The sequence below is a fragment of the Rossellomorea sp. ABR4_012 genome, from assembly GCF_056159545.1.
Genome location: NZ_JBSWVK010000002.1, coordinates 1 through 230,686 on the forward strand (window position 1 = coordinate 1; position 230,686 = coordinate 230,686).

At 45.0% G+C, this 230,686-nt stretch carries 211 protein-coding genes, 2 riboswitches and 2 other annotated features; of the genes, 144 read left to right on the forward strand and 67 right to left on the reverse strand.

Going from position 1 to position 230,686, the window contains the following annotated elements; translation table 11 throughout:
* Positions 1-182: 182 nt before the first annotated feature.
* The 3 genes from rlmD (at position 183) to ACXAFV_RS09660 (ending at position 2,368) form a co-directional block, all read left to right on the forward strand.
* On the forward strand, positions 183-1,556 hold the full coding sequence (gene rlmD / locus ACXAFV_RS09650) for a 23S rRNA (uracil(1939)-C(5))-methyltransferase RlmD (protein WP_475126127.1): 1,374 nt from the start codon (positions 183-185) through the stop codon (positions 1,554-1,556).
* A 24-nt stretch (positions 1,557-1,580) separates the two neighbouring features.
* Positions 1,581-1,811 carry a helix-turn-helix domain-containing protein gene (locus tag ACXAFV_RS09655; RefSeq protein WP_475126128.1) on the forward strand — a complete coding sequence of 77 codons (231 nt, stop codon included), beginning with the start codon at positions 1,581-1,583 and terminating at the stop codon, positions 1,809-1,811.
* A 362-nt stretch (positions 1,812-2,173) separates the two neighbouring features.
* Positions 2,174-2,368: a YwbE family protein gene (locus ACXAFV_RS09660; RefSeq protein WP_475126129.1), complete on the forward strand. Its 195-nt coding sequence runs from the start codon at positions 2,174-2,176 to the stop codon at positions 2,366-2,368.
* A 158-nt stretch (positions 2,369-2,526) separates the two neighbouring features.
* Here the strand turns inward: ACXAFV_RS09660 and ACXAFV_RS09665 are convergent, their stop codons facing one another.
* The 3 genes from ACXAFV_RS09665 to pxpB are packed head-to-tail and all read right to left on the reverse strand — an operon-like array spanning position 2,527 to position 5,452.
* Positions 2,527-3,711 (reverse strand): NRAMP family divalent metal transporter, encoded by a 1,185-nt coding sequence (locus tag ACXAFV_RS09665; RefSeq protein ID WP_475126130.1) that lies wholly within the window; start codon positions 3,709-3,711, stop codon positions 2,527-2,529.
* A gap of 35 nt (positions 3,712-3,746) precedes the next feature.
* Positions 3,747-4,748 carry a 5-oxoprolinase subunit C family protein gene (locus ACXAFV_RS09670; protein WP_475126131.1) on the reverse strand — a complete coding sequence of 334 codons (1,002 nt, stop codon included), beginning with the start codon at positions 4,746-4,748 and terminating at the stop codon, positions 3,747-3,749.
* A complete protein-coding gene (gene pxpB, locus ACXAFV_RS09675; protein WP_475126132.1) occupies positions 4,745-5,452 on the reverse strand; it encodes a 5-oxoprolinase subunit PxpB in 708 nt (235 codons plus the stop codon). The genes ACXAFV_RS09670 and pxpB overlap by 4 nt, the downstream gene beginning before the upstream one ends.
* 447 nt (positions 5,453-5,899) lie before the next feature.
* On the opposite strand from pxpB, the gene ACXAFV_RS09680 reads away from it, so the two are divergent.
* Together ACXAFV_RS09680 and ACXAFV_RS09685 are read left to right on the forward strand one after the other, a co-directional pair.
* On the forward strand, positions 5,900-7,060 hold the full coding sequence (locus ACXAFV_RS09680) for an MFS transporter (RefSeq protein ID WP_475126914.1): 1,161 nt from the start codon (positions 5,900-5,902) through the stop codon (positions 7,058-7,060).
* A gap of 520 nt (positions 7,061-7,580) precedes the next feature.
* On the forward strand, positions 7,581-10,325 hold the full coding sequence (locus ACXAFV_RS09685; RefSeq protein WP_475126133.1) for a GTP-binding protein: 2,745 nt from the start codon (positions 7,581-7,583) through the stop codon (positions 10,323-10,325).
* 300 nt (positions 10,326-10,625) lie between these two features.
* Here ACXAFV_RS09685 and ACXAFV_RS09690 read toward each other — a convergent pair whose 3' ends face one another.
* Genes ACXAFV_RS09690 through ACXAFV_RS09705 form a run of 4 tightly spaced genes read right to left on the reverse strand, consistent with a single transcriptional unit; the run spans position 10,626 to position 14,435 of the window.
* Positions 10,626-11,162, reverse strand: coding sequence for an RNA polymerase sigma factor (locus ACXAFV_RS09690; protein ID WP_475126134.1), 537 nt, complete (start codon positions 11,160-11,162; stop codon positions 10,626-10,628).
* A gap of 28 nt (positions 11,163-11,190) precedes the next feature.
* Positions 11,191-13,179 (reverse strand): hypothetical protein, encoded by a 1,989-nt coding sequence (locus ACXAFV_RS09695; RefSeq protein WP_475126135.1) that lies wholly within the window; start codon positions 13,177-13,179, stop codon positions 11,191-11,193.
* Entirely contained in the window at positions 13,151-14,053 is a 903-nt protein-coding gene (locus ACXAFV_RS09700) for an ABC transporter ATP-binding protein (protein ID WP_475126136.1), read from the reverse strand. The genes ACXAFV_RS09695 and ACXAFV_RS09700 overlap by 29 nt, the downstream gene beginning before the upstream one ends.
* Positions 14,040-14,435, reverse strand: a complete 396-nt coding sequence (locus tag ACXAFV_RS09705) for a GntR family transcriptional regulator (RefSeq protein ID WP_475126137.1) — start codon at positions 14,433-14,435, stop codon at positions 14,040-14,042. The genes ACXAFV_RS09700 and ACXAFV_RS09705 overlap by 14 nt, the downstream gene beginning before the upstream one ends.
* 407 nt (positions 14,436-14,842) lie before the next feature.
* On the opposite strand from ACXAFV_RS09705, the gene ACXAFV_RS09710 reads away from it, so the two are divergent.
* Together ACXAFV_RS09710 and ACXAFV_RS09715 are read left to right on the forward strand one after the other, a co-directional pair.
* On the forward strand, positions 14,843-15,631 hold the full coding sequence (locus ACXAFV_RS09710) for an ABC transporter ATP-binding protein (RefSeq protein ID WP_475126138.1): 789 nt from the start codon (positions 14,843-14,845) through the stop codon (positions 15,629-15,631).
* 3 nt (positions 15,632-15,634) lie between these two features.
* On the forward strand, positions 15,635-17,260 hold the full coding sequence (locus ACXAFV_RS09715; RefSeq protein ID WP_475126139.1) for a hypothetical protein: 1,626 nt from the start codon (positions 15,635-15,637) through the stop codon (positions 17,258-17,260).
* Positions 17,261-17,371: 111 nt separating this feature from the next.
* Here the strand turns inward: ACXAFV_RS09715 and ACXAFV_RS09720 are convergent, their stop codons facing one another.
* Positions 17,372-18,331, reverse strand: coding sequence for a nuclease-related domain-containing protein (locus tag ACXAFV_RS09720; RefSeq protein ID WP_475126140.1), 960 nt, complete (start codon positions 18,329-18,331; stop codon positions 17,372-17,374).
* A 416-nt stretch (positions 18,332-18,747) separates the two neighbouring features.
* On the opposite strand from ACXAFV_RS09720, the gene ACXAFV_RS09725 reads away from it, so the two are divergent.
* Positions 18,748-19,290, forward strand: a complete 543-nt coding sequence (locus ACXAFV_RS09725) for a histidine phosphatase family protein (protein ID WP_475126141.1) — start codon at positions 18,748-18,750, stop codon at positions 19,288-19,290.
* Positions 19,291-19,350: 60 nt separating this feature from the next.
* On the opposite strand, the gene ACXAFV_RS09730 is transcribed toward ACXAFV_RS09725, so the two are convergent.
* Complete coding sequence (locus ACXAFV_RS09730) at positions 19,351-19,674, reverse strand: YflT domain-containing protein (protein ID WP_475126142.1); 324 nt, start codon at positions 19,672-19,674, stop codon at positions 19,351-19,353.
* 146 nt (positions 19,675-19,820) lie between these two features.
* On the opposite strand from ACXAFV_RS09730, the gene ACXAFV_RS09735 reads away from it, so the two are divergent.
* From ACXAFV_RS09735 to ACXAFV_RS09775, 9 genes are all read left to right on the forward strand, one after another.
* On the forward strand, positions 19,821-20,147 hold the full coding sequence (locus ACXAFV_RS09735) for a thioredoxin family protein (protein WP_475126143.1): 327 nt from the start codon (positions 19,821-19,823) through the stop codon (positions 20,145-20,147).
* 345 nt (positions 20,148-20,492) lie between these two features.
* Positions 20,493-20,792, forward strand: coding sequence for a hypothetical protein (locus ACXAFV_RS09740; RefSeq protein WP_475126145.1), 300 nt, complete (start codon positions 20,493-20,495; stop codon positions 20,790-20,792).
* Positions 20,793-20,878: 86 nt separating this feature from the next.
* A riboswitch (TPP riboswitch) is annotated at positions 20,879-20,985 on the forward strand.
* Positions 20,986-21,056: 71 nt separating this feature from the next.
* On the forward strand, positions 21,057-21,653 hold the full coding sequence (gene thiT, locus ACXAFV_RS09745) for an energy-coupled thiamine transporter ThiT (RefSeq protein ID WP_475126146.1): 597 nt from the start codon (positions 21,057-21,059) through the stop codon (positions 21,651-21,653).
* Between the two features lie 439 nt (positions 21,654-22,092).
* Complete coding sequence (locus tag ACXAFV_RS09750; protein ID WP_475126147.1) at positions 22,093-22,854, forward strand: threonine/serine exporter family protein; 762 nt, start codon at positions 22,093-22,095, stop codon at positions 22,852-22,854.
* 54 nt (positions 22,855-22,908) lie between these two features.
* Positions 22,909-23,364, forward strand: coding sequence for a threonine/serine exporter family protein (locus tag ACXAFV_RS09755; protein ID WP_475126148.1), 456 nt, complete (start codon positions 22,909-22,911; stop codon positions 23,362-23,364).
* Between the two features lie 137 nt (positions 23,365-23,501).
* The gene (locus ACXAFV_RS09760; protein WP_475126150.1) at positions 23,502-25,676 is read left to right on the forward strand and encodes a beta-propeller domain-containing protein; all 2,175 of its coding nucleotides are present in this window, start codon (positions 23,502-23,504) and stop codon (positions 25,674-25,676) included.
* Between the two features lie 128 nt (positions 25,677-25,804).
* Positions 25,805-27,409 (forward strand): mechanosensitive ion channel, encoded by a 1,605-nt coding sequence (locus ACXAFV_RS09765; RefSeq protein WP_475126151.1) that lies wholly within the window; start codon positions 25,805-25,807, stop codon positions 27,407-27,409.
* Between the two features lie 362 nt (positions 27,410-27,771).
* Entirely contained in the window at positions 27,772-29,454 is a 1,683-nt protein-coding gene (locus ACXAFV_RS09770; RefSeq protein ID WP_475126916.1) for an ABC transporter ATP-binding protein, read from the forward strand.
* A complete protein-coding gene (locus ACXAFV_RS09775; RefSeq protein WP_475126152.1) occupies positions 29,447-31,228 on the forward strand; it encodes an ABC transporter ATP-binding protein in 1,782 nt (593 codons plus the stop codon). Before ACXAFV_RS09770 ends, ACXAFV_RS09775 begins: the two co-directional genes overlap by 8 nt.
* A 439-nt stretch (positions 31,229-31,667) precedes the next feature.
* Here ACXAFV_RS09775 and ACXAFV_RS09780 read toward each other — a convergent pair whose 3' ends face one another.
* Positions 31,668-32,090: a pyridoxamine 5'-phosphate oxidase family protein gene (locus ACXAFV_RS09780; RefSeq protein ID WP_475126153.1), complete on the reverse strand. Its 423-nt coding sequence runs from the start codon at positions 32,088-32,090 to the stop codon at positions 31,668-31,670.
* A 223-nt stretch (positions 32,091-32,313) separates the two neighbouring features.
* Here ACXAFV_RS09780 and ACXAFV_RS09785 point away from each other — a divergent pair, with 223 nt between their 5' ends.
* The gene (locus tag ACXAFV_RS09785) at positions 32,314-32,919 is read left to right on the forward strand and encodes a uracil-DNA glycosylase (RefSeq protein ID WP_475126917.1); all 606 of its coding nucleotides are present in this window, start codon (positions 32,314-32,316) and stop codon (positions 32,917-32,919) included.
* Between the two features lie 24 nt (positions 32,920-32,943).
* Positions 32,944-33,468 carry a DUF421 domain-containing protein gene (locus tag ACXAFV_RS09790; RefSeq protein ID WP_475126154.1) on the forward strand — a complete coding sequence of 175 codons (525 nt, stop codon included), beginning with the start codon at positions 32,944-32,946 and terminating at the stop codon, positions 33,466-33,468.
* 45 nt (positions 33,469-33,513) lie between these two features.
* Here the strand turns inward: ACXAFV_RS09790 and ACXAFV_RS09795 are convergent, their stop codons facing one another.
* Positions 33,514-33,762 carry an alpha/beta-type small acid-soluble spore protein gene (locus tag ACXAFV_RS09795; protein ID WP_446245148.1) on the reverse strand — a complete coding sequence of 83 codons (249 nt, stop codon included), beginning with the start codon at positions 33,760-33,762 and terminating at the stop codon, positions 33,514-33,516.
* Between the two features lie 182 nt (positions 33,763-33,944).
* Here ACXAFV_RS09795 and ACXAFV_RS09800 point away from each other — a divergent pair, with 182 nt between their 5' ends.
* Positions 33,945-35,402 carry an alanine/glycine:cation symporter family protein gene (locus ACXAFV_RS09800; RefSeq protein ID WP_475126155.1) on the forward strand — a complete coding sequence of 486 codons (1,458 nt, stop codon included), beginning with the start codon at positions 33,945-33,947 and terminating at the stop codon, positions 35,400-35,402.
* 148 nt (positions 35,403-35,550) lie between these two features.
* Positions 35,551-36,720, forward strand: coding sequence for an acyl-CoA dehydrogenase family protein (locus ACXAFV_RS09805; protein WP_475126156.1), 1,170 nt, complete (start codon positions 35,551-35,553; stop codon positions 36,718-36,720).
* 50 nt (positions 36,721-36,770) lie between these two features.
* On the opposite strand, the gene ACXAFV_RS09810 is transcribed toward ACXAFV_RS09805, so the two are convergent.
* The 3 genes from ACXAFV_RS09810 to ACXAFV_RS09820 form a co-directional block, all read right to left on the reverse strand.
* Positions 36,771-37,844, reverse strand: coding sequence for an aromatic acid exporter family protein (locus tag ACXAFV_RS09810; protein WP_475126157.1), 1,074 nt, complete (start codon positions 37,842-37,844; stop codon positions 36,771-36,773).
* A 121-nt stretch (positions 37,845-37,965) separates the two neighbouring features.
* Positions 37,966-38,292 carry a cyclic-phosphate processing receiver domain-containing protein gene (locus tag ACXAFV_RS09815; RefSeq protein WP_175986703.1) on the reverse strand — a complete coding sequence of 109 codons (327 nt, stop codon included), beginning with the start codon at positions 38,290-38,292 and terminating at the stop codon, positions 37,966-37,968.
* Positions 38,293-38,498: 206 nt separating this feature from the next.
* Entirely contained in the window at positions 38,499-39,437 is a 939-nt protein-coding gene (locus ACXAFV_RS09820) for a glycerophosphodiester phosphodiesterase family protein (protein WP_475126158.1), read from the reverse strand.
* Between the two features lie 323 nt (positions 39,438-39,760).
* Here ACXAFV_RS09820 and ACXAFV_RS09825 point away from each other — a divergent pair, with 323 nt between their 5' ends.
* On the forward strand, positions 39,761-40,810 hold the full coding sequence (locus tag ACXAFV_RS09825) for a P-loop NTPase family protein (protein WP_475126159.1): 1,050 nt from the start codon (positions 39,761-39,763) through the stop codon (positions 40,808-40,810).
* 215 nt (positions 40,811-41,025) lie between these two features.
* Positions 41,026-42,312 (forward strand): ATP-binding protein, encoded by a 1,287-nt coding sequence (locus ACXAFV_RS09830; RefSeq protein ID WP_475126160.1) that lies wholly within the window; start codon positions 41,026-41,028, stop codon positions 42,310-42,312.
* Between the two features lie 372 nt (positions 42,313-42,684).
* Here the strand turns inward: ACXAFV_RS09830 and ACXAFV_RS09835 are convergent, their stop codons facing one another.
* Positions 42,685-43,287 carry a YczE/YyaS/YitT family protein gene (locus ACXAFV_RS09835; RefSeq protein ID WP_475126161.1) on the reverse strand — a complete coding sequence of 201 codons (603 nt, stop codon included), beginning with the start codon at positions 43,285-43,287 and terminating at the stop codon, positions 42,685-42,687.
* Positions 43,288-43,390: 103 nt separating this feature from the next.
* Here ACXAFV_RS09835 and ACXAFV_RS09840 point away from each other — a divergent pair, with 103 nt between their 5' ends.
* On the forward strand, positions 43,391-45,667 hold the full coding sequence (locus tag ACXAFV_RS09840; RefSeq protein ID WP_475126163.1) for a helicase C-terminal domain-containing protein: 2,277 nt from the start codon (positions 43,391-43,393) through the stop codon (positions 45,665-45,667).
* Positions 45,668-45,709: 42 nt separating this feature from the next.
* On the opposite strand, the gene ACXAFV_RS09845 is transcribed toward ACXAFV_RS09840, so the two are convergent.
* A complete protein-coding gene (locus ACXAFV_RS09845) occupies positions 45,710-46,144 on the reverse strand; it encodes a ferritin-like domain-containing protein (protein ID WP_475126164.1) in 435 nt (144 codons plus the stop codon).
* Positions 46,145-46,707: 563 nt separating this feature from the next.
* Here ACXAFV_RS09845 and ACXAFV_RS09850 point away from each other — a divergent pair.
* Positions 46,708-46,953, forward strand: coding sequence for a YkuS family protein (locus ACXAFV_RS09850; protein WP_175986715.1), 246 nt, complete (start codon positions 46,708-46,710; stop codon positions 46,951-46,953).
* A gap of 81 nt (positions 46,954-47,034) precedes the next feature.
* On the opposite strand, the gene ACXAFV_RS09855 is transcribed toward ACXAFV_RS09850, so the two are convergent.
* Positions 47,035-47,997, reverse strand: coding sequence for a S8 family peptidase (locus tag ACXAFV_RS09855; RefSeq protein WP_475126166.1), 963 nt, complete (start codon positions 47,995-47,997; stop codon positions 47,035-47,037).
* Positions 47,998-48,293: 296 nt separating this feature from the next.
* Between ACXAFV_RS09855 and ACXAFV_RS09860 the strand changes: the two genes are divergently transcribed.
* Positions 48,294-48,818 carry a superoxide dismutase family protein gene (locus ACXAFV_RS09860; RefSeq protein WP_475126168.1) on the forward strand — a complete coding sequence of 175 codons (525 nt, stop codon included), beginning with the start codon at positions 48,294-48,296 and terminating at the stop codon, positions 48,816-48,818.
* A 49-nt stretch (positions 48,819-48,867) separates the two neighbouring features.
* Here ACXAFV_RS09860 and ACXAFV_RS09865 read toward each other — a convergent pair whose 3' ends face one another.
* Positions 48,868-50,211 (reverse strand): sodium-dependent transporter, encoded by a 1,344-nt coding sequence (locus ACXAFV_RS09865; protein ID WP_475126169.1) that lies wholly within the window; start codon positions 50,209-50,211, stop codon positions 48,868-48,870.
* A 57-nt stretch (positions 50,212-50,268) separates the two neighbouring features.
* Positions 50,269-50,478: a binding site (T-box leader), on the reverse strand.
* A gap of 186 nt (positions 50,479-50,664) precedes the next feature.
* On the opposite strand from ACXAFV_RS09865, the gene ACXAFV_RS09870 reads away from it, so the two are divergent.
* From ACXAFV_RS09870 to thrB, 42 genes are all read left to right on the forward strand, one after another.
* Positions 50,665-51,780 (forward strand): NAD(P)/FAD-dependent oxidoreductase, encoded by a 1,116-nt coding sequence (locus ACXAFV_RS09870; RefSeq protein WP_475126170.1) that lies wholly within the window; start codon positions 50,665-50,667, stop codon positions 51,778-51,780.
* A gap of 113 nt (positions 51,781-51,893) precedes the next feature.
* Positions 51,894-53,450 (forward strand): ABC-F family ATP-binding cassette domain-containing protein, encoded by a 1,557-nt coding sequence (locus tag ACXAFV_RS09875; protein WP_475126171.1) that lies wholly within the window; start codon positions 51,894-51,896, stop codon positions 53,448-53,450.
* 432 nt (positions 53,451-53,882) lie between these two features.
* A complete protein-coding gene (locus ACXAFV_RS09880; protein ID WP_475126172.1) occupies positions 53,883-55,208 on the forward strand; it encodes a phenylacetate--CoA ligase family protein in 1,326 nt (441 codons plus the stop codon).
* A 73-nt stretch (positions 55,209-55,281) separates the two neighbouring features.
* A complete protein-coding gene (gene paaA / locus ACXAFV_RS09885; protein ID WP_475126174.1) occupies positions 55,282-56,235 on the forward strand; it encodes a 1,2-phenylacetyl-CoA epoxidase subunit PaaA in 954 nt (317 codons plus the stop codon).
* A gap of 15 nt (positions 56,236-56,250) precedes the next feature.
* Positions 56,251-56,607 (forward strand): 1,2-phenylacetyl-CoA epoxidase subunit PaaB, encoded by a 357-nt coding sequence (gene paaB / locus ACXAFV_RS09890; RefSeq protein ID WP_475126175.1) that lies wholly within the window; start codon positions 56,251-56,253, stop codon positions 56,605-56,607.
* A complete protein-coding gene (gene paaC / locus ACXAFV_RS09895) occupies positions 56,604-57,422 on the forward strand; it encodes a 1,2-phenylacetyl-CoA epoxidase subunit PaaC (protein ID WP_475126176.1) in 819 nt (272 codons plus the stop codon). Before paaB ends, paaC begins: the two co-directional genes overlap by 4 nt.
* Positions 57,423-57,435: 13 nt before the next feature.
* Entirely contained in the window at positions 57,436-57,915 is a 480-nt protein-coding gene (gene paaD / locus ACXAFV_RS09900; protein WP_475126177.1) for a 1,2-phenylacetyl-CoA epoxidase subunit PaaD, read from the forward strand.
* A gap of 622 nt (positions 57,916-58,537) precedes the next feature.
* Positions 58,538-58,846, forward strand: coding sequence for an EthD family reductase (locus ACXAFV_RS09905; protein ID WP_172248888.1), 309 nt, complete (start codon positions 58,538-58,540; stop codon positions 58,844-58,846).
* Positions 58,839-59,615, forward strand: coding sequence for an enoyl-CoA hydratase/isomerase family protein (locus ACXAFV_RS09910; RefSeq protein WP_475126178.1), 777 nt, complete (start codon positions 58,839-58,841; stop codon positions 59,613-59,615). Before ACXAFV_RS09905 ends, ACXAFV_RS09910 begins: the two co-directional genes overlap by 8 nt.
* Positions 59,616-59,627: 12 nt before the next feature.
* The gene (locus ACXAFV_RS09915; RefSeq protein WP_475126180.1) at positions 59,628-60,401 is read left to right on the forward strand and encodes an enoyl-CoA hydratase-related protein; all 774 of its coding nucleotides are present in this window, start codon (positions 59,628-59,630) and stop codon (positions 60,399-60,401) included.
* Positions 60,402-60,592: 191 nt separating this feature from the next.
* A complete protein-coding gene (locus tag ACXAFV_RS09920; protein WP_475126181.1) occupies positions 60,593-62,110 on the forward strand; it encodes an aldehyde dehydrogenase family protein in 1,518 nt (505 codons plus the stop codon).
* A gap of 70 nt (positions 62,111-62,180) precedes the next feature.
* On the forward strand, positions 62,181-63,056 hold the full coding sequence (locus tag ACXAFV_RS09925; RefSeq protein WP_475126182.1) for a 3-hydroxyacyl-CoA dehydrogenase: 876 nt from the start codon (positions 62,181-62,183) through the stop codon (positions 63,054-63,056).
* Positions 63,053-64,255, forward strand: a complete 1,203-nt coding sequence (locus ACXAFV_RS09930; RefSeq protein ID WP_475126183.1) for a thiolase family protein — start codon at positions 63,053-63,055, stop codon at positions 64,253-64,255. Before ACXAFV_RS09925 ends, ACXAFV_RS09930 begins: the two co-directional genes overlap by 4 nt.
* Positions 64,256-64,485: 230 nt before the next feature.
* On the forward strand, positions 64,486-65,361 hold the full coding sequence (gene paaX / locus ACXAFV_RS09935) for a phenylacetic acid degradation operon negative regulatory protein PaaX (RefSeq protein WP_475126184.1): 876 nt from the start codon (positions 64,486-64,488) through the stop codon (positions 65,359-65,361).
* Positions 65,362-65,527: 166 nt separating this feature from the next.
* Positions 65,528-66,481 carry an NAD(P)H-dependent flavin oxidoreductase gene (locus ACXAFV_RS09940; RefSeq protein WP_475126186.1) on the forward strand — a complete coding sequence of 318 codons (954 nt, stop codon included), beginning with the start codon at positions 65,528-65,530 and terminating at the stop codon, positions 66,479-66,481.
* Between the two features lie 640 nt (positions 66,482-67,121).
* Complete coding sequence (locus tag ACXAFV_RS09945; protein ID WP_475126187.1) at positions 67,122-68,117, forward strand: ABC transporter substrate-binding protein; 996 nt, start codon at positions 67,122-67,124, stop codon at positions 68,115-68,117.
* Positions 68,118-68,133: 16 nt separating this feature from the next.
* A complete protein-coding gene (locus tag ACXAFV_RS09950; protein WP_475126188.1) occupies positions 68,134-69,162 on the forward strand; it encodes an ABC transporter permease in 1,029 nt (342 codons plus the stop codon).
* Positions 69,137-69,931: an ABC transporter ATP-binding protein gene (locus ACXAFV_RS09955; RefSeq protein WP_475126190.1), complete on the forward strand. Its 795-nt coding sequence runs from the start codon at positions 69,137-69,139 to the stop codon at positions 69,929-69,931. Before ACXAFV_RS09950 ends, ACXAFV_RS09955 begins: the two co-directional genes overlap by 26 nt.
* A 342-nt stretch (positions 69,932-70,273) precedes the next feature.
* On the forward strand, positions 70,274-70,669 hold the full coding sequence (locus tag ACXAFV_RS09960; RefSeq protein WP_475126191.1) for a thioesterase family protein: 396 nt from the start codon (positions 70,274-70,276) through the stop codon (positions 70,667-70,669).
* 52 nt (positions 70,670-70,721) lie between these two features.
* On the forward strand, positions 70,722-71,828 hold the full coding sequence (locus tag ACXAFV_RS09965) for a Leu/Phe/Val dehydrogenase (protein ID WP_475126192.1): 1,107 nt from the start codon (positions 70,722-70,724) through the stop codon (positions 71,826-71,828).
* Between the two features lie 200 nt (positions 71,829-72,028).
* Positions 72,029-73,099 carry a pyruvate dehydrogenase (acetyl-transferring) E1 component subunit alpha gene (pdhA, locus tag ACXAFV_RS09970; RefSeq protein WP_475126193.1) on the forward strand — a complete coding sequence of 357 codons (1,071 nt, stop codon included), beginning with the start codon at positions 72,029-72,031 and terminating at the stop codon, positions 73,097-73,099.
* Complete coding sequence (locus ACXAFV_RS09975) at positions 73,096-74,091, forward strand: alpha-ketoacid dehydrogenase subunit beta (RefSeq protein ID WP_475126195.1); 996 nt, start codon at positions 73,096-73,098, stop codon at positions 74,089-74,091. Before pdhA ends, ACXAFV_RS09975 begins: the two co-directional genes overlap by 4 nt.
* Before the next feature lie 20 nt (positions 74,092-74,111).
* Positions 74,112-75,308 (forward strand): dihydrolipoamide acetyltransferase family protein, encoded by a 1,197-nt coding sequence (locus tag ACXAFV_RS09980; protein ID WP_475126196.1) that lies wholly within the window; start codon positions 74,112-74,114, stop codon positions 75,306-75,308.
* A complete protein-coding gene (locus ACXAFV_RS09985) occupies positions 75,309-76,739 on the forward strand; it encodes a dihydrolipoyl dehydrogenase family protein (RefSeq protein ID WP_475126197.1) in 1,431 nt (476 codons plus the stop codon).
* 111 nt (positions 76,740-76,850) lie between these two features.
* Positions 76,851-77,966, forward strand: coding sequence for a 4-hydroxyphenylpyruvate dioxygenase (gene hppD, locus ACXAFV_RS09990; protein WP_475126198.1), 1,116 nt, complete (start codon positions 76,851-76,853; stop codon positions 77,964-77,966).
* A 211-nt stretch (positions 77,967-78,177) separates the two neighbouring features.
* Entirely contained in the window at positions 78,178-79,287 is a 1,110-nt protein-coding gene (gene hisC, locus ACXAFV_RS09995; protein WP_475126199.1) for a histidinol-phosphate transaminase, read from the forward strand.
* On the forward strand, positions 79,288-79,899 hold the full coding sequence (locus ACXAFV_RS10000) for a flavin reductase family protein (RefSeq protein ID WP_475126200.1): 612 nt from the start codon (positions 79,288-79,290) through the stop codon (positions 79,897-79,899). It begins immediately after the preceding gene.
* 6 nt (positions 79,900-79,905) lie between these two features.
* Complete coding sequence (locus ACXAFV_RS10005; RefSeq protein ID WP_475126201.1) at positions 79,906-80,889, forward strand: fumarylacetoacetate hydrolase family protein; 984 nt, start codon at positions 79,906-79,908, stop codon at positions 80,887-80,889.
* On the forward strand, positions 80,837-81,982 hold the full coding sequence (locus ACXAFV_RS10010) for a homogentisate 1,2-dioxygenase (protein ID WP_475126202.1): 1,146 nt from the start codon (positions 80,837-80,839) through the stop codon (positions 81,980-81,982). The genes ACXAFV_RS10005 and ACXAFV_RS10010 overlap by 53 nt, the downstream gene beginning before the upstream one ends.
* A 948-nt stretch (positions 81,983-82,930) precedes the next feature.
* Complete coding sequence (gene ilvE / locus ACXAFV_RS10015; RefSeq protein WP_475126203.1) at positions 82,931-83,830, forward strand: branched-chain-amino-acid transaminase; 900 nt, start codon at positions 82,931-82,933, stop codon at positions 83,828-83,830.
* Between the two features lie 15 nt (positions 83,831-83,845).
* On the forward strand, positions 83,846-85,513 hold the full coding sequence (gene ilvD / locus ACXAFV_RS10020; protein WP_475126204.1) for a dihydroxy-acid dehydratase: 1,668 nt from the start codon (positions 83,846-83,848) through the stop codon (positions 85,511-85,513).
* 2 nt (positions 85,514-85,515) lie between these two features.
* Positions 85,516-85,776: a binding site (T-box leader), on the forward strand.
* A gap of 146 nt (positions 85,777-85,922) precedes the next feature.
* Entirely contained in the window at positions 85,923-87,644 is a 1,722-nt protein-coding gene (gene ilvB / locus ACXAFV_RS10025; RefSeq protein WP_475126206.1) for an acetolactate synthase large subunit, read from the forward strand.
* Positions 87,641-88,162 carry an acetolactate synthase small subunit gene (ilvN, locus tag ACXAFV_RS10030; protein WP_032085549.1) on the forward strand — a complete coding sequence of 174 codons (522 nt, stop codon included), beginning with the start codon at positions 87,641-87,643 and terminating at the stop codon, positions 88,160-88,162. The genes ilvB and ilvN overlap by 4 nt, the downstream gene beginning before the upstream one ends.
* A 56-nt stretch (positions 88,163-88,218) precedes the next feature.
* Positions 88,219-89,253, forward strand: a complete 1,035-nt coding sequence (gene ilvC, locus ACXAFV_RS10035) for a ketol-acid reductoisomerase (RefSeq protein WP_475126207.1) — start codon at positions 88,219-88,221, stop codon at positions 89,251-89,253.
* On the forward strand, positions 89,240-90,793 hold the full coding sequence (locus tag ACXAFV_RS10040; RefSeq protein WP_475126209.1) for a 2-isopropylmalate synthase: 1,554 nt from the start codon (positions 89,240-89,242) through the stop codon (positions 90,791-90,793). The genes ilvC and ACXAFV_RS10040 overlap by 14 nt, the downstream gene beginning before the upstream one ends.
* Before the next feature lie 69 nt (positions 90,794-90,862).
* Entirely contained in the window at positions 90,863-91,975 is a 1,113-nt protein-coding gene (gene leuB / locus ACXAFV_RS10045; RefSeq protein ID WP_475126210.1) for a 3-isopropylmalate dehydrogenase, read from the forward strand.
* Between the two features lie 255 nt (positions 91,976-92,230).
* The gene (gene leuC / locus ACXAFV_RS10050) at positions 92,231-93,646 is read left to right on the forward strand and encodes a 3-isopropylmalate dehydratase large subunit (protein ID WP_475126212.1); all 1,416 of its coding nucleotides are present in this window, start codon (positions 92,231-92,233) and stop codon (positions 93,644-93,646) included.
* Positions 93,647-93,658: 12 nt separating this feature from the next.
* Positions 93,659-94,264 carry a 3-isopropylmalate dehydratase small subunit gene (gene leuD, locus ACXAFV_RS10055; RefSeq protein WP_475126213.1) on the forward strand — a complete coding sequence of 202 codons (606 nt, stop codon included), beginning with the start codon at positions 93,659-93,661 and terminating at the stop codon, positions 94,262-94,264.
* Positions 94,264-95,247, forward strand: coding sequence for a threonine ammonia-lyase (gene ilvA, locus ACXAFV_RS10060; protein WP_475126214.1), 984 nt, complete (start codon positions 94,264-94,266; stop codon positions 95,245-95,247). The genes leuD and ilvA overlap by 1 nt, the downstream gene beginning before the upstream one ends.
* Before the next feature lie 814 nt (positions 95,248-96,061).
* Positions 96,062-97,360: a homoserine dehydrogenase gene (locus tag ACXAFV_RS10065; RefSeq protein ID WP_475126216.1), complete on the forward strand. Its 1,299-nt coding sequence runs from the start codon at positions 96,062-96,064 to the stop codon at positions 97,358-97,360.
* Positions 97,357-98,418: a threonine synthase gene (gene thrC / locus ACXAFV_RS10070; protein WP_475126218.1), complete on the forward strand. Its 1,062-nt coding sequence runs from the start codon at positions 97,357-97,359 to the stop codon at positions 98,416-98,418. The genes ACXAFV_RS10065 and thrC overlap by 4 nt, the downstream gene beginning before the upstream one ends.
* Positions 98,415-99,359 (forward strand): homoserine kinase, encoded by a 945-nt coding sequence (gene thrB / locus ACXAFV_RS10075; protein WP_475126219.1) that lies wholly within the window; start codon positions 98,415-98,417, stop codon positions 99,357-99,359. The genes thrC and thrB overlap by 4 nt, the downstream gene beginning before the upstream one ends.
* Positions 99,360-99,382: 23 nt before the next feature.
* On the opposite strand, the gene ACXAFV_RS10080 is transcribed toward thrB, so the two are convergent.
* Positions 99,383-99,688, reverse strand: a complete 306-nt coding sequence (locus ACXAFV_RS10080) for an AbrB/MazE/SpoVT family DNA-binding domain-containing protein (protein ID WP_475126221.1) — start codon at positions 99,686-99,688, stop codon at positions 99,383-99,385.
* Positions 99,689-100,004: 316 nt separating this feature from the next.
* Here ACXAFV_RS10080 and ACXAFV_RS10085 point away from each other — a divergent pair, with 316 nt between their 5' ends.
* The 3 genes from ACXAFV_RS10085 to ACXAFV_RS10095 all read left to right on the forward strand — a co-directional run bounded on the left by ACXAFV_RS10085 (position 100,005) and on the right by ACXAFV_RS10095 (position 103,749).
* Positions 100,005-101,201 carry a cation:proton antiporter gene (locus tag ACXAFV_RS10085; protein WP_475126223.1) on the forward strand — a complete coding sequence of 399 codons (1,197 nt, stop codon included), beginning with the start codon at positions 100,005-100,007 and terminating at the stop codon, positions 101,199-101,201.
* A 78-nt stretch (positions 101,202-101,279) separates the two neighbouring features.
* Complete coding sequence (locus tag ACXAFV_RS10090) at positions 101,280-102,581, forward strand: ATP-binding protein (RefSeq protein WP_475126224.1); 1,302 nt, start codon at positions 101,280-101,282, stop codon at positions 102,579-102,581.
* Between the two features lie 37 nt (positions 102,582-102,618).
* A complete protein-coding gene (locus ACXAFV_RS10095) occupies positions 102,619-103,749 on the forward strand; it encodes a DEAD/DEAH box helicase (RefSeq protein WP_475126226.1) in 1,131 nt (376 codons plus the stop codon).
* A 104-nt stretch (positions 103,750-103,853) separates the two neighbouring features.
* On the opposite strand, the gene ACXAFV_RS10100 is transcribed toward ACXAFV_RS10095, so the two are convergent.
* Positions 103,854-105,461 carry an amidohydrolase gene (locus tag ACXAFV_RS10100; RefSeq protein WP_475126227.1) on the reverse strand — a complete coding sequence of 536 codons (1,608 nt, stop codon included), beginning with the start codon at positions 105,459-105,461 and terminating at the stop codon, positions 103,854-103,856.
* Positions 105,462-105,607: 146 nt separating this feature from the next.
* On the opposite strand from ACXAFV_RS10100, the gene ACXAFV_RS10105 reads away from it, so the two are divergent.
* The gene (locus ACXAFV_RS10105; RefSeq protein WP_475126228.1) at positions 105,608-106,159 is read left to right on the forward strand and encodes a GNAT family N-acetyltransferase; all 552 of its coding nucleotides are present in this window, start codon (positions 105,608-105,610) and stop codon (positions 106,157-106,159) included.
* 570 nt (positions 106,160-106,729) lie between these two features.
* Here the strand turns inward: ACXAFV_RS10105 and ACXAFV_RS10110 are convergent.
* The gene (locus tag ACXAFV_RS10110; RefSeq protein ID WP_475126229.1) at positions 106,730-106,963 is read right to left on the reverse strand and encodes a hypothetical protein; all 234 of its coding nucleotides are present in this window, start codon (positions 106,961-106,963) and stop codon (positions 106,730-106,732) included.
* 511 nt (positions 106,964-107,474) lie between these two features.
* Here ACXAFV_RS10110 and ACXAFV_RS10115 point away from each other — a divergent pair.
* Positions 107,475-109,727, forward strand: a complete 2,253-nt coding sequence (locus ACXAFV_RS10115; protein ID WP_475126231.1) for a UvrD-helicase domain-containing protein — start codon at positions 107,475-107,477, stop codon at positions 109,725-109,727.
* A 252-nt stretch (positions 109,728-109,979) separates the two neighbouring features.
* Here the strand turns inward: ACXAFV_RS10115 and ACXAFV_RS10120 are convergent, their stop codons facing one another.
* From ACXAFV_RS10120 to ACXAFV_RS10135, 4 genes are all read right to left on the reverse strand, one after another.
* A complete protein-coding gene (locus tag ACXAFV_RS10120) occupies positions 109,980-110,123 on the reverse strand; it encodes a hypothetical protein (RefSeq protein ID WP_475126232.1) in 144 nt (47 codons plus the stop codon).
* 222 nt (positions 110,124-110,345) lie between these two features.
* Positions 110,346-110,972 carry an arylformamidase gene (gene kynB, locus ACXAFV_RS10125; RefSeq protein ID WP_475126233.1) on the reverse strand — a complete coding sequence of 209 codons (627 nt, stop codon included), beginning with the start codon at positions 110,970-110,972 and terminating at the stop codon, positions 110,346-110,348.
* A gap of 11 nt (positions 110,973-110,983) precedes the next feature.
* Entirely contained in the window at positions 110,984-112,261 is a 1,278-nt protein-coding gene (gene kynU / locus ACXAFV_RS10130; RefSeq protein WP_475126236.1) for a kynureninase, read from the reverse strand.
* Between the two features lie 392 nt (positions 112,262-112,653).
* Entirely contained in the window at positions 112,654-113,508 is an 855-nt protein-coding gene (locus ACXAFV_RS10135) for a MurR/RpiR family transcriptional regulator (RefSeq protein ID WP_475126238.1), read from the reverse strand.
* Positions 113,509-113,785: 277 nt separating this feature from the next.
* Between ACXAFV_RS10135 and ACXAFV_RS10140 the strand changes: the two genes are divergently transcribed.
* The 6 genes from ACXAFV_RS10140 to ACXAFV_RS10165 all read left to right on the forward strand — a co-directional run bounded on the left by ACXAFV_RS10140 (position 113,786) and on the right by ACXAFV_RS10165 (position 118,787).
* Positions 113,786-115,129 (forward strand): GntP family permease, encoded by a 1,344-nt coding sequence (locus ACXAFV_RS10140; protein WP_475126239.1) that lies wholly within the window; start codon positions 113,786-113,788, stop codon positions 115,127-115,129.
* A 151-nt stretch (positions 115,130-115,280) separates the two neighbouring features.
* The gene (gntK, locus tag ACXAFV_RS10145) at positions 115,281-116,798 is read left to right on the forward strand and encodes a gluconokinase (RefSeq protein WP_475126919.1); all 1,518 of its coding nucleotides are present in this window, start codon (positions 115,281-115,283) and stop codon (positions 116,796-116,798) included.
* 519 nt (positions 116,799-117,317) lie between these two features.
* The gene (locus ACXAFV_RS10150; protein WP_475126240.1) at positions 117,318-118,037 is read left to right on the forward strand and encodes a YebC/PmpR family DNA-binding transcriptional regulator; all 720 of its coding nucleotides are present in this window, start codon (positions 117,318-117,320) and stop codon (positions 118,035-118,037) included.
* 171 nt (positions 118,038-118,208) lie between these two features.
* Positions 118,209-118,421 (forward strand): hypothetical protein, encoded by a 213-nt coding sequence (locus tag ACXAFV_RS10155; protein WP_475126242.1) that lies wholly within the window; start codon positions 118,209-118,211, stop codon positions 118,419-118,421.
* Between the two features lie 11 nt (positions 118,422-118,432).
* Positions 118,433-118,573, forward strand: a complete 141-nt coding sequence (locus tag ACXAFV_RS10160) for a hypothetical protein (protein ID WP_475126243.1) — start codon at positions 118,433-118,435, stop codon at positions 118,571-118,573.
* Positions 118,574-118,592: 19 nt separating this feature from the next.
* Entirely contained in the window at positions 118,593-118,787 is a 195-nt protein-coding gene (locus tag ACXAFV_RS10165) for a hypothetical protein (protein WP_475126244.1), read from the forward strand.
* A gap of 43 nt (positions 118,788-118,830) precedes the next feature.
* On the opposite strand, the gene ACXAFV_RS10170 is transcribed toward ACXAFV_RS10165, so the two are convergent.
* The 3 genes from ACXAFV_RS10170 to ACXAFV_RS10180 form a co-directional block, all read right to left on the reverse strand.
* On the reverse strand, positions 118,831-119,667 hold the full coding sequence (locus ACXAFV_RS10170; RefSeq protein WP_475126246.1) for an undecaprenyl-diphosphate phosphatase: 837 nt from the start codon (positions 119,665-119,667) through the stop codon (positions 118,831-118,833).
* An 89-nt stretch (positions 119,668-119,756) separates the two neighbouring features.
* Positions 119,757-119,957 carry a hypothetical protein gene (locus tag ACXAFV_RS10175; protein ID WP_475126247.1) on the reverse strand — a complete coding sequence of 67 codons (201 nt, stop codon included), beginning with the start codon at positions 119,955-119,957 and terminating at the stop codon, positions 119,757-119,759.
* A gap of 110 nt (positions 119,958-120,067) precedes the next feature.
* A complete protein-coding gene (locus ACXAFV_RS10180) occupies positions 120,068-120,394 on the reverse strand; it encodes a hypothetical protein (protein WP_475126248.1) in 327 nt (108 codons plus the stop codon).
* A 121-nt stretch (positions 120,395-120,515) separates the two neighbouring features.
* On the opposite strand from ACXAFV_RS10180, the gene ACXAFV_RS10185 reads away from it, so the two are divergent.
* From ACXAFV_RS10185 to ACXAFV_RS10195, 3 genes are all read left to right on the forward strand, one after another.
* Positions 120,516-121,175 carry an NAD(P)H-binding protein gene (locus ACXAFV_RS10185; protein ID WP_475126249.1) on the forward strand — a complete coding sequence of 220 codons (660 nt, stop codon included), beginning with the start codon at positions 120,516-120,518 and terminating at the stop codon, positions 121,173-121,175.
* 15 nt (positions 121,176-121,190) lie between these two features.
* Entirely contained in the window at positions 121,191-121,616 is a 426-nt protein-coding gene (locus tag ACXAFV_RS10190) for a DUF1284 domain-containing protein (RefSeq protein ID WP_475126250.1), read from the forward strand.
* Between the two features lie 100 nt (positions 121,617-121,716).
* On the forward strand, positions 121,717-122,325 hold the full coding sequence (locus tag ACXAFV_RS10195; RefSeq protein ID WP_475126252.1) for a VC0807 family protein: 609 nt from the start codon (positions 121,717-121,719) through the stop codon (positions 122,323-122,325).
* Between the two features lie 57 nt (positions 122,326-122,382).
* Here ACXAFV_RS10195 and ACXAFV_RS10200 read toward each other — a convergent pair whose 3' ends face one another.
* Positions 122,383-123,237 carry a TetR/AcrR family transcriptional regulator gene (locus ACXAFV_RS10200; RefSeq protein ID WP_475126253.1) on the reverse strand — a complete coding sequence of 285 codons (855 nt, stop codon included), beginning with the start codon at positions 123,235-123,237 and terminating at the stop codon, positions 122,383-122,385.
* A 159-nt stretch (positions 123,238-123,396) separates the two neighbouring features.
* Between ACXAFV_RS10200 and ACXAFV_RS10205 the strand changes: the two genes are divergently transcribed.
* The 3 genes from ACXAFV_RS10205 (at position 123,397) to ACXAFV_RS10215 (ending at position 130,277) form a co-directional block, all read left to right on the forward strand.
* A complete protein-coding gene (locus ACXAFV_RS10205) occupies positions 123,397-126,534 on the forward strand; it encodes an efflux RND transporter permease subunit (protein ID WP_475126254.1) in 3,138 nt (1,045 codons plus the stop codon).
* Between the two features lie 428 nt (positions 126,535-126,962).
* Complete coding sequence (locus ACXAFV_RS10210; protein WP_475126255.1) at positions 126,963-128,291, forward strand: oligosaccharide flippase family protein; 1,329 nt, start codon at positions 126,963-126,965, stop codon at positions 128,289-128,291.
* 123 nt (positions 128,292-128,414) lie between these two features.
* Positions 128,415-130,277 (forward strand): cation:proton antiporter, encoded by a 1,863-nt coding sequence (locus tag ACXAFV_RS10215; protein ID WP_475126257.1) that lies wholly within the window; start codon positions 128,415-128,417, stop codon positions 130,275-130,277.
* A gap of 96 nt (positions 130,278-130,373) precedes the next feature.
* Here ACXAFV_RS10215 and ACXAFV_RS10220 read toward each other — a convergent pair whose 3' ends face one another.
* Positions 130,374-130,517, reverse strand: coding sequence for a hypothetical protein (locus ACXAFV_RS10220; protein ID WP_475126258.1), 144 nt, complete (start codon positions 130,515-130,517; stop codon positions 130,374-130,376).
* A gap of 83 nt (positions 130,518-130,600) precedes the next feature.
* The gene (locus ACXAFV_RS10225; RefSeq protein ID WP_475126260.1) at positions 130,601-131,332 is read right to left on the reverse strand and encodes a TspO/MBR family protein; all 732 of its coding nucleotides are present in this window, start codon (positions 131,330-131,332) and stop codon (positions 130,601-130,603) included.
* A gap of 354 nt (positions 131,333-131,686) precedes the next feature.
* On the opposite strand from ACXAFV_RS10225, the gene ACXAFV_RS10230 reads away from it, so the two are divergent.
* The 9 genes from ACXAFV_RS10230 to ACXAFV_RS10270 all read left to right on the forward strand — a co-directional run bounded on the left by ACXAFV_RS10230 (position 131,687) and on the right by ACXAFV_RS10270 (position 141,299).
* The gene (locus ACXAFV_RS10230; protein WP_475126261.1) at positions 131,687-133,468 is read left to right on the forward strand and encodes a M3 family oligoendopeptidase; all 1,782 of its coding nucleotides are present in this window, start codon (positions 131,687-131,689) and stop codon (positions 133,466-133,468) included.
* 170 nt (positions 133,469-133,638) lie between these two features.
* Positions 133,639-133,983: a lmo0954 family membrane protein gene (locus ACXAFV_RS10235; protein WP_475126263.1), complete on the forward strand. Its 345-nt coding sequence runs from the start codon at positions 133,639-133,641 to the stop codon at positions 133,981-133,983.
* A 254-nt stretch (positions 133,984-134,237) separates the two neighbouring features.
* Positions 134,238-134,891, forward strand: coding sequence for a PspA/IM30 family protein (locus ACXAFV_RS10240; RefSeq protein WP_475126264.1), 654 nt, complete (start codon positions 134,238-134,240; stop codon positions 134,889-134,891).
* Positions 134,892-135,003: 112 nt separating this feature from the next.
* Positions 135,004-135,735: a cell wall-active antibiotics response protein LiaF gene (gene liaF, locus ACXAFV_RS10245; protein WP_475126265.1), complete on the forward strand. Its 732-nt coding sequence runs from the start codon at positions 135,004-135,006 to the stop codon at positions 135,733-135,735.
* Entirely contained in the window at positions 135,732-136,781 is a 1,050-nt protein-coding gene (locus ACXAFV_RS10250) for a sensor histidine kinase (RefSeq protein ID WP_475126267.1), read from the forward strand. The genes liaF and ACXAFV_RS10250 overlap by 4 nt, the downstream gene beginning before the upstream one ends.
* Positions 136,774-137,406, forward strand: a complete 633-nt coding sequence (locus ACXAFV_RS10255; protein ID WP_475126268.1) for a response regulator transcription factor — start codon at positions 136,774-136,776, stop codon at positions 137,404-137,406. The genes ACXAFV_RS10250 and ACXAFV_RS10255 overlap by 8 nt, the downstream gene beginning before the upstream one ends.
* Before the next feature lie 619 nt (positions 137,407-138,025).
* Complete coding sequence (locus ACXAFV_RS10260; RefSeq protein WP_475126270.1) at positions 138,026-140,002, forward strand: phospholipase D-like domain-containing protein; 1,977 nt, start codon at positions 138,026-138,028, stop codon at positions 140,000-140,002.
* A gap of 141 nt (positions 140,003-140,143) precedes the next feature.
* Positions 140,144-140,374: a hypothetical protein gene (locus ACXAFV_RS10265; RefSeq protein WP_475126271.1), complete on the forward strand. Its 231-nt coding sequence runs from the start codon at positions 140,144-140,146 to the stop codon at positions 140,372-140,374.
* A gap of 28 nt (positions 140,375-140,402) precedes the next feature.
* Positions 140,403-141,299 (forward strand): GNAT family N-acetyltransferase, encoded by an 897-nt coding sequence (locus tag ACXAFV_RS10270; RefSeq protein ID WP_475126272.1) that lies wholly within the window; start codon positions 140,403-140,405, stop codon positions 141,297-141,299.
* 52 nt (positions 141,300-141,351) lie between these two features.
* On the opposite strand, the gene ACXAFV_RS10275 is transcribed toward ACXAFV_RS10270, so the two are convergent.
* The 4 genes from ACXAFV_RS10275 to ACXAFV_RS10290 form a co-directional block, all read right to left on the reverse strand.
* The gene (locus tag ACXAFV_RS10275; RefSeq protein WP_446245241.1) at positions 141,352-141,639 is read right to left on the reverse strand and encodes a hypothetical protein; all 288 of its coding nucleotides are present in this window, start codon (positions 141,637-141,639) and stop codon (positions 141,352-141,354) included.
* 194 nt (positions 141,640-141,833) lie between these two features.
* A complete protein-coding gene (locus ACXAFV_RS10280) occupies positions 141,834-142,703 on the reverse strand; it encodes a DMT family transporter (protein ID WP_475126274.1) in 870 nt (289 codons plus the stop codon).
* Between the two features lie 433 nt (positions 142,704-143,136).
* On the reverse strand, positions 143,137-143,358 hold the full coding sequence (locus ACXAFV_RS10285; RefSeq protein ID WP_475126275.1) for a VLRF1 family aeRF1-type release factor: 222 nt from the start codon (positions 143,356-143,358) through the stop codon (positions 143,137-143,139).
* Positions 143,282-143,938 carry a VLRF1 family aeRF1-type release factor gene (locus ACXAFV_RS10290; protein ID WP_475126276.1) on the reverse strand — a complete coding sequence of 219 codons (657 nt, stop codon included), beginning with the start codon at positions 143,936-143,938 and terminating at the stop codon, positions 143,282-143,284. Before ACXAFV_RS10290 ends, ACXAFV_RS10285 begins: the two co-directional genes overlap by 77 nt.
* A 91-nt stretch (positions 143,939-144,029) precedes the next feature.
* Between ACXAFV_RS10290 and ACXAFV_RS10295 the strand changes: the two genes are divergently transcribed.
* On the forward strand, positions 144,030-144,449 hold the full coding sequence (locus ACXAFV_RS10295) for a GNAT family N-acetyltransferase (RefSeq protein ID WP_475126278.1): 420 nt from the start codon (positions 144,030-144,032) through the stop codon (positions 144,447-144,449).
* A 51-nt stretch (positions 144,450-144,500) separates the two neighbouring features.
* On the opposite strand, the gene ACXAFV_RS10300 is transcribed toward ACXAFV_RS10295, so the two are convergent.
* The gene (locus ACXAFV_RS10300) at positions 144,501-144,932 is read right to left on the reverse strand and encodes an RDD family protein (protein WP_475126279.1); all 432 of its coding nucleotides are present in this window, start codon (positions 144,930-144,932) and stop codon (positions 144,501-144,503) included.
* A 206-nt stretch (positions 144,933-145,138) separates the two neighbouring features.
* On the opposite strand from ACXAFV_RS10300, the gene ACXAFV_RS10305 reads away from it, so the two are divergent.
* Positions 145,139-145,372: a hypothetical protein gene (locus ACXAFV_RS10305; protein ID WP_475126281.1), complete on the forward strand. Its 234-nt coding sequence runs from the start codon at positions 145,139-145,141 to the stop codon at positions 145,370-145,372.
* Positions 145,366-145,488, forward strand: coding sequence for a hypothetical protein (locus ACXAFV_RS10310; RefSeq protein WP_475126282.1), 123 nt, complete (start codon positions 145,366-145,368; stop codon positions 145,486-145,488). The genes ACXAFV_RS10305 and ACXAFV_RS10310 overlap by 7 nt, the downstream gene beginning before the upstream one ends.
* A gap of 126 nt (positions 145,489-145,614) precedes the next feature.
* Here ACXAFV_RS10310 and aldA read toward each other — a convergent pair whose 3' ends face one another.
* The 3 genes from aldA to ACXAFV_RS10325 form a co-directional block, all read right to left on the reverse strand.
* Positions 145,615-147,063 (reverse strand): aldehyde dehydrogenase, encoded by a 1,449-nt coding sequence (aldA, locus tag ACXAFV_RS10315; RefSeq protein ID WP_475126283.1) that lies wholly within the window; start codon positions 147,061-147,063, stop codon positions 145,615-145,617.
* Between the two features lie 124 nt (positions 147,064-147,187).
* Complete coding sequence (locus ACXAFV_RS10320) at positions 147,188-148,210, reverse strand: NADP-dependent oxidoreductase (protein WP_475126284.1); 1,023 nt, start codon at positions 148,208-148,210, stop codon at positions 147,188-147,190.
* A 133-nt stretch (positions 148,211-148,343) separates the two neighbouring features.
* Complete coding sequence (locus ACXAFV_RS10325; protein ID WP_475126285.1) at positions 148,344-148,847, reverse strand: peroxiredoxin family protein; 504 nt, start codon at positions 148,845-148,847, stop codon at positions 148,344-148,346.
* 164 nt (positions 148,848-149,011) lie between these two features.
* Here ACXAFV_RS10325 and ACXAFV_RS10330 point away from each other — a divergent pair, with 164 nt between their 5' ends.
* From ACXAFV_RS10330 to ACXAFV_RS10345, 4 genes are all read left to right on the forward strand, one after another.
* Positions 149,012-149,332 carry a phospholipase gene (locus ACXAFV_RS10330; RefSeq protein WP_475126287.1) on the forward strand — a complete coding sequence of 107 codons (321 nt, stop codon included), beginning with the start codon at positions 149,012-149,014 and terminating at the stop codon, positions 149,330-149,332.
* Positions 149,333-149,432: 100 nt separating this feature from the next.
* A complete protein-coding gene (locus ACXAFV_RS10335) occupies positions 149,433-150,023 on the forward strand; it encodes a histidine phosphatase family protein (RefSeq protein ID WP_475126289.1) in 591 nt (196 codons plus the stop codon).
* A gap of 310 nt (positions 150,024-150,333) precedes the next feature.
* Positions 150,334-150,633, forward strand: coding sequence for a DUF3817 domain-containing protein (locus ACXAFV_RS10340; RefSeq protein ID WP_475126291.1), 300 nt, complete (start codon positions 150,334-150,336; stop codon positions 150,631-150,633).
* Between the two features lie 31 nt (positions 150,634-150,664).
* Positions 150,665-150,937 (forward strand): DUF1450 domain-containing protein, encoded by a 273-nt coding sequence (locus ACXAFV_RS10345; RefSeq protein ID WP_475126293.1) that lies wholly within the window; start codon positions 150,665-150,667, stop codon positions 150,935-150,937.
* A gap of 301 nt (positions 150,938-151,238) precedes the next feature.
* Here ACXAFV_RS10345 and ACXAFV_RS10350 read toward each other — a convergent pair whose 3' ends face one another.
* A complete protein-coding gene (locus ACXAFV_RS10350; protein ID WP_475126294.1) occupies positions 151,239-151,691 on the reverse strand; it encodes a DUF2269 family protein in 453 nt (150 codons plus the stop codon).
* 118 nt (positions 151,692-151,809) lie between these two features.
* On the opposite strand from ACXAFV_RS10350, the gene ACXAFV_RS10355 reads away from it, so the two are divergent.
* Entirely contained in the window at positions 151,810-152,523 is a 714-nt protein-coding gene (locus ACXAFV_RS10355; protein ID WP_475126295.1) for a 5-formyltetrahydrofolate cyclo-ligase, read from the forward strand.
* 408 nt (positions 152,524-152,931) lie between these two features.
* Here the strand turns inward: ACXAFV_RS10355 and ACXAFV_RS10360 are convergent, their stop codons facing one another.
* The 3 genes from ACXAFV_RS10360 to ACXAFV_RS10370 form a co-directional block, all read right to left on the reverse strand.
* Positions 152,932-153,489, reverse strand: a complete 558-nt coding sequence (locus ACXAFV_RS10360) for a beta-class carbonic anhydrase (protein WP_475126296.1) — start codon at positions 153,487-153,489, stop codon at positions 152,932-152,934.
* Between the two features lie 35 nt (positions 153,490-153,524).
* The gene (locus ACXAFV_RS10365; RefSeq protein WP_475126297.1) at positions 153,525-154,022 is read right to left on the reverse strand and encodes a hypothetical protein; all 498 of its coding nucleotides are present in this window, start codon (positions 154,020-154,022) and stop codon (positions 153,525-153,527) included.
* An 89-nt stretch (positions 154,023-154,111) separates the two neighbouring features.
* Positions 154,112-154,777: a cobalamin B12-binding domain-containing protein gene (locus tag ACXAFV_RS10370; RefSeq protein WP_475126299.1), complete on the reverse strand. Its 666-nt coding sequence runs from the start codon at positions 154,775-154,777 to the stop codon at positions 154,112-154,114.
* Positions 154,778-155,213: 436 nt separating this feature from the next.
* Here ACXAFV_RS10370 and queF point away from each other — a divergent pair, with 436 nt between their 5' ends.
* The 10 genes from queF to ACXAFV_RS10420 all read left to right on the forward strand — a co-directional run bounded on the left by queF (position 155,214) and on the right by ACXAFV_RS10420 (position 166,246).
* Complete coding sequence (gene queF / locus ACXAFV_RS10375) at positions 155,214-155,711, forward strand: preQ(1) synthase (RefSeq protein WP_475126300.1); 498 nt, start codon at positions 155,214-155,216, stop codon at positions 155,709-155,711.
* A gap of 171 nt (positions 155,712-155,882) precedes the next feature.
* A complete protein-coding gene (locus tag ACXAFV_RS10380; protein ID WP_475126302.1) occupies positions 155,883-156,740 on the forward strand; it encodes a TVP38/TMEM64 family protein in 858 nt (285 codons plus the stop codon).
* Positions 156,741-156,816: 76 nt separating this feature from the next.
* Positions 156,817-157,716, forward strand: a complete 900-nt coding sequence (locus tag ACXAFV_RS10385) for an EamA family transporter (RefSeq protein WP_475126304.1) — start codon at positions 156,817-156,819, stop codon at positions 157,714-157,716.
* Between the two features lie 343 nt (positions 157,717-158,059).
* Complete coding sequence (locus ACXAFV_RS10390; protein ID WP_475126306.1) at positions 158,060-158,908, forward strand: YitT family protein; 849 nt, start codon at positions 158,060-158,062, stop codon at positions 158,906-158,908.
* Positions 158,909-159,305: 397 nt separating this feature from the next.
* Positions 159,306-161,018 carry a DUF2339 domain-containing protein gene (locus tag ACXAFV_RS10395; RefSeq protein ID WP_475126307.1) on the forward strand — a complete coding sequence of 571 codons (1,713 nt, stop codon included), beginning with the start codon at positions 159,306-159,308 and terminating at the stop codon, positions 161,016-161,018.
* A gap of 81 nt (positions 161,019-161,099) precedes the next feature.
* Positions 161,100-161,213 (forward strand): RAxF-45 family protein, encoded by a 114-nt coding sequence (locus ACXAFV_RS10400; protein WP_098151160.1) that lies wholly within the window; start codon positions 161,100-161,102, stop codon positions 161,211-161,213.
* A 341-nt stretch (positions 161,214-161,554) separates the two neighbouring features.
* Positions 161,555-163,441, forward strand: a complete 1,887-nt coding sequence (gene abc-f, locus ACXAFV_RS10405) for a ribosomal protection-like ABC-F family protein (RefSeq protein WP_475126308.1) — start codon at positions 161,555-161,557, stop codon at positions 163,439-163,441.
* A gap of 119 nt (positions 163,442-163,560) precedes the next feature.
* Complete coding sequence (locus ACXAFV_RS10410) at positions 163,561-164,394, forward strand: VanW family protein (RefSeq protein ID WP_475126310.1); 834 nt, start codon at positions 163,561-163,563, stop codon at positions 164,392-164,394.
* Positions 164,395-164,488: 94 nt separating this feature from the next.
* Complete coding sequence (locus ACXAFV_RS10415; protein WP_475126311.1) at positions 164,489-165,016, forward strand: N-acetyltransferase family protein; 528 nt, start codon at positions 164,489-164,491, stop codon at positions 165,014-165,016.
* 156 nt (positions 165,017-165,172) lie between these two features.
* Entirely contained in the window at positions 165,173-166,246 is a 1,074-nt protein-coding gene (locus tag ACXAFV_RS10420; RefSeq protein ID WP_475126313.1) for a nitric oxide synthase oxygenase, read from the forward strand.
* Between the two features lie 207 nt (positions 166,247-166,453).
* On the opposite strand, the gene ACXAFV_RS10425 is transcribed toward ACXAFV_RS10420, so the two are convergent.
* On the reverse strand, positions 166,454-166,693 hold the full coding sequence (locus ACXAFV_RS10425) for a hypothetical protein (RefSeq protein ID WP_475126314.1): 240 nt from the start codon (positions 166,691-166,693) through the stop codon (positions 166,454-166,456).
* A gap of 415 nt (positions 166,694-167,108) precedes the next feature.
* On the opposite strand from ACXAFV_RS10425, the gene ACXAFV_RS10430 reads away from it, so the two are divergent.
* The 3 genes from ACXAFV_RS10430 (at position 167,109) to nhaC (ending at position 170,780) form a co-directional block, all read left to right on the forward strand.
* Complete coding sequence (locus ACXAFV_RS10430; protein ID WP_475126315.1) at positions 167,109-167,894, forward strand: divergent polysaccharide deacetylase family protein; 786 nt, start codon at positions 167,109-167,111, stop codon at positions 167,892-167,894.
* A 243-nt stretch (positions 167,895-168,137) separates the two neighbouring features.
* Entirely contained in the window at positions 168,138-169,232 is a 1,095-nt protein-coding gene (locus ACXAFV_RS10435) for an amidohydrolase (RefSeq protein ID WP_475126316.1), read from the forward strand.
* A gap of 129 nt (positions 169,233-169,361) precedes the next feature.
* On the forward strand, positions 169,362-170,780 hold the full coding sequence (nhaC, locus tag ACXAFV_RS10440) for a Na+/H+ antiporter NhaC (RefSeq protein ID WP_475126318.1): 1,419 nt from the start codon (positions 169,362-169,364) through the stop codon (positions 170,778-170,780).
* Positions 170,781-170,785: 5 nt separating this feature from the next.
* Here the strand turns inward: nhaC and ACXAFV_RS10445 are convergent, their stop codons facing one another.
* Entirely contained in the window at positions 170,786-172,051 is a 1,266-nt protein-coding gene (locus ACXAFV_RS10445; RefSeq protein WP_475126320.1) for a transcriptional regulator, read from the reverse strand.
* An 87-nt stretch (positions 172,052-172,138) separates the two neighbouring features.
* Between ACXAFV_RS10445 and ACXAFV_RS10450 the strand changes: the two genes are divergently transcribed.
* Together ACXAFV_RS10450 and ACXAFV_RS10455 are read left to right on the forward strand one after the other, a co-directional pair.
* Positions 172,139-173,248, forward strand: coding sequence for a mandelate racemase/muconate lactonizing enzyme family protein (locus ACXAFV_RS10450; RefSeq protein WP_475126322.1), 1,110 nt, complete (start codon positions 172,139-172,141; stop codon positions 173,246-173,248).
* 12 nt (positions 173,249-173,260) lie between these two features.
* Positions 173,261-173,962, forward strand: a complete 702-nt coding sequence (locus ACXAFV_RS10455) for a GNAT family N-acetyltransferase (RefSeq protein ID WP_475126323.1) — start codon at positions 173,261-173,263, stop codon at positions 173,960-173,962.
* Positions 173,963-174,100: 138 nt separating this feature from the next.
* Here the strand turns inward: ACXAFV_RS10455 and ACXAFV_RS10460 are convergent, their stop codons facing one another.
* From ACXAFV_RS10460 to ACXAFV_RS10495, 8 genes are all read right to left on the reverse strand, one after another.
* Entirely contained in the window at positions 174,101-175,120 is a 1,020-nt protein-coding gene (locus ACXAFV_RS10460) for an STAS domain-containing protein (protein ID WP_475126324.1), read from the reverse strand.
* 393 nt (positions 175,121-175,513) lie between these two features.
* On the reverse strand, positions 175,514-176,161 hold the full coding sequence (locus ACXAFV_RS10465) for a class F sortase (protein ID WP_475126326.1): 648 nt from the start codon (positions 176,159-176,161) through the stop codon (positions 175,514-175,516).
* A gap of 73 nt (positions 176,162-176,234) precedes the next feature.
* Complete coding sequence (locus ACXAFV_RS10470; protein WP_475126328.1) at positions 176,235-177,581, reverse strand: copper amine oxidase; 1,347 nt, start codon at positions 177,579-177,581, stop codon at positions 176,235-176,237.
* Between the two features lie 206 nt (positions 177,582-177,787).
* Positions 177,788-178,498: an anti-sigma factor gene (locus tag ACXAFV_RS10475; protein WP_475126329.1), complete on the reverse strand. Its 711-nt coding sequence runs from the start codon at positions 178,496-178,498 to the stop codon at positions 177,788-177,790.
* Positions 178,495-179,061: an RNA polymerase sigma factor gene (locus ACXAFV_RS10480; protein WP_475126330.1), complete on the reverse strand. Its 567-nt coding sequence runs from the start codon at positions 179,059-179,061 to the stop codon at positions 178,495-178,497. The genes ACXAFV_RS10475 and ACXAFV_RS10480 overlap by 4 nt, the downstream gene beginning before the upstream one ends.
* Before the next feature lie 485 nt (positions 179,062-179,546).
* Complete coding sequence (gene mreBH / locus ACXAFV_RS10485; RefSeq protein ID WP_475126331.1) at positions 179,547-180,551, reverse strand: rod-share determining protein MreBH; 1,005 nt, start codon at positions 180,549-180,551, stop codon at positions 179,547-179,549.
* Between the two features lie 407 nt (positions 180,552-180,958).
* Positions 180,959-182,617: a methyl-accepting chemotaxis protein gene (locus tag ACXAFV_RS10490; RefSeq protein ID WP_475126332.1), complete on the reverse strand. Its 1,659-nt coding sequence runs from the start codon at positions 182,615-182,617 to the stop codon at positions 180,959-180,961.
* 24 nt (positions 182,618-182,641) lie between these two features.
* Positions 182,642-183,619: a BMP family lipoprotein gene (locus tag ACXAFV_RS10495; protein ID WP_475126333.1), complete on the reverse strand. Its 978-nt coding sequence runs from the start codon at positions 183,617-183,619 to the stop codon at positions 182,642-182,644.
* A gap of 437 nt (positions 183,620-184,056) precedes the next feature.
* Here ACXAFV_RS10495 and ACXAFV_RS10500 point away from each other — a divergent pair, with 437 nt between their 5' ends.
* The 5 genes from ACXAFV_RS10500 to ACXAFV_RS10520 all read left to right on the forward strand — a co-directional run bounded on the left by ACXAFV_RS10500 (position 184,057) and on the right by ACXAFV_RS10520 (position 190,789).
* Positions 184,057-185,259, forward strand: a complete 1,203-nt coding sequence (locus tag ACXAFV_RS10500; RefSeq protein ID WP_475126335.1) for a M20 metallopeptidase family protein — start codon at positions 184,057-184,059, stop codon at positions 185,257-185,259.
* Positions 185,256-186,566 carry an amidohydrolase gene (locus ACXAFV_RS10505; RefSeq protein ID WP_475126337.1) on the forward strand — a complete coding sequence of 437 codons (1,311 nt, stop codon included), beginning with the start codon at positions 185,256-185,258 and terminating at the stop codon, positions 186,564-186,566. The genes ACXAFV_RS10500 and ACXAFV_RS10505 overlap by 4 nt, the downstream gene beginning before the upstream one ends.
* The gene (locus ACXAFV_RS10510) at positions 186,563-187,789 is read left to right on the forward strand and encodes a M20 family metallo-hydrolase (protein ID WP_475126338.1); all 1,227 of its coding nucleotides are present in this window, start codon (positions 186,563-186,565) and stop codon (positions 187,787-187,789) included. The genes ACXAFV_RS10505 and ACXAFV_RS10510 overlap by 4 nt, the downstream gene beginning before the upstream one ends.
* A 3-nt stretch (positions 187,790-187,792) precedes the next feature.
* Positions 187,793-189,100, forward strand: coding sequence for a hypothetical protein (locus tag ACXAFV_RS10515; RefSeq protein ID WP_475126340.1), 1,308 nt, complete (start codon positions 187,793-187,795; stop codon positions 189,098-189,100).
* Between the two features lie 159 nt (positions 189,101-189,259).
* Positions 189,260-190,789 (forward strand): AbgT family transporter, encoded by a 1,530-nt coding sequence (locus tag ACXAFV_RS10520; RefSeq protein ID WP_475126342.1) that lies wholly within the window; start codon positions 189,260-189,262, stop codon positions 190,787-190,789.
* Positions 190,790-190,944: 155 nt separating this feature from the next.
* On the opposite strand, the gene ACXAFV_RS10525 is transcribed toward ACXAFV_RS10520, so the two are convergent.
* The 3 genes from ACXAFV_RS10525 to ACXAFV_RS10535 all read right to left on the reverse strand — a co-directional run bounded on the left by ACXAFV_RS10525 (position 190,945) and on the right by ACXAFV_RS10535 (position 193,290).
* The gene (locus tag ACXAFV_RS10525) at positions 190,945-191,448 is read right to left on the reverse strand and encodes an acyl-CoA thioesterase (RefSeq protein WP_475126343.1); all 504 of its coding nucleotides are present in this window, start codon (positions 191,446-191,448) and stop codon (positions 190,945-190,947) included.
* Between the two features lie 87 nt (positions 191,449-191,535).
* Complete coding sequence (locus ACXAFV_RS10530) at positions 191,536-192,732, reverse strand: NupC/NupG family nucleoside CNT transporter (protein WP_475126344.1); 1,197 nt, start codon at positions 192,730-192,732, stop codon at positions 191,536-191,538.
* 132 nt (positions 192,733-192,864) lie between these two features.
* Positions 192,865-192,966: riboswitch (purine riboswitch) on the reverse strand.
* A gap of 195 nt (positions 192,967-193,161) precedes the next feature.
* Positions 193,162-193,290, reverse strand: coding sequence for a YflJ family protein (locus ACXAFV_RS10535; protein WP_071619527.1), 129 nt, complete (start codon positions 193,288-193,290; stop codon positions 193,162-193,164).
* Positions 193,291-193,676: 386 nt separating this feature from the next.
* Here ACXAFV_RS10535 and ACXAFV_RS10540 point away from each other — a divergent pair, with 386 nt between their 5' ends.
* The 3 genes from ACXAFV_RS10540 to ACXAFV_RS10550 all read left to right on the forward strand — a co-directional run bounded on the left by ACXAFV_RS10540 (position 193,677) and on the right by ACXAFV_RS10550 (position 197,179).
* Complete coding sequence (locus tag ACXAFV_RS10540) at positions 193,677-194,813, forward strand: hypothetical protein (protein WP_475126346.1); 1,137 nt, start codon at positions 193,677-193,679, stop codon at positions 194,811-194,813.
* 33 nt (positions 194,814-194,846) lie between these two features.
* Entirely contained in the window at positions 194,847-196,457 is a 1,611-nt protein-coding gene (locus ACXAFV_RS10545; protein WP_475126348.1) for a hypothetical protein, read from the forward strand.
* Positions 196,458-196,771: 314 nt separating this feature from the next.
* Entirely contained in the window at positions 196,772-197,179 is a 408-nt protein-coding gene (locus ACXAFV_RS10550; protein WP_475126350.1) for a hypothetical protein, read from the forward strand.
* A gap of 74 nt (positions 197,180-197,253) precedes the next feature.
* Here ACXAFV_RS10550 and ACXAFV_RS10555 read toward each other — a convergent pair whose 3' ends face one another.
* Complete coding sequence (locus ACXAFV_RS10555; RefSeq protein ID WP_475126352.1) at positions 197,254-198,552, reverse strand: MDR family MFS transporter; 1,299 nt, start codon at positions 198,550-198,552, stop codon at positions 197,254-197,256.
* Between the two features lie 175 nt (positions 198,553-198,727).
* On the opposite strand from ACXAFV_RS10555, the gene ACXAFV_RS10560 reads away from it, so the two are divergent.
* Entirely contained in the window at positions 198,728-199,303 is a 576-nt protein-coding gene (locus ACXAFV_RS10560) for a DUF6944 family repetitive protein (RefSeq protein WP_475126354.1), read from the forward strand.
* 374 nt (positions 199,304-199,677) lie between these two features.
* Here ACXAFV_RS10560 and ACXAFV_RS10565 read toward each other — a convergent pair whose 3' ends face one another.
* Positions 199,678-200,910 carry an aminopeptidase gene (locus ACXAFV_RS10565; protein WP_475126356.1) on the reverse strand — a complete coding sequence of 411 codons (1,233 nt, stop codon included), beginning with the start codon at positions 200,908-200,910 and terminating at the stop codon, positions 199,678-199,680.
* Positions 200,911-201,216: 306 nt separating this feature from the next.
* Positions 201,217-201,672: an RrF2 family transcriptional regulator gene (locus ACXAFV_RS10570; RefSeq protein WP_475126358.1), complete on the reverse strand. Its 456-nt coding sequence runs from the start codon at positions 201,670-201,672 to the stop codon at positions 201,217-201,219.
* A 177-nt stretch (positions 201,673-201,849) separates the two neighbouring features.
* Here ACXAFV_RS10570 and hmpA point away from each other — a divergent pair, with 177 nt between their 5' ends.
* Entirely contained in the window at positions 201,850-203,079 is a 1,230-nt protein-coding gene (gene hmpA, locus ACXAFV_RS10575; protein ID WP_475126359.1) for an NO-inducible flavohemoprotein, read from the forward strand.
* 57 nt (positions 203,080-203,136) lie between these two features.
* Here the strand turns inward: hmpA and ACXAFV_RS10580 are convergent, their stop codons facing one another.
* The gene (locus ACXAFV_RS10580) at positions 203,137-203,304 is read right to left on the reverse strand and encodes a hypothetical protein (RefSeq protein ID WP_175986925.1); all 168 of its coding nucleotides are present in this window, start codon (positions 203,302-203,304) and stop codon (positions 203,137-203,139) included.
* Positions 203,305-203,700: 396 nt separating this feature from the next.
* Between ACXAFV_RS10580 and ACXAFV_RS10585 the strand changes: the two genes are divergently transcribed.
* Positions 203,701-204,075, forward strand: coding sequence for a DnaJ family domain-containing protein (locus ACXAFV_RS10585; RefSeq protein ID WP_475126362.1), 375 nt, complete (start codon positions 203,701-203,703; stop codon positions 204,073-204,075).
* Positions 204,076-204,126: 51 nt separating this feature from the next.
* Here the strand turns inward: ACXAFV_RS10585 and ACXAFV_RS10590 are convergent, their stop codons facing one another.
* The 5 genes from ACXAFV_RS10590 to ACXAFV_RS10610 form a co-directional block, all read right to left on the reverse strand.
* Positions 204,127-204,735 carry a hypothetical protein gene (locus tag ACXAFV_RS10590; protein WP_475126363.1) on the reverse strand — a complete coding sequence of 203 codons (609 nt, stop codon included), beginning with the start codon at positions 204,733-204,735 and terminating at the stop codon, positions 204,127-204,129.
* The gene (locus ACXAFV_RS10595; RefSeq protein WP_475126364.1) at positions 204,722-205,756 is read right to left on the reverse strand and encodes an ABC transporter permease subunit; all 1,035 of its coding nucleotides are present in this window, start codon (positions 205,754-205,756) and stop codon (positions 204,722-204,724) included. The genes ACXAFV_RS10590 and ACXAFV_RS10595 overlap by 14 nt, the downstream gene beginning before the upstream one ends.
* The gene (locus tag ACXAFV_RS10600) at positions 205,756-206,652 is read right to left on the reverse strand and encodes an ABC transporter permease subunit (RefSeq protein ID WP_475126366.1); all 897 of its coding nucleotides are present in this window, start codon (positions 206,650-206,652) and stop codon (positions 205,756-205,758) included. Before ACXAFV_RS10600 ends, ACXAFV_RS10595 begins: the two co-directional genes overlap by 1 nt.
* 141 nt (positions 206,653-206,793) lie before the next feature.
* Positions 206,794-206,985 carry a histidine kinase gene (locus ACXAFV_RS10605; protein ID WP_475126367.1) on the reverse strand — a complete coding sequence of 64 codons (192 nt, stop codon included), beginning with the start codon at positions 206,983-206,985 and terminating at the stop codon, positions 206,794-206,796.
* Between the two features lie 130 nt (positions 206,986-207,115).
* Positions 207,116-208,597, reverse strand: coding sequence for a methyl-accepting chemotaxis protein (locus tag ACXAFV_RS10610; RefSeq protein WP_475126369.1), 1,482 nt, complete (start codon positions 208,595-208,597; stop codon positions 207,116-207,118).
* A 259-nt stretch (positions 208,598-208,856) separates the two neighbouring features.
* Here ACXAFV_RS10610 and motA point away from each other — a divergent pair, with 259 nt between their 5' ends.
* The 10 genes from motA (at position 208,857) to ACXAFV_RS10660 (ending at position 221,453) form a co-directional block, all read left to right on the forward strand.
* Positions 208,857-209,648 (forward strand): flagellar motor stator protein MotA, encoded by a 792-nt coding sequence (gene motA / locus ACXAFV_RS10615; protein WP_475126370.1) that lies wholly within the window; start codon positions 208,857-208,859, stop codon positions 209,646-209,648.
* A complete protein-coding gene (gene motB / locus ACXAFV_RS10620; RefSeq protein WP_475126371.1) occupies positions 209,635-210,423 on the forward strand; it encodes a flagellar motor protein MotB in 789 nt (262 codons plus the stop codon). Before motA ends, motB begins: the two co-directional genes overlap by 14 nt.
* Before the next feature lie 505 nt (positions 210,424-210,928).
* Entirely contained in the window at positions 210,929-212,329 is a 1,401-nt protein-coding gene (locus tag ACXAFV_RS10625) for an alanine/glycine:cation symporter family protein (RefSeq protein WP_475126372.1), read from the forward strand.
* 112 nt (positions 212,330-212,441) lie between these two features.
* Positions 212,442-213,536, forward strand: a complete 1,095-nt coding sequence (locus tag ACXAFV_RS10630; RefSeq protein ID WP_475126374.1) for a carbohydrate kinase — start codon at positions 212,442-212,444, stop codon at positions 213,534-213,536.
* Positions 213,537-213,617: 81 nt separating this feature from the next.
* The gene (locus ACXAFV_RS10635; protein ID WP_475126376.1) at positions 213,618-214,550 is read left to right on the forward strand and encodes a pseudouridine-5'-phosphate glycosidase; all 933 of its coding nucleotides are present in this window, start codon (positions 213,618-213,620) and stop codon (positions 214,548-214,550) included.
* A gap of 184 nt (positions 214,551-214,734) precedes the next feature.
* The gene (locus ACXAFV_RS10640; protein ID WP_475126378.1) at positions 214,735-216,852 is read left to right on the forward strand and encodes a PAS domain S-box protein; all 2,118 of its coding nucleotides are present in this window, start codon (positions 214,735-214,737) and stop codon (positions 216,850-216,852) included.
* 282 nt (positions 216,853-217,134) lie between these two features.
* The gene (locus tag ACXAFV_RS10645) at positions 217,135-218,451 is read left to right on the forward strand and encodes an FAD-dependent oxidoreductase (protein WP_475126380.1); all 1,317 of its coding nucleotides are present in this window, start codon (positions 217,135-217,137) and stop codon (positions 218,449-218,451) included.
* Positions 218,448-219,437, forward strand: a complete 990-nt coding sequence (locus tag ACXAFV_RS10650) for a class I SAM-dependent methyltransferase (RefSeq protein ID WP_475126381.1) — start codon at positions 218,448-218,450, stop codon at positions 219,435-219,437. Before ACXAFV_RS10645 ends, ACXAFV_RS10650 begins: the two co-directional genes overlap by 4 nt.
* 105 nt (positions 219,438-219,542) lie before the next feature.
* Positions 219,543-220,856 (forward strand): lysine N(6)-hydroxylase/L-ornithine N(5)-oxygenase family protein, encoded by a 1,314-nt coding sequence (locus ACXAFV_RS10655; RefSeq protein WP_475126383.1) that lies wholly within the window; start codon positions 219,543-219,545, stop codon positions 220,854-220,856.
* Positions 220,857-220,937: 81 nt separating this feature from the next.
* Positions 220,938-221,453 (forward strand): type 1 glutamine amidotransferase domain-containing protein, encoded by a 516-nt coding sequence (locus ACXAFV_RS10660; RefSeq protein ID WP_475126384.1) that lies wholly within the window; start codon positions 220,938-220,940, stop codon positions 221,451-221,453.
* Between the two features lie 455 nt (positions 221,454-221,908).
* Here ACXAFV_RS10660 and ACXAFV_RS10665 read toward each other — a convergent pair whose 3' ends face one another.
* The gene (locus ACXAFV_RS10665; protein ID WP_475126385.1) at positions 221,909-222,130 is read right to left on the reverse strand and encodes a DUF1128 domain-containing protein; all 222 of its coding nucleotides are present in this window, start codon (positions 222,128-222,130) and stop codon (positions 221,909-221,911) included.
* A gap of 305 nt (positions 222,131-222,435) precedes the next feature.
* On the opposite strand from ACXAFV_RS10665, the gene ACXAFV_RS10670 reads away from it, so the two are divergent.
* The 4 genes from ACXAFV_RS10670 (at position 222,436) to ACXAFV_RS10685 (ending at position 226,309) form a co-directional block, all read left to right on the forward strand.
* Positions 222,436-222,852, forward strand: a complete 417-nt coding sequence (locus ACXAFV_RS10670; RefSeq protein WP_475126387.1) for a YtxH domain-containing protein — start codon at positions 222,436-222,438, stop codon at positions 222,850-222,852.
* Positions 222,853-222,900: 48 nt separating this feature from the next.
* Positions 222,901-223,743, forward strand: coding sequence for a YihY/virulence factor BrkB family protein (locus tag ACXAFV_RS10675; protein ID WP_475126388.1), 843 nt, complete (start codon positions 222,901-222,903; stop codon positions 223,741-223,743).
* A gap of 102 nt (positions 223,744-223,845) precedes the next feature.
* A complete protein-coding gene (locus ACXAFV_RS10680) occupies positions 223,846-225,606 on the forward strand; it encodes a LytS/YhcK type 5TM receptor domain-containing protein (protein WP_475126389.1) in 1,761 nt (586 codons plus the stop codon).
* Positions 225,587-226,309 carry a LytR/AlgR family response regulator transcription factor gene (locus ACXAFV_RS10685; protein WP_475126390.1) on the forward strand — a complete coding sequence of 241 codons (723 nt, stop codon included), beginning with the start codon at positions 225,587-225,589 and terminating at the stop codon, positions 226,307-226,309. Before ACXAFV_RS10680 ends, ACXAFV_RS10685 begins: the two co-directional genes overlap by 20 nt.
* 356 nt (positions 226,310-226,665) lie before the next feature.
* On the opposite strand, the gene ACXAFV_RS10690 is transcribed toward ACXAFV_RS10685, so the two are convergent.
* Positions 226,666-227,562, reverse strand: coding sequence for a glycerophosphodiester phosphodiesterase (locus ACXAFV_RS10690; protein WP_475126391.1), 897 nt, complete (start codon positions 227,560-227,562; stop codon positions 226,666-226,668).
* A gap of 378 nt (positions 227,563-227,940) precedes the next feature.
* Between ACXAFV_RS10690 and ACXAFV_RS10695 the strand changes: the two genes are divergently transcribed.
* Both ACXAFV_RS10695 and ACXAFV_RS10700 read left to right on the forward strand, forming a co-directional pair.
* Positions 227,941-229,389, forward strand: coding sequence for a carbon starvation CstA family protein (locus ACXAFV_RS10695; RefSeq protein WP_475126393.1), 1,449 nt, complete (start codon positions 227,941-227,943; stop codon positions 229,387-229,389).
* Between the two features lie 801 nt (positions 229,390-230,190).
* Positions 230,191-230,367, forward strand: a complete 177-nt coding sequence (locus ACXAFV_RS10700; protein WP_475126944.1) for a hypothetical protein — start codon at positions 230,191-230,193, stop codon at positions 230,365-230,367.
* The last annotated feature ends 319 nt before the right edge of the window (positions 230,368-230,686 follow it).

Below are 230,686 nucleotides of genomic sequence, written 5' to 3' on the forward strand. Positions count from 1 at the left end.
TTGTCCAGCTCCGGCGGCCACCCCCTCGAGGTCATAAGCTAAATGGTCCAAGAAGGCAAAAAACGCCTTCCCGGCCCATCCATCTTATGCTTGTCGGGGCTGAACGGGCCGCCTCCGCTTTTCTATCCCGATGTGGTACAATCAGTAGAGTCTCAATTAGGAATCAGAAAAGGAAGATCATTATGAGTAAAAAAGCACCTGTTCAAAAAAATGATTATATAGATGACGCTTATTTCGAGGATTTGACGCATGACGGCAACGGAGTGACAAAGGTAGACGGCTACCCGTTATTTGTTCCCAATGCGCTGCCTGGGGAAGAAGGCCGGGTGAAGGTCGTAAAACCTAGTAAAGGCTACGGCTTTGGCCGCTTGATGGAACGGACGAAGGAAAGTCCGTATCGCCAGGAGCCGCCTTGCCCGATATACAAGGAATGCGGAGGCTGCCAGATTCAGCATATGACCTACGAAGGCCAGCTGGAGGCAAAAGAAAAGAATGTCCGCGATGTGATGCAGCGCATCGGAAAACTTCATGACGTCAAGATCCATGAAGTGATGGGGATGGAAGAACCGTGGCGTTACCGAAATAAAGCACAGGTACCAGTCGGTGAAAAAGACGGGCGTTTTGTGGCGGGGTTCTATCAGAAGCGAAGCCATGAAATCATCGATATGGATAAATGCATCATTCAATATGATAAAAATGATGAAGTGATCCAGCACGTAAAGAATATTTCCCAAAACCTCGGTATCCGTCCATATGATGAAAAAAAACATAAAGGCACGCTCCGCCATATCATGACCCGCACAGCATACACAACAGGTGAGGTCATGGTCGTCCTGGTGACGAGAACAAACGAGCTTCCTCATAAGAATAAAATTGTGGAAGAACTCGTTCAGAACATTGAAGGGTTGAAGTCCATCGTCCATAATGTCAACGGTAAAAAAACCAATGTGATCATGGGTGACACGACACATATCTTATGGGGAGAAGAAGTCATTCACGATATGATCGGTGACGTGAAGTTTGCGATTTCTGCACGCTCCTTCTATCAGGTCAACCCTGAGCAGACGAAGGTATTGTATGAAAAAGCGCTTGAATACGCTGACCTGGGAGGAGAAGAAACGGTGATCGACGCCTACTGCGGAATCGGTACAATCTCGCTTTTCCTTGCCCAAAAAGCCAAAAAAGTGTACGGTGTGGAAATCGTCCCGCAGGCGATTTCGGATGCCAGGCAGAATGCAGCATTAAATAATATGACCAACGTTGAATTCAAAGCCGGCCCTGCTGAAGTTGTCATCCCAGATTGGTACGAAGAAGGAATCAGCGCGGATGTACTCGTCGTCGATCCGCCAAGGAAAGGCTGCGATGAAGCGCTTCTCAACACGATCCTGGCAATGAAACCCAAGAAGGTTGTTTATGTATCCTGCAACCCTGCAACCCTGGCGCGCGATCTTCGAATCCTCGAAGACGGCGGCTACAAAACAACGGAAATCCAGCCGGTCGACATGTTCCCGCAGACGATGCACTGTGAGGCAGTTGCGAAAATTGAACTGGTATAAATAAACATAGGTGAGGCGAAACATATGTATCTCACAATCGCTGAAACGGCAGAGTACCTATCTCTGCCCGTATCATATGTAGAAGCAATGATTCATGAAAATAAAATAAGGGCGGTTCATGACGGCCGGCAATATTTGATCTATCGAGAACAATTCAACCAGCATCTCGAACAAATGGAAAAAGCCAAAAAACAGCTGGCCGAATATCTTAGTGAACCCATTCCAGAAGATCCGGATGTGAAGGATGAGGATTGACAATCAGTGGTAATCCGATAATAGGAAAAAAGCAAATTGAAAACTAGTTTTACGGTTTGAATAAGGTGATTTCGAGTTGGATATAAGTGGAATAGGTACTTTAGAGATTGGTTCCTCTTAAAAATCTGAAGTAGGAGTTAGGAATAACAGGGTCAATTTAAGGAATTGCGCCGGAATTTAGATTATTGCGCCACAATTTAAATAATTGCGCAGTAATCTAAAAAATTGCGCAGGAATTCATAGAATTGCGCCTCTTTTTCATTTATTGCGTTAGTTTTTAAATTATTGCGCCACTTGTCGAATTTTCTTTAACGACTACAAATAGAACCCACACATAAATCAAACCAGAACAGGAGAATCCCATGAACGGACAACAACGAGCACATATTAAAGCAGGACTTCAAGTTGAAATCGTACTGAAAAAAGACCAGCGTACGGGTCGGCTGACTCAGGGAGTTGTGAAAGACATCCTGACGAACTCGGCTAACCATCCTCATGGCATCAAGGTGAGGCTCGAAGATGGTCAGGTGGGAAGAGTAAAAAATATACTATCCTAACATTCATGTTGAAGGCAGTTCTTTAGTTAAATAAAGGACTGTCCTTCTTTTTTCACTCACCGGAACGATCAATACCCAGCCCACACTCCCATCCGTCTCCACCCCATAAAAAAGCCCCAAGCTCGCTAAAGAGCCTGGGACCTCAACATAACTACTATTTAAAACAGCTTCGGTATTTCATTTATCATCGTATAAACACCCATATAAGACATCGCGGCCACGATGACGAGACCGAATATCGTCAGCCAGATCGGGTGCTTGTAGTCACCGACGATCTTTTTCTTGTGTGCTGCCAGAAGCATGACGCCAAGTGCGATCGGCAGAATCAATCCGTTCAGTGCACCGACAAGGATCATGACGGCAACAGGTTTACCGATCGATACAAATACGACTGTCGAGATGACGATAAATCCGATGATCAGCCACTTATGGTATTTTTCCAATAAAGGGCTGAATGTGCGAATGAAGGAAACGGAGGTGTAGGCTGCTCCGACTACGGATGTAACAGCAGCAGACCACATGACGATTCCGAACATTTTGTAACCGATGTTTCCGGCGGCAAGATTGAAGACAGATGCCGGTGGGTTGGAAGGATCGATTTGCAGGCCTTGCGCGACGATTCCGAGCGATGCCAGGAATAAAAAGATGCGCATGAGCGACGCGATCCCGATGGCAGAAACAGAGCTCTTCGTAATCTCGGGAAGTGCATCTTTTCCGGTGATGCCGGCTTCCAGTAACCGGTGACCGCCGGCAAATGTGATGTAGCCTCCGACCGTACCGCCTACAAGCGTGATGATGGCCATGAAGTCAATCGTATCCGGCATGAATGTCTTTGTGACGGCTTCTCCTACCGGCGGGTTTGATGTGAACATCACATAAAGCGTAAGCAGGATCATTAAAAATCCGAGAATCTGTGCAAACTTATCCATCAATCGGCCTGCTTCCTTAACGAGGAAGATCCCGACAGCGACAAGTCCGCTGAATAAAGCCCCCATCTCAGGAGATACACCGAATAAAACGTTTGTTCCGAGGCCGGCTCCAGCGATGTTCCCGATATTGAAAGCGAGGCCGCCAGCGACGATCAAGAATGCCAGTAAATATCCCAATCCGGGCAGGATATCATTGGCGATATCCTGAGCCCTTTTTTCCGATATGGCGATGATCCTCCAAATGTTAAGTTGTGCACCGATATCAATGATGATGGAAACGAGAATGACGAATCCAAAGCTTGCTGCCAATTGTTCCGTGAAGACAGTCGTCTGGGTCAGGAACCCCGGGCCGATTGCCGAAGTGGCCATTAAAAAGGCTGCGCCCAGCAGCACGCTGATATTTGATTTTTTCATACGTTTCTCTCCTTTGCTGTACGTTCTAAAGTTGTCTATTTAATTTTCAAGGCAATTCCTTGTTTCAGGTGGCGCAGCTGCTTTTCCCTGTCTATCAGTAGCTTCTGTGCTTCCTCGTGGGTGATTACTTTAAAGGAAAGCTCTTCTCCCGGTTTGGTTTGTGCAATAAGAGGGAGATCGATGGAAGCGATCTGTCCAATACGGGGATATCCTCCCGTCGTTTGCCGATCGGCTAAAAGAATGATAGGGTTGCCGTCCGAAGGCACCTGAATGCTTCCAAAGGATACTGCTTCGGAAATCAAATTGCTGTCTTGCTTCAGGGCAAGCGGAGTCCCGTCCAATCGGTAGCCCATGCGGTCGGATTGAGGGGTAACCTTGAATGGTTTCTCGAAGAACGCCTGCCTGCTTTCTTCTGTGAATAGATCGTACTCGGGCCCTTCCATCACCCTGATGGCTTTTTGGGGTTGATGAATGGAGATGAATTCGGATGAAATCGACCAGTCGATTTCTGTATAAGGCCTGTCTTCCAAATAAGGTATCAGATAGTCCACCATATCTTTGGAATCCTCAAGAAGTTCTCCGGCTTGAAGGAGATCTCCTTCTTTTAAGCTGCGGCCGTCATAGCCGCCGATTTCTGCCCGCAAATAGGTAGAACGGCTGTTCATGACAGCAGGTACATCAATCCCGCCGGCTATGGCGAGGTAAGCGCGTGCTCCAGTTTTGCATCCCCCGAATTTTAAGGTAGAGCCCTTTTTAACAAGAACGGATCGCCATAATGGAACAGGCTGTCCATCTATGGATGGAGACAGGTCTCCGCCGCAAATGGAAATGAGAGAAGTCTCCTGAAACTGGAGTGCCGGTCCAGTCAGGGTCATTTCAATAACTGCATTGTTCTCATCATTCCCCACAAGCCAGTTGGAAATTCGGTGGGCAATTGGGTCCATGCTGCCGCTGACGATGACGCCGTATCTTTGAAATCCATATCTTCCAAGATCCTGTATGGTAGAAAGGAGGCCGGGTTTTACAACTTTAATCATGCTTTTCCCTCCATTTCTTTAAACTCATCTTCTGAAATTGAAACGAATTTAATGTGGTCTCCTGCCTGAAGAAGACTTGGAATATCTTCATCCGGCTGGAATAATGAAAGAGGGGTACGGCCGATCAACTGCCACCCTCCAGGCGTTTCAATCGGGTAAACACCTGTTTGATCACCGGCGATTCCCACTGAACCGGCCGGGATTTTCAATCGTGGTGATTTTCTTCTGGGAGTGGCTAAATCGGGATCCAAACCTCCCACATAAGGGAAGCCCGGGGCAAAGCCGATCATGTACACAAGATAGTCACCGTTCATATGTTTTGATATGACCTCTTCAGGTGATAACCCATTGATGTCTGCCACTTCTTCTAAGTCGGGACCGTATTCTCCCCCGTAGCATACAGGGATTTCTATGACTCTGTGAGAAGCAGAGTCATTTTCCGATTCATCAGTGAGCAATTCTTTCAGGATGGAACAGACCCCATCGTAAGGAAGCTCCTCTTTTACTTCTTGTAAAACGGTGATCGGATCATAATAAAGGGTGACCGTCGTGAAAGCAGGGATGAGATCGACGAGCCACGTTTGAGGATTTTTATCTAATAATGATGTCACTTTCTTTACTTTTTCGTGAGTGTCAATTTCAATCGCATCTCCCAATTGAATGACTACTGCACTGTCACCTAAAGGACGCAAAGAATAGTTCAAGTTGTTTCCTCCTTATCGACAAATTAAATGTATATTTATGTTAATTTTTAAATAAAAATTCAATTGTGAATAGTAAATGCAATTTTTCTGAACTTTTGGTCATGTTGTCTATTATAGTATAAATTGAGAACTTTTCAACGCGAGTATTCTTGTAGATGAGAAATATCAGAGGGTGGAAATGAATAGTTGTAGTCAGGTGAGATGAATATAAACTAGTCGTTTTGGCAGGTTACGCGTGTAACGTAGAATAAAGCGAGATTGAATATATTGTAAGAAAATAGCAGGAATCTTTAAGTTGAAATCGTATATCTTTTACCTGGAATGTGCTATTATTTAGTAATTCGAAATAAATTCTTAAAATGGGGAAATCCCAAGAATAGATGAATAAAGAAAGGGGGATTTCCTGTGACGAAAATAAAAGAACCTCTATGGACAAGGTCTTTTATCATGTTAATGGTAGGAAATCTTTTTGTGTTTATGTCGTTTCAAATGCTGATTCCGACATTGCCTCCATATATCAAATCCCTTGGCGCGTCAGGTTTGGAAATAGGTCTGGTAACGACCTTATTTTCAATCGGAGCGGTATTGAGCAGGCCGTTCATCGGTTTTATGCTGGAGTATAAGGACCGAAAACCGTTGGTCATCATCGGGGTCGTTTCATTGCTGCTCATCACAGTGATCTATCCATTGTCCTCCATAGTCGTGATCTTTTTGCTGTTCCGATTCGTACACGGGCTTGCCTGGGGCTGGTCGACAACCGTCAATGGTACCGCTGCAGTGGATGTCGTACCGAAATCCCGCCTTGGTGAAGGGATGGGTTATTACGGTTTGTCCATCACCATCGGAATGATCATCGCTCCGAGTCTTGGAATCTATTTATTTCAAGTGACCACATTTACGAATCTGATCATCACGTCCAGTGTTCTTGGGGGCATTGCCATCATCCTATTGGCGCTGGTTCGTTATCAGACACCGGAAATCGTGAAAGAAGCAAAGAAAGAAGACCTGAAGTTCTCTTACGTGGGTTCACTGGTTGAAAAATCAAGCTGGTTTCCTGCTTTTATCACCATCATGGTCACATTTGGATACGGCTCGATCGTCACGTTCATCGTGATATTTGGGGAAGAACGGGGCATACAGCATATCTTCTTATTTTATTTGTTCAATGCAATTATGGCTTCCCTGTCAAGACCAGTCGCTGGGAAGTGGTTTGACGATCACGGACCAAAAGGGCTTGTCCTATTCTGTATCTCGATTACATTTGTCGGTATGTGGGTCTTATCCTTTGCACATTCCGATGCCCTGATCATCGTCTCGGGCATTCTGTTCGGAGTAGGATTCGGATCATTGATCCCGACGCTTCAGTCATGGACATTGTCCATGACCCCGGATAACCGCAGGGGAGTGGCGAACGGCATGTTCTTCTCTTCCATCGACCTGGGTATCGGACTGAGCGGACTCGTATTCGGAGTACTGGCCCAATTCGTAGAAATCGGAATCCTCTTCCAAATCTCAAGCTTCTTCCTGCTCCTTGCATTCATAGTGGCCGTAATGGAAGGCCGGAAGCAGCAAAAGCGGAGACGGCTTGGTCAGGCCCGACAAGCATAAGGCGAGTGGGCAAAAAAGGCGCACTTTGCCTTTTATGCCTGCTTGACTTATGACCTCGAGGGGCTAGCCGTCAGAGCTGGATGAAGCAAAAGCGGAGACGGCTTGGTCAGGCCCGACAAGCATAAGGCGAGTGGGCAAAAAAGGCGCACTTTGCCTTTTATGCCTGCTTGACTTATGACCTCGAGGGGCTAGCCGTCGGAGCTGGATGAGACAAAAGCGGAGACGGCTTGGTCAGGCCCGACAAGCATAAAAAATAAAAACAATTACTCTATAGTTTACACCTCCAAAAAAGGTGGTAAATATTTAGGACTATCTATTTTCTCTAAGGGTGTAGCCTTTTGGTAATGGATAGTCCTTTGTTGTGTAATGAATCTAAGTCGAATGAATCACGGTATAAAGAATCAATTAGAAATTGAAAACGAATTGAAATTTTATCCTTGTGAAATTCTGATAGAATGATAGCCATAGACTAGTCTGTGAGTCCTTATTCTAACAGGATTCACATATAACGGAGGACATTATGATAGAAGAAAAGTTATTGATGGAGAAGTCATTTTATGAAACTTTTTTAATAGAAAATGAGTCAACCCTTCATCCTATTGAAGTACTGGGGGAAGCGTTTGTTGAAGAGCAGCAGAATGAGCCGTATGATTTGACCTATATCCGCTATGCGCAGGGGGAGGTTTATTTTCACAGCAAAGATTATGAAGCGGCCATCTTTAAATGGGAGAGCATTCTGAATGAGCTCGAACCCTGGGCGAAGAAAAATATCGCCGATTCCTACTATGCACTCGGCATGCTTTCTTCAGCGGAGGATGTGTACACAGCAATTTCTACGGAAAATACAGTGCTGACGATGGAGATCTCCCTTCAGCTGTTCCATCTTTACATAGAGAGAAACAAGCTGAAGTCAGCGTATCGAATCATTGAGAAAGCACGGAATACCGATCCTGACTATCCACTTGTCGCTCAGCTGGCGAAATCCTTTTATGAAGAACAGCAGGACTATAAGAACGCTGTGGAGCTTGCTGTGAGTGAGTCGATCAGAACGGGTGAGCAGGCATGGTTCCGCTCCCTGCTGGAGTACGCAGAAATGGGCTATACGTCAGTATTTACGCCGAACTATTTTTACGATGTGCTGATCACCGTTTATGAGAAGGAGCGCCAGTTATTCAGAGAGCTGGTCCAGAGTCTGTGGCAATCGTACAGAGAGACTCCTGAAACTCATATTGAATGGATGTCCACGGTGAACACACTCTTTGAATATGTAGAGGTTGAACGCGGTGAACGCTGGGAGGATATTTCATCCCAATTCCAGAATGCCTATCTTCATTTCCTTGAAAAAGGCTATCTCGTGAAAGAAATTGAAGGCATCATGCCGGATCTCTTGACGAATTGGCTTAAAATCAGTAAACAGGAGCAGCCGCTCTTTGCGTCTGCAGCTGTGATGGCATGGAATGATGTATTTTCCTATTCAATTGATCCAATGGTCGCCGAGGAAGCTGAGACCCTGCTTCTTCAAGGTGAATATCCAGCTTTTAAAATGGAAGAGACTCTTCTTCTCCTGAATAAAATAATCGACTGGTCCGAAAAGAATGAGGCCCCCGTTTCCTATAAGTCCAAATGGATCGCTGAACAGCTCCTGGATACCAGCCAGCAGTATCTTGTGGTTGCAGGCAGCGAATCAAGCGGCAAATCATCCTTTGTGCAATCAGTCCTTGGTGAGAGCGTGGGAGAGGCAGAACATTCGACCGTTGTGTACAGGTATCACCGTGATCAGGTAGAAGTAACGGAGGTCCATGACCGCGGTGCAGAGAAAGTGGAAAGTATTGCTGACTTTGAAGAGTTGATGGAAAGGGAAGCGTTTGTGGAGTACAAACTGCCTTCTGAATTCCTTCAGAAAAATGGAAGTGCGTTGATCGACGTTCAAGCGAACAGCCAGGGACTTCACGACCTCACGTCATTCTATCCTGCTGCCGACGGACTTCTTTATGTCCTGAATGCAGATTCCCCTTTCAATGCTGAAGACCGCAAGACACTTAGAACACTGACCGAAATCGGCCAGCCCGTAAATGTCCATTTTCTGCTGAACAAAATGGATAAGATCGACCATGCAGGCCGTTCAGAAGAAATCATCAACTCAGTCCAGGCGAAAGCCAGAGAATGGTTCCCTGATGCTGAAGTCCTCCCGTATTCATCGCTTGAAGCGGTACACCTTCAGCAAAGAGACGTGGAAGCCTTCATGAAAAAGCATTACTTCCTTAACCCGGGTGCATTGAGATCCGAGCGAAGAGTGAAGCTTTTCTACCTGGTGAGAAAAACGTTGAAAGACTTATTCGCTAATCGAAAGAATCAGGAACACGAGTTAAAAGATACAATCGAGAAAAATAAAGATATTCTTGTCCGCTTAAACGGCTTCCATACTTACCTGGAAGATATGCAAAATGACAAGACAAAAGTAATAAAAGAATCGTTCCATAAAAAGAAAGAAGAGATGAAAAAAGAAGTCTCGAAGAAAATCCCCGAGATCCTGAGCGGGTGCTCAGAACTGATTACGGAAGAAAGTGATTTCAGACAGATTCATACTGAATTGAATGAAGCCATGAACGCAAGAATTCAGACGTACATTCAGGAAGATCTCATGCCGCGCTACATGGTTTTATTGGAAAATTGGCTTCAGTCATCCAGGCAGGAGCTGCAGGATGGGCAGGACTACTTAAATGAAATGAGTACAACCTTCAATGAATTGTTTGGAAAAGACCGTGTCGTCCTCGAGTGTGACTTCCAGGTGATCGATGACTGGAGAAGAGATGTAAGCCGGATGGGAACCAGGGCACAAATCGATAAAGAAAACATTCTTCTCAGATTTAAGCCGGGTCAATTCCTGTTGAAGAGTGCCGGTAAATTGTTCGGGGGGATCCCTCAGAACAAAAACCTGCTTTATAATCAGTACAAACGCTATTTAGAAAACGAGGATTACTCCGAAACTGCCGCATCCGTTGTAAACAAGTTCTTCGTTCAATTCGACTTGTTTGAAAAATCTTTGGGGCAGGATGTGCGATCCTTCTTTGCAGGACCGTTCAATCAGCTCGATCTTACGATTACAGAGACGGAAGCAGAGGTTGCTGCAGAAGAAGAAACATTGAAAAAAATGAAGGAACATCCGGAACGTTACTTCGATCCTATCACGCTATTTGAAGTGAAACTGCTTCACGATGAATATAGGATGAAGGCTGGTTCTAAGAGTACGAGGGCATCGTACTGATGAAAATGGGAGAAGAGCCGATTCACTTTGGGCATTGCCTTGGTGAATCGGCTCTTTTATTGTTTCATGCTCCATTAGAGAAAGAAGTTGAGTATAGCTTGATTTGGGCATTATTGGTAATTGACGGATTTAATCGTAAAACTCGAAGATTATCCCGCGGAACTCGAAGATTACTGCCCGAAACTGAAAGAAAAAGTCCAGTTTCTGAAAGATTACAACACAAAACTAAAAGATTAACCCCAAAAATGTATAAAAAACCCCCGGAGCAGCCATCGCTCCGGGGGTCCACGAAAGAAGTCATCAAGCGGACTTATTCAATAATACATTCAACTGTTTTCTCGCCCGGTGGTACCGGGTTTTGACCGTGGAAGGATTAAGATTAAGCCTTCGGGCAATTTCCTTATCGCTGAGTCCTTGAATCGCCTTTAATCGGAGGACTTCCTGCTGCGTCGCGGGAAGCATCCCGATCCCTTCTTCAATCTCTTCTTCCAAAAGGTGAAAGTCCACTTCTGATTCTACCATTCTGGCTGCACACGAGATGAACGGAGAATCATAAGTTTCCTGATCATCGACCAGTTCCTCCCTGCGCTTTGATTCCTTGCGGATAAAATCAATGGCTGTCCTGTTGGCGATGGATGAAAGCCAGGACTGGATCTTTCTGAAGTCGATCAGGGTATCCCACTTCTTATAAGCCTTCATAAAGGTTTCCTGTACGATGTCTTCTGAAAGATGAGCGTCCTTTGTCAGTTTATATGCGATATGGTAGATCAATCGGTGAAATTGAATATACACATCCTCGAATGATGGAGATTCAAGGTGTATGAGTTTGGCAGTCAATGGATATCACCTCTTCTTTCTGTTCAAATTATTCAAAGGCTTTCTTTACAAAGGAAGGAGCGTTCTTTTCGGTAAGCCCATTTACATCAATATGCGGTTGTCCTTTGTATTTAATTCCGATCAAATAAGGGTTTTCTTGTCTGTCGTAGCTGAGATTTTCTAAGACCTCATTCAGTTTATCTTTGTTCGTTATTTCCAATCCGGTTCCTTGTTCTTTAAGTTCAGGGAAGATGTCACCGGCGTACTGTGCCTTCGTCAACTCCCGGATATGATCTTTTTTATCGATGATGTAGATCCATTCAATATCTTCGGCTGTCACCTTTATCTTCTCCAGATATCCTTGGTCGCGCAGCCATTTTTCGAATTCATCATACGTGTTTCGGACACTTATGCCTGTGCGCTTATTATCTGATAAGAGAACTTCAATAGAGAAGGTGCTCAATCTGTTTTGATCTTCGAAGCTCTCATTGTAAATTTCCTTCTTTAAGATATCGATCGCTTCTTTGATTTCTCCGGGATCTACAATGGTAACGGTTTTTCCGGCAGTGTATTCCTGGTGAAGCGTCAGCTTATCGATCTTCTCTTCATCGATTTGGAAAATGTCGTTGGTCGCTTCTTTATACTCCTTGGCCTCGTATAAAGCCGAGTAATACTGATCAAGTGCACCTTGGTCCACTTCGTAGCTTCGGACGAGGGTGCTTCCGTCTTTTAGTTTGTAGTAAAAGAATGCAGGCATCCTTTCATAGCTCGTCGAAGTTTCTCCGTTTGCGATGATGCTTTTGTGTAGATTACGGATTGCTTGGATCGTTTCTTCCTCTTTCATCATAGGGTCACGCTTGAAATCGGCGATCCCATTTTCACTGGCAGTCATTAGATCACTACCGAAAAGATCATAATAGCTGTATCCAACATACGCTTCCTTGATGCTGCCTGCTTCCGGCACTTTCTTTTCATACTGAAAGAGGTCGAATTGAAACAGGAGGGAAGAGGCACCGATCACAAGCAGATAAACAACATATCCTTTCCAGTGGTGAAAGACTCTCCAGTGCTTTTGCAAAATCATCTCGGCAACATAATAACCGATCAGTGCTCCAACGACATATCCGAACCACATCCAGTATCCCTGCCCTTGCACTTCAGTAAAATACATCCCACCGACAAGCATAGCGCAGAAAGTCACGCTGTATTTAAAAATCGGCTGAAGTAGCTTGAAAGTAATCGGCTGTGATGCGGTCTCTATTTTCCTGTTTTTATAGAGTACAAGAGCAAGAAAATAGAAGATGATCGTCAGTGTCGCATAAATCAAAGCATCCCACCCTGAGATCAACTTGTTTTCAAGCATGGCAGCTTTAACAATCGGAGAATACTCTTCAATCTTTATGGTGTAATAGTAATCGGTCGGAAACCCGAACAAGATCTGCTTCAAGCTGAAGGTAACCAATAAGAACATTCCTGCAGGCAGTAACAAGATGATGTAGGTCAGCACACCTTGTACAGCTGAAAGGCCGGTAACCATTGCAATGAATGTTCCCGTCAAGAAGAAAAGGACGGACATCAGCATCGTGATTCCTGTCCAGACAAAGATGTCTGCGGCATCGATGTAAAGGTTCAGTTCAGTAACCCAATAGAGTACTAGAAGGAATAGAGTGTTAAGTAAAACCGGGATCAGCAGGATACCGATTCCTGTAAGCAAAGCATGCTGGAAAATCTTATTTCGCATGATTGGCAGACTGTGAATGAAATCCGCAGATTGTTTTACATGTAAGAAGCGGAATAGAAAGACGGCCAATAATACAGGAATGAAAAACAGCAGTCCCATTTGAATAGGGTATTGAATTTTAAAGAGATTCTCATAAATATTGTTGTAATAGTTAAGGTTCGGATTGGTCAGTTTCCCCAGGATATCAATCGGCAATGCAAACAGAAGCCCGATGAAATAAACGATCCCAAGCCACCCGACACTCCGTAAGTATTGAATGATTAGTTCTTTATTGATCCAAGATGTTCTGGATGGCATACCCAACATCCCCCATTTCATAAATAAAAATTTCTTCGAGTGTAAGTGGAAGTAAATCAAAGATGACTGGATGATAAGAGCGGATCAGGCGGTTGATTTCCGCATCATCTCCCCGGACAATGCATAATAAAACACTGCCGCGTACTTCCTTATGCAAGACATCGAGCTTTTTGAACAGCTCGTCTGGCACCTTATCTTTAAAAGCGAGCTGAATCTTATGGATGCCTGATTTGAGGTCATCAAGCTCTTTTTCCAGGAGGAACTTTCCTTGATGCAAGATGGCTATATGATCGCAGATATCCTCGACTTCCCGCAGGTTGTGGGATGAGATCAGAATCGTCATGTCCCTTTCTGCGACTTCTGTGATCAGCACATTCTTTAATTTCTTCCTGACAACGGGATCAAGTCCGTCAATCGGTTCGTCCAGTACAAGTACATCGGGCTTTGCGGACAAAGCCAGGATAAATGAGGCTTGACGCTGTACACCTTTTGAATACTTATGAAGCTTTTTATCCGGATCGATTTCAAACAATGCCGTCAACTGGTGATAATATTCCTCATCCCATCGGCTGTACGTATTCTGATAAAATTGTGCCATCTGCTTCAAAGTATAATGAGTGAAAAAGAATGGCTGGTCTGGAAGGAAGACGACTTTCTCCTTGATTCCGGTCATTTCAAAAATCGGCTGACCATTAAGTGTGATATCTCCCTGATCGGCTTTTAAAATACCGGCAATCGTCCGCAGGAGGGTTGTCTTGCCCGCCCCATTCGAACCAAGAAGGCCGTAGATGGACCCTTTCTCGATGGAAAACGATATATTATGAATGATTTCTGTTCTGTCAAATGCTTTACTAACGCCTTTAATCTCTATCATCAGCTTGATTCCCCCCAACTGATGCCTCGATTTCAGCAATCATTTCTTTTAAATCTTCAGCGGTTATTCCCAAATAAAGAGCTTCTGCTAAAAGTTTTGATAATTCTTCTTTCACTTTCATGATTTTCTCCGCATTTTGAATATGACTTGAAGGATTGACAAAGCTACCTCTCCCTTTCACTGAATAGATATATCCTTGAGATTCAAGTTCCCTATATGCTTTCTGGATCGTGTTTGGATTTATCGTCAGCTGCTGAGCCAATGTCCGTACGGAAGGCAACTGCTCATCAGGCTTCAGCACCTCATTGATCATCAGTTCTTTCAGCTTTTCCACCAACTGTTCGTAAATGGGCTTCCGACTTCTTAAATCAAGTTCAAACATATCCACCCTCCCAACTGTATACAGTGTACTATGTGTCTTAATACAGTTAAAGTATATAACATGTTCTTCCATTTTAGAAGAGTTTTTTTAAAAAAAGTTTTAGTTTCTTAATATGGCTGTTGATTTCCGAGGAAGACTTCGCTTTCCGCGGGTGAACAGTGAGCCTCCTCGTCGCTCTGCTCCCGCAGGGTCTCACTAGCTTACTATTCTCGAAGGAGTCAATCACCTTCCGCTCCAATCAACACATAGATTTGTTTGTTTTAAACTTTTAATTAACTATAAGAATGGGCGAAATCCACACCCTTTACTGAACGGCAATCGTCAAATAATACAAGTAAGGAAGATTCCAAATAAGGGAATTTATGTTAGCATTGAGTAAGATTACAGATAGGAAAGAGGGGGACAGCATGGAGGAAAATAATCAGCCGATTTTATCGATTAAAGACCTTAACAAGAGCTACGGAGCAAAAGAAGTGTTGAAGGGAATCAATTTAGATATTTATAAGGGACAAATCATCGGATATATAGGGCCGAATGGAGCAGGTAAGAGCACGACCGTTAAGATCATCCTTGGTCTTGAGGAAGGGTACTCCGGTCAGGTGCAGCTCTTTGGAAAGGATATTTCGACCCAATCAGCTGCGTATAAAAAGAGAATCGGATATGTACCTGAAATGGCCGACCTTTATGACAATCTGACAGCTGAGGAATATTTGACGTTCATAGGTGAATTGTATGGACTTGAAGCAGAAGCTGCGGGGGAGAAGGCAGAGAAATTAGTTGAACTGTTTGGTTTGACAGAAGTCTATCATTCTCGTATTGCGTCTTATTCCAAGGGGATGAAGCAGAAGATACTGATCATATCGAGTCTTCTTCATAATCCGGACATCCTCTTTTTTGACGAGCCGATCAACGGTCTCGATGCAAACTCAGTCATGATTTTTAAAGAGCTTCTTGCTCAACTGGCAGCTCAGGGGAAAACCATATTCTATTCATCCCACATCATGGATGTCGTAGAGAAGATCAGTAACCGGATCATTCTTTTGCATAATGGTTTGATTGTGGCGGATGGCAGTTTCGAAGAATTAAAGAATACAAACAGCGAAGGGACGCTTGAAGAAATCTTCAACCAATTGACCGGATTTAATGAGCATAAGGAAACGGCACAGAAGATTGTTTCGGTTGTTGAAGGGGTGTAGGGGATGAAGGAATTTCGTACACTGCTTTTCTTAGACTGGTTCCGGGTCATTTTTGAAAAAATGGGCTTTGACTATCCGGCCCTCCGCAGGATCCTGCAGGTGAAATTCACCATGGATCAGCGCAGGGTCCCTACTGTATTTCAGCAGCAGGGAAAAAAGGGGATAGAATCGAAGGATGAGAACCGCTTCATCAAATCGCTGTGGATCTATGCTCTGTTTGGATTGTTCATCATCCCATTCGTCTTGATGGGCGAGAATTATATTTTTCAAATGAGCATCGCATTTTCTGTCATCATGTTCATCGTCATGACCTCGATGATTTCGGATTTCTCGGTCGTCATATTGGACATCCGGGACAATACCATCTTATTTACAAAGCCGGTGGAGAAGAAGACCATCAGTCTGGCGAAGAGCATCCACGTGTGTGTCTACCTGTTTTTCTTAACAGGGGCTATGACGATCATTCCGCTGATTGTAGCGCTGATCAATCAGGGATTATGGTTCTTCCTGCTTTTTTTAGCGGGGATCGTATTAACTGATATCCTGATAATTGTCTTTACCGCATTACTTTATTACCTTATCTTAAAATATTTTGACGGGGAAAAATTAAAGGATATCATCAACTATGTTCAAATTGGCCTGTCGATTGGGCTGGCAGTGGGATATCAGGTGGTGGCGAGGTCATTTGAGTTTGTCGATCTGCAAGTGGCCTTCACGGCACAGTGGTGGCAGATATTCTTTCCTCCGATGTGGTTTGGTTCCATGTTTGAATGGGTTCTGAACGGTGATAACAGCACCCTGATCATCCTGTTTTCTGTGATGGCGCTTCTTTTTCCTTTTGCAGCTTTGACAGTTTACATTAAGATCCTCCCTTCTTTCGAGAGGAATCTGCAGAAACTTAATTCGCATGCGGGAAAGGCACGCAGGAAATCCAACCTGTTGGGAAAAAGCTTCATGAAACTCATGTGCTACACCAGGGAAGAACGTGCATTTTACCAATTCGCCCATTATATGATGAAAAATGAGCGTGAATTTAAATTGAAAGTCTACCCCGGACTTGGGTTCGCCATCATCCTGCCGTTTATCTTCGTCTTCAATCACCTGATGATGTCTTCGTTTGAAGACCTGTCTTCAAGCATGGTGTACTTGTCCATCTATGCGAGCTTGATCGTCATTCCGACAGTTGTGATGCAGCTGGGATATTCAGGGAAATATAAAGGGTCTTGGATTTATAAGGTGACACCTGTCGAGAGTCATGCTCCCATTCATAAAGGAACATTGAAAGCATTCCTGGCAAAACTTTTCATACCTCTATATCTGGTGATTGCCGTATGCTTCCTTTTTCTTTTTGGTTTAAAGCTGCTCCCGGGGCTAATCGTAGTGCTCGTCAGTGCATTTATTTACACAGTTGTATGCTACAAACTGCTGAATGACGGACTTCCATTTACCGAAAGCTTTGACGGGGTGAAGCAAAGCGACGGCTGGAAGGTGCTGCCGTTTTATATCATCATCGGAGCATTTATTGGTTTGCATGTTCTATCATTGAAGTTGGAATATGGAGTTTATATGTACTTAGTCATTCTCCTGGTTGTGAATTTTGCTGTTTGGAGGTTTTCGTTTAAAGATTAGGCTAGGTTAAAGATGTTTGTTAAAGGAGTCCAAGACGGGGTTTCTTATGGGAGAGAGGTATTCACGACATAGACAGAAGAGGCATGCAGCTTGTGACTGCATGCTTCTTTGTTAAGGCTTGGTGTAAAAGGTGCCCCTCCCACTACCGTTTGTCACTAGACCCGACCTTTGTAAAAGTAGAGTCGCGACTTTACGTGAAGGAAGGCAAAGAAAGTTCCTTAAATCCTGATTGGTCATCTTTTTATCAATCAGAAGGAAATAGTCGTCGATCGCTTTCATATGACTATTCGGTGACAACGTTGCACACTTTTCACAGGACCAGGAATTATTGATCCTCTTTAATGGTAAGTGACCGCAATGTTCACACAGGACCCCTGGCAGGATATTCTCTTTTGTAAGATTATAAGCTTGCAGACAATTGGAGGGGGCCTCTTCATGATTTGTAAGGAGGAGTTTTTTTATCTTTTTGAGAGCTTTGTCCGGTAGAATGCTAGTTTGATATAAATGATTTAATTCAATGATGCGATCGATTACGTTCTGGGAATGAATGATATTCAGATAGGGAGATCCGGATTCCGGGCGGGAAGTATACTCAATCGTGGTGGAGGGATTGCTGATGACGACCAGATATTCAATAGGAATAAGAGGGATCTTATAGAGTGACAGCCACTTTTGCAGGAAATGCTTTTGTCGTTTAGCTTGGGAAATGGGATCGATGAATCCTTCTGTGATATCTTTATAAATTCGAGTGCATTGTTTAATTTGGGGATCAATCCTGATGGTGCCGGAGACATTTTTCACTTCGATGACCAGGATGTAGTAAGGGGTCAGAAGGAGGGTGTCGATTTGAAAGTAGTGAGGATCGAGAGGAAGTCTGATGTCGAAAAACAGCCAGTAATGCTTACCGGTCAGAAAGCTCAGATGATAATCTACAGTTTTTTCTCCATTGAAGCCGGCCTTTCTCTTTTTTAAATCAAGCTCGATCTGGGGCCTTATTTCATGAAAAGGGACAAGCCTCGTTAATAAAGCTGCATTCTCCAGGATTTTTAATGGAATTGTTCGTTCTTTCAATATCAAAACATCACTCCTTAAACCTTGATAATGCATAATTCGCTTTTGAAGGTGAAAACTCCTTTATTTTTGTTACATTATTTGGATTAGGGTGTGAGATATGATCCTATTTTAGGATTTATGATCTTATTTCTGAAAATACGATCCCATTTCAGGATTTATGATCCTATCCCCGAATTTATGATCCTATTTCCTAAAATACGATCCTATTCAACGTTTTATGATCTTATAAGAATAATTCTAATCTGGCCCTCCGGCAAAAAACCTAATCAAGAATGCCAGCACACATCCAGCGCCGATAGCAAGAAAAGCATCTGCCAGATACCCATTAACGATCCACCACACAAAAATAATAAATCGGCCCAAACCATATTAATGAAAGATATAATAAAATAAAAAATCCAAAGGAGAAAACAATGAAAATTGGACTAATTCGCCATTTTAAAGTGAAGAGAGGTTATCCAAATAAAATTGTGTCCTCACAGGAATTAATGAACTGGGTAAAGGAATATGATGCTTCCGATGTGGAAGAGAATGACGTTGAGTTGAGCGGGATCGAGTGGAAATCCTGTTATTCCAGCAGTATGAGGAGAGCTGAAGTGACGGCGCGAAATGTGTTTAAAGGAGATATCATTTTCCTTGATGACTTAAGGGAAATTCCGTTGGCGCCAATTTTCCCGTCCGGAATGAAGCTTCCTCTGTTCATTCATCTATTTGCCATTCGCCTGGCGTGGTGGTTCGATCATCCATCTCAGTCCGGAAGCAAGAAAGAGGTGCTGGAGAAAATTAAGAGTATCGTAGACAGGATCATCTCAGAAGATCAGGATGTGCTGATTGTCGGACACGGAGGGGTGATGATGTTTGTGAGAAAGGAACTGGTCAAACGTGGTTTTTCCGGTCCGGTATTCAGGAGGCCTCAAAATGGAAAGATTTATATTTTTAAAAAAGAAAAAGGATGATTCCCGGATCATCCTTTACTTCTGAATTAGATTACATTATTTAAAGGGGAAAGGCACCTGTCAGTTCTGAACCAATAATAATATTTTTCCTTCATCCAGCTTTTCTTCGTACTGATCGGCTTCTTGTTTCGTAAAGCCCATCTCCTGTAATTGATTGCGCAGTTCGTCGCCTTTGCTGAGGATCATGTTTCCTACTGCCGTACCGATGCCCGTTTCCTTTACACCGATTTCATTCGCATTGGCATTGTCGGCCACGCGCTCTGTACGGTCATCGTCATGGGATAGTACATACAGATTCTTTTTGTCTATGCCTTGAGAAGATAACTTTTCCACTTCTGAAATTAATTCATCGTCATTATAGAATTCTTTAACAGTCGGTTTCATGTGAATCTCCTCCAATATCATTTTCGAATACAGTCGTTATTTTCCCGGTTTATGAAAAAATAAACATCTCCCGTACATGGATTCTTGGAAGGGAAAACGGGAATATATAACCTTAACAGCACTTACAGAAAGGAAGGGGATTGAACGTGAAAGAACAACATACGCTGGAAGTCATTAAAAGTACGATTGAAAACGAAAAAATGGTTCTTTTATATATCTCAAGACCAAATTGCTCTGTGTGCCATGCGTTACTGCCTCAAGTAGAGGAAGTGTTGAAGAAGTATTCTGGCATTACAGCCGTTCATGCGGATGCCGATGAAATTCCTGAAATGGCAGGGGAGTACTCGATTTTTACGGTACCTGTAGTCATTGTGTTTGTGGAAGGGAAAGAAATGATGAGGAAAGCACGATTCGTCCCGATCGATGAATTGGACAGCGGTTTGTCAAGATTGATCACGATGCTTGAGGATTAAACAAACGTTTGATTAAGAACGCCGAAGCCATATCGTAGAAGGGTTGATAGAGTTAAATGATCGTTAAATATGCTTCAGGACAACATCGATTTGGGTCCTAAACGCTGTCATTTTGGGAGCTCTTTTTTCAATGAGAAAATGATAGGTCAGAGAGAGGGAAAGGGGATTCGAAGCACCGATAATAAGGGCCGCTGCTGGAGTGCAGGAATTATACCAGGTTAATGGGAAATTTTGATAAGAACTCTTTGAAAAAAGTAGCTCTTTTGTCATGTCCTAGTGAATAAGTATATAATAGAGATAATATACGGAATATTCTGATTGAATTCCGGGAAAGGAGAGGTATTGATGCTGAGGTTGTCCAGAGCAAGTAAAGTAATCATTTCGATCGCCGCCATTATCCTATTTATTGCCGCCAATCAGATTACGATTGTTCAGCACCTTACTGCCCGCGCTTCCACCAAGCTGTATGTAGGCTGGAAGTACAACCATCTGGATCTGAAATACGAGGACGTGGAGTTCTCTCCGCAATTCGGGGATTACTCTGTTGCTTACAAAGATAAAGAAGGCAGAGTCTATGGTTTCATGGTTGCCCCCAAGTCTATGCCGGTCATCATCCTGCACGACCCGCTCAATGAAAGTCCCTGATCGTACCCTTCAATTTCATGCCCGCATTTTCTTTTATTATCTTATGTTTTCGTGTATAATACGTACTGGAATGATAATTTAATAAACGTGACCACAAGGGGAGCGATATGCTGAGAGTGAACGGCAAAATGCCTGTTCTGACCCTTTGAACCTGTTAGTTAGTACTAGCGTAGGAATGTGGAAGATAGATAGGATCACTATGCCTATTTGAATTTGCTGACTCTCCCTTATGGTTTCGTTTAGAAAAAAAGGGGAGATTTTTTTATGAAATCTTTAAGTTTAGTAGTATTGATTGAAGCTGCATTAATGGCTGCCTTTGCCATTATCCTTGATTTGCTTCCGTCGATTGATCTGTCACCGAGTATCTCGATTTCATTCTCGATGGTGCCAATTTTCATTTTGGCGTTCCGCAGAGGATTTAAAGCAAGCCTGTTGGCAGGGTTTGTATGGGGAGTGCTGCAGGTGGCGCTTGGCAATGCATGGATCGTCACTCCTGTTCAAATGATCATTGAGTACTTCATTGCATTCACTTTCATTGGGTTTGCAGGCCTTTTTGTTCGCCGCATCCAGCATTCATTACGGTCGGAGAATAAATCAAAACTGTATATGTGGATTGTCGCGGCAACGGTTGCCGGAAGTTTAGCCCGTTATTTCTGGCATTTCATTGCAGGCTTCATCTTTTTCAAAGAGTATGCTCCGGAAGGCATGTCCCCGGTTCTATTCTCGCTTTTTGCAAACGGGGTAACAATGCTCGGTTCCGCATTATTATGTTCGGTTGTTCTGATTCCTTTAATTGCGACTTCTCCGCGGTTAGTCAGGCAGGGTGTTTCAGTAGGGAATGACCAGCGGAAAGCTTCATGATTATATGAAATAAGCCGATTCCTCCGGGAGTCGGTTTTTTTTGTGGGACAAAAATGGATGCGAATTCAGTTGATGCAGATTGTCAATGAAAAAGAGGGACGATGGGAAAGCGATAATTGTCGGAATTTGAAGAATGGCAGATATACTGAGAATTTGGCGGATAAAATAAATAAACGGCAGATAAAAATAAAAAATGGACGATAAATCGAAATAACGGCAGATAAATCAAAAAAATGGAAGATAAAATAAGATCGGGGCGATTAACCATCCAGGCCCACCTTCACCAACGTACTTATCCACCCCCGCACAGGCCGGAAAATCCGCTCATATCCCCTCAACCATCCACAGATCAAAATTAATTCCCACTCCTCATTGCTTACAGGCCCGTTTTTCCTATAAACTAGACCTATTCAAAAAACGATAGCACGGAGAGATTTTTATGGAAGCTAAAATGATACGAAGGTATGACATAATGGAAGTTTGCCTGCTGGCAGGAAAGATCATGCTTCAGAGCGGGGCGGAAACGTATCGGGTGGAGGATACGATGATGAGGATAGCCGCTTCCTATGGAATTAAAGAATCGCACAGCTATGTGACGCCGACAGGAATCATCTTTTCCATTGAAACCGATGAACCGACGAAGACAAAGTTGATCCGCATCAATGAACGGTCGACAGATCTTGAAAAGGTCACCTTGGTGAACAGCATTTCCAGGAAAATCAGCCAGGGCCATTATAGCCTGGAAGAGGCTTACAGTGAGCTTGAAAAACTTGAGGAAGCGGACCATTCTTATTCCTTTTTTATTCAAGTGCTTGCTGCGTCCATTGCCAGCGGATGTTTTCTCATTATGTTTTTAGGTATCTGGGAAGATTTTATCCCTGCCTTCATAACAGGAGGGGTAGGGTATATGAGTGTGGTTTATTTACATCGCCTCGTTCCGATCAAATTTTTTGCGGAGTTCCTTGCGTCTTTCATCATTGGGATGTTAGCGTTCGGCTTTGTGCATGTTGGAGCCGGACAGGAACTGGATAAAATCATCATAGGATCTGTCATGCCGCTTGTACCCGGGCTGCTCATTACCAATGCTGTCCGCGACCTGATGGCGGGGCATTTGGTTTCAGGATTGTCTAAAGGAGCGGAAGCCTTTTTGACCGCTTTTGCGATCGGTACCGGCATCGCAGTTGTTTTTACGTTGATATAATGCTGTTTGATACATGTGTAACACTACTAAGTAATGTAAAGGAGTGAATAGGGAATGTGGATCATCGAGCATTTAATCACCAGCTTCATTGCTGCGGCTGCATTCGGCATTATTTTTAATGCACCGAAAGAGTCCCTATTCAAATGCGGGATTGTCGGAATGCTGGGCTGGATCATCTACATGATCATGTTTTTAAATGAAACGGATGCCGTACTCGCAACTCTGCTGGCATCATTTGTCGTAGCGGTCATCAGCCAGGTTTTTGCCAAAATGTACAAAACGCCAGTCATCATCTTCAGTGTAGCTGGAATCATTCCGCTTGTGCCGGGCGGACTCGCGTATGATGCCATGAGGAACTTTGTTCAAAATGATTACAATGCAGCAATCAACCTGGCAGCGAAGGCCTTCATGATTTCGGGCTCGATCGCCGTCGGACTCATCTTTTCTGAAGTCATCAATCAAATCATACGCAATGCCAGATTCAATGCCAGCGCACGAAGAATGAGATAACGAGAGAAGGACAGATCTTGGAGACAGGATCTGTTTTTTTGCGTGCAGAAGAACCTGTTGCTTTTCACGAGAAGCTGTAACTTTCTTCCACTCCGTCCGTCTAATGTAAAAATAGAACAAAAAGGTGGGTCAAACCTATGAAAAAGACGTATCTTATCATTCTTGCAGGTATCCTATTGTGTGCTGCTTTCGGACTGATTCTTTATTTGCAGAAACCTGCCGTCATGGCAGAGGGAAGTCTGGACGGCAAGCTTATCGTGATGAATGAAAATTCATGGAACCTTCAATTTTCTGAGCCGGTCAGGGAAAGCACGATCAATAACAGGAATATCGTTGTGAAAGATTCAGATGGTAAACCGGTGGAAGTCTCCTTCGAGCTTAGCGACGATCGTAAAACACTTTTTATTCATCCTCCTGCCGGCGGTTATCCGGAAGAACCCAGGCATTTTACGATTTCCATCAATTCCGGTGTCAAAACAAATTTAGGATTCTCCTATGAGGGGGATACGAACTTGACCTTTGCCGTCACAGAAGAGATCCCTTCCATTGCCTCTAAGAAAGAGCTTACCCGCTATTTTCAAACCATCTTGAAAAAACAAAAATTGGAACAGAAACATGCAGAATTCAGTCTTTTTGGGAATAGCGGCTCTGAATCATCTGAAGATAAGGCCACGTCAGGTAATGCTGAAAGTTCAGGGTCCGGCCACTCGGAAACGAATAATCAGGTCCAGGGTGTAGACGAAGGAGATATCGTCAAAACGGATGGAACCTTTATGTACCAAGTGGCAAATCAAAAGCTTATCATTTCTCAAGCAGTTCCGGCCGACAAAATGAAAATTGTCTCCCAAGTGACATTTAAAGAAAACATCCAGCCGCAGCATTTATTTTTAGAAAAAGACAAGGTAGTGGTCATCGGGAACAGCTGGTCTCATGGAGCGGTGGAAGCTGCTGAGAAAATCATGCCGCGCCCGATCAATGGCTCTACAGTCGCAATGATTTATGACATCTCTGACAAAGAAAAGCCGTCCTTAATAAGGAAGGTTGAGGTAGAAGGACATTATATGACCTCCAGAAAAATAGACGGAACCCTTTACTTTGTATCCAACTTATATCCTGATTATTGGCTTGCTGACAAAAATCCTGAGATAGACTTGCGACCAAGGGTGATGGATAGTTTGGAAGATGAAGAAGCCAAGGCGATTCCTGCCACGCGTATCAAGTATTTTCCGCAGTCTCCGCAGCCTAATTTCACTATGATCGCAGCGCTGGACATTGAAAATCCTAAAGCTGAATTTAACGTTGAGACGTATTTAGGAAGCGGTAACGGGATTTATATGTCAAAAGAGAATCTTTATATCGCCGTGGAAAAGGTGGAAGATCCAGCAAGCTGGGTCGTATCAAGTACTGAAGTGTATAAGTTTGGAGTGAAGGATTCAGCGATCACATATAAGGCATCGGGTAAAGTGCCTGGGAGGATACTCAACCAGTTTTCCATGGATGAGCATGAAGGATACTTCCGAATTGCAACGACTGATGGAGAGGTGTGGAATGACGATAAACCTTCTTCAAACGCACTCTATATTTACGATGAAAATATGAAGAAAACGGGTGAAGTCACGAACCTTGCAAAAGGGGAAAGGATCTATTCTGTAAGATTCATGGGTGATAAGGCATATATCGTCACCTTTAAACAAGTAGATCCGCTGTTTGTCATCGACACGGCGGATCCGGAGCAGCCTAAGGTACTTGGGGAATTGAAGATCCCGGGCTTCAGCACGTATCTTCATCCAATCGATGAAAACCATTTAATCGGTTTCGGGTTCGATACCAAGATCATGGATGACGGAAAATCATTTAACGAGGAACCCCGAATCATCCGGAACGGTATGAAAATATCATTATTTGATATTACGGATTTTCAGAACCCTAAGGAAGCAGACACTGAAATCATCGGGGGCAGGGGAACCCATTCTTATCTGCTGGAAGATCATAAAGCGCTTTTCCATGAACCGTCACGTAATTTATATGGATTCCCTATTTCGGTCTATCATGACAAAGAGGGAAGTGAGTATGAACAGGTATTCGACTATCAGGGGGCACTTCTTTATGAAATCTCCCCTGAAAGAGGCATTGAAAGAAAGGCGAAGCTGACACAGGTCGATAAGGGCCAAAAAGATATCTATGAAAACTGGGAGAATAATATACAGCGTCTTCTCTATATAGATGATACCGTATACACTTTATCCAATAGTAAAATCGAAGCATATTCATTGGATGATTTTAAAAAGGAAAGCTCTTTGCTCCTTCAATGACTCTTGAACAGCCTCCAATAGGTATTTTGGAGGCTGTTTCTATATTTTCTCATGATGTTTTGAAAAAAAATCTCCGGGTACATTAAGTATTAGCTTTAGAGATTTCAAAATTGGAAGGAGCTAACTGAATGAATAATAATAGAATCACGCAAGAATGGTACTCATACTTAGGGAAATTACCAGATCTTCTTCTGGCAATGCTCGTATTATTGATCGGCTGGATCGTTGCGAAGGCGGTTGAAAAAGCTGTTTACGGTCTTTTGAAGCGAGTTCACTTTGATGACAGGCTTCATTTTGGAAAGCCGAATGGAGAAAGGAAATGGACATCAGAGAAAGTCATCAGTAAAATCGTGTATTTTATCATTCTGGTCTTTGTCTTTATTGCTTTCTTTAATATGCTGGATTTAAACTTCATTGCTTCTCCGCTTGTCGGGATGCTGACCACGATGGCTGCAGCCATTCCGAATGTATTGAAAGCTGCACTCATCTTATTACTTGCCTGGGTGGTTGCGTCACTTCTGAAAATGTTAATCGAGAAAGTGGGAAATCGTCCATCAGTAAAAAATGCAATCTTAAGATCTAAACTGGCGAAAGATGAAAATGATGTACATCGTTATGTCTACACAGCAGCACGAATCGTCTTTTATCTTGTGCTGTTAGTGTTCCTGCCGGGTGTGCTCGCAGCTCTTAACATCACAGGGGTTTCAGGTCCATTCACGGAAATGCTTCACAGCTTCCTTGCATTTATTCCAAAACTGTTCGCAGCTGCCATTATCTTCATTGTCGGCTGGTTCGTTGCAAAAATCGTCCGTGACATCGTCACTAACTTCCTTGCGGCAATCGGCACGGAAAGAGCGGCTGAACGTTTTGGGATCAGTAAACTTTTCCAAGGGACAACCGTTTCTTCTGTAATCGGTACAATCGTCTTTGTACTCATTATGATTCCGGTTACGATCTCAGCTCTTGATCAACTCGACATCAGAGGGATCTCTGAACCGGCAATCAATATGCTGAACACCGTACTGGTGATGCTTCCAAATATCGCCATTGCAATCGTTCTGATCCTTGCAGGAGTCTGGGTCGGAAAATGGGCCGGCGCACTGGTATCACGCTTACTTAACAGAGTGGGCTTCAATTCCCTTCTCCGAAACATGGGAATCGGCCGCAAGTCAGCAGCTGACACGACACTGGATACACCTGCGAACTCCTACATGAACCTATCAGGTCTGGTGGGAAGAATCGTTCAAATCATAATCGTATTCTTATTTACAGTCGAAGCTCTGCAAATCGTTAAATTGGATTTCCTTGTTGCGCTTGCGACAGGCGTGCTGGCGTATTTACCGCATGTATTGGCAGCAGTCGTCATTCTTGGAGCAGGGCTGTACCTTGGTAATCTGGTGAAAAATATCATGTCCAACGTACTAAGCGACAACTTCCAGGTCCTTGCGACAATCACGAAGTATGCCATTATCGCACTAAGCTTCTTTATGGCACTCGATCAATTGAAAGTTGCCGATTCAATCGTCAACATCGCATTTATGCTTATCCTGGGAGGACTTGCCTTAGCCTTCGGACTTGCATTTGGTCTTGGAGGAAAAGAGTTTGCAGGAAAATACCTTGCAAAATTAGACCGCAAAATAGAAGAAGAGAAAAACATGCCTAAGCATAACAAACCAAACATCAATAAACCTGATTTCGGTGGAAACGACAACCTTCCTCCACATAATCAATAAAAAATAAATGCCATAAACAAAACCGCGTAATCCCCAAGTGGGACTGCGCGGTTTTCTCTTACAGGAACTTTAATACGTTAGTGAGGTGAGGGACGGGCTTTTAGCGTGCTAAAGGCCCGTCCCTCATTATGTTAAAAAAGTGTTCCACGTGAAACCTTCGACAGCTTTTCTGAGTCCTCAGTCAAAACAGCAGCACTACACACCTTATAATGACTCCCTCCTCCCCGAAATGGACTCTTCAAACTACCACCCATCATAAAAAAGCGATATCATTATACATATATACATATGATAAAGAACGACGGCGTGAGGGGTGTGTTTCTTTGAAGGTTATCGGTTTTTTAAAGCCCTATCGATGGGCGATGGGGATTGCTTGGACTTTGATGCTTGTAGAGCTCACAGTGGAGCTTTTGAATCCTTTGTTTATGGCGAAAATCATTGATCAGGGGATCATGAAGGAAGATTTGGATGTGGTGCTCTTTTGGGGCGGAATCATGGTCGGCATGTCTTTCCTTTCTTTTGTGTCCGGTGTCACGAATTCTTTTTTTGCTGCTCATACGAGTCAGGGATTCGGCTATGACGTAAGGGAAAGTCTGTATAAGAAAATCCAGTCGTTTTCGTTTGCCAGTTTCAATAAACTGCCGGCTTCTTCACTCATCACAAGGATGACGAATGATGTGAGACAGCTGCAGAATACGATTTTCATGAGCTTGAGGATCATGCTGAGGGCTCCTTTGCTTGTCATCGGATCCACGATTATGGCGTTGATTGTGAATGTGAAGCTTGCCCTGGTTTTGATCATTGTAATTCCGGTTCTGTGGATGTTTTTATTATGGGTGCTGAAGCGGGGCTGGAGTTTATTTGAAAGAGTACAGAAGCGCCTTGACCGGGTGAATGAAGTGATGAAAGAAAATCTTTCAGGCATCCGGCTGATCAAGGCATACACAAGGGGAGAGTTTGAAGAAAAGCGATTTCATGGCGCCAATGAAGATTTGAAGGATAAAACGGTGAGCGCTCTCAGGTTTATGGAAATCATCATGCCTCTGTTAATGCTCGTGATGAACCTGGCCATATTGATTGTTCTTTGGTCAGGGAGTATAGAAGTGACTGCCGGCGGTGCCCAGGTGGGTGAGGTCGTAGCGATCGTAACCTATGCTACGAGGATTTCTTCCGTGTTTTCCATCTTTTCTTTTATCATCACAAGTTTTTCAAGAGCTCGTGCATCAGCTGATCGTGTAGCAGAAGTGCTCAATACAGAGGTTGATTTAAGGGATGGAGATGAAGCTGAGCTTAAAAACAAAGTCATCAGCGGAGAAATCACGTTTGACAGAGTCTCCTTTCAATACCCTGAAATAAGGGGGAGGGTTCTGCAGGATGTGTCTTTCCACGTGAAAGCAGGGGAGACAGTGTCTGTATTAGGGGCGACCGGCTCAGGGAAGTCGACTTTATTTCAGTTAGTTCCGAGGCTCTACGACACGACGGAAGGAGAAATAAAGATAGACTCCCATTCCATCCGGTCGATCACTCTCGAGAATTTGAGGAAAGCAATCGGGTATGTTCCCCAAGAGGCGGTCCTTTTTTCTGGTTCGGTGAGAGAAAATCTGTTATGGGGAAAAGAAAATGCTTCTGAAAAGGATATGATCCAGGCGGCAAAGGATGCTCAAATCCATGACACCATTGAAAACTTGAAGGACGGGTATGACACGGTACTTGGGCAAAAGGGAGTGAACCTTTCCGGAGGACAGAAGCAAAGGCTGTCGATTGCAAGGGCATTGATTAGAAGACCGAAAATCCTGCTTCTGGACGACAGCACCAGTGCACTTGATTTGAAAACGGAAGCGAAATTGCTCGAAGCGATCAAAAAGTATGAATGCACGATCATCATCATTACACAAAAAATCAGTACAGCGATGGAATCGGATACCATCTTGTTGTTAGAAGACGGACTCTTGATCGAAAACGGCTCCCATGACAGCCTTCTTAAAGAATCACCTTTATATCAACGGATTTATGAATCTCAGTTCGGGGAGGTGCATCATGTCTAGGCATGTGAGAAAGAAACTTGGAAAGGATGATAAGGCGAGGGATACAAAAGGCACACTGGGCAGGTTATGGACGTACCTTTCAAAAATGAAAGGCTTGCTTTATCTAGTCATCGTGATGGTTCTCATCAGTTCGGCTGCATCTCTTCTCGGTCCATTTTTAGTGGGAATGGCGATTGATGAATACATTGTCACGAAAGAAGCCTCAGGAATCATCTGGCTTCTTGCCGGTTTGATCATTGTGTATATCCTTCACTCTGTGTCTGTCTGGTATCAGAACTATTGGATGATCGGAGTTGCACAGGACACCGTCTACCGTTTGAGGAAAGATTTATTCCACAGGCTGCACCTTCTGTCGATCCCTTTTTTTGATAAAAGAAAGCACGGGGAGCTGATGAGCAGGGTGACCAATGATATCGATAATGTCAGTAATACCTTGAACAGTTCGTTCATCCAAATCATCTCCAGTGTACTGACGCTCATCGGGACGGCTGGGGTCATGCTGTGGCTGAGCCCGCTCTTGACGCTGATCACACTGACGATTGTGCCGCTGATGGTGCTTGGCATGAAGTGGATCACGAAAAGGACGGGGCCGTTGTTCAAACAATATCAGCATAATATCGGCGAATTGAATGGTTATATCGAAGAAACGATATCCGGACATAGCATCATTAAAACATTCTCGCGTGAAGAGACTGCGATAGAAGAATTCCAGGGGAAAAATAAAAAACTCCGTTCGGCAGCCTATTGGGCAGATACGTATTCCGGGTTCATCCCGAAATTGATGAATATGTTGAATAATCTCAGCTTTGCAGTGATAGCCGGTGTCGGGGGGATTTTTGCACTCAATGATATGGTTACCATAGGTGTGATCGTCATCTTTGCCGAATATGCCCGGCAGTTTACACGTCCGCTCAATGAACTCGCCAATCAATATAATACATTGCTATCCGCTATTGCAGGGGCGGAGCGTGTATTTCAAATCATTGATGAAGAGGAAGAAGCGAAGGACGAAGAGAAGGCAGTAGAAATAAAGACATTGGTCGGGAAAATTGATTTTAAGCAAGTGTCCTTTTCTTATAGGAAGAGTGATTCGACTCTTCAGGATGTCTCATTTTCAATCAGCCCCGGGGAAACGGTGGCGCTTGTTGGTCCGACCGGTGCAGGGAAGACGACCATTACGAATTTATTGTCACGTTTTTATAAGCTTGACGAAGGGAGGATTATGATAGACGGACAGGATATCGAAACCATTACGCGTAAAAGTCTCCGAAGGCAGATGGGATTTGTGCTTCAGGATACTTTCCTTTTTCAGGGCACCATCCTGGAAAATATCCGTTATGGCAGACTTTCGGCGACCGATGAAGAAGTAGTGGAAGCAGCCAAGTTAGCGAATGCCCATTCCTTTATCGGGAAAATGCCTCAGGGTTATAAAACCGTTCTGAGGCAGGATGGCAGCGGAATCAGTCAGGGGCAAAAACAATTATTGTCGATTGCGCGCGCCATCCTCTCCGATCCATCAATCCTGATCCTGGATGAAGCGACTTCGAGTATCGATACAATCACTGAACTGAAGATCCAGGACGCTCTGAAAAAATTGATGAAGGACCGGACGTCCGTTGTGGTTGCCCACAGGCTCAATACGATCCGTCAGGCCGATCAAATACTTGTGCTGGATCAAGGGCAGATCATTGAAAAAGGCACTCATGAAGAGCTCCTGAGGCAAAGAGGCTTTTATCACGGGCTTTATCATAGTCAATTGAAGGAAAGCAGTTAAAAACGAAGGCCCGCCCTTCACTGCTTTAACGCAGTGAGGGACGGGCCTTCGCATTGAATGGACAAAGCCCCCAAAAGCGTCGGCGCTTCTGGGGGCTTTTAACTTGAGTGAGGGGCTGATCATCCTGTCAGTACTCCCTCTATAATGCCTTTTATCGGACAAGGCATGCTCTGTAACTTGCAACATCACAAGTAATATATTTATATCTTTAAACGTATTCAGATAATAAACAGCCGCGGGCAATTCCTTGAGTCGTTTGATGAACCTAAACGACGTAAGCCCTACCTCTCTTACATCCTAACGGCTCCGAAGCCGATCCAGTGTGAATAAGTTGCATATCAAAACAGAATAGAATTACAGATTACCTGTTCTAGTCGTTTTAATTATGTCACAAGTTAACAATGATTAAATATAACACGTGAAATCCGGTTTGTCAACTTTATAATTCAAGCGTGTGCCGCGACCCTTCATCGTCATTCATCATTCGAATGGTCTCCGGAGTAACTTTCAACACAATGTAATTGGGGTCATCTTTGCCGTCAAACCACTTCTCCATATGATCATTCCACAGTTTTTCCTTATACTCCCGGGAATCTTCTATTGATGCCTTTCCCTGTATTTCTACGTAAGTATCCCCATATCCTTCACCTTCATACCCGAGAAGGATATGGACATTTGGATTATCATCGATTTCTTCTGTTTTATGGGTTTCTTTGCTTGTAGGTGTGAATAGTGTCAGGTCGTCATTGAAAAAAGTCATGTAGCGGGAATGCGGTTTGCTTCCTTTCACCGTCGAAAGCGTCCCCACCTTGCTTTCCTCAAGAACCTTCAATATTTGCTGTTTAAGTTCTGTTTGATTCATCCTTGCCATCTCCTTATTCTGGTATATCAATACTATTCCTTAACAAAAGTAGAAATAAACATATGGATGTGTAAAGTTGAAGCATGCTTGGGTATAAAGAAAATATAAGCCAAAGGTCCGTCCTAGTCTCCATTAACGCGTCACAGCGGCGAGGGACGGGCCTTTCAAGAAGAGGATGATGAATGTGCTGCCGAAGGATTTGGTTGAACGCTGCAAGAAAAGAATGGAGCCCTATCATTGCGAAGGATTTGTCTATGGCCGCGGTCCGAAGAATCCTGAAATCATGATTGTAGGAGAAGCGCCCGGGGAAACGGAAATTCATAATGGCATTCCGTTCAGCGGACGGGCCGGGAAGGTCTTGAATGAGTTTTTTGATTACCTGGGTGTTTCAAGGGAGGATATTTACTTTACGTCGACCGTGAGAAGCAGACCTTACAAAGTCGTTCCTAAAAAAGCGGGGCCGAATGGTGAAATCATCGAAAAGAAATACAATCGGGCACCGAATATGAAGGAGCAGATTGCTCACGCGCCAATCGTCGATTATGAAATTCAGCATGTTAACCCCAAGCAGATCGTAACCGTTGGGAACATTGGCCTGCAAAGGTTATTAGGTAAAAAATATACGATATCAGAAGTTCATGGAACGCTGATCCAAGCACCTGTCAGGCAGCTGAAGGATATGGAAACCAATGAATGGACGCTTAGTGAAAAGGAATACTCCATTTTTCCGACCTTTCATCCTGCGTCCATCTTTTATAACAGGTCGCTTCTTGAGAAAGTGTATGAAGATTTGGATGAGCTGAAGAAAATATTACAGAGTAAGAAATGAAGAAATGAAGAGAGGAGGTAGAGGATGGTTTTGGGAAGCTTGTATGGAATTTACCGGATTTTGATTGTTGGGGTTCTTGCTTATGTCTCACTGGTTGCAGTGTTGAGAATTTCCGGAAAAAGAACACTGTCAAAGATGAATGCGTACGACCTTGTCGTAACCGTATCGATCGGCGCCGTGCTGGCTCAGATTCTCCTGAACAAGAAAGTGCCATTGATAGAAGGATTGGCTGCCATTTCAGTATTAATCGCTTTGCAGTTTATCGGCACTTGGATGTCAGCCCGCTCTGAAACGTTCAGTTATCTGCTGAAATCTTCCCCGGCCTTGCTTTATTACGGAGATCACTTCAATGAGGACGTGCTGAAGAAGGAGCGGATTACGAAGAGGGAAGTCCTCCAAGCTGTACGTCAATCAGGTTATGGGTCTCTTAAAGAAGTGAACATGGTCGTTCTTGAAAGTGACGGTGGGTTTTCAGTTATCGGGAGAGCTTCACAAGTAGATCCTCATATGATGGAGCATGCATTTGGATATACGAAAGAAATGGACTGAAATCGCGATAAGGATTTCAGTCCATTTTAGTGTCTAGTTATTCATTCACTTCTTATTTAAATTTTCCTGCGCCATCCGCACTAATTCCTTGACCATATTCCCGCCCATCCTTCCGCCAATCTTACCGGCTTGTTCAGATGTCAGTTTCCCATTGTACCCTTTATCCAAAGGGATTCCCTGTTCCCTGGCGGCTTCAAATTTTGCTTCTTTTGGATCATTCACTCCGGAAACCCTGGCTTTCAGCTGATCCATTGCTTCACGGGCTTCTGGTACTAAAAGTTTTCGTCTCGACATATTTAATCCTCCTTTTCATCTTAGATTGCCCAAAAATTTTTTTTATACAGGCCGGGTCTTGTCGTATAAGGGTTTTTGGGTATAACGGCTTTTTCACGGATAAAAAAAGATTGTCTAATTTGTGTCAAATAAAATATAATTCTTAATAGTTAGATAATTTTAGGAGAAAAGGGGGAAACACTGTGGAAGAATTTGTAGGCAAATTGGTGGGCATTCTGTGGTCACCTGTCATGATTTACTTTTGTTTGGGTGTAGGTCTTTTATTTTCTATTTTAACAAGGTTTTTGCAGGTGCGTCTCATTAAGGACATGGTAGTACAGATGTTCAGGGGGAGCAGCTCAAAAGCAGGGGTATCCTCATTCCAGTCTCTTGCACTTTCGCTGTCCGGTCGTGTAGGAACGGGTAATATTGCTGGTACAGCAACTGCCATCGCGTTTGGAGGACCGGGTGCGGTATTCTGGATGTGGACAATCGCATTTATCGGTGCGAGCAGTGCCTTTATCGAATCGACACTAGCTCAGATTTACAAAGTAAAACAGGATGGTGAGTACCGCGGGGGACCGGCCTACTATATTGAAAAAGGGATCGGCTGGAAATGGTACGCGGTATTATTCTCGTTGGCCACTTTACTTGCAATCGGGGTTTTAATGCCGGGAATCCAATCGAATTCCATCGCGTTGGGACTTGAGAATGCATTCGGCCTCAGTACGACAGTAACTGGATTGGCGCTTGTTGTACTTCTTGCTGTGATCATCTTTGGAGGAGTCAAGCGAATTGCCATGGTAGCTGCTTATGTCGTTCCATTCATGGCGATTGCTTACATCCTTTTAGCTTTGGTGATCGTGGGTATGAATATCACTGAGATCCCTGCGGTAATCAAGCTTATATTCAGCAGTGCCTTTGGAGCAGATGCGGCATTTGGTGGAATTATCGGTAGTGCGATTGCATGGGGAGTAAAACGTGGAGTCTATTCAAATGAAGCCGGTCAGGGTACAGGACCACACCATGCAGCGGCTGCTGAAGTTTCCCACCCAGCCAAACAAGGCTTGGTGCAGGCATCTTCTGTTTATATTGATACGTTACTTGTATGTTCTGCAACGGCATTCATGATTCTATTCACAGGTGCCTACAATGTAGAAAAACCTGATGGGACACCAATTGTCACGAACTTGGAAGGCGTTGAAGCAGGTCCTGGCTATACGCAGGCTGCGATTGAATCCGTTCTCCCTGGTTTCGGTGCATCGTTTGTAGCGATTGCCTTATTCTTCTTTGCCTTTACAACAATCATGGCATACTACTACATGGCCGAAACAAATGTAGCGTATTTATTAAGAGGTAAAAATACAAAAGTAGCCATTACCCTGCTAAAATTCGTCCTGCTTGGTGTTACGTTCTATGGAGCTGTCAAAGAGGCAGCACTTGCCTGGGCGCTTGGGGATATCGGTCTTGGAATCATGGTATGGCTGAACTTGATCGCCATTCTGATCCTTGCGAAACCTGCGCTTCGTGCCCTGAAAGATTACGAGGAACAGAAGAAACAAGGTCTTGATCCAGTCTTTAACTCCACAAAACTTGGTATCAAAAACGCTGAGTATTGGGAACAGGAATATAAAGTGGATAAAGAAGAAAGTGCTTCTTAAATAAGAAAAAGAACCTGCTGCATGTTACATCATGCAGCAGGTTTTTTTGTTTTTATTTCTGATCGGTTTAGTAGGACAAAATCTTTGAGTCGCGAAAGAAGATTGATTATCATAGAAGTAAGTTACTGTCGACCGAAGGAGGATCCAAATGGATTTATATGAACCTTATCTTCAAAATGAACGTCAGCAGAAATTGCTTGAATTAGCGGGGAAGCTTGCAGATTCTTTTGCAAAACGTGCTGAACGATATGACCGGGAAGAGGCATTTCCTTTTGAAAATTACACTGATTTAAAGAAATCCGGTTATGTATCATTGAGCGTGCCCAAGGAGTATGGGGGAGAAGAAATCAGTTTGTATGAACTGGTGATGCTTCAGGAAAGGCTTGCCACAGGAGATGCGGCGACTTCACTATCGATCGGATGGCATTTGGGAGGTTTGATGGAACTTACTGAAAATCGTCCATGGAAGGAAGAAACATTCAAAACCCTCTGTGCCAAAATCGTTGAAGACCAGGCCCTGATTAACCGCGCGGCAACAGAACCGGCTACAGGAAGCCCGACACGCGGAGGTCTCCCTGAAACAAAAGCAGTGGAAACAGAAGAAGGATGGGTATTGACCGGACGTAAAACATTCACTTCAATGGCTAAAGCGTTGGATTATTCTTTAGTATCAGCCCGGATCGGGGATTCCGAAGAAAAGGGATTCTTTCTCGTAGACCATTCCCTGGAGGGAGTAACCATAGAAGAGACCTGGGATACAATTTCCATGAGAGGGACAGGGAGTGACGATCTTGTCCTTATTGATGTTTCTCTTCCTTCAACCGCCTTGGTCGAACGTGACAGCGGCAAAAAGGATGCCGGGGAGGGACTTCCAAAAGCCTGGCTCCTGCATATTCCCGCCTGCTATATAGGTGTGGCGATTGCCGCCAGGAATGAAGCCATCCGATTTGCGAAAGAGTATTCACCTAACAGCCTGCCTGGTCCCATAAAGGATGTGCCGGAGGTTCAAAGGAAAATCGGCGAAATCGAATTGGAGCTCTTTAAAGCAAGACAGATTCTATATTCAACCGCCGATCGGTGGGTGAAAGAACCGGATAAACGCGCAGCAATGGCAGCAGAACTGGCTTCTGTAAAGCATATCGTAACGAACAGTGCTTTTCAGATTGTGGATACTGCCATGAGAATTGTCGGCGCCAGAAGCCTGTTCAGGTCAAACCCGATGCAGCGTTATTACCGGGATGTGAGAGCCGGCCTCCATAATCCGCCGATGGATGACATGGTCATATCCATGCTTGCGGGTAGAGCATTAAATGGATAAGTAATACGAAGAAAAGGATCGCTAAGGAAGAAAGATTCCGAGCGATCCTTTTAAGTTTGCAATGTCTTTTCCAAGACGTTTTCATGTTGTTTTTCAAGTACGTGCAGTTCATTTAATTCTTCCAATAAATCATGGATGGACAGCAGTTCGTAAAGTAAAACGGTCTCGCAGGAAAAATGATGCCTGATCGATCGAAAAGGCTTGCTGTGCAGCTCATCGTGATCCTCCCAGAATTCCTGCAGGAGATCTTTCATCAGGATGAAATGCCCCTCCTGCATGTCGTAAGAAGGATGATGCATGATATTCTTAAGAGAATGAATAGCCTGAAGAATCTTGTCCTTCTCTTGCTGAGTGAAGGACTCATTCTGGACCGGTAGATAAATGAGATTTCCAATGTGAAAATGGATTTGCCGTAAGAGGTTGAGCTTCTTGAACTGATAATGATGGTTCCGCAGCTCTTTACGACTTGAGCGGTGGAGCTTCATTTCCTCTTTCTCATACTCGCAGAGGATATTCGTTTTATCAATTTCACGCGTAATGTCATTAAAAATCAGCTTGGTGTCACGATGCAAAGAGTGACCTTGGAGAATTTCATTCCCTCTTTTCTCTAATAAATTCCCGGTTTTCACGTACAAGTCATGGATATTCCGGCTGATCATCGGTGAATATTTCGGAGGCAAAATCCACAGATTCACCAAGGTAGAGACAATCAGCCCCAAACTGGTTGTGGCAAGTCTAGTAAAGAATGTTGCTATGTAATGATCATGAATCGTCGGGATCATCGCAATTCCTGTCAAAGTGGCAACAAGTATCCCGGCATCCAAACGCAGCTTATGACAGGTTATAATCGTTAAAATGGCAACGAGGGCATACGTTATCGCGTGATCTCCCAGTAAAGGAGAAATGATTACAGCAAATAAGGCACCGAGTGCGGATGCAGGAAAACGTATAAACGCTTTTTTGATTGAATCAGCTGCAGTAGGCTCAATTGTCACAATCGCCGTAATGACTGCAAACATTGCCGGCCAATTTAACAGTTCACAGACAAAAGCCGTCAGAAAAACCGCAATTCCGGTCTTCGCGATTCTTCCGCCCGCGAACCTGAATCTTTTAAGGAAATTCATCATCTACTACCCTTTCTGGAAAATATCTCTTCTATCCATTATATAGAAAAACATTCGGAAAAGAAAAAAGCTTTAAAAACCAAAAAAGAACTGCTCCCAATGAACAGTTCTTTAATATGAATTATCTAAGAGGTAACGGCCGCAATGAAACACGGATCGTCCGAGGCATTAAATTGTCATTTTGAGCCTCTTTTAAATACCTGAACATTTGTTTACCGGCAACAGAGTTTGCCGAATGAATCGTGATGGATTCAGCGAACAGTTGATGTTTAACCATGTAATGCACAAGCATGAGTCCATTTCTCGTTTTGCATTCCAAGTCATGATCCAATGAAAGGTGAGAGATAGAAAACCTCTTCAGCAGGTCGATACATTCATCGATGTCTTTCGCAAGAATGTAACCTTGGGGACAGTGTCGATAATCATCCAAAAACACATTTACTGTCATAATTATTCTACTTTCGTTGATTTGACTTACCTTCACCCTAACAGACTATTAGACATTCTTATATAGGTATAAAGAACTATCGAACGTATTATGTTATTGTACAAGTATGATAAATGACTTGTATATGAAGCTTGAAAAATCTGTTGAAGTTTCAGAAAAGACAAGGATTTCTGTAGAAGACATGCACCTTCAAGCTCCATTCCCTTTTATCTATTTTCCAGGAGATCCAAAAGGAGGTCGGGACGGTCGGTTATAATACCTTCTGCACCAGCTTTAATCAGTTGTTTCATCGTTTTTTGATCATTCACTGTCCAATAATGAACATGAAGGTTTAAGCGGTGAGCATCGTGAATGAGACGCGGATCCGTTAAGTCAACTCCACCTCTTTGCAGCGGCAGCTGAAATGCATGTACTTTTGGTTTGTAAAGATTCCTCAAGAAAAGCTTGTGCAGAATAACAAATTTTTTCACCTCTTGTGTTCCTCCCTGGACAGCTACACGACCTTCGGATTGTTTAAGAAAGCGATCGATGATGTCCTGATCGAAAGATGCAACAAGGACGCTATTCTCCATACCATATTCCTCAATCAGTTCCATCAATTTTTCGTTTATTTCATCCACTCTTTCACGAGGATTGTCATCTTTTATTTCAATATTTATTTTCATATGGGAGAAACGCTGAAACACTTCTTCAAGGGTAGGGATATAAACACCCTTCCCCCGATATGGATAATTCCCACCAGCATCCTGAAAACTATAGCCGGCGTCTAACCGCTGAAGTTCTTTTAACGTGTAATCAGCCACAAAGCCCTGTCCATCTGTAGTGGCATCAACCGTGGGGTCATGAATGGTCACCAGATGTCCGTCCCTGGTGATATGTATATCTGTTTCAATCACATCGACCCCGAGCTCTTCAGCATTTTGAAAGGCCTCTATTGTATTGCCTGGTGCAAGAAGCTTGCCGCCTTGGTGGGCGATCACAAGTGGTTTGTTATGTCCGCTTTCAAAAAACGGATGGGTTTGTATCTGATCTCGCGGAAGGAAGTAGGCAATGCAGAAGAAAATTCCGGTAAAAAGGATAAGTGATATCAAAAAGATTGGTTTGCTTCGCTTTGGTTGGGAGGGGCTGGGTATAAGGTGGGTCATAGTCAGTCATCCTTTATCAGAGTAGTTCGAGTGAATTCTTCTTCCTTAATGTTTATTATGCGAGGGGGCAGGACATGAATGGTTTTTCTTATTAATTTATTGGCTCTGTTAACCGGAGGGGATCCTTTTCGCTTCATTCCGCTTTTTGCGCGTTGAAAGGACACTCGACCTAAAACAGTCCAAATAGAATGAGAAAGTAAGGGAGAATTGTGACTATTTTAAGGATTTTTTCTTTTTGGAGTAAAATAATTACTTTAAAAAGAAATTTTTATTGTATTTAAGCGTAATATATATTACTCTATAAAGTAAGGAGGCGCTTTCATATGCAGGATAATTTATCATTGAATGTTTCATTGCTTCGCCGCCGGGTCCCTAATTTGACAACTGCCGCAAAAGCAGTAGGCCTGAGACCCGCAACAGTTTCAAATCTTTGTACCGGTAAGATATCGGTCGGACGCGCAGAAGTGAGAACCTTGGTTACTTTGGCCAATCTCGCCAATTGTTCACTGGATGAATTAATTATTCAAGGAGGGAAATTAAGTATGATTGAAACGGGAATTAAATCGATTGATTTGTTTGCTCCAATTGTGAAAGGCGGTATCAACGGGTTTGTTGCAAGAGCTCAAGTCGGCCAATTAGTCGTATTGGCGGAAATCACTCAAAACTTAAAAGAAAAGGGTTTCGAAACCATCTTGCTCACACCTGATCAGGAATACATGGGGCTCAGTGACCTTGAAGGGTTTGTGGACGCGAAGGTGCATTCAATAGAGGATGCATTCGCTGAAGTTTCTTTAAGAGACGAGAAAGAGAAGGTCATTTTACAGGTGGACCGCTCATTTGTGGTTTCCGGAGCTCTCTATGAAATGAGAGAACGGTTTGAAGCGGAGGGCTACCCGGATATAACCACGATATTATTTGATCCAAGCGGAACTGCAGTAGATGAAGACGATCCTTATGGACCTCTGGATACGATGTGTTATTTCGATATCGACCTGGCGAGCCGCGGCATCTATCCCGCAATCCATCCGGTTCAATCCACCTCTTTATTAGTGGAGGAAGAAAGTCTGGAAGATCGCCATACTTCTGCAAATCGAAAGGCGAAAAAACTGTTAAGACGCTATAAAGAGATCCGGGTTCTATTAAACTCTCTTGGTAAAGATAAGATACCGGAAGCGGATCTTGAGCTTTACACCATTGGGGAAAGACTGGAAGCGTATCTAAGTCAGCCATTTCATGTTGCAGAAGAATTCACACGCATCAAAGGGGAACAGGTTTCTGTGCAGGACAGCATTAAAGATATCGAAAAAATTCTTTCAGGGGACTACAACCACCTCAAACCAGTAGAATTAAAATTTAAAGGAAAAGTAAGCTAAGAACTTAACAAGGGGGCTATTCTAATTGGTGCGACAGATAAAGAATAGTCCCTGTTCAAACACCTTATAAAGGTGTTTTTTTATCGTTTGTAAATAGGAGCAATCTCCTAGGGAAACGACTTTTTCATTTAAATGTCGACAAATAGAGGATTACCATAAGTACACGTCGTATGAGTATAGTACTGATACCAAATTTTATTCTGGGAGTTTAATCAATGATTATTGAGAAATTATTACTGCATGTGTTGATTATTATAGCTCCAATATTGATTCAGACGTCTTTATTAGAACAACATCGACTAGGGAAGTCACCTGTATTTATAGGGATTCTGCATGGTATTGCAGCTTTTACTTGTATGATTTTTGCCTATGAAAGCTTTGGTTTATTTTGGGATTTCCGCTATATTCCCTTGGTTTTATCAATGCTTTATGGCGGCAGGAAATCAGGCCTGATCGTCATTCTGTTTATATTAGCAGCAAGGATTGTAAATGGCGGGGATGCCCTCTTGTTTGGCTTTGTCAGTGTATTCTTAGCCGGAATCCTGCCTTTTTTCATATCAAATAAATTCTGGACGTATCCCCCGAAGAAAAGAATAACATTTGCTGTGCTCCTTGGATTTTGGCCAGCCTTTGTTATGCTTGTAATCCTAATTACATTTGCACTCATCCGAGGGGTTCAGATGGCGGGGAATACTGAAATGTTAACCTATGTCCTGATTTTCGGCGGGATTCAAGTCTTGGGAGTGGGACTGGCCGCACGACTGAATGAATGGATGATCGAAAAAAGTATCATGAGAGAAGAAATCATAAAATCAGAAAAGCTTAATACGATTGGAGAATTGGCTGCATCGATTGCCCATGAAGTGAGAAATCCATTAACAGTCGTGAAAGGATTCCTTCAGTTAATGAAAAAACAGGTAAAAGGCGATCACCATGAGTACCTGACCATCGTGCTTGGTGAACTGGGAAGGGCGGAAGAAATCATCAATGATTATCTCAATTTTGCCAAACCTGAATTTGAAAAAGTGGAAAAGGTTAATATACGTGAAGTGTTAGCTGATGTTACCATGTTGATGAATGCTTATGCGCTAAAAGAAGGAGTCTTCCTTGAAGGGAAATTTAAAGAAAATGGATTTATACATACCGATCGAAACAAGCTCAAGCAAGCGTTTGTAAACGTCATAAAAAACGCGATTGAAGCAACACCGGCTCAGGGCAGGGTCAGTGTGAATCTGGAAGTGAAGAGCGATCAAGGAATCATTACCATACAAGACACGGGTAAAGGGATGACCAAAGATGAACTCTCCCGTATAGGAACCCTTTTTTATACCACGAAAGCGCGGGGGACGGGTCTCGGGACAAGTGTGTTCAAAAGAATCATCGAAGCATTGGACGGAGAAGTGCACTACAAGAGTGAAGTCAATAAAGGTACTTGCGTCACCATTCATTTGCCGGTAGAGAAAGAAGAAGCGGGAGAAGAATTACAAGAGAATGTGATTTAGGGGGAAAACACTTAGAAGGGCTAAGTGTTTTTTGTATTTTGTGATGAAAATGGGCAGATTTCTAATTGATTTCCGGCAGGAGAAGCATCTGGGGCCGCCTTGATCACTGAATCGGGAGAGAATCTATGAGTTTTGAGCAGTAATCTATGACATTTGACAGTTAATCTATCATTTTTTAACTATAATCTATGAGTTTCACCAATAATCTCTCGAGAATGAAGAATAATCTATTGTTTTTCCTTTTTTACCCAATCTATTCGTGGTGAATCACTCATTATTAACCGGTTAATTCTCAGCTGCAGGCTTTCGTCAGATATCCATCCAACGCCCCACACCCAGTGGGCGGACACAGGAGTACCTTATCAAAAGTTATTAATTACTCCATTTACCGTACATATGTTCCATGATAGGATAGAAGAAATGAATGATGAATCCGAGGGTGCAGGCGACGATGACAGTTCCGATGCCGACTGCTCCATGTACGACCATGGCAAGTGTGATGGCGATTGCTTCGTTGAGCAGGCGTGCATTGCGAAGGTTGAGGCCAAAGCGCTGGTGAATCGCGATCATGAACGTATCCATCGGGCTGGAAGGAAGCTTTGCCTGCATGTAGATGGCGATGCCAATGCCGAGAATCATTATCCCGGCGATGACAAAAGAAAGCTGCTGGATGAAACTTGAAGGCTCGAGGTGTAAAAGGCCAGTTTTAATCCAAAAGTCCACCATCATTCCGATGATGAATATGGACAGGGCAGCGAGCCATTGAATCCGTTCTCTCAGTAACAGAGCGTTGATGATGATGAGTATGCAGCCATTCAGAAAGATGCATGTCCCGATACTGAGATGAAATAAGTAAGACTCCCCTACGGCCAGTGCATCCCATGGAGCTGCTCCCAGGTTTCCTTTAATGATGAGAGAGACACCGAAAGAAAGACAAATGAGTCCGATGCAGTAAAAGGCGAATCTTACTTTCATTCTATTATCCTCCGTTCGATTCAAAAATTAGTCTACTATCAACAATATGAGTTGTCCCAATAACTTAGAAGTATTTTTTTAATGAAGGCCGAGGTGAGACGTTGTGGAAAAAGTGAAGGTGTCCGTCAGGGAACTGGTGGAATTCGTTTATAAAGAAGGCAGCATCGACTTGAAATTCCAAGCCCGTTCTTCGATGACAATCGGAACGAGGCTGCATCAGCTGTTGCAAAAAGGATATAAAGATGGAGATGAAAAAGAGGTCTATCTAAAGGGTGAGATCGTATCCGACGAAATCACTTTCGTCTTGGAAGGCCGCTGCGACGGCATTTTACATGATGAAGAAAAAACAAGGATCGATGAAATCAAATCCACTGCGAAAAACCTGTCTGATATAGAAAATGGTTCGCGTGTACACTGGGCTCAGGCGGAGTGCTACGCTTACCTGCTGGCCCAAGAAAGAAGACTGGACTTCATCGATGTACAGCTGACGTATATTCAAATCGATACTGAGCAAGTAAAGATCCTGGAAAGAACGTATTCCATCACAGACCTCGAAGACATCGTCCGAAGTACACTTACTGCTTTTACGCCATTTGCAAAAGTGATCGTTAAAAATCGAAAAAAATTCCGGGACAGCATCTCTGAGGCTTCATTCCCGTACCCGACATTCAGAAAAGGACAAAAGCAGCTTGCCGGAGCGGTTTATAAGACAATCACCGAAGAAAAATCACTTTATGCGAATGCCCCGACTGGCACAGGAAAGACGATATCCACACTTTTTCCTGCAGTGAAAGGAATGAGTGGTCAAGGACCGGAGAAGTGGTTCTACTTAACGGCAAAAACGATCACGCGAACGGTGGCTGAAGAGGCATTGTTATTGCTTGAAGAACAAGGGCTGCATCAAACCTCGGTGACGATCACGGCAAAAGATAAAATCTGTTTCAAAGAAGAAACCAAATGCCAAAAAGAATATTGTGAATTTGCAGATGGCTATTACGACCGAATTAACGGGGCTCTTATCGATATCCTCAGTCACGAAACGGTTATGAGCCGCGAGGTTATCGAGCAATACGCACTGGACCATAAGGTTTGTCCCTTCGAATTTTCGATTGACCTCTCCTATTTAGTCGACGGAGTGATCTGCGATTATAATTATGTCTTTGATCCAAAAGTATCCTTGAAGAGATTAGGGGAGGAGAGCAAGAAAAAGACTGTGCTTTTGATTGATGAATCGCATAATCTGGTGAACAGGGGAAGGGAGATGTTTTCGGCTTCTTTAACCAAATCCTCTTTCCTGGAAGTGAAGCAGCTTCATCATGAACATGAAGCTCTAAAGAAGAGCATTAATACTGTAAACAAGCATTTTCTTTCTATCAAAAAAGAAATGAAAAATGAGGGAGAATGGAAAGCAGAAAAAGACCAGGAGCTTACGGCAGAAATCGAAGCTTTTGTGGAAACCGCAGAGAAATGTTTAGGGGAGCAGGGGAAAGAGTGGTCACAGAGCTTCCTGCAATTATACTTTGATTCCCTTCATTTTGTCAGGATATCCAGGCTTTACTCAGACGAACACCGCTTTGTCCTTGATTCGTCTGGAAAAGACCTGACGGTGAAACTCTTTTGCATCGATCCTTCCAGATTGATAGCAGGTGTAACAAAGCCCTATCATTCCTCCATTTTCTTTTCAGCTACCCTTTATCCATTTTCTTATTATTATCAGCAGCTGGGAGGCAGTGAACAGGATTATCGATTCCTGATCCCTTCACCTTTTGAAAAGGAACAATGGAAGGTGGAAGTCCATCCGATTTCGACTCGATACAAGGACAGAGAACGGACATTACCGCGAATCGTTCAATCGATTGCGGATGTTTTTTCAAATAATAGAGGTCATTTCCTAGTGTTCTTTTCATCGTATGCTTATATGAGGGAAGCGTATGAGAAATTAAAGGAACATTCACTGGAGGCCGATTACCTCATACAGGAAGCAAATATGGGCGAAGAAGAAAGAGAAGCATTTCTTCAACGCTTTCAGACCCATTCGGAAAAACGTGTGATTGGACTGGCCGTGCTGGGAGGGATTTTCTCTGAAGGGATCGATTTGAAAGGGGATCGATTGAATGGCGTGGTCATTGTCGGTGTGGGGTTGCCTCAACCGGGAATGGAGCAGGACATGATGAAAGAATACTATGAAGAGAACGGTAAGAATGGGTTTGATTATGTTTATGTATATCCTGGTCTAAACAAAGTGTTTCAATCAGCGGGAAGGCTGATCCGCTCAGAAGGAGATACAGGTGTTTTAAGGTTGATTGATGACCGTTATGTAACCCCGAAATATAGTAGGCTGCTGCCTGATGAATGGACGCCGTATAAAGTCATAAGATAACTCGAAATAAAAAAAGACCGCTCCGGGGCGGTCTTTTTTAAATTAGCTGAAAGAAGGGTCTTTTAAAAGACGGTCGAATTCTTCAAGGTGATGCGTTTCATCTGCAATCATATCCTCAAGCTTGATGACAAGCTCAGTCAATCCTAATTCTTCAGCCTGTTCTTTACGTTTTTTATAGCGTTCGATTGTATCTGCTTCCGCTCTGCGGCCTTCTTCAAGCATTTCCTTTACATCATCCGTCTGCTTGACTGGGGCTGGAGTCGTTGTTGGATCTCCTCCAAGAGTCTTTATTTTTTCTGCTAAGTATAAAGCGTGTCCCTGCTCATCAGGAATTTCCTCTTCGAAGAAAGGCTTTAATATTTGGCGGTATAAACCGCTGACTACTGCAGCGTAGTTAGTATACAGAATGACTGCTGCATATTCATTTGCTAAATCTTCATTTAAACCATCGATTAATTCTTTTTTCTTTGCATCCATTAAGTTACCACCCTTTTGTTTATTGATTATATAGACTATTTACCCGCGTGAGTTGGCAAGTAAACATATCCAATTTGATTTGAATCACTCTTCGTTATTTTGTCTCGAATGAGCGTTTCTAAACATGTTTTTATCATGCTTAGGCCAGCCTGCTATCACCGCTGTTGATTTCCGTGCAAGACTACGCTTTCCGCGGTGGGTTGGTGAGCCTCTGTTATTCCTAGGAAGGACTTGTCCAGTAGAGGCACATGTCATAAGCCAAACCGACCAATAAGGCAAAAAACGCCTTCGTGGCCGATTCGTCTTATGCCACACGCCTCTGGGCAAAGCCCCTCCGCTTTTCCGTTAGGAGTCTTCGTCTTGCACTCCAATCAACAGCTGGAACCGGTGAAAGCCGAATTAACAGTGTCCGTTAATTCGACATCCTAGAGCTAGAGGGCAAACTTAAAAACTTAATAAGTTTGATGAATATCTTTTTCGCGGAAGGAAAATCCTAATGTTAGAAATATGAAAGCGGAGGCGGGTGGCCGCCGGAGCTTGATAAAAATTGGAGGTATACAGATATGGCAAGAAGAATTGGTGTAGAAGAATCTTTACAAAATGTTGTGCAGGCCTTACGTGAAAAAGGGCATGATGTTGTAGAACTTAAACAGGAATCAGATGCTCAAGGCTGTGACTGCTGCGTTGTAACAGGGATCGACTCTAACGTGATGGGCATCCAGAACGCAGCAACACAAGGGTCTGTTATTGAAGCAAGCGGACTAAGCGCTGACGAAGTATGTCAGCAAGTTGAAAGCAGACTTCAATAGTTCAACGAATAATGACTATTCCAACAACAAGCAGGACCGCCGATCGGCGGTCCTGTTTTTCATTAGGATTTGTAAGAGAATTTATCCAATATGAGCCAAGGGCTGATTCCGTATATGCTCCTTCAAGAGGTCAGGGGCAGTTAAGTACAGGAGGCCGTTGCCTTCCAGTGTTTTTGGGAAGTTTAACGGTACTGTCCGTTTTATGAGCTGGGCATATAATTCTGGTTCAGATAAGTTTCGGGCAAAGGATGCCTGCTCAAACTCTTTGATAAGAGCCAGGGCACCTGACACGTGTGGTGCTGCCATCGATGTACCGCTCAGCTTGGCGAATTTGTCTCCAGGGATCGTTGATAATATTTTTTCGCCTGGTGCGACCAAGTCTACTTCATTATTAGAATTGGTAAAGTAGGAAGAATTTCTTTGAAGGTCAATCGAACCGACTGAGATGACTTCATTATAAGAGGCAGGATAAGAGAATTCGTCTGTAGAGCTGTTGGAATCTCCTTCATTTCCAGCTGCACAAACGACTAAAATGTTGGCAGCGACAGCGCGTTGGATCACTTCATGCAAAGGTTCATAGTCGGTCGGCCCTCCAAGTGACATGGAGATGATATCAGCACCCTGGTCGATTGCATACTGGATTCCGTTTACAATCCAGTCATACTTCCCGCTGCCACGGCTTCCCGCCAGCACTTTAATGACAAGCAGTTCAGCGAGCGGAGCGACGCCGATCACGCCCTGTCCATTTTCACTCGCAGCGATTGTACCTGCTACATGCGTTCCGTGACCACTATAGTCTGTCACATTATCTTCTGCACCTTCGTCATCATCCGTGAAATTCCGCCAGCCTTTTACTTTTCCTTTCAGGTCAGGATGGTTTACATCACAACCTGTATCAAGAACCGCAACCGTTATTCCATTTCCTTTATAACCATTTTTCCATAGGCTTGGAGCTTGGATTAAATCGATGCCTTTAGGAATTTCATTCGTATCAGCCACCATTTCATCCATGAAATATGGAATTAACCTGATTTCACTTTGCATAGCAATCCCTCCTGAAAATGGTATTTTACGTTGAGGAAAAATCTGAAGTTTCAGAAAATATAACATTTTTCGGACGAGATTTCCAGTGTATTTTGTAATAGGAAAATAAAGCCACTTATTTTAGGGCAGTATGTGTGGTTAACAGAGCTGAAATTTAAACAAACGTTTGATTAACTCTGAAATGGTTGATAACAAAAGGCCGGGGGCGTTTAAACAAACGTTTGAATGAATTGGCATGACCGTCTCTTCTCGTTCATAAAGTGGTTATGAGGGACACAGTGAAGGAGGAGGCATCGATGAATTATTATCAATACGGCTATCCTGCCTATTCATATTATCCTTATAGAAATCTGCCTGCGATGGCATATGCCATGATTCAGGGAGGACCACTCGCTCCCAAACTAAACGGATATGTCTTTTTTCGGGAAGTTCCGAATGGAGTTGAAGCATTCATAGAGGTAAATGGGCTGCCGCAGTATCAAAAAGGAAGCGGGGATAAAAAGCCAGTTGGGCCGCATGGCTTTCATCTTCATGAAAAAGGAGTATGTGAAGTCGGAGATAAGGAGGATCCTTTTCAATCTGCAGGAGGACATTGGAATCCGGATAATCAGCCGCACGGAAATCACGCAGGAGATTTTCCGGTGCTGTTCTCCAACGATGGCTACAGTAAAATGTCCTTCTTTACGAACAGGTTCAAAGTGGACGATGTCATCGGAAAAGGAGTGATCATCCACCAAAACCCGGATGACTATAGATCCCAGCCTTCCGGGGATGCAGGGAAGAGGCTTGGCTGCGGAGTGATCATGAAGTATGGAATGTAATAAAATAATGAAAACGCGGACCTCCATGACAGAGGTCCGCGTTTCCTTTCTATAAGATCCCAAGTACATCAAGCATGACAGCAATAATTAAAATCGGAGCGATAAAACGGATCAGGAAAAACCATGTTTCGAATAATCCTTTCTTCAATCGGCTTCCACGCTTAAGCTCTTCATACAGCGCCGTCTTTTTCATTTTGATCGGGATGAACAGGGCTATGAGCAGGGAACCGATCGGCAGCAATACATTACTCACTGTAAAGTCAGCCAGGTCGAAAATCGTCTTACCGAAAATGATGACGTCGCCAAGTACTCCATAAGATAATGCAGATGGAACTCCGAATGCGAAAATCGCAAGCCCGATGATCCATGACCATTTTTTGCGGAGTGCAGGATCCCCTTTTGAAATGACGGAAACAATGATTTCAAGCATCGAAAAGGCGGATGTCAGAGCTGCAAACAAGAATAGCACGAGAAAGGCGATAAAGAACAGCATCCCGAATGGCAGCTGATTAAAAATTGTCGGCAGTACATTAAATAATAGAACAGGCCCGGCTCCAGGCTCAAGTCCGAATGAGAACACTGCCGGGAAAACGGCAAGTCCAGCCAGAAGAACGATAAAGATGTTCATCGCTACGATGGAAGCGGCTGAGCGGGGAAGACTTTGATCCTTCGGTAAGTATGAGCTGTAAGTAACCATTACCGAAACCCCGACACTCAGTGTGAAGAAGGATTGTCCCATCGCCTCCAGTATCGTTTGTGATGTTACTTTGGAAAAATCGGGCTCCAGCAGGAAAATGATTCCTTCCATTGCCCCATCAAGCGTGACTGCACGCAGGACCAGGATGATGAATAGCACAAAAAGTGCCGGCATCATGATTTTGCTTGCACGCTCGATTCCCTTCTGAACCCCTTTGGCAACAACGATGATTGTCATCAGGATGAAGAGGAATTGAACAAATACGCTCAAGCCCGGATTTGAAATCGTTGCTCCGAAAAGCTCGCCGTATTGTTCGGAGGTGAGTCCGTTCATCCCACCTGTTATCGCTTTGAATAAATAAACGACGATCCATCCTCCGACCACACTGTAGAAAGATAAAAGGATGAAGGATGTAATCATTCCAAGTATGCCCACCCAGTGCCATTTGGTGCCGGGGGCTATTTTTTTGTACGAATCAACCGCATTGCTCTGGGCTGTGCGCCCGATTGAGAACTCTGCAAGAAGTAATGGAAGGCCGAGTAATAAAGTAAATAGAATAAAGATCAGGAAAAAAGCTCCGCCTCCATTTTGACCTGCGGTATAGGGGAACTTCCAGATTGCCCCCAGTCCGATTGCAGAACCTGCTGCTGCGAGGATAAAACCAAGCTTTGATGACCATTGTTCACGTTGACTCATGTTCAATCTCCTTTCTTGTCTTTTTTCGCTTTAAACATAAAAAATCGCCCCTACAATTGTAGGGACGATTGAATATCGCGGTACCACCCTAGTTATGAGAAAATGTTCTCACCACTCGAATAAAATAACGGCTGTGCCGTCTTTTGATCACGTCAAAAGAAGCTCCAGAATCGAAATTCGCTAAAGCATTTATGTACCGATTCGCACCAGCCACCGGCTCTCTTAAACAGGGAAATGTTCGCTACTAGTTTCCTTCAAAGCTTGTTCAATATTAGGTTATTCAATTTTTATCATGAAACGAAACAACTTGTCAATAAATTTCGAAAATACAAATATTGTATTCTTTCGTTGAAACGTTTACAAAGCACCCCATCACTTCAATTGTTTCCTGCATCTTTCTCTTGTAAAATAATAAGAATGAGCAAGAAAATATGAACGGAAAAGGTGTTAGAAATGAAACCTATCATTGTCATCGGCGCTGGCATCCTCGGCGCATCAACAGCCTATCATCTCAGCAAAAAAGGGGCACGGGTTACGCTCATAGACAGACAGGACCGCGGACAGGCAACAGAAGCGGCAGCAGGTATCGTATGTCCATGGCTGTCCCAAAGGCGAAATAAGGTGTGGTACCGCCTCGTAAAAGGCGGAGCGAAGTACTATCCTCAATTAATAGAAGAATTGGAAGCACTTGGTGAAACCGAAACCGGTTATCGGCGGGTAGGGGCCATCAGCCTTCACACCGACGACCAGAAGCTCGACAAGATGATTGAACGAGCGGTGAAGCGGCGAGGGGATGCCCCTGAAATGGGAGACATAACAAAGTTGACTGCAGCGGAAACGAAAGAACGATTTCCTCTTCTGGCAGAAGATTTTGCATCTGTACATGTCAGCGGAGCGGCAAGGGTGGACGGAAAGGCCCTGCGAAATGCTCTGATAAGCGCTGCTAAAAAAAATGGAGCCGACTTCCGATACGGAGATGCCAAAATGTTAATGGCAAACGAGTCTGTAACCGGAGTGACGATTGGTGAGGAAATCATTCAGGCTGACACAGTCATTGTCACAGCTGGGGTTTGGGCGAAGGAATTCTTCGCAGAGGCGGGCATCGATTTTCAGGTGTCGGGTCAAAAAGCACAAATCCTTCACCTGGAAGTACCGCAGGCGAACAGCAGCCAGTGGCCGGTTATCATACCGCCGGGCAGCCAATATCTTCTTGGTTTTCCAGGAGGAAAAGTGGTAGCAGGTGCCACTCATGAAGATGAGGCCGGATTTGACTGCAGGGTGACGGCCGGCGGCATGTATGAAGTGCTCCACAAAGCGATCGAAGTCGCCCCGGGCATCCAAAACAGTACGGTTGTTGAAACAAGAGTAGGCTTCCGTCCATTCACGCCAGGATTCCTGCCTGTATTCGGAGCGGTCCCCGGCCTTGATGGGGCATTCACTGCAAACGGCCTCGGGGCTTCCGGATTAACGGCAGGACCTTATCTTGGCTCCGAACTTGCCCGACTGGTGATGGGGGAAGAAACTGAACTGGACCCTGCAGACTATAATGTAGCGGATGCCATCGGATAATCACATTCGGCAAGTAACGATTTTCCTCTATCTTCTAAAGGCCGGCGCCTTTATAATAGAGGGAGTGTGTGTTTGAAAAACCATTAGTTTATATAGAAAAGGTGTAATCATATATGAGTTTATTATCTGTTAAGAACTTAACCCACGGTTTCGGTGACCGTGCAATTTTCAATGATGTCTCTTTCCGCTTGTTAAAGGGGGAGCACATCGGGTTGATCGGTGCAAATGGTGAAGGGAAATCAACCTTCATGAACATCATCACGGGTAAGCTTGAGCCTGACGAAGGAAAAGTGGAATGGGCAAAGCGCATCCGTATAGGTTATCTAGATCAGCATGCCCAGCTGAAACAAGGTATGACGATCCGTGATGTATTGAAAACAGCGTTCCAGTACCTGTTTGACATGGAAGCTGAAATGAACGAACTATTCAGCAAAATGGGGGATGCGTCGCCTGAAGAGCTTGAAGAACTGCTTGAAGAGACGGGAACCCTTCAAGACGCATTGACGAATAATGACTTCTACATCATCGATGCGAAGGTGGAAGAAATCGGACGCGGGCTGGGTCTCGATGACATCGGTCTGGACAAGGATGTCCACGACTTGAGCGGAGGACAACGAACAAAGGTCCTGCTTGCAAAGCTTTTACTCGAGAAGCCGGATATTCTGCTTCTTGATGAGCCGACCAACTATCTTGATGAGCAGCATATCGAATGGTTGAAGAGATATCTTCAGGATTATGAAAATGCATTTATCCTGATTTCGCATGATATCCCATTTTTAAATAGCGTCATCAATCTGATCTACCATATGGAAAATCAGGAATTGAACCGCTATGCAGGGGATTACCACGAATTCAAGAAAGTCCATGAAATGAAGAAGCAGCAGCTTGAAGCCGCTTATAAAAAGCAGCAGCAGGAAATGAAAGATCTGAAGGATTTCGTGGCACGCAATAAAGCCCGAGTATCCACACGTAACATGGCCATGTCCCGTCAGAAAAAACTTGATAAAATGGACGTCATCGAATTGGCAGCCGAAAAGCCGAAGCCTGAATTCAATTTCAAGTTGGCAAGAACAGCCGGCCGTGTCATCTTTGAAACGAAGGATCTTGTCATCGGATATGATACACCCCTGTCAAAACCGCTTAATTTAAAAATGGAGCGCGGCCAGAAGATTGCCCTGTCAGGTGCAAACGGAATCGGTAAGACAACGTTACTAAGAAGTATTTTAGGAGAAATCCGTCCGATCTCGGGTTCAGTTGAACTTGGGGACTACCTGCATATCGGTTACTTCGAACAGGAAATCAAAACCCAGAACTACAACACCTGTATTGAAGAGGTATGGAACGAGTTCCCATCCTTCAACCAGGCTGAAGTGCGTGCGGCACTTGCAAAATGCGGATTGACTACAAAGCACATCGAGAGCAAGGTTGAAGTGCTGAGCGGTGGGGAAAAAGCAAAAGTCCGCTTATGTAAGCTGATGAATAAAGAAAGCAACGTTCTCGTCTTTGATGAGCCGACCAACCATTTGGATGTCGAAGCGAAAGAAGAGCTGAAACGTGCGTTGAAAGAATACAAAGGCACTGTCCTATTGATCAGTCACGAACCTGAATTTTATAATGATGTGGCGACTGAAGTGTGGAACTGTGAATCTTGGACGACGAAATTGTTTTAATAATATATGTAAAGTGCTCCCTTTGAGAAGGGGGCACTTTTTGTTATGGAGAGGAAGAGGGAGGGTCGGATTTTGTCGAGAAATCAGTAGTTCGCCCTTATATTTCAGATGTCGCCCTTATATTTGGATTAGCGCCCATAAGATGATTATTTAGCCCTTATATCCTGAATATCGCCCTTAAAATCAATATATCGCCCATATATCAACAATATCCCAAGAATCAGTACAATCGACAGCATCATTTAATCCTGGTTTACTCTTAACAGGTTCAATACTCTATGTGTTTTAAATTTTCTGAAAACATATTGACAATTTTCAGTAAAGACGTTATCTTTTGAGTAGTTGAATATAACACGTATTTTAATAAACGAATAAATAACGTTATATAAATATAGATTTATATAATGACGATGTATGAGGGAGGCATAGATATTGATTTTGCATGAGATTGAAACCGCCGGTCGAGATCGAATGGAAAGCCTTCAACTAGAGCGACTCCAAAAAACAGCCAGTCTTGTTTACCACTCCGTACCATTTTACCGAAATCACTTCGAACAAAGAAACCTGCATCCAGATGATATCCGATCTTTAGAGGACATAAAATTGTTACCGCTTACAACGAAGAAGGACTTGCGTGATCACTATCCTTTCGGCATGTTCGCAGTCAAGCAGGAGGATATGGTCAGAGTCCATGCTTCTTCCGGGACGAGCGGCAAGCCGACAGTGGTCGGCTACACCCAAAATGACATTGATATGTGGGGAGATATAGTAGCCAGGGCGATCGCGATGGCCGGAGGAAGACCGGGAAGCGTGCTGCATAATGCATATGGATATGGATTGTTCACGGGCGGACTGGGCCTTCATTACGGCAGTGAAAAACTTGGGATGATTACCGTGCCGGTATCTGGCGGAAACATGGATAGACAGATCACCTTGATTGAGGATTTTAAGCCATCCGTCATTTGCGGTACTCCCTCTTATGTGCTCAACCTGGCAGAGACGATCGCAGCTCAGGGGAAAGATCCAGCATCACTTTCACTGGAGGTTGGAATATTCGGAGCGGAGCCATGGTCAAATAAGATGCGGGATACGCTTGAGGGGATCCTTGACATCAAAGCATGTGATATTTACGGACTGAGCGAAGTGATCGGTCCCGGCGTTGCCATGGAATGTCCTGCGGCGCAGCATGGCCTTCATATTGCGGAGGATCATTTCCTGGTTGAAGTCATTCACCCTGATACATTGGAACCGATGCCTGAAGGAGAAACAGGTGAGCTGGTCTTTACAAGCTTGACGAAAGAAGCGTTCCCGATCATCCGCTACAGGACGGGTGACATTGCTTCGATTCAGCATGGAACATGCTCCTGCGGCAGAACGACCGTCAAGATGTCGAGAGTGAAGGGACGGGCGGATGACATGCTGATCATCAGGGGGGTAAATGTCTTTCCTTCTGAAATGGAGCATCATCTCCTTGAGCTAAAGGAACTCGCTCCCCATTATCAGCTGCACCTAAAGAAAAAGGGAGCGCTTGATACAGTGGAGCTTCAAGTTGAAATCAGCTCGGATTTCTTCGCAGGAATCTCAGGGAATATCGAGCATGATAAAGTCCGAGAATTAACATCGAAAGTAAAAAGGGTGATGAAGAACGGCTGCCTGGTATCCATGGATGTAAACGTCAGGGCGCCTAAGGAAATACCGCGATCGGAAGGAAAGGCCATTCGAATCGTCGATCTTCGGGAAGAAGCGATTCTCCCGTAAAAAATTTTGTCCAATAAACCTATTACATGTTAGTCAATCATCGTGAAAACAGTGTGATAAAGGAGGCAGTGCAATGAGTCTGCAGATGACAGAAGAAGAGCATATGGCACGCTTTATGAAGAAAATCGAAAATGATGAAAAGATCGAGGCTGATGATTGGATGCCCGATGAATATCGAAATGCGCTGATTAAATTGATTTCGATGCACGGCATCAGCGAGATCATGGGAGCACTCCCGGAGAAGGAATGGGTACCGAAAGCCCCGTCCCTCCGCAGGAAACTCGGCATCATGGCCAAGGTTCAGGATGAAATGGGGCATGGCCAGCTCCTGCTCCGTGTAGCAGAGGATCTGATGAAGCCTTATGGAAAAACAAGGGAACATATCATGAGGGATTTATTTTCAGGAGATTTGAAGTTTCATAATGTCTTCCACATGGAAGCACCGACATGGGGAGATGCAGGGCTGATCGGCTGGCTCGTCGATGGTGCTGCCATCATCTCGCAGACAAATATGCTGGGGGCATCGTATGGTCCTTATGCACGTGCACTGAAGCGGATCTGTGCGGAAGAAGTCTTTCACGCACAGCATGGTGAAGCGATCATCATGGCACTTGCAGAAGGGACAGACGAGCAAAAAGCTCTCGTACAGGATGCAGTCAACCGCTGGTGGGAAGCACTTCTGATGTTTTTCGGGCCGGCTGATGCAAAAACAACCGGCTCTTCAAAACAGGATATCACCATTAAATATAAAATCAGAACAAAAACAAATGAACAGCTCCGTCAGGATTTCTTTACAAAGTATGTGCCAAGAATGCTGTCTTTGGGGCTTACGCTCCCTGACGACACGATGTATTACGACGAAGAGCAGGAGCTGTGGGTCTATAAGCAGCCTGACTGGAGCAGATTCAAAGAAATCATCCGCAATAATGGACCGAAATCGAAGGAACGCCTTCGCCTGCGTGAGTTATCCTATGACAACAACGCCTGGGTACGCGAAGCCCTGAGTCCAAGCGGGAGAGTCAGTTAGAAGGGAATGAGGCAGATGTCTGACAAGGGCCAGAGTTTTTATCAGGAGTTTGAAGTATTCAGCAAACGGTCGGATGGGGCGCCGATGCAGCATCAATTCAGTCTGCTTGCCCCAAATCATGAATTGGCGATGGTGATGGCACAGGAGAATTTCATGAGGAGAGAACCGGTAGCGGACATTTGGGTCGTAAAACGGTCGGATCTCAGAATGATGACACCTGAAGAAAGAGAAAGTGTAAAGCGTCTGGATAACAAGGATTACCGCAATGCAAAAGGATACGGCTATCTTAAGAAGAAGTGGCGTCAATATGAACAGGAAATGCTTGATGAGAAAGAAATCATGTCCTGGGGAGAGTTGGTGAAGAAGAAATGATCGTGAAAAGTCCGGATGAAATCCCGAATAACGAGTATAAAGAAGCCCTGTTGAGTCTGCTGTATCAGCTGGCGGATGATGACTTCATCCTTGCGTACCGCGGCTCTGAATGGCTTGGGCTCGCACCGCATATCGAGGAGGATGTTGCATTCTCATCCATTAACCAGGACACGATGGGCCACGCCACCATGTATTATCAGCTGCTTGAAGAGCTGGGCGAAGGCAGTCAGGATTCACTGGCTCATGCCCGTCCTTCAAATGAAAGAAGAAACGCGGTTCTTTTGGAGGAAGTGAACGGGCCTGGGGATTATTTGACAGAACCCAGATACGATTGGGCTTTTGCCGTGGTCAGGCACTATTTTTACAGTGTCGCGAAAAAGGTACGCATCGATTCATTGAAAAACTCTTCATACGAACCATTGGCACAGCTCGCAATCAAAATTAATACGGAACTATACTATCATCTGCTTCATTGGAAAACGTGGTTCATGCAGCTGGTGAACGCCGGCGGGGAAGCATCACTTCGTATGAAGGAAGCGATGGAAAGAGTGCTTGATGAATTCCAGGGTGTCCTTACGCTGGGGCCGGCAGGTAAAGAAATGGCCGTCATGGGACTAATCGAGGGAGAAGAAAACCTTAATAAGCTCTGGGAACTGGCCCTGCAACCTGTCTTCCAATCTGCGAATCTCGCATTTCCGCCAAAAACAGCCATGAAAAAAGGCGATGGCCGCAAAGGCGAGCATACAGCCGACCTGGATCAAGCATTGTCTACTCTCAGCGAAGTGTATAACTCAGATCCGGCAGCAACCTGGTAAAGGGTGATCAGAAATGACTGAAATGATTTGGAACGTCCTTCACACTGTGAAGGATCCAGAAATTGATTCAATAAGTATCGTAGATTTGGGAATGGTGAATAGAATTATAGAGGAAGAGGGTCGGGTAAAGATTGAATTGCTCCCTACATTCATGGGCTGCCCGGCACTCGACATCATTAAATCGAATGTGGTGAACGCCTGTAAGGAGCAGTTGGGGACAGGGTCAGTGGATGTGAAATTCGTATACAACCCGCCTTGGACCTCCAGCCGGTTAACCGAAAAAGGCCGCGAAAGCCTCAAGGAATTCGGCATCGCACCTCCGCCGAGGGACTTCACGGGAGAAGAAGACTGGCAGATTAACTGTCCGTACTGTGACTCTCCCTATACATCAATGGAGAACCTCTTCGGACCAACCGCCTGCAGGAGCATCCTCTACTGCAAGCAATGCAAAAACCCGTTCGAAGCAATGAAGCCTATCTCTACCATGGTGTAAGAAAAGCGGAGGCGGCTCGTTCAGCCCCGACAAGCATAAGATGAATGGGCCGGGAAGGCGCATTTTGCCTTCTTGGACCATTTAGCTTATGACCTCGAGGGGCTAGCCGCCGGAGCTGGACAGTAAGAAAAGCGGAGGCGGCTCGTTCAGCCCCGACAAGCATAAGATGAATGGGCCGGGAAGGCGCATTTTGCCTTCTTGGACCATTTAGCTTATGACCTCGAGGGGCTAGCTGCCGGAGCTGGACAGGAAGAAAAGCAGAGACGGCGTGTTCAGCTCATAAAAAAGATTGGTTAAGCTGAATTTTTAACCGGATCCAGCGGTTGATTGGAGTGGAAGACGAAGACTCCTGCGGGAAAGTAGCTAATGTGAGACCTGTCCAGCTATGGGGCTTAGAGGCACATGTCATAAGTCAAACCGACCAAGAAGGCAAAGAACGCCTTCGTGGCCGATTCGCCTTATGCCACCCGCCTCTGAGCAAAGCCCCTCCGCTTCTCTGCCCGCAGGAGCGCAGCGACGAGGAGGCTCACGAGCTACCCGCGGAAAGCGAAGTCTACCACGGAAATCAACTGCGGTATAAAAAGCCTCAACTAAAAAAACAGATTATAAGGAGAGATTCCAAATGGTAAAACTAATCGCATTATACAAACACCCTGAAAACAAGGAACAATTCGACGAGCACTACTTCAACACCCATGCCCCGATCACAGCGAAAATCCCGGGCCTGAAAGAAATGAAGGTTACAAGAATCACAGGTTCGCCGATGGGCGGAGAAGGCAAGTACTACTTAATGTGTGAAATGTACTATGAAAGCCATGAAGCATTGAAAGCAGGACTCAAATCCGATGAAGGAAAAGCTTCCGGAAAGGATTTGATGGGCTTCGCTGCTGAACTGGTCACTCTCATGATTGGTGAAGAAGTGAATGAGTAAGCACGAATACATTGTGGTCAGCGAAAGGGACGGGCTCGGATTCATCGAGCTGAATCGTCCCAAAGTGCTGAACGCCATCAATCGTCCCATGGTTTCAGAAATCGTGGAAGCTTTTGAGGAATTTGACCGGAATGACAATGTGAAAGTGATCATTTTATCCGGGAAAGGAAGGGCATTCGCCGCAGGTGCAGATATCGATGAAATGTCAGAAGACGGCGCCATTGATCTTGAGCTCCTCAATCAGTTCACTGAATGGGATCGCCTCGCATGGATCAAAAAGCCGATCATCGGTGCTGTTCAAGGCTTCGCGCTCGGCGGCGGCTTCGAACTGGCATTGTGCTGTGACATGTTGTTTGCAGCAGAAGATGCAAGCTTCGGGTTCCCGGAAGTGAATCTCGGGGTAATGCCCGGCGCAGGAGGAACGCAGCGTTTGACAAAGCTCATCGGGAAATCGAGGGCGATGGAATGGCTCATGTCAGGCGACCGTTTCACTGCGGCTCAGGCACTCGAATGGGGTGTCATCAATCGTGCGATCGCTCCGGAACTACTAATGGAAGAAACAGAGAAATTTGCGAAGAAACTGGCGTCGAAGCCGCCGCTCTCCATACGGTTGATCAAAGAATCCGTCCATAAAGCGGTTGATTATTCTCTTTACGAAGGAATGCAGTATGAACGGAAGAATTTCTATCTTCTTTTTGCCTCAGAAGATCAAAAAGAAGGAATGAAAGCTTTCGTAGAAAAACGCAAACCACATTTCAAAGGAAAGTAAGGAGGCTACATAATGTTCGAAACCATTAAATACGAAGTGAAAAACCATGTAGCCTGGATCACCCTGAACCGCCCGGATAAATTAAATGCGTTCATCCGCCAGCTCAACCTTGAAGTCGCGAAAGCGGTAAAAGAATCTTCCCGGAACGAGGACGTAAGGGCTATCGTAATTACTGGTGAAGGCCGTGCGTTCTGTTCAGGCCAGGATTTGAGTGAAGTGGATGATTCCATGGACCACGGGGAAGTGTTAAGAAATAATTACGGGCCGATGGTGAAGGAAATCGATGCCTGCGAGAAGCCGGTCATCGCGGCGGTGAACGGGGTGGCGGCAGGAGCAGGATTCTCCCTGGCGCTGGCATGTGATTTCAGGCTTGTATCAGAAAAAGCAAGCTTCGTTCAGGCATTCGTCCACGTCGGATTGGTTCCTGATTCAGGCAACCTCTACTATTTAACCAATCTGGTAGGCTATGCAAAAGCGCTGGAACTTGCCGTCTTTGGTGAAAAAATCACGGCAGACCAGGCTGAGAAGCTCGGATTGGTGACGAAGCTGATTCCGGTTGACAGCTGGCAGGAAGAAACAACCGCATTTGCTGAACGAATCGCTTCCATGCCTACAAAGGCAATCGGACTGATGAAAAGGCTTCTGAAGGGAAGCCATGATCTATCTTTCAATGACTATTTGGAAAAAGAAGCTTACGCCCAGCGGATCGCGGGCCAGACCGAAGACCACCGCGAAGGCGTCACCGCTTTTATGGAGAAAAGAAGACCTGCTTTTCACGGTAGATAGACTATTCTTGAATTTTAGGCTGAATCCAGCGGTTGATTGGAGTGCAAGACGAAGACTCCTGCAGCTAGACATGTGAGACCCCGCAGGAACGAAGTGACGAGGAGGCTCACGGGCTACCCGCGGAAAGCGAAGTCTTGCACGGAAATCAAATGCGGAGTTTAACACAGTAAAACGAAAAAGGAGATGGGACTATGTCTACAGTAAAAGAACAAAGCTTTGAAGTACTTGAAATGAAAAGAGAGCATTATTCATTGGTGATCAACGGACAGCGTATGGAAAGTGAATCAGGGGAGACGTTCACGACTTATAATCCTGCCACGGGTGAACCGATCGCAACAGTTTCACTTGCTTCCGTGGAAGATGCAGAAAAGGCGGTTCAGGCTGCCAGGAATGCATTTGATCATGGGAAGTGGAAGAAGTTCCCTATCAACAAACGCTCCCGCGTGTTAAACAAAATTGCCGGTATCATGCGTTCACGCTTTAACGAGTTGGTTTCGCTTGAAATCATGGACAGCGGAAAATCATTATCTGCAGCCCAGGGTCAGGTCATGCAGGCAATCGAAGACTTCGAATTCTATGCGGGTGCGATTGTCGGCCACCGCGGCACGGTAAACAATGTACCGGGTCAATTCACGAATACCGCAGAGAAAGAGCCTGTCGGTGTTTGTGCCCAGATCATCCCTTGGAATTACCCATTGATGATGGCGGCATGGAAGATCGCCCCTGCGATCGCTGCTGGCTGCTCGGTGGTCGTGAAGCCGGCAACGCTCACTCCGCTCACAGCCATTGTACTTGGTGAAATCTGTATCGAAGCGGGAGTTCCTGAAGGTGTCGTGAATATCGTCCCGGGAGCCGGTTCTTCCGTCGGAAACTATCTGGTTGAACATAGAAAAGTAGACAAAGTGGCATTCACCGGTTCAACGCCGATCGGTAAAAACATCATGGAAAAGGCCTCTCAAACATTGAAGCGTGTGACATTGGAGCTTGGAGGCAAGTCTCCGAACATCGTATTTGATGATGCTGATGTAGACGCTGCGGTAGACGGTTCCCTGTTTGGAATCTTCTATAATACGGGACAGTCCTGTGAAGCTCGCTCAAGACTTTATGTGCATGAAGATATCTACGATGAGTTCATGGAAAAATTCGTCGCAAAAACAAAGAAGCTTTCGCTTGGCGATCCCCATGATAAAGGAACCCATATCGGTGCAATCATCAACCAGGGTCAGGTGGATACAATTCACAGTTATGTTGAATCTGCCAAAGAGGACGGAGCCACGATTGTGACCGGAGGAAAACCGGCGAAAGTGGAAGGCTTTGAAAAAGGATACTGGTATGAGCCAACGATCATCACTGATGTCAATCATGATATGAAGGCTGTGAAGGAAGAAATCTTCGGACCTGTTGTCGTGGTGATGAAATTCAAGGATGAAAAAGGAGTCATCAAAATGGCGAACGACAGTGAATACGGGCTTGGCTCAGCTGTGTGGACGCAAAATCACGGCCGTGCAACAAGAGTGTCCAAGGCCATCCAGGCAGGGATTGTCATGGTCAACTGTCCATTCTCGGCATTCCCGGGAACTCCGTTCGGAGGCTACAAGCAGTCAGGTTTTGGCCGCGAATTATGTGTGGAAACACTTGACTTATATACGGAAACGAAGAGTATCATTTCTTACTTTGGAAACCGTCCGCTGAATCCATTCGGCATTTAAACATAACAGCTTGATACAGGGGTTGTCCTTTTACGGGTCAACCCCTTATTGCGATAAAGGAGGAAACGAGATGACACAGCATATTGTTGTCGTAGGTTCAGGGGTAATGGGAAGAGGCATCGCATATGTGAGCGCAGTAGGAGGGTTCAGAACAACTTTAGTGGACATTAATCAAGAACAGCTTGATCATGCCAAAGAAGATATCCAGCGCATTTTTGAAAAAGGTGTGGATAGAGGGAAAATCACGAATCAGGAGTATATGGAAGCACGCGAAAGGCTTTCTTATTCTACAAATCTATCGATTACGGTTCGTGATGCGGATGTCGTCATCGAAGCAGTCCCGGAAAAGACGGATATTAAACGCGGAGTTTTTGAAGTACTGGATGCTCATGCTCCTGATTACTGCTATCTTGCAACCAACACTTCAACGATGAGTCCGACAGAAATAGGTTCTTTCACGAAGCGTCCGGACAAAGTCATTGCGATGCATTTCTTTAATCCTGTACATAAGATGCCGCTCGTTGAAATCGTAAGAGGACTGGAAACAAGTGATGAAACAGCGGAAGTGATTGAACAGGTAGCCCGTTTAATGGGCAAAGAAACCGTCGTCATCAATGAGTTTCCCGGTTTTGTCACAAGCAGGATCAGCGCGCTCGTTGGAAACGAAGCCTTTTATATGCTGCAGGAAGGCCTCGGGACCCCGGAAGAAATCGATAAAGCCATCAAGCTCGGTTTGAATTATCCGATGGGACCTTTTGAACTTGGCGATCTGGTGGGGTTGGATACACGTCTGAATAACCTGAAATATCTACATGAAAAGCTAGGGGAGAAATACCGTCCGGCCCCTCTTTTAGAACAATACGTAAAAGCTGGAAGACTAGGAAGGAAATCCGGCAAAGGAGTGTATGATTACTCGGAAACGAAAGAAAAGGAGAGCCGGCCATGAGGGAAGTTGTCATTGTTGATGCAGTGCGTACCCCGATCGGAAGGTATAAAGGAGCATTGAAGGACGTCCGCCCGGATGACCTTGGAGCGCTTGTGATCAAGGCGCTGGTCGAACGGAACAGTGAAATGCCAGTTGAAGCGATCGAAGAGGTCGTCCTCGGGAATGCCAATGGAGCGGGAGAAGACAACCGGAATGTAGCACGTATGTCCACCCTGCTCGCGGGCCTTCCAGTCGAAGTGGGAGCAACGACGATCAATCGTTTATGCGGTTCGGGATTGGATGCGGTGAATTATGCCGCCCGTGCGATCCTTGCAGGGGAAGGTGATATTTTCATTGCAGGCGGAACGGAAAGCATGACGAGGGCTCCTTTCGTCATGGCAAAGCCTTCTAAAGACTTTCCAAGAGGCAATATGGAGATGTTTGATACGACCATCGGTTGGCGCTTCGTCAATTCCCGCCTCAAGCAGAGATACGGGACGGACTCCATGCCCGAAACAGCTGAAAATGTTGCCAAGCAATATGAAATCACCAGGGAAGAACAGGACAGGTTTGCCTTCGAGAGCCAGATGAAAGCAAAGCGTGCGATGGAAGGAGAACGTTTCAAGGAAGAAATCGTTCCGGTTGAAATTGCTGATCGAAAAGGGAATGTAACCGCCGTGACGGCCGATGAGCATCCGCGTCCGGAAACAAGCATGGAAAAGCTCGGCAAGCTGACACCGCTATTTAATGAAGGAACGGTCACAGCAGGTAACGCATCAGGCGTCAATGATGGGGCCTCCGCTCTATTGTTGATGAGCAGGGAGAAAGCGGATGAACTTGGTTTGAAGCCTCTGGCCCGTTACGTTACCTCAGCAACTGCAGGGCTGGAGCCTTCCGTCATGGGGCTTGGTCCGATCTATGCCACCCGCAAAGCATTGAAGCGCGCCGGCCTCTCCCTCGATCAAATCGGATTGGTTGAGTTGAACGAAGCATTTGCCGCCCAATCGATTGCATGTGTGAGGGACCTGGGACTGAACGAAGAAATCGTCAACGTCAACGGCGGAGCGATCGCCTTCGGTCACCCGCTGGGAGCAAGCGGTGCAAGAATCCTGACATCCCTCGTGCATGAAATGAAGAAGCGCGGTACACGGTACGGAATGTCGACGATGTGTATCGGTGTGGGGCAGGGGATTGCGACGCTTGTCGAAAATGTAGAATAATAATGAAGAAAGAGGTGCTGGGAACGGGACCTCTTTCTGTGATGTCTTCTTTTCTAGAATAATTTATTAAATATAATGGAAAGAGAGCATCCCAAATAAAATGTTGAGAGAAATTTTGTAATAATATTTAATTCTCCAATGGGTTTGTGATAAGATATTTATCAAACGTAAAATGAACGTCACAAGAAAGTTTTTTCGCAAAAGTAATTGTGCAAAAAGGAGAGGCAGCAATGAATACCAGATCAATGATCTTTACCCTTTACGGGGATTACATACGCCATTATGGAAATAAAATTTGGATTGGCAGTCTCATTCGTTTGCTGAATGAATTCGGGCACAACGACCAGGCCGTCCGGGCGGCGATTTCAAGAATGAACAAACAAGGCTGGGTCCAGGCGGAGAAGCAGGGGAATAAAAGCTATTATTCATTGACCCAACCCGGCGTCGATCGCATGGAAGAAGCGGCAAACCGTATTTTCAAGCTCAAGCCTCAGGAATGGGACGGAAAATGGAGAATCTTCATGTACAGCATACCTGAAGAAATCCGAAGCATCCGCGATGAACTTCGCAAGGAACTCGTATGGAGCGGTTTTGGCACGCTTTCTACCTCCACTTGGATTTCACCAAACAATTTGGAAAAACAGGTTCAATCTTTGATCAAGAAATATGACATTAAAGAATATGTCGATTTCTTTATTGCAGAATACCAAGGGCCGAATGAAAACCAGCGATTGGTCGAAAAGAGTTGGGATTTGAAAGAAATCAATGAACGTTACCAGGAATTCATTGCTCATTACAGCCAGCAGTATATGATTGATAAGAACAAGATTAAAAAAGGCGATATGAGCGATGCTGAATGCTTTGTAGAGCGGACTAAGCTTGTACATGAGTACCGTAAATTCCTATTCGTGGATCCAGGCCTTCCAGAAGAGCTTCTTCCTGAAAAGTGGCTCGGTGCTCACGCGGCTTCCTTGTTTGCTGAATACTATAAAGAACTTGCGGAACCGGCATCCCGATTCTTCGAAGGTGTATTCGAAGACGGAAATGAATTGAAAAACAAAGACCGCAGTTACGATATCATGACCCATCCTTTATTGCTCGATTGAGAAAACCCCTGCTGAAATGGCAGGGGTTTTTGACTGCGCAGGTGCTTTAGTGTTGTTTTAAGTCTATTACAATTGATTTCAATATCATTTTCCTGACATAACGTTAAATAGCACTTGTCTAAATTTTCTTGAAAGTATAACATAAAAATAACGGAGGGGGATTTTAATGAATAACTTAACGGAGATTCTCAAAATTAAATATCCTATTCTTCAAGGGGGAATGGGGAACATCAGCAATGCTCCCCTGACTGCTGCCGTTTCCGAAGCAGGTGCGCTGGGGACCATCGGGGTCGGGACGATGAGCGTGGAGGAAGTAGAAAGTATAATCATCGAGACGAAGAAACGTACCTCAAAACCTTTTGCATTAAATATTCCAGTTGCCATCACTCCTCATTTACAGGAGATGGTCCGCCTGGTGGTTAAACATAAGGTATCGGCCGTGTCCTTGTCGGCAGGGAATCCGACGCCGCTCATTCCATATTTCCATGAACATGGAGTGAAAGTAATCTGTGTGGTCGCTTCCAAAAAGCAAGCGGTGAAAGCGGAAGAAGCAGGAGCAGATATTATTGTAGGAGAAGGATATGAAGCAGCCGGGATTAATTCAAATCTGGAAACGACGACTCTCTCACTCATTCCGCAGCTTGTGGATGCAGTGAGCATTCCCGTGGTCGCTGCAGGAGGTATAGGTGATGGAAGGGGGTTTGCAAGCATGCTCACCCTCGGCGCAAGCGGAGTGCAGATGGGGACACGTCTTATCGCTACGCAGGAAGCACCGTTTCATGAAAACTACAAAACGGTTCTTATGGATGCGAAAGATGACAGCACGGTGATTGTCGGACGCTCTGTCGGAAAAGTAAGAAGGGTCATGAAAACACCTTACTCAGCCGAATTGATCCGTAAAGAAAGGGAAGGCGTTCAGGCTGAAGAGTTCGGGAAGCTTACATCGGAAGACTATCATAGAGTAGGTGCATTGGAAGGAAAGCTGGATCAGGGGTTTATCAACGGCGGACAGGTTTCTGGATTGGTTTCGGATATCCCGACTGTGAGAGAGTTGATTGAAAAAATGATGAGTGATGCAGAGATCATTTTTGGGAGATTGGCGAAGAGCAGGATGAAATGATAGAGAGGAGGCATGTTCCTATTAGGGGAGCGTGCTTTTTTATTGGTTAGGGGTATTTTTGAGATTTTAATAGCATGGGATGAAGGCTGAATTTTGTCAGATTGTATATGTCTACGTTAGAATCGGGTTTATGAGCGCGGAGGCTTTGTACGGCAGTTAATCCCCTGGCCGTACTATTAGGATGTCTGCCATTAAATGTTTATATCTGCCGTTTTTATGATATATCTGCCAAAAAATCTTTTTATCTGCGGTTTTTAAATTTTATCTGCCAAAATTTCAATATATCTGCCATTCTTCACAAAACGACAAATTTCGCGCACCCGCCAATTGAACACCACTACCCCTTATGGAACCCAGGTCTCACAATAATACCGATTATCCCATCATCAAAAGCTTCCACAGCCCCTATCCAAAATCAGATTTCACTCCCCAAAAACCAAAAAAACATCTAGATATTCCCACCCAAACCGTCTATACTAGTATTAATTTTTAAATTTTCGGAATATTATTGACTATTTTGTGACGGTGATGATAATATAACGTTGTGTTAACGATGACGGTAATTTTTATCATAAAAATTGGATTCTATAGTCTATAAGACTATTGATCATATTTTAAGAAGAGAAAAAGGGGGATTTCAATGAAGAAGAAGAGTTTGTTACTCGGTGTCATCACCATGCTTTTGGGTATGCTGTTTTTATCTGGGTGCGGCGGTGAAAAAAGTTCAGGAGACAAAGAATATGTAATCGGGGTCACCCAGATTGTTGAACACCCTTCTTTGGATGCAGCGTTCGAAGGCTTTAAGAAGGCTTTGGCTGAAAATGGCTTTAAGGAAGGCGAGAATGTTAAGTTTGATGTTCAATTAGCTCAAGGAGATCCAAGTAACTCTCAAACGATTGCCAAGAACCTTGTCGGTGACGGCGTCGATCTTATCTTTGCGAATTCAACCCCAAGTGCTCAGCACGCATTGAATGCAACGAAGGAAATTCCGATTGTCTTTACCTCTGTTACGGATCCTGTAGGTGCTGAGTTAGTCAAATCATTCGATGAGCCTGGTGAGAATATCACAGGTACATCTGATAACCACCCTGAAGCGACTTCTAAAACCATTTTCTTTATGACAGATGAATTAGAAGCAAAAAATATCGGTATCATTTACAACTCTGGAGAGCAGAACTCTGTTGTACAAGCTGAAGAAGTGAAAAAGCTGGTCGAAGAAAAGGGAGCAAAGCTTGTTGAGGCTTCAGTTTCTACTTCCGCAGAAGTAAAGCAGGCTGCGGAGTCGCTGGTCGGTCGTGTGGATGCCATCTACATCCCGACGGATAACACAGTTGTATCCGCTCTTGAATCTGTCATATCTGTAGCAAACGATAAGGATATTCCTTTATTCGTCGGCGAGCTTGATTCCATGAAAAAGGGAGCAGTTGCAGCCAGCGGATTCAGCTATGAGGACCTTGGATATGAAACGGGCTTGATGGCCGTGAAAATTTTAAAAGGCGAGAAAAAGCCTTCTGAAATCAATGTGGAATATCCGAAGAACTTCAAGCTTATGTTCAATAAAGCAGCAGCAGAAGCACAAGGCGTGGAAGTACAGGAAGCCTGGTCTGAAATGGGAGAGTTTTACGAAGCAAAATAAGAGAGGATGATGATTCGTGCCGACAGCAATATTCGCATCCTTTGAATCCGGAATCATTTACGCTATTATGGCCCTCGGAGTCTACTTGTCCTTTCGGATATTGGATTTTCCTGATTTAACAGTCGATGGCAGCTTCGTTACCGGAGCTGCTGTCGCTGCTACCATGATTGTCAGTGGCGTAAACCCGATCATCGCAACGATAACTGCGATCGTGATTGGATTTATAGCAGGATGTATAACAGGATTGCTTCACACATTTGGTAAAATCAATGCTTTATTATCGGGGATCTTGATGATGATTGCCCTATATTCGATAAACCTCAGGATCATGGGGCGGTCGAATGTTCCTTTACTGAGCCAGGAGACGACTTTTACTGGAGTAGAAAGTATGTGGGCTCCGCTCGGAATCGATGCAGCCCTTAATAAACTTTGGATGGCGGTCGGACTGGGTGAGCCCCTTCCAGGTACATGGAGTATTTTGTTCATCATGGTCATCATTACGCTGGCCATCAAATTTTTGACGGATGCATTTTTAAAAACAGAAATCGGTTTGGCCTTGCGTGCCACTGGGGACAATCAGCGGATGATCAGAAGTTTCTCTGCCAACACCAACTTAATGATCATATTGGGCCTTGGGATCTCCAATGGCATGGTGGCGCTGTCGGGTGCCCTGATTGCGCAGTACAGCCGGTTTGCGGATGTCGGAATGGGGATCGGGATGATCATCATCGGTCTTGCTTCCGTCATCATCGGGGAAGCATTATTCGGTACAAAAACGATTGCCCGTACCACCCTCGCTGTCATAGGCGGGGCAATCATTTACCGTTTGGTCGTCAGCATGGCACTTCGGGTCGATTTCCTTGAAACAGGTGACATGAAACTGATCACTGCAACAATCGTCATTCTGGCTCTGATCATGCCGAAAGTAATGGATCATTACAAAAATAAAAAACGAAAAGAACAAAGGATGGCTGAACGAATAGGAAAGACGTCGATTACCGAAGGAAAGGGTGATAACGGTGCTGCAATTAAATCGAATTCATAAAGTATTCAATGAAGGCACACCGGATGAAAAAATCGCCCTGGACGATATTCAGCTGACCATGAAACCAGGTGATTTCGTCACAGTCATCGGCAGTAACGGAGCTGGAAAATCGACATTGATGAATATCGTTTCCGGAGTTCTGCTGCCGGATGTAGGAAATGTGTACATTGATGATCATGAGGTTTCAAGGGTATCCGAATATAAACGTTCCAAGCTGATCGGGCGTGTATTCCAGGATCCGATGGCAGGAACGGCCCCTTCCATGACGATCGAGGAAAACCTGGCGATGGCTTTTTCGAGAAACCGGACAAGAACTTTCCGGCTTGGTGTGACGAAGAAGAGGAAAGAGTTTTTCAAAGAGGTATTGGAATCGTTGCATTTAGGGTTGGAAAACCGTCTAAATGCAAAAGTGGGACTGCTGTCGGGCGGGGAAAGGCAGGCACTTTCATTATTGATGGCAACCTTCACGGAACCATCGATCCTGCTTCTCGATGAACATACCGCAGCACTTGATCCGGCCCGCGCCGATCTGATCACGAACCTGACAAAGGAAATCGTGGAGAAATATCATCTGACAACATTGATGGTCACCCACAATATGCAGCAGGCACTCGATCTCGGCAACAGGCTGATCATGATGGACAAAGGGCAGATCATCCTCGAGGTCAATGAAGACGAAAAGAAACATCTGACCGTCGAAGGCCTCCTTAATGAATTTCAACGAATCCGCGGAAGTAAATTGGCAAGCGACCGCGCTCTATTATCCTAAAAAAAGTAACGGGACCCTGTCCCGTTACTTTTTTTAAGTTATAAGAGAGTATAACTTAAATTTGAGAATTGGCCAGCTCCAGCGCCTAGCCCCTCGAGACGTTTCGATCAGCCCAGTGAAGTCAAAAAGCGACTTCACTGGTCTGCTCTCCAACGCTTGTCGGGGCTGAACAAGGCGCTTTCGCTTTTCTATGTAAAGCACCGAGAGACGGGCCTTTTGGCAAGGTTTTGAGTTTTTAAAATTTTAACAATATATTGACTATTTATAATACCGAATGTTATTATATCGTTAAATTAACGTTATATGAATATGTATAATGCGTTGGTTTAAAGGGGGAAAGCAATGAAGTCCGGATTAGCTGAAGGGCATACCGCCACGATCATGACGGAGGTGACCCCTGAGATGCAAGCCCAGTTCGAGGGAAACGTTGTTCATCCAGTTTACTCAACCGTTTCGATGGTCTATCACATGGAATGGGCATCAAGAAAGATCATCCTTCCTTACCTCGAGGAAGACGAAGAAGGTATGGGGGCAAAAGTCGCTGTAGAGCATATGGCTCCTGCAGGCACAGGTTCCAGTCTTGAAATTAAAGCAACAGTCATAAAATATGAAAGAAACATCATTGTGACAGAAGTGACTGTAAGAGATTTCAAGAATGATAGGATCATCGGTAAGGGAGAGGTCAAACAGGTTGTCCTTCCCAAAAGGAAAATTAGAGAAAAAATAGAAAGTATATAGTAATTTGTGTTCTAATCTGAAAGCGTTTACAAAAATGTCTGGGGGAAGATGAATGGATATGTTTGAACAAATCAAAAACCATGAACAAGTTGTTTTTTGTAATGATGAAGATACAGGACTCAAAGCCATAATCGCCATACATAACACAACACTTGGCCCTGCTCTTGGCGGATGCCGGATGAGGCCATACGCATCAGTGGACGAAGCATTGAACGATGTACTGCGCCTGTCAAAGGGGATGACGTATAAGTGTGCAGCGGCAGACGTTGATTTTGGGGGAGGGAAGGCTGTTATCATCGGCGATCCCGCGAAGGATAAACACCCTGAGCTGTTCCGTGCTTTCGGTCAGTTTGTGGAATCTCTGAACGGCCGTTTCTATACAGGCACAGACATGGGGACGGAACCTGAGGATTTTGTTTATGCCCTTAAAGAGACAAATTGCATTGTCGGTGTGGATGAAGTGTACGGAGGCAGCGGAGATTCTTCGATTCCGACTGCGATGGGTGTCATTTACGGACTTCAGGCAACGAACCAGACCATTTGGGGGTCAAGGGACCTGCATGGGAGAAGCTATGCGATCCAGGGACTTGGAAAGGTCGGCTATAAAGTTGCTGAACGGCTCCTTGATGAAGGGGCGGATCTGTATGTAACGGACATCAATCAAAACTCCATCGATCAATTGGTATCGAAAGCGAAAAACATGGGGGCAGCCATCAAAGTCGTATCAGGCGATGAGATATACTCTGTCGATGCCGATGTTTTCGTACCATGTGCAATCGGCGGAATCATCAATGACGATACTCTCGATCAATTAAAAGTAAAAGCAGTCGCGGGTTCTGCCAATAACCAGCTGCTGGACCTGTCTCACGGTTTGAAGCTCCATGAAAAAGGAATCCTCTACGCACCAGATTACATCGTCAATGCCGGCGGATTGATCCAGGTAGCGGATGAATTATACGAACCGAATAAGGAGCGCGTCCTGCAAAAGACAAGTGCCATCTACAACACCCTTCAGAATATTTACCTTCAAGCAGAGAACCAAAAGATGACCACAATGGAAGCAGCGGACCGGTTCTGCGAAGAGCGCATCCACTCCCGCTCAAGACGAAACAGCTTCTTCTCACACATGAAACGCCCTAAGTGGGCGGTAAGACAATAAGAAAAGCGGAGGCGGCTTGCCCTGGGACGACAAGCATAAGGCGAGCCAGCCGGAAAGGCGTTTTTTGCCTTTTGGGCTGGATTGACTTATGACCTCGAGTCCCAAGCCGCTGCAGCTGGACAATAAGAAAAGCGGAGGCGGCTTGCCGCCCGAGCTGGAACTTGAAAAAAAACAAAATAAGCACCATACGAGGTGATGAAATGATCGAGGATTTTCCAATGATCCAGGTGATGGACAATCAGGGAGAACTTATTCAAAACGAGTATGAAAACGAGATTTCTGAAGAATTGACCCGTCATTTTTACCGGCATTTGATCAGGATCCGCACCTTTGACCGTAAGGCAGTCAGCCTTCAGCGGCAAGGCCGGATCGGGACATATGCACCATTTGAAGGACAGGAGGCATCCCAAGTTGGTACTGCCCTTGCAATCGAGGAAAAAGACTGGCTCTTCCCGACCTACCGCGACCACGGTGCCACCATGACATTCGGCCATACCTTGCTGAATATCCTCCTTTTCTGGAAAGGGAGAAATGAAGGGTGTGTACCTCCGGAAGGAAAGAATATCTTCACCCCGGGCATTCCGATAGCAACACAGCTCCCGCATGCAGTGGGGGCAGCTTATGCTGAAAAAAGAAAAGGCACAAAGAATGCTGCTATTGCTTACTTTGGCGACGGGGCGACTTCGGAAGGCGATTTTCATGAAGGCTTGAATCTTGCCAGTGTATGGGAAGCACCGGTTGTCTTTTTCAATCAGAACAACCACTATGCCATTTCAGTCCCGCTGAACAAACAAATGAAAACGAAGACCATTGCCCAGAAAGCACTTGCGTATGATATTCCAGGTGTAAGGATAGACGGCAATGATATTTTTGCTGTGTATTTTGAAACGAAAAAAGCACTAGAGCGTGCGAGGAATGGAGAAGGTCCAACCTTGATCGAGTCGGTTACATGGAGATATGGTGCGCATACGACTGCCGATGATCCGACTAAATACCGCGATCAGCTTGAAAGCGATGCGAGACGGCGGGACAATGACCCGGTAGACAGGCTCGCGAAGTTCATGAAGAAAAAAGGCTGGATCGATGAAGACTGGATGGAATCCGTTGAAAAAGAATGCGCAGAGGAAGTGGATCTTGCGGTCGAGGAGTTGGAGGCGTATCCTGCTGCAGACCCGGGTGTCATTTTTGACTATGTATTTGAAACACCGACGTGGACGATCCGGGAACAAAAAGAAAAGCTCCTGAAAAGCTTAGGAGGAGTGAGCCGATGAACACGTTAACCAAGACAAAGATGCTGACCATGGTCGGAGCGATCACGGATGGAATGAGAGTGATGCTGAAAGAACATGATGATGTGCTTCTGATGGGGGAAGATATCGGTACCAACGGCGGTGTTTTCCGGGCGACTGACGGACTTCAGGCGGAATTTGGGGAAGACAGAGTCTTGGACACCCCATTAAGTGAAGCAGGTTTTATAGGGGCAGCAATCGGAATGGCTGTGAATGGCTTCAGGCCGGTGGCGGAAATCCAGTTCATGGGATTCATTTATCCTGCCTATGAGCAGATCATGACCCATGCCTCACGCCTGCGATCCAGAACGCTTGGTCATTATACATGCCCGATCGTCATCAGGGCTCCATACGGGGCCGGAGTCAGGGCACCTGAAATTCATTCTGACAGTACAGAAGCGATCTTCACCCATATGCCGGGGATCAAGGTGGTCTGCCCATCAAGCCCGTATGATGCAAAAGGGCTCATGATTGCGGCCATTGAAGACCCCGATCCGGTTCTTTTCCTTGAGCCGATGAGGTGCTACCGTTCCTCCCGTGAAGAAGTCCCGGAAGAGAAATATATAGTCGAAATCGGGAAGGGCAAGGTGGTGCAGGAAGGAGAAGACGTCACGATCATCGCCTGGGGTGCCATGGTCAAGGTAGCGGAAGAGGCTGCAGAGGAAGCAAGAGAGCAAGGTATATCCTGTGAAGTACTTGACCTCCGGACGCTTTATCCGCTCGATAAAGATCTTATTTCAAGCTCCGTCCAGAAGACGGGCAGGACCGTAGTGGTGCATGAAGCGCATGCGACAGGCGGAGTCGGGAATGATGTGCTCGCGATTATCAACGATACCTCTTTCCTGTATCAGAAAGCACCGGTGGAACGTGTGACAGGCTTTGACACTCCTGTACCATATTTCGGTTTTGAAGATTTTTATCTGCCTGACCAGAAGCGGGTCCTTGAGGCAGTGAAGAAAGTGGCAGAATACTAGATTAGCAGAGGGGGGAGTTTATGGAAGTCAAGCTTCACGATATCGGAGAAGGCATGACGGAAGCGAACGTGAATCACTTTCTTGTGAAAGCGGGAGATACCGTCAAAGCGGATCAGCCGCTGGTGGAAGTTCAAACGGACAAAATGACTGCGGAGATCCCGGCGCCCTTCTCCGGAAGAATCAAAGAACTGACAGTCGGAGAAGGAGAAACGATTCCAGTCGGGACCACTGTGCTGCTCATGGAAAAGGAAGAAGGCATGACGGATGCAGTCACCGCCCCTAAAAAGCCGCAGGGAATCCGGGCAAGAAGGGTGCTTGCTTCCCCGTATACAAGGAAGATCGCGAGAGAAAACGGAGTCGACCTGGATGAGGTCAGCGGCAGTGGAACCGGCGGCAGGATCCTTGATGAAGACGTGTACGCCTTTATTCAAGGGGGAAGTAAACAGACATCACCTGAAAAGTCTGTAAGCGTTGAAGCTTCCGCGGAAACGATGGAGGTTCAATCTTCCGTTTCCGATCAGGATTCAAACACGATCCCATTCCGGGGAAGACGGAAACAGATCGCATCCAAGATGTCCCATTCTCTTCGTACTATCGCACACTGCACTCATTTTGAAGAGATAGACGTCACGACTCTATTAGAGTGGAAAGAAACGATGAAAAACAATCATCAATCCATTTCCATGGGCGCTTATTTTATCAAGGTCATTTCTACCTGTTTAAAAGAGTTTCCTATATTCAATTCCGTACTGGACGAAAAGAATGAATGCGTCTACCTCAAACATGAACACAACATCGGCATTGCGACAGATACAGATGAGGGGCTGATCGTACCCGTTATCAGGAATGTTGAAGCAAAGTCGATGAAAGAGATCCACCAGGAAATGAAAGAACTGACACTTAAAGCGCAGGAAAATAGGTTATCGATCAAGGATATAACTGGCGGAACATTCACGGTCAGTAATGTTGGTCCATTGAACGGTTCGATCGGTGCGACACCTATCATCAATGAACCTGAGGCCGGCCTGCTTGCCTTCCATAAAACGAAGAAACGGCCAATGGTGAATGATCATGATGAAATCGTGATACGTTCGATGATGAATGTGTCGATGTCATTCGATCACCGGGTCGTTGACGGGGGAACGGCGGTACGCTTCACCAACCGGCTCCGTGATCTCATCGAAGAGCCTCAAACCTTGCTTCTGGAGTTGATATAAATGGTAGTGGGAGAAATCACGGAAGACAAAGATGTGGTCGTCATCGGCGGAGGTCCAGGCGGCTACCATGCTGCCATCAGGGCTGCAAGTTTGGGACGGAGGGTGACACTCATCGAAAAAGAAGAGCTTGGGGGCACATGCCTGAACAAGGGGTGCATTCCTTCCAAGATCTTCACTCATTTTGCCCAGGAATATAAAAAGCTCGGACACCTGTCTGAAATGGGGATGGAGTTTACACAGACAGAGCTGAATATGGCGACCCTGCAGCAGTATAGAGAGAAAAAGATCTCACAGCTGCGAAAAGGGGTGGAAGCGCTCTGTAAAGCAAATGCAGTTGAAATAGTAAAAGGGACAGCTTCCTTTCTATCCAAATCGAGAATCGGTGTAGAAAACGGACATGACTTCTCACTGTTTAATTTTAAAGAGGCGATCATTGCGGCAGGCGGAGAATTTCATTATCCCGAGAACATTCATTTTGACTCTGAAAACATTCTCAAAGAGCGGGAGATTTTTACACTGGAAGAACTGCCTGGCGAGCTTGCTGTTTATGGAACAGACTATATCTCCCTTGAGATGGCTTCATCATTTGCGGTACTTGGAAGTAAAGTGACGCTTATCTTACCGGACGAACTGCCTTTTGATTCTTCGATTTCAAAAGAAGTCCTGAGGCTCTTTAAAAAACAAAAAATAAACGTCCTTAAAGAGTGTGTACTTCACGAGGCCTCTCGTTCCGGCGACAGGGTGTATACAGTACTGAATAAAGAAAATGGTGAAACCATTTCGATTGAAAGCAGTCACTTTGCCGTAAGCGGCAGAGTGAAGCCGAACGTGAAAGAACTCGGACTCGATCGATTGGGGATTGAATTGACCGGTGAGGGTTACATTCAAGCCGATCACCAAGGGCGAACCTCCATCCGGACACTCTGGGCAATAGGCGATCTGACGGAAGGTCCTTCCCTTGCAGTAAAAGCGATCAAACAGGGGAAGGCAGCTGCGGAAGCAATCGCCGGAATGCATCCCGAAGTCGATCTCTTGCATATTCCGACTGTCCTCCAACTGACGCCGCCCGTGGCGTTTGCAGGGTTGAGCGAGAGTGAAGCGGAAGAAGCGGGATATACGGTATCCGCGAGTGAGTTCCCTGTAAGAGGGAATGGTTATGCTGGGGTCACCGGCGCCTCAGATGGCTTAGTGAAGATTGTCAGTGACAAGGAAACAGATCTCATCCTTGGTATCCATATGATCGGTGCCGGAGCCGTCGAGTTGATCCAAACAGGAGCACTGGGACTTGAAATGGCGGCAAGGGACGAGGATTTCAGCTTTCCGCTCTATGCTCATCCAAGCTATGGGGAGAGTTTGTTGGAAGCAGTTGAAGCTTTGAAGGAGGCAGCGATTCATCTTCCTCCGCGGAAAAAAGAGGCGGCGGGAAGATAACATCCTTTATTGCAGAAAAGCGTTCCAGCTTTAACAGCCGCTCTTGAGAAGACTGCAGAAATTATTTACGATATATTCAGAAAAAATAAAAAGTTACCTGGAGGGATTAGGATGCAAGAGAATACGGCAAAGAAAAGAGAAAAAGCAGAAGAACTATTTCCGGTAAGGGACGTTGATTATTTAGAGTACTATGCAGGGAATGCAAAGCAGACAGCTCACTTCTTCTGTACGGCGTACGGCTTTAAAACAGTTGCTTATTCCGGCCTTGAAACAGGGAATCGTGATACTGTGTCCTATGTACTGCAGCAAAATAAAGTTCGGCTTGTAATCACCGGCAGTCTGCACGAAGGAAGCCGGGTATCACAATTCATCCATAAGCATGGGGACGGGATCAAAGACATCGCTCTTATGGTGGACGATGTTGAAAAGGCTTACACTGGAGCGGTTGAACGAGGAGCAATTGAAATCATGCCTCCAACCACGCTTGAAGATGATGAAGGGACATTGAAAAAAGCCGTAATCGGTACATACGGGGATACGGTTCATACCCTCATCGAGCGTAAAGACTACAAAGGGATATTCATGCCTGGCTTTGAAAAGTATGATTCTGCGTTAAGCAATGAGGATGCAGGAATCATTGCAGTCGACCACGTGGTGGGGAACGTGGAACGGATGGAAGAATGGGTGGAATATTACGAGAAAGTCATGGGCTTCAAGGAAATGCGCCACTTCACCAATGAAGATATCACGACTGAATACTCTGCGCTGATGTCGAAGGTTATGCATAACGGCGGAAGAATCAAATTCCCGATCAATGAGCCTGCTGAAGGGAAACGCAAATCCCAAATCGAAGAATACCTGGAATTCTACGGCGGACCTGGTGTTCAGCACATTGCGATCCTGACAGAAGACATCGTAAAAACGGTCAGTATTTTAAAAGAAAACGGAGTCGAGTTCTTGAATACTCCGGACTCTTACTATGAAATGCTCTCTGAACGTGTGGGGGAAATCGATGAGGAAATTTCCAAAATTAAAGAGCTTAATATCTTAGTGGACCGAGATGATGAGGGCTACCTTCTTCAAATTTTCACCAAACCGATCGTCGACCGTCCGACGCTGTTCATCGAAGTCATCCAGCGCAAAGGTGCCAGAGGTTTCGGTGAAGGAAACTTCAAAGCACTATTCGAATCAATCGAACGTGAACAGGAGCGCCGCGGGAATCTATAAAAATAAATAAAATAAAAAGAGATTAGAGAGATAGAGATAAAGAAAAAGAATATAGAGAGATATTGGGGTCAAAAGGGACCGGTCAGGGGGTTAACCCGTGAAGAGGAAAGCTATTTCCTACTGAATGCGAAATGCTGTATTCAGCAAGGAAGGGAGCTTTCACTCGAAACGGGTCAGCCCCCTTCATCCATGAGGAAGGCGAGGATCACGTATGGCACTTAAGTTTAAAACAAGAGAAGCGGTGACACATATCGCTCCCTATGTGTTGGGAAAGACATTAGCCGATCTGCAAAAGGAGTATGGATTAAGCACGATCAGGAAGCTTTCGGAAAATGAAAACATTTACGGCTGCTCACCGAATGTGAAGAAGTGGTTCAAGGAGGAGGACGGAGATCTGTTTCTTTACCCGGACGGAGCCGCCATCGAACTTTCGAACAAAGTCGCTTCCTTTTTAGGGGTGGAGAAGGAAAAGCTGGTGTTCGGAAATGGATCGGATGAAGTCATCCGGCTCCTGACAAGAGCGTACATGACCTGCGGGGACGAAGCGATTATGGCGGATGTGACGTTTCCCAGGTATCAGACGAACGTTTTTTTAGAAGGCGGCTCTCCTGTCATCGTCCCATTGGTTGACGGCACGCATGATCTGAAAGCCATGGCTGGGGCGATCACTCCAAAAACAAAGCTCATCTTCGTCTGTAATCCCAACAATCCTACAGGGACCATCGTCGGAAAGAAAGAGCTCTTGGAATTCATCGAAAGCATCCCGTCCCACATATTAGTGGTCGTGGACGAAGCATACATGGAATACGTGACAACCGATGATTATCTCGAAACTCTGCCACTATTATCACAGTTTGATAACTTGATTGTCCTGAGAACCTTTTCGAAGATTTACGGTCTTGCAGGTTTGCGTGTCGGGTTCGGTGTGATGAACGAAGAAATCGCCGAACAGCTGAGAAAAGTCAAGGACGTATTCAACGTGAACATGATCGCACAGAGATCGGCCATCATCGCACTTGAGGATCAGTCTTTCATCCGCGAATGCACCCATAAGAACCAAAAAGGCCGGGAATACTTAGAAAAAGAGTTTCATCGTCTTGGAGTAAGCCATTTTCCGTCGCAGGCGAATTTCATCATGGTGGACACGGGACTGAATGGAGATCTCGTTTCTTCTGAGCTTGTGAAAAAAGGGATCGTCGTCCGATCTGGGACACTGCTTGGATATCCGACGACAGTACGCGTCACAATCGGTACGGAGGAAGACAATAAACTGTTTGTTTCTTCATTGGAAGAGATTTTAAAAGCGAAAGGAGGAGATTGAATGGATATCAAGCCTCACACCCTTCCTTGGCAGGATGCGTATAAATTAATGATTGGCAGCATCTTGCCGCGTCCGATTGCCTTTGTCTCGACGCTGGATGACGAAGGAAGAGCGAATCTCGCCCCTTTCAGTTTTTTTACCGCTATTTCTGCAGAACCGATGCTTGTCTGTTTCTCCCCGATGAGAAAAGGAAAAGACGGCAGCAAAAAAGATACGCTTTCAAATATTGAAGAGACGAATGAGTTTGTTATCAACATTGTAAGCGAAGAGTTTGTGGAGGAAATGAATAACTGTGCGATTGAATTCGACCGGGGGATAGATGAGTTTGAACAAACAGGTTTAACGAAGAAAGAATCAATCAGCGTAAAACCTCCTGCGGTTGCTGAGAGCAAGGTCCAGCTCGAATGTACCCTGCATCAGGTGCTTCACTTCGGGGATGCACCAGGCGCAGGAAGCCTTGTGATCGGCAAAGTGGAATGCGTCAGGATCGACGACGAGCTTTATTTTGACGGGAAAATTGATTCACGGAAATTAAAGCCTGTGGGAAGACTTGCCGGTCAATCGTATACAAAACCGCTGGCAGATTCTTTTGAAATGATTCGGAAAAGGTGAGTAAAGATGAAACTCGTAAGCTACCATGATGGAAATGAAATCAGAACCGGGCTGATACAAAATGATTTTGTCATAGATTTATATGAAGCAACGGACGGGGTACTTTCCAAGGATATCCTTTCGTTGATCGGTCGCGGGGACGAAGCGCTGGAGAAAATGTCAGGACTAGGTCTGTGTTCAGAAGGAGATAAAGGAGTCCGCTTGCTGGATGATGTCACGCTGAAAGCCCCGATCCCGAGACCGGTCAGCATCCGTGACTTTTATGCATTCGAGGAGCATGTCAAAACCGCTCGTAAAAAAAGGGGCCTGGATGTCGTGCCGGAGTGGTATGACATTCCTGTCTTCTACTTCACCAATCATCTGTCGGTAAAAGGGCCTGGCGATGCAGTTCCCGGACCGGCTGACTGCGAGTGGCTTGATTATGAACTGGAAATTGCCTGTGTGATCGGAAAGGAAGGCCGGAACATCTCAAAGGAAGACGCCGAGCATCATATTTACGGCTATTTCATCATGAATGACTGGAGTGCAAGGGACATCCAGAAACATGAAATGAAAGTCGGTCTCGGTCCTGCAAAAGGAAAAGATTTCGCCACATCATTCGGACCGTATTTAGTGACGAAAGATGAATTGGAAGCCAAACGGACAGGGGACCGGTTTGACTTGAGAATGACGGCCAAAGTGAACGGGAAGCTTCTTTCTGAAGGGAATTACAAAGATATTCACTACACTTTTGCAGACATGATCGAAAGGGCCTCCAAGGACGTCACCCTCTATCCCGGGGAAGTCATCGGTTCGGGGACAGTCGGGACCGGCTGCATCCTGGAGCTTGGGACGGAAACCCACCGCTGGCTGAAAGCGGGGGATGAAGTCGAATTGGAAATAGAGGGACTTGGCGTACTGCGAAACAAGGTCGCGAGTTCAAGAGAGGAGGAAAATCATGTATTACCGCAAAATGGGGAAAATCCCTCACAAACGTCACACCATGTTTAAGAAAGGCGACGGCACACTTTTCAGGGAACAGGTGATGGGTACAAAAGGATTTTCGGGTACACAATCGATTCTTTATCATCATCATCTTCCGACAGCCGTCACGAAAACAGATTATCTTGGCAGCTATATGCCCCAATTTGAAGAGGAGGGTGCTGTGCGCCACCGCCACTTTATGACGGACGGGGTGGAAAAGAAGGGGGATGCGCTTGAAAGCAGGGAGTATCTGCTTGGGAACTCAGACCTCTTGATCGGGACTGCATTTGTCACAAAGGAAATGAATCGATTCTATCGCAATGGTGATGGAGATGAAATGCTCTATATCCATTTTGGTAAAGGGAAAGTGGAAACGATGTTCGGCACGATCACCTATGGAAAAGGTGACTATGTCGTGATTCCTATCGGCACGATTTACCGAGTCATTCCTGAAGAAGATACGAAGATGCTGATTGTGGAATCCTTCAGCCAAATCACCACGCCGCGCCGCTACCGGAATGAATACGGGCAGCTCCTGGAGCACAGTCCGTTTTGCGAACGGGATATGAGAGGACCGGAAAAACTTGAAACACATGATGAAAAAGGCGAGTTCGAAGTCATTTTGAAATCAAGGGGTGCCCTGCATTCACATGTGCTGGACCATCATCCGCTTGATGTGGTCGGCTGGGACGGCTACTTATACCCTTGGGTCTTCAACATTGAGGATTTTGAACCGATCACCGGGCGCGTCCACCAGCCGCCGCCGGTCCACCAGACATTCGAAGGCCATAATTTTGTCGTGTGCTCATTTGTGCCGAGATTATATGACTATCATCCGGAAGCAATCCCGGCCCCATACAACCACAGTAATGTAAACAGCGACGAGCTGCTGTACTACGTGGAAGGGAATTTCATGAGCCGCAAAGGAATCAAGGAAGGATCCATCACACTCCATCCGAGCGGAATCCCGCACGGTCCCCATCCCGGAACGACCGAAGCAAGCATCGGCAAAAAAGAAACATTAGAACTCGCCGTCATGATCGACACCTTCAAACCACTAAAAGTCGTCAAACAAGCAAAAGATGTCGAAGATGAGAAGTATATGTTTACCTGGGTGTAAAGAGTTTTACACCTGGGTGTAAAGACTTTTACACCTGGGTGTAAATATTTTACATCTGAACATAACATATGTTGCAATGAACCAATCTGAAGTGCTTTTGAAGCATTTTGGGTTGGTTTTTTTATTTATAGAAATTTTAATTTGAGATATACAAAATGGTTGGGGGCATGTTGAAATATCCAATCTTAAACATCCCCAGCAATGTTAAAGGTTATTATTAAAGTTAGGGATGGATTTAGCAGTTGATTGGAGTGCAAGACGAAGACTCCTAACAGAAAAGCGGAAGGGCTTTGCTCAGAGGCGGGTGGCATAAGACGAATTGGCCACGAAGGCGTTCTTTGCCTTCTTGGCCGGTTTGGCTTATGACATGTGCCTCTAAGCCCTGCAGCTGGACACTTACACCTCTCTTAAGATGGTGCGACGAGGAGGCTCACCGGCCGCCCGCGGAAAGCGAAGTCTTGCACGAAAATCAACTGCGCATTTAAGCCCGATACTCATTCGCTATTATCAATTAATCTACTGAACTGAGAATCGCCTAAATCGTTATTCACAGGACCAACTTCCTTCTACAAAAAACTGACCATCAAAACCCGTCGAATCCTCCCAAACTCACCGCCAAACGAATGAATCATGACTCATTAAAAAAATTCCAAAAAAATTTATTTCAAACAAACTCGATAAGGACAAAGATGTAAGCGGTTACCATAAGTCTGATAAATCTAAATAGTCAAAAAATTTACAAAAAGACTGTTGACCTTCCCGGTAAACGGGCGTAATATTGTCCTCAATATAAAAATTCGAGCCGGAACAAACCGGTCATCGGCTGCTCCATACACGCAGTCGAGGCTACTGAAAATAAGGCTCCCCTGCAGCTCCCAATCTGCTGCAAAACAAAAAATATCTCTTCATTTATAAAAAACTAATTCAACCGGGAAAGGAATGATTAACATGAACGAACAATGGATCTACTTGGACGGTCAATACGTTAAAAAGGAAGACGCAGTCGTATCTGTTTACGACCATGGTTTTCTTTATGGAGATGGAGTGTTCGAAGGAATTCGAATGTACGATGGGAATGTATTCCGTCTGGAAGAACATGTTGATCGCCTTTATGACTCAGCCAAAGCCATCATGCTCAATATCGAAGTGTCGAAGCAGGAAATGTGCGACATCATCGTCGATACATTGAAGAAAAACCAGCTAGAAAATGCCTACATCCGGGTGGTCATTTCACGTGGAGTAGGAAACCTCGGATTAGATCCATTTTCCTGCAAACGACCGCAGCTAATCGTCATCGCTGAGCAGTTAGCCCTTTTCCCGAAAGAATTATATGAAACAGGCATCGAAATCGTTTCCGTTGCAAGCCGCCGGAACCGTGCAGATGTTCTCTCACCGAAAGTGAAATCACTGAACTATTTAAATAATATCCTCGTAAAAATCGAAGCGAACCTTGCAGGTGTAAGTGAAGCGCTGATGATGAACGATCAGGGATATGTAGCGGAGGGATCTGCTGATAATATCTTCATCGTGAAGAACGGTAAGATCCTTACACCGCCTGGATATGTCGGTGCCCTGGAAGGAATCACACGAAATGCAATCATCGAAATTGCTGAAAACTTAGGTTTCGACATTAAAGAAGACGTCTTTACCCGTCACGATGTGTACACGGCTGATGAAGTGTTCCTGACCGGAACGGCGGCGGAAGTCATCGCAGTCGTCAAGGTCGACGGCCGGGTAATCGGTGACGGCGCACCGGGTTCTTACACAAATCAATTATTACAGGAATTCAGAAACACCGTCACGCAGGATGGAAGAAAAGTTTACAAACAAAATGCTCAAGTCGGATAAATTGGAGGTGATGATGTGCGCAGTGACATGATCAAGAAAGGAATCGACAGGGCCCCGCACCGCAGTTTGCTGTATGCGACAGGGGTAAAGCTTCAAGATCTGGAAAAACCATTCATCGGAGTGTGTAACTCCTACATCGATATCATTCCCGGCCACATGCATCTCAATGGATTCGCCCAGGTGGTGAAAGAGGCCATCCGGGAAGCCGGGGGTATCCCATTTGAATTCAACACCATCGGGGTGGATGACGGAATAGCGATGGGACATATCGGGATGAGGTATTCCCTGCCAAGCAGGGAGCTCATCGCGGATTCAGCAGAAACAGTCATCAACGCCCACTGGTTCGACGGAGTCTTTTATATTCCGAACTGTGACAAAATCACTCCCGGGATGCTGATGGCATCAGTCAGGACGAACGTACCTTCCGTGTTTGTATCGGGAGGCCCGATGGAAGCGGGAGTATCGAGTGAAGGAGATCCACTATCACTTGTATCTGTCTTTGAAGGTGTCGGAGCTCACCAGTCAGGGAGAATGACAGCAGAGCAGCTCTTGGATATCGAGCAGAATGCCTGTCCAACCTGCGGGTCATGTTCAGGAATGTTCACAGCAAATTCAATGAACTCCCTGATGGAAATGCTGGGCATGGCGCCTCCGGGGAACGGGACGATCGTAGCTACTTCTGCAGACCGCCACCGCTTAATCAAAGACGCGGCCAAGCATTTAGTTGAAATGGTCAAGAAAGATATCAAGCCCCGTGACATCATCACGGAAGATACAATCGACGACGCATTCGCACTCGACATGGCGATGGGCGGCTCCACGAACACCGTCCTTCACACATTGGCGATCGCGAATGAAGCAGAAATCGATTATGACATCAACAGGATCAATAAGGTGGCAGAACGTGTCCCTTATTTATCGAAAATTAGCCCGGCATCCGACTATTCCATGCAGGATGTCCACAATGCCGGCGGAGTCAGCGCCATCATCAAGGAATTATGTGAAATGGGCGCTGTACACAAAGACAGGATCACGGTGACAGGAAAATCCCTTTATGAAAATGTAAAAGATGCTCACATCCAAAACGACGATGTTATCAGGAGCAAGGAAAATGCCCACAGTCCGGTCGGAGGATTATCCGTCCTCTTCGGGAATATCGCTCCTGATGGAGGAGTCATCAAGGTCGGTGCGGTCGATCCTTCGATCAAAACGTTCATGGGTGAAGCGATCGTGTATGAATCCCAGGATGAAGCACTCGCCGGCATCGAAAGCGGGGAAGTGAAGGAAGGCCACGTCGTTGTCATCCGCTATGAAGGACCAAAAGGAGGTCCGGGAATGCCTGAAATGCTCGCTCCGACGGCAGCCATCGCCGGCAGGGGTCTTGAGAAGAAAGTGGCGCTCATGACAGACGGAAGGTTTTCCGGGGCATCCCGCGGTATTTCTATCGGGCATGTCTCACCGGAAGCGGCTGAAGGCGGACCGATCGGAGTCATTGAAAACGGCGACCCAATCTTCATCGACTTGACGAATCGAACCATTTCATTGATGGTCTCGGAAGAAGAACTGAAATTCAGACAGCAGGAGTGGGTGCAGCCTCCTCCGAAAATCAAAAAAGGGTATCTCGCAAGATACGCAAAGCTTGTCACATCCGCAAGCACTGGCGGCATATTGAAAACCGAATAAGGTGGAAAGCGTTGAAGAGGTAAAAGGATCGGGAATTGTATTTCCAGAGAGCTGGTGGTGCTGCAAACCAGTAATACACCCGATGCCGACATCCCCTCTGAGTATCGTTCTGAAACAACGGAGTAGGAACGATCGAGTAGTTGTTACTCGTTATAAAAACAAAGGCTGATGCTCATAAAGATCAGCCTGCTGAGGGAGACGGCCACAGGGCTGTCTCTGAACTAGGGTGGTACCGTGAAAAGCAAAGCCTTTTCACCCCTGCGAAAGATCAAATTCTGTCGTAGTGGGTGGAAAGGCTTTTTTATATGGAAATTAACTGGATGTATAATAACCGAGCTTTTTTAGGAAATAGAAGTTGAAAAGCGTAGTCAAGAAGCTGCAGAAACCGATTAAAAGGAGGAGATCAAAAATGAGAGCTAAGTTAGAGGCAGAACCGGCTTCACAGACACAGGCAGAAAAAGTCAACGGTGCTGACATGCTCATGAAGGCGTTAAGGGAGGAACAAGTTGAAATTCTGTTTGGGTATCCGGGTGGAGCAGTCCTGCCTATCTATGATGCTCTATACAAAGCCCCGATCAAACATGTTCTCGCCAGGCATGAACAGGGAGCCATCCATGCTGCTGAAGGATATGCCCGGGTATCAGGAAAACCGGGTGTCGTGATTGCCACATCGGGACCAGGCGCAACCAATCTTGTAACCGGAATCGCAGATGCGATGATGGATTCGCTGCCGCTTGTCATCTTCACCGGCCAGGTTGCTTCAGGAGTGATCGGTACGGATGCATTCCAGGAAGCGGATGTAGTAGGGATCACGATGCCGATTACGAAGCACAATTATCAGGTCCGCGATATCAAGGATTTGCCGAGAATCGTGAAAGAGGCATTCCATATTGCATCGACAGGCCGGCCTGGTCCCGTGCTTGTAGATATTCCAAAGGATTTGACTGTACAGGATGCCCCTCAGGTGAAAGATGTGGAAATGGACTTACCGGGCTATCAGCCGAATTTCTATCCGAATCCGCTGCAAATCAGGAAACTGGTGGATGCCATCAAAATTTCAAAAAGACCGGTGATCTTAGCGGGGGCAGGCGTTTTGCACGGTAAAGCGTCTGAAGAATTAAAAAACTTTTCAGAACGTTTCGATCTTCCGGTTATTCATACGCTTTTGGGATTGGGAGGATTTCCTGCAGACCACCCGTTATTTCTAGGCATGGCAGGGATGCATGGCTGTTATACGAGTAATATGGCCCTTTATGAATGTGATCTCTTAATCAATATCGGCGCGAGATTCGATGACAGGCTCACAGGGAACCTTTCTACCTTTGCTCCGAAAGCGAAAGTGGTCCACATCGATATCGATCCTGCTGAAATCGGGAAAAACGTGACGACACACATCCCGATCGTGGCTGATTCGAAGCAGGCGCTGCTGAAGATTCTTGAGCACGATGCGGTAAGAGGGGATACAGAAGACTGGCACCGCCATCTGCAGGCTTATAAGCTTGAAAATCCTTTTTGGTACACCAAAACGAATGATGTATTGTCCCCGCAGCTCCTGATCGAGCAGGTATATGAAATGACGAACGGCGAAGCGATCGTCACAACCGATGTAGGCCAGCATCAAATGTGGGCAGCTCAATATTATTCGTTTAAAAAGCCGAATAACTGGGTGACTTCCGGGGGGCTTGGCACGATGGGCTTCGGATTCCCGGCGGCAATCGGCGCACAGCTTGCCAACCCGTCCAGTAAGGTCGTTGCTTTTGTGGGAGACGGCGGCTTCCAAATGACGCTGCAGGAGCTGGTCCTGTTAAAAGAACTCAATCTTCCAGTCAAAGTCGTACTGCTGAACAACAGCACCCTTGGAATGGTAAGGCAGTGGCAGGAAACCTTCTATGAAGAGAGGTACTCGCAATCACTCTTCTCCCTGCAGCCCGATTTTGTAAAACTTGCTGAATCATACGGGATCAAGGGTTATCAAGTAAAAACACAAGAAGAAGCCGAAACGGTTTTAAAAGAAGCTTTGACGAGTGACGAACCGGTCCTCATCGACTGCCTGGTGAATCCTAAGGAAAATGTCTATCCGATGGTCGCCCCAGGTAAAGGAATTCACGAAATGTTAGGGGTGAAACCATGAAACGGATTGTAACAGCGCTGGTCCATAACCGCAGCGGCGTCCTCAATCGGGTGACGGGGTTGTTTACGAAGCGTCAGTTCAACATCGAAAGCATTTCGGTAGGTTACACCGAGGTGGAAGGAATTTCGAGGATGACCTTCGTCGTCAACGTTGAAGATGATCGTAAAATCGAACAGCTGATGAAACAGCTTCATAAACAAATTGACGTCTTGAAGGTAACAGACATCACTGATCAAGGGGTGGTCGCCCGCGAGCTTGCACTGATCAAAGTGCTGAGCACAGGCCAGACGAGGTCTGAAATCAATGGCATCGTCGAACCATTCAGGGCTTCCATCATCGATGTGGCAAGGGACAGCGTCACCGTCCAGGTAACCGGTGAAACCTCAAAGATCGAAGCCATCATCGACTTATTAAGGCCTTATGGAATCAAGGAAATCGCCCGTACCGGCATCACCGCTTTTGCAAGAGGGAATGGAAAACCTGTGACGGAGCTGAAGCAATATTCAATCGTGAATTAACGGAAACACCGCTAAACGGCGTAAATTTTATATAAAAAATGGAGAGGATGAGCGAAATGGTAAAGGTATTTTATAACGGAGATGTGAATGAAGAGGTTTTAAAAGGGAAGAAAGTAGCAGTTGTTGGATACGGTTCCCAAGGTCATGCCCATGCACAGAACTTGAAGGAAAGCGGATTTGATGTAGTCGTAGGTTTACGGAAAGGAAAGTCATGGGATCAGGCTGTAGAAGACGGATTGGACGTCTATTCTGTACGCGAAGCATGTGAACAGGCAGATGTGATCATGGTTCTTCTTCCAGATGAACATCAGCCTAAAGTGTATGAAGCAGAAATCAAGCCTGCTCTTACAGCCGGAAAAGCTTTAGCATTCGCTCACGGATTCAACATCCATTTTAGCCAGGTTGTTCCTCCGGAAGACGTCGATGTATTCCTGGTTGCCCCGAAAGGACCCGGACATCTTGTACGCAGGACATTTGAAGAGGGTGCAGGTGTACCGGCACTATTCGGAGTTTATCAGGACGTATCCGGCCAAGCTCGTGAAGTGGCACTTGCTTACGCGAAGGGAGTCGGGGCAGGACGTGCCGGAATCCTCGAAACCACATTCCAGGAAGAAACGGAAACCGATCTATTCGGAGAGCAGGCGGTACTTTGCGGAGGGCTGACTTCGCTGGTGAAGGCAGGATTCGAAACGCTTGTGGAAGCCGGATATCAGAAAGAAGTTGCATACTTTGAATGTTTGCATGAACTGAAATTGATCGTTGATTTAATGTACGAACAAGGACTTGAAGGCATGCGCTACTCGATTTCAGATACCGCGCAATGGGGAGATTTCGTTTCCGGACCGCGCGTCGTGAACGATGAAACGAAATCCCGCATGAAGGAAGTACTGACAGACATTCAAACAGGAAAATTTGCAAAAGGATGGATTCTGGAAAATCAGGCGAATCGTCCTGAATTCAACGCCATCAACCAGCGTGAAAGCAAGCATGAAATCGAAGTCGTAGGAAAAGAACTACGCAAAATGATGCCATTTGTACAACCGAAATCCTCTAAAAAAGAGAAGGAAGTGGTAACGAGTGCGAACCATTGATATTTTTGACACAACGCTTAGAGACGGAGAACAATCTGCCGGTGTAAATCTGAACACAGTCGAAAAAATAGAAGTGGCAAAGCAGCTCGAACGCCTCGGGGTCGACGTCATTGAAGCTGGGTTTCCTGCAGCTTCAAAAGGCGATTTCGATGCGGTGAAGCGAATCGGGGAAACGGTTAAAAACAGCTCCGTGACAGGATTGGCGAGAGCCCAGAAGCGTGATATCGATGCGGTTTGGGAATCACTCAAAACAACAGCAGAGCCAAGGCTTCACGTCTTTCTCGCGACTTCTCCCATCCATATGACGCACAAGCTGAAAATGTCGCCTGATCAGGTGATCGAAACAGCAGTGGAAGCCGTGAAGTACGCAAAGAAATTTTTTCCTGTCGTGCAATGGTCAGCAGAGGATGCATGCCGGACGGATCTGAATTTTCTTGTGAAAATCATGGAGCGTGTCATTGACGCAGGAGCATCCGTTATTAATCTTCCCGACACGGTTGGTTATATCACTCCTCAAAAATACGGGGAAATTTTCAGATATGTACGCGAGAATGTTCCGAACATTGATGGAGTGAAACTGTCTGCCCACTGTCATGACGACCTCGGAATGGCGACGGCGAACTCACTCGCAGCGATCGAAAATGGAGCCGATCAAATCGAAGGAACGATCAACGGAATCGGAGAGCGGGCCGGTAATGCGGCCCTTGAGGAAGTGGCAGTCGCCCTTCGGATCCGCGAAGACTTTTACGAAGCAACGACCCGGTTAAAGCTTGATGAAATCAAGAAAACGAGCGCACTTGTCAGCAAGCTGACCGGCATGAGGGTCCCTGCAAACAAAGCAGTCGTCGGCAACAACGCATTCGCCCACGAATCCGGGATTCACCAGGATGGCATGCTGAAGGAGAAAACGACTTATGAAATCATTACACCTGAACTGATTGGTGTAAACTCTACAAGACTTGTACTAGGAAAGCATTCAGGGCGTCATGCTTTTAAAAATAAAGCACTTGAACTTGGCTTCGAACTAACAGAAGAGAAGCTGAAAGAAGCATTCGATACCTTTAAAGATTTAGCAGATAAGAAGAAAGAAATCGTTGACGAAGATCTATTCAGTATCCTGACAAACAAGCAAACCGAAATCGGAGAAGGTGTCGGCTTCAATCTCGAAAGAATGCAGGTTCAATACGGCATGGATAATATCCCGACAGCAACGATCGAGCTTCGTGATGAAAACGGAGAATTGAAGCAGCTAGCCTCAACCGGATCGGGAAGCGTGGAAGCCATCTACAATACGATCGAATCGATGCTTCCTTCACCATCCAAGCTTCTTGATTACAAAATCAACTCAGTCGGCGGTGGCCGCGATGCACTGGCTGAAGTATATGTCCGCCTGGAATATGACGGAGAAAACACAAGCGGCCGCGGCACCGCACAGGATGTACTGGAAGCATCCGCCCGCGCTTATCTGAATGCAGTGAATCGTTTGCTGCAGCAGAAAGCGGCGATGAAGGAGAAAGTGGCCGTGAAGGCTGGCGTATAAATTTTTAAAAAATAAAGGGAGGCACCTGTCACGGGGCTGGCGCTTCCACTAAAACAGGAGGTAGTTCTAATGAAGAAAAAAATCGCAGTATTACCTGGAGACGGTATCGGTCAAGAGATTATGGATGGTGCATTAGAAGTACTGAAAGCGGTGGGTGACTGGTTCGGCCATGAGTTCGAGGTGGAAAAAGGCTACATCGGCGGAGCAGCCGTCGATCGGTTTGGTACACCATTACCTCCTGAAACCGTCAAGCTTTGCAGGGGAAGTGACGCCGTACTGTTAGGAGCAGTGGGAGGGCCTAAATGGGAGCACCTGCCAAAAGAACAGCGCCCTGAAAAAGGACTGCTTGCCATCCGCAAAGAGTTTGACCTGTTTGCAAACCTAAGACCTATTAAAGCATTCGAAAGCTTACTGAATACGTCTCCCCTGAAAAAAGAAATGGTCGAAGACGTTGATCTGGTAATCGTCCGTGAGTTGACGGGTGGCCTGTATTTCGGCCAGCCATCCGGACGCCAGGGGAAAAATGATGAGGTAGCGGTCGATACATTGGTATATGAACGTAGCGAAATCGAACGGATTGTCCGTAAAGCGTTTGCCCTTTCCAGGAAACGGAAGAAAAAATTAACGTCCGTAGATAAGGCAAACGTTTTGGAAACGAGCCGAATGTGGCGGGAAGTCGTGAATGAAGTAGCCGTCGAATATCCGGATGTGGAAGTCGAGCACATGCTGGTGGACGTAGCGGCCATGAAGCTGATGTATCAGCCGAAGCAATTTGATGTACTGGTAACGGAGAATATGTTCGGGGATATCCTCAGCGATGAGGCTTCCATGATCACAGGTTCCCTAGGGATGCTTCCTTCTGCAAGTTTAAGAGAAGACTCTTTCGGACTCTATGAACCGGTACACGGATCCGCACCGGACATCGCAGGGAAAGGTAAAGCCAATCCGCTTGCTATGATTCTATCGGTAGCGATGATGCTTCGTCACTCGTTCGGACTGAAAGAAGAAGCGGAAATGATCGAAATGGCCGTCCAAGAAGTATTGAACGCCGGCTACCGCACCGGTGACCTGTGGACGATGGGACGCGGAACCGTGGTCGGAACCGGGGCGATGAGCCAGCTTGTCGTGGAGCGTCTGGAAGCGGATCATGCGTTGAGTTCGATTTTGTCGGCTTATTTGTAGGATTATAAGCAGCGTTGGAGGGGTGTCGAATATCCACGGAATCGGGGTTTCGCCCTTATATTGGGGATATCGCCCTTATATCTGGAATTTCGCCCATATACACAGGATATCGCCCTTATATCTGAAATATCGCCCTTATATCCGGAATATCGCCCTTATATCCGGAATATCGCCCTTATATCCGGAATTTAGCCCATATATCGTAATAAAGCAAGATCAACAAAGCAATGAAACTACCAAACCAGGAGGGAGATCATGGCAGGGAAAAATATCATTGAAAAGATATGGAAAAAACACATTGTGCACGAAGAGAAAGGAAAGCCTGATTTACTGTATATCGATCTGCACCTTGTTCATGAGGTCACATCTCCCCAGGCCTTTGAGGGGCTTCGTCTTAAGGGAAGAAAGGTTAGGAGGCCGGATTTGACTTATGCCACGATGGATCATAATGTCCCAACCCGTGAGCGGCATATTGTCCGGGATGAAATCGCGCGGCTGCAGATGGATACGCTGAAGAAAAATTGCGAAGAGTTCAATGTGGAGCTGTCAGACATCCACCATCCGGATCAGGGAATCGTTCATGTCATCGGTCCGGAGCTTGGGCTTACACAGCCGGGTAAAACGATCGTTTGCGGTGACAGCCACACATCGACTCACGGTGCATTCGGAGCTCTCGCATTCGGTATCGGAACGAGTGAAGTGGAGCACGTACTTGCGACTCAAACGCTATGGCAGTCCAAACCGAAAACGCTGAAGGTGGAAGTAACCGGTGAGCTGGGCTTCGGGGTGTCGGCAAAAGATGTCATCCTTCATATCATTTCTGCTTACGGAGTGGGATTCGGTACCGGTTATGTCATCGAATTCACTGGTGATGTCATCCGGAACCTTACGATGGAAGAGAGGATGACGGTCTGCAATATGAGTATCGAAGCAGGGGCAAAGGCAGGATTGATCTCTCCTGATGAGGTGACATTCGATTATCTCGAAGGAAGGGAGCATCTGCCGAAACATAAAGCATATGAAGAATTGAAAACAGAATGGCGCTCACTCCAAAGCGACAGTGATGCCGTGTATGACAATCACATCACAATCAGAGGGGAAGACATCGAGCCTCATGTGACATGGGGGACGAACCCAGGCATGGGAGCCGGAATCTCAAGCTCCGTCCCTCACCCGGAAGATTTCGGGGATCCTTCAGATCAGGAAGGAACGGAGCGGGCTCTTCGTTATATGGGGCTCGAAGCCGGAATGCCGATTGAAGACATCCAGGTGGATTATATTTTCATCGGTTCATGTACAAACTCGCGATTGAGCGATTTGAGAGCGGCAGCAGAGGTCGTGAAAGGACATAAAGTCAAATCGGAAGTAACCGCACTCGTTGTACCTGGTTCTTTCAAGGTCAAACAAGCGGCTGAAGCGGAAGGACTGCACGACATTTTTAAAGAAGCGGGGTTCGAATGGAGAGAAGCGGGCTGCAGCATGTGTCTTGCCATGAATGACGATATCGTTCCACCCGGGAAAAGATGTGCATCAACGTCCAACCGGAACTTTGAAGGACGCCAGGGGAACGGGTCACGGACCCACCTTCTCAGTCCTGCAATGGCCGCTGCAGCCGCGGTTACCGGTAAGCTGACGGACGTAAGAAAACTAAAAGCGGCGACAGTATCCTAAGGAGGTGGACCCATGGCAATCAATCATTTGGAGGGAAAGGTATTCCCTCTTCATCGCGACAATGTCGATACAGATCAAATCATTCCGAAGCAATTTTTAAAAAGAATTGAACGCAAAGGGTTCGGTCAGTTCCTGTTTTATCACTGGCGCTTCCAAGACGACGGAAAAACCCTGAGAGAAGACTTCCAGCTGGATACTCCTAAATACAGTGACTCGGAAATTCTTCTCGGCGGTAAAAATTTTGGCTGCGGTTCATCAAGGGAACATGCTCCGTGGTCACTTCAGGATTTTGGTTTCAAGGTCATCATCGCCAAAAGCTTTGCGGATATTTTTTATAATAATTGTCTGAAAAATGGAATCCTCCCCATCCGATTGGCTGATGATACAGTTGATGCCCTATTTAAAAACGAACGAAAAGCGGACACCTATAAGATTGAGGTTTCACTGGAGTCTCAGATGCTTTGCGATTCTGAAGGGCTTATTGCTTCCTTCGAGGTCGATCCGTATTGGAAAACGATGCTGATGGAAGGCCTCGATGAAATAGATCTGACAATGCATTATGGTGGAAAAATCGAGCAATACGAAAAACAAAATGAGGTGAGTGTCTTGGGAATTTAATGAATAGTGCTGACGTTGTAGAAGCGATGGAAAGGATTTGTGGTCAAGTGCATCGGACACCGTTGAAGCAATCTTCGACATTGAATGCTTTCACTGGCGGAAACATTTTCATGAAAATGGAAAACATGCAGCGGACCGGCTCTTTTAAGGTAAGAGGGGCCATGAACAAAGTGATGTCATTGTCTGAGGAGGAAGCTGCAAGAGGGATCATCTGCGCTTCCGCAGGAAATCACGCCCAGGGAGTCGCGCTTGCTGCCTCACAGCGGAAAGCGGGTTCTAAAATCTTTATGCCAAAGCGTACGCCATCCACAAAAGTGGAGGCGACAAAGCATTATGGAGCAAACATCGTATTAGAAGGAGAAACCTATCAAGAAGCTTATAGTGCAGCAGTCAAAGAAATGAAAGAAAAAGGCTCGACATTCGTTCATGCATTTGATGATCCGAAAGTGATGGCGGGACAGGGAACCGTCGCGCTTGAAATGCTTCAGCAGCTCAGCGATTTGGACACAATCCTGGTCCCGGTCGGAGGCGGAGGCCTGCTTGCGGGCATGGCGCTTGCAGTAAAATCCTTTAACCCAAAGGTGAACATTATCGGAGTGCAGGCTCTGGGAGCACCTGCAACCTATAATTTTTTTACAGGGAAAAATAAAGGTTCCCTGAATCATGTGCACACAATCGCTGATGGCATCCTCGTAAAGAAACCGGGAGACCTGACTTTCCCGATCATCCGCAAATACGTGGATGATATGGTCACGGTGACCGATGAAGAAATCGCGTATGCCATGATGTTCATGCTCCAGCGTGAGAAAACACTGGTAGAAGGTGCAGGAGCAGCTTCACTAGCGGCTGCGATGTGCCATAAAGTAAAGGTCCATGGGAAGAAAGTCGGCTGTGTCGTCTCCGGTGGCAATGCGGATCCATGTAAGATCCCTGTCTACCGGGAACTATCCAAGATGGTCCGGCAGCTTCATTATATTGGATAAAGAAGGACGGCTCCTGATCTGGAATGAGATCAGGAGCGGTCCTCTGTTATTAAAATGGGGGATTTTTTGAAGGATTCTGGTTGCTTTCTATGGTAAAGCGGAGTTCTTCAGGCGGATTTCCGCTGCTTTCTATAAGGAATTCCCTGTTTAAGAACGGACGACTTAGGACTTAAGCAGGTTTATGCTGACTTTTTTCGATTTGAGCGTAAAAAATTCATTTTATGCTGACTTTTTTGCGGATATGCTGAAAAATTTCCATTTATGCTGAATTATTTGGATATATGCGGACTTTTGAAATACATGGAAAAAGTTGGGTGTTTGTTGTAGTAGGATACATCAGTGATTTGTTCCTGAAATTTGGTTAAAAACTATTATTGAAATTAGTGTATACCAGCTTTTGATTGTAGTGGAAGACGAAGACTCCTGCGGGAGAAGCGTGTTAGGTGAGACTTGTCCAGCTCCAAGGCTTAGAGGCACATGTCATAAGTCAACTCGTCCAAGAAGGCAAAGAACGCCTTCGTGGCCGATTCGCCTTATGCCACCCGCCTCTGACCAAAGCCTTTCCGCTTTTCTAACCCGCAGGAGCGCAGCGACGAGGAGGCTCACCAACCGCCCGCGGAAAGCGAAGTCTTCCACGGAAATCAAAAGCGGTATTCAACGGGCAATTTTTTTATTCCCAATCTACCAACCAAGAAAGCTCTTACATTCACAAAATACGAAAAAAGGTATTGTAATAGGAAATTATTTCTACTATAATGTCCTCTATACAAATACAAATGTACACCAGAAATAAACAATTGGAGGTTTTCGACTTATGGAATCAATTTCAATCGGACTTTTGGGACTCGGAACAGTGGGAGCCGGAGTGGTAAAGATCATTGAGAATCATCAGGATAAATTGTCGCATCAAATCGGCTGTCCTGTGAAAGTGAAAAAAGCCCTTGTTCAGGACTTGGAAAAGGATAGAGGACTTACGATTGAGGATGGGGTATTGACCCTGCATCCCGAAGACGTCCTGACCGACCCTGAAATTGATATTGTGGTCGAAGTAATGGGAGGAATCGAAGCAACGAAAGAGCATCTCCTCCAAGCGTTGTATCATAAGAAGCATGTCGTGACTGCAAACAAAGATTTGATGGCAGTCCATGGACCGGAACTCCTGAAATCTGCTTCAGCAAATGAATGTGATTTATTTTACGAGGCTAGCGTGGCAGGAGGCATCCCGATTTTAAGAGGTCTGGTAGACGGGCTTGCATCCGACCGCATCACGAAAATGATGGGGATCGTCAACGGGACGACAAACTTCATCCTCACGAAGATGACAAAAGAGGGCAGGAGCTTTGAGGATGTATTGAAGCAAGCACAGGACCTTGGGTTTGCCGAAGCTGACCCGACAGCGGATGTAGGCGGGCTTGATGCAGCCAGGAAGATGGCGATCATGTCGACGCTCGGATTTTCGATGAATGTGGATTTATCGGATGTGAAAGTGAAGGGAATCACCGATGTAACGGCTGAAGACATTGATTATGCAGGGCAGTTTGGCTACACGATGAAGCTCATCGGGTATGCGCACCGCGATGGAGAAAAGGTGGAGGTGAGCGTAGAGCCTGCATTGCTCCCGAATGACCACCCGCTTTCTTCCGTCAATGACGAGTACAACGCCGTTTATGTATACGGGGAAGCTGTCGGAGAAACGATGTTTTACGGTCCGGGGGCAGGAAGTCTTCCAACCGCAACTGCTGTCGTTTCCGATATGGTCTGCACCATGAAGAACATGAGACTTGGGGTGACGGGAAAGAGTGCCGTGAACCCGCAGTTCCAGAAGAAATTGAAGGAAAGGCACGAAATTTCATCACAATACTTTTTACGCCTTCATGTCCAGGATGAAATCGGAGTGCTGGCGAAGCTGACGTCCATCTTTTCAAATCATGGGGTGAGCTTCGAGAAGATCCTTCAAAATCCATTGAATGGAGCAGGATATTCTGAAATCGTCCTTGTCACACATAAAGCATCGCTTGATCATTATGAGGACATTTTGATGGAGCTGAAGGATTATCATGCGATTCATTCGATTGAAAGCTCTTACCGCGTGGAAGGGGGAGAGAAAGGATGAGATGGAAAGGCCTGTTAGAACAGTATGGGGAGTATTTGCCCCTCACGAAAGAGACACCTCTTTTAAGCCTGAATGAAGGGAATACACCATTGATCGAATTAAAAACACTTTCCCATGAATGGGGAATCGAGCTTTATGCCAAGGTTGAAGGAGCGAATCCGACAGGCTCTTTCAAGGATAGAGGAATGGTTCTCGCGGTTGCCAAAGCGATTGAAGACGGAAGTTCGACGGTGATCTGTGCGTCGACGGGGAACACTTCCGCCTCAGCCGCTGCCTATGCAGCAAGGGCAGGCATCAAATGCATCGTCGTGATTCCTGAAGGGAAAATCGCTCAAGGGAAGCTTGCGCAGGCTGTAATGTACGGGGCAGAGATCATCTCGATCGAGGGGAATTTTGATGAGGCACTTGAGATCGTCAGAGAATTGAGCAAGACAGAATCTATGACTCTCGTGAACTCCGTGAATCCATATCGTCTGGAGGGCCAGAAGACGGCTGCGTTTGAAGTGATTGAAGGCTTGGGCGGGGCACCCGATGTGCTAGCAATCCCAGTCGGCAATGCCGGGAATATTTCAGCGTACTGGAAAGGCTTCAAGGAATACAGCCAGCGGGAAGCATCGTCCCTCCCGCGAATGTTTGGGTTTGAAGCCTCTGGAGCTGCGGCACTTGTTCATAACAGGGTGTTTCCGCAGCCTGAAACGATTGCGACCGCAATCCGGATCGGTAATCCTGCCAGCTGGAATTATGCAGTGGATGCCTTGAAAGAATCGAACGGTCATATCGATGAAGTGACGGATGAAGAAATACTGGACGCTTACAGGCTGATTTCGAAGAAGGAAGGGATCTTTGCAGAACCTGCTTCCTGTGCATCAATTGCAGGAGTGAAAAAGAGTCTTGACAAGGGTGTGCTTGCAAAGGGAAGCAAGGTAGTAGCGATTCTGACAGGGAACGGACTGAAGGATCCTGTGACGGCCATGGAATACAGTCCTGTACAGCCGGTCAAGCTTCCGAATGATAAAGAAAAGGTAAAGGATTATATCAAAGGAACGATCGGGGTATGAAGAAGCGCGAGGCCAGGTCCTTTAAAATCTCCGTCCCGGCAAGCACGGCCAATTTAGGAGCAGGGTTTGATTCACTCGGATTGGCACTTGATCTTTATTTGACAGTGGAAGCTGAGGAGTCCCGTGCCTGGCATGTTACGGCCCTTTCAAAGGAGCTGAAGGAATTTCCGACTGATGAAACGCATTTCATTGTCAAGGTTGCCAAAGACACAGCAGAAGCTTATGGGAAAAAGCTCACACCATGCCATTTATATGTGAGCAGTGATATTCCGTTGACAAGAGGTTTGGGGTCGAGTGCAGCGGCAGTGGTCGCAGGTATTGAATTGGCGGATGTGTCTTGCGGACTGAATTTGTCTTTACAAAAGAAGCTCGAGATCGCGACGAAGTATGAAGGGCACCCTGATAATGTCGGAGCCTCGCTATATGGAGGTTTCGTCGTTAGCTGTCAGACGGAAACAGGGGTGAAGCTGCTGCCTCTGTCCCAGTTGCCGATCGAAGTGGTGACAGTGATTCCGAAGACTGAATTAAAGACGTCGGAATCGCGTAATGTGCTGCCGGAAGAGATGACCTTTCAGGAATCGGTTCTTGCTGGTGCGGTTTCCAATGTACTGGTGGCAGCGTTCATCACACAGGATTGGGAGCTTGCAGGTAAGATGATGAAACAGGATCGCTATCATCAGCCGTACCGCAAGAAGCTGCTTCCCCACTACAAAGCAGTCGAGGAGGTGGCAGGGAGATTTGGCGCCTTTGGAGTGGCGCTTAGCGGAGCTGGTCCCACCATCGCCTGCTTTGTCGAAAGGGAAGCAGGAGAATGGCTATTGAGGCAGCTTCAGCAATCATTTCCGACCATGGACGTCCGTAAACTCTCGATCAGTACAAAAGGCAGTAAAGTTGAAATAATGAAAGCTGACCAAACGGAGGCCCGTCCCTCATCGCTTTAAGCGGCGAGGGACGGGCCTTCGGCTTATTCATCTTTACAGGTAATGATGAAACATTTGTGTTCTTCATTGATGTGGAGATTGTAAGGGTCTTGAGGTGTGATTCCCATTTCTACACGAAGTTCCTTTGGGATGTGGACGGTTCCTTTCTCAGAGATGTAGCGTTTGTTATTGGTTGAATGCTTTCGGGCGGGTTTTATATAGATGGAATCGTTTTGATAAATGAGCTCCGCCATTCTGCCGGGGATGAGTCCGAACCGCTGCCTCCACTTTTTAGGCAATGTGATCATTCCGCTGTTGCTGAAGGTTTTGTTTTCATACAGTTGGCTCAAAATATCGAAACACCTTCTTTCATCTAAGCTCTTTTCAAACATTGCTGTTATACATATCATATTTTCAGTGACATGAACGAGCTTCGTTAAAGGCATGAGTTTGAAAAGAGCAAGTGTACTCTCTTCATTTAATGTTATTCATAAAATATGAAATGCAACAATCTTTTAGAAAAGAGCTTTCATCTTATATTTCTCTTTAACCCGTAATTTGGAAATGATAAACACAATCTTGAAAAAATGGGAAATAAGACAGAGGGATGACGTTTAACGCGGGAATACGAAAGGGAAAAGAGGAAAAAGAAAGTGTAGGCAGGAGGTGCTCATCATCGAACCAATCAGCATACTGATTCTGCTCATGATTGGATATACCGTATACACTATTGATAAAAAGAAGAAAACCCTGCCTGTGCCGGTGGTTTTACTGACGGTCGGGATGCTTCTTGGATTCTTTTCAAGTTTTGAAGATATGGGGCTGACGAAAGATACAATCTTTTATTGGTTTCTTCCCGCGCTATTATTCATTTCGGCTTATCAATATCCGGTACATTCATTGAAAAAGTATGGAGGGGAAATATCCATTCTAAGTACTGTCGGAATCTTCATCACTGCGCTGCTCATGAGTGTATTGGTTTATTTTACACTGCAGCCTGTGCTGTCTATTTCATATATTGAGGCGCTGTTGATTTCCACTATTTTAACCCCGACAGACCCCGTTTCGGTCGTTTCAATATTAAAGCAATCGTCTAACAAACAGGAGCTTGCCGATGTGGTGGAAGGTGAATCCATGATCAATGATGGGACAAGTATTGTGTTATTTACCGTTGCAGCAGGTATTTACTTCGGAAAAGAGTCCTATTCATTTGCTTCATTCACAGGAGAGTTCCTTTGGGTTTCGATAGGCGGGGCACTGACAGGGGCTTTACTCGGCTGGCTCGTGAGTAAAGCGATTCATTTCACTTTGGATTCCCGGTATCAAATCATGCTTTCCATCATCTTAGCTTATGGCAGCTTCTATATAGGGGAAGAAATCGGCGTTTCCGGAGTGCTTGCGACTGTCTCAAGTGGTATTATGCTTTCATTCGAATATGGCAGAACGATCAAAGAAGATCATTTCAGGAAGCATCTGGACGGATTTTGGGAAGTCATTGAACCGACCATTTTATCGTTATTATTCTTATTGATTGGAATCAAAGCCATCGACTATATTTCTTTTTCCCTTTTGGGATGGGTTTTCTTATTATTTATCATTACCTTATTGGTCCGCTATGTTATTATAATTGGTGTTGTAAAAATAAGAAAAACGTGGAGAATAGCTTACGGCTGGAAAGAAGTCTTCATCTTGACCTGGTCTGGAATCAAAGGGACCATGTCGGTGGCGTTGCTTCTTGGGATGGAAGGAAATGGAGCCGAATCGATTCAATCCATCTCGTTCGGCGTCATTATGTTTTCTTTGATCATTCAGAGTATGGCGATTTATCCATTGTCTAAAAAGCTTCTTTCAAATAAGGATTAAGAAAGAGTGCTGATAAATTGGCAGGATTTGTGAAAGTATAGAGGTAAGACTAAAGTGAATTTAGGTGAATCACCCAATATGAGAAAAGCCAAAGAGATCGCCCTGAGAGTAGCTATCGCTTATGTTCTGCTAGGTATATTGTGGATTATTCTGTCGGATTATTTTTCTGTGATCCTTGCTCATGAAAAACTTAATCTGTACATCTACTTTCAACGTTACAAGGGTTGGTTTTTTATATTTGTCACAGGTATCATCCTTTATCTGCTGGTATACCGGAGGACAAAGGATGTAATGGAATCCAATGAGCGGTTAAGAATGAAAGAACGGCAATTATTCGTTCAGCATGAGCATTATCATTCCTTGTTCAAACATAATCCTGATGGAGTATTTGAGCTTGATCTGCAGGGGAAAATCATGGCCGTCAATCCAGAAGCTGAATCACTTCTGGAAGCCTCCCAGAAAGAACTGGAGGACATTGAGCTTAGAACGTTTCTCAATGTAGATGATGCAAAAGGTGTCACAGAGCATTTTATCGAAACTCTCTCTGGAAAAGGGTCCATGTTTGAAACAAACATCCACCTGAAGGGAAATAAGAGAAAAATACTCCGATGTTCCTTTATTCCGATCATTGTCAGCGGTGAAGTGACCGGCGTCTTCGTCATTGCAAGGGATATAACCCAATTCAGAAAAAATGAAGAAATGATGATTGCGTCTGAAAAGATGTCAGTGATAGGACAGCTTGCAGCAGCGGTGGCTCATGAAATCCGAAATCCGCTCACATCCCTTAAAGGATTCATCCAGTTGATGAAAACAACCGGCAATGTAAATCATGATCATCTGGACATCATGCTCTCAGAGGTCGATCGGATCGATTTGATATCCGGGGAAATGCTGATACTAGGGAAACAACAAGATCTGCATTATCAAACTGAAAATGTAGAATCCATTCTGCAGCAAGTGATCGTATTAATGGAAGCACAGGCGAACATAGACAATGTTTCGATTGAATTTAAACCTTATGCATTAGAGCCGCTGAATGTAATGGCGGAAGCTAATCAATTAAAGCAAGTCTTTATCAACATCATCAAAAATGCCGTTGAAGCCATTCCAACCGATCGAAGAGGGAAGGTATCCATTTCTCTGAACAGAAAAGACGGCGAGGCACTTGTGATCGTGTCCGATAATGGGACAGGCATGGATCCTGAAAGAATCGAGACAATCGGCGAACCGTTCTATTCCACTAAAGAGAAAGGTACCGGGCTGGGACTGGCCATCTGCAAAAAAATCATCGAAAAACACAAAGGGAAAATTGTCTTTCACAGTGAAAAACAAAAAGGCACCGTCGTGGAAATATGTTTGCCTTTAATAGAAGGAAAATAGTTTCCGTCAGAATGCCGAAAGGGAAGGAAATATTAAAATGAATTCAATCTCTACAATGATACAAGCACCATTTTTACAAAAAAACTGGGAGGAATCGGGTTTCACTGCATTAACCCCTGTACAGGAACGTGTGCTTCCCCTCATCTTGGAAGGCAAAGACATTGTATGCGAATCACCGACAGGAACGGGGAAAACACTGGCGTATTTACTGCCGATCATTCAAGGAATTGATCCAAAGCGAAAGCAGGCACAAGCCGTCATTCTTGCCCCATCCCGCGAACTGGTGATGCAGATACACCAGGAAATTCAAAAATGGGCAAAAGGCAGCGATGTAACTAGTGCGGCATTTATCGGCGGTGCCAACATCAAGAAGCAAGTTGAGAAATTAAAGAAGAAGCCTCATATCGTCGTCGGGACGACTGGCCGCCTTATTGAACTGATGAAGCTGAAAAAGCTCAAAATGCATGAAGTCAAAACGATCGTCGTCGACGAGTTTGATTTAATGGTGGGGCAAGAGCACAAACGCGAAGTAGAAGACATTATCAAATCAACCCTTAAAGAGCGTCAGGTCCTCTTCTTCTCGGCGACTCTTTCGGACAAGACAGAGGATGTGGCAGCCGATCTGCTTCAGAACCACGAAATCGTGAAGATGGATGCAAATCTTGACAATCCGAAAGTGGATCACATCTATGTGTATACAGAACTTCGCGACAAGATTGAAGCGTTACGAAGCATTGCTTACTTTAAAGACATCAAGGCTCTCGTATTCTTCAACCAACTCGAAAAATTATCAGAAGCGGAAGAGAAGCTGAAGTATAAAGGTGTAGAGCTGGAAGTCCTTGCGGGTGAATCTAAGAAAATGGAGCGGAAGCAATCCCTGGACCGCTTCAGGGCAGGCAAGGTGTCATTGCTTCTGACAACCGATGTCGCGGCACGCGGACTGGATATTACAGACGTTTCCCACGTCATCCACTTTGATTTCCCGACAGACACGAAGCAGTACATCCACCGCTCAGGAAGAACAGGACGCATGGGAGCAGAGGGCACGGTCATTTCCCTCGTTTCCAAGCGTGAACAAAGCTTCCTTGAAAAACTGAGCAAAGAGCTTAACCTTCCATTCCAGGAAAAAACCATTCACGGTGGAGGATTGAAAGATCCACGCAGATAATAGTAACGATTATAGGCCCGTCCCTCATTGCTATAAAGCAATGAGGGACGGGCCTTGATTTTTGTATTTACTCTATGCGATGGTTGGCTTGTCTCCTTTAGCATTCAGCCCTCATAAACAATTTCTCCATCCATAACAGTCATAACTGTCGTTGCCTCAAGAATTTCTTCAGGATCAACTTCAAATAGGTTACGATCGAGTACAACGAGATCGGCTTTCTTGCCGGCTTCAATCGTGCCTAATTCATTTTCACGAAAGTTTCCATAGGCTGAACTCTTCGTATAGTGAATAAGAGCTTCACCTAGTGAAATCTTCTCTGCGGGATTCCAGCCCCCCTGGGGCGAGCCGTCTTCATGCTTACGGGTGACTGCACGGTACACGCCAAGCATCGGATTTAAATCCACTATTGGAAAGTCCGTACCGAACGCAAGCGGGGCACCATGTTTTTGGAGTGAGCCGATCGGCCATGTGTATCTGGAACGCTCACTTCCCAGGCGGTCCACATAAGCATGGGATTCCATCGAGCCCGCAGTCAAATGTTCAGGCTGGATGGAGGCGATGACCCCAAGTTCTTGAAATCGATGAAAATCGCTCGGATGGCATACTTCAATATGCTCGATCGTGTGTCGTGAATCACGGGCACCGTTTACATCAGAGGCATGCTCGAACAAATCGAGCCCCATGCGGACAGCACCATCACCGCACGCATGCAGCCTTACCCGGAATCCTTCTCGATCAGCATCTTCAATCCACTGCTTGTATTGTTCAAAATCATAAATCGTCCCGCCTTTTTCGTATGGGCGGTCTGCATAGGGTTCGAGCAGGAATCCGGTATACGTCAGGGGGACCCCGTCAAGAAATTGCTTCAAACCTGAAAACTGAAGCCGGTCCGACCGATACATTTCTTTGTATGATAAGCTTCTTTCAAGGTCGCCATCCAGTACATCCAGGAAGTGAATCCTCGTCGTCAGCCTTCCCCGTTCTTCGAAGCTTCGGTAAAAGGCAGGGTCACCGAGAGTATAACCAGGAAGAGGCAGCATATCTGCTACCGAAGTGATTCCGAAAGAGGCTGTTTTCTTCAGCATGTTCTCCATCAGCCTATTCTTCAGACTTTCGTCAAATTGAAAGGCTCTCGTCACATACTTTACGGCCGTTTCGTACAGAAACCCTGTAGGGTCTCCATTTTCATCCTTCTCTATTCTGCCGAATGGAGGTTCAGGAGTATGACGGTCGATTCCGAGTTTGTGAAGAGCTGCGGTATTCAGCCATGCACTGTGCGCTTCCTCGTTTAATAAAATCGCTGGTCTATGCGGCAGATAGCAGTCCAGTGAATGACGGCTCGGCAGCTTCTGGCCGGGCCAGCGGACATGATGCCATCCGAAGCCAAGAATCCATTCATCATCAGGGTGATTGTCTGCATAAATGGCTGCCATCTTCGCCGTTTCATCTTCGGTCACTCCATACGTCAGCTGACAGAAACTTTCAAACATCGCTCCGAGAAAAAAGTGAAGATGAAAGTCATGGAACCCTGCCATGACCAGGCGATTCCCCATATCATAAACCGCCGTCGAGGCATCAAGATAGCTTTCCAATTCCGAAGGGGATCCTGCTCCAATGATCTTGTCCCCCCGGATTGCAACAAATCCCGGAGCAGGGAGAAGGGAGGTACCGGTAAAGACCGCCTCACTTATTATGATTTTATGTGCTTTCATGTGCCTCATCCTTTACTTGTTTCGTTATTGCTATTATACAGAACGCCGAAGCGTGAAAAAACTGAAATTTGTCAGCAGTAAAGGTTTTACGACAGTTGACGTTGAATATTTCTAAAGAAAAAACGTTTAAGAGGAGATATACATTTATGAATTTCACGCAAGTGTTTCCCGTTTTAACGACTGAACGATTTCATCTGAGACAAATGAATGAAAAGGATGCAGCGCAAGTATTTGATTATTTCTCTAAAGATGAGGTAACGAAATATTATGACCTCGAATCGCTTACTCAGGAAAGCCAGGCAATTGAAATAATTAAGCGGTGGAATACCAGATTCCAGCAGAATGAAGGCATCAGGTGGGGAATCGCCGAGAAAGAGTCCGGCAAGATCATCGGAAGCTGCGGGTACCACTGCTGGGAGAAGGAACATTATAAAGCGGAAATCGGTTTTGAAGTACATCCGGACTACTGGAGACAAGGGGTCATGTCGGAAGTGCTGAAGCCGATCATTCAATTTGGCTTTGAGTCGATGGCACTCAATCGAATTGAAGCTTTCTATGATCCGGATAATACGGCATCGAAGGAATGTCTTTTTAAAGCGGGATTCATTTTTGAAGGAGTATTGAGAAAAGCCGCTTTTGAAAAAGGGGTATTCTGCGACGCTGCAGTCTGCTCGATATTAAAGGAAGAGTATGTATAAACAATTCAAGACGCTGCTTATGTATACTTCACATAAACAGCGTCTCAACTTAAGTAAACCTTATTCAATTAAACGTTCTATCCTTTCTTACTAATACACATACCAAACATTCAATTAATTTACATTAATGGTGTTGCATGTTATATAGTTTATTTTGTTCTTGCTTCTTCATCCCCACATGCCCACATGGTGCGAAGATAGTTTTCACGGGCTATCTTCTATATGCAACATGATCCTAGCATGCTTCGCTTACACTCTTCATTGGAATCATCTCCTGAAGTAAGATTTGCGCGTCCCCGCATATCCACACATCTTGAAATCAGTTTTCACGGGCCGATTTCAGTTGCAAGATGTGATGTTGACATGCTTTGCTTTCGCTACGTCATTGGAATCACGCCTTCCTTTAAAGATTGTGTAAATCTTTTGTTAAGTTTATATTAGCAAATTCCATTACTTATTTAAATGTTCAGAAAAGTCCATATATTCCGATATTGGATGATTATTGATGGTAAATAGGCTTTTATCTTCCTTTTTCGCAGTCTATCTCACTATTTGAAAACGCTCTAAAAATTACATTTCTCTTCGTTTTAAATAATATTGTTCATACCCGAGTTCCCGGTTCACAAGCAGCTCCATTTCTTCAAGGTGATGTGTTTCAACGACAGGATCAATGGAGGACCAGTGGACTTGATAAACAAAATAGAAGGTTCTGATTTTCCTGAGGATCACCAGTGAATGAGGGAAGAGGTCGAACTCAGCCTTGATTGAGTTGCGGCGGGTAAAGCCCCATTTTATTATGTTCACGTTTATCACCTATTGTTTAAATACCTTTATTTGCAATGTTTTAATCATTTGATGGAGAGTTGTGAAGTCAACATTACCTATTTAACCTGTAGACCGTTCCTTTTCGCTGCAGGCACAAGATTCCACGAGGAGGCTCACCGCCCGCCCGCGGAAAGCGAAGTCTTCCACGGAAATCAACAGCGGTGTTTAAAGTCCATACATTAACATGGTTTAAACAAACGTTTGATTAACAGTCAGAATCCTTATAGCAGCTGGCTTCAGAAAGTTAAACAACTGTTTAACTGCAAACGCGCCAAATCAATGATTTCATGAAAAAAGTTAAACAAACGTTTGATTAACTGCCAGAAACCTAATGATAACGGCATGTGGAGGATTTAAACAATTGTTTAAAGGAATTGGCAGAAATTGATTTTCATCAGAATCGATTGCGGGATGCCGGGGACGCTTGTTATGATAGAAAGGTTATCTGAAACGGAAACGAACTTTTGCTATAGAGCAAGGAGAATGTGCGTTGAATAAAGTACAGACGAACTACTCGATCTATCCATTTGAAGCAGAGAAGACGGACATCCCTTCTGCCTCATTACATAAAGGGCAAACTTCGAAGAACCTTGTGGCATCAGAAGAAGAGGATGCTTACTTTTTCAGGAAAATAGAAGAGGCGGGCATTCATTTGAATGAAGCACAAATTTCCGCGGTGCGTCACGGCAGCGGCCCGTGTCTGACCCTTGCTGGTGCAGGTACCGGGAAGACGACCGTCCTTGTATGCCGTGCCGGTTATTTGATGAAGGTGAAGAATATCCTTCCGCAAAATATTCTTCTCGTCACCTTTACGAAAAAAGCAGCAGAGGAAATGAAGCAGCGTATCAACTCTTTACCGGGTACAGAAGGACGGGGGCAGGGCGTCCAGGCGAGCACCTTTCATGCGTTATTCCTTTATTTACTGCGTTCAAGGCATTACACACAGGAAATCATCGGGAATGAGCGCTACAAGCAAATCATCCTGAAGCAGCTTCAGCGGGAAATGAATATCTATGATCCGTATGATGCCGAGACATTGCTTGCGAAGCTTTCACATTATAAATTGAATAAAATGAACATAAAAGAAATGCCCCATTCTTCAAAATCGGATAAAGAAATTCGTGATATATTGATACGTTATGAAGAATGGAAGCGCAGAAATCATAAAATGGATTTTGATGATATCCTGACCGAGGCATACGATTTGCTGGATATGAATCCGAATCTATTGAAAAGCCTGCAGCACAGGTTTCAGTACGTCATGGTGGATGAATTTCAGGATACGAATCTCATTCAATATGAATTAATAAAAATGATCGCGGCCCACGGGAACCTGTTCGTAGTCGGGGATGACGACCAGACGATTTACTCCTTCAACGGTGCCCGCAATGAGTTCATCCTTGATTTTGATGAGGAATTCCCGGAAGCGGAGATTGTAACACTGAAAGAAAACTATCGTTCCGACGCATACATCATTGGTCTCGGGAACGAGGTTATTGATCGAAATGTCCACCGGCGGAAAAAGAAATTGATTGCTACAAAGAAAGAAGAGAAGAAGCCTCTATATTCAAGGCCAGCCACGGCAGACGAAGAAGCGGTCTGGATTACAGAAGAAATTGAGAGATTGATAGAAGAAGGTTATTCCTACCGGGATATCACGATTCTACATAGGACAATGAGCAGCGGACGGGCGGTTTTTGAGCAGCTGTTGATGAAGGAGATCCCGTTTCATCCCTACAATCAAAAGGATTCCCTTTTTTATGAGAACTGGACCGTTAAACCTGTCGTCGATTATTTGAGGCTGTGCATCGTACCCCGGAATTTCGATGCAATCGGAAATATCCTCCCGACCATGTTCATCAGAAGGGAGCAGGGCATGGCCCATATTTTACAGGAGGATGGAAAGGTCAGAAAGAAATATCCGCTCATACACCTCACAACCATGAACGGACTGAAGCCTTTTCAGGTGAAAAATATTAAATCGCGGATGAAGTTCATCAAATCCCTTCAGGAGGAATCACCCGAGACGGCCATCAAGAAAATCCGCAAAGAATTCTATCATCAGTATATCGATGCCCAGGAATCCCATGTCGTGACGGAGCAGAAGGAACTGATCAAAGAAATGCTGACGGAACTTGAAGGCTCGGCGAAAAGATTCGAAACGATCTCCAGCTTCATCAGCTTTATAGATGAATTGAAAGCTAAATATGAAGATGTATATCAGAATAAGAGCCGAGAGAGCGACAGCGTCTCCCTTATGACGATCCATCGCTCGAAAGGACTTGAGTTTCCGGTTGTCTTTCTGATCGGAGCGATCGAAGGTAACCTGCCGCACAGCTCCGCTTTGAATGCAGGGAAACTTGAAGACAAGATTTACAAGGAGTCTGCCCATAAAGAAAACGGGGCTCTTGAGGAAGAAAGAAGACTTGCATACGTTGCCATCACAAGGGCGAAGGAGAAGCTCTACATATCATCTCCTGCCTATTATCAGGGGGATACGAGGAAGTGCTCCCGCTTTATCAGTGACATCTTCAGCAATGAACCCCATCAGGACGAGGAAAAAAGCGGCGGTTCCCGCGAAAAGCGGACCGGCAAGCTGAATGTGGTCAAGGCCTGGTTATGTACAAGCAAACATTGCATTGCATGGCAAAGACGGGAGGCCGGGGAGACGGCTTCGGATGAAAAGAAATGCCCGATGTGTTCGAATTTGATGGAGCTTGGAGAGAAAGAAGTATATGGATAGAGAAAAGCCCCTGCCTGGCAGGGGCTATTTATATTAATTGCTGTAGAGTCGTACCTGTCGGTGTGAAAATTTTGAAGTTGAAAATAAAAGAGGAAAAGTTGAAAACAAATTGCCTGAAGTTGAAAACAAAAGGAGTAAAGTTGAAAAAAACTACTGGCAGAACGCTTGCTTTTTAAAAAAATACTCGATGCCCCCTCATAAAAAACGTTTCCACCGGAAGATAGAAACTCCCTTCCAATGAAAACGCCCCTTTTACTGTGAAAAATGATCATGATCCTTATGCGCATCAATTCGTTTTGAATCATTCGAGTCCAAAGCTTGTCTTAAGAAATAGATGAGGACGCCTAAAATCATCCCAAGGAACACAATGAATCCCATTGTCGTCAATATACCCATTCATCTTCCTCCTTCCGCCTTACTAGTTATGACGAAATTTCCAGGAATTTAAACCTTTATACGCTAAGTCTATGAACATTTTTTGAAATTTATATCTTTTGTGGAAGATTAATATGGAGGAAGTTCAGGATGTATCTAAATCAGGTGCCTGGCACCTCCACACTTGGAGCCCAGTCACCAAACAAAAAAGAAGCAGCATCAGCTGCTTCTAACCAACTATTATTATGCCTGTCGATCAATCAAAACCGCACGCACCGGCGAGCCGTCAGCGTTCTTGAGAGGCAGCGGCATGGCATACAGTTCGTAATAACCGGGTGCCACACCTTTCAATATGATACCCTCCAGGATCAGGATATCATGATCATTCAATGCATGATGGGCGTCCATTTCTTTGCTGTCCAATGGATCGACGGAAGGGAGGTCGACCCCGATCAGATGGATTCCTTTTTCTTTTAAGAAAGGGGCAAGTTCCGGATCGATTGGAGGGATGGATTCAGGAAATTCCTTGAAATCCTCCCATGCACTTGTCTTGAAAAGTACTTTTTTTACAGAAGACAAATCAATGCTGGCAAGGTGCTCTGGACCAATGCTATCAGCCCTGTCAACCGATACGACGACCGCAGGACCAATATAACGATCCAACGGCAGATCCAATATTCGTCTTCCGTCATTATCAAAATGGTACGGGGCATCCACATGGGTCCCCGTATGGGCGCTCATGGTGAGCTGGCCGACATTGACAGAACCGGTTTCTTCTTTAGACCAATTGAGTGAAAAGGAAAAAGGGGTGTCGCCCGGCCAAACGGGTGTGCCGTCATGAAGCGGCTGCGAAATATCAATGATTTTCATAAGGTCCTCCTTTATGCTACAACGTTGCGGACGTTTTCAAATTGTTTATATTCTTCATTCTCCATGATCTTCTTCAAAATCTGGACGGTATTCCATACGTCTTCATAAGAAGAATATAGGGCAACCGGAGCCAGACGGATATTGTTCGGCGCACGGAAGTCCGGTGTCACTTTGTTGGCCTTAAGGGCTTTGCATATTCTGGCGGCTTCGTCGTGCTTGAGGCTTACATGGCCGCCGCGGCGTTCATCTTCCATCGGATTACAAATCGTGAATCCGCTGCCTGCAAGTTCCTGGTCCAACAATTCCATCATGAATCTTGTCAGAGAAAGGGATTTCTTCCGCAGTTCCTCGATGCCAGCTTCTTCAAATAATTCAAGTGAACCGAGTAATGGAGCACTGCTTAAGATATGTGGAGTCCCAATCTGGAAAGCACCCGCCGATTCTGCAGGGGTGAGCACATGCTCCATATCAAACTGCTTGTCTTTACGCGAACCGAACCATCCTGATAATCCAGGCTTTTTACCGAAATACCGTTCATGGACATATAACCCACCAACACCGCCGGGACCGCTGTTTAAGTATTTGTAGTTGCACCAGACAGCGAAATCCACTCCATCTTCATGAAGATTGTGGGGGAGGGCGCCAATCGAATGGGCAAGATCGAATCCGATGACAATCCCCCGCTTATGAGCTTCCTCCGTCAACCGTTTCATATCCAGCAGCTGACCGCTGCGGTATAAGACAGAAGGAAGGAGGATGAGGGCGATATCTTCTGTCATCGCGTCGATGATATCTTCCTCCATCAGTGTATATCCGTCCCGGCTTTTCACCTGCACGAGATGGTCTTCATGATTGTACCCCTTTAATTCGAGCTGACTTTGAATCGCATAAATGTCTGAAGGGAAGGTCAATTCATCAGCCAGGATTTTTGTCCTGTTTTCCTGCGGTTGATAGAATGTCGCAATCAGCTGATGCAGGTTTGTCGTGATCGATCCTGTCACGATGACTTCTTCCTTTTTGGCGCCGACTAAAGGAGCTGTCTTCCCACCCAGTTTTTCAGAATAATAGAACCAAGGCTCCACCCCATCCATCCAGCCGTCGATTCCGTGTTCCTTCCAGTCTTCCAGGGAAGTATGAAGCGCTTTCTCGGCGCGCTTCGATAATAATCCGAGAGAGTTGCCGTCCATATAGTAGTGACCGTCTTTTATGTAAAATTCCTCTTTGAAATGAGCGAGGGTGTCGCTCTTATCAAGCTCCCTTGCATGATCCAGTGTAAGCTTCTGTGACATCTTAATCCCGCCTTTATAGATTTATGCTCTATAAAAATCATAATCTAAATGGTTTGAATAGTAAAACATTTCAAAATGGAGTCTTGTTTTGGGCATTTATGGAAAAACATGAGATTACTTGTGAAAGCTCATAGATTATTAGCTGATATTCATAGATTATTCGTCAAACTAAAAGAATAATGGATCAAACTCATAGATTCTTTGCCAAAACTCATAGAATAGCCGCTAAAATTTATAGGTTCGGTCTAGTACTTAATGTAATCGGATCTAAAAAAGCAGATCCAGTGTATGCCTTAGAATAAAGCCACCCGGTTAGAGGGAATATGACAAACTTTCATCCGTTTGTGAAGACAAAAAAGGCGCGGACCATAATTGGTCTCACGCCTCACTGCTTAGATCCTCTTCACAGAAATCGCGCTCCGCATTTTCTTCAATGCTTCCTGTCCTGTTGCTTCACGCTTCATCATGATGTTCACATACAGCGTATCGATCAGCGTCAGCTGGGCGATACGGGAAGAAAGGGCTTCTGAACGGTAGTCCGTTTCCTCTGACACCGTATAGAGGGGTATGTCGACGTCCTGGCTCAAAGGGGATTTGGCGAAGTTCGTTATACAGATGGTCTTCGCTCCCGTTTCCTTCACGACTTCCAAGACTTGCAGGATATCTTTCGTAGATCCGCTGTGGGAAATGAAGACCGCACAATCCTTTTCGGTCATCTGTGAAGCGGTCATCAGCTGGATGTGGCTGTCTGAAGTCGCCCGGACCCGGAGTCCAGTGCGAATCAGTTTATGATACGCATCAAGTGCAATCACGCCTGAGCCGCCGCTGCCGAAGAATTCAATCGATTCGGCTCCCGTCAACGCATCGACGGCCTCCTGAAGTCTATTTTCATCAACTACCATCAGAGTGTCTTCAATCGTTTTGATGTTGGAGCGGAAGACTTTGGATGCGATGGTCTGAGGAGTATCCCCTTCATCGACTCGTTCATGAATGTCTTTCAGCCCTGTTACAATTTCTGAAGCAAGTGCTATTTTCATAGCCTGATAGCCTTTGAAGCCGATTCTTTTGCAGAAACGGAAGACAGTTGAATCCGCTACACCTAAGTCTTCGGCCATACCATTGATGGTGGAATGAATGATGTGGGTGGGGTTTTCCAGTATATAATCGGCAATTTTTCTTTCCGTCTCACTAAACTGAGGATAATGAGAGCGGATGCTTGCCAGACAATGTTGATGCTCTTTCATCATGGGCAACACTCCTGTAAGGGTTTTCATAGTTTTATTATACTAAAATAAAAGAAAAAGAAAAATATTTTTTGTAAACGGTTGCAATTAGAAAAATATTTTTTATAATAGAGATATCAAGAAAAAATAATTTTTCCGCCCGTACACTTTTTGTGAAAAATATTTTCAAAGGATAATAGATTGGAAGTGTCAGATACATAAAGGTTTAATGTAAACGCTTAAATGGTATGGGTTGGAATAAGTAAATATGTATATCCAAAAAAGAAGGGTAGGGGTCATCATGTCAGATCAAATGCTGATATTGGTTGCGTTAGCAGGAATTTTTCTTCTGTTATTTTTAGTTATTAAAACAAAGCTTCATGCCTTTGTTGCGCTGCTTCTTGTAAGTTTAATCGTTGGGATTGCAGCAGGAATGCCGCTTGGCGAGGTTGTTTCTTCGATTCAAAGCGGTATGGGAGGAACGCTCGGATTCGTCGCTGTCGTCGTTGGTTTAGGTGCGATGTTCGGGAGAATGCTTGAAGTATCCGGAGGGGCGGAGCGTCTTGCCCAGACTCTGATCAACAAATTTGGAGAAGATAAAGCACAGTGGTCTCTTGGTATCACAGGATTCCTGGTTGCGATTCCGGTATTCTTCGATGTCGGGTTCATCATTCTTGTCCCGATTGTTTATGGACTGGCAAAGAAAACAGGAAAGTCATTACTATACTATGGTATTCCACTGCTCGCGGGGCTTGCTGTCACACACAGTTTCATCCCGCCTACGCCAGGACCGATTGCGGTAGCTGACCTGATCGGGGCCGATCTTGGCTGGGTCATTCTATTCGGTGTAATTGCCGGTATCCCGTCCATGATCATCGCCGGACCGCTTTTTGCAAAATATATTTCGAAAAAAATTCATGCCGTTGTGCCTGAATATATGCAAGTCGAAGAAATCGAATATGATAAGGAACTTCCAAGCTTCGGTCTTATTGCATCATTGATTTCGATTCCATTGGTATTGATATTATTGAATACGCTGTCAGGCGTTCTATTAGAAGAAGGAAATACACTTCGTTCAGTCTTGACGTTCCTTGGTCATCCGTTTGTAGCCTTGACGATTGCGACACTGCTTACATTCGTTCTGCTTGGAACGAAACGCGGATACACAAGGGATGAAGTACAGGAAATTGCAACAAAAGCGCTTGAGCCTGCAGGGATCATCATCCTTGTTACAGGTGCCGGTGGAGTTTTCAAGCAAGTATTGATCGACTCTGGCGTTGGTGAAGTCCTGGGTGAAATGATGGCGGGATCAAGCCTTCCTCCGATCGCCCTGGCATTCTTGATTGCAATGGTGGTGCGTGTCGCGCAAGGGTCTGCGACCGTGTCGATGGTCACAGCAGCAGGTCTTATGAGTCCGTTGATTTCAACATTGGGTCTTGAGGGTCCTGTGCTCGGGCTGATGGTTATCGCGATTGCATCCGGTGCAACTGTATTCTCACATGTGAATGACAGTGGATTCTGGCTGGTGAACCGTTACTTCGGTTTGGATGTTAAAGATACACTGAAATCATGGACGATGATGGAAACGATCATCGGATTTGTCGGATTCGCCGTGGCGTTTATCCTGGGTATTTTTATAGCATAAAGGATTCATACTACTTGATAGGGAAAGGAAGGGCAGTGATGCTTCTTCCTTTTCTCTATTTCATATCATAACGGATGACTTTTACTCATCACCGTTTTATACTTGTCAAAGCAATGATTGTCTCTATTTAGGAGGAATGAACATGTCACAGATGATTGGCGTAGATATCGGAACAACCAGTACGAAAGCGGTACTTTTTAATGAAAAAGGAGAAGCCATCTGCCGTCATGGAGTGGAATATCCCTTACATACACCTGCACCGGGAACCGCAGAGCAGGACCCTGAAGAAATTTTCCGTGCGGTCATAAAAGCGATTAAGGAAGTGACGCTGCAAACGAAAGAAAAAATTTCCTTTGTATCATTCAGTTCAGCGATGCACAGCTTGATCCTGGTCGATGAGAATGACCAGCCGCTTACAGGGTCGATTACATGGGCCGATAACCGGAGTGCGGACTGGGCAGTCAAAATCAAGAAGGAACATAATGGAATGGACATATACCGCAGGACGGGAACACCGATCCATCCGATGTCCCCGCTTGTAAAATTGTCTTGGCTTAATGCAGAACATAAGGACTTATTTGATAAAGCAAAGAAATTCATTTCCATTAAAGAATTCATTTTTCACCGTTTCTTCGGTGAATATGTGGTCGATTATTCAATCGCATCTGCCACCGGTATGTTTAACTTGGAAAATCTGGATTGGGATGAAGAAGCGTTAAAAGTAGCCGGCGTTACCGGCGATCAATTATCCAAGCCCGTTTCAACGACAGAAAGCATAACAGGTTTAAAAGCAGAATATACTGACATGCTGGGATTGCCTGCTGAAACTCCTTTTATCGTTGGTGCAAGTGACGGTGTCCTCTCCAATCTTGGGGTGAACGCAATCGAACCTGGAGTCGTGGCTGTCACAATCGGGACAAGCGGAGCGATCCGTGCGGTGACCGACCGTCCGGTGACTGATCCAAAAGGGCGGATCTTCTGTTATGCGTTGACGGACAAGCATTGGGTCATCGGTGGACCGGTAAATAACGGAGGAATGATTTTCAGATGGGTGCGCGACGAGCTGGCTTCAGCAGAAGTGGAAGTGGCGAAGCGATTAGGGAAAGATCCATATGAAGTGCTGACTGACATTGCAGAAAAGGTCGAGCCCGGTTCGGAAGGCTTGATTTTCCACCCCTATATGGCGGGGGAAAGAGCTCCTTTGTGGAATGCGAAAGCACGAGGATCGTTCTTCGGTCTCGGCATGCATCATAAAAAAGAGCATATGATCCGGGCGGTGCTCGAAGGGATCGTCATGAACTTATACAGCGTCCTGCTCGCTCTGGAAGAACTGATTGGATCACCGACCCGCGTCCAGGCAACAGGAGGATTTGCCCGATCAGAGCTTTGGCGCCAGATGCTTGCCGATATTTTCGATCAGGAAGTTGAAATACCTGAAAGCTTTGAGAGCTCATGTCTTGGAGCGGTTGTACTGGGAATGTATGGACAAGGAACGTTGGACTCACTTGAAGAGGTGAAGTCGATGGTCGGTTCTGTTCACTCCCATCAGCCTGACGAGAAAGCGACAGAAGCTTACCGCAGGTTGATGCCGATATTTATTCGTCTGCCAAGGCTGTTGGAAAGTGAATATGAAGAAATCAGTGCTTATCAGGAAGAAAGCCGGCTGTAGAGCCGGTTTTTCTTTTTGGAGCGAGACTTTAATAAATCGAGAGGCATGGAGGCGAGGAGCAAGAGGCAAGGGCGGAAGGAAGTAGTTGGGGGTTAGAAGGTAGAAGGCAGAATGTTAATTAGAATAATTCTTAAAAGATCATATATTTATAAATAGGATCATAAATTGACATTTAGGATCATATTTCCCCGGAAAAGATCATAAATCGACAGACAGGATCATATTTTTCCAAATAGGATCATAAATTCACAAAATGAATCATTGAGCCGTACAATTTTGCTGCAGCGTTGCTGTTTTTACCATTCGCAAGCCGATTTACAAACCTTTTTGAACATAACACTTTCCATTTATACAGTTTTCCCAGGGAAAAAGAGCTTATTTTGAAAAAACATGACATGATCCTTAATGAAGCAATGGTTACGATGCATAGCCAACTTTCGCCCATTTCATGTATAATGAAATGGACAACCAACACGAAACAAGTGATTAATTTTATACACTGAAAGAGAGTGAAACAAAATGGGACGTAAGTGGAACAACATTAAAGAAAAGAAAGCGTCTAAAGACGCCAATACGAGTCGTATTTATGCAAAATTCGGTCGTGAAATTTATGTGGCGGCAAAATCGGGCGAACCGGATCCTGAATTGAATCAAACCCTTAAATTCGTATTGGAACGTGCAAAAACATATAGTGTTCCGAAACATATCATCGACCGTGCCATTGAAAAGGCAAAAGGCGGATCAGAAGAAAATTATGATGAGCTGCGATACGAAGGCTTCGGTCCGAATGGGTCAATGGTCATCGTGGATGCTTTGACTAACAACGTAAACCGTACAGCATCGGAAGTGCGTGCTGCTTTCGGTAAAAACGGCGGGAACATGGGCGTCAGCGGATCGGTTGCTTATATGTTTGATGCGACAGCTGTTATCGGTGTCGAGGGGAAATCTGAAGAAGAGGTCCTCGAGATCCTGATGGAGGCAGATGTAGATGCCCGCGATATCCTTGAAGAAGATGAAGCAGTCATCGTCTATGCTGAGCCGGATCAATTCCATGCCGTGCAGGAAGCATTCAAAAGTGCCGGTGTAGAAGAATTCACGGTTGCTGAATTGACGATGCTTGCACAAAATGACGTAGAGCTTCCTGAAGGTTCACAAGCGCAATTCGAAAAAATGATCGATGCCATCGAAGACCTGGAAGATGTTCAGCAGGTTTATCATAATGTTGACTTAGGCGAGTAAATTTATACAAAACCTTCGTAAAGATTATTAGGTTTAACTATATGTTAAACAGGGTCTATTCCGAAAGCGTATCCCTTATGAGGGGTACGCTTTTTTGTGTCTTGCTAAGAAATTCACCCTTCTGAATGATTTTAATAAGACAAGTCATACTAAATAATGGAGGTGGTACAGGTGGATAGAGAGAAGAAAACCCCTGAGCTTAACGTCAATACCGCACTGAATCCTGAAATCACGATGCAGAATGTTAAAGATAACGAGCTGTATACATCGGTTGAAATGAATGAAAATTCTCATGGAGAGTCCGTAGGTGAGCTTCGGGCAGTCGAAGAAGGAAATGAATATTTTGCCGCCAAAGAAATCGGGCAGCAAATCGAAAACGGATAAGGAGGATCAACATGGACAACAAAGAATATGGAGTCGCTCATTTATCAGAAGAAACCCTTGGCAAGCTGCAGCATATTGAAAACGAGCTTCGTCAGGAGACGCATGAAGAAATCATCCTGATTGCGTATAAAAAAGACGAAACAGCACATTAACAAGAGGAGGGCGACCGTGATGGAAAAAGGCAAAAAAGAATTACCGGATTTTAAACAGCTTGATGACAGGATCATTGCAGAACCGCCTCAAGGTCCTTTTTTTGAAATGAAAACGAACCTGGACACTCCGGAATCAAATGACAATCCCTATATTTCATCTGAAACAAGCAATGAGGAAGTGGAAAAGATCAAGCGTTTTTTTGATGAAGAATAGAAAGAGGCCGATTCAGCTGAATCGGCCTCTTTACCGGATGTAATCAGAAGTAAAGTGTATAAATCACAAGTACCAAAATGATCCTGTATACTGCGAATGGAATCAATTTTACTTTGTTGATCAGTTTCAAGAAGAACTTGATGGATACGAGCGCAAAGATAAACGCGCTGATAAACCCTGCCGCCATAAAAGGAAGGGCATCCACCGTGAAGTACTGCCAATTCTTTACAAGGGACAGCACGCTCGCACCAAGCATGATCGGAACTGCCATGATGAACGTAAAGTCTGCAGCCGTACGATGATTCATTCCCAGCAACACCCCGCCTGAGATAGTTGAACCGGAGCGGGAAAAGCCTGGCCACAGAGCGAGACATTGAATGAGTCCAACGATCAATGCCTGCCTATGGGTGATGCCATCTACCGATTTGATTACCAGACCTTCCTTTTTTGAGCTGATCACATCCGCAACTATCATGAAGATAGCCCCTGCGAATAGACCGATCAAAACCGTGTTTATTGAAAATAAGTTCTCGTCGATGTAATCTTCGAATAACACTCCCAGTACTCCTGCCGGAAGCAGCCCGACAATCACGTGTGTGAGTTTCAGCTTATGCCGGGCCTCCTTTTCCGATGAGCTCCATGATTTAAAGTCCAGCATTTCGATGAATCGGACCCTGAAAATCACTACAACCGCTAATATTGAACCAAGCTGTATGACTACCTTGAACGTATTGGCTGGGTACTTGCCTAAAAAATCTTTAGACTTGAGCCACAAATCGTCCACGATGATCATGTGGCCTGTCGATGATATTGGCGCGAATTCTGTCAACCCTTCGACAAGGCCTAAAATGATTGCTTTTAGTAATGTTAAAATATCCATAGTTGTCTCCCAAAAGTTAAATTAATCTATATAGTGTTAAAGATGCTTTATCCAGCTAAAGGCCCGTCCCTCGATGCTTTAACGCGGTGCTAGGATGATTTGGTGCTGAAGATTTCAGCGATTTTGTCCCAGTTCATCAGCTGCTGCCAAGGGACATTGGGAAAAGCTGGCGCAAGGCTGTCTCCCGACGTGATGGAAGATAAATAGATCACTCCCAGGAAGGCGGTCAGTCCGGCCAGGCAGGTGATAAAGCAAATGAGCGACTCTTTTTGATAACTGTTTTCTCTCAATGGAAATCTCTCCTATACTCGCATATTTAGTTTTCCGGTAAAATAGAGCAATTCAAATAAACTTCAGAAATCACTGAAGTTAAAACTGGTTTCATTTGAATAAGAGAGAGTCAGAGGGAGAGGTAGTTCGAGCAGTACATGACCATATGAATAAATCCACCGGAGTCCGGTGACAGGTCCATGGCAAAGAAGTCCACGTAAGAAGGTGAAGTGAGAATCGCCTGTTTGAAAGTCGTGGAAGACTTCTGAGGTAATAGGATGTCAGGAATCTGCGGAAGGGCAGATACTGAAGATAGAATCACATCAACTCCGGAAATATAGGAGTTGTCAGAAATACTCTGCTCATCATCAGTGATCAATACATAGTGGTCTGTATCCTGGATAGGGTTGAAAAACAAGACCGAGCTCAGCAGAAATAATAAAGCAAAGTTCTTCACCATCATTACCCCCTTTTCAATAAGACTAAATTTTATTATATCCTCTTTTCACAACGTGTCTAGAAATTCTTTCAACATTCTCTTAGAATGAAATAAACATATAAAGAAAGAAGGAAAAAGGATGGAAAATGAAAGAGTAGCGGTACTCGCAGGGGCAACAGGTCTGGTAGGCTCCCATCTATTGCAGCTACTATTGAAAAGCTCCCAATACAAAAAAGTCATTTCCTTCGTTCGGACAAGCAGCGGCATTCAACATGATAAACTCGATGAACGCGTCATTTCTTTTGATACACTGAAACTTCTCCCTCATGAAGAGGTGGATGACGTTTTCTGCTGCCTCGGAACCACGATTAAAAAAGCAGGAACAAAGGAAAAGTTTAAAAGAGTGGATTTCAATTACCCCATAGAGCTTGCCCAGGTATGCAAAAAACATGGTGCAGAACAATACCTGGTTATATCGGCGATAGGAGCCAGTGCGGACTCACGCATTTTTTACAGCAAGGTAAAAGGGGAATTGGAACAAGAACTTAAAAACCTGAATTATAAACATCTTCATATATTTCGTCCGTCATTGCTTGTCGGAAATCGGAAAGAGTTCCGTTTAGGTGAAAAAACAGGTGAAATTTTTTCACGGATGATCCGTCCCGTGATGATCGGAAAATGGAGGAAATACCGCAGTATTTCAGCTGAACAAGTAGCTTACGGTATGTACAAATCAGCGCTGAGAGTCCCGGATGGGCATGTGAACATCTATGAGTCGGATGAGATTCAACAATTATAAGGAGGGGCATGCAGGATGAAGAAAATTTTACGCGGACATCATCTTCTGTGTACTCACGGCTTCAAGGGGATGGGGTACAGTCCGGAGTTTATTGATGTTATGACCGATATTGTTGCAGGTATCCGGGATGAAAATGCGGATTTTCCTATTCAAGTTGTACAAGGGTTTGATGATGCATGCCAGGCTTGTCCTCACAGGGGCAAAACACAATGTGTCAAAAGCGCGGATTCAAATGAACATGTCCTTTCAATGGATGGAAAAGTTATCAGTCACTTAGGATTGCGACCTGGGGCGGTTTATATGAAATCCGATTTAGTACAGAGAACAGCTGAAAAAGTGAGTCCAGGAGATCTGGACTTTTTATGTGAAGGATGTTCGTGGCTTGAATATGGTGTTTGCAAGAAGGGGATTCAGGAGTTGAGGGAGAAGCATTGTGTGTGATCTCCAAGTTATTTTCGCGTCAATTGAATGAAAATTCATGAAACTTTCTCTTCCGGTTAATCGTAGGATTACTAACGATCTAAAAGGAAGAGTGAGTGTAATGAAGAAAAATTTTGTTTTGTGGGATATTTTAATCTATGTGGCACTTCCGTTGTTCGTTTGGAATATGATGCGGGATCATATCGGGGATTATTATGCAATGCTGCTGTCTTCCGTTCCTGGGATCATTTATACGATTTATCGTTTTATGGAAATGAAAAGAGTGAATGCGTTAGGTCTTTTTATCCTCATCACGTTGATAACCGGTACCTTAATTGACGTACTTGCAGGTTCTTCCCTTCAATTGCTTTGGAATAACGTATATTATGCCGGGGCATTGAGTTTATTTTTCCTCGGTACAATGGTAGCGAAAAAGCCGATTTCCCTTTTGTTTGGCCTTGATTTTGCAGAGCTGCAGGGGTATGATCGTTCCTTCAGTAAGCGGTTATTTTATAAAAAACCTCTCTTTAAGATTTTTCAATTGATCACTGCATGCTTTGCTATTAGAAGCGGCCTTCTGGCTGCGGTGAAAGCCTGGCTCATCATGAAGTATGGAGTAGAGGCGTTTGATAAAGGGGTCTTTCTATATATCAGCAAGGTCATTCGTGAATCCCCCCAGCTTGTCAGAACGGTAGAGGAAGAAATGCGTGAAGAGTGTAAGACGGTTTAGAACAGGGGGAAAACGAGTATGTGGGTACATACTCGTTTTTTGCTGCTTAAATAAAGGCTATATTTCATAAAACTCCCGAACTTTCTCAGCCAAAGAGGCAAGAGAAGAATCGCCATCTTCCAGGTTTACGAGCATCCCTTTAATCACGATCGCCCGGGTTTCATCTTTAAGTATTTCTTCTTTAATGACCTCTAGTGATATCTTGATATTTTCGTCTTCCGTTCCTTCAAGATGATCCTCGATCATCCTCACCAGCATATCCTCATTTAACGAAGCAGATTCCATCGCCTTTAAGAATGGCTCCAATTTCTCCGGGGAAAGGACCGGCTTTTCTCCGCTTTTCATGAGGCCGTGAACCACGTCATCGACACGTCTTAGGATAAAATCTGACAGATAGTTAAAATCCATTTCTAATTTATCAAGCATGATGACTTCAAGATAGGACTTTAGGATGCCCTGGATGATCAATGACAGATCCCAGAAAAACGGTTCGATCTCTTTTCCGTAAATAGCGGTCAATCTGCGTCTGTAAAACTCGTATGTGTGGACTTTCATTTCGTGAAGCAGGGCATGGATGTCCTCATTGAACGGCATCGCATTTTCCCGGATCTGCATGATGATGAATTCTTTATGCTTCCATACTTCCACAAGCTGGGACTCCAGCTGCTTCCGGAACTTTTCGTATGGCGGCAAATCTTCATGCTCTATGAGATCTACTTTCTCCCGGATCATTTCAAAGTAATATTTCATGATGGCGAGCAGCAGGGCTTCCTTCGATTTGAAGTATAAGTAAAATGCTCCTTTGGAAATGTCGCATTCATTAACGATCTCCTGGACTGAGGTGGCGTTGAATCCTTTAGTGGCAAATAATTTTATGGACGTTTCGATGATTAACTTTTCTTTTTCCTTCATACTTTTCTCTCCTCAATTGACTCCTACACCTATTATGACCGATTGGTCAGTAAAAATAAACCTTTAATTTCTAACAAGTATTGACTAATGACTGTACGGTCAGTTATATTAATCTATGTTATGACTAGTCAGTCAGAAAATAGAAGGGATGAATAGAGAGTGAACGGTATAATCAATTTTGTGCTCAAGAATAAGTTTGCTGTTTGGCTGATGACGATCATCGTCATTGTGGCAGGCTTATATTCCGGTTTTAATATGAAGCTTGAAACACTTCCGAATATCAATGTTCCGGTTGTCAGTGTGACGACTGTCTATCCAGGCGCTGCGCCTGAAGATGTGGCAGATAAAGTATCGGAACCCATTGAGAAACGTCTGGAGAACTTGGACGGTGTGAATGTGGTAAGCTCCTCATCTTTCCAAAACGCATCCTCCGTTCAAATCGAATACAAATTTTCAAAAGATATGGATGAAGCAAAAACGGAAGTAGAAGAAGCTTTATCCGAAGTTTCATTTCCGGAGGGCGTCCAAGACCCTGATGTGACAAGGATCAGTATGAACGCATTCCCGGTCATCGCATTGAGTGTGGCAAATGAGGATCAGTCACTTGCTCAATTGACTTCTACAGTTGAAGAGACCATCATTCCGGGACTCGAAGGACTTGACGGTGTAGCTTCTGTTCAGGTTTCCGGGCAGGAGATTCAAGAAGCCAATCTGGTATTCGACCAGGAAAAATTGGCGCAATACGGCCTTGATGAAGAAACAGTCAAAAATATGATTAAGGGCTCGGATGTGACGGCACCACTGGGTCTTTACACATTCGGTGACACCCAAAAATCTGTCCTGGTTGACGGGAATATTTCAACTCTGGAAGATTTAAAAGAAATAAAAATACCTGTGACGCCGTCCGTCGGAGAAAGCATGGCCCCATCCCAAGGTGCACAGGCTCAGCAAGCAGCTCCGCAGCAGAACATGCCTGCCAACGTGAAAATCCCTACGGTTGAATTAGGTGAAATCGCGAAGATCGAGGTGACAGGTAAAGCCGAATCGGTTTCAAGAACCAATGGGAAAGAGTCCATCGGCGTTCAAATCGTAAAAGCGGCAGATGCCAATACCGTCGATGTTGTAAATGCGGTAAAAGATGAAGTAAAGAAATTCGAGGGAGATATCGACAATATCGAGATCATCTCTACCTTTGATCAGGGTGAACCGATCGAACAGTCCGTCAGCACGATGCTGAATAAAGCATTGTTCGGAGCTGTGTTTGCAGTGATCATCATTCTTCTGTTTCTGCGTGATATCAAATCGACGATCATTTCCGTCATTTCGATTCCGTTATCGCTTTTAATTGCGATCTTATTACTGAATCAAATGGACATCACGCTGAATATCATGACGCTTGGTGCGATGACGGTAGCCATCGGGCGCGTCATCGATGATTCCATCGTTGTGGTGGAGAACATTTATCGAAGAATGTCCCTGAAAGGTGAATTGTTGAAAGGGAAAGAATTGATCCGCGAAGCAACGAAGGAAATGTTCGTGCCGATCATGTCTTCAACGATTGTTACTATCGCTGTGTTCCTTCCATTAGGGCTCGTTTCCGGCATGGTAGGGGAACTGTTCCTTCCGTTTGCCTTAACAATCGTATTTGCCCTGCTGGCGTCACTTCTAGTTGCAGTGACAATCGTGCCTATGCTTGCCCATTCAATGTTCAAAAAAGGTGCAGGCAAGAAGCATAAAGAGAAGCCGAGCCGATTGGCAGACTGGTATAAAGGGGTACTGAATTGGACGTTGAACCATAAGATCATCACCTCGCTCCTTGCTGTGGCGATGCTTGTGGGAAGCTTGTTCCTCGTTCCCTTCATCGGAGTGAGCTTCATCCCTTCCGATGAAGAAAAAATGATGATGGCTACGTATAAGCCGGAGCCTGGTCAGACGAAAGAAGAAGTCATGGAAATCGCTGGTGAAGCTGAAGAATACCTGCAAGGCCGAAAAGGTGCAGAAACCATCCAGTATTCAGTCGGTGGAGAAAATCCGATGAACCCCGGCAGCACAAGTGATGCCATCTTCTTTATTGAATACAATGATGACACAGAAAATTTTGCTGAAGAAAAAGAAAAAGTCATAAAAGATCTTCAAGAACAAACAGGAAAAGGCGAGTGGGCACAGCAGGATTTCTCTGCCAGTGCAGGAAGCAATGAAATCGTCGTATTTGTTTACGGTGACACGCTTGAAGATATCGAGCCTGTTGTAAATGATGTCCAGGATAAGATGAAAGACATCAAGGATGTTAAAAAAGTGGATTCAAGCATCTCTGAGTCTTATGATGAATACTCACTTGTTGCAGACCAGGAAAAGTTAAGCCAGTACGGCTTGACTGCGGGTCAGGTTGCCATGGAACTTGGCCAGACTCGCGAACGCCCTGTCCTGACAACGATTGAGAAAGACGGGGAAGACGTAAATGTCTATCTTGATGTGGAAAAAGAAGAATATGAAAACATTGAAGACTTAACCGGCAAAACGATTCAATCTCCGCTAGGCATGGAAGTGCCGATCAAGGATGTCGTAAAGGTTGAAGAAGGTGAAACATCGGATACTGTCTCAAGACGTGACGGCAAGGTGTACGCACAAGTCACCGGTGAACTGAGCTCCAGCGATGTATCCAAAGCATCCGCAGCCATCCAAAAAGACATCGAAGAACTTGACCTGCCATCCGGCATCGACGTGAATATGGGCGGTGTAACGGAGGATATCCAGGAATCATTCACGCAATTAGGTCTAGCCATGCTGGCAGCGATCGCGATCGTTTACTTGATACTTGTAATCACATTCGGCGGGGGGCTTGCGCCATTTGCCATCCTGTTCTCACTTCCATTTGCGATCACTGGTGCCCTTGTCGCTTTACTGATCGCCGGGGAAACCATCAGCATATCGTCCATGATCGGGGCTCTGATGTTGATTGGTATCGTTGTAACGAATGCGATTGTATTGATTGACCGCGTTATTCACATGGAAAACGAAGGGTTCTCCACACGCGAGGCCTTGCTTGAAGCCGGTATCACCCGTTTACGTCCGATTCTGATGACAGCAATCGCGACAATCGGAGCGCTGTTCCCGCTTGCCCTTGGACTAGAAGGCGGCGGCCTGATCTCGAAAGGATTGGGAGTGACGGTTATCGGCGGATTGACAAGTTCCACGCTGTTGACACTTATTGTCGTACCGATTGTGTATGAGGTATTGATGAAGATGAAGAGAAAACTGTCCCGTGGAAAGAGGAAGAACGTGGCAGAAGAAGTGTAAAGATTGGGCAGCTCCCGTATTGGCGGGGGCTGTTCTTTTTTGTGCCTGACACACAGGGGGTGGATTGTCCCAGGCATAAAGTGGATAGATTGAGCCTGGCACAAATCGTGTAAATCGAGCCAGGCTCAAATGTGTCAATCTGAGCCTGGCTCAAATCACCCATTCCGAGTCAGGGACCAAGTGATTGGAGATTTATCAACATTTTTGGGTAGTTATCAACGAAAATGCTTATTTATCAACAAAAAATCCCGTTTATTAACAATTTTTAAAACTTTACCGACAATTCTTCAATAATCGACAAATTTCGCAATTGGAGCCACCAAACCCTATACGACCTCCATCCCTCCGAATTACCCATCAGATCAAAACATAATCGCAGGACAACCATCATAGAATGAAACATCTCATTTGAAGGTGGTCCGGGATCTATGAGTTTGTTTTTAAGAGGCACATTGGTGCTTGTGATAACAGCTTTTTTTGGTGAACTGGTGGAATTTATGATCAATATGATTTTAGCCCGTGAGCTGGGAGAAGCGGGTCTAGGTACATATATGTCGATTTTACCAACGGTTTTTTTAGTGGTGATTCTTTCGAGTATGGAACTGCCGATCAGTTTATCGAAGTTCATTGCAGAAAAAGATGAGAAGTACCATAGCGGGATGCTTCAGTATGTTTTCAGATTCGCCTTACTGACGACGATCGTTCTTCTGATCGCGATGGTTCTCGTTTATATGTGGACACCGCTGTTTGAAGGGATCCATCCCGGCATCCGCTGGCTGATCCTGGCCGTGATTCCGATTGTTGCGTTTACCTCGATTACAAGAGGGTATTTTATGGGGATTCAGCAGATGCGGAAAATTGCTGTCGCTAATTTTTTGCGCAAAGGAATTCAACTGATGCTCTTAGTTTCCATTTATCAATTTTTGTCCTTCACCAGCGATACGTCCATCTTTATTGCCTTATGTACACTGGTCGCGAGTGAAGCGGTTGTTTTTATTTATTTGATACAGGCTTATATTCTTAATCGAAAGGGTAAGAGAAAGAAAGGGAGCGCTCACGTTCCATTAGCGAAGAGTGAGATGAGACAATCCATACTATCCGTGTCTGTCCCGACGACTGTTCTGAGGATTTTTCATGCTTTCACTCATGCCGTCCAGCCTTTTCTGATAAAACTGGCCTTGGTTCACGCAGGAATGGGGGCGGTCGAAGCGAATGAACACTTTGGGATGATGGCCGGAATTGCCCTTACCATTGGATTCTTTCCTTCCTTTATCGCTTTTTCACTATTGATTGTCTTGATTCCGACGATTTCCGAGAAAGCATCTGCAAAAGATATTGAGGGGATCCTGCAGCATTTGAAGCAGGTGATGTGGATAACACTAGGTTATGGGGTGCCGGCAGTATTGATTTATTATCTACTGGGGGATTATATCACCGTGACATTTTTCCACTCTGTCACCTCAGCTTTTTACCTCAAGCTGTTGTGGCCGTATTTTTTCTTTCATTTTCTTGTACTGCCGCTGCAGGCTTTTTTAATCGGACTCGGGCTTGTGAAGGACGCACTGATCCATACTGTATGGGCAAGTATTTTCTCGTTCAGCCTCATTTATATACTCGGGTCTGATCCTGAATTCGGGATGACGGGTGTCATCATTGGGTTGAATGCAGGTGCCGTGTTAAGTGCTCTGCTTCATTATGTGACGATTTGCAGAGAATTGGAAACGACTATTTGGTTAAAATCTTTGGTGAAAATGTAAACTAAAACAAAATAGGATTCTTATCTTTTGCAACCATCGTACATTCCAATTATCATGTTCCATAAGCAGAATGCAATTATTAAAACAAAGTACTTACTAATTATTACATCAAAGGAGAACGCGATGATTGACTCTATATTGTTTAACTTAATGCTGATCGGTCTGCTGGGCATTGCTTCACAATGGTTGGCGTGGAGATTCAGGATGCCTGCAATCGTTGTGATGTCGATTGCCGGGCTGCTTGTAGGGCCTGTATTCGGTCTGATCGATCCGAAAGCCGATTTCGGTGAAATGTTCAAACCGATTGTCTCATTGGCCGTAGCCATCATTTTATTTGAAGGAAGCTTGAATCTTGATTTCCGTGAAGTAAGGGGACTTGGAAAACCTGTTTTTCGCATCGTTACATTTGGGGCGCTGCTGGCATGGATTCTGGGCTCACTCGGTGCCCATTTTGTAGCCGGATTGTCATGGGCTGTTGCATTCGTCATCGGCGGTCTCTTTATCGTGACCGGACCAACAGTCATCCTGCCCCTTCTCAGACAGGCAAAGCTGAAGCCGAGGCCTGCTGCGATTTTAAAATGGGAAGGGATTGTGGTAGACCCATTCGGTGCATTGCTTGCCGTCTTTGCTTTTGAGATCATCAACTTCTTAATAAGCGATGATGTCACTGCAACCACGCTGCTTCTTTTCTTTGCAGCTTCTCTGTTTGCTGGTGTGTTTGGATGGCTGATGGGAAAATTCACAGCATTTATTTTTGAAAAAGGACACGTGCCTGAGTTCCTAAAATCGCCGGTCGTATTCGTATTGGTGCTGGCGAGTTTTGCGATATCCGATCAAATCATGCATGAAACCGGACTGCTTGCCGTCACGGTCATGGGGATGACCCTTGCAAATATGCATATATCCTCCATAGACGATATGCGCCATTTCAAAGAGAACATCTCAGTATTGCTGATTTCAACCATTTTCGTCATGCTGACAGCTTCATTATCGGTTGATACGTTATTGAAGATTTTCAATTGGAATATCATTTCATTTGTACTTCTTATGCTATTTGTCGTCAGACCGTTATCCATTTGGTTATCGACGATCGGGACAGATCTTTCCAATAGTGAAAAACTTCTGGTCGGATGGATCGCCCCCCGAGGGATCGTAGCCCTGACGGTGTCGAGTTACTTTGCAGCCGTACTGCTGGAAAAAGGATTCGAAGATGCCTCGATTCTTACTTCGTTGACCTTTGCACTCGTATTCTCGACAGTGGTTGCACATGGGTTCTCGATCAAGTGGCTTGCGAAGAAACTCGATCTTGCCATCGATGAGCGTCCTGGTGTCGTCATCGTCGGCGGCAGCAGCTTCAGTACGGAATTGGCGAAGACACTCCAGGACTTGAAGATAACAGTATTGATCGCTGATTCATCCTGGCAGCGTCTGATTCCTGTACGGAAAGCGGGAGTCCCTTTTTACAAAGGAGAGATTCTCTCTGAACAGACAGAGTATTATCTGGATTTGACTCCATATGAATACATGATTGCAGCCACCGAACTGGATTCGTATAATGCTCTAGTCTGTACGACGTTTGTTCCTGAAATCGGAAGGAACAACCTCTTCCAGCTTAGCTTGCGAAGCCAGGGTGAAGTTGACCTGGAGGATATGGTCCACACCATAGGCGGACGTATTCTCTTCCAGGAGAGTGTGACATGGGAAGAATTGAATAAGAGGGTCGAAAGAGGAGATGTCTTCAGGAAAACAAGCATCACCGAAAAATACAGCTTCGAGTCCTATCTCGAAGAACGTGATGAAAATACACTGCTATTATTCGCCCTTAAGCCTTCAGGCAGAATCGAATTCTTTACGGAAGGCGCTTCTCCTAAAATCGAACAGGGAGATGTTGTCGTAAGTCTTACCCAGCGATGCAAGGAAATGAAAAAAATCAATGAAAAGCTTGCAGTACAGCGTGAGAAGAACGTGGAAGGGAAAGAAAAATAACTGGATGGAAATTTTCCTCCAGTAAAAAAAGCGTCGACTTTAAGGTCGGCGCTTTATTGATTTAGACAGCTATAATTAGAAAGCAGGATAGTGCCGTCATTTTTTATTGGAGTACTGCTGGCCAAGAAGCTGCTTTACCTGATTATAGGTCAAGCCCGACTCACTATTCAGCTTCTTCACTTCATCAATGTCGGTCCCGGAAATCGTCCGATTCTTACTGCTATTTGAATCATGTCCCATACAAAAACACCCCCTCTGACTTAATGTCAGTCAGAAGGGGTGATTCTATACCTCTCCCGCAAAGGACCGTCGTCCCACCCCCTTTAACTCGCTGGGACGCGGGTCTTGCGGTAAAAGAGGGTGACAAGCAGGACGATGAGGGCAAGGGTGTAGGCTGTATAAGCGAATGCCTGATGTTCTCCTAGGTTATTCATGCCGATTCCGATAAATGCCCAGACGAAGACAAGCGGGTACAGCCAATCTTTTTGCGAGACTCTCATCAAAACAGCAAGTATAGCGGCGATCACCAAGCCTGTCAGTGACCAGTACACCCCTGCACTTCCTTCCTTAATCAGCCCGATGTCTGTAAAGTAATACAGAATATTGACGATCATCGCAATGGAGATCCACCCCAAATAAATAGAAAATGGTGCGATATCCAAGAGGGGTGACGCCGTCTGTTTAACAGCCCTATAAAGAGCCACGAGGGTCAGGAACAGCCCGATCATCACCAAGACCGAAATAAGAAAGAAATTGTAATGCCAGACAAGAATCCAGCCGGAATTCAGCAGACAGCTCAGGATGAACAGCCCGCTCGTCTTTTGATAATGCGGCAGGTCCCTGCGGCTTTTAGGAATCTGCCGCAGAATCCATACTCCCAGCAGCAGATAAATCAAGCTCCATATCGAAAATACATAACCTGCCGGTGTCAGCAGAATATCCAATCTATTGCTGATCTCCGAAGTCGATTGATCATTGAGAGGCAGCGTGACAGCAAGCGTATTCATGACAATGACCAGTGCATAGGCTAAAATATTCTGTATTAATTTTATCAATGGGAATCCTCCTTAATTGAATAGTATAGGTTAGAAAAGTCACTTCTTTAATAAGACAATTGTCTTTTTAAATGTATCCAAGCAAATAAGCAAGCTAGATAGCTTTAGTAAATATTTTTTAGAAAGAAATTAACTAACATAGTTCAAAAAACAGAGTGGATTGAAGCGGAAAGGAACGGTCAGCGTTTATACTGCAAAAAACAATTATTTGCCTTTCTCGGTACTTTTCCACCAATTAAAGGATGCTAATCTTTTCTTAGAGAGTCGAAACATCTCTAAAATTGTTGAAGGATTCAAAGGCTAAATCGAGAATTATACTAAGACAGGTATTTAGATAAAAATTAGGGGGCAATTATGAATAACACTACATATTCAGATGTATGGGATTTAGATGTATTTTTCCAAGGTGGCAGTGAATCAAAAGAATTCAGGGAACATCTTGAGACGCTGAAAAGAATGAAAACACACTTTGAAGAGAACGCGCTTGCATTTCACCCGCCGCAGTCAGGCAGCGATGCGGATCTTGTTTGGAAGCTGATTGAAGAAGCAAAAGAAGTGATGCTGTATCTGCGTCAGGCGGGAGCATTTGTAAGCTGTCTGGAAGCACAGAATATGCACGACCGGAAAACCGATGAGCTGAGAGGGGAAATCACGAGCATCAGCGCGGATTTCTCTTCCGTTTTTACAAAATTTCAACAGCAGCTCTCTGACAGCTCTGAAGAAGTATGGAATGAACTGCTTCAGCACGAACAGTTAAAAGAAATCACCTTTGTACTGAATGAGTGGAGACAAAAGGCGAAAGACAAGTTATCCAGTACGGAAGAGGCATTGATCGGCGCACTTGCGGTGGATGGCTATCACGGCTGGGGCCAGATGTATGACACGATCGTCGGCGCCATGGAGATTTCGCATGACGGCAAGAAGCTGTCAGTCGGGCAGGCGAACAATTTGCTGTCGAGCCCGGATCAGAAAATCAGGAAAGACATCTTCGATAAATTAGAAAATGCTTGGAAGCAGAATGAAGAATTATTTGCAAAAACGCTAAATTATTTAGGCGGCTTCCGTTTGAGTGTCTATAAAAAGCGCGGCTGGGAAAATATCATGAAAGAGCCCCTTGAGTACAACCGCATGAAGCAGGAAACGCTCGATGCGATGTGGGGGGCCATTACGAAAAATAAAGCTCCTTTTGTAAAATACCTTAATCGGAAAGCTAAGTTATTAGGTAAAGAAAAGCTTGATTGGTTCGATCAGGACGCACCAGTTGCCGAGTCGACGAGCACGATGTCTTACGATGAAGGAGCCCGGTTCATCTTGAAACAATTCGCCCGCTTCGGGAAGGAAATGGCCGGGTTTGCCGAAAAAGCCTTCGAGGATAAATGGATCGAAGCAGAAGACCGTTCCGGCAAACGTCCTGGTGGGTTCTGTACGTCATTTCCGATGAGTGACCAATCACGGATTTTCATGACGTATTCAGGCAGCATGTCCAATGTATCGACGCTTGCTCACGAACTCGGACACGCGTTCCACTCCTACGCACTGCGTCCGATGCACACGCTAAACCGCAATTACGCAATGAATGTCGCAGAAACGGCATCCACTTTTGCGGAAATGATCGTCGCAGATGCAGCGGTAAAGGAAGCGCAAACGAAGGAAGAAAAGATTGCCCTTGTGGAAGACAAGCTTCAGCGAAGCGTGGCATTCTTCATGAATATCCATGCCCGTTTCCTATTTGAAACCCGCTTCTATGAAGAACGTAAAAAAGGAATCGTCTCTGCTGAAAAGCTGAACGAATTGATGGTGGAGGCGCAGAAAGAAGCATTCTCCGGCTCGCTGGGAGAAGTCCATCCGCGTTTCTGGGCATCCAAGCTTCATTTTTACATTACGGGTGTACCGTTTTATAACTTCCCTTACACCTTTGGTTATCTGTTCTCTTTAAGTATTTACGCCAAGGCTCTCGAGTCTGGTGAGAATTATGAAGAAAAGTACATGTCCCTGCTTCGCGACACCGCCATCATGAATGTCGAAGACCTTGCCATGAAACACCTCGGGGAAGACATCACCCAGGAAGCATTCTGGGAAAAAGGCATCAAGCTCTGTATTGCCGACGTAGAAGAATTCCTTGAACTGACAAATTAAATCGAAGGCCCGTCCCTCACCGCTTTAAAGCGCCGGGGACGGGCTTTTTTATATGCAGTCCTACCCATGCTAAGCCTCAGGTCTTAGTTGAAAATAAAGCCAGAGCTCGTTATGGAAAATCCGGAAAATAGGTAGGATAGAGACATGAAGAAGAAAGGAGGCAACAACATATGAAAAAATTCGGTTTGCTAGTAGCAGGAGGGATCGCGGCGATTGTGCTGCTTGCCAATTTAGGACCGATCGTGGGACTCGCGATTTCCCTGGTGATCATGTATTACAGCTTCAAGGCGTTTCTAAAAACAGACTCAACGTTCAAAAAGGTCATCTGGGCCGTGATCGGGCTGGCGGCATTCAGCGCCACCGTATCCAACTTCCCGGCCATCATCGGTCTAGTCGCACTTTACGTCCTCTACGTGATCTATAAAAACTGGAAAAAAGATGACATCATCATCGAAGAAAAATCAAACGACCCATTCACCAACTTTGAAAGAGAATGGTCTCAATTGAAGAACTAGGGTTTTATCAGTAGATCTTGGTCCCTAGACAAAATGCAGTGTTGTATGTCTTGAGGATTTTAAGTTCCATCCAGCGGTTGATTGGAGTGCAAGACGGAGACTCCTGCGGGATAAGCGAGTTAGGTGAGACCCCGCAGGAGCAGAGCGACGAGGAGGCTCACCAACCGCCCGCGGAAAGCGAAGTCTTGCACGGAAATCATAAGCGGCATTCAGCAATATTTTCAAAAATAACAATCAAAAGGAGAGAAACAACCATGCCAAACTTATTCCAAAGAATTAAAAATACAGTCATGTCCGACCTGCACGAAGCATTAGATAAAAAAGAGAAGAAAAATCCAATCGCAGTACTGAACCACTACCTAAGACAATGCGAACAGGAAGTAGAAAAAGTACGAAAGCTGGTCGAAAGGCAATACATTCTAAAAGAAGAATTCGCAAAAGAATACCAGCAGGCAGTAAAACTTGCCGAAAAAAGAAAATACCAGGCAGAAGTGGCTTCAAATGCAAACGAAACAGAGCTTTATGAATTCGCCGTTCAGGAACAAAAATACTACGAAGAGCGTACAGAACGCATCGCTGACCTCAAGTTGAAAGCATCGAAAGAGCTTGATGAACTCGAGAGAAAGTACGAAGAGATGAAGCACAAGCTGAAGGATATGTATATCAAGAGAATGGAGCTCATGGGAAGAGAAAACATCGCGCGCGCCCACAATAAAGTGAACAGCGTCCTGGAAACTTCATCAGGCTACAACAACGGATCGTTCTCAAAGTTTGACGAAATCGAAACGTACTTAGACCAGCTGGAGCACGGTGTTAATTCATCATACTACCGCAATACGATCGACGCGAAGATTGCAAAATTAGAAAAAGAAATGAAAAAAGAGGAAACAGAAGCCATTCCTTCCTGAAACATGGTATTCTATTAACAGTAAAAAGGGGGAGCCCAGTACCTGGGTTCACCCTCTTTCATACTGCTAGGGGAAAGAATGGATACATAATTCACGAAAGGAGGAACCCCCTTTGTTAAATCGACTTCGTTCAGACGGAATCAGCTGGATCATATTGATCGGAACTTTACTTATTCTTTTGGAAGTCTCCTTTTATGACGGGGGGGTTCTGGTCTTTCTTTTTATCGCGGCTTTCGCCATTTATGTCGGTCGTAAGAATATTCATAAGAAATCAGGGAAGATCCTGTTCTGGTTCGGGGTCATCAGTTTGGGCATAAATATATTTAATACAGTGGCCTTCAAATTTTTGCTTTTTGCCATCTTAATTTTTATTATCATGCGCTTTGCAGATTCAAAGAAACACCCTAAATATATTGCCCCTTCCATCAAAGAAACGTTCACTCAATCTCAGGAACCGCTGATCATGAAAAAATCAGCCCTTCAAAATGAATGGTTCGGAACAAAGCGTACACCTGAGGACGTATTTGAATGGAATGATATCAACATCCAGGGGATCATTGGTGATTCGGTCATCGACATCGGCAATACCGTCCTTCCAAAAGGGACCTCAGTCGTCTCGATCCGTAACATCTTAGGGAATGTGGAAATCCTTGTCCCGTATGATGTGGAAGTAAGCATACATCACTCAGTGCTGGCGGGTTCCATTGAAATATTTGAGAGTGTGGAACCGAAAGCGATCAACCAATCCCTCTACTATCAAACCCCCGGCTACGAGACAGCCGTTCAGCGGGTGAAAATAGTCACTTCCCTCTGGATTGGAGATTTAGAGGTGAAGAGAATATGAGTACAGTCGGGAAACAGCTTGCAGCCGGATTGCTTTTTTCACTCAGCGCTTTGATTGTGGTATCTGTCTCATTCTTCTACCTGTATCCCCTTGATGACTGGTCGCTGCTGTGGGAAGTTGAAGTGATGGATATTCCGGGCATCGGATTTATCGTGCTGGTTAGCATTATTTTAGGAATGGTCTTCGGACTCAGGTCTGGCTGGATTCATAAAAAGCAGCTCCATGAAATAGAAGATGCCCTTCTGCACATGGAACAGGGTAAAACGTTCACCCCTGCAGAGTCATCCGTCACAGAACTTCAACACATATGGAAAAAGGTTGATACATTAGGAAAGCATCTTGCCGACCAGGCAAGGTATTCACAGAAGCTTGCAAATGAAAAAGCGGAAGAGCAGGAAAAAAGGATCCAGGAAATCGTCTCCCAGGAGCGTAACCGGTTGGCCAGGGAGCTCCACGATTCCGTCAGTCAGCAGCTGTTCGCAGCATCCATGCTCATGTCCGCCATCACCGAGACACCGTCATCGACACGCACGCCTCAGGAAGAAAAACAGCTCAAGATGGTCGAGCAGATGATCCATCAATCACAGCTCGAAATGAGGGCGCTCCTTCTTCATTTGCGTCCGGTTGCGCTAAAAGGGAAGAACCTTCAAGAAGGAATGAAGGAGCTTTTGGTCGAATTATCACAAAAGGTCCCTCTGGAAATTCAGTGGAAGATCGAAGACATGAAGCTCGACAAGGGAGTCGAAGACCATCTGTTCAGAATCCTGCAGGAATCTGTTTCAAATACACTCAGACATGCCAAAGCTTCGTCACTCGAAGTGCTGCTGATCAAAAGGGAATCCATCATTATTTTACGTGTAGTGGACGACGGGCAGGGCTTTGACGTCAACGAATCGAAAGCAACGAGTTCATACGGGCTTCAGAATATGAAGGAAAGAGCCATCGAAATCGGCGGCACGTGCAAAATTATCAGTATCCCAAATAAAGGTACCCGCCTTGAGGTGAAGGTGCCGGTTGTAGAGAATGTAGGTGAAGAAAATGATTAAAGTTGTATTTGTAGATGATCACGAAATGGTCAGGATCGGAGTATCGTCCTACCTGTCAGCACAGTCGGATATCGAAGTGGTCGGTGAAGCGTCCGACGGAAAAGAAGGCGTAAAGCTTGCACTCGAGCTGCGTCCTGATATCATCCTGATGGACCTTGTAATGAAGGAAATGGACGGAATTCAGGCGACGAAGGAAATTGTGCAGCAGTGGCCGGAAGCAAAGATCATCATCGTCACCAGCTTTTTGGATGACGACAAGGTATACCCGGCGCTTGAAGCAGGGGCGGTCAGCTATATGTTGAAAACCTCAAAAGCAAGTGAAATCGCCGACGCCGTCAGAAAAACCCATCACGGACAATCCATTCTCGAACCTGAAGTGACAGGAAAGATGATGACCAGAATGAGGCAGCGGACGGTTTCCGAGCCTCATGAAGAACTGACCAATCGCGAACTCGAAATCCTGCTGCTGATGACCCAGGGGAAGACGAATCAGGAAATAGCGGATGAACTGTACATCGCGTTGAAGACAGTGAAAACGCATGTGAGCAATATTCTTTCCAAGTTAGGGGTGCAGGACCGCACGCAGGCTGTGATCTATGCGTTTAAACACGATTTAGTAAAATGAAGACCCGGGAGCTGGTGCTTTTGGGTTTTTTTAATTGTTGATATTGTAAGGAAGGCTGTAACAGCCAAGACTGCCGTTTTGAGTTTGATTACGAACGAAGCAGTGCCTGCGAATGGTTGTCGATTTCTGTCATATAATCGGTAGTTCGCCCATATATTCGAGATATCGCCCATATATCCTGAAATTCGCCCATAAATTTGGAATATCGCCCTTATATTCTGGATTTCGCCCTTAAATTCGATATAACGCCCATAAAACCGACATACCTCCCATATCCTACCCTTCTCAATTCAGCAGGATTCAATATCATCTTCGTTATCATATCAACCTATAAGAGTATATTGAAAATGTCTATTTCAGTAAGGTCAAAACAGATTGAGAGTCTTTTGACCCAATAACCTTGACGGCCGGCGATATGCGATTGAGCAATTTTATCCATGAAATATAAGGAAATACCCCGGGTGGATAGTCATGTCAATTTACAAACTCAATACTCTATTTACAAAATAGTAAGAATAATAACACCCTTCTGCCTATTACTCTACAAAATAAGACAAAATATACTTGTACTGTAATCTATTTTTTATATTTGTCATTTCATTTTGAAAGGGGAAAGGGTATGAGTGTGAAAAAGGTTTCTTTGTCAGTAATCAGTACAGCGTTATTACTTGTAGGAAGTATGGTTCCACAAGGTGTCATGGATGGGAAGGAAGTGACGGCAGCTTCCAATACAGCCGTTATCAATGAAGTTGCCTGGATGGGGACGACTGCTTCCTATAACGATGAATGGATAGAATTGTATAACGCATCTTCCTCCAGCTTGTCTCTTGATGGATGGGTGCTCGAAGCTCAGGACGGGTCACCGAGTATTCCGTTAAGCGGATCGGTGGCAGCGAATGATTATTTTCTTTTAGAAAGAACGAGTGACAGCACGATTTCAGGCGTGACAGCGGACCAGATTTATACAGGCGGTCTTGGTAATTCGAATGAAATAATCTACTTGAAGGATGCTTCCGGCACGATCGTTGATGAGGTCGACAGCTGGTATGCAGGTGATAATACGACAAAAGCGACGATGGAAAGAAGTGACAGCTCATCTGTCGGTACGAGCGCAGCGAGCTGGAGTACGGCGACTGCTGCCTATGAAGGCGGATATGGGACACCGAAAGCGTCTAATTCTACTGATACGCAATCCCCTCCTCCTGCTGGCAGCGGCAGTGAATCCCTTACGAATGTAAGTGAGGCACCGGGCGCAATCAATGTCTTTTTTAACAAAAGTGCTTCGACTCAATATGCTTCTGCAGGTAATGAAGCCAACTACAATGTGAATCTGGAAAACCAGTTGATTGAACGTTTGAACGAAGCAACGACATCGATTGATTTTGCTACATATGAAATCAATTTGCCGCGTGTGATTGATACGCTGATGGAAAAAGCAGCTCAAGGTGTGGATGTGCGTATCCTTGCAGACGCAAAGGACGGGGCGGACCCTCACTATGCTGAACGCTATGAAACCATGAGACTCTATTTAGAGAAGCTTGTCCGCGGAAAAGATTCAATCGTAGGAACGGCTGATGATGCTCATATTCTATCGGATTCTCCGATGTTTGCCGTAGAAGACGCAGCGAAGCGTTCAGAGTACAATCTGCCTGCAAGCTTCACTGATTTCCCGCAGCGTACAGTGATGGTGGGGAGCACGGAGATGACAGGTCATCTTTTCGTTGAAGGAGAAGAGAAGGCAGCGGACAGTTATTACTCACCAGGCAATCAGATGCATAATAAATTTGCAGTGGTAGATGATACATGGGTGTTTACAGGCAGCTGGAACTTTACGGTGACAGGACTTTACGGTTCGGAAGAGAACATGGATCAGGGAATTCTTGACGGGAATCAGCAGCATGTTGTCGAAGTTCATTCCCCTGAGCTTGCTGCCATATATGAAACAGAGTTTGAGGAGATGTGGGGAAGCGGGACGACAACACCTGATAACAAGGTTTCGAACTTCAGCACCAGAAAAATCGATAACACTCCTCACTCAGTGACAATTGGCGGTAAAGAAGTCGAGGTCTATTTTTCATCAGGTGATGATGCAGTCGGACGCATGACCGAGCTAGTGAAGACGGAAGCGGATGAACGTGCATATTTCACGATTTTTGCCTGGAGCGATCAGGCTTTGGTTGATGAGTTGAAGAACAAATGGGAAGGAAGCTATGCCGATAATCAAGGTACATTGACTGGTTTCGATGTAAAAGGATTATTCGATGCAAGCTTCTGGAATCAATGGTGGTCTGCGAGTATCGAAATGACCGGCAGAACGGCGTCCCAGACGAGCGAAAACAACCCGAATATCCGCTGGGCGAACCCGGCTCCGGTTTATCAGGCCAATGAAAGCAGAAAGCTTCATGCCAAAACGATGATCATCGATGCGGACACGTCCAGTGATCCGACCGTCATCGTCGGTTCCACGAACTGGAGCGAAAACGGGAATAACGTAAATGATGAAAACATGCTGATCATCCATGATACTGCGATTGCAAATCAATTTGTGCAGGAATTCAACGCTCGGTATGTGAATGCCGGCGGGGTCGTTCAGTAGGTAATAAACGAGAAAAGCAGTTCGATTTTGGGGCAAGAAACCCCAGGATTGGACTGCTTTTTTGTCTTGTTTGAAAAGGTAAATGGTTATATTTTGTTGAATTATACCTATAAACAGTGATTCATAGGAAGGAGCGCGAATATGGGAGATATCGATAAAAGAAGCCGACTGGATGAATCCCCGTTTAAGTATCGGGTCACGAAAAGCGGCATGGTGTTTATAGATTATGAGGGCATGCAAGTGAAAGTACTGAAAGGGAAAGAAGCTGTCCGATTCCTGGAGAAAGTGAAAACGGCAGAAAGCGAAAAGGAACGGCAATTAGCTATGGCAAAGATTACGGGGAATTTTAAAAGAGGCAATGAACGCATTTAGAGTCAGATTGATTTCGGAGGATAGAACGATGAGAGTAGAGCACTTAACAGAAAAAACGAGGGAAGAATTTCTGGAGTATTGCCGAAAACACCGGCACGAAGTGGATGATTCTTTTCTATATGAGGACCAGTTGAAGGCTTTCAAGGTCGATGAAGAAGAGAATCCAACCTATCTGCTGATGGAAGGAGACAGGATTGCCGGTGCAGTTTCCCTGTATCGTAGTGAATATTTCCTCAAAGGAAACAGGGCGCGCTTCAGGATATTCCACAGCACCATCCTTACGTTAGCGGCTTATAAAACTCTTTGGGAAAAAATAAAAGTTCATGGGGAAGATTTAGATAAAGTCTATACATTTATCGATGAAAAGAATCCGGCTGTAAGAAAGATAATGGAGGAATTAGGATTTGATATAGAGAGAATATCATATTTGCTCGAACGGCAGGCACAGGATTTACCTCGAGTGGATATTCCACCAAAATACAGACTGGAAGACCTTGTCTTCGACCGTGATGAAAAAATATGGTGTGAGGTCAGAAATGCTGCGTTCTCTCAATTAGCAGGAGCAGAGACACCAATTACTGTCGGGCAGGTCAAGGAAATGAAGGATCAGGAGGGACATCTCCCCGGGGGAATGAAAATTCTCTTCTGCCATGATGTTCCGGCAGGGATATTGAACGTTGAAAAGGAATGGGACGAAGGGGAATGGAAAACCTTCATCGGTCTCCTGGCAGTCAAACCGGATCAGCAGGGGAATGGTATCGGAAGGATGCTGTTAAGGGAAGGGCTTCGTTTCGGAAAGGAAGCCGGCATGGAAAAAGCCTTGATTTCTGTTAACGGAGAAAATGATAAAGCAGTGAAGCTCTATACCCAAGAAGGGTTCGAGAAGAAGATTGTCATGGTTTGTTATAAATATGATATGAAATAAGAAAAAGGATGCTCCGGGGAAAGGAGCATCCTTTTTCGTGTGGGAAAGCTGATCATTCCATCCCGGGGGCCTTCTGAATTTCAAAGATAAGTACAATTGCAGTGATCGCGTGGGCAATCAATCGGATGATCGGGAAAAAGTTCAGGAATGAGGCAATGATTCCAAGAGCACTTCCTAGAATAGGCTGGTCTTCAGACTTTGATACATATAGTACACCAGCATGCCAGACAGCCACTAGACAAAGGAGAAACGGAATTGCGTCACCCGCAATATTTCCAAAAACCGGGACCGCGAGAAATAATTCAATCGAAAAGGACAACCATTTTATACGTGAAAGCACGGCACACACCTCCTGTTTACAAAGTATGCAAAGAGGGATGGGTGGTGCTTGTAAGAATGAGAGGAGCGTAAAAAATCCCTCGATTCGGGCTTCCGTTTTCCCTTTGGGGACTAATGTTTTTTTACTGAGAACATGCTGTTTTACAAAAAAGAAAGTAGATCAAATAAATCCGTTTATGATGAGTTAAACTTTTTTCAGTCGGACTGCTTCACACTAAGAACGGTGATCGTAACCAGGATGACCGCCATTCCTAAAATTTGAATGGTGGTCAAGTGATCCCCGATAACCAAAACGCCAAATAATGAAGCTGTGACCGGCTCTACCATAGCTACCATAGATGCGTTTGCAGGAGTAGTCCATCGTATTCCAATCACATACAATGTGAATGACAATCCAGCCCCCAGGATCCCCAGAAGCAAAAACAATCCTATATCACTTGATGCCAATACATCTGCTGCTTCTCTCTTATCCGTAAAGAGAAAAAGGATGAGACAAAATGAAAAAAAAGCAATGGCTAACGTGGTGGGCGGATTACCGATAGAAGACGCATTTTTAAACCCGAATATAAACAAAGCATAGGAAAGACCGGCAGCAAGCCCCGCGGCCATCCCTAAAAAACTCACTGAAATCGATTCAGTGTTGTAGGCACCTGTAAGCAGGATAATTCCCAGGAGAACACCGCTAATACAGCCCCACTTAAACCAAGTAGAAGGTTCTATCCGCATTAAAAAGGATATTAAAAGAACGAACACAGGTGCGGTGTACATTAACGTAGCGGCTATAGCAACGCTAGAGGCCTGGATGCTTAAAAAATAAAAAGTGAAATTCCCGGCAACACCCACACCTGCAATCAGAGCGCAAATGAATAAACGGGGAGAGATGACCCGATTTTGTCTGAATCGAAAGAGAAACCACACTAAAAAACATATAAAGCCAACGGCCCCCCGGTAAAGTGAAATCACAATCGGATCCCAGCCTTTGTTCATAAGAACATCGGCAATTCCCCCACTAATGCCCCAGCATATAGCGGCTAACATAACTAAACCTATACCTGCATATTTCATTGTGTACCTCCTAACCGACCATATGTTGATAGAAAATGATGTTAATGGTAATTCCTTTAATCTTTCTTCCTTAAACCAAACTAAATATGAAATGATGGTTTCTTCTAAAAAGTAGATATTGTTTACGACAATTAAATTGTAGATTCTAGGGGTATAACAATCTATGTATAATAATGATTAATATTACTGGCATGGGGTAGAGAGGATTCAACTTTGCGGAATAAGAAGTTCTAGACAGTAAAAAACCCAGAACCGCGATCAGGATCTGGGTTTTTTACTGTTCGAATGTAAAGCCTTTCCGCTTTTCTTACTTGTCCAGCTCCGGCGGCTAGAGGCTCGAGACATAAGCCATGCCATCCAAAAAGGCAAAAAACGCCTTTATGTCTGTCTTGTCTTATGCTTGTCGCCTCTGAACGAGCCGCCTCCGCTTTTATTATGCAAGCAGCTTCTCGATCACTTTATGTTCATTTTCATTCAAAAGATTTTTCTGGATTGTATCATGTACGTCTTTATTCATATTTTCAGAGAGTACCGCAGCTTCTTCTTTGTCACCGACGAGAACAATCTTTTCCCAGTTATCATCGGCGGCTTTTTTTATCGAGAATACTTCCGAGACTCTTCCACCAGCGCTGCTGGTTGGCTTTAAGCCTCTCATCATACTCATCCTGCTGGCTGGCTTTACCGCCTCCGCTGCCCATGCTGACGTCTGCATGATGCGGACCTTCATTTCTGCGCCAGTCCTCGGTATCAAGATCAAATTCCATGAACTCGGTCGATTGGAGCTGTCCAAAGGCTGAGGTGAGAATCTTGATCTGATTCTGCTGGAGCAGGACTAACCCTGTGTAAGGATACTTTTCATGCAGCGATTTTAACTGCTCGAGATTTGGCTTTTCTTCCCAATAGAAGTTCGTTTCCACCGGCACCTGCACCTCGAACGTTTCCCAGATGCCGCTATCGGCTGAAGCGAAAATGATGAAGCTTCTCGGCAGTTCCCTTTCCTGACTTAAAATGTAGTCTTCCACTTTTGGGCGGATCGCCTGAAGTCTCTCACGTTCTTCGGGGGCACTCTCCAAATACTCTTCCAAACGGTTGAATCCATTCTTCAGTGCGATTTTCCATTCGCCGCCCTGCTGATCCGGGTCACTGCGGTCTGTGTTCAAATAGACGGTCAATAGTTTATCCGGTTTCTGTAAGGATAAGTTTTCAAGCTTGTTCATCGTTTTTTGAAAAGACATCGAACTCCTCCTTTAGTATGTTGCCTATATTATTCTATAAACGGGTTTGACCTCTGTTAAACTTGAATCATAAGAAAAGGAGGAGAAACCGATGAAAATCACACAGCAATGGGTTCAGGAAGACAGCGACTACATAAGGAAAAAGTTGATTGAGTATAATATGAGCGTCATTGATGACAAAGTGAAGACACCCCTGGAGAAAATCAGTTTCGTGATTAGGAATGAAAAGAATGAAATAGTAGGAGGAGTCGTCGGGGAGACATTTTGGCACCATCTTCATATCGATTTTCTCTGGGTTGCCGAGGAATATCGGAAGGAAGGATACGGAGTTCAACTCATTGATAAAATAGAAGGCTATGCAAAGGAAAAAGGCTGCTATTTAGTGATATTGGACACTTTCAGTTTTCAGGCACCCGATTTTTACAAGAAGCTGGGTTACCATGAATTCGGGGTGTTGGAGGACTTTCCAAAGGGTGCTCGACAGCATTTTATGGAGAAACGATTATTATAAACATAAAACAACCAACCTAAGCCAAGCAAAGGTTGGTTGTTTATTAATCAATCAGTCAAGTGGTTCTATCTCCATCTCATCAGGCTTCGCATGGGTCACATATGTTCCCGCGATAAAATCATGAATCGCCCGTTTGTCTTCACGCAGGCCGACCATGAATGCACTGACGATAATTCCTATCCCTAATGTGAGACCATAAACGATCCCTGAAACGATTGTTCGCATCAGCATGTTTCCGATATGGACGTTGCTGCCATCCTTCTTCACAATCCGGATGCCGGCGATACGTTTTCCCACTACATACCCCTTCCAAAGAACTGGAGTGATCAGGACATATAGAAATGTAATTGATGAAACAAAGGCATTTTCCTCTGAAAATTCACCAGTGATCAGCCCTGTAATAATGATCAGCGGAAGATTGATGACTAACCAATCCACTAAGTTGGCTACGAATCTGACTCCGAACCCTGCCGGTTGAATCATAAACTTTCCCCCTTTATATCTCTATCTTGTAAAAATTGTAACATAATGACTACTACTATATGAAAATGTTTCCTGGAATAAGACTAACTCCCTAAAATAATGTGCATAAAGACTGAGTTTTTTTGAAAAAGTAGATTAAAAATGTTTTACAGATATATCACCGGGTATATATGTACTAAATCAAACTTGACGGGAGAGAATATAAAGTGAGCTACATTAATCGCGGAAGAGAACGTATTCAATTTGATCGTAAAGGCAGCGAAGAAGATCTACATATCTTGGAATGCAGTCACTGTGAAACTGAATTTCGTACTCCGATGAATGTGCAGAAGATTAAATGTTCCCATTGCTTGACAACCACTAATTCTAAAATTGATCTATCGGACTTCAAAGTCATTGGATTCATAGAAAATCATCAAGGGAGTGAAATGGCATGCTAAAAAATGATAAGGTGACAGAAATGAAAATGGACTTCAGTGATATTCTTTGGATGAGCTCCGGTATTATCATCATCCTTCTTCTGATCGCTATGGCTAATTTCTTTATCGTATCTTAATAAAACAAACGAACGGTTCTAAGAGTCCTGTCTGTTGATGGGGCTTTTTTTATTGCCACTTTTTAAAGGCCCGTCCCTCATTGCTTTAAAGCAACGAGGGACGGGCCTTGTGTGTTGGTATTTTGTTTATCCTTTGTAATCTTCATCGTATTCCAGGTACACTACGTGAGTTTCCAGGTATTCATTGAGACCGTGTTTGCCATCTGCCCCGCCGATGCCTGATTGGGCTCGGCCCGCATGGAAACCATTGATGGCTTCGAAGTTCTCCCGGTTGACGAAGGTTTCTCCATATCGCAATTCATTGGCCGCCCTCATGATTTCGTGCAGGTTTTCACTGAAGATCGAAGAAGAGAGGCCGTATTCTGTGTCGTTGGCAAGCTCAATCACTTCATCAAAGTCTTTATACGTCATGATTGGTAAGACGGGACCGAAGATTTCTTCTTGTATGATTTCCATGTCCTGTTTGACGTCTACGAGAATCGTAGGTTCATAGTAAAATCCGTTTTCAGCGTCGATCGGTTTTCCCCCCGTAAGGATTTTCGCCCCGTTTTCCACAGCGTTATTGACCATGTCAGTGACTGTATCCAGACGTTCTTTATTCACAAGCGGGCCAATCTCGTTGTCACGGTTGGTTGGGTCTCCCACAGCTGTATTTTTAAATGCTTCGGTGATCTTACTGATGAATTTTTCGGCTATACTTTCATGCACATAGACCCTCTCTGCATTCGTACAGGCCTGGCCGGAATTTGTGATTCTCGATGTTTTGATTTTTTCGACGGCAAGGTCGATATCCGCGTGCTTCGTCACTATGGCAGGCGCTTTGCCGCCGAGTTCCAGGTTAACCTTGGTAATCGATTTTGAAGCAGCTTCCATTACTTTTGAACCGGCAGGGTAGCTGCCTGTCATGGAAACCATACGGACTTTGGGGTGTCCTGATAAAGGATTTCCAATATCAGAACCTTTTCCTGTCACAAGATTAAAGACCCCTTTAGGAAGCTCCACTTCTTCGATGATTTTTGCAAACTCGCACGCTGTATTCGGCGTATACTGACTGGGCTTCAACACGATCGTGCAGCCGGTGACGATGGCGGGTGCGAGCTTTCTTGCCAAAATGAACATCGGAAAGTTCCAAGGAACGATTCCAGCCACAACGCCGATCGGCTTTTTATAAACAAGGATATTTTCATTGGAGCGTTCGCTTTCGAGGATTTCGCCTTCGTAACGGAGTGCCCATCCTGCCATGTAGCGGAAATACTCGATGGCAAGGTCGATTTCTGCTTCAGAGGCATCGAGTGTCTTCCCGTTTTCTTCTGTCAGCATTTGAACGAATGCATCTCTTCGTTCCTCTAACTTATCTGCTATTTTATACAGATAGGAAGCTCTTTCTTTAGAAGGCACCTTCTCCCATGAAAGAAATGCGGAGTGAGCTGCTTCAACCGCAGTGTTCACATCCTCTTCCGCTGCCTTCTGGATGGTCGAAATGACGTCTTCGGTTGCAGGATTGATCACATCTATCGTTTCACCGGATGAACCATTGGTGAATTGTCCGTTGATATATAGTTGATAATTCTTCATGTTCATTCCTCCTAGATGAATTGATTACTGATTCATTTCCCGGTGCGAGAGAGGAGGAAACATGGGGATGTGCCGAAAAAGAAAAAGGCTCCTTATTTTGATAAAGGAACCTCCTTGGATAAAATTATTTAGTCGGCTCTGCGACCTTAACGAGCTGCTTTCCGAGGTTTTTCCCTTGGAACAGCCCGAGGAAAGCGTCTGTTACGTTCTCGAAGCCTTCAGTGATGGTTTCTTCGTATTGAAGGTTTCCTTCTGCCAGCCACTGGCCGAGCTGCGTGGCTCCTTCTTTAAAGCGGTCGCTGTAGTCGTTGACAACGAATCCTTTCATAAGGGCGCTCGATTTGATCAGTTTCGTCTGTACGCGCGGTCCGAGATCTCTGTCGGTTTTATTATAGGAAGAAATAGCCCCGCAAACCGGCACGCGTCCGTGTTTATTCAGCAGGCTGATGGCAGCATCGCCGATCTCTCCGCCGACGTTTTCGAAGTAGACGTCGATACCGTTTGGGCATGCTTCTTTCAGTGCGTTGTAGATATTGGCGGTTTGTTTATAGTTGATGGCTTCATCGAATCCGAGAGTTTCTTTCAAGTAATGCACCTTTTCTTCAGATCCTGCAATTCCGACGACCCGTGCACCTTTGATTTTTGCGATTTGGCCCACAACGGATCCCACTGCTCCGGCTGCCCCTGATACGACGACGGTTTCGTCTTTCTTAGGCTGGCCGATGTCGAGCAGTCCGAAGTATGCTGTCAGCCCAGTTAATCCGAGTACACTCAGGTGGGTGGAGAGCGGAGCGATATCCGGATTGACGGAACGAACTGCTTTTTCATTGGCCAGTGAATATTCCTGCCATGGAAGCATGCCGACGACGTAATCGCCCTTTTTGAAATGTTCTGATTTAGATTCCACGATTTCACCCACGACCCCTCCGGAAAGAGCTTCATTCAGTGCGAAAGGCTCTACATAGGATTTGGCATCGGACATTCTCCCCCGCATGTATGGATCGACTGAAAGATATAGCGTTTTGATGAGAACTTCGCCTTGAGAAGGCTCAGGGACCTCGATCTCTTGGTAAAGAAAATCTCGTTCAGAGGGCATACCCTCAGGTCGGGAAACAAGTTGGATTTGCTGCTGGGTTTTTGGGAGCATATATTTTTTCCTCCTTTGATTAGTTTGGTTTATTGAAACTTATCACAATAGGACAGAGGGAACAAAGAATCGGCTTCGACAATATGTAAAAAACCGCTTTGATTCTTACGTCAAAGCGGTTTTATCATAATCATTATTTTACATTCTTCTTTATATATTTTACGGTTCTGAGAAGTTCATCCGGATGGGGACGTCCGAATGGCCCCGTTTGCTGCTGCTGATACATCAATTCTCCCTTTTCATTTACAAGGAAGTAAGCAGGCTCGCCATGCTCCCCGTGATCATCATACGGGGCATCCTTTCCATGGTAATAAACATCAAAGGCTTTAATGGCTTTGAGTTCTTTGTCTGCCATGATCGGGAATGTGATATTTTCCTTGTTTGCATACTCCTGCAGGTCTTCGAGATCATCGCTCGCGATGGCCAGGATGTGAACATCCAGCTCTTCGAATTTTTCTTTGTTGGCTTGGAATTCACGGAGCTCTTCCTGACATACCGGACACCAGGCTCCTCTGAAGAAAACAAGGAGGTGCCAGCTGTCATGTTCCTTCTGGTGCTCCCCGAATGAAAACTTTTCACCAGCGACTGAAGGGAGTGTGAAATCAGGTACAGAATCTTTTAATTGAAAGCTTGCCATATTTCATTCCTCCTAGTGAGCATCTTTCTCAGCGGGAATAAACCTTACTGAGTAGACATGCATACAATATAGTCATCAACTCTTATTTCTTACATAGAGTGTAATTCCCTTTATGTGAGAAATGAAACGTCATGAGTGTGCACCAGAGAGAAGGGAGGGAGAAGATGGGGGAGAGGTATAGACCTAAGTTTTGTATTTTCCCTGAATACAAATGGTGTGGTCCCGGCTGCAGCGGACCGGGTGAACCGATCAATGAGGTGGACGCAGCGTGCATGGAGCACGATTTGTGTTATGAAAGATACGGTCCGGCATGCCATTGTGATCGGAAATTTCTTTCACAAATAAAACCATATGCGAATTTTAATAGTAAACAAGGAAGAGACGCATTGATCTTCTATCATTATATGAAACTGCAGACCAGTATGAAATGTGGACATGAACGAAGGGGAGCCAATAGGAGATCAAATGCAATAAGGTGGATATAGAAGAAGCCCGTCCCTCGATGCGTTAAAGCGTTGAGGGACGGGCCTTTAGTGTGATAAAATGTAGCTCTGTTAATGAAAATGGTTAAATTTGGAGGGGTTTATGGAGATTTTGCTGGTTCGACATGGGGAGTCTGAAGCGGATATTTTGAATGTGCACGAGGGGAGAGCGGATTTTTCTTTGACTGAACGCGGTGTCAGGCAGGTAGAGGCGATGGCAAAGCGGGTGAAGGAAGATTTTCCCCCAGATTTGATTTGGTGCAGTACGTTGAAAAGAGCGAGGGAAACGGCTGAGAGGCTGGCCGAAGAAGTCGGCTGCGAACTGATATATCATGGGGATTTGATGGAGCATAATAATGGGATTCTCGCAGGGCTTCCTTTTAAAGAAGCAGAGAAGATTCCAAAGCCGAGGCATCTCCATGAAAGCGTGGAAAATGGAGAGTCCCATATCGAATTTCGTATGAGGATCGAAATGATTTTTTCAAAGATCATGGCAGATTCCAATGTGGATAGAATTGCGATTGTCGCTCACGGCGGGGTGATCAACAACCTGCTTCGCTCATTCCTGAGGATGCCGATTGATGCAGAAATCTATTTTCACTGCGGCGACACCACCCTTCACCTGTTAGAGGTGACAGAAAGAGGACGGGCTGTACGATTCATGAATGATACAGACCATTTGAGAGATTTATAGATTGAAGAAAAGCCAGCTCAACCTGATAAGTTGAATCTGGCTTTTTTACTTTTCTGGTTCAACTTCGACCGTACTCCGATTAAAGAGAGAACCTTTATTGCTGGCATGTCTGTGATATACAAGTCATTCAGCTGAAGAAAGTCTCTCCAGATACCATATTTATAGGGAAAATGGAAAGATCATTCCTGGGAAGCGTAGTGGAGGGAGTTACGGAAGAACTGCAGTGTTCAATACTTAGTCATACATGTCTCGTGCTATCAATGATATAATAGAGGTGTTAAAACAGATTACCAGAGAGAGGTTTTCATATATGCTTAAAACAGCGATAGGGCGTTTCCGGTTGAGTGGTTTTATTGAAGGCGCCTCTTTATTGATTCTATTATTCATTGCCATGCCGCTGAAGTACATGGCAGGATTTCCGGAAGCCGTTACGGTCGTGGGTTCCTTGCACGGTTTCTTTTTTGTTGTCTATGTGCTGGTCATCGGTTATACGACTTTAAAAATCAGATGGTCCTTCAAATGGGTGTTCAGTGCTCTTGCAGTCGCGTTCATTCCTTTTGGAAACTTGATTCTTGATCGATACATCAAGAGGTCTTTTCCGACTCAATAGGAACGGATTTTTTAAAAAGGATGTCTTATCAGTGAAGTTTATCAATCAACTATTTTCGAAGAGAAAGAATGTCACTATTGAATTTTGCGAGAAGAACCTGGACCGTTTTTTAAAAGAAGAGAATGTGTCTGAGTATAATCAGTTCTTGAGCAGGAAGAACGTCACATATAAGGAATACGAATGTCAGAGCAGGTGCAAGGAATGCAAGATGTCGCCTTATGCCCTGGTGGATGGGGAATTTACGGCTGCGGCTGATTCGCAGGCATTACTGGAAAAAATGAAAAAAGTTGCTGATGAAAAATAAAACCGCACAGGTCTTGTGCGGTTTTTATTTTTAATTATAAGAGAAAGTATAAGTATAATTCGGCGGCTAGCCCCTCGAGGTCAAAAGCTAAATGGTCCAAGAAGGCAAAAAACGCCTTCCCGGCCCATTCATCTTATGCTTGTTGGGGCTGAACGAGCCGCCTCTGCTATTCTGTTTGTCCAGCTCCAGGGCTTAGAGGCACATGTCATAAGCCAAACCGGCCAAGAAGGCAAAAAACGCCTTCGTGGCCGGTTCGTCTTATGCCACCCGCCTCTGAACGAACCCCTTCCGCTTTTCTTAGTTAAAACGGTTTAATCGACATTAATATGATAAGAATGATAGCAGCACTATGTATAATGATGTTGTAAGGTTTTAACTCGGCATTGATTTTACCATAGGAAGCAGGGACATCTTCACCTGTGTGTGCATGAATGATCTCGGCCATTTGTTTTACCTTCCGGGGCATGATGCCTGCAACGATGAATTGGACACCGATGTAGATGGCGATCGAAGCGATGTACCAGCCTGTTTTGAAAAGAAAGGGGTTCATGATCCCCATCACAAGACCTGTGACCAGAAGGACAATGCTCCCGATTTTAGCGAAGTTTTCAATCTTCTTGCTGAGGTCGAGTGAAAATCTTGCCTGATGGGCTGTTTCCGGAGTCTTCATCACGACTGGCATCGCAAAGCTTGCGCCGAGTCCCGCAACTGCCGCCACGACGTGAATTAATACGATGATACCGTAGAGTGACAAGTAATTCACCTCCAATACAGGAAATTTTATGCAGGTATTATTGTATAGGAAAAATGTCATGAGTTCCATGATTTTTTAGAAAAAATCCCAGGTTTATACATAGTAAGGAGGAGTACAGGTGAGAACAAAGGATGAAATCCGCCATAAAGTCTGGAATAACCTGACCGAAAAGAAACTGGGACGTTTCCCGTTTCCACTGGTCAATCGGATCCCGAATTTCAAAGGAGCTGAAGCGGCAGCGAAACATGTGCAGGAGATGGATTTTTATAAAAAGGCGAAAGTGGTTAAAGTAAATCCTGACGCGCCGCAGCTGCCTTTCAGAACCTCTGTTTTAAAAGATAAGAAAACGCTGCTGATTCCGACACCTAGACTGAAGGATGGGTTTGTCATGATCAAGCCTGAATGGGTGCCTCAGGGTGAGGAGCGGAAAGCTGCCAGCATCAAGCACATGAACTCTTATGGCAAGGTGGTCCCCCTGACGGATATACCTCCAATCGACCTGATTGTCGTAGGCTCGGTTGCGATTCACACAGACGGAAGAAGGCTTGGGAAAGGAGAGGGGTATGCCGATAGAGAATATGCGATTCTGCGCGAAATTGGAAATAAACCGGTTCCCGTCATCACAACGATCAATAGCGAGCAGCTGGTCGAGGATGATATTCCGAGAGACTCATTTGACCTGGCGGTTGATTGGATTTTTACCGAGAAGGGTGGAATGGAGACACATACACCTTACGAGAAGCCTGAAGGGATTGAGTGGGACCATGTCAGCGAGGATGAAATGGAAAAGATGCCTATTTTACGGGAGTTGAAGGAGTTTTCAAAGAATTAGAGGTTTTTTGTTTGGGTGAGGAGGTTTTTTTAGATTAAAGGTTGTTTTTTTAGGTAAATACCTATAAATGAATTTTTTATCTTAAATGGTATCTTACATGTCAGTTTTTCCTTAGAAATAACGTCTTTTAGCTAAAGAAGCTACAGCCAGGCGTGTCGGATAGTTCGTTTATTATCGAAAATGAAGAATTTATTATCGAAACTTAAAGATTTAATATCGAAAAACGACTTTTTATTATTGAAACCGGAAATTCTATTTTTGAAAACGGACCCATTATATTTAAATCAAAGACTTATTATCAAAAAGACGCATTTACTATCGAGAATTCCCGCTTGATTACGTGTTAGGAGAATCTATAAAGAAGAAGGACAGCCCCTCATGATAAGGGGCTGTCCTTCTTTAAAAAACTTAATAACCTTCGACCACCAAATCAAGCTTTCCTGTTTCAGGAGAGATGACAAGGCCGTGAACAGGGATGTTTTTATCCATCAACGGATGATTTCGGATCATGTCCACGCTGTGCCCAACACTTTCTTCAACAGAGCTGAAGCCCTTCAGCCAATCGTGAAGGTCGATTCCTGAGTAGTTCAGGGTATTTAAGGTATCTTCATCGATACCGCGATCCTTCATTTTGCCGATGATTTGTTCGCTGTTGATCGCACTCATGCCGCAATCGTGATGCCCGATGACCAGGACTTCGTCCGCCTGAAGCTCATACACTGCCACTAAAAGGCTTCGCATGATACTTCCGTATGGGTGAGCGACAACCGCTCCGGCATTTTTGACGATTTTCACGTCACCGTTTTTCATATTCATTGATTTAGGAAGAAGCTCGACCAAGCGGGTATCCATACACGTTAAAATAACGAGACGTTTGTCAGGAAACTTAGTCGTTTTATACTCTTCATATGATTTTTCTTCAACAAATTTCTGATTGTACTCAAGCAAATTTCCAAGTAAAGTCATATTCGATTCTCCCAACTCTGAAATGATATACTCCTCTATTGTACATTTTTCATAAGCAGAATTTCAATTTCTTTCACTCTATCCATGACTTCTTCCCTATTCCACTCACTTGTATTGGCGAGTTTCATATAGAGAGAAGAAACGCTTGCCAATACCTCTCTGTGGTTAGTATCTTTTCTGATGATATTCGATTCCCCCAGCCGGTCAAACAGGCCATTCATCTGCTGCGAAACTTTTTGATAGTCGTTGTCTTTTGAGATGACAGCCATATGAAAGCGCTGCTGAACATCTGAGAATTGATAGAAAAGGTCCACAAGTTCAAATGAAGAAGCTTTCTTTAGGTTCACTTCCATCTTTCCTGAAAGATCCTTATGGATGACGCGTGCAAACTTTGGGGAGCTTTCTTCTTCAAGGATCGATAAGAAATTTCCGCCCCGGTGTAAAAGTGAATACCCTGATTCGGATGCATCCAATACATTTAGTTTTCTATCTAATATAAGATAGGGAATCGGGCAAAAATCGAGATTTTCCACAGTATCCCTCCTTGTGGAAGGTTAACGGACTCCATTGCCTCTGAATTTCCGGGTTGATCGGAGAATTCGGGTAATTGTGAGACAAACCTTTAATTTGATATTTTTTCTTCCATAAGAGCAAGGAATTGCTCAGCATGCTCCTCTAAATAATCATTTAACTCTCTTAAATCATGGAAGGTAGTGATTGACTCCCTTTTCAAAAAATCCAGATTGTAATGGGAAATGAGCCTTCCGCCAACCAGGATCTTGACATCGGGCTGCACCTTCTCGATTTGTTCGAGGCAGTCCTTTAGCTGTGACATCGCCGTCGTCATGCCGATTGAGATTGCGATTACCTGGGGCTTCCAGGCTTTGACGAAGGTCACTGCATCCTTAACGGGAACATTCGCTCCCAGGTAGCGTGTATTCCAATGCTGTTCTTTGAAAATCTCATTTGCAAGTTCCAGTCCCAAGCTGTGCTGCTCGCCTTCGATACAGAACAAAAGTCCTTTCGGGAGGCGTTCTGACACTTCGTATGGGGTATAGACGCTTGCAAGTAAATATTTTAAGGTAGCAGTTGCTAAATGCTCATCTGCTACAGTGATTTGATTTTTCTCCCAAAGATCACCAATACGATACATTGATGGTTTAACAACCGATTCATAAAAAGTAAGCGGATCTACTTTAGATTGAATCGAAGATGAATAGAGTTCTGTTGCCGATTGAACATCACCCTTCAGTATAGCCTTGGTAAAAGCGGGGACAAGCTGTTTCATTTTTTAAAAACCCCCTAGAAAAATTGAGGAAAGACAACTACGTATATATTCCACATATACGGTTAAAATCCTTCATGAAAGCTCCTTGCAGTGTACGTTTGCAAAATGGGAAAAATTACCCCAGCCTACTCAGATAAACAACAATATTCGATGAAGGAAGCACTAAGAGAATATTGACTTTCTCTGCATTCTTATTTATTATTACGACTGTACAACTATAAGTCGCTCACATTTATTGAGAGAGGTTCATAGCATTAACCCTCTATAAAAAACTATGTTTCTATGAAGCTGATGGCTGCCGGATTCTGCAAAACCATTATCCATTAAGCGTAACAGTCGATAACAATAATTGCAAAATTAGAGATTGTTACCGTCCATCATAGGCTAATGCTATGTCCTCCTTTAGTTTGAGTACAATTAAAGGGAGGATTTTTATATGTCAGGAAGAAAAGACGAAGAATTAACAGATATTACCTTGTTGGGAAATCAAGGAACAAACTACCTGTTCGAATATGCACCGGAGATTCTCGAAGCCTTCGATAACAAGCATCCGAACCGGGACTACTTTGTAAAGTTCAATTGTCCGGAGTTCACAAGCCTCTGCCCTAAAACGGGTCAGCCTGACTTTGCGACCATTTACATCAGCTACATCCCCGATCAAAAAATGGTGGAAAGTAAATCACTGAAACTCTACCTGTTCAGCTTCCGCAATCATGGTGATTTCCATGAAGACTGCATGAACATCATCATGAATGACCTGATCGAACTGATGGATCCGCGCTACATCGAAGTATGGGGCAAATTCACGCCGAGGGGCGGAATCTCCATCGATCCGTATTGCAATTACGGAAAACCAGGTACGAAATATGAAACAATGGCGGATCACCGTCTCATGAATCATGATTTGTATCCGGAAAAGATTGATAATCGATAATCAGGCTGGAAGGCCCGTCCTTCACTGCTTTAAAGCAGCGAGGGACGGGCCTTTTATATTTGCAGCTCAGTCTAGGGTCGCAGTACATTATCATACTTGAGCTCGTGTCGGCACTACCTGCTTTTTCTTACAATATATTTAAACTCAGAATAAAAGAGAAGAAGTGATTGTATGAAAATTAAGCATGTCCTTCCTTTGATAGCACATCTGCTTCTGGCAGCATTGGTTGTCTTTCTGTTCCTCCCTTTATTGCCAGCCGTGTTTTTGAAACAAGCAATCACGTACTTGATGATCAGCATCCTGTCAATTGAATGCATCTCTTTGTGGAGAAAGAAACACACTTATTTAAAGGCAGCACGATTGGGTCTTTATAGTTTAGTATGTATAGTGCTTTTGTTCCTCATCATTCATTACATCACACAATTCACTGCATTGGTAGATGCCCAGGGGTTTGAGTCCCTTCTAATAGAATATGATTCGTCCGCTAAATTCATATTCATCATCATCTGCTTTCTTCAGCCGATTCTCCTTCCCTTGCCGGAAGCTGTTACCGTGCCGGCAGGCAGTGCCGTTTTCGGATCTTTCCCAGCAGCTTATTTAAGCTATTTCAGCACATGCTCCGGTATTGCCGTCATGTTCTTCATTGCCCGGTCCGGAGGGAAAAAACTGGCGCAGAAGCTGGTGAAAAAGAAGCATTTGGAGAAATACCAGGATTACACAGCAAAAAGCGAAACGACCGTTTTATTTTTATTATTTATATTACCGATTCTCCCTGATGAAATCATTTGTATTGGGGCAGGTCTAGGGAGTGTTTCAATAAGAAAATTCCTATTCATTGCGTCCCTCGCCAAACTAATGACCTCATTTATACTGGCTTATTCGGTTTCGGCCGCAGGCAATCTATCTTTACCGCCGGCACAATTGATCCTTTTGTGCTCAGGAATCCTTGCCATTCTTTACTCCTTGACAATGTTGATAACAAGAAAATGGAATAATGAAGGAAGCCGCTCATTGAAAAGTAAAGAATAAGCCAATATTTCTATTGCCGAAATAATCTCCCCGGTATTATACTTGCTTGAGACATAGATGAAGTGGAGGGAGCAGGATGAAACCAATCAACGCATCACTATGCGTACTTGTTGGCGCAAGCAGCTATGGCATCCATGCTTCTGTAGTGAAGCTTGGTTTCGCGGAAGGCTACACAGTCGCAGAGGTTACCGGGGTCCAGTATTTATTTGGGCTCTTGATGCTGCTTACAGCATTTCTTTTTACCAAAAAAGTGAAAGTTCCGTCTAAGCAGATACTCTCATTGTTTGGAATCGGGATATTGCTGGCGCTGACCGGCGTTTTTTATGGTCTGAGTTTGAGCAAGGTGCCGGCGACGATTGCCGTTGTCATGCTATTTCAATTTACATGGATCGGGCTTGTGGTCGAAGCCCTTTATTTAAAAAAATGGCCGTCCAACAAAAAGCTGGTTTCGGTTGTTTTCCTATGGATGGGGACACTGCTGGCAGGGGGAGTGGCTTCTTCCGGAGGCTTTAACTGGGCTGAAAATATTCTTGGGATCCTTTATGGATTTGCAGCAGCCTTCACATTTGCTCTCTTCCTTTTCTTGAGCGGAAAGGTAGCTAGAGGGGTGCCTACCATCCAAAAAAGCCTGTTGATCACGTTTGGCGGCCTATTGGTTGTAATTTTGGCACTTCAGCCTTCTTTTATAAGAGAGCCGGCGCGGTTAATTGAGATGGGTGAATTCGGATTGGTGGTGGCGGTCGTTGGAACGATTTTTCCGGTTGTGTTCCTGGCGATCGGTTCGCCGCATCTGGATTCCAGCATCACGACAATTCTCGGCGCAGCGGAACTGCCGGCAGCAATCGTGTCTGCTATGTTGATCCTTCATGAGCATGTCACTGCCATGCAGATGGTGGGGATGATCCTCATCTTGGTCGGGATTGCGATCCCGCAGATGCACTTCAAGACGATGCATTCCGGAAAGCAATATAGTTAGGTTAGAAAGGCTCTCTTCTTTGGAGGAGGGTCTTTTTTTATAAAGAAATTGCTGTGTAAGGGATGGTGAATCAGTTTGAAGCTGGGAATACGCACTGGTTTATCCTAATGAAATATTGGTCCAACTTAGAAAAAATACAATTGTCCCTATATAAAACACATTATCAAATAAACCCTCGACCCTATCAGGGAGGGATATGCAAACCCTTGCAATTGTCACAATTATTAAACCTTATTTTTTTGTCCTCATTCCCTTTACAAAGGGTGTTTATGGGCTTTATAATCCCGTTGTTCAATCATTTACGGAAAAACCAAAAATACTAAAGATAAAGGAGGTTGCGGTGATGCGACAAAGATTATTATCCTTCTTAATGATGAACCTTGGTGCGTTTCTTGTATCCATCAATGTTCACTTTTTCTTATCGCCAAATAATTTAGCGACAGGGGGAGTCAGTGGATTGTCGATCATCATGAACGACTTGTTCCCTGGTTTATCCCTGGGTTTGTTCATGATAATCATTAATGTTCTGTTGTTTATTGTCGGGATCATTTTTCTTGGATTCAATTTCGGTGCTAAAACAATCTATGCAAGCTTCGCGCTTTCATTCTATGTATGGCTGCTGGAAATTGCGGCGCCGATGAGTCAGCCGCTCAGCGATGATATCCTGATCCAGTTGATCATCGGTCAATGCATCGCCGCAACCGGCATGGCGATTGTGTTTCACCAGCAGGCGTCAACAGGCGGAACCGATATCCTTGCGTTGATCTTTAATAAATATTTCAATATAGAAGTAGGCAGAGGAGTCTTGCTGGCTGATTTATCCATTGCGCTTTCCTCTGCAATACTCTTTGGCCCGCAGGTTGGTATGTATGCGTTCTTTGGTGTCATCCTGAACGGACTCGTTATCGACTATACCCTGCAGCAGTTCAATTCAAACAAGGAAATTGTGATTATCAGCAAATACAGTGATGAAATCAAATCCTTCATCGTTCATGAACTGGGTAAAGGTGCAACGATCCATACGGCAAAAGGGGCTTTCACTTCGGATGAGAAAGAAGTGATCACCACGATCCTCGGCCGTAAAGATTTCTCCAAGTTGAGAGGATTCATCACACAGATCGATAACCGTGCATTTATCACGGTGCATACGATGAATGAGATATTAGGACAGAATTTTAAAAGATTGGCATAATGTTTGGAGCTCCGCCCTGGTCTGGGGGTGGGGCTTTTTTGTGGATTTGCCCGAAATCTTGGCAGGGGGTATATGGCAGACTGGTGGTGTCGGATAATGTCGAGTGTTTGACAGTTCGCCCATATATTTCAGATTTCGCCCATAAAAACAAATTTTCGCCCATATATGCCGGATTTCGCCCATAAACTCAACGACCTCGCTCTTAAAATAGCTTAAACACCCAATAGGGTATAACCGTTACGCTTCTTTTTAATCTGATTTCTCCTCAACTGCCCCTATTTTTTAATAAACTCACATGAATATCCTCAAACAATTAAAAACAAACTCGAAAAATATCTAAAAAAGAAAGGAAATATCTCATACCGTACTGTATAAATAACAGTAAGGAGGTGGGAGTATGGAAAGGGAAGAATTAGAACGGCTGGAAAGGCGCGTCGATTCGCTTGAGAAGGAGTTGAATTTAGTGAAGATTCAGCTTATGAAGGCGAAGCATGCAGCAGATGATCCGCCGCCGGTCAGTCAACAAAAAGAAAAGCCTCATATAAACAAGTCGCATGACAGCCCCTTGCCACAAGGAGCCGTCCCGGCCAAGTCACATCATGGCCCCTTGTCACAAGATGCCATCCCGAGCAAATCAAATACTGAAAAACCAAAAGAAGCGTTTGATTTCTCAGTGGAACGCTGGCTGCCGAAAGTGTTTTTATTTGTTCTATTGATCGGGAGTGTGTGGGGATTCATGGCGGCATCCCAGAACGGATGGCTGACGCCTGGATTCAGGGTGCTGACCGGGGCCATCGTCAGTATTGCGATGTTCATCCTGGGTGAGCGCTATATTAAAGATCAGCGCAGACTGGGCATCACCCTGTTATCGGGAAGCATTGTCCTTGCTATCATTACTCTTTTCTCTGCTAATATTTTGTACGGGTTCATTCCGGGAGTCGTGACGAACCTCTTGTTACTCCTGATCATTTTGACAGGTCTTTGGGTTTCGCATAAGCATGCATCCCAGCTGATGCTGTGTTTGATCGGTGTCGGCGCATATTTGTTCCCGTTCATCTTTGCCGGGGATGCGAGGAATGAATGGTTATTTTACGGATATCAACTCCTGATGTTCTTTGTGCTGGTCACGTTCAGTACTTGGAAAAGGTACAGGATCGCCTGGAATATTCACTATTACCTGTTGTATTTCACACTGTTTTTCTTTGCAGCATTTGGTGTAGGGGAAATCACCTTTACAATCCTGATTCCGTTTGCCATCCAGCATGCATACATTTTGCTGCTGATCGTCCTCAACAGGGATGAGCGTGTCAGTGCGGAAATGATCCCGGCAGTTGTTTCAGGTACCTTCATCCTTCTCGCATTGTTGAACGATGTATATGCTTTTACGGGAATCCCCCTTTATTATTACGCCATCTTCGCAGTGGTGTATATCGGGATTTCATTCCTGGAGCCTGCTGAGAAGAAGAAAACAAAGGATGTCCTGCTCGTCCTTGGATTCCTTCATATCCTGTTATTCATTTTTGGCTGGCTTGATTATGATTGGACATTCATCCTGGTCGCGCTTCAGGCAGCGGCATTGTTATGGCTTGCTGGAAAAAGAAAGAGCCATATCAGCCTTGCGGGGTCCATCATTCTTATCCTGTATTCGCTGCTTGGGGTGGGATTCGGGCCGTCTTACGATTTTCTGAGTGTGGAGCTTCCGATCTTCCTCATCGTTTTCGGATACTTGTATCTGCTTGACCATTTTAGGAAGACGGGCACAGCCTTTACCGGGATACCAGTGATCCTTTTAAAATCGGCGCTGACGATCATCGCGTTCTCCTTTGTGATGCGAGCGACTGATTTCATCGTCATCGGCTGGGGATACACGCCGAGAACGACGGCATTCACCGTCGCGATTGCAGTGCTTTCGATTGTGTACCTGGTGGTCGGGGAGAGCAGGAAGGATGCTTTTTACCGATGGGCGGGTATTGGCTTTCTTGCGCTGGCATTGGTAAAATTCTTCTTTGCAGATCTGGTGTTCCTTGACTTCACAATCAGGGCGATGATCCTCATTCCGATTGGTGTCGTAGGTCTGGTACTGTCGCGGATTTTGTACAAAAAACGGTAAAACAAGTTGCAAAAGCTTTCTGAATAATTATATAATGATCGTATACACTATCGTCAAAAGGAAAAGGAGGTGGAATTTGAGATGAATCGTTCTGTTGGATTGCGTGGTAAGTACTTAGACTTTATTTATATCTGCCGTGCAATTTTTCATGCATTTGCATTCAAGGGGACACGTATGCCCTTTTTTAGCAAATGAATATGAAAATCACTGAACGGTAAGAGGTCTCAGGTTCCAACCACTTTTCTATAAAAGGATCGGAAATGGAGGGCGTCCAGCTCTCTTTTTTCATGCCCTTTATTAAAAGCCGCGAGAGAAGCCTTGTCTTACTTGCGGCTTTTTTATGTATACAAATAGATGAGCAGACTCGTAAGATTGAAGACTGTTTTCCAGACGGCTGCGGGTTGGAATATTGCATGCAAGGAGTTTGTTTGGTTTTGACGAACTTTAGCAGTAATCACCAGGTTTATAGACTACGAAAAGATTTATTGAGAGAGCCTCTTACCCATAAATAAAAGAACTTGAAAGGAAGAGGAAAAATGATACTATGCAGTGCACAGGAATTAAGTAAAATGTTTGGCGGGAATTTGATATTTGAAAAATTATCGTTCGAGATCCCGGAAGGAGCCCGAATCGGGTTGGTCGGTCGGAACGGTACAGGAAAGACGACGATCTTTAAATTGTTGTCCGGGGTGGAGACGCCTGATACAGGACTCGTTCATTTGAAGAAAGGAGCCAAGGTAGGCTATCTTGCCCAGATTCCGCAATATCCGGAAGGAACGAAGGGGTTGGATGTACTGAGGTCGGCTTTTTCTGACTTGCTCCAGACCGGGGAGCGTTTGAAAGAACTTGAAAATAAAATGGGGAGAGAGGGGGATCCTGACAAGCTGAACCGAATGCTTGAGGAGTACGGGAAGCTGCAGGATTCATTCACACTCTCCGGAGGGTATGAGATTGAGTCGAATATAGCGAAAATCTCGAATGGGCTGGAAATCAATGAACTGTTGGGGAAGGACTTCAATCAATGCAGCGGCGGTGAGCAGACGAAGCTGTGTCTCGGGTTGATTTTGCTTCAGAAGCCTGATCTGCTGCTGCTTGATGAACCGACGAACCATCTCGATATCGGGGCGGTCGAGTGGCTGGAGGACTTCTTGAAAGAGTATGATGGCACGGTCATGTGTATCTCGCATGACAGGTACTTTCTCGACAATGTCATTACCAAGGTGTTTGACCTGGAAGACGGAGAGCTGACGATATATCATGCAAACTACTCCGGTTTTGTGAAAGAGAAGGAAGAGAGGCTGCTGCTGGAGTTCCAGGCGTATCAGGAACAGCAGAAGAAAATCAAGAAGATGAAGGAAGCAATCAAGAGGCTGAAAGAATGGGCCAATCAGGCAAATCCCCCGAATGAGGCGCTCCATAAGCGTGCTCGCAATATGGAAAGGGCTCTAGAGCGGATGGAGAAAATCAAGCGTCCGATTCTTGAACGCAAGAAGATGGGGTTGGAATTTGAAGAGACGGACCGAAGCGGAAAAGTGGTTTATTCCATGAAGGATGTGACGAAGTCGTTTGGTGAAAAAACGCTATTCAGCGGTGCCGATATGCTGGTCCATTACAAAGACCGTACGGCAATCGTCGGACAGAATGGGACGGGTAAATCCACCATCATCAAAATGCTCCTCAGAAATGAAAGCTGGGATTCCGGGGAAGTGAAAATCGGAAGCAACGTAAAGCTCGGGTATCTGTCCCAGCATTTTACCGTGGCAGATCCTTCAGCCCGCCTAATTGACGCATTCCGGGAAGAGGTCGCAGTGACAGAGGGTGATGCCCGCCATATCCTTGCCAAATTCCTTTTTTACGGACCGAATGTATTCAGGAAGGTTGGGCAGCTGAGCGGAGGAGAAAAGATGAGGCTTCGGCTGGCCCAGCTGATGCATCAGGACATTAATTTCCTGGTGCTTGATGAACCGACGAACCATTTGGATATCGACTCAAGGGAAGTGCTTGAAGAAGCCCTGGAAGACTTCAAAGGTACCATTCTCGCCGTTTCGCATGACCGCTACTTTTTAAATAAAATCTTTCATAAAACGTATTGGATTCATGACCGGAAACTATATTCATTCCAAGGACCTTACAGCTGGGCGAAACAGAAACTGGCCGAACTGGCTCCTTCAAATGAAGAAAAAAAAGAGATGATGAAAAAGCAAATGGCTCCTGTTCGTGAAAACGAGGAGCGCCCCGATCCGCCCATTTGCATTGAAGAGGTGGAAAAAGAGTTAGAAGAGTTGGAGGCGCAAATCTCTATGATTGAAGAAAAGCTGCTGGCTACGGTGGATTTGGAAGTCCTTCAGGAGCTGTATAGCGAAAAAGAAAAGCTGGAAAAAATCAGAGATGAAAAATACGAACTGCTGGAAGAGTGTTTGTAGGAATTAGGCAGCCGCACCTTTATTGGACGGCCGCCTTTTTTTTGTGAATTTTAAATAGTCAGAATTTACTATAGGCTATATAATAAGGTAATAAATGGATAAATACAAAGGGTGGTTCAATGTTTAAATCTTTGGAGTATCAGCCTAAAAAGAGATCCTCGTTCAGGGTATTCCTCGGAACTTGTTTTTACAGGACAAAAAGGTATATGCAGTGGTTAATGACGAATGAAACGTTCGCTAACATGAGAGAATCCGAATTGAAGCAGCATGTCATTCATTCTCATCGGACACCGTTGTATAGGAAGCTAAAGGATGTGGACATGTGGTACCAGGAAAATAAGGTGAAGAATTTAAAGATTGCTGTTCGGGAGCTGGACAAGGTTGTCATCAAGCCCGGAGAGACATTTTCTTATTGGAAGCTGCTCGGAAACACGACGAAACGTAAAGGATATGTCGATGGGATGGTTCTTTATTACGGTTCCTTTAAGCCGGGTATCGGAGGAGGTCTGTGTCAGTTATCGAACCTGATTTATTGGATGACGCTTCACACGCCCCTGACTGTCACCGAGCGACATCGCCACAGTTATGACGCATTTCCAGACAGCAACCGCAGACTTCCGTTCGGGAGCGGAGCCACCTGTGCCTACAATTATCTGGATTTGAAAATCAAAAACAATACGAGCGAAACCTTCCAGCTGCACGTGTACCTGACTGACGAAGCCCTCGTCGGTGAATGGAGATCGACCTCGCCTGCTATTACTCATTATGAAGTGTATGAAAAAGAGCATAGCATCTCACATGAATACTGGGGCGGCTACTTGAGGCATAATCAAATTTTCCGGAAGGTTTTCAATAAGGCCGGCGTACAAATCGATGAGGAATTCATAACGGAAAATCATGCACTCATGATGTATGAACCATTGCTTGAACAGAAAACAGGCAACACCTGGTGAGCCGCAGGAGAGCGGGGGAATTCGCAGAATAACCGCCACTCTTTCATCAAACACTAGTAATAAGAAAAAATTCAATGGATACGGGGAATGGGCAATGATAAAGGACATGACTTCTATAGAATTAAAAAAAGCTACAAATGAACAACTGGATGAAATCACAGCAGTTTACCTGAGAAGTAAAAAGGACCTGGATGAAAACGGCCTGCTTCAGTGGGATGAAATCTATCCAAGCAGGGAGTATTTTGAATTGCAGATCGGATATGGTGACTTGTACTGCCTATATTCGGATGGAGAGCTCTCGGGTGCGGTGACCTTGAATACGTGGCAGTCCCCGGAATGGAGCGAGATTCCCTGGGAGTATGATGGGGAGCTGGTGGTCCATGCTTTGTTCCTTGATCCATTGAAGCAGGGGAAGGGACTCGGTACGAAGTTTTTGGAAAAATGTGAGGAGTATGCAGCCGATAATGGATACCGCAGTATCCGATTGGATGCATATGCCCGTAACGAGGGGGCCAATTATCTGTATGAGAAATTGGGGTATGTATACAGAGGGTCGGTCCATTTTACCTCAAAACCTGAAGGGCATCAGGAATACCGCTGCTATGAAAAGTCATTAAGATAAGAAGGTGACCTTTGGACTGGCCTGTATAGTCTGAAATTGGTGAAGTGGGAGATGGTGCCTGACCCCCGTTCATCTTTTGTACAAATGTACCAGGTTTATAGGGATTCCGGCATGATATACTTGGGGTACAATTTATGATATGAGGAAGCGGTAGGATTGAATGAATTAGTTGCAGAGGCAAAGGCCTTTATTGAGCAATTTTATATAGAAAGTGAGAAAACCGGTGTTGATGGGCGTTTGCAGCAGGTTGAAGAGGAAATTGCTGAAAGCGGGACCTATATCCATACAAAAGAAGAGCTTGTGTTCGGAGCGAAGCTGGCGTGGCGGAATAGCAATCGCTGTATCGGCCGCTTGTTCTGGAATTCGCTGCAGGTATTTGATGAGCGGGGTGCTTCAACGGAGGAGGACGTGTTCCAAGCACTGGAACGCCACTTAGAGTTTGCCTCCAATGAAGGACGGATCCGGCCGGCAATCACGGTGTTCAGACCGTCACAGCCCGGAGAGCCGGACATCCGTTTATGGAATCACCAACTGCTTAGATATGCGGGATATAAAGAGGGCGATACCTTTATTGGAGATCCGCATTCAATTGATTTCACGAAAAAATGTGAGGAGCTTGGCTGGGAAGGGGATAAGACAGATTTTGATATCCTGCCTTTCGTCGTTCAGATCGGTGAAAACCCTCCTCAATGGAAGCCGGTCAGGAAAGATCTCGTGTTGGAAGTCGATTTAAGACACCCGGAATTTGAATGGTTCAGTGACCTCGGTCTTAAGTGGTACGGGGTGCCAATCATTTCTGATATGGAATTGAAGATTGGCGGGATTTCATATAAAGCGGCACCGTTCAACGGCTGGTATATGGAAACGGAGATCGGTGCAAGAAATCTGGCAGACGTTGAGCGGTACAATCTTCTCCCCAAAGTCGCAAGCTGTATGGGTCTTGATATATCAAGGGCCATTACGCTATGGAAAGATAAGGCGCTTATAGAATTGAATATCGCAGTGCTTCATTCCTTTAAAGAAGATGGCGTGAGCATTGTAGACCACCATACTGCTGCCCAGCAATTCCGCCTGTTTGAGGAAAATGAGCAACATGCTGGCCGCGAAGTCACCGGTGACTGGACATGGCTCATACCGCCTGTTTCACCTGCGTCGACTCATATTTTTCATAAAGCATATGATAACACATGGAAATCGACGAACTATTTTTATCAGGATAAACCATATTGAAATGGAAAGCTGTTTTCTGAGTGAAGCTCAGGGAACAGCTTTTTTCTGTGGAGGTACGATGTCGGTGTCCCGTTCGCAGTGTCAACAACTAGGACGACGGACAGCGTCTAAAAAGCCGCGTTAGCAGGAGGACAAGGTGACGGCGGTCATTGCCCCACATGCAGTGTCAACAGTAAGGTAGAACCGTCCATCCCCCCGCATACATTGTCAACAGTAAGGTGAAGAACCATCCATCCCCTTTTTTGACACCTCGAAATAACGGAACCAAAAGCGGAATTCGTCAAACAGGATGGATCGATCGAGTGTGAAGTGGTCAAAGAAATCCTCCAGATGCTCTGCCTCACTGTCATCCAGCAGACCTGTCACATAAAGGGGCGTTTTGAATCGTTTATATAAATCTTCATGGCCATAAAAGTGAAATAAATCCTCCATTTGCTGTTCGGTCATGGTTTCATCACTCCTTTTTTCTAGGATTGGTCAGTTTTGAGTGATTTATCCATGGTGAGAGGGTAGATAAGCAGGGAGCGAGGGTGTTGTGCGGAGGATCGGGGCATTCGATGAGTCGCTGTGACTGCTGCGATTCAGGTTATGAACCGTTTTCACAAATTATGATCCATTTTCACAGATTACGATCTTTTTTCAGGATTTATGATCCTATCTGTGAATATTTGATCCTAATCCGGAATTTATGATCTTATTCCGGAATTTATGATCCTATTCGTAAATATATGATCTTTTTGTCGAAAAATCTCTATATTCATCAACGAAATGGTCCACCATCCCTGAATCTCACTTCAATATGAAATTCATCACTTAAACTTCATACCTTTTGGACAACTTAAATGAAAAGGAGTGATGTGGGATGAGAAGCTTATTCATCTGTCTGTCAGTCATTTTATTGGTGCAAAGCACGACAGAAGCGAGGAATATCCTGCCGCTGCCGGCCCACCAAAAGGAACTGGCCATTGTGATCGACGACCTGGGGAATGATATGAAGGGGACAGCGGAGATCCTCCATCTGCCTGTGACACTGACCCTCGCCATCATGCCATTTTTACCGACGACGAAAGAGGATGCAGAAAAGGCACACAGGCTGGGTCATGAGGTGATCGTTCACCTCCCGATGGAGCCGGTGTCCGGAAAGGCAAGCTGGCTTGGTCCGGGAGCGATCACGACTTCACTATCAAGTAAAGAGATCCGCAGCCGGGTGGAAAAGGCGATTGAAGAAGTTCCATACGCTGTGGGCATCAATCACCATATGGGATCGAAGGCGACTGCTGATGAGCGGGTGATGAGGGTTGTGCTTGAGGTATGCAAGGAGAAAGGGCTTTTCTATCTTGACAGCAAAACGACAGGCAAGAGTGTGATTCCGACTCTTGCTAAAGAACTTGATGTGCCCTATCTTGAAAATGAATTGTTCTTCGATGATATTTACACACTTCGACATATCGGTAAGCAGGCGAAACGCCTATCACATGAGTTGGATGATGATGAAAGTACGATTGCGATCGGGCATGTGGGCGTGACGGGCATGAAGGTTGCAACGATGCTGAAGGAATTCATACCGTTATATGAAAAGAAAGCGTCGATTGTACCGCTGTCTGATTTAATTCCTGAATATCATTTGATTGATGAGAGCATGCCTTGAGGGGTGTGCTTTTTGAATTTGAAGAAAGTATAAATTTATTTCTATAACTGTCCAGCTCCGGGACTTAGAGGCACATGTCATAAGTCAAAACGACCAAAAAGGCAAAATACGCCTTTGTGGCCGATTCGCCTTATGCCGCCCGCCTCTGTTCGAAGCCCCTCCGCTTTTCGTTCTGTGCCAAAGAAGGATTTTCACTTCCATTCTCAGAATACATAGAGAAAAAGGAAGGAAAGGAGAATGGATATGAATGTTGAAAAACAAATTTTAGATTGGTTTGATCATTTCCATGCTTACCCCGAAGTGAGCTGGAAGGAGTATGAAACGACGAATAAGATTGCGGAGATCCTGGATGAGCTGAATGTGAGTTACCGGAGATTTTCTGATGTGACAGGTTTGATTGCTGAAATAGGTGAAGGGGATGAAGTGACGGCTGTACGCGCAGATATCGATGCTCTCTGGCAAGAGGTGGACGGGGTGATGCAGGCGAATCATTCATGTGGTCATGATGCCAATATGTCGATGGTTCTCGGAGCCCTTCTTTATTCCCTACAGGATCCTCCAAAAGACAAGCGAATCCGTTTCATTTTTCAACCTGCAGAGGAGAAGGGGAATGGATCGCTTACCATGATTGATAAAGGGGCACTTAAGGATGTCCGTTATTTATTCGGTGTTCATTTGAGACCGAAAGAAGAACTGGATCATGGTTACTTTTCGCCTTCGATTCATCATGGGGCGGGCATTTACATGGAAGGGAAAATAAAAGGGGTAGATGCGCATGGTGCAAGACCCCATCAAGGGAAAAACAGTATCGATGTTTTGGCGGCCATTCATTCATTTTTAAAAACGATCTATTTGTCTCCGTTTGAATCTTATTCTGCAAAATTAACAAAAATGGCTGCAGGAGGGGACAACCTGAACATCATTCCGGGAAGTGCCGAGTTTGCAATCGATGTACGGGCACAGAAGAATGAGGTGCTCGAAGTATTACAGCGCCGCCTCCAGGAGGGGGTCGATGGCATTGCCAAACTGTACGGAGTCACGATTGAGTTTGAATGGACAGACTATACACCTGGAGCGGAGGTATCGGAAGAAGCTGAGGCCATCACGAGAGAAGCGGTTCGATCCATTGCGGGTGATGAGGCATTGGCTCCGCCGGTCATTACATCGGGCAGTGATGATTTTCATTTTTATACGATCAAGCATCCCGAAGTGAAGGCAGCAATGATTGGGGTTGGTGCGGATTTGACTCCAGGTCTGCATCATCCGGACATGAAGTTTAATGTTTCTGCGCTGAATCAAGCTGCAAAAATAGTAGCTGAGACGTTAAAAAAGGTATAAATCTAACTGTAATCGGTACCAAAATCTGATTGACTACTCCAACTTCTGCCCTTATGATACTCATATAGCGACTATTTAACGACAATTAGGAATAGTCAAAAAACAAAGGGGTTTCAAGGGGGAGTTTGGATGAAAAAGGAAATGTCTTTTTGGCTGGCAATCATTCCATTGCTTGTCATGATCACCGTAATGGCCATTACAATTGTTGTTTTGGAGCAGGGGCCGCACATTCCTCTGATCATCGGTACGGTCACAGCTGCACTTGTCGCCTGGTTTACAGGATTCAAATGGAAGGATATAGAGGAGGCCATGTATAAGGGGATTCGTCTTGCTTTACCTGCCGTAGTCATCATCATGCTTGTCGGATTGACAATCGGTGCTTGGATTGGCGGAGGAATTGTGGCGACAATGATTTATTATGGCCTGAAGATGATCACTCCTTCGCTTTTCCTTTTATCGATTGCAGTTATCTGTGCGGTCGTATCTCTGGCGATTGGCAGTTCCTGGTCGACAATGGGGACAATCGGTGTTGCGGGTATGGGAATCGGGATAAGTATGGGGATACCGGCTCCGATGATTGCCGGTGCCATAATCTCGGGGGCTTATTTCGGTGATAAGATGTCGCCGCTGTCAGATACAACGAACCTTGCTTCGGGACTCACTAACACGGATCTTTTTGTACATATCCGTCATATGCTTTACACGACGATTCCAGGCTTTGTGATTGCCCTGGCTGTCTATGCTTATTTAGGAAGGAACTTTGGGAAAAATGGGGTCAATACTGCTGATATTGAAAAGACAATCGGCGTTCTTCAGGACAGTTTTGTTGTTTCGCCATTTTTACTGGTTGTCCCGCTGCTTGTCATTGTTCTCGTTGCGCGGAAAGTTCCTGCCATCCCGGCTCTTATCGTAGGGATCATTCTTGGTTTTGGTGCACAGGTATTCATTCAGCATGATTCGTTTGCGGATGCTGTTTCTGCTCTTCAAAGCGGGTACGTGATCGAGACGGGAAATACGATGGTCGATGATCTGTTTTCACGCGGCGGTCTCGATTCGATGATGTATACGGTGTCGATGACGATTGTAGCGATGACCTTCGGAGGGATCTTGGAGCACACAGGTATGCTTCGTGCCATCGTCAACCAGATCCTAAAGGTGACAAAAACAGCGAAAGGCTTGGTGGCTTCCACTGTGGTTTCATGTTTTGCGACGAATGCATCATGCTCGGAACAGTATATTTCTGTCGTGGTACCTTCACGGATGTATGCAAATGCCTATAGGGAAAAAGGGCTGCATTCAAAGAATCTGTCGCGTGCCCTCGAAGATGGAGGGACGCTGACTTCCGTTTTCATCCCTTGGAATACTTGCGGGGTCTTCATTTTAGGAACGCTAGGGGTCCATGCATTTGATTATGCTCCTTATGCTGTGTTGAATTTTATCGTGCCGATCATTTCCATCATCTATGCCTTCACTGGTTTCAGCATTACCAAGCTGAGTGAAAACGAAATGAAAGCAGCTGAGCAGGAGGATGCCACACTTTCCTCCTGACCGGGTCAATAGATGGGGAAGGTCAGTTCATAAATCGCTCGCGGTCTTCCCTGGGCATACGTCATTTCTTCCCCTATGATCTTGGCAGAACCGTTGTCGACCAGTTTCTTCAAGATCCGTTCCGTTGAGCGCCGCGTGATTTGCATGTAATCAGAAAGCTCTGCTGCAGTGAAATCACGGGACGAACGGGATTTGTAGAAATGAATGATTTTAGATAAGTTCGATGGACTCAATTTTAATTGTTTGGCAAGAGACAGCATTTCGGGATGATCATTTTTCAGATGCTGTTTCTTGTTTTTATCAGGGTATGGTCCTGACATCTCTTTCTCCTCATTTAGAATAAAGGCGCAGCCATCAGAATCAACCTTTCTGGCAAATGACAATGCGGTCTGTGCGTTTTCCTCTGCTTGTGCTGCCGTATGACCGTATCCGAACCCTGCAAGCACGGGGTGTTCAAGTTGAAACAGGGAAGGGAAGTCGGTGCTTTCCAGGAAATGTTCGATGCTTCCCCTATTGCTGTAAATCGTGTAGGAAGAACCATCCTCATTTTTTTGGAGTGTTCCCTTCATCAGGCGGGCGAGCTGATGAAGATGTTCATGTTCACCATCCCATTCTTGAACTGAAAGACGGGCAGCAGCGATCGTGGCTGCTTTTCTTTTAGATAAAAGAGATTGGGAATGAGCTTCATCGATGGCCCGTATCAACGACTTAGCAGGGTCGATCATTCTCATGCAAGGGATTTGCAATTTGACAAGCCGATCATAAACAGCATGGATGCTCGTTAAGGCAAACTCCGTTTTACCATCCTTAAATAACTGCCGGTGGAAGTCTGTATATTCGCTGATGTTAAAGTTGTGGGGCAGGCGCTCTTTATAATCCATCACATAACGGGGCGGGTTCTTGAGGTGTAGGTCTGACGCAATGTGATCGATGAATGAAAGATCCATCAAATCGATGGACACGCGGTCTGGTTTGATCTGATGATGGTGCAGGATATAAAGCAGTGATGTCACAAGGGCCGTTTCATCCTGTTCAAGGTAAAGGACCGGGACAGATAATGTTCGGCATTCTTCTTTTGAAAAAAAGTAAGGCAGTGCCCCTGAAAATAAAAGAGCATCACATGGTGTGATTTGTGTGATCAGCTTGCTTGCTTCCTGGGGTTCCGTGTAAATGTAGGGGACCAGTTCGATGCTGTTTAAATCAGGAGCAACGGAAATCTGGACCCGTTCTATAAAATCCTTGGAGCCGATCAGGGCGATTTTCGTTTTCATGACGATCTCCTTTCTTGATTAACGACTATATAACGACATTATACCAAGCGGACATAAATTTTGTTAGATTAAAGGAGTGTTTTTCATATGATCATAAAAAAAATCAATTTGTATGCCATCAGGCTGCCGCTGAAACAGCCTTTCATCATAAGTTACCATACATATGATGATATGCCCTCTATCTTTTTGGAAATGGAGACGGATGAAGGAATCATTGGGTATGGTGAAGCGGTGGCTGATGAGCATGTGACAGGCGAAACATGGGAAAGCACATTTCAGGTCCTTCAGCATACGCTCGCCCCGAAACTGATCGGGGAGAATCCTTTTCATATTGAAAGAATTCATGACCTGATGGATAAGGCTATTTACAATGCCCCGACAGCAAAGGCGGCCGTCGATATCGCTTGCTATGATGTCATGGGGAAAAAAGTGAATCAGCCTGTTTATCAGCTGCTCGGCGGCCGTTATCATGAAGAATTTCAGCTTACCCATGTCCTCAGCATAACAGAACCGGATACAATGGCAGAGGAAGCCGCCCGGATGATCGAGTATGGATTTCAATCATTTAAAATGAAAGTTGGAACCGATATCGACCTGGATATTGAAAGAATCAGGAAGGTCCGGGAACTCGTCGGAATGGAAGTGCCAATAAGGGTGGATGTGAATCAGGGGTGGAAGAACAGCAGTCAAACGCTAAAGGCACTTCGGCATCTTCAAGATTTGAACATCGATTGGCTTGAGCAGCCCGTTTTGGCAGATGATGTAGATGGGATGGTCCGGATCAAATCAAGGACAGATATACCGCTCATGATTGATGAGGGGCTGAAAGGCGTACGTGAAATGCGTGAGATCATCAGGAAGCAGGCAGCGGATAAAGTGAATATTAAGTTGATGAAAAGTGGTGGGGTCTACCCGGCAGTCAAACTTGCCCATATGGCTGAGATGGCAGGGATGGAATGCCAGGTCGGCTCGATGGTCGAGTCATCCATTGCATCAGCAGCCGGCTTCCATGTGGCCTTTTCGAAAAAAGTCATCACTAGTGTAGAATTGACGGGGCCGATTAAATTTTCAAAGGATATCGGAGACCTGCATTATGACGTCCCTTATATAAGGCTTTCTGAAAAGGCGGGCCTCGGTGTTAAAGTAGATAAAGATATTCTGGAAGAATTGACTGAGTTCAAGAGTATCGTAGAGTAAGGAGCATGAATAATGGATCATCTATTCGAGGGATTTCTTGAAAAAAACAATGAATCCTATACCGTTCGTTTATTAAGTAAAGAGCATATGAGCCAATTACAGGAGCTGCAGGAGCTTGTGGTGGATACACTGACAGAAAAAAAGAATTTACAGCCCCTGACGTATGAGGAATTGGACTATATTTTAACCGGAAACGGACTGATGATCGGAGCTTTTACAGGAAGTGGATTAGTCGCATTCCGCGCCTTGTTGATCCCGCCGATCGATGAAGAACATCTGGGACTGGATGTTGGGTTGGAAGCAGAGGAACTGCCACGGGTAATCTATCAGGAAATTTCGAATGTACACCCGGATTACAGAGGCAACCGGCTGCAGCAAACCCTGGCTTATTTGATTATGGAAGAGCTGGGGAAACTGGATCAAAGATTTACCTTTGTGGCATGCACGGTCGCTCCCTTTAATATTCCCAGTTTAAAAGATAAGTTTAAGCAGGGAATGGAGATTGCGGCCCTTAAAATCAAGTACGTAAATCAACTGCGCTATATATTCATTAAGCGCCTGGATAGTGAGGGTACAGGGGGAGAAATTTCCGAGATTGCCAGAATTCCGATGGGTGATGTCGAGGGGCAGCAGGCGTTATTGTATGCAGGCTGGCGCGGCATTTCACTGGAGGAAGAAGACGGTGAATATCAGGTATTATATGTGAAAAGATGATAGAAAGGGAAGAGCTGCAATGAATTTGGCGTCCAGAAGGGCGCTTTTTTTGTCGTTCGATCAGGGAGAACATCTTCCATTCCAAGAATGTATCGATCCAAAAAAGCCGGGTAACACGACCCGGCTTATCTCAAAAAGTTATTTCTTCCGGGTAATTTCCAGTCCCTGTTGATCAAGTGCGTACTTGATACCTTGCTGCAGGATAGTGAAGCAAGGGATGTTGGCGACAGTGTGTCCGGACTGTGTGATTTTGATGCTGAGCTCGGGTGAAATCCCCACCAGGAGGCATTTCGTTCCCAACAAGCCGGCAGATCCCACGAACTTTCGGATGAAATCAAGGGTGTAGTCGTCGAATCCGGTCAAGCTCGTCAAATCGAGAACGAGAAATTCCGCTTTGTAGTGCGGAAGGTTCAACAGAGTCCGATTCAAGAGCTCCTCGCCTCTCAATTCATCGTAAGGCCCGACTAACGGAACGACGAGAATCGAATCCATCAACGGTATGATAGGGGATGAAATTTCTTTGATTATGTCAGAAAGCACCTGGGTACGCTGTTCCGTCAGTTGCTCCAACTCAGCACGTACCTTTGTTTTCTGTTCATCAAATAAGGTTTGAACATTCAGGGTCGGTGTGATGTCCGACTCGAAGAATTCATACTGACTGTAATCTTCTCCTCCAATCTGGCTCTTTACGACCCTGTACCATACATTTGCATCGAATAAGCCAGAAAATACACCAGCCCAGTGTCCGGGCAGGAATTTCCCTTCATCTGTCTTCCCCTGAGCGAGTTTAACTTTGTGCTCCCAGCCATTTTTGACGGTGATCACGGCTTTCCTGTCTTTGATAGAGTAGTAGACAACATCTGTGATTCCCCATCCGGCTGTAACATATGTATTGGGAAGCTTCGTCAATATTTCATCCGTGCTTCCGATCGTGTCCATGTAGAATTGACTCACAATCTTACCGGTTCTGTACCCTGCTGTTTCAAGGACGAGCTCCGATTCCTTTTCTCCTGCGATTTCTTCGATTGAATCAAACAGCGTTTTAAAGGCTGTCTTCACCCAGAACATGACGACTTCATCATTTTCAAAATTAAAGTCCCCGGTTTCCAGGTTCCAGTCAAATAATGAACCATTGACATTAACATCATACCTTGTCATAAATAATAGCCTCCATAAAAACAATTAAGTTGATACTTACCTATACCCAAAAATAGGGGAGTATAAAATGGCTTATCTCTTAGTTGAAATCCTATCTTAGTTGAAGGGTGTTTTCTAAAAGAATGTTGTTTTTCGGAAATTGTCTAATAAACCTGAATGGAATGTGTGAATGTGCTCTTTTCACAATCAAACTTAGAAGTGCAGCCGATAGTCGGGTGGAAATATCTTTTTTGTCACTCATGTGTGTAAAAACTAGGGAAAGAGCTTAATTGAATTATAAGGTTATTAATTCCAAGAGTAAAACTACAGGCCTTAGCCAAATGTTAAAAAAGTGCTGTCCTCACCCGGAAAGAGCGATGTTGATAAAATAAAAAAACCCGTCCGGGGCGGGTTTCAGGATTTCAGTTCAGTGTAGATGACAAGCCGTTTGCTATAGTTCCTCGATGATTGGTCAAAGTCACCTGTGCAGGTGATCAGGTTCAATGAACTTCTGTGGGTATACCCGAAAATGGATTTCAGGGGGGCGTTATCCCATGGATATTCTTTTTTGTCTGTCACAACAAAGATTCTTGTGTCTCCGGCTTTGCTTGTGATCTTCACCTCATCGCCTACAGACAGATTGTTCAATTCGTAGAAAACGGCAGGTCCGTTCCTGCTGTCGACATGACCACCGATGACGGCATTTCCGGGTTCACCCGGATTATAGCCTTGCTCATACCAGCCTGTCGTATCAAAGCTTTCTGTGACAGCCATTTCTCCGTTTTCCTTCAGCCCGACTGATTCCACATTGGCTTTGAGATCGATCGCAGGGATTTCAAGAGAGGCGGGAACGATTCCAGTACGCTCGTCTTTTAAAATCGATTCAGCATAGGGAGAAGAGCTGGTGGTTGTGCTGGCCATATGTTGTTTCGGCTCTTCCTCCTGCAGCTGTTTAGGCTCCTCGGCAGGTTCAACGCTTGAATTCATGCCCATTTCAGCATTACATGCAGAAATAGTCATTAGTACAAGCACAAGGAAGACAACCCTCATAGTATAAAACATGTGAAGCCACTCCTTTCATCTTCACAAAAGAGGGGACAGACCTTGCAGGGGTCGTCCCTCTTTTCATTGTATATTATTTACTTCCAGCATATTTTTTTAAGGCTAAAACAGATCCCCCGGCAATAGCCATCAGAGCAGCCAGTAAGTATTCCAGCGGGAATTCCTCCGCGTCGGCTGTACCGCCCATGCCTGTGTTCGGCATTTGAGAAGGCATATCGTGAGCAAATTTATCAGGGTATTGATCGACAATGGCTGAAGATAATCCTTTGGCAGGGTTCAGCATATGCTCATAAGCCATTCGGATGTCTTCAAAAGATTGTTCATAATCTCCGGCAGCATAGCTGTCGAATGCTCCTACCAACTGATCGACGTGCATTTGAAGTCCTTCTGCCAGTGCATCAGATTTCAGGCGGCCGTCTGTAGCTGTTTCAAGGAACTTGGAGAAATCGGCACGATAGTTATCAAGGTTTTGGAGAGCCTCTTTTTTCGCAGCTTCGTCTTCAGCACCTGTTGCTTTTACATAATCAACAAAGAACCCGATATGATTCGACCACATTTCTTTAAACTGATTCCCAGCTTCCTCACCATATACAGAAGCGATCGCTGCAGATAGTGCTTCAGTGTTGGCATTCAGTGCATTGACAGAAGCATCGAAGTCTTCAGAACCATCGATACCGTTTTGCATCGCCATTGTTGCAAGTGCAGCATGCTCAGTCAATAGATGGTTAAGAGTCGCTCTTAAGTCAGCTGCCGGTGTAACGGCCATGGTGTTCTCGAATTTTTCCGGATATTGATCGGTAATGGCGCTGGATAATCCTTTTGCGACCATATGCATATGATTGATGGCTTCACGTTCGTATTCATAGGCTTTGTCGTAGTCTCCTGCTACATAGCTGTCAAATGCACCAATGAGCTGGTTCACATGCATTTGCAGCCCTTCAGCCAGGCTGTCGGATTCCAAACGTTCACCCGTAGCGGTTTCGAGGAATTTTGAGAATTCTGCCCGGTAGCCGTCAAGATTTTTGAGTGCTTCATCTTTTGCTGCCTGGTCGTTTGCCCCAGTCGCTTTGACATAATCCACGAAGAATCCGATATGGTTGGTCCACATTTCATTGAATTGGTTTCCTGCTTCTTCACCGTAAACGGAAGTGATGGCTGCCGTTAAGTCTTCCGTATTTGAATTCAAAGCATTTGCTGCCGCATCGAAGTCTTCAGAACCTTCTGCGCCTCTTCTCATCGCTTCGACTGCTAAGTATGCATGTTCACTTAAATAATGTTGAAGAGTCGTTCTTAAATCCGAGGCCGGTGTCACAGCCATCGGGGAATGATCTTCGCCGTTATGGGCAAAAGCAGTTCCTGCTGCCGGAATCATTAATGTCATGCTCAATGGGATTGCTAAATAACTTTTATTGAATTTCATAGGGTAATCTCTCCTTTTGTTTTTTATTTTCATAGAGCTAACGACAGAAGTTGACAGTTGGATCACTTTTTTTGAAAAAAGTTGTGATCATTATTTAATACGGGGAGGTTTTGAGAGGAAAATTTGTCTTTCTAAAGGGCAAATCCAAATAAAAAACCCGGCAAAAAGCTGCCGGGTTTTAGAATATTCATGATTAGATTTCAGAATTAGATTTCAGATGCAAGTACGATATCCCCCTGCGGAAGCTGACTCTTCGCATCAGGTTCCAAGGTGATGGCGACCATATCCCAATCTTCCTTAGCGAATTCTTCGTTCATTTTAAAGACGACAGAGCCTTTACCATCCTGTCCGGTAACAAATGTACCAGCGCGCTGGGGCTTTTCATCTTTGATGAGCCATACCTGGTAAACCTCTTCCTGAGACAAATCTTGAAGCTGTGAAGCTTGCACGACGAGGCTCGATTGTTCGCCCTGCTTAATGATGCTGGCGGTTCCTTTGGCATTTCCTTTCACTGCAGCTAGGTCAACATATTTTGTAACCTGATCAATCGTTGCCTGTTCAACAATTTCCTCTTCCTGCTGGATTTGCGTGAACATATAGGCGTTGCCAAGTAAGGAAAGAGCAAGTACAGCTGCTACAGAAGGGAGCATCCAGCGCTTACGCTGTTTTTCTTTTCTGAAAGGAGTGACGGTGCTTTCATTCTTTCGTTCAATTTGAGCAAAAACCCGTTCTTCCAATCCTTCAGGAGGGACGATAGGTTCTGAAGCATAAGGTAAGAATTCATTCAGCTGATCGAGCTCAATTAATGCTTCCTGACAGTCTGAACAGTTTTCCAGATGCTTCTCGAACGCTTCTTTGTCAGACTCGTTCAAATGATGATTGTAATAATCGAGTAAGTGATCACATTGATGAGTCATTCCATGGTCCCTCCTTTCCCTTTAAGACAGCTGTGCAGATGCTTCAGCGCCAGCCTTATTCTCCCTTTCACTGTTCCGAGCGGTGTATCTGTGTTCTTTGAAATTGACTGCTGTGTCAGTCCTTTGAAATAAAATAAATGGACGATCCGCTGCTGATCTTCCTTCAAAGCACGGATGCAGTCCTGGATCGCTTTTCCTTTTTCCTTCCATTCCACGATATCAGCCGGCGTTTCATAGCTGACCTGAAGTGAATCCTGTTCCATATATTCGACTGACTCATGCTTCTTGCGCTTACGAAGAGCGTCCAGGCAAGTATTCCGGGTCATCGTCAATAACCAGGAAGAAAATTTTCCTTTTGAGTGATCGTAGGGGGCGTGCTTCTTCCAAAGTTTCATGAAGACTTCCTGTATGACTTCTTCCGCAATCTCCTGATCACCCGTCATTTTGTAGGTGAATGAATAAATAAGTTTCTCATATTTTCGGTAAAGCTGCCGCAAAGCAGTCGAATCTTGATCGTCGACCACTTTCCGATATAAATCAATATCCTTGATTTCCTGTGGCATAAAACGCTCCTTAAATATGACATAAGTAAATTAAGGATACTAAACTACCTTCTTTAACTCAATTAACTTACCTCTAAATAGCTAACGAAAAAAAGAGGGATTTGGATCATTTTTGGGTTTAATTTTTTGAGATTAGGGTAAGAGAGCGTTCTCTCTCTGGGAAAGTTTCAGGAAATGAGATAGAGGAGGGGAGAGTGAGATTCCAAAGTGGAGGGAATCGGACAATTTGTAAGATTTTCGGACGAAATTTTGATAATGCGGACAATTTTTCTGAGTTACGGACAAAAAACAAAAATACGGACAATTTTTATGATTTACCGACAATTCTTCTTAAATCGACAAATTTCGCAAAACCTTGTTCAACATATCCAAAAACCAATCCACGCCAATCCAAACCAAACTCCAAAGCCCGTCCCTCACCACGTTAAAGCATAAAAAAACGAACCCCCGAAAGACCAGGGGTTCGCTTGAAAGCATATAAGTAATTATCTTACCTTTTGCAATTTATGGATGACTGTAAGTGAACGTCCTGTTCCGATTGCCACTGATTCCAATGGATTCGGTGCAAGGTGTACAGGCACGACGATTTCTTCGCTCAGCCAGTCTTGAAGTCCGTTCAACAGGGAGCCTCCGCCTGTCAGGATCACACCTCGGTCTACGATGTCTCCGCTTAGTTCAGGAGGACAGTTCTCAAGCGTCGCACGGATGGTTTCTAGAATATGAAGGAGGGATTCCCTCAATGCACTTTGGATTTCGTAAGAAGTGAGAGTGATCGTTTTCGGAAGTCCGGTCACAAGGTCACGTCCGCGGATTTCCATTGTACGTTCTTCATGGTCGATCAGCGCATGTCCGACTTCGATCTTGATGTTTTCCGCTGTTCTTTCACCGATCAGCAAGTTGTAGCGTTTGCGTACGTGCTGGATGATGTCTTCATCCATTTGGTCTCCCCCGATGCGGATTGTGTTGCAGGATACCACACCGCCGTATGAGATGATGGCTACTTCCGTTGTTCCGCCGCCGATGTCGACGATCACGTTGGCAACCGGCTCATCAACCGGCAGGTCCGCTCCGATCGCTGCAGCAACAGGCTCTTCGATGAGAGTGACTGTTTTCGCGCCGCTTCCACGGACAGCATCCTGAATCGCTCTGCGTTCTACGCTTGTTGCACCGGATGGTGTACATACGACAACATTGGGTTTACGGATAGAGAATCCTAGTTTTTTACTGGCTTTTTTCATCACTTGTTTAAGCATTTCAGTAGTGACATCAAAGTCAGCGATGACGCCGTCTTTCAATGGGCGTACGGCTACGATTTTACCGGGGGTTTTTCCGATCATACTTTTGGCTTCTACGCCGACTGCTAATACTTGTTTGTTTTCTGTGTCGATTGCGACTACAGACGGTTCGTTTAATATGATTCCTTTATTTTTACTATAAACTAGAATATTTGCGGTTCCTAAATCGATCCCGATTTCAGAGTTTGATAACATCAATATTCCTCCAACTATAAGAATTCTACACAGTATAACCTTCTATATAGTATAGGAGATTTTTGACGGTTTTGAAGGTGGAGATATTTACCACCGACATAATGTTACAAAGTATGACATGAATATTTTTCAATAAAATGCTCTTACAGAGCGTTTTTAGATACCGGGGTATGTATATAAAACCATTCATTTCATTTACCCTCGTTAAATAAATTTAAACGTCCTGTAACAATGAAGCGGGTGCAATTACGACTAGTAGAAAGGTGGTAGTTGGGTCCGAATAGTAAAAATAATGAAAAAACATATAATAAAAGTACAATAGATTGAGATAGTTTAGGTATATAATGGAAATGAATATAGAAAATTGTAAAAAAATAAGAGATCGGACATGAGCCCGATCTCTCTTTTTATAAAGTGAATTTCTCCAATTCCTTTTTCATCTTAACTGTCATTTCATTCAATTCCGATACTTGACCGGTCATCTGCTCGAAGTAGCGAAGCTGTTCTTCGGTTGAAGAGTAGATTTCTTCGGTACCTGCTGCGGTTTCTTCTGTGATCGCTGATATGTTTTCTACGGCTGCGATGACACTGTTGGTGCGTTCATTAGAAGCCGTCATACCCTGTTCCAGCTCAGATAACTTTTCATAGATCGCAGAGACATTTCCTGCAATTTCTTCAAAGGCACTTTCGGTTACGGACATCGACTCCATTTGCCGGCTCGATAAGGTACTGCCTTTCTGTGAAGCTTCCATGATTGAAAGAATGCCTTCTTTGATGCTTCCAACCATATTTCCGATCCTTTCCGTTGCAACGGAAGAGTCTTCGGCAAGCTTACGGACTTCCTGGGCCACCACGGCGAAACCTTTTCCGGCATCCCCGGCGCGTGCGGCTTCGATTGCTGCGTTAAGAGCCAGGAGGTTGGTTTGGTCGGCAATTTCTTTTACCGCCTGGGCAGCCTGTTCGATTTCCCCAGTGTATTTTGCGAAGGATTGGACTGATTGCTCGATAGAGGCTGAAGAATCTGTGATAGATTCGGCAAACTCTTTTTGTTTGATCAGCGACGTCCTTCCGTGCTCTACAGATTGGAGAGCGATTTTACTGTTGGCGGAGGATTCCTGGCTGCCGCGCACATTGCTGGCGAATTCTTCACCCATCACTGCCATCAAGGAAGCGGTCGATTGCACATCCTCTGAAATCGCCTGGCTTCCCTTAGCTAATTCTTCGGTGGAAACAGCGACCTGGCTGCTGCTTTCGGACAGGTTTGCCATTTGAGCCTGGACATCCCTGGTAAATTGCTCGACATTCAATCCAATTTCATTGACGGACTGAACCGTATTACGTAAATTCCCGACCATATGCTGGAAGGCTGTCTGAAGCTTATAGACTTCAAATTTGTTGTTCTTTTTGTTGCTATCTTCAAAAGTAATCGTGAGGTCTCCGTCAGCAATTCTTTCCGCATTATGGACCATCGCATTCAATGGTCTGACAATTCGATTCGATAGAATGGTAGAGGCCCCGACTGAGAGGGTGAAAGCCGCCAGAAAGCTGATGACTGTCGCCCACACGATGAAAGTGATTTTCTGTTCATTCTCTTTTAATAGGTTTTGATACCAGTCAGAGGTTTGCTTGTTTAATAGATGCATATCATTCAGGACGCCTGAAATCCTCAGTGATTGGCGTTTGATTTCCGCCTTGTTGTTCGCATTCAATGCTTTCCCGGAAACGGACTTCAGCTCTGAAAATTTTGATTTAATCCTTGCTAACGTTTCTTCCTGCTCTTTTACGGCAATGATTTTTCCGAGTTCATCGATTTGCGAGGAGGTATCAGTCAACAATGTCTCCGCCATCTGCTTATTTTCATCGGATGTATTGACGGAATAATTGGCGAGGGCCTGTTTTGTAACGATGAGGTGACTGCGCAGCTTCTCCGTTTCTACAAGGATTTTGACATCTTCATTTGCTGAACTTTGAAGAGAGAACAATTGAGAAACGACATATCCTATAATGATGGTCGATAGAATCAGGGGGATGAACCCCAATATCATTAATCGTTTTTTTAGTGCCATGTAAAATATACTCCTTAAGTGAGATTAGTTCATCTTAATCGTGACTTCTCCTGAGATGATCTTGTCTGTTGCTTCTTTAATCATTTTCGTTTCATCATCCGTCAATTCTGTAATGCGTACCGGGGCAAGTCCGACTCCATCTTCCTTTAACCCAAGCTCAAAGGATGCCTCAGAAATACTGCCTTCAGACACTAGTTCTTTTGTCAGATTGAAAACGGCATTATCGATCTTCTTCATCATGGAAGTCACGACCGATTTTTCCGCAATGAAATATTGATCTGAATCGACTCCTCCCGAATAAATGCCTGCCTTCTGAGCAGCCTGTATCGCACCGACCCCGGTAAATCCGGCAGCTGGGTAAATGAAGTCTGCTCCTGCTTTGATCTGTTTTTCGGCAATGGTGCTTCCGAGGGCTGAATCACCAAAGTTATTCGCATTGTCTTTCAGGATTTTGATGGAAGGATTCACATATTTCGCACCCTGCTCGAAGCCTTTTTCAAAACGATGAATGACAGGTACATCCGCACCGCCGATGAATCCGAGTGTATTCGTCTTCGACTTCATCGCTGCCACCATACCGACAAGGAAGCTTCCTTCGTGTTCCTTGAACGTGATTGATGTAATGTTATCCAGCTCCGAAACTCCATCGATCATCAAAAAATGTTGCTCCGGATGTTCCTTGGCGACTGTCTCAAGCGCTTCTTGAATGGAGAAGCCAAGCCCGATCACCAGGTCATGGTCCTGAGCCACGAGTTCCTGAAGCGCTTCTTCAAAATTCCCATCGGGTGCTTCCCTGTAATCAAACAGGATTCCCAGCTCATCCCGTGCCCGTTCAAGCCCGCGGAAAGCTGAATCATTAAACGAACCATCTCCAAGACCGGTGTCCGAGAGAAGGATCCCGATCGTACGTAAGTTATCATCATTGGGTTGATCAGCTGAAGACGACGAACATCCGGCTGCCGCCAGCATCATCACCAACAATATCATCATGAACTTTTTCAAAACAAAACCTCCACATAATAATAAAAATAAAGACATTATACTTGTCCGTACCTTTGTATTATCGGAGGTGGGTGGGAAATTGTTATAGGGATAAGAAATATGGGAGTATTCAGAAAAATACAGGGGAAAGAGTGAAAGGTAGCGGTCAAACTGAATATTGACAGTTGGCGCATAATGTATTTCTGTCTGGAAAATGGGCAATTATTATTGAGCGTTCATAATCATTAGAACTACTGCCCATGGTTTTGCAGGGAATTTAAAACTTTTGATCATCTATCTCTCAAGCATAAAACAGAATCATTTGCTGCCAATGAAAAATTTCTTCACATTTGGTAGGATTTTTAACTTTTTCATCGAATACATTTATTAACGGTATTATTAAGGAATATTTCCTTAAATAAAATAGAACGATAACTTAAGGATAAAGGAGATCTTTTATGAAGTTGGAAAAGCTTGTTCAAGAAGTAATGGAAGAGGTCATCACACTGCGCCGTCAATTGCATCAGAATCCGGAGGTGAGCGGTGAGGAGGTTGAGACATCCAAACGGATTCAGCAACAGCTCGAAGCGGCAGAGATTCCTTTCAAAACGGGTTTTGCTAAGACAGGTGTCCTTGGCATCATTCAAGGCGGTAAGCCAGGAGGGACGGTTGCCCTGCGTGCCGATATCGATGCCCTGCCGATCGAGGAGGAGAATGATCACGGGTACAAATCTACTGTTCCGGGGAAAATGCATGCGTGCGGCCATGATGCCCATACAAGTATGCTCGTTGGAGTCGGGAAGGTGCTGCAGCAAATGAAGTCCGAAATGGAGGGGACGGTTCTGCTTGTTTTTCAACCAGCCGAGGAGGATGCTCCCGTCGGGGGATCTCAGCAGATGATGGATGATGGGGTGTTTAAAGAGTTCAAGCCGGATGCCATATTTGGACAGCATGTATGGCCGGATTTACCGGCAGGCCAGGTAGGCGTCCTTCCAAATGAAGTGATGGGGGCATCGGACCGCTTCGCCATCACGATAAAAGGATCGGGTGGCCACGCAAGCATGCCCCATCAGGCAAACGATGCCATTATCGTGGCCAATCATCTCATCACTCAGTTGCAGACAATTGTCAGCCGGAATACTGACCCCCTCGATTCAGCCGTCCTCACAATCGGGAAAATCGAAGGGGGGTACCGCTATAACGTCATTGCGGATCAGGTCATTATGGAAGGGACGGTCCGTACGTTCAAATCTGCAGTCAAAGATATGGTGAAAGAACGTATTGGCCATATCCTTTCAGGTGTGGAAAAAAGCTTCGGCGCCAGCATAGAGCTAGAGTACCTGGACGGCTACCCTGCAACTGTCAATACTCCAGAATGGGCGGCACAAGTAAAAACGTCAGCGCAGAAGGTGTTGGGAAGCGAAGCCACTCCTGTTGTATCGCCATCCCTTGGCGGGGAGGACTTCTCCAGATTCCTACTCCAATACCCGGGGGCATTTTACTGGCTCGGCACGTCAGTTGAAAGTACGGAAAAGCAGTATCCGCTGCATGATCCCCGTTTCAAATTAGATGAAGAAGCGCTCGCGAAAGGCGTAGAGCTGATGACTCAGTTGGCCTTGGATACGTTGGACAAACTCAGTCAAAAGGAGGCAGCTTGTTGATTGATTCCTTTGTAAAAGATATCAAGTCTAGCTTAATGAACTGGCGAAGGGCCTTTCACAGGAAACCTGAATTGGGATTCACGGAATATCTTACAACTTATCTCATTGGAAAGGAACTGCTGAATCTTGGATTCACTATTCACATCGGTAAAGATGCTCTCGTTAGCAGTAAAAGGATGGGAGTTCCGAATCAAGAGGTTCTATTACAACAGCAAGAACGGGCGAAAGCAGAAGGAGTAGAAGAAAGCTGGCTGGAAAAAATGGAGGGTGGTCATACCGGAGTGGCAGCGAGGTTCGATACAGGCAAAGATGGACCGCATATAGCCTTCCGTTTTGATATTGATGCCCTGCCAATCAAGGAAACCAGCCAGGGCACGCATTTGCCAAACCAAAAAAATTTTCGATCACATTATGAACATATGATGCATGCCTGCGGACACGACGGTCATATCGCCATCGGCCTTGGGGTGGCAACGTTTCTATCTGCCTGTCAAGAGTATCTGTGCGGTACGTTCACCCTTCTTTTCCAGCCTGCTGAGGAAGGGGGACGCGGTGCGCTGGCAATGGTCGATAAAGGCTGGCTCGATGACGTCGATTATTTTGCAAGCGGCCATATCGGAATACGCAATTCAAAGGTAGGGACGATATCAGCGACGACGAATTCCTTTTTAGCATCGACGAAATTGAACGTGACGTACCGAGGGAAAGCAGCTCATGCGGGACTGGAACCGGAAAAAGGGAAAAATGCATTGTTGGCAGCTGCGGCTGCTACGCTTCACCTGTTCAGCATTCCCCGCCACTCGGAAGGCAAAACGAGGATCAATGTAGGAAAACTCCACGGTGGTTCCGGACGGAATATTGTTGCGGATGAGGCGAAGCTTGAAATTGAAACCAGGGGGGAGACGACGGCGATCAATCACTATATGGTGGAGGAGGCAATGCGGATCCTTCATGCATCTGGTGAACTGTATGGTGTTGAAACAGAAATCGAAACGGTTGGGAATGCGGTCGAAGCTGGTTGTGATCAGGAATGGATTCAGTGGCTGAGTGAAGCAGCGATACGTAGTTCATATATACATGAAGTAATCGAAGCGATGCCGCTGAATGCTTCGGAGGATGTCACCTATATGATCAATCGTGTTCAGGAACATGGAGGAAAAGCGACATACATGGTGTTTGGGACTCCGATTATAGAAGGACATCATCATGCTGCATTTGATTATGATGAGGACGTAATGAGTGTGGGAGTGGCAGCGTTTGCCCAAATCATTTGTAACTTTTCACAAAAAAAGGAGGAAACCGGATGAAACCGTGGTTGGAATCGACGTTAAAAGAATTAAATCTCACCAGCACGATGGATCGACCTGATGGTTTTACGAGATTGGGATATTCAGAGGGAGAAGTAAAAGCGATTGAGGCATTCAAGAAAGCGGCAGAGAGTCTCGGATTGAATTCCTATCAGGATCAAGCGGGAAATGCGTTCGCCCGCTGGGAAGGGAGGGCGGACACAGTCGTAATGACAGGTTCTCATCTGGATACAGTGGAGAACGGAGGAGGCTTTGACGGAGTCGCAGGTGTTCTTTGCGGGCTTGGTGCTGTAAAGCAGTTAAAAGAAGGTGGATATAAGCCGTATCACACCATCGAAGTGGCATGCTTTGCATCGGAGGAATCTGCGAGATTCGGAATCTCGACGATTGGGAGCAAAAGTGTGGCCGGAATACTGGATCCTTCCATCGAAGATGTCACGGACAGGCATGGCGTATCCGTCAGAGAAGCGGTAGAGGCAGTCGGCTTGGACTGGAACTCACTCCAGCAGGCTGAACGCGAGGACATCAAGAGTTTCATAGAGCTTCATATCGAGCAAGGAACACAAATCGAGGATAACGGGGCGGATGTCGGCATCGTACGTGGAGTTGCCTGCCCGATAAGGTTAAAAGTACGTGTGGAGGGAATGGCTGGACATACGGGCACGACACCGATGGGGAAACGCCAAGATGCGCTGGTCGCCGTCTCTCCTCTTATTTCGTTCGTGTCAAATGAAGCGTTAAAGTTATCTAACGCTTCGTCAAAGCCGATTGTAGCGACAGTCAGCACGATCGAACTCAAACCAAATGTAATGAACGTCATCCCAGGCACCATAGAGGTCGGAATTGATATCCGTTCCGTCGATGATGAATTAAAGCACAGAATGGCCGCCATGATCAAAGAAAAATGTGCCCTGATTGAACGTGAATTTAATGGTAAAATACAAGTAGACACTTTAGTTGATAATTCGTCGATCCTTTTGGATAAAGAGCTGATGTCCAGGATAGAGAAAGCCGGGAAATCCCTGGGGTATAAAACATTTGAAATGGACAGCGGAGCGGGACATGATGTGATGAATATGGCGGTAAAATGTCCATCGGCACTGCTCTTCATTCCGTGTGAACAGGGAATCAGCCATCATCCGAGGGAGCACAGTTCATTGGAAGATTTATCGATTGGAGTAAACATTCTCGCCAAAGTACTGAGGCAAGAAGCAGGTGAATAAAAGATGAAAATTAAAATCGGAGTCATCGGACCGGACGATTCGATCAAGCGGATCAACCACATGGCCACCTTTTTCGACCATATAGAATTACATAACTTTCCTTACACTCACGTAAAGGAAATTGATGATATTTTAACAGAACATCGTTATATCGTGGACCAATGGTTTTTCTCCGGACAATCCCCGTACCATTATGCACTTGAAAAAGGATTGATCTCACAGAACGAGGGAAGTTATCCTCCATTGCATGGATCCAGCTTCTTTGGCGCCCTTCTGGAGGCGCAATTAAAAGAACAGAAGCTGTTAAAAAACATCAGCATCGATACCATTTCAAAGAGTGAAATTGAAAATGCCGTCCAATTCCACGCCTTTGAAGGCCTCTCTATATCCAGCTATCCCTATGAAGGGTATCGTCAGGCAGACGAGCTTGTCGAATATCACCGTGAGTTGTATGAAAGAGGAGAGATCGAAGCAGCAATTACGTGTATCCAATCCGTTCAGAACCGTCTAAATGAAGAGGGCATCCCTTGTTATCGGGTCGTCCCGACGAATCTATCCATCCGGATGATCCTTCAATATCTTTCAGAACGAGCACAATCAAGTAAATATCGTAAATCCCAGATTGCCATTGTCGGAATTGAAGTTAGTTACTCTTCACATTCTCTGGACGAATCTCATTATTCATTTAAGATGAAGCATCAGGAGCTGGATTTGAAGCGTAACCTCCTGGATATTGCTCAGCAGGTAAACGGCTCCATGGTGCAGCTGGGGGATGGACTGTTTTTCGTTTATACGACTCGTGGTGAGCTTGACCTTCATGAAAAGGAGTCGATATTCACGACGCTCGCTCACGATGTCAAGCTGCACGCCGATCTGGATATCCGTGTCGGCCTGGGCTTTGGTGTGACCGTTCTGGAAGCGGAGCATCATGTGCGCCTGGCTTTCAGACATGCGAGAAAGCATGAATCCCCGATTGTCGTCAGTGTGGATGAGGATCAATCGATCACAGAAGTACTTCCCACGAATGAAACCATCACGTACTCTCTTCATAGCGGGGGAGAAGATTGGCAGGAGAAATTCAAGGATGCTTCCGTCAGTTCGGCGATGGTGTCCAAAATCCTAAGCTTGTCCCGCCATTACGGTAAGGAAGAAATGACTTCACAGGATTTGTCCCGCTGGTTAAAAAGCACCGAACGCAATGGGAGGAGAATCCTCACCGAATTGGAACGAATTGGCATCGTCCGGATCAGCGGTGAAGAACAAAGGGGCAGCAGGGGCCGGCCGCGTAAAATGTATCGGTTTCAAATATGAGTCACTTTTCCATGGAAGAGTGACTTTTTTTTATTGGAAAATAAAAATTTTTAATTTTCTTATAAATAAGGAAGGGATTTAAGGGTTTGTATCGAAATTTATATTAACGGAAGTAAAAAGGAATTATTCCTTAAAACAAATTTCTAAAGGAGTGACCTCATGACAAACCCTAATGTAGAACCTACGCCGCCTCAGAAGGAAAAAGGATATCTTCGTTTATTGAGCGGCATCGAGAAAGTCGGGAACAAACTGCCTGACCCCTTCATGTTGTTTGTATATTTATCTGTGTTCATTGTGTTTTTTTCCTGGTTGGTATCCAGTCTGGGTGTTACAGTCGAGCACCCGAAGAATGGAGAGGTTTTACCGATTAAAAGTCTCGTCTCAGGAGAGGGACTTCAATATATCCTGACATCAATGCTGGATAACTTTACCGGCTTTGCACCACTTGGGCTCGTTTTGGCGATGATGCTGGGGATTGGTCTTGCCGAAAAAGTGGGATTACTTGAAACAGCCATAAAAAAGACGGTCCTAAACGCCCCAAAAGGCTTGATCACCTATGCCGTCATCATGGTCGGAATCATGGGGAACCTTGCCTCGGATGCCGCGTTCGTCATCATCCCGCCGCTTGCCGCCATGATTTTTTACACTGTAGGGAGACATCCCCTTGCCGGTCTTACAGCAGGCTTTTCCGGAGTGGGAGCAGGATTTACAGCGAACTTCATTATCACGGGAACAGACGCACTGCTTGCCGGAATTTCCACCGAAGCAGCAAAAGCGTTTGACGTAACCGTTACCCCGGTCGACAACTGGTATTTCATGATTTCATCGGTTGTCTTGTTGACCGTTACTGGAGCTTTTGTTACCGAGAAGATCGTAGAGCCGCGATTGGGCACCTATAAAGGAAAAGTCGATAAGACATTAGAAGAAGAGAGTCCTCTTGAAGGAAAAGGACTGAGAAACGCCAGTCTTGCCGGATTAGCTTTCGTTATTCTGTTGGTTGTGGCGATCGCCTGGCCCGGTTCTGCTTTGCGTAATGAGGATGGAGGACTCATTCCTTCTACATTCTTATCCGGAATCATCCCGATCACCTTGATTTTCTTCATCATTATCGGCGTAACATACGGGGTTACCGTGGGGAAAATAAAATCGTCACGAGATGTTCCGAAATTCATGACCGAAGCGATGGGCGATATGGCCGGATACATCGTATTGATCTTTGCAGCAGCCCAGTTCATTTCCTATTTTGAATGGACGAACCTTGGAACTTGGGTAGCCGTAAGTGGTGCCGGCTTCCTTGAATCGATCAACATGACCGGTCTTGCCGGAGTGATCGGATTCGTGTTTCTAACAGCCTTGCTGAATCTCTTAATATTCAGCGGATCTGCCCAATGGGCATTGGAAGCGCCTATATTCATTCCGATGTTTGCGTATTTGGATTACCACCCTGCTTTTATCCAGGCGGCATATCGTATTGCCGATTCGTCCACAAACATCATCACTCCGATGAATCCATACATCATCGTCATCCTTGCCTTTATGCGGGAATATGACAAGAAAGCAGGACTTGGAACGCTCATTTCCCTAATGCTTCCGTACACAATCGCGTTCTTATCGGTATGGATCGTGTTATTGCTTACATTTGCATTATTGGGGATTCCGTTTGGTCCTGGTGTTGGGGTTTATTTGTAAATAGGTAGTCAGTTGAGTTGTGCCAACAAAATCGGACAGCTTCACCTCTTCGTATTGCAATCAACTTGTCCAGTGGAAATAATCAAACTTGATATGAACCTATTCTATAGCCATAAAAAAAGAGATGCCTGTCTGAGGCATCTCTTTCAATTTTATTAATAGGCATTCCTGAAAAACTCCGCCAGCTCCTGGCTGTGCTTTTTACGTGCTTTCCGGTGTTCTGCCCGGTTCTTCGCCGTTTCATTCAGCCATTTTTCCTCTTCTGTTTCTGGTACCACTTCCGGAATCACCACTGGTTTGCCGTCCTCGATTGCCACAAATGTTAAAAAGGAGATCGCTGCGACGGTCGTTTCACCTGTCAGCAGTACTTCTGACGTGACTTTGACACCGACTTCCATGGAGCTGCGTCCGGTATAGGTGACCATTGCTTCAAGTGTCACGGCATCACCTACTTTGATCGGCTGTAAAAAATCTACGGAGTCCGTGGAAGCAGTCACGACCGGTTTGCGCGCATGCCGGGTGGCAGCGATGGATGCGACGTCGTCTATATAGGCCATCAGCTTTCCACCGAACAAGGTACCGTGGTGATTGGTGTCCGGCGGAAGCACATGGGTGGTTTTGCTTGTCTTTGTGTCTTTCATGGATTTTTTCTCTCTCATATCGTTCACCTTCCGTCCAAAATAATAAACGTACACTACCTTTTACTATTCACCAAAGACGGAAATTGAAACATAAATTACCCAATTTTATAAAAATATACTGACGATTATCGCTGTGATGAAGCTAGCAAGTGTACCAGCCGCAATCGCTTTAAGGCTCAATTTTGAAACAGTCGGGCGCTGAGAAGGTTCAAGGGAACCTAAACCAACGATCAATTGGCCGATCGATGAGAGATTCGCAAAGTTACATAGCGCGACAGAAAGGATTGCGATCGTCTTCGGCGAAAGCTCGTCCATCATCCCTGACAGCTGATCAAAAGCCACGAATTCATTGACAGAAAGCTTGGTGCCGATGATGGATGCAGCCCGGAACGCTTCGTCCACCGGAACCCCCACCAGCAGGGCGAGAGGATAGAAGACATATCCGAAAATGGTGGAAAGGTCTGTATGAACTAAACCGAGGACACCATTTATGAGCGCAAGGACCCCGATGAAGGCAATCAATAACCCACCGATATTAATCGCAAGCTGCACTCCGCTGATCGCTCCTTCGGAAATGGCTTCGAATACGTTGGTGTGACCGGTCTTTCCTAACGAAATGTCCCCATTCGTATTGGATTCTTCCGTTTCAGGCTCCATGATTTTCGCCATCACGAGCGAAACGAGAGGCACACTGAAGACAGATAAAAGCAGATACTTCATGTCAATTCCCATCAAGGAATAGCCGATCAAGATCGCTCCGCTTGCAGAAGCGGTTCCCCCGACCATAACGGCGAATAGCTCCGAACGGGTCAGTTTTGCCAGATAAGGTTTGACAAGAAGGGGGGCTTCGACCAATCCGAGAAATGAATTTCCGATTGCGTTGAAGGATTCCACCTTCGTCGTGCCCAGAATTTTTCCCAATGCGATCCCGATATACTTAACGAATAGCGGGATGATGCGTAAATAGTAGAGCGCAGAAATAACAGCAGAAATGAAAATGATGGCTCCGAGCACATTGATCGCAAACACGAATGTGATATTGCTGCCTCTTTCAAAGAATCCGCCGAATACGAACATGATTCCTTCGTTGCTGTAGTCGATGACTTTCTGAACGCCGAGAGCCGTTTTTTTCAGCAGGCTCTGACCGAATGGAACTTTTAAGACGAACAGAACTAGAAGGAACTCAAGGGCAATGGCAATTCCAATTGTCTTCCATTTGATCGCTGAGCGGTTGCTGCTCCATAGCCAGCCAAGGAAGAGAACCCCGGCAAGTGATAATAAACCGAATAATAAATCTATCATGATACCTCCATTGAATTGAGTGACGAATCCTTATAGATCAGATGTCAGACCTCTCGAAAATGAACAAAATAAAAACGTGCATACAGACAATCTCTAAATAGATAAAGAAAGTCTGCATGCACTGGTAAAAGCATGTTTTCTGACTTTCCTTATAGTCCTGCAATTTACGGATGCAGGGTAGAGACTTATGGTCCATATCACCATATTTATATAAGGAATCCGTATGGAATTTTTAAAATATGTTGTCTACTCTAACATACCGGGGAATCACGTAACAACGGTTTTTTTAGAAGAAAATGTTTTCACTGAAATAGTCTTTTTATTCTATTAAATTTAGAAAATTCGTATGTATATATCCTCATATAAAAAAGACGGGTCTCCATTCCTGTGACCAAGTCATAGGAGTGGAGGCCCGTCCCTTTTAATCTATTATTTAGTACGTTCTAATAGGTTTGCCAGAACGTGCTTTTTGTAAGATTCAACTTTGCGTTCCTCGTAGCGGCGTACGCCTGCTTTTTTAAGTTCTTCCACGTACCAGCCTTTGCTTCCTCTATGCATCATAAAACATCCTTTCTGCGTAGTATTGATTGGAATCTCCAACTAACTCGGGTCGAGATTTATATTAAGATTGCTTACGGTTGTACATTGTAACATCTGAGTTTTTTCGTTTAAAGGGGTCATAAGGAATTTTTCGGATTCAGGCTTTTCTGAAAGTTTTATGAAGAAAAGTAAATATTTTTTTGAAAAAAGTGATCCGAATCTGAACTTCCTGCGTTAGCTTTATGAAACGTTGATATGGAGGGGAAATGAAATGTTTTGAGCCAGGCACAAATGAAGTGTTTTGAGCCAGGCACAAATGAAGTGTTTTGAGCCAGGCACCTTCCCCGCCACTTGATTACTCAACTTAATAAAAACTCTAAATTGAAAGGAGGTGACATGGCGCAATGCAGAAACAACTAATCGGTGCTTTGTTTTTTCTGGGGGTGCTCGGTGTTCCTACCTTTGCTTCGGCTGAGGGCGGACTGTTGACGAATGTTACGGATGAAGTGAATTCTGTGACAGATGAGGTCATGACCATCAAGTCTGAAGAGGATCGAAAGGCACCTGCTCCTGACGAGGAGGAGGACAAGCCTGGAGAGGGAAATATCCTTTCTTCAACAATCGATTCGGTGACGGACACGGTTGATCAAACGACCGGAACTGTTTCGAAGACCGTGGATACAACGGTTTCCGAAGCAGGTGATGCGGTGAACCGAACCGTAGACACGGCTGTTGAACCGGTTTCCGGATTGACAGGGGATTCAGCGGCTCCTGTAACGGATAGGGTGAAAGAAACGACGAAATCTGTTACGAATACCGTTGAACACACAACCAAAACGGTAACCGGCACAGTCGAAGATACTGCTGAGACAGTGACAGAAACGGTGGATGATACGACGAAACCTGTAACAGAATCATTATCCGATGATGAACCGTTGGTAAAAGTCGATGTCGAGGATCCCGAAGTGGAAGTTGACACCGGCATCATCGAGGCAGATGTTTCAGATGAACCGTCCGTCAATGTGGAAACTGAAGTTCCAGATGAGATTCAGGATTCACCAAATAGTAAAGAGATTCCTGAAAGTCAGGAAAGCAAAACAGATGCTCCTGATAAAGAAAATGAAGGAATGTCTGAAGTGAGTACAGAAACCAGAATGAACAAAGCCAAACGAATAGAGGAATCCATCACAGTTGAAGATACTGAGACAGCTTCACCTGAAGAAAAGCAAGTGAACACTCAGGCTGTTGGTGGACAGGCAGAAGAATCAAAAAATGATCTTCCGCCAATACCATATAAACAGATGGAACCAGTACTTACCAATTCGCCAATTAATACGGCGAATGGTCATTCAATAAGTACAAATGGAATGGGACAGACTGCCGCTGCAGGAAGTCTGCAGGTTGTCCGTGAACAGGAGGCCGACAATGTCAGTCTTGAACGGGCAGGTTTCAATGGTAAAGAAAATCTATATTACGATCAGTGGTTAAATGCGCCACCGTCGCAGCCACCTCAAGCTTCTCTTCTTTTCAAAAGTATATAAACCTAAAAACTTTTAAAAGGAGAGAATACTAAAATGAGAAAAAGCGTATTTAGAACATTAGCATTTACTGGTGGTATAGCAGCAACATTAGCATTCGGAGGTCAAACAAGTTTTGCGGCAGGTAACGATTCTTTACTGGATCGTGACAGCGGATTAGTGGAAGATATCAACATCCTCGATTCTGAAGATGGTCTATTGGAAGGGTTAAACCTTGGAGAATCGGACGATGAGTCGAATTCTGATGTCAACGCAGACGCGGACGCAGATGTCATGAGCGAAACACAAGTCGATGAAGAAAACGACACGGTTTCAACTAAAAGTGGCGCAGAAGCTGAATCTGATGTGAACGCAGCAGTTGAAGGAGAAAACGAATCAGCAGAAGTGGATGCAGATACCGAAGCTGGACTCATGAACGAAACAGTAGTGGATGAAGAAAATGACACTACTATGACTTCAACAGAGGCAGGAGCGTCTCAAGATGTGAACGCAGCAGTTGAAGGAGAGGACGAATCAGCGGAAATGAATGCAATGACGGACGCTGGCGTGAAGAATGAAACAGTAGTGGATGAAGAAAATGACACTACTTGGACTTCAACAGAAGCAGGGGCGTCTCAGGATATGAACGCGGCTGTCGAAGGAGAAGACGAATCAGCGGAAGTGAATGCAATGACGGACGCTGGCGTGAAGAATGAAACAGTAGTGGATGAAGAAAATGATACTACTTGGACTTCAACAGAAGCAGGGGCGTCTCAAGATGTGAACGCGGCTGTCGAAGGTGAAGATGAGTCAGTAGAAGTTGGTGCAATGACGGATGCTGGCGTGAAGAATGAAACAGTAGTGGATGAAGAAAATGACACTACTTGGACTTCAACAGAGGCAGGAGCGTCTCAGGATGTGAACGCGGCTGTAGAAGGTGAAGATGAGTCAGCGGAAGTTGGTGCAATGACGGATGCTGGAATTATGAATGAAACGATGGTCAACGAAGAAGACGAATATGTTTCATCAAAAACTGCCGGTAACCTTGCTTCAGGACTAAATGCTTCAGCTGCCAATGAAGACAGTGAAGTGATGGCTGATGCAATGACTGATAATACTGGGTGGGTTATGTTCGAAAGCAATGAAGAAAATGATTCTTCCAATGCAGCAATCGGTACTGAATCCATGAATGGCTTCACTCTTGGAGCAATGGACCGTGAAGACGGCGAATCTTCAAAAGTAGAAGCGATGAACGATACTTCCCTTATGACAATGGTAGAAAACAATGAAGATTCTTCTAAATTTGCTGCAGAAGCAGGCAACGATCTTATGCTTGGTGCAATGACTCAAGATGAAGATGGAGAATCTGCTGCAATGGTCATGAACAACGTTGATGCAGCACTATGGGCTGAATCGATGGAAGATGGTGAAGAAGAGGTTGGAAATGCCGGTCTTTCAGCTGGTACAGACACTGCTTTGAACTTCCTTTCTTCTGATGAAGATCGCGAATCTTCCCTTCTTTCCAACCTTGGTGTAAATGCTGATGCAAACTACACAGAGTGGGAAAACGAAGAGGATGAAGGTCGTGAATTCAACCTTGGTCTTTCAACCGATCTTGGTCTAAATGCGATGCAGTCTTCTGAGGATGGTTTTGACTTGGGACTGTAAATAGTAAAGAAAAGAAATGATTCGTAGTGAATCATTCCAAGGCTGTCGAGAACTTCTCGACAGCCTTTTTATTATGGGGTGAATATTACATTGGAAAATTCATAAAAAAAGAATTGTAACAAAAAAGAAATGATCCAAACAGAATTTTTTTTCGTTATTGTTAAGTGGAAATCTGAGTGATTTTTGAAATGATTTTCGCTCTGCATATCAGGTTATTTACAGGTGCTTTAAACAGGGCGTGGAGCCGTTTATCTTCATTCACACGTGGAAAATTTAAAAGTGTAAGACGATAAATCAACAAGGAGAGATGAAACATGTTGAAGAAAATCACAAGTACAGGATTGGCATTTGGATTAGCGTTTGGTGCAGGGGGCGCAGCTTTTGCTTCTAGTGGAGAGGAAGCGAGTGCAGACTTGACAAATACACTCAATGCACAGCTTGAAGACGGTGAATTGATGTCCAGCCAGGAATTTGAAGTAATGGCCGAACAACATGATTGGCATGCGGAAGATCTCCAGATGTGGGCAGAATCCAAAGGAATGACAGAAGCTGAAATGCAGGAGTGGGCCGAGCAGTCTGGCTGGAGTGAGGAAGATCGTGCTCAATTAAATCTGGATGTGAATGCTGATGTAGAATTGGATAACCTCCTCGATTCTTCAGATGGCGACCATGATGAAGAGGAAGAGGGAGTCCTGGGTGATTTATTAAACGACTTATTGTAAGTGTAAAATAGAAAGTGGAAAGACCGAATGAATACAAAGAAAAGGCTGTCGAGGATTTCTCGACAGCCTTTCTATTATCTACTGACTTTTACGGCCTTCTTAAGCTCCGGTTCTTCTTTTTCAAATCGTTCAAACATGACATAGAACATGCCTGCGCTGATGAGTGCAAGCAGTGCCAGGATGATGAACGTCCAGTCATATCCCACGTAGAGTGAGAGGGTGATCGACAGCGGTGCAATCGTTCTTGCAATCGTAAAACGAAGGCTTGCCGCCGCAAAGTACTGTCCTCTCATATGTTCAGGAGCAAGCTTTGACACAAAGCTCTGCTGGATCCCTGCCGTCATGAGCTCGGCGAATGTAAATACCGCCATCGCTGCAATGAAGATCCAAACGGAGCTTGACTGCCCGAACATCAGGATCGACACGGCATAAACCACGGATGACAGGATGAACACATTCCGCTCACGGAACTTGGTGATCCAGCGCGTGATGATCACAGTCAGCAGCGCCACCAGGAATCCGTTTTCCGAAAGGATCAGCCCGAAGATCTGCTCGCTCACCAGCGTCAATGACCAGTCACCGATACTAAACAGAGTAGCCTGATTCATTACATCCTTTATATACACAGGAATCAGCAGGTCGAGCTGCATAAATGTCTGTCCGACAAGAATTCCTGCAAGAATGAATAATAAGAACGTCTTATCCTTGAAAATAACACTGTAGTCTTTGAACTGTTCAGTCAATACACTATGCCAGGCTTTCTTTTTGCCTTCCGTCACAAGCAGCTTGCTGTGATCGGCCGGTGCGGTTTCCCGAATCATTTTATATAAAAGAAAAGCGAGTCCCATACAAATGATGGCCGCAGCCACCAGGAGCTGGAACCTGTAATGTACGTAGAAAATACCTCCTAAGATCGGCCCGACGACGACGGCGATATTGATGGAGGTGTAGAAAACCGCAAACACGTGGCTTCTGTCCTTCTCATCCACCACATCCGCGACCATCGCCTGACTTGCTGGCCAGTAAAATGAGCCGAATACCCCTACTAAACTGAAACAGATGAACCCTATAAGTGCAGAATCAAGCCATGGCGAACTTGCCAGGCCGAATATTAAAAAGGCAAACCCCTGTCCGAAGGCGGAAATGACCATCATCGTCTTCCGTCCGAATCGGTCTGCGCAATAACCGCCCATCAAGTTGGCAGCTACGGCAAACACTTGAGAAAGAACCAATAATAATCCTGCCGTCTGTTTCCCGAATGCTTCTGTAAAATAAATCGTCAGAAACGGAAAGAACATCCAGAACGTGATGTTGATCGCTGCTTCCCCAAACAGCCTCACCTTCAGATTGCGGTCCCAATCACGAATTCTCATCTATTTCTCCCCCCTTTTTGAAACCATAGATGAACTAGAATATCATAGCCCGATAAATCGAAATAGACAAGATGGATTTACTGGAATTTACAAATTATTTAAAGACGGTCTCGGAGACGCGGATTCTGAGGGTTTTGAATACAGTAATGTATCAGCTGGGAAAGGATGATGGGAGGTGAACGGAGAGGTTATTCTCCTGACAGGAGCTTGGATTCAGGTGCTGGGTACAGTCATTGCGGCAATCGGGGAGACCATTTTGGTAAAAGAAGAGCATGTTGGTTTTCGGCTGGTTTCGATTGGCAACGGCTTCGAAGCTGTGGGGAATTCACTGCAGGCCGCCGGAGGGGATAAAGCGTCAAATGGATCTGACGGGGAGCGACTGAGGATAACCGGAGCCTGGGTTCAAGCAGCGGGAAATGTGACAAACGTCAAGGCAGCAGAGCTTCAATTTTCAGGGGAAGAAGTCAAAGGGTTAAAACTTGACGTGATTGGTGACAGTGTACAATCAATTGGTGCAGAGCTGGAAGCTACTGGAGCCAGTATAGGAAATTACAAGTTTAAAAAGCTGTTGACGGCAGGAAATACCATTCAGTCACTGGGGGCAGCACTTGAAGCAATCGGAGAAACCTTTATTTTAAAAGGGGAAAGAGAGTTGGGTCTTCAAATCACGGCATTTGGCAGCTACGCTCAGGCGGCAGGAGCGACAATTGCGGCGGTGGCGTTGACGAAGGAGTTTGGGGGTGATGAGTGAGAGGATGTCACGTTTTTAGTTGGGTCAAATTTGGTAATTAAATGGAAAAACGAGAGAATAATGGTGAAAACTCGTAGAATAATGTACGTTTCACATAGAATAATCCTCAAAACTCATAGAATAATCCGTAAAACTCATAGATTAATCGGTAAAACTCATAGAATAGTACACACAAAACCGAAACTCATAGAAAAGCAGATGGACACACCGTATATAACACCGAAATTGTACGATCGGCCATATCAGGTGAAGGGTAAAACACTTTGAGTGTATAAATAACTCTAAAGTATACATAACCCCCTATTTAAAATAAATAATCCGGAAAGGAGCCTCAACGGGTCCTTTCCGGATTTTATCAAATATTAAATATGAAATTAAAACGCCCAGCCGCCGTCGCGGAATACAGGCTCGGTTGTGCCGTCTTCTTTGATTCCATCGATGTTCATTTTGTCAGAACCGATCATGAAATCAACGTGGGTGATACTGTTGTTCAGGCCATTCTGATCAAGCTCTTCCTGGCTCATTTTTTTACCGCCTTCGATACAGAATGCATATGCATTACCGATGGCAAGGTGGTTTGATGCGTTCTCGTCAAACAACGTGTTGTAGAAAAGGACGTTTGATTGAGAGATTGGCGATTTATGAGGAACAAGGGCGATTTCTCCAAGGTAATGAGAGCCTTCGTCGGTTTCGACAAGACGTTTCAGGATTTCTTCGCCTTCTTCCGCCTTTACATCGACGATACGGCCGTTTTCGAATGTAAGTGTGAAGTTATCGATCACGTTACCGCCGTAGCTTAATGGCTTCGTACTTGAAACCGTCCCGTTTACACCTGTTTTCAATGGAACTGTGAACACTTCTTCAGTCGGCATGTTCGCCATGAACTCGACACCCTGCTCATTGACACTGCCTGCTCCTACCCACAGGTGGCCTTTAGGAAGCTCGATTGTAAGGTCTGTGCCAGGTGCAGTGTAGTGAAGTTTTTGGTAGTTCTTTTCGTTCAGGTATTCTACTTTTTCATGCAGAGTGGCATCGTGATCCTTCCATGCTTGAACAGGATCCGCCTGGTCTGCACGTACCGCTTTAAAAATTGCATCCCATAACAAGTCCACTTGCTCGTCCTCAGAAGCATCAGGGAAAACTTTCGCAGCCCAGTCTTTGGAAGGAGCAGCCAGTACACACCAGCTTACCTTGTCGGATTGGATGAACTGACGATATTTGGACATCGCTTTACCTGCAACCTTTTGGAAGTTGGAGATGCGCTCAGGGTCCACGCCTTTAAGAAGGTCAGGGCTTGAAGATACGATGCTCATGAACGCAGCGCCGCCTTCGGCCAGCTCCTCCACTTCACGTGCTTTCCATTGCGGGAACTCCTGGAATGCTTCATCCGGTGCAAGGTCGTATTTCGTACGGTTCACCACGTCGTCGTTCCAGTTCACGTAAACATGCTTCGCTCCGACTTCGTAGGCTTTTTTAACCACTAAACGAACAAATTCAGCGGCATCGATGGACGTGTTGATCACCAATGTCTGGCCTTTTTGTACATTTACACCGACTTGAACGGCTAGACTCGCGTACTTTTCAAGATTTTGTTGAAAGTTAGACATAATATGTATTCTCCTTTTTTCAGAATGTTCTATTACAATTCAATTGTATCAGTGCTATCAAGGTTTGCAAGTGTTTTCAACCGACATAAATAGACGATGCTCGCTCCGGGGCATTCACGATAGTCGTTGCGGGAGTACACTGCTGTTAAGCTTCTTTCTGTTCGTATTGACCGCGGACAAGTACAGTAAGAGCAAAGAATGAGAAAATCCTGTTTTCCATTTTGGGGAGAAGGGCTTTTTGTCATTAAAAAGGTGCCAGGCACAAAAGGGATGAATTGTGCCTGGCACCGATTGTTTGATGGGAGATTACTGATCAAATTCCGGACTCTGCTGCTCCTGAAATAGGATGCGGTACTCCATCGGGTTTGTGACGATGTCTGCGAGTGTGAAGCCGTCAAGCACGGCAAGGTAGGCGTTCAGCGCTTTTGCCAGGACGTGTTTAAGGCCGCAGACCGGAGTGATGACACAGCTGTTATTTTTGCTGAAGCATTCGACCAGCTCAAAGTCTTCCTCCGTTTTCCGTACGAGTTTGCCGATGTTGATATCGGTTGGATCCTTGGCAAGTTTGATGCCGCCGTATCTGCCGCGGACGGTTTCGATGATCCCCATTTTACCGAGTTCATACGTAACTTTCATCAAGTGGTTTTTGGATATCTGGTAAGAATCTGCAATTTCTTTTATGGTAGAGAGTTCGGTCTTGGGCTTTGATGCCAGATAAATCAGGACTCTCAGCGAATAGTCAGTGTATAACGTCAATTTCATATGGATTCACCCTTTTTCTTTGCATGATCCCATTATACTGATCCGAGGCTTTTGTGTCTAAATAATGGATTGAATTGTGTCTAATCTGTTAAAGATGTATTTAGAATATTGCTTTAAGGGGATGGCGGGTGTAAGTTAAAGATGTATTTAAAATATATCTTTAGAGGTGAATGTATAATGCTATCTCAAAAAACAATTGATATCGTGAAATCCACTGCACCCGTTCTAGAAGTGAAAGGGACAGAAATTACTTCTGTATTTTATAAAAATATGTTCTCAAACCATCCGGAATTATTGAACGTTTTCAACCATGCCAACCAAAAGAAGGGAAGACAGCAAACAGCGTTATCGAATACGGTTTATGCCGCTGCACAAAATATCGATCGATTAGAAGTGTTACTGCCTGCTGTAAAGCAGATTGCTCACAAGCATAGAAGTTTAGGGATAAAGCCTGAACAATATCCGATTGTGGGGGAACATCTACTGGGAGCGATCAAGGAAGTGCTTGGCGATGCTGCTACGGATGAAATCATCGAGGCATGGGCGGATGCTTACGGCGTGATCGCAGGTGTATTCATTGATGTGGAGGAGCAAATGTATGTGGAAGCGGAGCAAAAAGAAGCTGGATTCCGTGACTTCAAACCATTTGTTGTCGCGAAGAAAGTGAAAGAAAGCGACGTAATCACATCCTTCTATCTGAAACCTCATGATGGAGGGAAGGTTCCGGCATACAATCCTGGTCAATACATTTCAGTCCGTGTGACGATACCGGGCCAAAAGAATACACACATCCGTCAATACAGCTTATCAAGTGCTTATAAAGAAGGATTCTTCCGTATTTCTGTTAAGAAAGAAGCGGAATTTGATCCAAATGGGATTGTAACGACATTCCTGCATGATGAAGTTAAGGAAGGAAACGTCATCGAAGTGAGTGCTCCAGCTGGTGATTTCTACTTGAATGAAGAAAATTCGGAAGGCAAGGTTGCGTTCATTTCCGGGGGTGTGGGGATCACACCGATGATGAGTATGCTTGAAACAATTGCTGAGACGAATCCGAAACGCCAAACTGCATTCATTCATGCAAGTAAAAATGAAGGCGTGCAAGCATTCAGAAATGACATTGACGGGTTGATGGATAAACTTGAAAACGGAGAGGTATGCTACATTTTAGAAAATCCGGACAATGTTTCTCAATGTACCTTCTCAGGTTACCTAAACAAAGAAATTCTATCCACTTATGTTGACCAGTACACAGAATGCTATGTCTGCGGACCTGCACCGTTCATGAAGGCCGTGATCATGACGTTAAAAGAAATCGGTCTTCCTGAAGAGAAAATCAAGTTTGAATTCTTTGGTCCTTCCATGGATTTATCCACTGTGGATGAGAGAGAAAAAGTAAGATCTTAAAAAAGTTGATAAAAGAAAAACAAGCATCAGGAAACATTCCTGATGCTTGTTTCATATTTAAAAACGATGCTCATCGTGATCGACTCTGTTTTTGAATGCCTCCTGAGTGACAATCAGTTCTTCGTCGCCTGGGGGTTTTTCAGTATGTCGTTCGGAAGTGCTGTTTTGAGGGAAATTACCCGGATGTCCTTTTTTCTTTGCTTCAAATGATTTTCCACGTGCCATATGAAACACTCCTTTCATGATGTCATAACCGTAGTTTTTCCATGAGGGGGGAAATTATGTAGGGGCGGTATGATGGTAAAGAGTGGCGATAGGTGCAGACTGAACGCTCAGTCAACGGATGTTGATTTATCGTCAAAATTTATCACGATCAAAAACAGGTTTTCGTATACACTAGTAGTAACAAGTGGTCAGCCACACGTCTTTTGAATAGTCAGCCAGTCCCACTGAATCCTTTCTTTTATAGGAAGGTAAAACTTAATTTGAGAAATGGCCAGTTCCGGCGCCAAGCCCCTCGAAAAGCTTCAGTCCGCCTGCTGCAAGGCTTCGCCGGTCGGACCAAGGGTGTTTAGCAAGGTTGAACAAGGAGCTGGCGCATTTCTTACAGGAGGGGTTTACTTGGATTTTTCAATGATTATTTCTGAACAAAGGATCAAAAAGGCTCAGGAGGACGGGGAATTCGACAATCTCCCGGGCTACGGGAAACCGCAGAATCTGGACGATGACTTATCGATACCGCCTGCTCTCCGGATGGCGCACCGAATCATGAAGAACGCCGGCTATTCCACAGAGGAAATGGATATCAAGAAAGAAATGATGAGGATCGAGGACCTTATCCGCGTCTGTGAAGATGATTTGAAAAAAGAAGAGCTGCAGAAGAGCCTCAATGAAAAAATGGTGAGATACAATTCGATGCTGTCGAAGAGAAGGGTGAAGACGAACAGCTCGATGTTTAAGAATTATGAGCAGAAAATAGAAAAAAAGCTGCTGTAACAGGAAAAATCCCGTTCTATCATAGATCGGGATTTTTGGTAGTTAGAGCTGCTATTTAATTGGTTTTGGCTTGGTTTGGAACATTGTATCTTCCAAGCCCCAAGCGATATCGTTTCCGTACGGGTCGTTTATGCTGACGATTGGAGCAACACGGGTGATTACTGGCACCATCTCTCCTTCATGGTTTATTTTAATCATTCCCATCACAAGGGCCATATTTTCGCCGTTAATCCCATAAATCTCCTGTATTTTCAGAGGTTGGAGCTTAGGGTTGAACATGACTTCTAATAAATAGCGTTTTGATGGGTCCTTTCTCGGAAGAGTGATGGAATAGTTTCCTTCCTTGTCAACTGTTCCAGTGCCTTCAGCAGTGATTTCTGTACTTGCTTCAGCCTGCCAGCGGATGATGGTACCGTATTTGCTCGAAAGGTCGCCATATTCCTTGATACTCGCATAAATCACGGAATTTTTCGGGAGGTTGGTCGTTCCTTCGATGACCAGCTCCGTTGATCTCAGGTTTACCTTCCCGTCTAGTTTCACGACTTTTCCCGTATTCTGATTGGCTTTGAGCTCCGGATCGGCAGCCCACTCGATTCGGCAGCCTGACATGAGAAGAGCAATAAGAATCATGAATGTGACGGCCATCCTATATCGTCTCATTTTGCTTCCCCCTTCCACTTCGGGTAAGAGTAAACAAGTGTTCAACTGATGCAGAGGAAGGTTCAGGCTTGGCCATTTTTTTCTTCGTTTCTTTCAATGACTTCCCTTCAAGGAACACTTCCTTTAAAACAGAATTGATTTCATTTACACAGAATATCGCAATCGCAAAGAATGCCAGTGGAGAAAGAAGCAGCCACGGATAGAGATGAATTTGATAGATATTGATGCTCATGGTTGCTGCCCAATCATTGATGAATGAGAAATATTCCGGGCGATGTTCCATGATGCCGAATTCCACCATTTTGAGTCCGCCTAGACATATATGCAGGATGCCGAGTTGAATAAGTAAATAGAGTGTCTGTGACATTTGCTCGGAAAACATCACGATGGCATGGCGGCTGAATTGGGGGCGCAGATGCTTCCGGATGATGTAATGATTTCCTGCACCGATCTGCCTGGAGACCATGATGAAATCATTCTTTAGAAACCGCCTCATTTCTTCCCCTATATACATCCCCAGCGAAGGAATGACAATAATGGAGATCACGATTATTTGAATCATGAGGAACTTCATCGAGTAGAGAGTCCCAGCTTGAAAAGCAGCCTGCAGAGGTGTTAACAGGACAAAGACAATAATCGCAAGCGGGATGAAATTAAATGTATCTCCCAATCCTTTTAAAATCTGCCTTGCCAACTTTGGCAGGAAAGCATAAATCAGCCCAAAAAGGAATCCCCCTGTCATACGAAGCAGGGCAATTGCAATAGCTGAAAGAAGTGTGTATTTGGCTCCTTCAATCAGTACGAAGAAGACGTTCCTCCCTAACTTATCACTCCCCATCGGCTCCATTTCGGATGGCGTATAAGGAGGGGATGCGGTCAATCTGCCCGTCTTTTCATCCTTTAGATAAGGCGGACCTTGTTCAAATAGTTCTGGATGTGTGAGAGGGAGGATGAAACTCCCGGCAATCAGAATCAACAGGAAACCGATCGGTATCCATAATCGTAAATTGCGTAGAATCATCAAGATTGCACCTCCTCATGTGGCAGCCATTTTTTCAATAGCAGGGCACCCAGGCTGAACACAATAAAAAATGGAACATAAATCATGAGCATCCCAATGAAAAAAGCACTCGGATTTCGCTGCGAGACGTCCAGGAGGACATTCATGAAACCGTTGATATTAAATAGGATTTCGATGATCAAGAGATTCGACAGCATCAGAAGGAAAATGGGCTTGATATGAAAATAGAAATGGATCCATACATTCCTGAACAGATGGACCCAGATCGTATAAGCTTTCGAAAATCCTTTAGAAAATGAGTATTCCACATAAGGCTTTTCTTCTTCTTCCCTGAGCTGAAATAAAAAATGTTTGGTTAAAAAGGCAATCGGCATGATTGCTAAACAAATGATAGGCACTAAGTAAACTTTTTCATCGCCCAATGTGTAAATATCAAATAATAGGATATTCGTCTTTTTAAAAAACCAGATGATAAATAGCTGAATGAAGACGATGATCAGAACATCAGGCAATGAATCAAAAAGATCCATGATCTTCACACACAGTTTAAATGCTTTTTTTGGCAGAAACATGAACAAATAACTGAGAAGTGTGGAAATCACTGCGGCTGCCAGGAATGCAAGGAATAATAGAAGAAAAGAGTAGCCGAACAGCTGAAAGAAAAGTGGGTATATGGGATATTTCTTTGGGGTCGGGGCCTCTCCGACTTCAATGATGATGGAAGAAGGGTTGAATAATTGAGTGATAATCTCCGATAGGGTGTGAACATACTTCCCCATCATGATCACCAACTCACTGTCATAAGAAAGCAGGACCCCCGCACCGCTGAAAAGAAACAAGCCCGCACATGTCAGTAAAAACTGAGCCGGCATCGTTATGTATCTAATTTGTCTCATCTTGTCCCCCCTGAAATTTATATCTCTATGAATAGATTATAAAGTTAGATGTCAAAAATTACAAAAAATTTATAAAATTATTACAATTATAACCATAAAAAACCCCCGCTCCATTCGAGAGCGGGGGTTCGTTCTGACTGTTTATTTCTTATCTTGTTCCCCATCAGGTTTGAACAGGAAATAAGAAATGATTCCCGATAATAATGTGCCGCCGAGTACAATCATGGTACGGGTGCCTTCAGGGACCTCTGTATAGGCTTTACCAAGATACGAGTTTGCAACCAGGAACACGACGAGCATGATCGGTATCGTGATGATGAGTCTTTTTTTCAAAATGCCACTTCCTTTAGTTCTGCTGCCTTAAGCTTATCATATTTGGCCTAGTGAAAAATCTACAATCCGATGACAAGTCATAGTTAAACAGGACAGTCCTATCGTTTGAGAAAGGACTGTCCCCTAGATGTTAATTATTGATGCTTTGTTCGATCCGTACGGCGCTCTCAGCGGTGTCCTGGATGTAGCGGGCGATCGTTTCATTGTCCTGATTCAATGTTTCGATCGTCGCGCTGATTTCTTCAAGGCCTGCGCTTGACTGTTCAATCACGGCAGCAAGCTCTTTGGTTGATAGTTCGACCTCACCGGTTTGCCCTTTAACAGAAGTGGCGGTTGATGATAAGCGCTGGAATTCCTTCGAGATGGCATCAAGTTTTTCGCGGAGTGTAGAGAAGTGTTCTGTTACTTCTCCGGTTGCCGTCATGTTTTCGTGCAGCTTCGTTGAACTCAAGGACATGATTTCCAAGGCTGTAGAGTTGACTTCGTTAACGGAAGAGAGATTATCATTGATCAGTGTGGCCGTGTTTCTGGTGATTTCCGCAAGTTTACGGATTTCATCAGCCACGATCGAGAAGCCTCTTCCAGCTTCCCCGGCACGCGCTGCTTCAATCGATGCGTTCAATGCGAGCAGATTTGTTTGATCGGTGATGTCCTGGATGCTTCCGATGAATGTGTTTGTTTCTTCAATTTTCTTGGTTAATTCCTTGAAGGTGCTGCTCAGTCCCTCGATGATGTTTTTAAGCTCTGTCATGTTGTCATGAAGATAGGTGACGCGTTCGTTTCCAGAGAGAGCGAGATGGTTGGCATCATCTGAATGGAGTGCAAGGTCATTGGAAAGGTGAGTGACTTCCTCCATTTTCGTCATGGTAATGGCTGCAACGGAAGCGATGTTGTTAATCTGATCACTTTGTGTCTGACTGCCCGCAGAAATTTCAGTCACAGCCGTTCTCATTTCGTTTTGTGACACGAGATGGACTTGGATCTGATCATTGATCTGCTTGATGCTAGTTGAGATGGTTGTCAGTTCTTTTGCAAAAAGAGCACGCTGTTCATCTTTTTTCCTGCCTTCATCTTCCGTTTTTTGCAGGAACTCCTGGATTTGGGCGGATTGTTTTTTGTTTAAATGAATGACGACTCCAAGCACGATCCCGACCAGCAGGTATGTAAGTAAAGCAGGAAGGAACAGCTCGCTGAACAGTACATCATCAGCAGGTGCGAAAACTTTGTTGAGCACCAGGATGGTGAGTCCGGACACATAGCCGATTGCGAAAATGACGGTTTGAAAATGGATGGCAGACAGGACTGCCATAAGCGTTAAGATTACCATATTTTTGGCGTTTGCCCCATCTGTCAGAAGCCAAAGCAGCATAATGACATAAATGGTCGGAATACTGAAGTAGACATACAGCTGAGGTTTTTTCATCATCAATTGTAAGATGACAAAATAGACCGCCAGCAGAATCAGCTGTGAGGCGAAGACCGAAATGGGTATAATGCCTGATTCGTTCAAGATGGAATAAATCAGACCGGAAAGCAGACTTACTGAATACGTGATCAGCAATAACAGGTTCTTTCGTTTCGTATCGGAAATCTTCATTTGCTCAGGTGTCACGTTATTTCTCTCCTTTTATATGTAAAATATAATCCCCTTTCCTATATATATCGGTTTGGAAAGCACAACTTTTATACTATATATGGAAATATTTTCGCAATAAGGGCAAAGGCCCGTCCCTCATCTCACTAAAGCGCTAAAAGCCCGTCCCTCGCTGCTTTAAAGCAGTGTGGGACGGGCCTTTTAAAAAAGTTAAAGGAATGGATGTTTTGTCCGATAGTAAAAGTAGACTACTACAAAGAGTAAGGTGGACAAAACGATGGATAAAACGTCAGTAATTGGAGTCATTTTAGGGTTGGTTGCTGTTGGTGTGGGGATGTTTTTCAAAGGCGTGAGCCCTGTAGCCCTGGTTAATCCTGCAGCCATTTTGATTATCCTGCTTGGAACGGCAGCAGCCGTCACCATCGCATTTCCGACACATGAAATAAAAAAAGTACCAAAATTATTCGGCATGCTTTTTAAAGAACAAACGGTACAGGATCCTAAAGAAATCATCCGATATTTCTCGGAAATTGCGGATATCGCTCGTAAAGAAGGACTTCTGGCATTGGAATCAAAATCCCAGGAAGTTGATGATCAGTTCCTGAAAAATGGTCTTTCCCTTGCTGTCGATGGACAAAGTGCAGATTACATACGAGACGTCCTTCATGAAGAAATTGATGCGATGGAAGATCGGCACAGCGCAGGGGCCTCCATCTTTTCGCAGGCCGGGACTTATGCTCCGACACTGGGGGTGCTTGGGGCCGTTATCGGATTGATCGCAGCACTTGGCAATATGGAAAATACCGAGGAGATGGGACATGCCATCGCCGGAGCCTTCATCGCAACGCTGCTGGGGATATTCACCGGTTATGTATTGTGGCATCCTTTTGCGAACAAGCTGAAACGCAAGTCGAAGCGGGAAGTGCAATTGAAAATGATGATGGTAGAAGGCATTCTTTCCATTATAGAAGGGGAAAGCCCCAGGGTCATCGAGCAGAAGCTTGCCTCTTATCTACCGGCAAGCGAGCGGCTGCTGCTGATGGAGGGGGAAGCAAATGAGACGGCATAAAAAGAAACACGATGATGAACACATGGACGAATCCTGGCTCATTCCCTATGCGGATTTGCTGACTCTTTTATTGGCACTGTTTATTGTGCTCTATGCATCGAGTTCGGTGGATGCACAGAAGTTCAAGGAGCTGTCGAAAGCCTTTAATCAAGTGTTTACAGGTGGGACGGGGATCATGGAGCACCAGAGCCCAGTGGAGCCGCCGCAGCCGAGTGAGGAAGAAGTGAAGTCTAGCGGGGCAGTGAATAATACGGAAGAAAAAGTTGACCTGGATAAAGAAGAAATCGAGCGCCAGGCGTTTCTGAAGGATCAGGAAGAACTGAAAGAGATCCAGAAGAAAGTCAATGAGTATATCAAGACAAATAATCTCGAGGTCCAGTTTGTGACGAAGCTGACGGATGAAGGACTCCTGCTGACGATTCGGGACAATGTGCTATTTGATTCGGGATCTGCGGATGTGCACAGCAATGACCTGAATGTGGCACGGGAACTGTCTGAGTTATTGGAGATGAACCCGCCGAGGAACATCATCATTTCGGGACATACCGATAACGTCCCGATTCGTAACGCGGAGTTTGATTCAAATTGGGAGCTTAGTGTTATGCGCGCCGTGAACTTCATGAAACTTATTCTCGAAAATAAGGATCTGAACCCTCAATGGTTCAGCGCGAAGGGTTTTGGAGAATTTGAACCTGTCGGGGATAATGCCACTGCTGACGGACGGGCATTGAACCGGAGAGTGGAAGTGTTGATTTTGCCGCGGGTGACGGAGTAGAAGTGAATAGTGAATGGTTTAGGACCCGGAACTGCTTGTAGAGTGGTTTCGGGTCTTTTTTATGGGGAGGGGGCTTGAGTCAGAGAATGTTGAGAGCGGGCTTGATGCAGATTGTGTCGAAATATGAAGAATTGTCGGTATTCACACTCTTCTCGTCCGCATTTTGAAATTAATGTCGGCATTTATGCGAAATTGTTCGCAAACTCGATTTTTTGTCCGTAAACCATAGCTTCTTGTCCGATTCCTGCGATAGGAAAGGTCACCCAATCACCATTTTACCTCTTGAAACTCCCCGACACTTCCCAAAAACCCAGCTGAGATGTTTCACCCACCCAATTTCAGGGAAAAGAACGAAAAGAATAATAGAATCAGTGTCTGAATTTTTAGAATCTAAGCATGGTGGAGCAACCTGCTTACATAAGTTAGTCCCCGTACATACATATATTTTGACTGAAATGACCTGGAGTTTAGACATTGAATCTATGCCATTTGAGGAGGAGTTCGATTGGAGAATTTTTTTGACATCATAGGGAAAATATCGGCTTGGTTATGGGGTCCGCCTTTAATCATCGTATTGGCAGGGACAGGTTTGTATTTGACGTTTCTGCTGAAGTTCATACAGTTCCGTTACCCTCTGTACATATTCAAGCAGACAATCGGAAGTGTGTTCAGTAAGAAGAAGCCAAAAGGGGAAGGAACGGTCACGCCGCTGCAGGCGTTAACGTCTGCTCTATCTTCTACGATCGGGGCAGCGAATATTGTCGGGGTCCCGGCAGCTATCATGTTCGGGGGACCGGGTGCGGTCTTTTGGATGTGGTTCATCGCGCTTATAGGAATGGCCCTTAAGTTCTCTGAGAGTGTACTGGCGGTACGTTATCGGGAGAAGAATGAAAAGGGTGAATTCGTTGGCGGTCCGATGTATTACATGCGAAATGGCCTGAATATGAAATGGCTTGGTGTCTGGTTTGCCTTTGCCCTCATGATCGAGTTGATTCCAAGTGTAATGGTCCAGGGCAACTCGGTTGCAGCAACTGTGGAGGAATCCTTTAATGTAAGCGGTCTGGTTACAGGCTTGATCATGGCTTTTCTCGTTGTACTCATTGTATTCGGCGGGATTAAACGGATCGGGAAGGTGACAGAGATATTTGTCCCGTTCATGGCTCTGATCTATGTAGGTGCAGCGCTTGTGATCATGTTTATGAACCTCGATGCGATTCCGGAGTTCTTCAGCCTGATTTTAGGTAACGCATTCCAGCCGATGTCGGCGATGGGTGGATTTGCCGGAGCGGCGATTGCCGAAACGATCCGCTGGGGCTTTGCACGCGGGTTGTATTCAAACGAAGCGGGGCTTGGGACAGCACCGATTGCCCACGCTGCCGCCAAGACAGATCACCCGGTAAGACAAGGTTTATGGGCGATCGTCGGAATCGTGATTGATACGCTGATTGTGTGTACTGCAACGGCGTTCGTGGTTTTATCATCAGGTGTATGGACGGCAGAAGATGCATTGGATGATCCTTCTGCCCTGACGACTGAAGCATTTACTCAATACTTCGGCTCCTTCGGAGGCATCCTTGTAACAGTTTCATTAATTTTCTTTGTTCTATCGACAATCATTGTCATCGTCTTTTACGGGGCCAAGCAAGCGGAATTCTTATTTGGATGGAAAGCAGCTCAAGGCATTAAGATTGTATACGTAGTGGCGATTGTCCTTGGTGCAGTGGGTGCGGCCAAAACAATCTGGCAGTTCCTTGACCTGGCTCTGGCCGCCATTTTGATTCCCAATATTATTGCAGTCCTGCTCTTAAGTAAAGAAGTGAAGCGGTTGACGAATGAATTTTTCACCTCTGATCAGTATTACTTAAAGGATATTGGTAAAGCGAAGAAAGACAAAAGAATCAGTTAATCTGAAAAGATAGCCTGGCTGGGTAAACCAGCAGGCTATTTTTCTTGTCCAAAATAAAACAAAAGTTTAGAATATTAACAAAAGTTATTTTTTTACATGGGGGTGGGAGACGTTGAATGAGAAAGAAAAGCTTTTGTTGACTTTGATTGAAGGAAATCCGTTTATGAGTCAGCAGGAGCTGTCTGAAAAAAGCGGGTTATCACGGTCAGCGGTTGCGGGGTACATTTCGAATCTGATAAAGGAAGGCCGGATTCTTGGAAGGGCTTATGTACTTCCGGGAAAAAAGGGTGTCACTTGCATAGGCGGTGCGAACATTGACCGAAAGCTTCAGCTTCATGATGAATTGCTCCCGGAGACATCCAATCCAGCTCAATCCAGTCAGGCAAGCGGCGGAGTGGCCCGCAATATTGCAGAGAATCTGGGGCGCCTCGGCCTTCAGTCCTGTCTTTTGACCGTGGTGGGGGATGATACCGAGGGCAGCTGGCTATTGAATCAAACGAAGAACCATGTGGATGTGTCCTCGTCCATTAGTTTACATAAAGAATCGACCGGGACCTATTCCGTCATTTTGGACAAGCAGGGAGAAATGATGTTTGCGCTTGCTGACATGGACCTTTATGAAAGCGTTGACATCGGGTTCATTGAAAAGAAGTGGGGCGCAATTGCTTCCTCTGAAATGGTGATGCTTGATACCAATTTCCCGGCAGAGGTTTTACAGTATATTATCCGAAGATGTCAGATAGAGGGGGTCCCGTTGACGATTGTCCCGGTGTCTGCCCCCAAAGTAAAGAAGCTGCCGCCATCATTGGAAGGAGTCACCTGGTTCATTTGTAACAAAGGAGAAGCAGAGGCGTACCTGGACATGACGATTGAATCTGAGGGGGACTTTTTTAAGGCGGCAAAGATGATTACCCAAAAAGGGGCGGAAAGAGTCGTCATTACGAGAGGGGATCAGGGACTGATTTATTACACGGTATACAAAGAAGCCAGTGCCATCCTCCCTCCTAAAGTGAAGGTCGTTGATGTCACCGGAGCGGGGGATGCCCTGGTTGCAGGGATCATCTATGGGTATATCAAAGGTTCTGATACTGACGGGGCCTGCAGGATCGGTGTCACCTGTTCGTCATTGACGCTGCAATCCGCCCATACAGTCAGCCCCTCACTTACAAAAGGAAAGCTTCAGAATCATTATAGTCTGTATTATTAGGCTCTTTTCACTAGCCTTTTCAGTTTTCATAAATGAAGTATCCGTATTTTTGAATTTCCAGTAAAACAGGGGAGGAAAACAATGAATATCAAACCTTATGTTGAATACTCAGAAGAAGTGGTACAGGGGAAAAAGAGCGGAAAAGCGATTGTTGCGCTGGAGTCGACGATCATTTCACACGGTATGCCTTACCCCCAAAATGTACATACGGCCCGGGAAGTGGAAGATATTATCCGTGCCGGGGGAGCGGTGCCTGCAACGATTGCCATTTTAAATGGGAAAATAAAAATCGGTTTATCACATGAAGAACTGGAATACCTGGGACAGGCCTCGGAAGTGATTAAAGCAAGCCGCCGTGACATTCCTTACATCCTGTCTGCAGGGAAAGACGGGGCGACAACGGTGGCGGCAACTATGATTCTCGCGGAGCTTTCCGATATTGCCGTGTTTGTGACAGGCGGCATCGGCGGGGTCCACCGTGGGGCAGAGGAAACGATGGATATTTCGGCAGATCTTGAAGAGCTTGCCCGGACGAATGTCGCAGTCGTCTGCGCAGGAGCAAAATCAATCCTGGACATAGGCCTCACACTTGAATACCTTGAGACAAAGGGAGTTCCCGTACTGGGATATCAAACGGAATCTCTGCCTGCTTTTTATACAAGAGAAAGTCCTTACAATGTAAACTATCAAATGGATTCATGTGAAGAGATTGCTTCTTTGTTAAGAACAAAGTGGGAGTTGGGGATGAGCGGAGGCGTGGTAGTAGCGAATCCGATTCCGGTAAAGGATGCATTGGAAGAAAACGAGATGAACAGCATCATAGAATCGGCACTTCAGGAGGCGGAGGAAAGAAACATAACCGGCAAGGAAGCTACTCCATTTTTACTGGGGAAAGTGAAGGAGCTCACTGGCGGAAAAAGCCTTGAAGCCAACATCGCCCTCGTGAAGAACAATGCGCGTGTCGGAGCGGAGCTTGCTGTAAACTATGAATCTATGAAAACAACACATGTGTAAGGGGGGACCTGGGCTGCATCGGCTCAGGTTTGTTTATTTGCTCAGTTAGGGTTTAAAGTCTGCTTTTAAATTAATCCTCTTGGTTCATGGTGACGATTGCTAAATTAGTATAAAGACAGGCATTTATATGATCATAAAGGTAGGGTAAAATGATAGTAAATCAAGTTACGAGAAGGAAGGTACTATGGCTGATATTAGACCTGTGAATGCGATAAGCATTCATTCAATTCCTGTCCCCGCTGCGTTATGGAATACTGATATACGTATGATCGAAGAAGCCAATCCGGAATGGGAAGAGCTCTCCCATATGGACTGCTTCAATATTAAAAGATTGTTAGATACAGATGGAAGCCACTTTGTGCATGCCGACCGCTCATATACTCTTAAGCGCAGAACGGTGGAACATGGCATTGATTTATTAATGATCGTTCCTGCTGAAGAGAAAAAGAACGTGAAGAACGAAGGATACAAACAGAACTCCATATCAGAAATATATCAAACGCTGATACAGAATACGCCTACAAGTGTATGTGTAATCGATAAAAATGGCGTCCTGACCGAAATGAATGAGTCATTCAAAAGCCTCTTCAAGCTGACCGATGATGCCATTGGAGAATCGCTCTGCCGGCAGCATGCCTTCAAAACCCCTGACTTTGTGAATCTTGTGCTGCAGGGGATGAAAGGAGAGAATACACAGAGTGAGGAACTCACCTTCACGACGGATGGCAATCATCAATGCACCTGTCATATCACGATTTCACCGGCGGACTACAATCCACAGGGAACTGTTGATCATGTAGGCATCATCCTTCACGATATCACAGATAAAAAGAAATACGAAAACGAGCTGATTTCTTTAAAAGTAGAGCTTGAAAATACGTTGAGGCTTCAAAAGACACTAACTTACAAGTATCAATCAATTGTGCAATACAGTCCCGATAATATTTATATGGTCGATACGGAAGGTATCATCCAGGAAGTGAACCCGGCAGCAGCGGCTCAATGGACGTTCCGATCATCCGATATGATCGGCAGGCATTACAGTGAATTCATCACTGACGACAAGGCAAAAGAGGCATCTGATTATTTTGAAGCTGCCCTTCAGGGGGAAGCCTCCAGATACATGACGACCTACGTGAACAGAGAAGGCGGCAGAACCCATATCAGTGTGACGAATATCCCGATTCGTGTAAGCGGCAAAGTCATCGGGATTTACGGAATCGGACAGGATATTACGGCCCGGATCAAAATGGAAGAGGAATTAATAGAAGCGAAAGAGCTTCTTGAAGCCTATTTCGAACATGCAGGAGATGGAATTGCCCTCCTTGATCCCACCGGAAATATTCTAAAGGTCAATCAGCATTTTGAGTCGATGTTCGGCTGGAAGGAAACTGAAATTATCGGAAAAGAAATCACGATCCTGCACCGGGAAGACCAGGTGTCACAATTCAAACAAAATTTAAAAGCAGTTAAAGCAGGGAAGAGGATAAAAGATTTTGAAACCGTTCGATACCGAAGAGACGGTTCACCGATTGAAATTGTATTTAACCTCAACCCCATTTTGAATGAGACCGGCAAGTTGATTGGAATCTCTGCGATCATTCGCGATCTATCAGAAAAGAAACGAAACGAAGATCTGTTGAAAAAATCTGAGCAGCTCGCCATGATCGGCCAACTGGCTGCCGGCGTCGCACATGAAATCCGCAACCCTTTGACGACGATTAAAGGATTCCTGCAGCTGATGAAGGAAAGTGCAGACGATGATTTCCATTTGAAGGTCATTCAAGGCGAACTCGACCGCATCGAAATTATCACAAATGAATTCCTGGCACTCGCAAAGCCCCGTGCCGTCCAATTTTCATTTACGTCCCTTACAAGCCTCCTGACCAGCTCAGTCGAATTCATCAAGATGGAATGCCTGAAGCAGGGAGTGGATGTACGCTTCTCTGTTGAAGAAGCGGAAATTCATTGCGACCCCCATCAAATCAAACAGGTTGTGCTCAATGTCATGAAAAATGCACTCGAAGCACTGCCGAATGGCGGCCTTCTGAGCGTTCAGCTTGAAAGGGAAAACGATTACGCAAAAATATCCATCCAGGATAACGGAGCCGGAATCCCGCCTGAGCGAATGAAGCATCTTGGCGAACCTTTTTACAGTACGAAGGAAAAAGGTACAGGATTGGGATTGATGATCTGCCATAAAATTATTAAGGAACATAACGGTTCGATCTCCATCCAAAGCAACGTGAACGAAGGAACGACTGTCAATATCCTGCTTCCCATTGCAGGGAAAGCTGAATAAGGTTGCTGAAGCTTCAAAACGGATTATGTTATCCGTTTTGGAGCTTTTTTTGTGTAAAGTAACGTCAGTATCAAACGACACATTTCCTAATGGAAATGACGATTGCTGCCGGGAAAATGGTGACAAATATCGCGTTTTATTTGGTAGGACTGTTTATTTTCCGGGAAATAGACGATTCTACAATTTTAGCAGGTATGTCTAAAAAGGGGGCTTTCTCTCAGCACATCGGCAAGTTTCAACATTCCACATTAAGGATAAATGTAAGGAAAGAGGTGAAACGATATGCGGACAAGCGTGTTTATCAGCGGGGGAGGAATAGGAGGACTGACGCTTGGCTTGAAGCTTGCACAATGCGGGATCGATGTGACCGTGGCAGAAAGGCTCCCGGGCCCGAGTCCCATCTATAAAGGAGAACTGCTTCAGCCAAAGAGTCTCGAAATACTCGATTCCCTTGATGTGATCGAATCGGTTTTTGAAAATGGACATAAGATTTCGGATCTGGAGTTGACTGAACTGAAGAACTTAAAGGCTGATCCGGAGCATTCTTCGATGAGCTACTCGATTCTTCCGAGTGACTATCCGTTTTCATTGATGATCCATCACGAAACCCTCAAAGGAATTCTATTGAATAAGGCGAAGGAATACCCTTATTTTCATTATCATCCTCAAACCGTGTGCAAAGAAATACAGGATCATACAGTCACGCTCGAGAACCGGAAGAAGAAAGAGTCATTTCAGATGGAGTGTGACTTTATTATCGGAGCGGAAGGCAGGAGCTCGGTTACCCGGGACCATATGGGCGTATCGGTAAACGAAAAAAAGTATAATCATCACTTCCTGACCGTCACGTTCCCAAGGCCGGAAAAGATGGTGAAAGGGAAAATCATCTCAACCTACCAGTCTTTCCTGGGATTGTTTCCGCTGCCTGACAACGAGGTGCGCTCTGTTTATCTGATTCCGGCGGGAGAATATAAATCCCTTAGAAAAAAACCGATCTCGGAGTTTCATAAACTTTATATAAAAATGTGTCCTGAACTTGACGGGTACGTCAATCAAATAAAGGACTGGAAACAGATTCAGCTGATGGTCCCCCTAAAGTATCACAGCGACACCTATGTGAAAGATCACCTGGCAATCATCGGGGACGCGGCTCATACCGTTCACCCGATGGCAGGAGAAGGGATGAATATGGCGATTCAGGATGGCGATATTCTTGGTGAATTGCTATGCGATATGTATAAGGAGGAGAAACTCAGGTCTTCCAATCTAGAATGGTATCCGAAGGTGCGGAGAAAACGGGTATCCCATCAGATGCATCTGAGCCATTTATCGGCGCTTGTTTACTCGTATCCGTACAGGCCGATCGGCTGGCTGCGAAAGAAGAGCCTGCAGAGAATGGAAAAGGACAACGTCTCCCACTACAAACAAATGCTGAATATATCGGGACTCGGACTATGGAGGGAAACCTTGTATGACCGCATGATCCAAGGGGGCATCCTCCCGATACGGGAAGTCAGGATCAGCGGAGAAGAGAAGGGCAACACAACATTCACAGAAACCCAAGACTATCCTTGGAAAGAAACGGAGGCATTACAATGATTGCAGAATTGGCGAAGGTTTGGCGGGCAAGGACCTGGATGAAGAAGAATGTCCCGTTTTTATATAGCTGGCACGCCTATGTTGGTTACGAATTGGAGCTGTTCCAAAGCTTCAGGAAGCCGGCTTCGATACAGGAAGTGGCTCTGGCAAAGAATATTGAAATGGACCTGCTGGAGCAATGGGTGGAAGTCGGGATCACGCTGAAGCACCTGAAACGTGCTTCAAAGGACCGCGTGAGAGTGAAGAACGGCTGGAAGCTGCCTTCTTCTAAAAAAGAAACATTCTCCTCGGGCGTATTGCTGAAGGAAATGATGGAGCTCCATATCCCTGCTCTGTTATCCTATCCGAGCCTTCTCAGAAACCAGACGAGACAGCATTTCAACTCTGACCTGCACGGCTCGACCGTTGCGAAGACATCGATTCTATTGGAGCGCTTTGCATTCCCGAAACTTCAAAAAGTGATGAAGAAGTTTAAGGTGAATTCCGTGCTGGATCTTGGATGCGGGGAAGGAGGCTATATCAGGAGGCTGGCGGACCGCTATCCGAAGAAAAAGATGGTCGGCATCGAAATCCATGAAGGGGTGGCAAGGGAAGCAGAGGAACAACTTCAAAACTATGATAATATCGACATCCACTGCTGTGATTTACATGATTACGAGCCCGACCAAGCCTTCGACCTGATCATGGCGAACAATCTATTCCACTATATCGATCCGTCGGAACGGCTTCAGTTTTTCGAAAAAGCCTCGGACTGGCTGGGTAAGAAAGGAATGTTCTTCGTCCTGACGCCGATGCAGAAATCAAAGCACGGCAAGCAGTTCTCCAGTGCCTTCAACAGCTTCTTCATGACCTTTCAAAATTTACATCCGATACCCTCCCAGAAAGAGATGGAGACACTTGCCAAAAAGACCGGGTTCAAGGTTGTATCCATCGAACCGATTGTAAAAGAAGGCGGGTGGTATGCCCTTTGCTTTAAGAAAAAATAAGAATGGCACAGGACTGGCTTGCCAGAGGGGCAGTCTTTTTAAAATAGTTTTTTCTTACTTAGGTAAAAATAAGCGGAAGATGTCGAGGAAATGGAGGTAATACGTTTGGAAAGAGATGAGATGTTTGACTGTATCGGGATTGGGATCGGGCCGTATAATCTGAGCCTGGCTGCGTTGATCGAGGAGAGGACGGAGTTGAAGGTGAAGTTTTTTGACAAGACACCTGAATTTCAATGGCATCCCGGGATGCTGATCGATTTGACCGATCTTCAGGTGCCGTTCATCGCTGACCTGGTCACCTTTGCGAATCCGCAGAGCAAATACAGCTATTTGAATTATTTACATACCCATAACCGGCTGTATAAGTTTTTCTTTTTTCATAAATTTGAAATGCCGAGGCAGGAGTACAATGATTATGCACGCTGGGTCGTGAAGCAGCTTCCGCATTGCCAATTTCATAGTGAAGTCATTGGGGTGAAAGATACAGGCGATCACTTTGAAGTCGAGGTTGATAACCGGCTGACGGATGAGCGGGAGGTGTATCATGCGAAGCATGTGGTGATGGGTACCGGGAGTAAACCGCTAATACTGGACGGCATGGATGGGCTTCCATCAGAAGATGTCCACCACACCAGCAGTTATTTGTTTCATAAAGATACCACCATGGAGAGTTCATCGATCACGATCATCGGTTCCGGCCAGAGTGCAGCGGAAGTGTTTTATGATTTGTTAAAAGAGCAGAGGGATCATCCGTACAAGCTGACATGGCTGACGAGATCGGAGGGGATCCTCCAACTTGAATCCTCGAAGCTCGGACAGGAGTTCTTCGCTCCGGATTATGTGGATTATTTTCACGGACTGTCATTTGATAAGAGGCTGAATGCATTGAAGACGCTCGATCAGCTCAGGAACGGGATCGATATGGATACGTTGAATAATATTTATAACATCCTCTACAACCATTCTGTCAGTGAGAATGCTCCTGACATTGTGATTCAGCCTCTGACAGAAGTCAATAAGATACGTCAGGAAGAGAACCAATATGTACTGAGCTGCCACCAATGGCAGGAGGATAAAGAGTTTTCGTATTTGTCCGGGAAGGTCATCCTGGCAACGGGGTATGTGCCGAATATCCCTTCGTGGTTCCATGAGGCTTTCGGGGACAAGATTGTGTGGGAGGATGAGAAAAGGTTCAAGGTAACACGGGATTATAAGCTGGTGTTTAACGATGAGGAGGAGCGCGGTCATCATTTTTATACGCTGACGAATCTTGAACATTCCCACGGTGCAGGGGCAACAAACCTTGGATTGGCCGTTGACCGTAATATCGCGATCATCAATGATATTGCCGGGGAGGAAGTCTATAAGGTCCAGCGAAATACAATATTCTCCCAATTTTCGATGGATGAACACTCTTAACAGCGTTTTATTTTTTGAATAAAGGGTACATTTACTATGTGAGCAAATCATTAAACTAACAATTAGGAGTGTATTCAATTTATGGCTAAAGTTGCATGCTTACTTACAGATATGTTTGAAGATGTAGAGTTTACCGATCCGGAAAAAGCACTGAAAGAAGCAGGTCACGAAGTCATCACGATTGAAAAGGAAAAAGGCAAATCCGTGAAAGGAAAGCAGGGAGACGCAACGGTATCGATCGATGAGAGCATTGATGATGTCAATCCTGAAGACTTCGACGCACTCTTGCTGCCTGGAGGATTCTCACCGGACCAGCTGCGTGCGGATGACCGTTTCGTGAAGTTCACGAAACACTTTATGGATGAAAAGAAACCTGTCTTTGCGATCTGCCACGGACCGCAGCTCCTGATTACGGCGAAGGCGCTGGAGGGCAGACACGCGACAGGCTTCACGTCCATTAAAGTGGACATGGAATATGCCGGCGCGGTTTATGAAGATAAGGAAGTCGTCGTTTGCGGAAACCAGCTTGTGACAAGCAGAACACCGGACGACCTGCCGGCGTTTAATCGTGAATCACTGGCGCTGCTTTCAAAATAGTGGATGGAATATAGGGAAAGGGGCATTCCTCGTCGGAATGCCCCTTTTTGTGGTCTTAGGTGTAGTTTTTGTGGGTGAACATGGGTGCTGTGCAGGCTGTTTTGTCTGTTTTGGATGGATTAGGGTTGAATTTGCGGGAGTAAAGAAAGGAATTAGGTGTGAGGCGGGCGCTTATGATCCATTCGACAAAAAATATGATCCTGTTTCGAGATTTATGATCCTAGTTGGCAAAATATGATCCTATCTAGAGATTTATGATCCATTCGACAAAAAATACGATCCTATTTCCCGATTTATGATCTTATAAGAATGATTCTAATTAAAGCGTCCCATTAAAGCGCACATCATCCCCGAATGAAAGACCCGACCATCATGAAGGACCAGCATGATGGCCCGTCCCTCGCTGCGTCACTGCGTTAACGCGGTCTGGGACGGGCCTTCAAAAGTGGCATGATTTATTTACGGAGTGCACCAAGTTCTTCGATGATGGCTGTCATTTCGCTTGGGCTGAAGCGGTCTTTCTTTTCGACCATAAGATAGAGGTCGTGGAGGTCTTCGTACATGTCTTCGTTGAAGTGTTCAGGCTTGATGGCGCCGACGTTTACTACGTTCAGTTTTTCCTTGATGGCGGTGATCATGAATTCGATGTTTTCGGTTGTGTTTTGTGTTAAATCCATTAATGTTCGTCCTTTCTTTCGCACATATTATTAGTATTAATCTTTCCATGATTCGCCCCCCTTGTCAACAAGCCCATGGATGAGAGTGCTGAAAGAAGGATTTTTTCCACTGAATGTTTTACACTATTAGGAATTGGGGAATTAGTAGTTAAGCAAGGAAGGTTAGGGGAAACTAAACCGGAAAATCGCTGAATGAAGGAACTCTGACCATACTTAGAGAAACAATATAATAGGTGAAGACCGGCTGCCCGTAAATGCGGCAGCAGCCGTTTATGAATGAAAATGGATTGTAGGAGGGTAATGAGATGGGAAATAGCAAATTTTTAAAAGGGGTCATGCTGGGTGCCGTTGCCGGAGGGCTTCTGTCGCTTTTGGACAAGACAACCCGCCAGGAAATGGGCACGACGCTGAAAAACAGCGGAACAACGATTTCGAACTATTCAAAGAATCCAAAGATGCTGGCAGACACGTCTAAAGATGTCTATGAAAAGCTGAGAACGACTGCCGATCAAGTCAGCAAGGATATTCAATTCATTTCAGAAAAGGTGAACGAAATCAAAGGGATGACTCCTCAAGTGAAAGAGATGATCGAGGAGACGAAAGAAACGTTTGAGGATTCCTCGGAGGCTTACAAAGAGACGTTTTCTGACCATCCTTCGAACGAATTGAACTCAGGTGAAGAAAACAGCCAGCCTGTTGCTTCATCTTTCAAAGGATACTAAAAATGCGGAACGAGCTGCACAATTAGGATTACTTAAAGAGGTGAGTTGATGTCAGAGGGAAGGACCCGCAAAGGTTGGAAAAAGGATTCGAAAAATCTATTTAAGCAAATAAGCGCCAATGATATCACCGGACTGGCGGCACAGATTGCCTATTACTTTTTATTATCACTGTTTCCACTGCTGATTTTTGTCTTCACACTGCTCCCGTATTTACCTGTGGAGCAGGCAGATATATTAGGAGTGATCAGGGATTTTGCACCAGGCGAAACGATGAAGATGATTGAAGAAAATCTGGGTGAAGTCATGAACAATCGGAATACCGGGCTGCTCTCTGTTTCCATTATCGCGACAATCTGGTCGGCGTCAAACGGCATGAATGCAATCGTGAAAAGTTTAAACCGTGCGTATGACGTAGAAGAAACAAGATCGTTCATCGTCACTCGTTTGATGTCGATCGTGCTCACTCTCGGTATGATCATCGTATTTGTGGTAGCACTGCTGCTGCCGGTTTTCGGAAAGCAAATCGGACTTTTCTTATTCTCTCAATTCGGTTTTTCAGAGCAATTCCTGACGATTTGGAATGGAATCCGCTGGGCGATTTCACCGCTGATTCTGTTCATTGTGTTCGTCGGGTTGTATTACTTTGCGCCAAGTAAGAGAATCAGATGCTTGAGTGCCATCCCGGGGGCGATTTTCGCTACAGTCGGGTGGGTGCTCGTTTCGCTGGCATTCTCCTTTTACGTCAGCAGCTTCGGTAATTATTCTGCGACTTACGGAAGTATAGGAGGGATCATCGTATTGATGATCTGGTTCTACCTGACGGGAATCATCATCATGGTCGGCGGGGAAATCAATGCGATGGCCACGGAAAAAGACGATACACCATGTTGATAAACCATATCATTTAGGGAAAGATTCTATTAAACAACCGTTTGATGGGTCTTTCTTTTTTTATGTGCAAAAGTATAATGAGATAAAAAGGGGGTGCACCTTATGCTGATAGCCGCCATGATTGAACGGCTTGGAATCATCGTGACGATTGCTTTTATCATGACGAGGCTCGGTTTTTTCCGGAAGCTGATTGAACAGCGGAGCAACGTTAAGAAATCCCAGACGCTGCTGATCATCTTGTTGTTTGGATTCTTTGGAATCATTGGTTCCTATACAGGGTTGGTTGTAAATGCAGACGTTGACGAGTATGCCAAGTGGCATTTGACGCTGCAGGAGAATGAAGCGATTGCCAACTCCAGGGTGATTGGAATTGTGGCAGCTGGCTTATTGGGCGGCCCGTGGATCGGACTCGGTGCCGGTTTGGTAGCGGGTGTGCACCGTTATTTTCTTGGGGGATTCACGGCTTTCGCCTGCGGCGTTTCCACCATCATCGCCGGGCTTCTTGCGGGTTACGTCGGGAAACGTGAGAAAAAGAACCGGCTGGTGTCTCCTCAAAAAGCGTTTTTTGTTGGATTTTTGGCTGAAGCAATGCAGATGGCCATCATCCTTCTCTTTGCAAAACCTTATCCTGCGGCATACGAGCTGGTGTCTGATATCGGCTGGCCGATGATCATCGCAAATGGGATCGGTACCGGAATTTTCCTTCTGATTATTAAAAGTGTTTTTTACGAGGAAGAGCGAATGGGAGCGGTGCAGTCCCAGAAAGCACTCCGACTAGCAGATAGAACGGTTAAATACATGCGCAAAGGCCTGAATTCATCCTCTGCCTATGCCACTTGCCAGATCCTGATGAAGGAAGTTGACGCGATCGCCGTGTCCATCACAAACAGGACACATATCCTTGCTCACGTCGGTGTCGCTTCAGATCACCACCAAAAAGATAAACCGATCCAAACAGAAGCAACAAAACGGGTGATTGAAACGGGAGAATTATTGAAGGTTGGAAAAAAAGAAATCCATTGTGACCGGGATGACTGCCCTCTTGGCGCCGCCGTCATGGCTCCTCTTTTAAAAGGGGATGAAATCGTCGGTACATTGAAATTCTATTTCCACTCGGAAAAAGTCATCTCACCGATCATGATGGAGCTGACAAAAGGAATCGCCACGCTGCTCAGCAATCAGCTGGAACTGGCGGAAATCGATACTCATAAAGAATTGGCGAAGGAATCCGAGGTCAAAGCGCTTCAGGCACAGATCAGTCCCCACTTTTTGTTCAACGCAATCAATGTCATCGTTTCACTGACGCGCATCAATCCTGATAAAGCGCGGACTCTGCTTATTTCACTGTCCCAGTTCATCAGACAGAACCTGAGCGGCAGCACGAGATCGACTTCTACCTTGAGAGAAGAATGCCAGCATGTAAAGGCGTATCTCTCAATTGAAGAAGCGAGGTTCTATGACCGCCTGCAGGTCATATACGAGCTGGATGAAGAAGCCCTGCAAGCTGTCGTTCCATCAATCACGCTTCAACCGCTTGTTGAAAATGCGATCAAGCATGGAATGAAGAATCAGGCAGAAGGCTTTATTTTAAAAATATCAATCACTTCCGAGGACGGACTTGTAAAGGTGAAAGTGGAAGATAATGGGGATGGGATGGAACCATCCCGCCTTGAAACACTGCTGATGGAGCCGGTGGAATCCTCGACTGGTACCGGGCTTGCCCTCTACAACGTCAATAAACGGTTGGAAATGATGGTCGGTGAAGATTCCCGACTGGTCATTCACTCAGAAAAAGGGGAAGGGACCACAGTTCAGTTCTCGATGAAAGGAGGGAATACAGCAGATGAAGGTCGCGATCGTTGATGACGAACCGTACAGCCGTGAAGAGATGAAACATCTTTTAAGGGCGTATGAGTGGGTAGAGATCGTAGGGGAAGCAAGCTCAGCCGAAAAAGCGATGGAGCTGTTATTGACCCGCGATCCGCAAGTCTTATTTCTCGATATTGAAATGCCAGGCATGAGTGGAGTAGATCTCGCAGAGGCGATGCAGAAAATGAAGCAAAAACCCGAAATCGTCTTTGCCACTGCCTATCCGGACTATGCCTTGAAAGCATTCCGAGTCGAAGCGGTCGACTATCTCCTTAAACCGTTCGATGAGGAGCAGCTGGCGCGGACAATGGAAAGGCTGAAAAAGATAGTCGCTGAAGAAGCCCTGGAAGAAAAAGAAGCGAAAACAAAAGGGAAGCTCGCCGTACAGGACGAAGACAAAATCATCTTCATCAAACCGGACGACATCCTCTATATCTTTCGCGAAGAGCGGGAAACATATATCTGCACCGAAAAGAAGAGGTATACATGCCGGCTTCCAATCAAGGAACTCGAGGCAAAGCTCGTCACTTACCCGTTCTTCCGTGTTCACAAAAGCTATTTAGTCCAGCTGCCTTTTGTCGAAGAACTCATTCCGTGGGGGAATGGAGTCTATCAGCTGAAGGTTCACGGGGCGATGGAGAAAATCCCTGTGAGCAGGAATTATGTGAAGGAACTTCGGGAGAGACTGGAGTTGTAGTTTAGTTATTTAGAGTGTACCAGGTGCAAGGCATGTTGTTTGTACCTGGTACATTTTTTTGTAGACGGTGGTCATGAGTATCAGGCACATCTCCCAAGTTGGCTTAGATTTGGCTTCAGGTTCGGTTTATTTGAGTTAATCGTTAAAATCGACAAATCAAAGCTTTTTTAGGAAGGTTGAAAATAAAAGGATCGAAGTTGAAAAAAATGGAGTAAGTTGAAATTAAGTCACCAAAAGTTGAAAATAAATGTCTGAAGAGCAGTTCATTATCGGCTGTTACCCTGTTTGTTGGCAAGATTCTAAACGGTTCCATAGAAAAAAGATGCGAAGTCACATTGACTTCGCATCTTTTAAGCTTAATTTAGCTTCATTTCCTTTAATACTTCTTCTAATACATCCGGATAATTCGTGAACATCCCCGTTACGCCCCATTCAAGCAATCGCTTCATATCTTCTTTTTCATTGACGGTGTACGGGTGAAGGAGGAGGTCATGTTCTCTTACTTTTTGGACATATTCTTCATTGATTTTTGTATAGCTCATGCCGAGGCCAACTGCATACTCGGAGTAGTGAGCGAGTTCTTCGTCTGTAATGGTGGCCATGATTTTGTAATCAAGCAGTTGAACCAGTGGGATAGTACCATTCAAGTTATGAACTTTTTGCAAGCTTTCTTCACTGAATGATTGGATGATGACACGGCTTGATGGTCCATTTTGTCTTGTCAGGTTGTATTCTTCAAGGATCTCAAGTAACTTTTCTTCCATACCCGGATAGACTTCCGGTGATTTCGTTTCGATGTAGTAGTTCTTGTTTTTGCCGAAGTGTTCGATTACTTCTTGCAGGGTCTGCACTTGTAAGCCAGCGAATTCTTCGTTAGCTTTTTCTGGGTACGCTTCGTTGAACCATGAACCGGCGTCGAGAGCCTTAATTTCTTCAAGGGTGTAATCCTTCACAAGGCCTGTTCCGTTTGTAGTGCGGTCAAGAGTTTCGTCATGCATGGCGATGAGCTCGCCGTCTTCTGTCATTTGAAGATCCAGCTCTATGTAGTCTCCGCCCATTTGGTCGCCGAGCTCGTAGGCTGGCAGCGTGTGTTCAGGTGCATGTCCAGAAGCCCCGCGGTGTGAGATGTTCAGGATCTGGTTGTCGTTCAGCTGAGGGTTATTGCCTGATTCAGCTGATGCAGGGGTGACAGCACCTGCCCCGATTCCGATGACGGCTGCTGATAAACAGATGGTTCTCATGAATTTATTCATTGTCATTCTCCTCTCAAATAAAGTTCTATTGGGCTCTTTTCGCAAACATTGTTGCCGATTGTTGAGAAACAATCTATTTGAAAACAACCTTCTATCTAAGAGTAGTGAAGAAAATTAAAGAGAGGATGAAGTGACTGAAAAGCTTGTGTCAATTTTCTTTTAAAGGATGATTACATGTAGGCAGATGAGACTGGGTGAAAAGGAACAACCGTAATCAATAGAAGATGCGCCGATTTGCAAAAAAATCATTGCACGTTAATCGTCTATGAAAACATGTCAGCTTGATTTTTTGACATGTTAAACAGGAATGTGACGATACTGTGACGTTGTTTGATATGATGTAAGCGTATTCATTTAGAACGAAAGGGGATCAGCATCATGGTCACATTTCTTGTTGCAATTGCATTATTAATCGTTGGTTACTTCACATATGGAAAGTTCATTGAAAAGATTTTTGGCGTGAATGAGGGACGGACGACACCTGCTTATGCGAAAGCGGACGGCGTCGATTATGTACCCATGAACACGAAGAAAAATTCGATGATCCAGCTGTTGAATATCGCTGGTGTCGGACCGATCTTCGGCCCGATCATGGGGGCGCTTTACGGACCGGTCGCGTTTTTATGGATCGTCCTCGGGGCAATTTTTGCTGGAGCGGTTCATGATTATTTGACAGGTATGATTTCAATCCGAAACGGCGGGGCGCATCTGCCGGCCCTTGCAGGAAAGTTTTTAGGAAAAACGATGAAGCACGTCGTTAATGGATTCTCAATTTTACTTTTGGTATTGGTAGGTACGGTGTTTGTTACAGCACCTGCAGCGTTGATTGCCAATTTAACTCCTGCCTGGATTACGTTAGGAGTGATTATCGCAGCGATATTTGTTTACTATATCGTGGCGACATTACTACCGATTGATAAAATCATCGGACGCGTATACCCGCTGTTCGGGGCATTGCTTTTAATCAGTGCAGTGGGAGTTGGCGCGGGACTTGTCATCACCGGAGCGGATATTCCGGAAATGACGCTTACGAATATGCACCCTGATTCAGTTGCGATCTTCCCGTTATTATTCTTGACGATTTCGTGCGGGGCACTTTCAGGGTTCCATGCGACACAATCACCGATCATCTCCAGAACGACTCAAAATGAGAAGAACGGACGCAAGATTTTCTACGGAATGATGATTTTAGAAGCAATCATCGCCATGATCTGGGCAGCGGCGGCAATGAGCTTATTCGAGCCAGGCGAGCTGAGCGCGATCCTTGCTGAAGGCGGACCTGCTGCAATCGTCAGCGAAGTGTCCATGTTAATGCTTGGTTCCATCGGTGGAACATTGGCGATCCTTGGTGTAATCGTACTTCCGATCACATCAGGCGACACATCGTTCAGAAGTGCGCGTATGATCATTGCTGATTATATCAACGTGAAGCAAGTAAAAATTTCAAGCCGCTTATGGATTGCGGTTCCATTATTCATCATTTCAATGGTACTGACTCAAATCGATTTCAACTTATTATGGAGATATTTCTCCTGGGCAAACCAATCTACTGCCATGATCGCCCTTTGGGTGGGCGCGATGTACCTTGCGCTTCAGAAAAAACCTCACTGGGTGGCGAGTGTGCCTGCAGTATTCATGACGATGGTCACGTTCACGTACATCCTGAACGCGCCAATCGGATTCGGATTATCAATGGGAGTTTCCTATGCAGGAGCGACGATTGGTACAGTCGTTGTTGTTTTAGCTTTCATCTTCAGCCTTAGAAAACGACTGAACGCGGGCGGCGTGATCGAAGTCGATGAGGATGTTCCTCAGCCGGCAGCGTAAGTGCTGGTGGTTTTCATCCGCAGTATGATCGAGATATATCTTAAAGAGTTTTCCGGTAATTACCGGGAAGCTCTTTTCTTTTTTTGCACAAAATAAGAATGGTTCATAAACCAATTGTTTTCTTGATGTACGGGCGTTTTGCCCTGTTGGCAAAACGTTCGATGTGAAGGCAGCGGGACGGAGGGACAGGAACCGTGTCCCGATGATGAACTGCCCGGCTTGTTTTTCTAAAACCAAAAACAGGAGTGATTCAGCATGACAAAGAAAACGAAAAAAGATGGCGGAACAAAGCAGAATCAAAACCACAAGCCTAAGCAGAAGACATCCGGTTCTGCAAATGGGCAGAATGGGTATCACTAGGGTTGTGTTCAGGACCAATCTCCTTTGGAGGTTGGTCTTTTTTGGTTGTCGGCGGGGCGGTAGAAGTGAAGTGTTGAGTTGAGATTGCTGAGAAATTGACGTTTACGTTAAGTGCCGGGAAGTGGATAAAGATCATTCGACAAGTTGCTTAAAAATGGGGAAAAGTGGCTTGTAAAATTGAAATGTGGAACGTAAATTTTGAAGGTGGCTTGTATTTTTTTAAAGTGGCTTGTATTTTTTAAAAGTGGTTTGTATTTTCTAAAAGTGGCATGAAAAGGGTGCAAAGTGGATTGAATGAATGGTCGAAACTGGATTTAACGCCGCGAATGGCATGGGGTATTGCAAGATGAGCTGGTTTTTTCTAATAAAAACAAGCTGTTTTCTCTTAAATGATGTATTATAATGAATAAATAACAAAGTTTTGCCTCAAAAGGAGGTCCCGTGATGACTGAAAAGAAGAAAATCAGCCTGCAGGAAGCGATGAAGCAGCAGCTGGCAAAGAAGAAAGAAGCACAGGCAAGTGGCAAGCAATCAACTAACGGCTTGGCGGCGAATCAGCGCATGCAGAGCCAGCAAACCAAGAAACCGAGTAATACTCGCCGTAAAATGGGAAGCTAATAAGTAGGAGAAGAGCGCTTAGATTTTGTAGGAGCTCTTTTTTTTATTGTTTTTTTTAGTTTCATGGCCACACAGGGTAGAAACGTGGAAAAAATCCCTCGGATAGCGTTCTGAATGATCTGATTTTACCGGAATTGGAACCAGTATAGGCATCGCATAGTCATCGCATCGGATTTATGCTGACTTATTCCGTTTTATGAGCAAAAATATTATTATATGTTGACAAATTTAAATATATGCTGACTTTTTTCATTTTATGCTGAAAAATTTTGATATATGCTGAATTTAACATAATGTGGAAATTACAGAGTTTTGTTGT

Coding starts and splice junctions, on each gene's coding strand:
- rlmD (WP_475126127.1), top strand. CDS start 183: ATGAGTAAAAAAGCACCTGTTCAAAAAAATGATTATATAGATGACGCT.
- ACXAFV_RS09655 (WP_475126128.1), top strand. CDS start 1,581: ATGTATCTCACAATCGCTGAAACGGCAGAGTACCTATCTCTGCCCGTA.
- ACXAFV_RS09660 (WP_475126129.1), top strand. CDS start 2,174: ATGAACGGACAACAACGAGCACATATTAAAGCAGGACTTCAAGTTGAA.
- ACXAFV_RS09665 (WP_475126130.1), bottom strand. CDS start 3,711: ATGAAAAAATCAAATATCAGCGTGCTGCTGGGCGCAGCCTTTTTAATG.
- ACXAFV_RS09670 (WP_475126131.1), bottom strand. CDS start 4,748: ATGATTAAAGTTGTAAAACCCGGCCTCCTTTCTACCATACAGGATCTT.
- ACXAFV_RS09680 (WP_475126914.1), top strand. CDS start 5,900: ATGTTAATGGTAGGAAATCTTTTTGTGTTTATGTCGTTTCAAATGCTG.
- ACXAFV_RS09685 (WP_475126133.1), top strand. CDS start 7,581: ATGATAGAAGAAAAGTTATTGATGGAGAAGTCATTTTATGAAACTTTT.
- ACXAFV_RS09695 (WP_475126135.1), bottom strand. CDS start 13,179: ATGCCATCCAGAACATCTTGGATCAATAAAGAACTAATCATTCAATAC.
- ACXAFV_RS09700 (WP_475126136.1), bottom strand. CDS start 14,053: ATGATAGAGATTAAAGGCGTTAGTAAAGCATTTGACAGAACAGAAATC.
- ACXAFV_RS09705 (WP_475126137.1), bottom strand. CDS start 14,435: ATGTTTGAACTTGATTTAAGAAGTCGGAAGCCCATTTACGAACAGTTG.
- ACXAFV_RS09710 (WP_475126138.1), top strand. CDS start 14,843: ATGGAGGAAAATAATCAGCCGATTTTATCGATTAAAGACCTTAACAAG.
- ACXAFV_RS09715 (WP_475126139.1), top strand. CDS start 15,635: ATGAAGGAATTTCGTACACTGCTTTTCTTAGACTGGTTCCGGGTCATT.
- ACXAFV_RS09725 (WP_475126141.1), top strand. CDS start 18,748: ATGAAAATTGGACTAATTCGCCATTTTAAAGTGAAGAGAGGTTATCCA.
- ACXAFV_RS09730 (WP_475126142.1), bottom strand. CDS start 19,674: ATGAAACCGACTGTTAAAGAATTCTATAATGACGATGAATTAATTTCA.
- ACXAFV_RS09740 (WP_475126145.1), top strand. CDS start 20,493: ATGCTGAGGTTGTCCAGAGCAAGTAAAGTAATCATTTCGATCGCCGCC.
- thiT (WP_475126146.1), top strand. CDS start 21,057: ATGAAATCTTTAAGTTTAGTAGTATTGATTGAAGCTGCATTAATGGCT.
- ACXAFV_RS09750 (WP_475126147.1), top strand. CDS start 22,093: ATGGAAGCTAAAATGATACGAAGGTATGACATAATGGAAGTTTGCCTG.
- ACXAFV_RS09755 (WP_475126148.1), top strand. CDS start 22,909: ATGTGGATCATCGAGCATTTAATCACCAGCTTCATTGCTGCGGCTGCA.
- ACXAFV_RS09760 (WP_475126150.1), top strand. CDS start 23,502: ATGAAAAAGACGTATCTTATCATTCTTGCAGGTATCCTATTGTGTGCT.
- ACXAFV_RS09765 (WP_475126151.1), top strand. CDS start 25,805: ATGAATAATAATAGAATCACGCAAGAATGGTACTCATACTTAGGGAAA.
- ACXAFV_RS09770 (WP_475126916.1), top strand. CDS start 27,772: ATGGGGATTGCTTGGACTTTGATGCTTGTAGAGCTCACAGTGGAGCTT.
- ACXAFV_RS09775 (WP_475126152.1), top strand. CDS start 29,447: ATGTCTAGGCATGTGAGAAAGAAACTTGGAAAGGATGATAAGGCGAGG.
- ACXAFV_RS09780 (WP_475126153.1), bottom strand. CDS start 32,090: ATGAATCAAACAGAACTTAAACAGCAAATATTGAAGGTTCTTGAGGAA.
- ACXAFV_RS09785 (WP_475126917.1), top strand. CDS start 32,314: ATGGAGCCCTATCATTGCGAAGGATTTGTCTATGGCCGCGGTCCGAAG.
- ACXAFV_RS09790 (WP_475126154.1), top strand. CDS start 32,944: ATGGTTTTGGGAAGCTTGTATGGAATTTACCGGATTTTGATTGTTGGG.
- ACXAFV_RS09795 (WP_446245148.1), bottom strand. CDS start 33,762: ATGTCGAGACGAAAACTTTTAGTACCAGAAGCCCGTGAAGCAATGGAT.
- ACXAFV_RS09805 (WP_475126156.1), top strand. CDS start 35,551: ATGGATTTATATGAACCTTATCTTCAAAATGAACGTCAGCAGAAATTG.
- ACXAFV_RS09810 (WP_475126157.1), bottom strand. CDS start 37,844: ATGAATTTCCTTAAAAGATTCAGGTTCGCGGGCGGAAGAATCGCGAAG.
- ACXAFV_RS09815 (WP_175986703.1), bottom strand. CDS start 38,292: ATGACAGTAAATGTGTTTTTGGATGATTATCGACACTGTCCCCAAGGT.
- ACXAFV_RS09820 (WP_475126158.1), bottom strand. CDS start 39,437: ATGACCCACCTTATACCCAGCCCCTCCCAACCAAAGCGAAGCAAACCA.
- ACXAFV_RS09825 (WP_475126159.1), top strand. CDS start 39,761: ATGCAGGATAATTTATCATTGAATGTTTCATTGCTTCGCCGCCGGGTC.
- ACXAFV_RS09830 (WP_475126160.1), top strand. CDS start 41,026: ATGATTATTGAGAAATTATTACTGCATGTGTTGATTATTATAGCTCCA.
- ACXAFV_RS09835 (WP_475126161.1), bottom strand. CDS start 43,287: ATGAAAGTAAGATTCGCCTTTTACTGCATCGGACTCATTTGTCTTTCT.
- ACXAFV_RS09845 (WP_475126164.1), bottom strand. CDS start 46,144: ATGGATGCAAAGAAAAAAGAATTAATCGATGGTTTAAATGAAGATTTA.
- ACXAFV_RS09850 (WP_175986715.1), top strand. CDS start 46,708: ATGGCAAGAAGAATTGGTGTAGAAGAATCTTTACAAAATGTTGTGCAG.
- ACXAFV_RS09855 (WP_475126166.1), bottom strand. CDS start 47,997: ATGCAAAGTGAAATCAGGTTAATTCCATATTTCATGGATGAAATGGTG.
- ACXAFV_RS09860 (WP_475126168.1), top strand. CDS start 48,294: ATGAATTATTATCAATACGGCTATCCTGCCTATTCATATTATCCTTAT.
- ACXAFV_RS09865 (WP_475126169.1), bottom strand. CDS start 50,211: ATGAGTCAACGTGAACAATGGTCATCAAAGCTTGGTTTTATCCTCGCA.
- ACXAFV_RS09870 (WP_475126170.1), top strand. CDS start 50,665: ATGAAACCTATCATTGTCATCGGCGCTGGCATCCTCGGCGCATCAACA.
- ACXAFV_RS09875 (WP_475126171.1), top strand. CDS start 51,894: ATGAGTTTATTATCTGTTAAGAACTTAACCCACGGTTTCGGTGACCGT.
- paaA (WP_475126174.1), top strand. CDS start 55,282: ATGAGTCTGCAGATGACAGAAGAAGAGCATATGGCACGCTTTATGAAG.
- paaB (WP_475126175.1), top strand. CDS start 56,251: ATGTCTGACAAGGGCCAGAGTTTTTATCAGGAGTTTGAAGTATTCAGC.
- paaC (WP_475126176.1), top strand. CDS start 56,604: ATGATCGTGAAAAGTCCGGATGAAATCCCGAATAACGAGTATAAAGAA.
- paaD (WP_475126177.1), top strand. CDS start 57,436: ATGACTGAAATGATTTGGAACGTCCTTCACACTGTGAAGGATCCAGAA.
- ACXAFV_RS09905 (WP_172248888.1), top strand. CDS start 58,538: ATGGTAAAACTAATCGCATTATACAAACACCCTGAAAACAAGGAACAA.
- ACXAFV_RS09910 (WP_475126178.1), top strand. CDS start 58,839: ATGAGTAAGCACGAATACATTGTGGTCAGCGAAAGGGACGGGCTCGGA.
- ACXAFV_RS09915 (WP_475126180.1), top strand. CDS start 59,628: ATGTTCGAAACCATTAAATACGAAGTGAAAAACCATGTAGCCTGGATC.
- ACXAFV_RS09920 (WP_475126181.1), top strand. CDS start 60,593: ATGTCTACAGTAAAAGAACAAAGCTTTGAAGTACTTGAAATGAAAAGA.
- ACXAFV_RS09925 (WP_475126182.1), top strand. CDS start 62,181: ATGACACAGCATATTGTTGTCGTAGGTTCAGGGGTAATGGGAAGAGGC.
- ACXAFV_RS09930 (WP_475126183.1), top strand. CDS start 63,053: ATGAGGGAAGTTGTCATTGTTGATGCAGTGCGTACCCCGATCGGAAGG.
- paaX (WP_475126184.1), top strand. CDS start 64,486: ATGAATACCAGATCAATGATCTTTACCCTTTACGGGGATTACATACGC.
- ACXAFV_RS09940 (WP_475126186.1), top strand. CDS start 65,528: ATGAATAACTTAACGGAGATTCTCAAAATTAAATATCCTATTCTTCAA.
- ACXAFV_RS09945 (WP_475126187.1), top strand. CDS start 67,122: ATGAAGAAGAAGAGTTTGTTACTCGGTGTCATCACCATGCTTTTGGGT.
- ACXAFV_RS09960 (WP_475126191.1), top strand. CDS start 70,274: ATGAAGTCCGGATTAGCTGAAGGGCATACCGCCACGATCATGACGGAG.
- ACXAFV_RS09965 (WP_475126192.1), top strand. CDS start 70,722: ATGGATATGTTTGAACAAATCAAAAACCATGAACAAGTTGTTTTTTGT.
- pdhA (WP_475126193.1), top strand. CDS start 72,029: ATGATCGAGGATTTTCCAATGATCCAGGTGATGGACAATCAGGGAGAA.
- ACXAFV_RS09975 (WP_475126195.1), top strand. CDS start 73,096: ATGAACACGTTAACCAAGACAAAGATGCTGACCATGGTCGGAGCGATC.
- ACXAFV_RS09980 (WP_475126196.1), top strand. CDS start 74,112: ATGGAAGTCAAGCTTCACGATATCGGAGAAGGCATGACGGAAGCGAAC.
- ACXAFV_RS09985 (WP_475126197.1), top strand. CDS start 75,309: ATGGTAGTGGGAGAAATCACGGAAGACAAAGATGTGGTCGTCATCGGC.
- hppD (WP_475126198.1), top strand. CDS start 76,851: ATGCAAGAGAATACGGCAAAGAAAAGAGAAAAAGCAGAAGAACTATTT.
- hisC (WP_475126199.1), top strand. CDS start 78,178: ATGGCACTTAAGTTTAAAACAAGAGAAGCGGTGACACATATCGCTCCC.
- ACXAFV_RS10000 (WP_475126200.1), top strand. CDS start 79,288: ATGGATATCAAGCCTCACACCCTTCCTTGGCAGGATGCGTATAAATTA.
- ACXAFV_RS10005 (WP_475126201.1), top strand. CDS start 79,906: ATGAAACTCGTAAGCTACCATGATGGAAATGAAATCAGAACCGGGCTG.
- ACXAFV_RS10010 (WP_475126202.1), top strand. CDS start 80,837: ATGTATTACCGCAAAATGGGGAAAATCCCTCACAAACGTCACACCATG.
- ilvE (WP_475126203.1), top strand. CDS start 82,931: ATGAACGAACAATGGATCTACTTGGACGGTCAATACGTTAAAAAGGAA.
- ilvB (WP_475126206.1), top strand. CDS start 85,923: ATGAGAGCTAAGTTAGAGGCAGAACCGGCTTCACAGACACAGGCAGAA.
- ilvN (WP_032085549.1), top strand. CDS start 87,641: ATGAAACGGATTGTAACAGCGCTGGTCCATAACCGCAGCGGCGTCCTC.
- ilvC (WP_475126207.1), top strand. CDS start 88,219: ATGGTAAAGGTATTTTATAACGGAGATGTGAATGAAGAGGTTTTAAAA.
- leuB (WP_475126210.1), top strand. CDS start 90,863: ATGAAGAAAAAAATCGCAGTATTACCTGGAGACGGTATCGGTCAAGAG.
- leuC (WP_475126212.1), top strand. CDS start 92,231: ATGGCAGGGAAAAATATCATTGAAAAGATATGGAAAAAACACATTGTG.
- leuD (WP_475126213.1), top strand. CDS start 93,659: ATGGCAATCAATCATTTGGAGGGAAAGGTATTCCCTCTTCATCGCGAC.
- ilvA (WP_475126214.1), top strand. CDS start 94,264: ATGAATAGTGCTGACGTTGTAGAAGCGATGGAAAGGATTTGTGGTCAA.
- ACXAFV_RS10065 (WP_475126216.1), top strand. CDS start 96,062: ATGGAATCAATTTCAATCGGACTTTTGGGACTCGGAACAGTGGGAGCC.
- thrC (WP_475126218.1), top strand. CDS start 97,357: ATGAGATGGAAAGGCCTGTTAGAACAGTATGGGGAGTATTTGCCCCTC.
- thrB (WP_475126219.1), top strand. CDS start 98,415: ATGAAGAAGCGCGAGGCCAGGTCCTTTAAAATCTCCGTCCCGGCAAGC.
- ACXAFV_RS10090 (WP_475126224.1), top strand. CDS start 101,280: ATGAGAAAAGCCAAAGAGATCGCCCTGAGAGTAGCTATCGCTTATGTT.
- ACXAFV_RS10095 (WP_475126226.1), top strand. CDS start 102,619: ATGAATTCAATCTCTACAATGATACAAGCACCATTTTTACAAAAAAAC.
- ACXAFV_RS10100 (WP_475126227.1), bottom strand. CDS start 105,461: ATGAAAGCACATAAAATCATAATAAGTGAGGCGGTCTTTACCGGTACC.
- ACXAFV_RS10105 (WP_475126228.1), top strand. CDS start 105,608: ATGAATTTCACGCAAGTGTTTCCCGTTTTAACGACTGAACGATTTCAT.
- ACXAFV_RS10120 (WP_475126232.1), bottom strand. CDS start 110,123: ATGGGTATATTGACGACAATGGGATTCATTGTGTTCCTTGGGATGATT.
- kynB (WP_475126233.1), bottom strand. CDS start 110,972: ATGAAAATCATTGATATTTCGCAGCCGCTTCATGACGGCACACCCGTT.
- kynU (WP_475126236.1), bottom strand. CDS start 112,261: ATGTCACAGAAGCTTACACTGGATCATGCAAGGGAGCTTGATAAGAGC.
- ACXAFV_RS10135 (WP_475126238.1), bottom strand. CDS start 113,508: ATGATGAAAGAGCATCAACATTGTCTGGCAAGCATCCGCTCTCATTAT.
- ACXAFV_RS10140 (WP_475126239.1), top strand. CDS start 113,786: ATGTCAGATCAAATGCTGATATTGGTTGCGTTAGCAGGAATTTTTCTT.
- gntK (WP_475126919.1), top strand. CDS start 115,281: ATGATTGGCGTAGATATCGGAACAACCAGTACGAAAGCGGTACTTTTT.
- ACXAFV_RS10150 (WP_475126240.1), top strand. CDS start 117,318: ATGGGACGTAAGTGGAACAACATTAAAGAAAAGAAAGCGTCTAAAGAC.
- ACXAFV_RS10160 (WP_475126243.1), top strand. CDS start 118,433: ATGGACAACAAAGAATATGGAGTCGCTCATTTATCAGAAGAAACCCTT.
- ACXAFV_RS10165 (WP_475126244.1), top strand. CDS start 118,593: ATGGAAAAAGGCAAAAAAGAATTACCGGATTTTAAACAGCTTGATGAC.
- ACXAFV_RS10170 (WP_475126246.1), bottom strand. CDS start 119,667: ATGGATATTTTAACATTACTAAAAGCAATCATTTTAGGCCTTGTCGAA.
- ACXAFV_RS10185 (WP_475126249.1), top strand. CDS start 120,516: ATGGAAAATGAAAGAGTAGCGGTACTCGCAGGGGCAACAGGTCTGGTA.
- ACXAFV_RS10190 (WP_475126250.1), top strand. CDS start 121,191: ATGAAGAAAATTTTACGCGGACATCATCTTCTGTGTACTCACGGCTTC.
- ACXAFV_RS10195 (WP_475126252.1), top strand. CDS start 121,717: ATGAAGAAAAATTTTGTTTTGTGGGATATTTTAATCTATGTGGCACTT.
- ACXAFV_RS10200 (WP_475126253.1), bottom strand. CDS start 123,237: ATGAAGGAAAAAGAAAAGTTAATCATCGAAACGTCCATAAAATTATTT.
- ACXAFV_RS10210 (WP_475126255.1), top strand. CDS start 126,963: ATGAGTTTGTTTTTAAGAGGCACATTGGTGCTTGTGATAACAGCTTTT.
- ACXAFV_RS10215 (WP_475126257.1), top strand. CDS start 128,415: ATGATTGACTCTATATTGTTTAACTTAATGCTGATCGGTCTGCTGGGC.
- ACXAFV_RS10220 (WP_475126258.1), bottom strand. CDS start 130,517: ATGGGACATGATTCAAATAGCAGTAAGAATCGGACGATTTCCGGGACC.
- ACXAFV_RS10230 (WP_475126261.1), top strand. CDS start 131,687: ATGAATAACACTACATATTCAGATGTATGGGATTTAGATGTATTTTTC.
- ACXAFV_RS10235 (WP_475126263.1), top strand. CDS start 133,639: ATGAAAAAATTCGGTTTGCTAGTAGCAGGAGGGATCGCGGCGATTGTG.
- ACXAFV_RS10240 (WP_475126264.1), top strand. CDS start 134,238: ATGCCAAACTTATTCCAAAGAATTAAAAATACAGTCATGTCCGACCTG.
- ACXAFV_RS10250 (WP_475126267.1), top strand. CDS start 135,732: ATGAGTACAGTCGGGAAACAGCTTGCAGCCGGATTGCTTTTTTCACTC.
- ACXAFV_RS10255 (WP_475126268.1), top strand. CDS start 136,774: ATGATTAAAGTTGTATTTGTAGATGATCACGAAATGGTCAGGATCGGA.
- ACXAFV_RS10260 (WP_475126270.1), top strand. CDS start 138,026: ATGAGTGTGAAAAAGGTTTCTTTGTCAGTAATCAGTACAGCGTTATTA.
- ACXAFV_RS10265 (WP_475126271.1), top strand. CDS start 140,144: ATGGGAGATATCGATAAAAGAAGCCGACTGGATGAATCCCCGTTTAAG.
- ACXAFV_RS10270 (WP_475126272.1), top strand. CDS start 140,403: ATGAGAGTAGAGCACTTAACAGAAAAAACGAGGGAAGAATTTCTGGAG.
- ACXAFV_RS10280 (WP_475126274.1), bottom strand. CDS start 142,703: ATGAAATATGCAGGTATAGGTTTAGTTATGTTAGCCGCTATATGCTGG.
- ACXAFV_RS10285 (WP_475126275.1), bottom strand. CDS start 143,358: ATGAGAGGCTTAAAGCCAACCAGCAGCGCTGGTGGAAGAGTCTCGGAA.
- ACXAFV_RS10290 (WP_475126276.1), bottom strand. CDS start 143,938: ATGTCTTTTCAAAAAACGATGAACAAGCTTGAAAACTTATCCTTACAG.
- ACXAFV_RS10295 (WP_475126278.1), top strand. CDS start 144,030: ATGAAAATCACACAGCAATGGGTTCAGGAAGACAGCGACTACATAAGG.
- ACXAFV_RS10300 (WP_475126279.1), bottom strand. CDS start 144,932: ATGATTCAACCGGCAGGGTTCGGAGTCAGATTCGTAGCCAACTTAGTG.
- ACXAFV_RS10310 (WP_475126282.1), top strand. CDS start 145,366: ATGCTAAAAAATGATAAGGTGACAGAAATGAAAATGGACTTCAGTGAT.
- aldA (WP_475126283.1), bottom strand. CDS start 147,063: ATGAAGAATTATCAACTATATATCAACGGACAATTCACCAATGGTTCA.
- ACXAFV_RS10320 (WP_475126284.1), bottom strand. CDS start 148,210: ATGCTCCCAAAAACCCAGCAGCAAATCCAACTTGTTTCCCGACCTGAG.
- ACXAFV_RS10325 (WP_475126285.1), bottom strand. CDS start 148,847: ATGGCAAGCTTTCAATTAAAAGATTCTGTACCTGATTTCACACTCCCT.
- ACXAFV_RS10330 (WP_475126287.1), top strand. CDS start 149,012: ATGGGGGAGAGGTATAGACCTAAGTTTTGTATTTTCCCTGAATACAAA.
- ACXAFV_RS10335 (WP_475126289.1), top strand. CDS start 149,433: ATGGAGATTTTGCTGGTTCGACATGGGGAGTCTGAAGCGGATATTTTG.
- ACXAFV_RS10340 (WP_475126291.1), top strand. CDS start 150,334: ATGCTTAAAACAGCGATAGGGCGTTTCCGGTTGAGTGGTTTTATTGAA.
- ACXAFV_RS10360 (WP_475126296.1), bottom strand. CDS start 153,489: ATGACTTTACTTGGAAATTTGCTTGAGTACAATCAGAAATTTGTTGAA.
- ACXAFV_RS10370 (WP_475126299.1), bottom strand. CDS start 154,777: ATGAAACAGCTTGTCCCCGCTTTTACCAAGGCTATACTGAAGGGTGAT.
- queF (WP_475126300.1), top strand. CDS start 155,214: ATGTCAGGAAGAAAAGACGAAGAATTAACAGATATTACCTTGTTGGGA.
- ACXAFV_RS10380 (WP_475126302.1), top strand. CDS start 155,883: ATGAAAATTAAGCATGTCCTTCCTTTGATAGCACATCTGCTTCTGGCA.
- ACXAFV_RS10385 (WP_475126304.1), top strand. CDS start 156,817: ATGAAACCAATCAACGCATCACTATGCGTACTTGTTGGCGCAAGCAGC.
- ACXAFV_RS10390 (WP_475126306.1), top strand. CDS start 158,060: ATGCGACAAAGATTATTATCCTTCTTAATGATGAACCTTGGTGCGTTT.
- ACXAFV_RS10395 (WP_475126307.1), top strand. CDS start 159,306: ATGGAAAGGGAAGAATTAGAACGGCTGGAAAGGCGCGTCGATTCGCTT.
- ACXAFV_RS10400 (WP_098151160.1), top strand. CDS start 161,100: ATGAATCGTTCTGTTGGATTGCGTGGTAAGTACTTAGACTTTATTTAT.
- abc-f (WP_475126308.1), top strand. CDS start 161,555: ATGATACTATGCAGTGCACAGGAATTAAGTAAAATGTTTGGCGGGAAT.
- ACXAFV_RS10410 (WP_475126310.1), top strand. CDS start 163,561: ATGTTTAAATCTTTGGAGTATCAGCCTAAAAAGAGATCCTCGTTCAGG.
- ACXAFV_RS10415 (WP_475126311.1), top strand. CDS start 164,489: ATGATAAAGGACATGACTTCTATAGAATTAAAAAAAGCTACAAATGAA.
- ACXAFV_RS10425 (WP_475126314.1), bottom strand. CDS start 166,693: ATGACCGAACAGCAAATGGAGGATTTATTTCACTTTTATGGCCATGAA.
- ACXAFV_RS10430 (WP_475126315.1), top strand. CDS start 167,109: ATGAGAAGCTTATTCATCTGTCTGTCAGTCATTTTATTGGTGCAAAGC.
- ACXAFV_RS10435 (WP_475126316.1), top strand. CDS start 168,138: ATGAATGTTGAAAAACAAATTTTAGATTGGTTTGATCATTTCCATGCT.
- nhaC (WP_475126318.1), top strand. CDS start 169,362: ATGAAAAAGGAAATGTCTTTTTGGCTGGCAATCATTCCATTGCTTGTC.
- ACXAFV_RS10445 (WP_475126320.1), bottom strand. CDS start 172,051: ATGAAAACGAAAATCGCCCTGATCGGCTCCAAGGATTTTATAGAACGG.
- ACXAFV_RS10450 (WP_475126322.1), top strand. CDS start 172,139: ATGATCATAAAAAAAATCAATTTGTATGCCATCAGGCTGCCGCTGAAA.
- ACXAFV_RS10455 (WP_475126323.1), top strand. CDS start 173,261: ATGGATCATCTATTCGAGGGATTTCTTGAAAAAAACAATGAATCCTAT.
- ACXAFV_RS10460 (WP_475126324.1), bottom strand. CDS start 175,120: ATGACAAGGTATGATGTTAATGTCAATGGTTCATTATTTGACTGGAAC.
- ACXAFV_RS10465 (WP_475126326.1), bottom strand. CDS start 176,161: ATGTTTTATACTATGAGGGTTGTCTTCCTTGTGCTTGTACTAATGACT.
- ACXAFV_RS10470 (WP_475126328.1), bottom strand. CDS start 177,581: ATGAAATTCAATAAAAGTTATTTAGCAATCCCATTGAGCATGACATTA.
- ACXAFV_RS10475 (WP_475126329.1), bottom strand. CDS start 178,498: ATGACTCATCAATGTGATCACTTACTCGATTATTACAATCATCATTTG.
- ACXAFV_RS10480 (WP_475126330.1), bottom strand. CDS start 179,061: ATGCCACAGGAAATCAAGGATATTGATTTATATCGGAAAGTGGTCGAC.
- mreBH (WP_475126331.1), bottom strand. CDS start 180,551: ATGTTATCAAACTCTGAAATCGGGATCGATTTAGGAACCGCAAATATT.
- ACXAFV_RS10490 (WP_475126332.1), bottom strand. CDS start 182,617: ATGGCACTAAAAAAACGATTAATGATATTGGGGTTCATCCCCCTGATT.
- ACXAFV_RS10500 (WP_475126335.1), top strand. CDS start 184,057: ATGAAGTTGGAAAAGCTTGTTCAAGAAGTAATGGAAGAGGTCATCACA.
- ACXAFV_RS10510 (WP_475126338.1), top strand. CDS start 186,563: ATGAAACCGTGGTTGGAATCGACGTTAAAAGAATTAAATCTCACCAGC.
- ACXAFV_RS10515 (WP_475126340.1), top strand. CDS start 187,793: ATGAAAATTAAAATCGGAGTCATCGGACCGGACGATTCGATCAAGCGG.
- ACXAFV_RS10520 (WP_475126342.1), top strand. CDS start 189,260: ATGACAAACCCTAATGTAGAACCTACGCCGCCTCAGAAGGAAAAAGGA.
- ACXAFV_RS10525 (WP_475126343.1), bottom strand. CDS start 191,448: ATGAGAGAGAAAAAATCCATGAAAGACACAAAGACAAGCAAAACCACC.
- ACXAFV_RS10530 (WP_475126344.1), bottom strand. CDS start 192,732: ATGATAGATTTATTATTCGGTTTATTATCACTTGCCGGGGTTCTCTTC.
- ACXAFV_RS10535 (WP_071619527.1), bottom strand. CDS start 193,290: ATGCATAGAGGAAGCAAAGGCTGGTACGTGGAAGAACTTAAAAAAGCA.
- ACXAFV_RS10540 (WP_475126346.1), top strand. CDS start 193,677: ATGCAGAAACAACTAATCGGTGCTTTGTTTTTTCTGGGGGTGCTCGGT.
- ACXAFV_RS10545 (WP_475126348.1), top strand. CDS start 194,847: ATGAGAAAAAGCGTATTTAGAACATTAGCATTTACTGGTGGTATAGCA.
- ACXAFV_RS10550 (WP_475126350.1), top strand. CDS start 196,772: ATGTTGAAGAAAATCACAAGTACAGGATTGGCATTTGGATTAGCGTTT.
- ACXAFV_RS10555 (WP_475126352.1), bottom strand. CDS start 198,552: ATGAGAATTCGTGATTGGGACCGCAATCTGAAGGTGAGGCTGTTTGGG.
- ACXAFV_RS10565 (WP_475126356.1), bottom strand. CDS start 200,910: ATGTCTAACTTTCAACAAAATCTTGAAAAGTACGCGAGTCTAGCCGTT.
- ACXAFV_RS10570 (WP_475126358.1), bottom strand. CDS start 201,672: ATGAAATTGACGTTATACACTGACTATTCGCTGAGAGTCCTGATTTAT.
- hmpA (WP_475126359.1), top strand. CDS start 201,850: ATGCTATCTCAAAAAACAATTGATATCGTGAAATCCACTGCACCCGTT.
- ACXAFV_RS10580 (WP_175986925.1), bottom strand. CDS start 203,304: ATGGCACGTGGAAAATCATTTGAAGCAAAGAAAAAAGGACATCCGGGT.
- ACXAFV_RS10590 (WP_475126363.1), bottom strand. CDS start 204,735: ATGAGACGATATAGGATGGCCGTCACATTCATGATTCTTATTGCTCTT.
- ACXAFV_RS10595 (WP_475126364.1), bottom strand. CDS start 205,756: ATGATTCTACGCAATTTACGATTATGGATACCGATCGGTTTCCTGTTG.
- ACXAFV_RS10600 (WP_475126366.1), bottom strand. CDS start 206,652: ATGAGACAAATTAGATACATAACGATGCCGGCTCAGTTTTTACTGACA.
- motA (WP_475126370.1), top strand. CDS start 208,857: ATGGATAAAACGTCAGTAATTGGAGTCATTTTAGGGTTGGTTGCTGTT.
- motB (WP_475126371.1), top strand. CDS start 209,635: ATGAGACGGCATAAAAAGAAACACGATGATGAACACATGGACGAATCC.
- ACXAFV_RS10635 (WP_475126376.1), top strand. CDS start 213,618: ATGAATATCAAACCTTATGTTGAATACTCAGAAGAAGTGGTACAGGGG.
- ACXAFV_RS10640 (WP_475126378.1), top strand. CDS start 214,735: ATGGCTGATATTAGACCTGTGAATGCGATAAGCATTCATTCAATTCCT.
- ACXAFV_RS10645 (WP_475126380.1), top strand. CDS start 217,135: ATGCGGACAAGCGTGTTTATCAGCGGGGGAGGAATAGGAGGACTGACG.
- ACXAFV_RS10650 (WP_475126381.1), top strand. CDS start 218,448: ATGATTGCAGAATTGGCGAAGGTTTGGCGGGCAAGGACCTGGATGAAG.
- ACXAFV_RS10660 (WP_475126384.1), top strand. CDS start 220,938: ATGGCTAAAGTTGCATGCTTACTTACAGATATGTTTGAAGATGTAGAG.
- ACXAFV_RS10665 (WP_475126385.1), bottom strand. CDS start 222,130: ATGGATTTAACACAAAACACAACCGAAAACATCGAATTCATGATCACC.
- ACXAFV_RS10670 (WP_475126387.1), top strand. CDS start 222,436: ATGGGAAATAGCAAATTTTTAAAAGGGGTCATGCTGGGTGCCGTTGCC.
- ACXAFV_RS10675 (WP_475126388.1), top strand. CDS start 222,901: ATGTCAGAGGGAAGGACCCGCAAAGGTTGGAAAAAGGATTCGAAAAAT.
- ACXAFV_RS10680 (WP_475126389.1), top strand. CDS start 223,846: ATGCTGATAGCCGCCATGATTGAACGGCTTGGAATCATCGTGACGATT.
- ACXAFV_RS10685 (WP_475126390.1), top strand. CDS start 225,587: ATGAAGGTCGCGATCGTTGATGACGAACCGTACAGCCGTGAAGAGATG.
- ACXAFV_RS10690 (WP_475126391.1), bottom strand. CDS start 227,562: ATGAATAAATTCATGAGAACCATCTGTTTATCAGCAGCCGTCATCGGA.
- ACXAFV_RS10695 (WP_475126393.1), top strand. CDS start 227,941: ATGGTCACATTTCTTGTTGCAATTGCATTATTAATCGTTGGTTACTTC.